Origin of the sequence: Streptomyces sp. SCUT-3, from assembly GCF_014083985.1 — a bacterium.
In the GTDB taxonomy this organism is placed as follows: domain Bacteria; phylum Actinomycetota; class Actinomycetes; order Streptomycetales; family Streptomycetaceae; genus Streptomyces_H; species Streptomyces_H thermolineatus.
In genome coordinates, this window is sequence record NZ_CP046907.1 from 3069067 (window position 1) to 3260000 (window position 190934).

The following is a 190934-nucleotide window of genomic DNA, read 5'->3' on the forward strand; positions in this document are numbered from 1 at the left end:
AGGGTCGTGGGGACTCCGGGCCACACCTCGGACTCGCTCTCCTTCCACCTGCCCGCCGACGGCGCGGTCCTGACCGGCGACACCGTCCTGGGCCGGGGCACCACGATGGTCGCCCACCCCGACGGGCGGCTGGGCGACTACCTGGACTCGCTGCGGCGCCTGCAGCGCCTGACCCGCGAGCGTGGGGTCGACACGGTGCTGCCCGGCCACGGGCCCGTCCTGCAGGACGCGCGGGGTGCCGTGGAGTACTACCTGGCGCACCGTGCGAGCCGGCTCGCGCAGGTGGAGACGGCGGTCGAGCTGGGGCACCGGACCCCGGCCGAGGTCGTGTCCCACGTCTACGCGGACGTGGACCGCGCGCTGTGGCCGCGGCGGAGCTGTCCGTCCGCGCGCAGCAGCTGGAGTACCTCACGGAGCACGGCCTCATCTGACCCGGGCGCGCAGCCCGGGGGGCCCGCCGTCCGGGGACCGGCTGCCAGGGGTGCGCCTTCCCTCGCGGGCGGCGGGCCGGGGAAGAGCCGGAGGGACCCGCCGTCGGCGGGGCCCTCCAGGGGGTCTGCTGCGGGTCTGCGGGGCGCCCGGGTTCGCGGGGCGCCCGGCGGGTCAGCGGGAACGCTTGGCCAGGCGCTCCACGTCCAGCAGGATCACCGCGCGGGCCTCCAGGCGAGCCAGCCGCGGCCGGCGAAGTCGGCCAGGGCCTTGTTCACGGTCTCGCGGGAGGCGCCGACCAGCTGGGCGAGCTCCTCTGGGTGAGGTCGTGGACGACGTGGATGCCCTCCTCGGACTGCACGCCGAAGCGGCGGGAGAGGTCCAGCAGGGCCTTGGCGACCCGGCGGGCACGTCGGAGAAGACCAGGTCCGACATGACGTCGTTGGTCCGGCGCAGGCGGCGGGCGACCGCGCGCAGCAGGGCGGAGGCGACCCGGGGCGGGCGTTCAGCCAGGGCTGCAGGTCGCCGTGGCCCAGGCCGAGGAGCTTGGACTCGGTCAGCGCGGTGGCGGTGGCGGTGCGCGGGCCCGGGTCGAACAGGCCAGCTCGCCGATCATCTCGCCGGGCCCAGGACGGCGAGCATGTTCTCCCGGCCGTCGGGCGAGGTCCGGTGCAGTTTCACCTTTCCCTCGGTGACGACGTACAGCCGGTCACCGGGTCCCCCTCGTGGAACAGCGATCGCCACGCGCGAGCGTGACCTCCGTCATGGAGGCGCGCAGTTCAGCGGCCTGCTCGTCGTCGAGCGCCGCGAAGAGCGGTGCGCGCCGCAGAACGTCGTCCACGAGGTCTCTCCTTGTCGACATCACTGCACTGCTCGGCGGACAGACCGAACCGGAGCGCTACTGGCGGTTCGCGCCCGCAGTGCAGAACCTGACAGCGGCGGACGCCGAGGCACTGGTCGACCGGGTGGCCTCCCTGGAGGACGGACCGGGACTGGTACACCTGCGGGAGGCCGCCGGCCCGACGGCCCAGCTGCTCACCGGCCTGGAAGAGGTCGTCGGCGAGTACGCGCGGACCCGGGACGCGATCACACCCGTGGTCGCCGTCGGGGCCGTCGGGATCGCCGCGGTCGCCGCGATCGTCCTGATGATGAGCGGCGGCCTGGCCGCCGCCCGCCGGGACACCGAACTGGCCCTGCTACGGGCCCGGGGCGGCTCCCTGACCGGGATCGGCGGCCGGCTGCTGGCCGAGAGCGCGCTACCGGCACTCCCGGCCGCCGCCTGCGGCTGCTGGCGGTACTCGCCGTGGACGAGGCCCGGCTGCTGCCCTCCGCGCTCACCACGAGCGCCGTGGCCCTGCTCGCCTGCGCCGCCCTGCCGGTGCGCGCGATGGTGGCACACCGCAGACCACGCACGAACCCGGAGCGCGGCGACCTCACACACACCAGGCCCGGCGCACGCCGGACGGTCGTCGAACTGACCCTGCTCGCGCTGGCCGCGGGCTCGGTGGCGGCTCTGCGCCGCCGGGGCACCGAAGGCACCGCCGACCTGCTGGTCAGCGCCGCCCCGGTACTCATCGCACTGGTCGCCGCGCTGGTCCTCGTCCGGCTGTACCCGCTGCCCCTGCGCCGGGCCGCCGGCCCGGCCGGACGGCTGCGCGGAGCGGTGGGATTCCTGGCCCTGGCCCGGGCGGGCCGCTCACCGGCGGCCGCCACCACGCTGCCGCTGCTCGCCCTGCTGACGGCCCTGACCACGGCCGCGTTCGGCGGATCGGTGCTGAACGCAGTGGCCGACACCCGGGACCGGGCCGCGCTGCTGCACACCGGCGCGGACGCACGGGTGGACACCCCCGACGGCGCGGCGCTCCCGGCGGGACTGGAACGAGCAGTGCGGGACGTGCCTGGCGCACAGGACGTGGCAACCGTGGGCATCTCGCACGCCTCGGAACACGTGTCGCAGGACAAACAGTCGCTGGCCGTGGTCGCCGTCGAACCGGACGCCTACGCGGCACTGGCCCGCCGCACCGGCCTCGGGGGCTTCACCGCCGACCGGCTGGCGACCGGGGACGGAGTGCTCGGCGCCGTCGCCTCCCCCGAGGTCGCCGAGCGCCTCGGGCACGCACCGCACCGGATCGACACGAACGGCGGACCCGTCACCGTGCGGATCACCGCCGTGCGACCGCACACACCGGCGGTCCCGGAGGGGGACTTCCTGCTGGTCGACGCGGCCGGCCTGCCCCGCCCCGGCAGTGCCACGTCCCTGCTGGCAGCCGGCCCGGACCTCGACGGGGCCGCACTGCGAACGGCGGTGCGCGACACGGGAACCCGACTGTCGGTCACCCTGCGCAGCGAGGAACGCGCGGCGCTGTCCGACTCGCCGCTGCAGTCCGGCGCCGAACGGATCTACCTGTGGGCCGTCGCCGCGAGCACCGGCTACGCCCTGCTGTCCCTGGTGCTCGGCATGGCGCTGACCGCACCGGAACGCGCGGCCCTGCTCGCCCGCCTGCGCACCCTGGGCATGACGAACCGCCAGGGGCGGCAGCTGCTGGCCCTGGAAACGCTGCCCCTGGCGCTGCTCGCGGCCGGCGGGGGCATGGCCGTGGGCTGGGCGGCGGTCCGGCTGCTCGCCCCCGGCATCGACCTGGACCGCCTCGCCCTTGCCGACACGTACGGGGCCACGGTGCCGGCCGGTGCCGTGCTGCGGGCCGACGTGTGGTCGCTGGCCCTGCCCGCGGCGGCCACGCTGCTACTGGCGGGATCGGTGGCCGTAGCACAGGCCTGGTGGGCAGGGCGCCGCACACCGACCACCCACCTCAGAGCAGGAGACTTGCGATGAGCGCTACGACACGGTCGCTCGCGGAGCTGGAGCAGCGGGCGGCACACCACCGCGACCGGCCCGCCTACGGGCACGACGCCTGATCGCCTGCGACCGGCTGGTACGGATCTTCAGCCAGCGCGGCGGGGGACGCCGTGGAGGTACAGGCCCTGCAGGGACTCGACCTGCTGGTGCGCCAGGGCGAGCTGATGGCCCTGGTCGGGGCCCGGCAGCGGCAAGTCGACCCTGATGAACATCCTGGCCGGCCTGGACGTGCCGACCGCCGGAACCGCGCGGATCGCCGGCCGCGACCTGCTGGCGATGGACGCGAAGGCACGCCTGCGCTACCGCCGCGAAGTGGTCGGTTTCGTGTGGCAGCAGACGGCCCGCAACCTGCTGCCGTACATGACGGCGGCGCAGAACGTCGTCCTGCCGATGCAGCTGGCCGGGGTCCGCGCCGGCAACGGGCGGGACGCGCACAGGAGTTGCTGTCGCTGCTCGGGGTCGCCGACTGCCGGGACCGGCGACCGCAGCAGATGTCGGGCGGCCAGCAGCAGCGGGTGGCGATCGCCGTCGCCCTGGCCAACGACCCGGCCGTCCTGCTCGCCGACGAGCCGACGGGCGAACTGGACTCGGCGACCGGACAGCAGGTCTTCGCGGCGTTCCGCCGGGCCAACGAGGAACTGGGCACGACGATCGTGGTCGTCACGCACGACCAGGCCGTCGCCGACGAGGTCCGCCGCACAGTGGCGATCCGCGACGGCCGCACGGCCACGGAGGTGCTGCGCCGCACCGAGGTCGACGCGACGGGTCAGGAGTCCCTGGTGGCCGCGAGTACGCGATGCTCGACCGGGCCGGCCGGCTGCAGCTGCCGTCCGACTACACGACGGCCCTGGACATGCGGGACCGGGTACTGCTGGAACTGGAGGAGGACCACATCCAGGTCCGGCCGGACGACAACCGGAGCCAGAACGGCTGAAACCCGGGACGAAAGCGGCCGCAAAGGCGCGGCGGCACCCGCCCGGCCGCCCGGCCGGGAACAGCCCTACCACCACCGCCGGACCACCCGTGCCGCGCCGCTCGCAGAACCCGCCACCGCCCCCGGCACCGACATCCGTCAGACGGCGTTCACGGCGCGACCCGCCACCACTGAGCCCGAAGCCCACGAGCCCGCTCTGCACGTCCGTTCCGCCGGGGATCCGGGCGCGGGCGGCGCCACCGGCGAAGGCGAGCACGGTCAGCAGGAACGTCCGGGCGCGCTCGGCCGGACCTTCCCGCAGCAGGCGGTTGGCGGCGGCCGCGGCCTGCAGTTCCACCGCCGGGACCCGACTGGAGGCCTGGGCCGAACGCCTGGACCACCGCCAGCGCCACGGCGACACCCCCGGCGTGCCCCGGCCCTCGCCCACGGAACCGCCCTGCACAGCGGTGAGGAACCGCCCGGCAGAACGCAGCAGCCGGAGCAGGAGACGAACGCGACTGCGGCGCGAAGCGCTGGACGGCCGCCGTGCCGAAGGGCTGTGCCGGGCAAGGTGGCCGCTGCGTCGAAGCAGGTCCTCGCCATGCTGGCCTGCGGCACCGAGGCCAAGCTCGCCGCATTCGATCCGACCGACGGCAGGGCCCGCTGGACCGTGCCCCTCGACGCCCGGCGGGGTGTCGACGCGCGCGGGAACGTGGCCTTCACCTCCACCGAGCCGATCGTGCTGCGCGTCGACGAGGTGAGTGCCTTCCTCGCCTTCGGCCCCGACGGCCGCCCCCGGGGACGGATCGAGTCCACCGGCGCCCACGGCTCGATCGGCGGGAACGTGGCCGTCTCCGACGGCGGCTGTTCGCCCTCACCGACGGCGGCAGCTGGGGGCTGCTCGTCGCCTTCGACCCGGCGACCGGCGGCGAGCCGTGGCGCACCGACCTCGGCGGCGCCCGCTTCAACGCCGGCGGACTGCACGCGGAGGGCGGCCGGGTCATGGCCGTGCTCACCTCCGACAAGTACGGCGACAACCTGTACGTGTACGACGCCGTCACGGGTGATGAGGAGGAGGACCGCGCCTTCCGCGAGCGCATCGGAGGTGCCTGGGACCTGTTCCCGTACAAGGACTTCGTCATCGGCGTCCGTACCGGTGGGAGCGTGCGGCCCTTCTCCGCGTACAAGCGCTGGTGACGGCCGCCATCCACTCACATGTCGCCAACGGCATCAAACAGCCACCGGCCAGCGCGCCTCCCGAAGTCGTGAACATTCGCTGTCCGTTCTCGTGAACAAAGCCGCTGTGCGCGGTTCACGGGGTCGGGCCGAAGACCGTCGACCACCTCGCCCCTGGCCGGCCGGTCCGGCGTCGCGGTGGGGTGCACGGGCGGGTGTTCGCCCGCGGGGCCGGCGTCGAGGTGACGGGCTACGCGCAGCCGCGCAAGGTGCACGGGCAGGCCGCGGACCACCTCGGGCACGACCGGGGCGGACTGGAGCACGCGGTGTGGCGTCACATGTCGGGACGGCGCCGGGGAAGCCCCGGGCTTCCTCGGCACAGGCGCTGGGGTTTCCGCGGAACGCTCGACGAGGGAACCGTCCGCCGCCGTGTCCTTGTCATCGCCCGGGGCCAGCAGGTCCCGAAGACGGCCCTGCGACCTCGTCCTGTGGGCCACCGCCACCGCCCTCTACTTCCTCCTGCGCACCGCAGCCGCTACCTGCGCCGCACATGGCCCGGAAGCCGGCGACCGGCCCGCCGCGGTCGACCGCGGCGGGCCGGTCGCCGGCTTCCGGGCAAGGCCCCGCGGGTCACGGCCGGCGCCGGTGGCCGCGGCGGCGTCCCTACCGGGGGATCGGCGCGTACCGGTCCACCAAGGCACACAGCTCGTCGACGCGTCGGTCCGCGGGTTCGGCCGGCCAGGGCTGGGCGTCGGCCCACTGCTGCCACAGCCCGCCGGGGGAGAGGAAACCGGCCGCATGGCCGGTGCCCGAGCGGTTGTCGATGTGCGCCGGCGCTGCGCGACAGCGCACGACGCGAACACGAGGCCACCACCGACACATGCATCGGCGAAATCGCCCACGACCTCTCTTGGCCGGCCGCCCGAGACTTCCCGGACGGCCGACCCGGCAGAGCGGCACGTTCCACAACACGGCCCAGACCACCAGGAGGCAGCCGGGCGCACCATGACAGGGTCACCGGCGATATTTCACGCGACCCGCGCGCAGCCCGCGCCCTACGATCCCCGGTACGGCCGGAGGAGCGGGGGCGGGGATGCGTGAGGACCGCAGGGGCGGGACAGCGGCGGCGGCGCGCCTGGCGGAAGGTGCGCCGCTGCGGGACGCGCTGGTCGTCGCCGACCCCGGTGACTGGCTTGCGCTGGACGCGGGAGCGCGGGAAGTGGCCTGGTACCGGGTGCAACCTGCCGGAGTGGGAACACACCGCCCGCTGCCCGCCGACCTGACACAACTGGGCGAGTCCCGGCTCGCCCTCGCCTGTGCCACCGGGGACGGGCGGATCCGCGAGGAAGCGGTGCGCAGGGCGGCGCAGCACCCCGCCCTGCTGCCGCTGATCGTGATCCGCTGCGCCGACTGGGCCGAACCCGTGCGCGAGCACGCCCAAAAGCTGCTGCGCCAGGTCCTGGACGCGCACACCGCCGTCGATCTCGCGCCGCTGATCCTGCGCGTCGGCCGCCGCGACCGGGGCACCTTCGGTGTCGAGCTGCTCGGAAAGGTCCTGAGCCGGGCACCTCACGGGGGGCTCACCGCTCTCTTCGCCCACCCCGACCGCCTCGTGAGGCGGTTCGGATACCGGCTGGCCCGTCGAGCACCAGCTCCTCCGCCCGCCGAGCTGGCCCGTGCGGCCGCCCGGGACGAGGACGGTGGTCCAGGACCTGTGCGCCACCGCGGCCTCACATCCCTGCAGGACGAGGACAGCACCTACGACGAAGTGCTACGCCCCTGCTGACCGCACGCAGCCCGCGCACGCGTTCGGCCGGCGTCACCGCGCTGCGGCGGGCGGGACGACCGAAGCAGGCGGAGCCGTTCCTCGCCGACCGCTCCGCACTGGTACGCGCCTGCGCCCGCTACGTGGTACGACAACACGGAGACGACCCGGCGCCCTGGTACTGGCAGCGGTGCGCGACACCCGATGACCCCGGGCTGCCGCCGGTACGGTCATCGGGCTGGCCGAGTGCGGAAACCGCGCGGACGCCGGTCTGCTGCGGCCGCTGCTCGCACACCCGGCAGCCGGAGTGCGAGCGCAGGCGGTGGCCGGGCTGCGAGCACTGGACCTCGCAGACGCAGAACGGCTGTGGCCGCTGCTCGACGACCCGACCACGGTCGTCCGCGAGACAACCGTCGCCCTGCTGCCGTCGACGAAACAACTGCCCATCGGCCGGCTGCTGGAGCGCACCGGGGCCGAGTACCCGCGGCATGTCCGGGTTGCCGCGTTCCGGCTCCTCGACGCACACGGCGGGGTCGTGGCGCTGCGAGCGGCGGTCGGGCTGCTGGAGGACTCGGACGTGAAGCTGCGCACCTGGGCCAGGCAGTCCGTGCAGCGCTGGCATCCGTCGGCGCAGGTGCGGTGCGGGGACGCGGAGGTGGGCGAGCTGCTCGACCGCGGCCGGCACCTGTTCAGCGATCACGCGCTGCGGCGACGCAAACGGGAAGCCGGGCTGGACGGCTGACCCACCCGGAAATTCCCCACCACCGGAACCACCGTGCCGTGGACGTCTCCAGGGCGCGCACGGCCGCATCGACGACCTCGACCTGATGCAGGCGAGGAGAGGAAGGCGCAATCACGGCCGCTCAGTCTCCCACCGGCCACCACACAACCACGGCCGTCACCCCCACTATCCCGCCCCCGATCAAGACCGCACGGAGGACACGACCGTGAAAGAGCTCCTCGCCGACCTCCTGGAGCACCTCCTGCAGGGACTCCTCGGAATCCTGCTGATCACATGGTGGCTGGGCGGCCCCGCCGTCACCGCCATCGTCTGGGACCAGCAAGACCCGAAGGCGGCCTGGCAGTTCCTCGCCCTGTGGGCCACCGCCACCGCCCTCTACTTCCTCCTGCGCGCCGCAATCCGCCGCCTGCGCCGCTCCTAGCCCCACCCGTAACCAGCCGCGCACCCGGCCGCGCCGGACGATCGCCGCCCTGCTCGCCGGCGACATCGCTACGGGTGGCCCGGTCCCTTCCCAGGACAGCCGTGAGGGAGACTGTCGCCCCGCACGCCGTACAACCAGCCCGAGGAAGGAAGTACCCTTGCCCGTGGGCATCGTCGACGGCTGCCTCACCATTGCCGGGATGATCGTGGATGCTGCTTCGCCCGCCCCACGAAGGGACGGGGCTCCGGAGGGGCCACCTTCCGGAAGGGGCGCGCTGCAGGAAGAAATTGGAGGCAGGTCGTGGATTGGTCGGACGAGGAGTACTGCCTGTACGTCAACGCCAGTGAGGCGTCGTCGCTGTGGATGATCCTGGCGGACTACACCCGCAGCGAGGACGAGAAGGAGTGGACCGAGCACATCCCGGTCTTCCGCAGGCTGATCTCCCAGTGGTCCTCCCGGGGGTCCTCAAGCTCTTCCAAGGAGAGGAGTGGCCCGCCGACCTGAAGGGCCGGGAGATTCCACCGCCCGAGGTCGATTCCGTCCTGTCGGACCCGGACAACTGGCGTTACGAGGAAGCGCCGTCCCGGCTCACCTGCATCACGGTCGGGGACCGTGAGATAACCGAACTGCGAGAACCCGACGCATGAGCCGATGCCGACGCGACCATACGTGCGGAACCGAAACCGGTGCCGCAGAACCCGAACCTGCCGTAGAGGGGAAGCGGCCGGAGGGCCGGTGACACGGGAAAGACCGAAGCTCCCGGAGCGCCGGCTTCTACCGCCCGGCGCACGCCACGATCTACGACGCCATCACCGGTTTGGACGGCCGGGACGAGCCGGCCGACCCGATCACCGTGGCCGCCGAACTGGGCGCCGCGGCGACCTGGCCCGCCTCGACTGCCCCGCCTACCTCCACCAACTGATCGAGGCACCCCCCACCGCGGCCAACGCCGGCTACTACGGCCATCGTCGCCGACCGCGCGAAGCTGCGCTGCGCGTCGTGCTCGCGCGCCTGCGGGCCGAACGCGGTGGACCTTCGACGAACTCGCCGACCGCAGCGGGCTTGCCCGGCGCACTCTCATCGACCTCGAACACGGCCGCACCACGGCAGTGTCACCACCTGGCACACCCTCGCCCGCACCTTCGACGTGCCCATCGAGCGCTTCCTGGGGCCCTGTGTGACGACCACACCCCGCCCGGCACGGCCACTTCCTGAACTCTCGCTCCGTCCCGGTGCGCACCACGCCGTGAATCACCCGATCGGGCAATCAGGTATGGAACAGTCATCCGCGTCTCCGCCGGCTGATCAACCCCGGTCTCACCCACACCAACAACGCCTGGCACCTCGGCACGACCACGGATGACCGGAGTGGCTGCCCGGCTTCCGGCCGGACAGCCATCACCAAGATTTTCATGAGTCTTCTAGCCCGTCCGGGTGGCGGCGAGGTGGGCATCCACGGCGACGACACCGTCGACGCCCTGGCAGAGGCCCACGACGACCGGGACGAGACGCGGTTCCGGGACGTGACCGCGCAGGGCGACGACCCCGTCCGGACATCGACTGCGACGGTGCCCTCGTCCAGGCCGAGGATGCGCCCCAGGACGTCCTGCTCGACCTCGTTGCGGATCTCGACGTCGGGGCGGACGAAGGCGTCGAGCAGGTCGCTGCGGCTGACGATGCCGGTGAGGAGCCCGTCGTCGCCGACCACCGGCAGCTGCTTGACGTGCCGCTTGCGGAGTTCCCGCGCGGCCCGGGGGATCGTCCAGTCGGCGGGCGGTGAAGACGGGGCTGCTCAGCGCGCCCGCAGTCCGGGCCCGGGCCTTGCCCCAGGCGCGCTCGTCGCTCCCGTCCTGCCCCTGCGGATCGGGCATGCCGGTCTCGTGCCGCAGCACGTCGGACGCGGACACCGACGCCGACGGGGGCGCCGTCGTCGTCGACGACCGGAGCCGCGACGATGTCGTTCGCGTCCAGCAACGCGGCGACCTCCTGGAACGGTGTGTCGGGGCGGAGGGTGACGACCTCCTCGGTCATCACGTCACCGACCGTGCGACGGTGCAGCATGGCATCGGCCTCTTCCGCTTTGCGACGGGGCGGCCGCAGCCGGACCGCCCGGGCGGACAACGTGCGGCACGCCGGCCTCCGCGGCCTGCCCTGCTCGTCCACGCCGTCGCCCTACCCATGACAGCACCGCGCCGCTCCGGCGACCAGTAATGTTCGGCCTGGCGGAGGGTCGGCCGTCCCACGGCCAGGAGCACGGCCGAGCGCACGGCAGGTCCTGGCGACGCCGGGCGCTCGGCCCCTGCGCTTGTCGACGGGGATGATCAGGTCACCCCTGACCACTCACTCAGCATCGTTGACGCTGCTGGCTTCGGCCGCGAATACGCGACACCTCAAATACGACCTCACCAGCCCCGAGGCCGGGCTCGGCCCCAGTGCGTTGACGCACGACGCAGAGGACGGCACCTCAACGCCGCGTCCTCCCACGGTCCGGTCGAGGGCGAGCGGTGCCTGTACCACCGGCCGGCCCGTCGATGACTGTCCGCCGTGCCGTTCCGGCCGGCCCGCCCCCGTCCCTGCTGCGGAGCGGACGGCGGATCCGGCGGCCGAGGCCGCAGCCCGGGTGGCCCAGGAGCAGATCAAAGCCGCGCTACGCGGCAAGGCCCTGGACCGCCGCCGCGGCCCTGCGCCGTGCACCGCGCGAGCGGGCCGCCGCGAGAGGCCGACGAGCGGTCGTTCCCATGAGTACGACTGCCGACCCGCTCGCCGCGCTGGGCTCCCTCCCCGGCGTCGCCGAGTCCGTGGAGACCGTGCGCCAAGCCGTGGACCGGTCTACGGGCACCGCGTGATGCGCCGCCGCAGCAACGAGATCACCGCCGAGGCGGCACTGCGCGGAGCGCGCGCGTCGGCAGCCCTGCAGGGGCCGACTGGGCCCTGGAGGAGGTGCGCCGGCGCACCGACTTCAGCGGCGACCCCGAGGCCGGCGTCGTCGGAGCCGCGCTGCGGCTGTCCGCCGAGGCCGGCCAGCTCCTGGGCACCTGGCGGCAGTCCCCGCTGCAGGTCCTGGCCCGGCTGCACCTGGTCGCCGCCGGCGGATCCGCCCCCGACGACACCGTCGGCCGCCCGCGCCGCGCCGGCGAGCCGGTGGACGAACCGGCCGTCGCACTGCCCCTGCCCGCGGCCGACGAGATGTCCGCCCGCCTCGACGGCCTCGCCCGGCTGCTCCTGGCCGGCACCTCCGCCCCCGCCCTGGTCACCGCCGCCGTGGTCCACGGCGAACTCCTCGCACTGCGCCCCTTCGGCTCGTGCAACGGACTGGTCGCCCGGGCCGCCCAGCGGATCGTCCTCGTCGGCAGCGGCCTGGACCCCAAGTCGATCTGCCCCGCCGAGGTCGGCCACGCCGAACTCGGCGCCGACTCCTACCTGCGGGCACTGCAGGGGTACGCCACCGGGACGCCCGACGGGGTGGCGGCGTGGATCGCGCACTGCGCGGAGGCGGTCAAGCTGGGCGTGCGCGAGAGCACGGCGGTGTGCGAGGCGCTCCAGCGCGGCGCGCCTGACCGGCCTGCCGGGGCCGGCGGGCCGGGGCGTCCCGGCGCCGGGCCCGTGCGGCCGACCCGGACGGCCCCCCGGACCGGGGGAAGGATGCGGCGGCACCGCGGGCGGTGCCGCCGCCGGCACGTCCGCCGGGCTACCAGGCGTGCGCGGTCGTCACCCATCAGGTCGGGATCTGCTGCCCGTCCCCTGGTGCGGCTGGCCCTGTGGAGGGTCGGCTTCGCGTGGTACCCGGCTTCGGTGCTCGGTCCGAGGGGCCGTCCTGACGGGGGATCCTCCCGGATCGCCCTGGTCTCGCGGGCCGTTGAGTCCTTTCTACTCCCGGGCGCAGTGAAGCGGAACCCCCTGCCGCACTTCTTTGCCCGATCCGGGCGGATCAGGACGCAACGGACGGACGGCGGCGCCGCGAGGAGTACCAGACCAGGCCCGCGCCCAGCGCCGCCGCCCCCAGCGCCGCGGCCGCCAGCACCGGAGCCGACGGGACGGACAGCGACGGCATGCGCCGGTGCAGCCGCACCGGCCGGTTGAACGACAGCACCGGCCACCCGCGCTCCGCGGCCTCCCGGCGCAGCGCCCGGTCGGATGACCGCGCAGGGGTGACCGACCGCCTCCAGCATCGGCACGTCCGTGATCGAGTCGCTGTAGGCGTAGCTGCGCGCCAGGTCGTACCCTCCGACGCGGCCAGCTCGCGCACGGCCTCCGCCTTCGTCGGCCCGTACACGTAGTACTCCACCTCGCCGGTGTAGCAGCCCTCCTCGGCGACCATCCGGGTCGCCACCACGTGGTCGGCGCCCAGCATCCGGCCGATCGGCTCCACCACCTCGGCGCCCGAGGCGCTCACGATCACCACGTCCCGGCCGGCCGCGTGGTGCTCCTCGATCAGCGAGGCGGCCTCGTCGTAGATGATCGGGTCGATCAGGGCGTGCAGGGCCTCGGCGACGATCTCGCGGACCTGCTGCACGTTCCAGCCGCGGCACAGCTCGGACAGGTACTTTGCGCATCCCCTCCATCTGGTCGTGGTCGGCGCCGCCGAGCATGAACGAACTGCACGTAGGCGGTGCGCAGCACGGCCCGGCGGTTGATCAGGCCGCCCCGGTAGAAGGAGCGCCCGAAGGCCAGTGCTCGACTTCGCGATGACGGTCTTGTCCAGGTCGAAGAAGGCCGCCGTACGCGGCGAGGGGAGGTTCTCCACGGGCTAGAGCATAGGCACCCACCGATCGGCGTAAGGTGAGGCGTGTGGGTTTGCCTGAGAAGGCTCTCGGGTACACCATGGAAGTCACGGATCGTTCGCGACCGTGCTAACCCGGCCCGACTCCTCCCCCCCCGAGTCGGCCGTGGATGACGACCCCCGCTCTCCCCCCCGGCGGGGGTCGTCGCATGTCCGGACCCGGATTCCGTCGACGCAGCCCTTCTCCCGCCCGGTGCTCACCTTCCCGGGTGGCGGAGTTGTCCACAACCCCGCCGTCGTCCACCGAAAACACCGCTCTCCCCGCACCCCGCCCTGCCCGGTCCACCGTGGGACCTGCGCCCGCAACCCGACGGAGCGCAGCACGAGGACCCGAGGAGGGCCCGTGACAGACCCCACCGCACCCCGGCAGCACGGACCGGACGAGCCGGCCGGAACCACGGCGGCACGCCCGCTCATTCTCACCGAGGACGAGGAACTCCTCGACGACCTGCTCCGGCTGTGCGCGGCGGCCGGAACCGAACCCGAGGTCGCCCACGGCGCACCCGGACCGCGGAAGCTGGGAGACGGCGCCCCTGGTGCTCGTCGGCGACGACTGCGCACCGCACATCGGCGCACCCGCCCGCCGCGAGGGCGTCCTGCTGATCGGCCGCGACCTCGACGACGCCGGGGTCTGGCAGCGCGCCGTCGCCCTCGGCGCGGACCACGTGATCTTCCTGCCCGACGCCGAACCGTGGCTCGTGGACCGGATCGCCGACGCGGTCGAAGGAGCCGGGGAACAGGCCCTCACCGTCGGCGTCGTCGGGGGCTGCGGCGGCGCGGGAGCCTCCACCCTGGCCTGCGCCCTCGCCCTGACCGCCGCACGGCAGGGACGGCGGACCGTCCTGGTGGACGCCGACCCCCTCGGCGGCGGGCTCGACGTACTCCTCGGCGGCGAACGCACCGCCGGCCTGCGCTGGCCCGACCTGGCCTCCTCCCGGGGCCGCGTCGGCAGCGGGGCACTGGAGGAGTCGCTGCCCCGGCTGCACGACCTGAGCCTCCTCAGCTGGGACCGCGGCGACACCGTCCCCGTCGCGCCGGAGGCCATGCGCTCCGTCCTGGGCGCGGCCCGCCGCGCGGGAGGAGTGGTCGTCGTCGACCTGCCGCGCAGGCTCGACGACAGCACCGCCGAAGCCCTGGCCCACCTCGACGTGGCCCTCCTGGTGCTGCCCGCCCGCCTGCGGTCCTGCGCCGCGGCCGCACGGGTCGCCGCCGGCCTGCGCACGGCGGTGCGGGACCTGCGGGTGGTGGTGCGCGGCCCCTCCCCGGACGGGCTGCGCGACGATGACGTCGCCCACATGCTCCGGCTCGCGCTCGCCGGCGCACTCCCCGGCGAGCCCGGCCTCACCGACGGCCGGGACCGCGGGGGACCGCCCGGCAGCGACCCGCGCGGCCCGCTCGCCCGGTTCTGCTCCGCCTTCCTCGCCCGGGCCCTCCCCGCCGGCACGGGCACCGCCGGCACGGGCACCGACGGCGGGAGCGCGGCGGCGTGAGAGCACCGGACACCCCTCCCGGCCTTTCCGGGCCCGCAGCCCCCTCCCGCCCCTTCCACGTGCCCGCCCCCTCCGCGTCCGCCTCCCCTCCGGACACCGAGGACCACACGGCCCTCGTCGACGCCGTGCGGCTGCGCCTCGCCGAGACCGGGGACGAGCCCACCCCCGCCAGGGTCGCGGCCGCCCTGCGCAGCCACGGCCGCCTCCTGGGCGACACCTCGGTGCTCGGCGTGGTGCGGGCCCTGCGCTCGGAGATGGTCGGCGCGGGCCCGCTGGAACCGCTGCTCGCCGAACCGGACGTCACCGACGTGCTGGTCAACGCCCCCGACCAGGTGTGGGTCGACCGCGGAGCCGGCCTCGAGGAGGCCCGCGTGCGCTTCCCCGACACCGCCGCCGTGCGCCGCCTGGCACAGCGGCTCGCCTCGGCGGCCGGCCGGCGGCTCGACGACGCCCGGCCCTGGGTCGACGCGCGCCTGCCCGACGGCACCCGGCTGCACGCCGTCCTGCCGCCGGTCGTGGTCGGGTCCCCCTGCATCTCGCTGCGCGTGGTCCGCTCGCGCGCCTTCACCCTCCCGGAACTCGTCAGGGCCCGGGCCCTGGGCCCCGAGGGCGCCCGGCTGCTGGAGGACATGGTCGAAGCCCGGCTGTCGTTCCTGGTCTCCGGGGGGACGGGCACGGGGAAGACCACCCTGCTGAGCACCCTCCTGGGCCTCGTGCCGGCCGGGGAGCGGATCGTCCTGGCCGAGGACTCCGCCGAGCTGCGGCCCGCCCACCCCCACGTGGTGCGGCTGGAGACCCGCCCGGCCAACCAGGAGGGCGCCGGACGGGTCGACCTGCGCGACCTGGTGCGCCAGGCACTGCGGATGCGGCCCGACAGGCTGGTCGTCGGCGAGGTCCGCGGCGCGGAGGTGCTCGACCTGCTGTCCGCCCTCAACACGGGCCACGAGGGCGGCTGCGGCACGGTCCACGCCAACGCGGCCGCCGACGTGCCCGCCCGGCTGGAGGCGCTCGGCTCGACGGCCGGCCTGGACCGGGCCGCACTCCACAGCCAGCTCGCCGCCGCCCTGGCCGCCGTGGTCCACCTGGTCCGGGACCGGGACGGCAGACGCCGGGTGGCCGAGGTGCACGTCCTGGAACGCCAGGCGTCCGGCCTGGTCACCACACTCCCCGCGGCCGTGTTCCGGCCCGACGGCGCGCTCGGGTCCGGCCCGGGCTGGACCCGCCTGCGGCAACTGTGCAACACACCCGGGAACGGCAGGGGAGCGAGGTGCGGGCACGGATGAGCGGGACGATCACCGCGGCCGCGGCGGCCTGCGCCGCAGGGGCGGCCTGGCTGTGGTGCGGACGGGACACGCCGCCGCACCGGACCCGCCCGCCGGCCGTGCTGCGCACCCCGCACCCGGAACGCCGCCGCCTCCGCGCGGCGCGCCGGGCACGGGCCGCGCTCACCCCGGAGGTGGCGTGCGCGGCGGCGGGACTCGCTGCGGGCCTGCTGACGCACTCGCCACTGCCGGCCCTGGCGGGAGCGGCCGGGGTCCCACTCGTCCGCCGACGGGGACGGCGCTCGGCGGAACGGCGGGCGGCCCGGGCCCGGCGCACCGCGGTGGTGGACCTGTGCACCGCCCTCGCCGGGGAACTGCGGGCCGGACGTCCGCCGCACGCCGCCCTGGCCGGAGCGCTGGCGCGCGGCGGAGGGATTCCGCAGTCCGGGGCGGAGACGCAGCCGATGACGGCGGTCCTGGCCGCGGCGAGGTTCGGGTCCGACGTGCCGGCGGCCCTGCGTCGTGCCGGCCGGCTCCCGGGGGCCGAGGGGCTCGCGGGGGTGGCCGCCTGCTGGGAAGTGGCGGTCGACGGGGGCGGCGGGCTCGCCGAGGGACTGGAACGGGTGGCTGCGGCGCTGCGCCGCGAGCAGGACCAGCGGGAGGAACTCGCGGCCCAGCTCGCGGGCCCCCGGTCGACGGCCGTCCTGCTGGCCGTGCTGCCCGTGTTCGGCCTCGTGCTGGGCGCCGCCCTGGGCGCCCGGCCGCTGCGGATCCTGCTGCACACCCCCGCGGGCCTGGCCTGTCTGGCGGCGGGCACGGCACTCGAGTGCGCCGGGATCGCCTGGACCGCGCGGATCGTGCGCACCGCCGCGGGAGAGGCCGGCCCGCTGTGACCGCCGCAGCGGCGGTCACGACGGTGGCGGCGGCTTCGGCGGCGGTGCTGGCGGCGGTCTCGGTGGCCGCCGTGTCACCGGTGGCCCGGCGCCGCAGGCGCCTCGCCCTCCGGCGTTCGCGGGAACTGCTCGGAACGCCCGTCGCGCGGCGTCGCCGGCCCGCGGTCCGCCGCCCCGCCCGGAGCGGCCCCCGCCCCGCCCGGAGCGGTACGGCGGAGGGCCGGCTGCTGGTGCCGGTGGCGGCGGCCGTCACCGCGGTCGCGGTCGGAGGACCGCCCGGAGCGTTGGCCGGCTTCGGCATCGCGGTGCTGGCCCACCGCCTGCAACGGCAGAGGGGGCCCGCCGGGGAGCGCGCGGCACGTGCCCGGCACACGGAACAGGTCGTGAGGCAGTTGCCGCAGGCCGCGGACCTGCTCGCGGCCTGCCTCGCGGCCGGAGCGGGCCCGCAGGAGGCCGCCGGGGCGGTGGGCCGCTCGGTCCGAGGGCCGCTGGGCGCACTGCTGCTCCGGGCCGCCGCGGAGCTGCGGCTGGGAGCCGATCCCGCGCAGTGCTGGGAGCGGTTCGCGGCCGAGCCCGGAGCGACCGAGCTGGGCCGCTGTCTGGAACACGCCTGCACGACGGGGGTGCCGCCTGCCGCCGCCGTCACCCGCCTGGCGGAGCAGGGCCGGCTCCGGCACGCCCGGTCGGCCCAGGCCCGGGCCAGACGGGCGGGCGTACTGGCCACGGCCCCGCTGGGCCTGTGCTTCCTGCCCGCCTTCCTGCTGGTGGGCGTGGCACCCGTGGTCATGGGCCTGGCCGGGGCGCTCCTGGCCCCGGCCTGACCGGGGCCGCGGCCCACCGACCGAACGTCGACAGAGAAGGGTTGGGAACGTATGAGGACAACGACCGTACGGTGCGCGCGAGGGGTACGACGGCGGGCGGCACGGGTGCGCGGGCGGTGGCGTTCCGCCGCCGACTCGGGCATGACCACCGCCGAGTACGCGGTCGGCACGGTCGCCGCCTGCGGATTCGGAGCCGTCCTGTACAAGGTGGTCACCTCCGACGCGGTGGCCTCCGCGCTCCAGCGCATGGTGGAGAAGGCGCTCGATGCGGGATTCTGAGCGGCCCCGGCCCGCGTGGCGGGGCGACGCGGGCCAGGCCACGGCGGAGACGGCTGTGGTGCTCCCGGTACTGGCCCTGGCCCTGGTGGCGATGCTGTGGGGCGTGACGGCCGCGGTGGCGCAGATCCGTTGCGTGGACGCGGCCCGGGCGGGAGCCAGGGCCGCGGCCCGCGACGAGCCCGAGAGCACCGCGGTCGCCGCGGCGCGGTCCGCCGCGCCCCCGGGCGCGCAGGTGTCCGTGGGCCGCGGCGGGGACGAGGTGCGGGTGGAGGTGTCGGCCCGGTCCCTGGGGCCGGGGCGGCTGGCAGGCCTGCTGTCGGTGACCGTGCGGGCCGAGGCCGTGGCCCTGGCCGAGGACTCGGTCGGCGGGGATCCGCCGCCCCCCGCGGCAGGGGTCCCCGCGGACGCCCCGGCCGGCACCCGGCCGCAGGGCGCGGCGGGGGGAGGAGCGGTGAGGGGCGGTGGCGACCGCGGTTCGGCGACGGTGTGGGCGACGGGAGCGGCGGCTGCCGTCTGCGTGCTCCTGGCCGGAGTGCTGGCCCTCGGCCATGCGGTCGGCGTCCGGCACCGGGCGGGCGGCGCGGCCGACCTGGCGGCCCTGGCCGCGGCGGACAGCGCCCTGGAGGGGGAGCGCGAGGCCTGCGGCCGGGCTCTGAGGGCGGCCGCGGCCAACGGCGCACGGCTGGCCCGCTGCACGGTGCACGGTGAGGTCTCCGACGTGACGGTGCACGTACGGGCTGCAGGGCTGCTGGGCGTGCTCCCGCCCGCCGAGGTCCGCTCCCGCGCGGGCCCTGCGGACGTCGCAGGCCTCACAAGTCCCGCAGGCCCTGCGGCTCCCGCAGGACCGCCGTGACCGGTCCCGGCCCGGTGGCCTTGCCACCTCGTCCCCGGACTCCCCGCGGCCGGGGACGGCGGCAGGCCAGAGGGGAAGACGGGCCCCTTATCCGTCGGCCTCCCCGGCGCCGGCGCCGGCGCCGGCGCCGGCGCCGGCGCCGGGGCCGGGGGCGGGGGTGGGGGCGCCTGACAGGAGGACGTCCAGGAGCCGGACGGCGGCCGCCTTGTCCAGGGGCTCGTTGCCGTTGCCGCACTTGGGCGACTGGATGCACGAGGGGCAGCCGGACTCGCACTCGCAGGAGGAGATCGCCTCGCGCGTCGCCCGCAGCCATGCTCCGGCCGTGCGGAAGGCACGCTCGGCGAACCCCGCACCGCCCGGGTGGCCGTCGTGGACGAAGACCGTCGGGCGGCCGGTGTCCGGGTGCAGCGGTACGGAGACGCCGCCGATGTCCCACCGGTCGCAGGTGGCGAAGAGCGGCAGCATCCCGATCGAGGCGTGCTCGGCCGCGTGCGCGGCGCCGGGCAGCTCCTCGGGGCGGACCCGGGCCTCTTCCAGCTGCCCGTCGGTGACCGTCCACCACACGGCCCTGGTGCGCAGGGTGCGCGGGGGCATGTCGAGGGGCGTCTCGCCGAGGACCTCGCCGGTGATCGGCCTGCGGCGCAGGTAGGAGACGACGCGGTTGGTGACCTCGACCGACCCGAAGCACAGCCGGGCCTCGCCCCAGGGCACCTCCTCGGTGGTCTCCAGGACCGAGATCGCGGTGGTGTCCCTGGCAGTGGTCGTGTACGGCGGGTCGGCCTGCTCGACCAGGGCGACCGAGTCCTCCAGGTCCAGGTGGCGCACCAGGTAGGTCTGCCCCTGGTGGAGGTGGACGGCGCCGTCGTGGACGGTGGTGTGCGCCGCCGCCTCCTCCACCGTTCCGAGGAGCCGCCCGGTACCGGCCTCCACGACCTGCACGGGCCTGCCTCCCCCGCCGCGGATGTCGATGCGGTCGACGGCGCGTTCCCGGCGGGTCCAGAACCAGCCGGACGCGCGCCGCCGCAGCAGCCCGCGGCGCTCCAGCTGCCCGACCAGGCCGGCCGCGGACGGCCCGAACAGTTCCAGGTCGGCCTCCGTCAGCGGCAGCTCCGCCGCGGCCGCGCACAGGTGGGGGGCGAGGACGTGGGGGTTGTCGGGGTCCATCACCGTGCTCTCCACGGGTTGCCGGAACAGCGCCTCGGGGTGGTGGACCAGGTAGGTGTCCAGCGGGTCGTCGCGGCCGATCAGCACGGCCAGGGCCTCCTGCCCCGACCGCCCGGCGCGTCCGGCCTGCTGCCACAGGGACGCCCGGGTGCCGGGGTAGCCGGCGATGAGGACGGCGTCCAGGCCGGACACGTCCACCCCCAGTTCCAGCGCGGTGGTGGACGCCAGCCCCAGCAGCTCCCCGCTGTGCAGCGCCCGCTCCAGGGCCCGCCGCTCCTCCGGCAGGTAGCCGCCGCGGTACGCGGCCACCCGCGGGGGCAGCGCCGGGTCCACGGCGGCCAGGCGTTCCTGGGCCAGCAGGGCGACCAGTTCCGCGCCGCGCCGGGACCTGACGAAGGCGACGGTGCGCACCCCGCCCGCCACGAGGTCCGCGAGCAGGTCGGCGCACTCGGCGACGGCGGTGCGCCGTACCGGTGCGCCGTGCTCGCCGCCGGCGTCGGTCAGCGGCGGTTCCCACAGGGCGAAGGCGAGTCCGCCGCGGGGCGAGGCGTCCTCGGTGACCTCGCGCACCGGGACGCCGGTGAGGCGTTCCGCCGCCTCGCCCGGCTGCGCGGCGGTGGCCGAGGCGAGGAGGAAGACCGGTTCCGCCCCGTAGCGGGCGCAGACCCGGCGCAGCCGCCGCAGCACCTGGGCGACGTGGGACCCGAACACCCCGCGGTAGGTGTGGCACTCGTCGACGATCACGTAGCGCAGGTGCCGCAGGAACGAGGACCAGCGCGCGTGGGCCGGGAGGATGCCGCGGTGCAGCATGTCCGGATTGGTGAGCACGTGGTTGGCGAAGAGGCGCACCCACTCGCGTTCCTCGACCGGGGTGTCGCCGTCGTACACGGCGGGGCGCACGGCGGTGCCCAGCGGTTCGGCCAGACGGGTGACGACCCGGCGCTGGTCGGCGGCGAGGGCCTTGGTCGGGGCGAGGTAGAGCGAGGTGCTTCCCCGCCCGTTCGGGGCCTCCGAGCCCTCCAGCAGGGAACTGAGCACCGGGGCGAGGTAGGCCAGCGACTTGCCGGAGGCGGTCCCGGTCGACACGACGACGGACTGTCCGCCCAGAGCGAACGCCGCGACCTGTGCCTGGTGTGTCCAGGGGCGCCCTGTGCCCGCTTCGTGCAGTGCGTCCACCACTTCCGGCCGAATACCCTCCGGCCAGTGGGAATGGCTTCCCGCTCTCGGGGGCAAGTGCTCCGTATGAGTGATGCGTGCGGCTCGGCCTGCCCTCGCGGCGAGCCGGGCCAGGGCCGGGGGCGACGAGGCGGGATCATGGGCCGTCTGCGGGTGAGGATCCTGAGCCATCGACACTCAGTGTGTCACTGGCGTGACGGACAATCGCCGCAAGGCGTCGTGCTCGCCTGCTGGTAAGTGATTGAATGCCATCGCGGCTGCCGATCCATGGGGGGCGACCGCTCGATGCAAGGTGCTGGAGGATCCGTGGACCTGTCCCTGTCGACCCGAACCGTCGACAACCGTACGGTTGTTGAGGTCGGTGGCGAGATTGATGTGTATACCGCGCCCAAGCTGCGCGAGCAGTTGGTCGAACTCGTCAACGACGGCAGCTACCACCTGGTCGTGGACATGGAGGGAGTCGACTTCCTCGACTCCACCGGCCTGGGTGTGCTCGTCGGCGGCCTGAAGCGCGTGCGCGCACACGAGGGCTCCCTGCGCCTCGTGTGCAACCAGGAGCGCATCCTGAAGATTTTCCGTATCACCGGTCTGACCAAGGTGTTCCCGATCCACACCTCGGTCGAGGAGGCTGTCGCGGCGACCGACTGACCGTCGCATCGCTGACGGACTGTCGGTCGAGCGGGGGCACCGGGTCGCGATCCCGTGCCCGGGCCCCTGTTTCTGCACGCCCGAGGACCGAGGGGGAACTGACCTGTGGCCACTGTCGAACTGCGTTTCACCGCCCTGCCCGAGCACGTGCGCACCGCGCGGCTCGTGGCGGCCGCGGTGGCCCGTCGGGCCGGGGTCGACGAGTCCGTACTCGACGAGGTGCGTCTCGCCGTCGGCGAGGCGTGTTCCCGGGCGGTCGGCCTGCACCGGCTCCACGGCTTGGAGAGCCCGGTCCGGGTGAGCCTGACGGAGGACGAGAAGAAGTTCTCCATCGAGGTCGCCGACGAGGTTCCCGAAACCGGGAGCCCCTCCGCCCCCGGGCGGCACGGCGAGGCCGCCGGGCACCCCGCCCCCGTGTCCGACGAGGCCGGTGAGGGGGACATGGGCCTTGCCGTGATCAGCGGGCTCGTGGACGACTTCGAGGTGACCGCGGGCGGGACCGGCGGAACCATCCGCATGAGCTGGCCCACCGTCCCGCCGCCCCTCGCCACCTGACCCCGCCCGGCAACCGCCGGCCGCCGGCCCCCGTGCCGCCGGCCGGCGGTGTGCTGCCGCCCCGGCCACCGTGAGGCGCCCCGCCCCTGCGCCGGCCCGCTCACCAGCCGGCCCACCGGCTGCCGCCCGGCCTGCCTGTTCGCCTGCCGCCCCGCCCTCCTGCCGTCTGTCGGCCTGCCGCTTTGCCGTCTGCCGCCCCGTCGGCCCGTCGGCCCGTCGGCCCGTCGGCGCTGCCTGCCCGGCGCCGGCGCCCCGCCCACTCACCCGTCCCTCCTTGAGATGCGGCACCGGGCCCCTTCGGTGATCCTTGGGACGGACGCGTCCCGCCCTGCTTCGGCCGGGCTCTCCGCAATCCGCCCCATGCTCGCTCGGGAAGCCTGAGCGCCGCGGGTCACCCCGCCCCTCCTCGCGGACCTCCCGCTGCGCCGTGTGCCAAACGTCAAGGAGGACGAATGGCAGGGCCACTCACCGTTCTCGCCAACGGTCTCGCCGCACCGACCGCCGCCGGAACCGCCGGAGAGGCGGCCGTGCTCACCGGGGGGAACCGCACACTGCTGCTGGTGATCGCCGGTGTGGCCGTGGCCGCACTGGTCGTCGCGGCCGTCCTGACCCGCCAGGTGCTCATGGCGGACGAGGGGACCGACCGTATGAAACGCATCGCGGCCGCCGTCCAGGAGGGGGCGAACGCCTACCTGGCGCGGCAGCTGCGCACGCTGTCGGTGTTCGCGGCGGCGGTGTTCTTCCTGCTGATGCTGCTGCCCGCCGACACCTGGGGGCAGAGACTGGGCCGCTCGGTGTTCTTCCTGGTCGGTGCCGTCTTCTCGGCGGCCACCGGCTGGCTGGGGATGTGGCTGGCGGTCCGCAGCAACGTGCGGGTCGCCGCGGCCGCCCGTACCGCGGACCTGACCGCCGCCGGTTCCGCACTTCCCGCCGGGCCGGGCCTGACCGAGGCCGGCCCGGCCGGGGGCGGGCGCGGCCCGGCGGACCGCGCCGCGGTCTCGCACCGCGCCATGCGGATCGCGTTCCGCACCGGCGGCGTGGTCGGCATGTGCACCGTCGGCCTCGGACTGCTGGGGGCCTGCACGGTGGTGCTGGTCTACGCGGCCGACGCGCCCAAGGTGCTGGAGGGGTTCGGGTTCGGCGCGGCCCTGCTGGCGATGTTCATGCGGGTCGGCGGCGGCATCTTCACCAAGGCCGCCGACGTGGGCGCGGACCTGGTGGGCAAGGTCGAGAAGGGCATCCCCGAGGACGACCCGCGCAACGCGGCGACCATCGCGGACAACGTCGGCGACAACGTGGGCGACTGCGCCGGCATGGCCGCCGACCTGTTCGAGTCCTACGCGGTCACCCTGGTGGCCGCGCTGATCCTGGGCACGGTCGCCTTCGGCGACGCCGGGCTCGCGTTCCCGCTGCTGGTGCCGGCGATCGGCGTGCTGACCGCCATGGCCGGCATCCTCCTCGTCGCCCCCCGGGCCCGCGACCGCAGCGGCATGACCGCGATCAACCGCGGTTTCTTCGTCTCCGCGGCGATCTCCCTGGCGCTGGTGGCCGCGGCGGCCTTCGCCTACCTGCCCGCGCGCTTCTCCGACCTGGACAACGTGCCCGCCGCGATCGCCTCCCACGACGGCGACCCGCGCCTGTTCGCCCTGGCGGCGGTGGCCATCGGCATCGTGCTCGCCGCGCTCGTCCAGCAGCTCACCGGGTACTTCACCGAGACCGGACGGCGCCCGGTGAGGGACATCGCCAGGACCTCCCTGACCGGGCCGGCGACCGTGGTGCTCTCCGGCGTCTCGGTCGGACTGGAGTCCGCGGTGTACTCGGCGGTCCTCATCGGGCTCGGCGTCTACGGGGCGTTCCTGCTGGGCGGCGGTTCGCTGGTGCTGGCCCTGTTCGCGGTGGCGCTGGCGGGCACCGGCCTGCTGACCACGGTCGGCGTGATCGTCGCCATGGACACCTTCGGGCCGGTCTCGGACAACGCGCAGGGGATCGCCGAGATGTCCGGCGACGTGCACGGCGACGGCGCGCGGGTCCTCACCGACCTGGACGCGGTCGGCAACACCACCAAGGCGATCACCAAGGGCATCGCCATCACCACGGCCGTCCTGGCCGCGACGGCCCTGTTCGGCTCGTTCACCGAGACCGTGGGCACGGCCCGGGCGGAGGCGGGCAACCCCTCCGGCCCGGGGCTGAGCCTGGACATCTCCCAGCCGAACAACCTGGTCGGGCTGCTGCTGGGCGCGGCGGTCGTCTTCCTCTTCTCCGGGCTGGCGATCAACGCGGTCTCCCGGTCGGCGGGCTCGGTGGTCTTCGAGGTGCGCCGCCAGTTCAGGGAGAAGCCCGGGATCATGGACGGTTCGCAGACCCCCGAGTACGGGCGGGTGGTGGACATCTGCACCAAGGACGCGCTGCGCGAGCTGGCCACCCCCGGGCTGCTCGCCGTGCTCGCCCCGGTGGCGGTGGGCTTCTCGCTCGGCATCGGGCCCCTGGGCTCCTTCCTGGCCGGGGCCATCGGCACCGGGCTGCTGATGGCGGTCTTCCTGGCCAACTCCGGAGGGGCCTGGGACAACGCCAAGAAGCTGGTCGAGGACGGCCTGTACGGGGGCAAGGGCAGCGAGGCCCACGCCGCCACCGTCATCGGCGACACGGTCGGGGACCCCTTCAAGGACACCGCGGGGCCGGCGATCAACCCCCTGCTGAAGGTGATGAACCTGGTCGCCCTGCTGATCGCCGCCGCCGTGGTCAGGTACGGCTACGGCGACGAGGCCAGCCTGCCGGTGCGGATCACGGTCGCCGCGGTGGCCGTCGTGGTGATCGTGGCCGCGGTCTACGCCTCCAAGAGGCGGGGAATCGCCGTGGGTGACGAAGACAACTCGGACACGGGCGAACGCAGGGCCGACCCGGAGCCCGTCCGCTGAGCCCCGACCGGCCTGTGCCTGGCCAGGAGGCGGTCGTACCGGTTCGCGCACCCGGTGCGGCCGCCTTCCGGATCGACGGCAGCCGATGTGAACAAAAGACGCTTACCGGACTTCGTGGTCCGCCCGCCCGGCCGGTGCGCCGCCCGCGCCGTGTAAGTTCCGGGGCCGTAGGGCCACGAAAGGACGACTCCGGTGAACAACAAGCTCGCGGCCGCCCTGACCGGCGCGGCTCTGGTGGCGGCCCTGACCGGCTGCGGCGCCTCCCACGAGGAGGCCCTCAACGCCTGGGCGAAGCAGGTCTGCGACAAGGTGCCGCCCCAGGAGAAGAAGATCCAGGAGGCGGACAAGCTCTTCTCGGAGACGACCCCCGACGACTCCCCGGAGAAGGTCAAGGAGGTCGACTCCAAGGTGTTCGGCCAGAAGGCCGAGGCGTACCGGGCGATCGCCGTTGCGTTGGACAAGGCCGGGAAGCCGCCGGCGGAGGATGCCGAGAAGGCCGGGAAGCTGTACGCCGAATCGGTGAAGGGGATGAAGGCCACCGCCGCGGCCTACCGCGACCTCAAGGCGCAGGTGGACAAGCTCGACACCAAGGACCAGCGGAAGTTCGCCGACGGCCTGCAGGAGCTGGCCGCCGAACCGAACAGGGCGAGCAAGGCCGGCCACGACGCCTTCCTCCAGCTGCAGTCCGGCGAGATCGGGACGGCCATGGCGGAACAGCCCGGCTGCAAGAAGACGTCCCCCGCGGCCGGCTCCTGACAGGCCCCGGCTCCTGACAGGCCCCGGCTCCTGACAGGCCCCGGCTCCTGACAGGCCCCGGTCCCGGCGGGCCCCGGCGGACGGCAGGGGCGACGCCCCGCCCGCCGGGGCGGGGGACAATGACCGCGTGAGCACGCACCCGCCCTCCCTGCCCGACCCCGCCCGCGCCGACCGGCTGCGCGACGCGCTCAAGCGCGCCGCGTACACCGCCGACGGCCTCCTCGACCTGCTCGGCTCCCCGGCGTACGCGGCGCTGTCGCGCAACGAGACCGTGCCCGCGCTGCGCGCTGCCCGGGGCACGGACCCGCTGTCCGTCCTGGTGCGCCTCTTCCTGCTGCAGCAGCCCGTGCCGTACGCGCTGGCGGCGGCTGCGCTGGACGTGCGGGACTGCCTCGACGGGGGCTGGCTGACCCGGGCCGACGGCGCCCAGGACGGCCCCGGCGACGGCCTCGGCGACGGCGGCCCGGTGCGCGCCACCGTCGACATCCGGCCGTACGGCGGCGGGGAGGACGACGACTGGTGGATCGTCTCCGACCTCGGCTGCGCGGTGGGCGGCGCCTCGGGCATCGGCCGGGCCCCGGGAGTCCCGGCGTCCGACCTGGTGCTGGGGGTCGGCGGCGCCTCGACCACGCTGGCGAACATCACGGTCCGCCGGCCTGTCCGCCGGGCCCTGGACCTGGGCACCGGATCCGGTGTCCAGGCGCTCCACGCGGCCCGGCACGCCGGCCACGTCACCGCCACCGACCTCAATCCGAGGGCGGTGCACTTCGCGCGCCTCACGCTCGCCCTGTCCGGGGTGCGCGGCGCCGACGTCCTCGGGGGCAGCCTCTTCGAGCCGGTCGGCGACCGGCGCTTCGACCTGATCGTCTCCAACCCGCCGTTCGTCATCTCGCCCGGCGCCCGGCTGACCTACCGCGACGGCGGCATGGCCGGCGACGACCTGTGCCGCACCCTCGTGGCCGGGGCGGCCGACCACCTGGAGGAGGGCGGTTACTGCCAGCTGCTCGCCAACTGGCTGCACGTCGAGGGCGAGGACTGGAAGGACCGGATCGCCGGCTGGATCGCCCCGACCGGCTGCGACGCCTGGGTCGTCCAGCGGGAGGTGCAGGACGTCACGCAGTACGCGGAGCTGTGGCTGCGCGACGGCGGCGACCACCGGGGCGGCCCGGCCGAGTACGCGGCGCGCTACGAGGCGTGGCTGGACGAGTTCGAACGGCAGGGCGCCCGGGCCGTCGGCTTCGGCTGGATCACTCTGCGCAGGTCCGGGTCGGACCGGCCGGTCGTCCGGGTGGAGGAGTGGCCGCACCCGGTCGAGCAGCCCCTCGGGCCGGTGATCGAGCAGTGGTTCGCCCGCCAGGACTTCCTGCGCGACCACGACGACGCCGCACTGCTGGCCTCCCGCTTCCGGCTGGCCGACTCGGTCGTGCAGGAGCAGGTCGGGGTCCCCGGTGCGGAGGACCCCGAGCACGTGGTGCTGCGGCAGAACCGCGGCATGCGGCGGGCGACCGAGGTGGACACCGTGGTCGCGGGCTTCGCGGGGGTGTGCGACGGCACGCTCGCCGCGGGGCAGATCCTGGACGCGATCGCCCAACTGCTGGACGAGGACCCGGTGGTGCTGCGCGACCGCACGCCGGCGTCGATCCGGCTGCTGGTGGAGCAGGGCTTCCTGATCCCGGTCGACTGACCCGCCCGGACCCGCCCGGACCCGCCCGGACCCGCCCGGACCCGCCCGGACCCGCCCGGACCAGCCCGGACCAGCCCCGGACCAGCCCTGGACCAGCCCCGGACCCCGGCCTCGACCCGTCTCCGGCCTGCCCTGCCCCGCCCCCGGACCCGCTCCGGGCCGGGCCACGCCGCGCCCGCTGCGGCCGGCGGGTGGATTTCACCCGTGGTTCGTTTGTTCGATGCGTACGCGTGGCACCCTCCGGTCACCTGGGAGGTGGTCGGAGGATGGAAAGCGGACCGGCGGCATTCGCCGGAGTGGTCCTCGTGGTGTTCGGCACGGTCCTGTTGGGCTGGAGCGGTGTCCGGGCAGGTCTGGGCGCACCGGTCGTCCAGGGCGCCGGGCCGGCCGCGGCGGCGGGATACGCCCTGGTGGGAGCCGTCGCGGCGGCGGCGGGCGTGTGGTGCCTGCTCCACGTCTGAGCGGGCCGGCACCACGGGTGTGCGGGCCCCGCGCCGGGGCGCGTACGGTGATCAACGCGACATGAGTCCGTATCCGGGCGGCAGGAAGCACGCTTGTCGGGTTACCGTTCGAGTGGCGTTGCGGGCTTTTCCCGTTTGACACGGGACACCGATGTACGGTCACACTCCGCAGCGTCACCCTTTCGACCCGGAGAGAAGAGCGAAGTTGTCCCCGACCCGCGAGACCGCACGGAGCGGTCGTCGACTCGTCATCGTCGAGTCGCCTGCCAAGGCGAAGACGATCAAGGGCTACCTGGGCCCCGGCTACGTGGTCGAGGCCAGCGTCGGGCACATCCGTGACCTGCCCAACGGAGCGGCCGAGGTCCCCGCCAAGTACAAGGGCGAGCCCTGGGCCCGCCTCGGCGTGAACGTGGACCACGACTTCGAGCCCGTCTACGTCGTCAACGCGGACAAGCGGTCGCAGGTGAGCAAGCTCAAGGAGCTGCTCGCCGAGTCCGACGAGCTCTTCCTCGCCACCGATGAGGACCGCGAGGGCGAGGCGATCGCCTGGCACCTCCAGCAGGTGCTCAAGCCCAAGGTGCCGGTGCGCCGGATGGTCTTCCACGAGATCACCAAGGACGCCATCCAGCAGGCCGTCAGCAACCCGCGCGAACTCAACCAGCGCCTCGTCGACGCCCAGGAGACCCGCCGCATCCTCGACCGCCTCTACGGCTACGAGGTCTCCCCGGTGCTGTGGAAGAAGGTCATGCCGCGCCTGTCGGCGGGCCGCGTGCAGTCGGTGGCCACCCGCCTCGTCGTCGAGCGCGAACGCGAGCGCATCGCCTTCCGCTCCGCCGGGTACTGGGACCTGACCGGCACCTTCTCCACGGGCCGCGCCGGCGACGCCGCCGACCCGGCCGCCTTCGGCGCCCGCCTGACCGCCGTCGACGGCCGCCGCGTCGCCACCGGCCGCGACTTCGGCCCCGACGGGGCGCTCAAGTCCGGCGCCTCGGTGCTGCACCTCGACGAGCAGGCCGCGCGCTCCCTGGCCGCCGGACTGGCCGGCGTGCCGTTCGCCGTCCGCAGCGTCGAGTCCAAGCCGTACCGGCGCTCCCCGTACGCGCCGTTCCGCACCACGACCCTGCAGCAGGAGGCCTCGCGCAAGCTGGGCTTCGGCGCCAAGCGCACCATGCAGGTCGCGCAGAAGCTGTACGAGAACGGCTTCATCACCTACATGCGCACCGACTCCACCACCCTGTCCGAGACGGCGGTGGCGGCGGCCCGCGCCCAGGTGCGGGAGCTGTACGGGGCCGACTACCTCCCCGACGCGCCGCGCTCCTACGCCAGCAAGGTCAAGAACGCGCAGGAGGCGCACGAGGCGATCCGCCCCTCCGGCGACCGCTTCCGCACCCCGGCCGAGACCGGCCTGCGCGGCGACGAGTTCCGCCTCTACGAGCTGATCTGGATGCGCACCGTCGCCTCCCAGATGAAGGACGCCGTCGGGCAGTCGGTGACCGTCAAGGTCGCGGGCACCTCCGCCGACGGCCGGGACGCCGAGTTCTCCGCCAGCGGCAAGATCATCACCTTCCACGGCTTCCTCAAGGCCTACGTGGAGGGGCGCGACGACCCCGACGCCGAGCTGGACGACCGCGAGCGCCGGCTGCCGCAGGTCGCCGAGGGCGACGCGCTCACCGCCCGGGACATCACCGCCGACGGCCACGCCACCAAGCCCCCGGCCCGCTACACCGAGGCGTCCCTGGTCAAGGAGCTGGAGGAGCGGGAGATCGGCCGGCCCTCCACCTACGCGTCGATCATCGGCACCATCCTCGACCGCGGCTACGTCTTCAAGAAGGGCACCGCGCTCGTCCCCTCCTTCCTTTCCTTCGCGGTCGTCGGCCTGCTGGAGAAGCACTTCGGCCGGCTCGTCGACTACGACTTCACCGCGCGCATGGAGGACGACCTCGACCGCATCGCCCGCGGCGAGGCCCAGTCCGTGCCGTGGCTGCGCCGCTTCTACTTCGGCGAGCAGCACGAGGGCACCGGCGGCGCGGGCGCGGCCGACGCGGGCAACGGCGACGGCGACCACCTCGGCGGCCTCAAGGAACTCGTCACCGACCTGGGCGCCATCGACGCCCGCGAGGTCTCCTCGTTCCCGGTCGGCGACGACATCGTGCTGCGCGTCGGCCGCTACGGCCCGTACGTGGAGAAGGGCGGCAAGGAGGGGCAGCGCGCCGACGTCCCCGACGACCTGCCGCCGGACGAGCTGACCGTCGAGCTCGCCGAGGAACTGCTGGCCAGGCCCAGCGGCGACTTCGAGCTGGGCACGGACCCGGCCACCGGACGCCCGATCGTCGCCCGGGACGGCCGCTACGGCCCCTACGTCACCGAGGTCCTGCCCGAGGGCACCCCGAAGACGGGCAAGAACGCGGTCAAACCGCGCACCGCCTCCCTGCTGAAGTCCATGTCGCTGGAGACGGTGACCCTGGACGACGCGCTCAGGCTCCTCTCCCTCCCCCGGGTGGTCGGCACCGACCCGGGGACGGGCGAGGAGATCACCGCGCAGAACGGCCGCTTCGGCCCCTACCTGAAGAAGGGGACGGACTCGCGCTCGCTGGAGAGCGAGGAGCAGATGTTCACCGTCACCCTCGAGCAGGCCCTCGCCCTGTACGCGCAGCCCAAGCAGCGCGGACGCGGGACGGCGAAGCCGCCGCTGAAGGAACTGGGCACCGACCCGGTCAGCGAGCGCCCGGTCGTGGTCAAGGACGGCCGCTTCGGCCCGTACGTCACCGACGGCGAGACCAACGCGACCCTGCGCCGGGACGACGACGTCGAGACGATCACCCCCGAGCGCGGCTACGAGCTCCTCGCGGAGAAGCGGGCCAAGGGACCGGCGAAGAAGACCGCCAAGAAGGCGGCGGCCAAGAAGACCACCACCACCGCCAAGAAGGCGCCGACGAAGAAGGCGGCGGCGAAGAAGACCGCCGCCAAGAAGACCACCGCCACTGCCACCGCCAAGAAGGCACCGGCCAAGAAGACCGCGGCGAAGAAGACCGCCGCGGGGAGGGAGACGGCCGACGGCAACGCGTCGGCCTGACCCCGACCGCGGGCCCTGACCGCGGGGCCCGCGCCGCGGGCACCGGCCCGGCCCGGGGCGCGGCCCGGCGCGGAACGGCCCCGGCCGGGGCTCCCCAGGCCGGGTGGGGAAGGCGCGGAGAGGCCCGCGCCGGGCGCCTCGGTGCCCGCCCGCCCGGGGTTCGGGCGGGTGTTCGGGTGGGCGGACATGGATCTTCGGGCGCCGGATAGGCTTGCAGGATGACACGCGCCGAGCAGCCTACGGACGTGACCGACACCCACAACAGCGCACTCGTGGCGGACTCCCGCGAGCGTGCCGTGCGTTCACTCCTCCGCATCCCCCGCCTGCACAGACTGTGGACGGCCCAGTTCGCGGGAGCCGTCGCCGACCGGCTCGCCCTGCTGGTCCTGATGGTGCTGGCCTTTCAGGCGGCGGCGTTCCAGGGGACGTTCGGCGAGGGCTACCGGGGAACGGCCCTGGCCGTCGCCGCGGTCGTCGCGGCACGCCTGGTCTCCACCACCGTCTTCGGCGCCGTACTGCTGGGCCCGCTGGCCCACCTCACCTCGTCCTCCGGCGCCCTCGACCGGCGCTGGACGATGATCGGCGCGGACCTCTTCCGGCTCGCGCTGCTCGTCGTCGCCCCGCTGTGGATCGTCTGGCTGCCCTCCACCGCGGTCGTCTGGCTGCTCGTCACGGTGTTCCTGCTCGGCGCCGCCGAACGGGTCTGGACCATCGCCAGGGACGGCGCGGCACCGGCGCTGCTGCCCGTCGCCGAGCCGTTCCCCGCCGCCCGGACCTCCACCGGGATCCTCCTCCCGGAACTCCCGCGCCCGGGGGCCGCCCCGGCCGTCAACCTCGTCAAGGGCGGGCCCGCCCCGGCGACGGGTGACCTCGCCGCACCGGGCGGCCCCGCCGCGCCGGGAGGCGACACCGTGCCCGGGGGTGCCTCGGCCACCCCGTCGGCCGAGCCGGCCGTCGAGCCCGCCCGCCCGGCTCCCGCGCACCTCGAGGCCCTGCACCGGCTCGACCTGCGCACCGCTTTCCTCAGCGTGCCCGCCGCCGCCGCGCTGCTGGTCGCCGTCACGCTGGTCGGTAACCTGGTCGCCGTCGGGGTCGGCTGGTTCCACGTGCACCAGGTGGCGCTGGCGAGCTACCTCGCGGCGGGCCTCTTCGCGGCCTCGGTGACCGTCCTGTACTTCCTGGAGCTGCCCGGGGCCGCCGTCACGAGCCCGCGCTCCCCGCTCCAGGGGCTCCTCCGGCCCAAGGCCCGCGCGGGCGAGGCCGCCGGCGCGGCCAAGGGGCGCACCGGATCCCTGCCGCTGCTCGTCGCCGCCACCGCCTGCACCGCCGGGGCCGTCGCCGCGGCCACCGCGCTCGCCCTGCCGCACGCCGTCGACCTCGGCGGCGGCCCGGTCGGCTTCGGCCTGCTCGCCCTGATGCTCACCGGCGGCCCGGCCCTGGGCATCCGGCTCGCCCCCCGGCTGCTCCCCGGCCTCTCCCGGCGCCGCCTGCTGGCCCTGGCCGTCGCCGCCACCGGCCTCGCCCTGCTGCTCACCGGCATCGTGCCCGACCCGGCCACCGTCCTGCTGCTCGCCCTCCTCGCGGGCGTCGCGGCCGGAGTCGCCGCCAACACCGGGCACACCCTCGTCGACCAGGAGGTCGAGGAGGCCCGCCGGGCCCGCACCACCGACCACCTGCACGCCGTCGTCCGCGTCCTCGTCGGCGCCTCGGCCGTCGCCGCGCCGGTGCTCGCCGCCCTCATCGGGCCCCACCGGGTCGAGGAGGGCGCCTTCACCTTCGAGCACGGCGGCGCCGCCTTCACCCTGATGCTCGTCGGAGCCCTCCTGCTGCCGGTGGCGGCCCTCGTCCTCGGCCGCGCCGACGACCGCCAGGGCGTCCCCCTGCGCCGCGACCTGCGCGAGGCGCTGCGCGGCGGCGAACCCGAGGACGCGCCCGCCCCGACCGGCTACTTCATCGCCCTCGAGGGCGGCGACGGCGCCGGCAAGTCCACCCAGGTCGAGGCGCTCGCCACCTGGATACGGGCCAAGGGCCACGAGGTCGTCGTCACCCGCGAGCCCGGTGCGACCGCCCTCGGCAAGCGCCTCCGCTCGATCCTCCTGGACGTCTCCGAGACCGGGATCTCGCACCGCGCGGAGGCCCTGCTGTACGCGGCCGACCGGGCCGAGCACGTCGAATCCGTCCTGCGCCCCGCCCTGGAGCGCGGCGCCGTCGTCATCTCCGACCGCTACATCGACTCGTCCGTCGCCTACCAGGGCGCCGGGCGGGACCTGTCGCCCACCGAGATCGCACGCATCTCCCGCTGGGCCACCGGCGGCCTCGTGCCGCACCTGACGGTGCTGCTGGACGTCTCCCCGGAAACCGCCCGCGAGCGGTTCACCGAGGCCCCGGACCGGCTGGAGTCCGAGCCCGCCGAGTTCCACCGGCGGGTGCGCTCCGGCTTCCTCACCCTCGCCGCGGCCGACCCCTCCCGGTACCTCGTCGTCGACGCCGGCCGGGAACCGGAAGCGGTGACCACCGTCATCCGGCACCGCCTCGACCGCGAGCTCCCGCTGTCCGAGCAGGAGGTGGCGGCCCGCGAGGAGGCCCGCCGCCGGGCGGAGGAGGAGCGCAAGCGCCGCGAGGAGGAGGAGCGCCGCCGCCGCGAGGAGGAGGAGCGGGCCGAACGCGAACGCCAGGAACAGCTCGCCCGCCTGCGCGCCGAGGAGGCCGAGCGGAAGAAGCAGGAGGAGGAGCGCAAGCGCCGCGAGGAGGAGGAGCGGCAGGCCGCCGAGGCCCGCCGCCGCGCCGAGGAGGCCCGCCGCCAGGCGGAGGAGGAGCGCCGCCGCCGCGAGGCCGAGGAGGCCGAACGCCGCGCCGAGCAGGAGCGCCTGCGCCGCCAGAAGGAGGAGCAGGACCGGCTGCGCGCCGAGGCCGAGGCCAGGCGGCTCGAGAAGCAGCGCAAGGCCGAGGAGGCGCTGCGGCAGGCCGAGGAGGCCCGCCGCCGCGCGGAGGAGGCCCGCCGCGCCGAGCGCGAGCGGATCGAGCAGGCCGAGCGCGAGCGCGCCGAACGCGAGCGCGCCGAGCAGGCCGAGCGCGCCGAGCGTGAGCGGGCCGAGCGGGCGGCCGCCGAGGCGGCTGCCGCCACCGCGGCCCAGGCCCCGCCGACCGGGCAGCCCTCCGACTCCGAGACCACGGTGCCCACCCCCGTCGTCCGCCTCCCCGAGCGGGACGGCGACGCGCGGACGGTGGAGTCCCCGGCCGTGCCGGAAAGCCCCGCCGAGGAGACGGCCGTCCTGCCCCGCGCCGTCGACCCCGCCGAGGAGACCGCGGTCCTCCCCAGGGTCAACCTGAGGAAGGACCCGGCAGCCGTCGACCTCGCCGAGGAGACGGCCGTCCTTCCGCAGGTCGACCTGCGGAAGGCGCCGGCTCCCGGCCCCGCCGCCCCCGACGCCGAGGAGACCCGCCCGCTCCCGCAGGCCGGGCACCCGGACGGGGACGGCGGCGGGCACCCGCGCCCCGAGGACCCGGTGGACCGCGTGCCGCAGTGGATGTGGCGCAAGGACGGAGACGAGGGCCGCGGCCGGGACGAGACGGAGGTCGAGCGCACCCGCGAACTCCCCCAGGTCGACCCCGCGCTCGCCGAACGGCGCGGGAACCGGCCCCGCCCCGAGTGGGCGGAGGAGACCCCGCTCGACGACCTGCCCTCGCTCGCCGACGAACTGCTCGGCCCGCGCGGGTACGACGAGGACGGCGGGGACGACACCCCGTCGGGCCGCGGCGGACGCGGCCGGCGCGGCCGCCGCTAGGCCCGCCGGTTCGGACGGGACCGGTCCGGGCCGGTCCGGACTCCTGTGCGCCGGGGACATCGACGATGTCCCCGGCGCACACGTCTTTCCCCACCCGGAACGAGTACCGTCCGCCGATGCCGTCCGCCCGTCGGCGCTGCCCGCCCGTCGGCACTGCCCGGTCCGGGGCCCGGCCTCCCGGCACGCGCCCCGGCGCCGCCCCGGCACTCGCCCCGGCACGGGATGTCCGCGGGGTGGACGACAATGGGTGCGGACAGGAGCGCCGAGACGGGACGGAGGGGGCAGCCATGGCGGTGTGGGACGACCTGGTGGGGCAGGACCGCGTGGTCGAGCAGCTGACCGCGGCCGCCCGCGACGCCGACGCCCTGGTCGCGGCGGGTTCCGGCGCACCGCCCGACCCCGGCTCCTCGATGACCCACGCCTGGCTGTTCACCGGGCCTCCCGGCTCGGGCCTGGTGACCGCCGCCCGCGCCTTCGGGGCGGCCCTGCAGTGCACCAGCCCGGACCGCGCCCTCGGGGCCGCGCCGGGATGCGGGTTCTGCGAGGGCTGCCACACCGCGCTCATCGGCACCCACGCCGACATCGAGGTCGTCCGTCCCGAAGGGCTCTCCCTCGGTGTCAAGGACACCCGTGACCTGGTGCGCCGATCCTCCATGTCCCCGGCCGGCGGCCGCTGGCAGGTCATCGTGATCGAGGACGCCGACCGGCTCACCGAGGGCGCGGGCAACGTCCTGCTCAAAGCCGTCGAGGAGCCCGCGCCGCGCACCGTGTGGCTGCTGTGCGCCCCCTCGGTGGTGGACGTGCTGCCCACCATCCGCTCCCGCTGCCGCCTCCTCGTGCTGCGCACCCCGTCGGTCGAGGCGGTCGCCGACGTGCTCGTCCGCCGGGACGGCGTCGATCCGGAGCGGGCCGCCGCCGCCGCGCAGGCCACCCAGGGCCACATCGAACGGGCCCGCCGCCTGGCCACCGACGAGCAGGCCCGCGCCCGGCGCAGCGCCGTGCTCCGGATCCCCCTCCAGGTGGGCGACGTCGGCGGCTGCCTGAAGGCCGCCCAGCAGCTGGTCGACTCCGCGACCGACGACGCCAAACAGGTCGCCGAGGAGGTGGACTCCAAGGAGACCGAGGAGCTGCGGGCAGCTCTCGGCGCCTCCGGGGGGCCGGGCAGCCGCCTGCCGCGCGGCACCGCCGGCATCATGAAGGACCTGGAGACCCGTCAGAAGAAGCGCTCCACCCGCACCCAGCGCGACACCCTCGACCTGGCGCTGCTGGACCTGCTGAGCTTCTACCGCGACGTGCTCACCGTGCAGATGGGGGCGTCCGCCCGCTCCGCCAACACCGAGGTGCGGGACTCCGTCGAGCGGATCGCCTCGTCGTCCGCACCCGAGAACACGTTGCGCCGCATGGAGGCGGTCCTGGAGTGCCGCCGGGCACTGGACCGCAACGTCGCCCCGCTCCTCGCCGTCGAGGCCATGACCCTGGCCCTGCGGGCAGGCTGACGCCCCGTCCGAACCTCGGACCGTTCGTCCACCTGCCCGCGCGCACGTCACCCGGCCCGGTCCCGTTCACCCCGGACATTGGTGCCATCGGGTGATCCTCGTGCCACTCGCGATTGGCACCACGGCGCAACCGGGCAGAGGATGCACGGCTGCCCGCGGCAGCGCACGGACCTGAGCAGCCGGGCGTCGTCGCGGGGCAGCCGCCATCGCGGCGCCCCGCACTCCCTGCGGGGCGCGCGGCGTTCCGGAGGTGATGCGTCCCATGGCCCGCGTCTTCTGGTCCGTGGCCCTGCTCCTGGTGTGCGCCGCGGCGGCCACGGTGGCCTGGGCGCTGCTGCGCTCGGCGTACCGGCACTGGACCCTGGAACGCGGGGGAGCGGTGTACGAGCTGCCCGTCGGCTACCGGGACGTCGTCCTGAGGCTGGCCGGGGCGGGCGCCGCCGGCGTACTGGCCGCGAGCAGCCTGTGGGTCTCCCAGTCCGTCCGGGAGGACCGGGCGGGGACGACGGTGCAGGCCGCGGCCGCCCCGTCCCGACCCACCCCCCTCACCGGCTCCGCCGCCGGTGGAGCCGGTGACGCGGACGGCGGGAACGGGGCGGACACGAAGGCCCACCGGGGCCCGGGGGCGAAACCCGGGGCGGACCGCACGGAGAAGACCGGCAAGAAGAAGGCCGACGAGAAGAAGGCCGACAAGAAGAAAGCAGCCGGCGCGAAGGCCGCTGCCGCCCCCGCCGCGAAGCGCGAGGTGGATCTCGGAGGCAGGCCGCGGACCGTCGGACGGCCCTCGAACGGCAGGCTCCAGGAGTTCCCGGACGGCACCCGGGTGTGGCTGCCACGCCAGTACGACTATCCCTCGGCGAAGCGGCGCGCCTTCCCCGTGGTCGTGACCCGCACCGCCGAGCGGGACCAGCAGGACGTGTTCCGCGCCTTCGCCGCGCACACCGAACGCGAACTGGCCGACCCGTTCGTGCTGGTGCTGCCCGCTCCTGCGGCGGACTGCGCGGCGGACCCGGCCCCCCTGCTGGAGGCGGTCGCCCGCCACTACCGCCTCGTGGGCGGGGCGAAGGCCCGCGGCGTGCTCGGCACGGGCGTCCATGCGGCCTGCGCGGTCCGGCAGGAACTGGAGCACCCGGACAGGTACGCCGCGGCGGCCGGGCTCTGGGGCGACTACGCCGATGTCGGGGCCCCTCCGGGCGCCGCGGGCACGCCCGCCGCCTCCGGGAAACCGGACGAGGCGGGCAAGCCCGGCACCGTCGCGAAGGGGGACGGCCGACCGCAGGTGCTGCTCGGCGCGGTCGCCGGTGACGGGCGGACCCGGACGTCCGCCCTGCGCCTGCGCGGGCTGGTGCGCCCGGGCGCCGAGGCGCGCGTCCTGGACACCCCGGTCGGGCGGCACCGGCTGCTCGCCGCGACGGCGGGCTACTTCACCGAGAAGCTCACCGGCCCGCAGCCCTCCTGACCGCCCCGGCCCGCCCGGCGGTCCCGTCCCTCCCACCGGCGGATCCCTCACGTCGGGAGGTCCCACTCGTCGGCAGACCCCACCCCCAGGCACAGTTCACCCGCACGGGGCAACGGATCGAAGGCGTGAGGGCAGGGCCCCTGGATAGGGTTTCGAGGGATCCCAGCAGAAGGGCCGTCCCCATGCAGTTCCCGCGACCGTTCCGCGCCACCGGCACCGCCCTGGCGCTCGCCGGACTCCTGCTGGCCGGCTGCTCCTCCTCCCAGGGGCCGTCCGGAGCCGACACGGAGGCGTTCGACGCCCCGCACCGCGCCACCGCCGCGGTGAACAGGGTGCTCGAGCCGCTCCCGTCCGCCGTCCCCGGGAAGCTGCGGCCCTACTACGAGCAGAAGCTCGTCTGGAAGAGCTGCGACACCCCGGAGTTCCAGTGCGCCACCATGAAGGCGCCGCTGGACTACGACGCCCCCGGCTCCGGCAAGGACGTCACCCTGGAGGTCTCCCGCAAGCGGGCCACCGGCCCGGGGAAGCGGCTCGGGGCGCTGCTGGTCAACCCCGGCGGCCCGGGCAGCTCGGCCATCGAGTACATGCGGTACGCGGCGGTCACCTTCCCCGCGCCGGTGCGCGCCCGGTACGACATCGCCGCCGTGGACCCGCGGGGCGTGGGGCGCAGCGAGCCCGTCCGCTGCCTGACCGGCCGAGAGATGGACGCCTTCACCGCCGCCGACACCACCCCCGACGACCGCGGCGAGAAGACCGCCCTGGTCCGGGCGTACAAGGAGTTCGCGCAGGGCTGCGAGGAGAAGTCGTCGCGGCTGCTGCCGCACGTCGGCACGGTCGAGTCGGCCCGCGACATGGACATCCTCCGCGCCCTCCTCGGCGACGGGAAGCTGACCTACGTCGGCAAGTCGTACGGGACGTTCCTCGGCGCCACCTACGCCGGCCTCTTCCCCGGGCGGGTGGGCCGCCTGGTGCTGGACGGCGCGATGGACCCGACCCTGTCCGCCCGCGAGATCTCGCGCACCCAGGGCGGCGGCTTCGAGGAGGCGTTCACCGCCTTCGCCGAGGACTGCACCGCCCGCGAGGACTGCCCGCTGGGCGACAGCGTCGAGGAGGCCGGCAAGCAGCTCGACGACCTCCTGCGCGGCCTCGACGCCGAACCGCTGCCCGCCGGCGGGGGCCGCAGGCTCGGCGAGGCCCTGGGAACCACCGGAGTGCTGTCGGCGATGTACGCCGAGAGCTGGTGGGGGCAGCTGCGCGCGGCCCTGAAGCAGGCGGACGCCGGCAACGGATCCGGCCTGCTCGCCCTCTCCGACGCCTACTACGACCGCGCCCCGGACGGCGAGTACGGCAACCTGATGTACGCCAACGCCGCCGTGAACTGCCTGGACCTGCCACCGGCCGCGCAGGGACCGAAGGAGGTCGAGACGGCGGTGGGCCCGTTCGAGAAGACGTCCCCGCGCTTCGGCCGCTACTTCGCCTGGGCCAGCCTGATGTGCGCCTACTGGCCGGTCGAACCGACCGGCGAGCCGCGGCGCATCGAGGCGAAGGGCGCCGCCCCGATCGTCGTCGTCGGCACCACCCGCGACCCGGCCACGCCGTACCGGTGGGCGGTCTCCCTCGCCGACCAGCTCGACTCCGGCCGCCTCCTCACCTACGACGGCGACGGCCACACCGCCTACGCCCAGGGCGACGACTGCGTGGACACCGCCGTCAACCGGTACCTGCTGGAGGGCGACGTCTGGGACGGCGAGCACACCTGCGACTGACCACCGGCCCGGTCCGGCCGTGTGCGGAGTGCCTCGGGAAACTGTGTAGACTTGGCGCCGCTGCCGATGCCACTGTGTGGACCGGTCCAGCACGCCGCCTTAGCTCAGTTGGCCAGAGCAACGCACTCGTAATGCGTAGGTCGCGGGTTCGAATCCCGCAGGCGGCTCAGCGAAACCCCAGGTCATACAACCCGTGACCTGGGGTTTTCTGTTGCCCGGGGCATGAAGTGCCACATGGCTGGGGTACCGCGACTTTGCTTGCGTGAGCGATGCGTGAGCGGAGCGGCCCAGTGCTCTACTGCTTGAGTTTCTTCCGCACGCCCTTCTTCTTGGCCGTGGCCTGGGCTTTCACCTTGTCCCTCGTCTTCTTGGCAGCTTTGAGGGCCTTCTCTAACCTCGGCCTTGCGCTGGAGGGGAACCAGCTTGGCGGTGGCCTCGACGGCGCTCTTGCCCACCTGGGGCAGGACGCTCTGGTAGATGTCCCGTGTGGTCCGAGTGTCACTGAACTTCTTCAGCGGTGTCGCTCCAGGGTGAGGACGGCTTTGGCGATTGACGTCATGCGGTTCGGACTGCAGCGGGCTCTGCGGAAGATCCGCCAGGACTTCAGTCGGGCGACGCCTCGTTCGACCGGTGCCCGTGCCGCGGCCAGGGCCTGGTTGACGGTCTTCTCGGTGGGGGTGAGGTCCTGCAGGGGCCTGCGTTTGATGCCCGTGGTCAGCCACGGGCCACCACCCTGGTGGGCAAGGTCCGCCAGGATGGGGACGCCCTGGCGCTCGCAGATCCGGATGATCCGGTGGGTGCGGGCGGCGGTCAGGTCATGGGTGCGGTCCGGCAGGGCAGGCGAGAGCCACAGCAGCCGGCCGCCGGGGTCGGTGACCACCTGCGTGTTCACACTGTGGCGCCGGTGCTTGTGGGAGTAGTCGGCGCGTGAGTCGCCGACCCGGTAGCGCTCGGCGAGGGTGTCGTCGAGCAGGACGATGTCGGGTTCGTGTTCGCGCAGCGTTTTCAGCAGGCCCGGTGCCCGTTCGGCGAGCAGGTCGACGACCGCGCCGGTGCAGGCGTGGGCGGTGGACTCGCTGATCCTGAATCCGGCGGCGATCTTCGCGAGAGTGGTGTGTTCGCGCAGGTACACCAGTGCCGCCATCGCGCGCTGGGACGGGCGGAGCTTGCAGCGCCGGTCGTCCTCACGGGTGACGATGAGCATGGTGACCCACTCCACGAGTGCATGCGGCAGGTCGAGTGAGGCAGGATGGATGACCAACGAGGCCCCTGAGCAGCGTGATTGAGGCGTCAGACATCTCGATCAACAGCCCGGGGGCCTCGCTCGTTGCGCTTCACGGCCCATCACCCGATCGGTGGCCAACTCGAAGAAGCTCCTTACCTTCTTGGCGGGCCGGTTCCGCTCATTCGTACGATCGGGAGGCCCAGGGGTGCCGGGTGTGGCTCAAAAAGCTCATGCCGATCGTGTGGCTTTCAGTGATTGGCCGCCCGGCGCCCCGCGACGACACGGCCACTCATTGGGATGCGCGAACCTCATCGCTTCGTAAGGACACGTCGGCGTGGTCGTCTGCCGGGACCAGGAACACGGATCCTCGAGGAGGCACGAGTGCCGCAACTGTGGGCAGGAACGGACGCGGGCAAGAGCGAGCATCACTGCACGGTGATCGACGCCGAGGGCGAGCGAAGGCTGTCGCGACGGGTGGCCAACGACGAGACGACTCTGCTCGAGCTGATCGGTGAGGTCCTCGGGTTGAGCGAGGGCGAGCCGGTGACCTGGGCCATCGATCTGAACGCAGGCGGTGCCGCACTGCTGATCGCCCTGCTGGCCGCCCACGGGCAGAAAGTCCTCTACATCCCGGGCCGGACCGTCCACCACGCCTCCGGCTCCTACCGGGGCGACGGCAAGACCGACGCCAAGGACGCCTACGTCATCGCCGACCAGGCCCGCATGCGCCGTGACCTGCACCCTCTGCAGGAACAGGACGAGATCGCCGTCGACCTGCGGATCCTCACCGCCCGCCGCTACGACCTGGCCGCCGACCGCACCCGCGCGATCAACCGGCTGCGCGCCCAGCTCCTGGAGTACTTCCCCGCCCTGGAACGCGCATTCAACTACAGCACCTCCAAGGCCGCGCTCGTCCTGCTCACCGGCTACCAGACGCCGACCGCCCTGCGCCGGACCGGCCAGTCCCGCCTGACCGGCTGGCTGGCGAACCGCAAGGTGCGCAACGCCCAGGCGGTGGCGGTCACCGCGCTGGAGGCGGCGCGGGCCCAGCACACGGTGATTCCCGGCGAGAGGACCGCGGCGGCCATGGTCCGCACCCTGGCCGCCGCGGTGATGGCCCTGGACAAGGAGATCGCCCGCACCGACGCGCTGATCGAGGAGCGGTTCCGCGAGCACGCGCACGCTGCGGCGATCACCAGCATGCCGGGCATGGGCAGCCTCCTCGGTGCCGAGTTCATCGCCTGCACCGGCGGGAACCTGGACGCCATCGGCAGCTCCGGCCGCCTGGCCGGCATCGCCGGCCTGGCCCCGGTGCCCAAGGACTCCGGCCGCATCAGCGGCAACATGCGCCGGCCCCGCCGCTACCACCGCCGTCTTCTGCGCGTCTTCTACCTGTCGGCCCAGGTCGCCGCCCGGTGCTGTCCGGCCTCCAGGGCCTTCTACGAACGCAAGAGGAACGAGGGCAAGTCGCACAAGCAGGCCGTCCTCGCCCTCGCCCGGCGCCGCCTCGACGTCCTGTGGGCCCTCATCCGCGACCAGCGGACCTTCACCGCCGAGCCGCCTCGACGCGGCCTTGCCGCGGCATAAAACGGTCACCGTCCGCTACCGCAGCCCTTGACAAACCTGATTGGGAATCACTGACGGCAAGACCGACCAGGAAGACATCACCTACGACCGGACCGACTTCCGGGCGACGACGACCAACAAGCAGCTGAACTTCCTGCAGCACATCATGTCGCTGTTGGAGATGGATGGACGTGCGGCAGCCGTCCTGCCTGACAACGTCCTGTTCGATGGGGGAGCCGGCGAGAAGATCCGGTGGCATCTCCTTCAGGAGTTCAGCCTTCACACGATCCTGCGCCTGCCGACGGGCATCTTCTACGCAGATGGTGTCAAGGCGAATTTCCTGTTCTTCGAGAAGAAGCCCCCGCGGACCGACGACGTCCCCAACACCTTCGAGGTCTGGGTGTACGACTTCCGGACCGGGATGCACTTCACGCTCAAGCAGCGTCCCCTCCGCCTGGCCGCCCTGGCCGACTTCATCGAGGCGTACAAGGCGGACGACCGCTCGGCGCGTAAGGAGACCGAGGACGGCCGATTCAAACGGTTCACGTACGAGGAACTCATTGCCCGTGACAAAGTCAACCTCGAAATCACCTGGCCGAAGGACCCCGTGCTCGGCGACGCCGACAGCCTGCTTCCTCCCGAAGTCATTGCCCAGGCGATCGTGGAGGACCTCCAGGCCGCCCTCGCCGAGTTCGAGGCGATTGCCGAGGCACTGGGCGGTGAGGTCAAGCCGGACGTTGCAGCTGAGGAGGTCATTGCCGAGGCGTGACGCCTTTCTTGCGTGAACCGGACGTTCCATCCGGCACGAAAACCTCAACGGATTTGTTGCATGCCGGGTAGGACAGCGCCAGAAGTATTTCGCCACCATGGCGTTACCGAGCTCCAGTGGGCCGTGGGCCAAGCGCGTCAGTCCGGTAGATGGCGTCCCACATGCCCGATGACGATCACCTTGTCGCTCTCGTCGAGGTACCAATAGATGCGAAGGCATTGATCAGGGCCGGTGGACTCGTCGACCTTGAGGTGCGGTTCCATGACAACCGGATTGTCCTTGTACTTCACCTCGTAGTGACGCTTGTGTCGACGATCACGTGCTGCTGGATTCTTTGCAGAATATCCGTAGCCGAGATCTGCGAAGAACTCGCCGAAAGGCTTCCCGAGAGTTCCATCACTCCACTTACGGCCGGCGTCTGCAACGTCCAAGAGGGCCTTGTGTAGCTTCTCCGGATCCTTGTATTCGGAGAATTTCTTGATGCTGGCATCGGCGCTTGGAAGGAACACGAGATCGTCGCCGATTTCCGCCTTGGCGCGGCCATAAGCTTCGGATACCGTCGTGATCGATGCATCTGCATCGCTCGGTGCGGCTGATTGGCCACCCTCGGCAGCGTGCTTAGCGGAGTAATGGCTTACCAACGCGTACTGCTCGCGCATTGCAGCCACATCTGTCAGGGCTGCGGCTAGGTCTTTCTTGAGGTCGTCACGTTCCTCCCGGAGCCCGCGCAGCTCAGCATCGGTGGTTTCGATATACTCCTGAACCCAATCTGGGATGTCCCCACTTTCGGCAAGCGCCTTTCGACGTACTGCTCGCATCCAGCCAAGGGCAGGATTTTCGGGAACCGATGCGGCGCTTACCGAACCCAGCCATCGCCTCAGTTCATCGATTAGTGCCTCATCATCCTCAAGGAGGCGGATAGGTGTCCAATATTTGTGTTCGTATGGTTTTGCGTCTGCCTTGAATTTCGGCCAATAGAGGCGCACTGTCCCCTGCCATGCGGAGCGCTCTGCTCCTACTCTGTCGGTCAATGCGCGTGCAGCAAGGTGAGTTGAGAGATGCACGACATGGGCGAGCCCAGATAGTTCCCGGGACAACTTCCTCAAGTCGACCAGCGGCTGCCCGGTCGAAGGGTAGTTTGTGGCAACGACAACTGGAAGCGCGCGTCGATCATCCGTCAGCCATTTGACGAAATCAGGAATATCGCCCGCGCGAAGAGTCGAGTGCGTCGGCTTTATGGGCCGGCCTGCATCGGATGCCTCGAATTCTCGCAGTAGAGTACGAACGATTGCTGGCGCAGAGAATTGATAGTTGGGCCTTCGGAGCTGGAAGCTATGGCTTCGCTGTTGGAGGCCGATCCGTACGGTCGCGCAGGTGCCTTCCTCTTGGGATGCGAGAGCCAGGCTCAAGGTCCATCGCACTGAAGGGTCATCTGTGCCTGGAAAGTGCCACAAGCAGCTCCAGCCCGACGAGCCACCCTCGGCGGGCGCGTAGCGACTAACGGTCACTGTGTGTCCGCCACTCGCCTCGTGCTGCCCTTCGCTAAGAGCTCGTAACACGATCATGAGTTGGCCTTCTTGAGGCGTCTCCAGCAGATGAGGCTGCAGGCGAGGGAGACGAAGGCGTCGTGGAGCTCGGTGCGGCGTTCCCAGCGGACGGCGAGGCGCTTGAACTGGTGGAGGAGGGCGAAGGTCTGCTCGACGACGTAGCGGAGCTTGCCCAGGCCCTTGATGTTAGGCCTGCCCTTGCGGGAGATGACCGGCAGGATCCGGCGTTTGCGCAGTTCGCGGCGGTTGGGGTTGGAGTCGTAGCCCTTGTCTCCGAGGAGGGCCTCGGGGCGCCGGCGGGGTCGGCCCGGGCGGCCGGCGACGGGTGGGACTCCGTCGACCAGGGCGAGGGTCTGGGTGACGTCGTTGACGTTGGCCGCGGTGGTGATGACCTTGAGCGGGGTGCCGCGTCCGTCGCAGATCAGGTGGTGTTTGCTGCCCGTCTTCCGCCGGTCGACCGGCGACGGACCGGTGTCGGCTCCCCCTTTTTGGCGCGGACGTGGGAACCGTCGACGCATGCTCTGGACCAGTCCAGCTCGCCGGCCGCGTGCAGCCTGGCGAGCAGGACGCGGTGCAGTTGGTCGAAGACTCCGGCCTGTTGCCAGCGCTCGAGGCGCCGCCAGCAGGTCTGACCAGAGCCGAACCCCAGCTCAAGGGGGAGCAGTTGCCAGGCGATGTCGTTGTACAGGACGTAGAGGATGCCCTGCAGGCACAGCCGGTCCGGCACGGGCCGTGGACCGGGAGCCTTCTCGGGCCAGGGTGGCAGGAGCGGCTCGATCAGCGCCCACAGGTCATCGTCCACGATCCACGGCCGGGTAGTCACACCCTCTCGAACGGCCGAATCGTCACACCGGGCACGGCCTACCAGGGCAGTTCAACAAGATCGTGTTACGAGCTCTAAGGAGCTCGGGGGCGAGGTGAGTCGGTCGGCTGACCCATTCGCGGATCAGTCTCTCTGCTCGGTTAAGAGTGTCCCCTGGAGACCTCTCATGACCGGTTAGTAGGAGCTGACACGCATACAGCTCGCGCATTTTGCCTCTTTTGGGTAAATTCAAGCGAATCCGACATTTGTGTGTGGCGAGTTCCTGGCTCGCTCTCCCATATCAAGTACCAAGGGTGGAGGGGCCCGCAAGTCCCACTCGCGTCCTGGAGAGGCTCTTCTTGAACTGTCTCCGTCTGCCCAGTCGGTGTCGGCTGAGAAAAGTGCTGCCAGAGGCCGAGAAACGGCCGCCGTTGCGTGAGTGCTGCGTGAGCGGACTGAGTGACCCTAGGGTGGACTCGGCGTCATAACGATCAAGGTCGAGCGTCTCTGACTTGGGAAAACGGGCTTCTGTGCCACCGTCCGGCACCAGGCGAGAGGATCTTGCAGGCCCTCGTGATGCGTAGGCCGCGGGTTCGAATCCCGCAGGCGGCTCTGGCAAAGACCAGGTCACATAGTCCGTGACCTGGTCTTTTTGTTGCTCGGGGCATGGCGCGGCACACGGCCTAGGTGTCGACCCGGTTCACCGTCGATCCGCGGGGACGTGGTCGCCGAGTGGCCGTCGCCCGCGGGAGCGGGGCCCGGTCGTGCCGCGGGAGGGCCGACGCATGCCGGTGATCCTTTGGCGTGGCACCGTGTCGCCCTCACCGGGGCGGGAGCCGTGCCTCCAGAATCGCCGGAGGTTTCCGTGTTCTCGGCGAAGGGACGGACGGTGCGGGACGGCGAGGTGCGGACGGGCTGCTGCGGCCCGTCCCGACAGGATCCGGCGGTGGGGGCGGCCGGGGCACCCGCCGGTGACGTGCGCGTGCCCGGCGCGGGGAGCGGCCGGGACTGGGACCAGGGCCGGGACCGGGGGGGCATGGTGCGGCTGGACGCCGCCGTGTTCCTGATGGGCTCCGAGGACGGGTGGGCGGTGCCGGGAGACGGGGAGGGCCCGGTGCACGAAGTGGCGCTCGCGCCGTACTGGATCGACCGCTGCGCCGTCTCCAACGCCGACTTCGGCGGCTTCACCGCCGCGACCGGGTACGTGACGGAGGCCGAGCGGTACGGCTGGTCGTTCGTCTTCGCGGGACTGCTGCCGCCCGGCTTCCCCGACACCCGGGCCGTCGCGGCGGCCCCTTGGTGGCGGCAGGTGCACGGGGCCTGCTGGCGGCACCCCGAAGGCCCCGGCAGCGACCTCACCGACCGCGCCGACCACCCGGTGGTGCACGTCTCCTGGAACGACGCCCGTGCGTACGCGCGGTGGGCGGGCAAGCGGCTGCCGACCGAGGCGGAGTGGGAGTACGCCGCCCGCGGCGGCCTGGAACAGGCCGCCTTCCCCTGGGGCGACGAGTCGGAGCCGGGCGGCGAGCGCCGGATGAACGTCTGGCAGGGCCGCTTCCCCAACCGCCACACCCGCCCTGACGGCTGGTACGGAACCGCGCCGGTCACCGCCTACCCCGCCAACGGCCACGGTCTGCACAACGTGTGCGGCAACGTCTGGGAGTGGTGCGCCGACCGGTACGCACCGGACTACTACGGGCGGAGTCCCCGCGACAATCCCCCGGGCCCGCCACTCGGTGCCGCCCGGGTCCTCCGCGGCGGCTCCTACCTGTGCCACGCCTCCTACTGCCGCCGCTACCGCGTGGCGGCCCGCAGCTCCAGCACCCCCGACAGCAGCACCGGCCATCAGGGCTTTCGCTGCGCGGCGGACGCCGGGCCCGTCGGACCTGCGTGACGGGCCCGGCGTGACGGGCCCGGTGCGTATGGGGCCGGTGCGTACGGGACCTGTGCGGGCGGGGGCCGCTCGGCCCGTGTCAGTCGCGGTGGAACACGGCGACGAGTTCCTTCTCCAGGTCCACGAAGGGCTCTCCGCTGACATCCACCACGACCTCGCGGATCGTGCCGCCGAGGAACTCGAAGGGGGAGTCGTAGTCGCTGGAGACCGGCTGACCGCTGTCGCGGCCGACCGCGAACCCCTCGCCGACCAGGGAGAACAGCCCGGGCTGGGTCTTGATGTCCGCCTCGGCGACCTGCCGGCCACCGACGTGGAGGGCGAGTGTTCCGTGGGTGCTGCCCTGCTCGTCGCGTTCGCCGGCCCGGAAGGCGGCGGAGAGGGTGAGATCGCCGGTGCCGACCGGCTCCGGCGAGCTGATCCTCTGCTCCACGCGCCCCAGCCAGTTGTAGACGTAGTGCAGGCACCCGTCCTTGAGGTACAGGCTGTGGCCGCCGAACCGGCCTCCGTGGGCGAAGAGGACGCCGTGCGCCTCGGGCGTGTCCAGGCGCGTGTCGGCGACGACGGTGTAGGACCGTCCGCGGATGTTGACCGCCACCGCCTCGGGCACGTCGGCGCAGCCGGGGTAGTAGACGTACCGGTTGCGGGGCTCGGCGACCTGCGGCCTGGGGGTCGCGAGGATCTCGAGGGGGCCGCGGTCGTCCAGCGGCAGGCCGTGGTACTTCTCGGCCTCCCGCGACCACAGGCGCTTGAGCTCCTCGAGCTTCTCGGGGTGCTCGCCCGCCAGGTCGCGGTTCCCGGAGCGGTCCTCGCGCAGGTTGTAGAGCTCCCAGGTGTCCTGGTCGAAGCGGCTCCAGCCGGAGGGGGCCGGCGGGTGCACGGTGGCGGCGTGCCAGCCGTCGTGCCAGATTCCGCGGGTACCGAGCATCGTGTAGAACTGCGTCTGCTTCGGATCGGGTGCCTGCGGGTCCTCCAGGACCCTGCGGAAGCTGACGCCCTCCAGGGGGCTCTGGGCGACGCCCTTCACCAGGGCGGGGGGCTGGATGCCCAGCAGGTCGTAGAGGGTGGGCACGACGTCGACGGCGTGCAGGTACTGGTGCCGCACCTCGCCGCGTGCCGAGATGCCCCTCGGCCAGGCGATGATCATCGGGTCGGCGATGCCGCCCTCGTAGGAGACCCAGCGCTTCCAGTACTTGAAGGGCGTGTTGAACGCCCACGCCCATCCGGTGGGGTAGTGGTTGTAGGTGGTGGGGCTGCCCAGCTCGTCGAGGCGGCGCAGGTTCTCGGCGAGGTCGTCGGGCACTCCGTTGAAGAAGTTCATCTCGTTGACCGAGCCGTTCGGGCCGCCCTCGGCGCTGGCGCCGTTGTCCGAGACCGCGACGATGAGGGTGTTCTCCAGTTGCCCGGACTCCTCCAGGTAGTCCAGCAGCCGCCCGATCTGGGCGTCGGTGTAGGAGACGAATCCGGCGAAGACCTCGGCCATCCGGGTGAACAGCCGCTTTTCGTCGCTGCTCAGCGACTCCCACGGGCGGACGGACTCCCCGGCCGGCCAGGGCTGCCCCGAGGGTCCTGCGGCGTCCGGTTCGCCGTGCGGATTGATCGGGGTGAGTTCGGTGCCCTCGGGCATGACGCCCAGCTCGATCTGCCGCCGGAGCGTCATGCGCCGGTAGACCTCGTAGCCGTCGTCGAACGTGCCCGCGTACCGGTCCGCCCACTCCTTGAAGACGTGGTGGGGCGCGTGGCCGGCGCTGGGGCAGAAGTAGGTGAACCAGGGCTTCTCCGGGGCGATGACCTTGGCGTCCCGGATGAACTGGACGGCCCGGTCCGTCAGGTCCTCGGACAGGTGGTAGCCCTGCTCCGGGCCGTAGGGCGGTTCGACCGGGTGGTTGTCGTGGACCAGGTTGGGGTAGTACTGGTCGGCCTCGCCGCCTAGGAACCCGTAGAACCGCTCGAAGCCCCGGCCCAGCGGCCAGTGCCGCTTCGAGGACGCCAGGTTGGCCTCCTCGGCCGGGCACAGGTGCCACTTGCCCACGGCGTAGGTGTTCCAGCCCCGCTCCACCAGCACCTCCGCCAGGTTTCCGTTCTCGAACGGGATCCGTCCGCTGGACCCCGGGAAACCGCTGGTCGCCTCCGCGATGCAGGCCATCCCGTTGCTGGTCGCGTTCCGCCCGGTCAGCAGGGACGCCCGGGTCGGGGAGCACAGGGCCGTGGTGTGGAAGTTCGTGAACCGCACGCCCATGTCGGCGATCCGGCGCATCGCCGGGGCCTCCACCAGCCCGCCGAAGACGTCGAACGTTCCGAAGCCGATGTCGTCCCACACCAGGTACAGCACGTTGGGGGCGCCCTCGGGGGCCTGCGGCTGCCGGTACGGTTCCCAGTCCGGCACCGAGTCCCGGATGTCCTGCTGGATCACACCCCGGAACGGAACGGCCATCTTCGTCTCCTCGGACTTCACGGCGGACATCCCCCGCTGTGGAGAAACGTAGGCAGCAGGCGCGGTCACCTGCCTCCGCTGCGGCCGACGACTGGGCCGGAAGGGGCACCGGGCATTCCCTCCGCCGTACCGGTGTCGCGCCGCGTCAGACCTTGAAGACGCGGACGCCGGGGCCGCACAGCATGCGGAGGTCCTCGGGGTCCGACGTGAGGACGGTCACGGGGGAGGGCGAGGCCAGCGCGGTGGCGGCCACGAGGGCGTCGAGGGCGTACTTGTGGCCGTGCAGACCGGCTGCGGCGAGCAGCTTGCTCGCGTGGCGGGCGATCGCCTCGGTGGGCGGGACGATGTTGACGCGCGAGACGGCGTAGTCGAAGCGGGCCTGGTCGGTCCTGGGGTCGCGGGCTTCGACGAGGGTGACCGAGCTGGTGATGACGCGGACGTCCTCCGCCTCGGCGGCGGCCAGCCACTCGGTGAACTCGGGCGTGCGGCGGACGAGCTTGGACAGGCCTTCGCAGTCCAGGACGAGGGTGCCGCTCATGCAGCGTCTGCGGAGTCGGCCGCGTCGCCGCGCAGGAGCGCCCGCTTGGCCTCGACCGCCGTCCGGTCCACCGGCCCGTGCTCGGACTCGGCGTCCTCGACGAGTTCGCGCAGCCGCTCCCGTTCGAGCTGGCGCTGGATGAGGGCTTCGACGTAGGCGGACATGCCGCGCTTCCCGGTGCGTGCCTTGAGAGCGGCGATGGTGCCTTCGTGAAGGGAGACGGAGACGGGGCGGACGGGGCCTTCGCCGGGAGCGGGGTCGGGGATGGTGGCCATGGAGTCACATTAACAAAACTCTTGTTAATCAACGGGGTGATTCTGCGGTGCTGTGGCTCGTACGGAGGCGGGTGGTGGATCGCCTCGCGGGGCTGCGGACCCTCTTGACGGGCCGGTCTGCCGCTCTGCCGAGGGGTGTGGGGAATGCCGGGGGAGCGTGGACGTCTGTGGACGGTGCGCCACGGCATGGGAGCAGCAGGACCGCGACCGGCGCTCCGGCTTGCAGCAGCAGGATGGATCTGACGCGCTCACCGCCGGCTGCGTCGTGCGTCGTGCGTCGGCGGTAGCGTGGCACGGCAAGGAACGCTGGTCGACTGTTGAGAGGTTGGGGCGAGTCGATGCGAATGCGGTTCGACGCTGGGGCCGAGGAGGAGTTCGAGGCCGCGTGCGAGCTGCTGGTCGCCCGCCTGGCCCGCTGGGCCGACGAGCGGGGGATGCCGGTGGACGGGCTCATGGCCGAGGAGGCGCTGGACTACCGGCACCGGGCGACTGCCGACGGCCGGCTGGGGCTGTGGGAGCCACAGCACGTGGAGGAGCTGCTGCTGTCCTGGCTGCCGGAGCAGGTCACAGAACTCCCCGGGGAGGAGCACGCCGACGCCCCGGGCACGCTGCGTGCGTTGTTGCGCTATCTGCACGCCGCGCAGTTGGCGGACCCGCGGGGCCCGGCGCTTCAGGACTCCCTCGCGGCGGTCGACGCGGCGGCGGAGCGGTATCCGGCGGCGATGGCGGACCGCACCCGCTGGGGCTTGGCGAAGTTCTGGGTGATGACTGCTGCCGGGCAGGGTGTGGACGTTCTGGACGATGCCGCCTTGCAGCTGTTCACGGAGCGTGCCCGGGACGGGGAGGTCGCCTACGACGAGCGGGCCCTCGACGAGATCCTGGGACGGCGGCTGACCGGCCGGGCGCTGTCCGGTGCGGCGCGGGCCGAGCCGCAACTGCCTGTGGTGCTGCCGCAGGACGACGAGCTGCGTCGGCGGGCCGAGGCGTCGGCCGTCGTGGCGCAGTTGCGCGGACTCGCCGAGTGGGCGGGGCGCGACGGTCGCGTGGTGACGGCGGCGGGGCGGCTGCGGATGGCCGATGCCCGCGAGCTGGTGGACACGTTGCGCACCGGTGACGAGGTCGAGGGGGTGCGTTCCTCGGCCGACCTGCCGCGGCTGGGCCTGCTGGTGGAGTGGGCGAAGAAGGCGCGGCTCGTCCGGGTGGCCAAGGGGCGGATGTACGCGGTGGCCAAGGCCCGGCCGGTGCTGGCCGATCCGCTGCAGCTGTGGCTGCGCGCTTTCGAGGCGTGTTTCGAGCTGCGGCAGGCGCTGATCGGGACGCGCAGCGACTGGCATGTGGAGTCGATGCTCTTCGACGTGTACGAGGACGTGCTGGAGGACGTGCTGAACACGCTCTACAGCCTGCCGTACCCGATGCCCTGGCCGCAGCTGCGTGACTCCGTGCACTTGGTGTACCGGGCCGGCTTCCGGATGGACGGCGGTTCGGAGGCCCGGCAGCGGATGTGGTTCGAGCACGCGGACCGGGACCTGCGTACGGTGCTCGACGTGCTGGCGGACCTGGGCGCGATCGAGCGTGATCGAGGGATGGCCGATCCGGTGTTCCTCACTGTCGACCCCCTGGCCGTGGACGCGGATACGGACGCGGACGCAACGGCGATCGCCGGAGGTGAACTGCGCGCGGGCGTACCGTCGGAGCTTGCCGAACTGCTGGGCATCGCGGATGCGGTCGCGGAGCCGGCGGCGCGGAAGCGTGCCCGTGCCCGGCGCGAGGAGCTGACCGCCGGGCCGGTCGAGCTCGTCCGTCTCACCGAGCTGGGCACCCGGGCCGTACGGCAGCGGTTGCTGGCGGCCGGCCGCGACGCACCGCTGGTCGGTGAACTGGTCCATGCGCCGGCAGCTGGCCTGCTGGGCGTACTGGCCGAGGATTATCCCCCGGACGCCACCCGCGTGGAGCTGGACGGCTGGCTCTCGGCCCGAGGCGAGCGGGATGCCGCGCTGCGGCAACTCACTGAAGCCGTACGGTCCATGTCCTTCCGTACGCGTGCGCAGGCGATGCTCGAAGTGTTGCTGACGGCGTTGCCGGACGGCGAGGGCGAGCGGTTGCTGCGCGGGCTTCGCGGTGACGCCTGGCTGGCGCCGCTCGCGTTGAGCACGCTGGCACACCATGAGCTGCTGTCTCCCGAGGACATGACTGATGCCGAGCATCTGATGGTGCTCGCCGAGGGCCTGCTGCAACTGGTGGAGCTGGCAGGCGGCGGGGAGGGCGCCGAGGAGATGCTGCGGGCCCAGGGCCCGGAGGCCAGGGACGCGGTTGCCGTCGTGCTGGAGTCCGCGCACCCGGACCGGTCCGGGCTCGAAGAACTCGGGCGGTTGGCAGCCAGGGCGCTGTGAGTTCCCGCTGCGCGCCTCGGTCGTGCCCGGAAACGTTGCTACGGCGCCGGCAGGACCGGTAAGAGCGGCAAGACTGGTAGGAGTGGCAAGGCCGGTAAGAGTGGCCGCAGGCGGCAACACTGACGGCCTGGGCTCTTGCATTCCGCCCCGGGCCTTGTGCCGAACGGTCAGGCTTTGACGATCTCGATGGTCGGTCCGCAGAGCAGGCCGATGTCCTCGGGGTCGGAGGTGAGGACGGTGACCGGTCCCGGCGCGGAGCGGGCAACGGCGGCGAGGACGGCGTCGATGGCGTACTTGTGGCCGCTGAGACGGTGATTACGCAGCAGCACCGCGGCTCGGTCGGTGACTTCCTTGGTGACGTCATGAACGTCGACCCGGGAGAGCACCCACCGGATGCGGGCGGGGTGGATGCGTTCGTAGTCCGCCTCGAGTGTGGTCATAGCGGTCGTGGTCACCCGGACGCCTTCTTCCGCGGCGGCTTGGACGAGGGCCAGGACTGCACGGTCCTTGAGGTAGAGCTTGGACAGGCCCTCACTGTCGAGGAGGAGCGTGCCGGGCATCAGGCCGCAGCACCGCCCGAGTGGCGCTGATCGTGGCGCAGTACGGCACGGGCTGCCTCGATCTCCTCCCGGGACAACGGCTCGTTGTCGGTCTCGAAGTCGGAGACGATCTCCCGAAGCTTGTCCATGGCCACACGCTGCTCAAGCGCCTCGGCCACGTAGGAGGAGAAGCTGCCGGGGCCTACGTGGGCGCGTACGGCCTCGGCGAGGTCCTCGGGAAGACTGATCGAGTACTTCTTGCTACCACTCATGGTTCTAATGATACCAGTGGTAGGAAGATCTTTGTTGTGTTGTTCCAGCGCCGGGGCGGGCCTACCGCCGGGCCTGGACGAGGGCGTGGGTGCCGCTGGTGCGCCATGCCTCACCCGATCGTTCGAGGGCGTTCAGGGTTTGTTCCTCCAACCCGACGACGACGTCCGACTTCAGGGTGCGCAGTGCCGCGACAGGCCCGGGGAAGTACGCGGTGAGGTCGGCGAACGGCGTCGTCGCCTCCCACAGCCGGTCGCCCACGAGACGGCGGTAGTTGAGGTCGCCCTTGAGGACGGTCACCGCAGCGGACGCGAACTCCTCCCGCAGGTCCTCGGGCATCTCCTCGTACGGCAACGGAGCGCAGAAGAACGGGTGGGTGCGCACTTCCAGCCGGCCGGTTGCCATGGCGTCCCAGAGGCGTTCGCCGATCGCGCCTGCTTCGCCGGACGCCCGGGTGAGGCGGCGCAGGCAGTCGACGACGTCCGCCGTCGTCGCGTCGGAGACGTAGTACGGGTGGGGCTTGACGTGCAGGACGACCCGTTCGGCGTGGCGCCGTTCGAGGAAGTGGTCGACGAGGACCAGGTCGGGGACCAGCTCCCGTCCGGCGTTGTCCGCGACCACGGCGACGGTGGCCCGTGCGCCTGCGGGCAGGAGGTGCCACAGCAGGGCGCTGTCGTCGGCGACCAGGCCGCTGCCGGTGCTGGTTCCGGTTCCGGTTCCGGTTCCGGTGCTGTCGGGTGTTGGCTTCCCCGCCGAGACGAGGAAGCCGAGGTCGGCGCGGTTGCCCCAGAGCGAGGCGTGCAGCAGGGCCGTGGCCCGGTCTCCGGCGGGCATGTCGGCGAGCGTGTCCAGAGCCCGGAGTTCCTCGTCCACAGTCTCGCTGCGCAGTTCGGCCTCTTTGAAGGGGGCGAACGGGTCGATTCCCTGCCACGGTCCCGCGCCGAAGTACTCGGTGGCCGCGAGGAGTCTGCGGTAGAAGTAGCTCTCGGCCCACAGGAACGGGACGTCGAACCACGATCGTCCGAAGTGCTCACGTCCCCAGGCCGACCAGAGCTCGTGGTCGGAGGCGTGCCCGGAGGCGTCGAGTGGTTCGACGACACCGTCTGTGATCTCGTCCAGCAGTGCGTCGAGGGCCCGGCGCGGCCGGGGACCGTACGGGAAGGCGCTGCGCACCTGCCGGATCAGCGCCGGATGCCGTTCGGTCAGGACACCCCGGGCGAACGAGCCGGGCCTGTCGCCCCGGATCACCGGAGCACCGGGATCGGGAATCCGGCCGGAGCCACGGCCGGTCCGACCGTCCGGGGCGGGGAAGGCGTTCGCTGCCACGGTGTCTGAACCCCTCGCGTCGTCGCTCGTGTGGTTCCGGTACTGGGAGCCCACCCGCAGAAGGCGGGGCGGGTGGCGGCTCGGGGCTCAGGTTGGGAAGTCTCCGCGTTTGACGGCGGTGACGAAGGTGGACCAGCTGTCGGTGGGGAAGACGAGGGCGGGGCCGTGGGGGTCCTTGGAGTCGCGGACGGGGACGCCGGACGGGTGGCCGTCCATGACCTCGACGCAACTGCCGCCGTCGTTGTTGCTGTGCGACGACTTGCGCCAGCCGCTCAGCACGGACGCGTCCCGGATGATGCGCTCAGTCATGGTGTCCGTGCTCCTCCGCCGCCGCCCTCATGAGGGCAAGAGAGTCCTTCAGTGGCAGTGCGTCGCCCAGGGCCAGATCGTATGCGCCGCGAAGTCGCTCGACCAGGGTGGGGGAATCGTGGACCTTGCCCATCAGGGCGGCTTCACTGTATGCGGCCGGGGGTTGGTCCTCGAACCACATCAGCGTCACCATGCCGTTGAGAAGAGGGTGTGCGCCCAGCCCGAACGGCAGGACGTGGATGCGCACGCGTTCGCTCTCCGCCAGGCGGACCATGTGCATGATCTGTTCCGCCATGATCTCCGGCCCGCCGATCGGGCGGCGCAGCACCGCCTCGTCCAGCAGCGCCCACACTACGGGCGTCACCGGGTTGTTGAGGATCTTCGCGCGCTCGAGCCGTGTGACGACAAGTCTGTCGCACTCGTCGTCACTCCTGGGCGGGAAACCGGAGCGCATGACCGTACGTGCGTACCTTTCCGTCTGCATGATCCCCGGGACGAACGAGTACGCGAACTCTCGGATCATCGTGGCTTGTAGTTCGAGCTGGCGTGCTGCTTCGAAGTAGTCGGAAACCGCCGCGTCCTCCTGCGGGAGGAAGCTGCTCAGGACGTCTCCGGTGTTCAGGGCCGTGTCCAGGCGGCGGGCGTCCTCGCGGGAGGGGATGCGGCGGCCCGCTTCGATGTGCGAGATGTGCGAGCGGGTCATGAACGCCGCGTCGGCCAGTTCCTGCTGTGTCAGGCCGGCGGCCTCGCGCCGTGCCTTCAGCCAGTCCCCGTAGGTGTTGCTCATCGCCAACTCCGATGTGACAGGGGGGTTGTAGCCCGTCACCCCCTGGCGAGCCTAGCCCGGGTCGTCTCACTGTGTGAGTGGATCACTACACAGAGGTCGCGCCGGTGGGCGTCTGCTCGTCGTTGTCGGCGGGGCGGGCGGACGCCGGTGGGCAACACGACGGAGTTACGGGAGTCGAGGACGTGCTGTACTGCAACACCCCTGGTGGACCGGCGGGCAGGGGGCGGCTGCTTCCGTGGTCCACCCCGGAGGGAAACCCCTGCTACGTGCTCGGTGACGGGAGTGGGTACGTCTCCCGGGTGGCGGACGAGGTCGAGCGGGCGCAGTTGGAGGAGGCGGCCGAGCTGCTCGACCGTGCGGCAGGGCTGTTCGACGGCCGGCGGATCGCCCCCGTGCGGCTCCGCCTCCTCGCCGTCCGCATGGCCGAGGCGCTGCGTGACGTGCACCGGATCGCGGTGAGCCGGGGCGCCCGCCTTCCTCCGCCGGCCTACGAGGCCGACGGGGAGGTCGACGGGGAGGTCGACGGAGAGGGCGACAGGGAGGGCGACAGGGAGGGCGGTGGGGGCGTTGCGCCCGTGGCGGGGGCCTGAACGGGCCGGGCCGGCCGGGACGAGGGGGTCTCGTCCCGGCCGGCCCGGTCGGGGGTTGGGTGTCCGGCTGTCAGTAGAGGCCCTTGTAGCCGCCCCAGCCGGTGGCGATCTTGGTGCGGGAGCCGAAGGAGCCCTTGCCGTTGCCGTTGTTGCGGTAGAGGTTTCCGGAGGTGTCGCGGGCGACGATGTCGGACTTGCCGTCGCCGGTGATGTCGCCGACGCCGACGATGACGTTGTAGGTGGAGCCCCAGTCGTTGAAGACCTTCACGCGGGAGGCGAACTGGCCGGTGGCGGTGCCGTCGTAGCGCCACAGTTCGTTGGACTTGTCCTGGGCGATCAGGTCGCCGTGGCCGTCGCCGTTGAGGTCGCCGACGCCGACGATCTTCTTGTAGCCGGTCCAGGCGGAGCGGATCTTCGTGCGGGAGGACAGCTTGCCGGTGCTGGTGGCCTTGTACAGGTAGATGTCGCCGGTGGATGCCTGGCGGGCGATCAGGTCGGCGCGGCCGTCGCCGCTGATGTCGCCGGGGGAGGTGAGCACGTTGTACTGGCCCCAGCCGGTGCCCAGCGAGGTGTAGGCGGTGGAGGTGGTCACGGCCTTGCCGCAGGCGGGCTTGTAGGCGCGCAGTTCGCCGCTGCCCGTGCGTACCAGCACGTCGTTGCACCGGTCGCCGTTGAGGTCGCCGAAGGGCACGGCGGCGGTGGCGGTGGACCAGCCGGAGGCGGAGACCTTGCCGGAGAAGGTGCCCGTCCCGGTGCTCTGCTGGAAGGTCAGGTAGCCGGAGGTGCTGTGGGTGAGCAGGTCGCCGAAGCCGTCCGACCCGGCGTGGTCGCGCCGCACCGCGGCGGCGCCGGTGACCTTCACCGTCCCGGTCTTCGTCAGGGCTGCGCCCTGCCCGTCGGCCGGGGTGGCGGTCAGCGTCCAGGTGTAGGTGCCGTTGGGGGCGAGCTTGCCGGAGGCGTCCTTGCCGTCCCAGGAGGGTGCGACCGCGCCGCGCACCTGGCCGCCGGTCAGGGTGCGCACCGTCGAGCCGGTCGGCTTGTGCTTGATCGCGAGCTTCCAGGAGGCGGCGGGCCTGGACAGCCACCACTTCGGCTTCCACGGCGCCGCGCCGCCCTTGACGTTCGCCGACGCGGCGACGACGGCGTCCGTCTGCGCGAGCGGCGAGGCGGGGACACCGCTGGGCACGAGGTGGATGTCGTTCTTGCCGTCGGTGTGGGCGATCAGGCCGGTGTACGGGTCGACGGTCCACGGGTTCGAGGCCGAGGACCCTTCCAGGATGCGCGACACGGCCGTTTCGCCGCGCACGTCGTTCACCCGGAGCTTTCCGTCGTCGGTGGTCACGACGAAGCCGTCGCCGAGCTTCGCGGGACTGTAGGTGCCGGTCCCGCTCTTCAGGGTGAGCTTCGTCCTCGTGGTGGTGTTGTAGACGCCCTGGCTGTCAGTGGAGCCCACGCAGGACCACAGCAGCCACTCCTGGACGGCCTGGAAGTCCTCCAGGAGGCAGCCGCGGCCGAACCACACGCCCTCGCCGCGCTCACCGGTGCGCAGGTCGATCGGGACGACGCCGTTGTTGCCGTCCCCGACCCACAGGGTGGTGCCCCACAGGGCCGCGGCACCCTCCGGCACCGTCAGCACGGTCTTGCCGCTGTCGAGGTCGACGACCGCGGTCTCCCCGCCCGAGGTGCCGTCCCAGTGGGTGGTCATGGCGACGAAGCGGCCCGCGGCGTCCCGCACCAGGTCGTACTTCCGCGACGCGTCGACCGGCGTGCCGGGCAGGGAACCGCCCGGTGCGACGACCTGGGGCTGGGGGTACGCGCCCTCGTCCCGCTGCCGGCCCCAGAAGACCGTCCGGCCGTCCCCGGTGTCCGTCATCCACAGACAGTTCTGCCAGCTGCATCCCTCGTAGTCGGCGGGGACGGGGCCGCGGTCGGTGCGCGACCCGAAGGAGAGGGCGCCGGTGACGTCGACCGTCCGGCTGTACAGGCCCGTCTGCTTGCGCGACTGGTCGGTCTCCATCGTGGTCAGCCGGCCCTGCGTCAGGCTCAGGGCCTTCAGTGTGTTGGGCAGGACGACGGCCTCGGACTCGGCGACCCGCCGACCGGTGACGGTGCCGTCCGGGCCGGCCTCCAGCAGGTTCACCCCCCAGTCGGAGGGGTCGGGGCCGCCGGCCACCAGGAGTCCGCCGTCGGCCGTGGGGATGGCGCGGCTGTTCAGCGCCCTGGCCACGAGGGTGCCCCGCGCCGAGCCGTCGAGGCCGATGCCCTCGACGCGCCAGACGGGGAGGAAACCGTCCATGGGGCCCAGCGACGGGTCGTGGCGGGTCGCGATCACGGTGTCGCCGACCATGCCCATGAGCCGCCCGTTGCTGTTCGGCAGCGGCACGGTGCGGGGAGCGGCGGTCAGGTCCTGCCGGGAGTACACGAAGACCGTGGAGTCCTCCCACGACAGCAGGTGCGTGGAGGTGAGGACCACGCGCGAGTCGCCGTAGGCCGTGTTGCGGGGGAGGGGGACCAGCCGGCTCTCGTCGGTGTCGAGCCAGCCGGTCTTCACCTGGCCGTCGACCCGGTACTGCACCAGCATGCCGTGGGCGTCGCCCACGGGGGCGGTGGCCGGGAAGATCGCGGTGATGCCGGCGGGGACGTCGGCCACGGTGCGACGCTGCACCGTGCCGTCCCGGAGGTCGGACAGGTGCCACGTCGCGCCCCCCGTCGGGGTGCCGTCCGACGACGTGGTCGTCACGACGGTGCTGCCGAGCGTGGCCAGGTAGGAGTGGCCGCCGGGGACCGGGACGGTGCCGGTCTCCCCGGTCGCCATGTTCCGCAGCGTCACCGTGCCGGCAGAGAAGTTGTGCTGGGCTACGACGTCCGAGTCGGCACCGTAGGCCAGCTCGCCCTGCGATCCGGAGGGGGAGGCGTTGACCACCGTGTCCTGGCCCGTGTAGGAGGTCCACACCTCGCCGCGGTCCGGCTCGTGGCGCAGGAACCCCGAGGAGCCCGACTTCAGGACGTGCGTCCTGGGCACCAGGGACGTGGCACCCGGGACGACGGCCTCCGCGGCCGTCTCGCCGTGGGCGAGGGGCGACAGCGGGCCGAGGCCCAGTGCCAGCGCGAAAGATGCGGCGGCGGCGATGCCACCGCGTACGAGCGCGCGTTTGGTCACGCGGATCCTCCCCGGAAGACAAAAAGAAGCACGGAGAGGGAGTACGACGCACCAAGTGCTGTACAGGTGGCGGCAGTCCGCCGCAAGAGGCCCCCCGGCCCTCCTCCCCCGCGCGAGTGGCCGGATCCTAGCACTCGTCCGCTGCCCGGAAGACTGCCCGGGCGGCGGTCCGGCGGATGGGCCGGGCGGCTGCCGGGCGGCGGCGCCCGCCGCCGTCCCGCGCGGGGCCCTCACGGTCGCGGACCGGGCCGGCGGGCCGCCTCAGACCGGGAACGCCAGCTGTCCCGCGCCCTGCTTCTCGAAGTCCAGCAGGCGCTGCTTGCGGTCCAGGCCGCCGCCGTAGCCGGTGAGGGCGCCGGTGGAGCCCACGACGCGGTGGCAGGGGATGACGATGCCGATCGGGTTCCGGCCGTTGGCCAGGCCCACGGCGCGCGCGGCGCCGGGCCGGCCGAGGCGGGCGGCGAGCTCCCCGTAGGAGAGGGTCTGCCCGTACGGGATCTCCAGCAGGGCGTCCCACACCGTGCGCTGGAAGGGGGTGCCCGCCGGGTCCAGCGGGAGGTCGAACGCGGTGCGCCGGCCGTCGAAGTACTCGCGCAGCTGCCGCACCGTCTCGCCGAACGGCTGCTCGTCGCCGTCACCGCGCTCGCCGAGGAGCTCCTGCGGCGGGCGGTGCCGCTGCTGCTCCATGTAGAGGCCGACGAGCCGGCCGCCGGCGGCCACGAGCGTCAGCGGGCCGTACGGACTGTCCACAACGGTGTGGACGTGCTGCTGCGCCGGATCGCGGGTGATCATGGGTTTTTCCTTTCGCGCCGGGCGGGGAACGCTCGGTCAGCGGCCGGCGGTCGGACCGGGCCGGTGCGTGGGCACCGGCGCCGGTTCCACCGGACACAGTGCCAGTATCGGTGCAGACCGGCCCCGGGACCGGCGGGAATCGGACATCCATGCAGATGGCGCCGGTGGTGCCGGTAGCGCTGGTGGTGCAGGTTGCCGGGAAGGGCGCCGGGCGTCGGCGGCCGGGAAGGGCGACGGGCGGCCGGGGTTCCCGAAGAGGGTTGACCTCGACTTTGGTCGAGGTTGAAGCATGGCGTGCATGACCAGCGACCGGAATCTCCTGCCGTCCCCCTTGCCCGACATCACCCGACCCGACGCCGGCCACGTCCTGATCAGCCACTGGGACACGGCCGGCCCCGAGCAGCAGCGGGCCCTGATGGACGCCGTCATGGACGCCTGGGAGGAGCACCCGCTGCCCGGGGACTTCCTCTCCCGCAGCTGCTTCGCCGGCACCGACGGCCGCGGCGTCCTCAATTACGCCCAGTGGACGAGCGCCGAGGCGCACCGGGAGTTCGCCGCGGACCCGGCCAACGTCAGCTCCCTGGGCCGCCGCATCGGCGCGGCCAGGGACACCCTGGTCGAGAACTCCGCCGAGCCGGACGCCTACCGGCTGTACCGGAGCATGCTCCTCCCGGCGGACGGGCCCGGCGGGGCCGGCGGGGTGGACGTGGCCGACGGGGTCCGCGGGGCCGGCGGCGGGCGCCCCGTGCCGGGCTGCATCGTCGTGGTCGCCTTCGACACCGACGGCCACGACTCGGCCCGCAGGTTCGTCGACACCCTGGTCGACCGCTTCTCCGGGGTCCAGCCGGAGGACGGGGGCATCTCATCCAACTTCCACATCCGTACGGACGGGGGCCGTGTCCTCAACTACAGCGAGTGGACGGAGGAGAAGGCGCACCAGCAGGTCGTCGAGAGCCGGCTCCAGGAGGACGGGGAGGTGCTCCGGCTGATCCGGGCGGTTCCCGGGGTGCGGCCCCTCGGCTTCCGGCGCTACCTGCCCCACCGGGGCCTCGGCCGCCGGACCGCGGGGCGCCCGCCGTCGGGTGCGGGCGTCGGCTGACGCCGCGTCGGCCGCGCGGTGCTGATGCACCGTCCGTCCCCGTAGCATGCGGTGTCCGGGAAAGGATCACCGGACGCGCAAGCGCGTTGATGCAGGGGGACGGAGAGTGCCGCACGCACAGCTGGTCGACCGGGGCGAGATCGCCCGTCACCTGCGGGACCTGGCCGATCATCCCCTGCTGGCCGTCCGCCGCGACGAACTGCTCTCCCTGGCCGGGGACCTGGAGAACGGCACCGGCCTCGAGCAGTGGGCCGGACTGGACCTGCCGGCCGTCCTCGCGCGCCCGGAGAGCCTGACGGCCGCGCCCGGCGGTGAGGGGCGGGGCGGTACCGGCCCCGCGGGCGCGGAACGCCCCGGGGCCGGCGGGAGCGTCGGGAGCGAGGGGGACAGCGGGGACGGCCGCGGCGACGGAGGAGCGAGGGGCGACGGGGAGTCCCCCGACCCCGCCCCCGTTCCTGCCCCTGCCCCCGTCCCTGCCTCCGTCCCTGCCCCCGTCCCTGCCTCCGTCCCTGCCTCCGGTGCCGGAGCGGCGCCGGGGGTCCGCGGGAGGCTGTCCGGCCTCCTGCGGAGGCGTTCCGGCACGGGGGACGTGCTGGAGACCGTCCTGGGCGGCCTGGTGTTCGTCCCGCTGCTGGTCACCTGGTACGGGCTGTGGGACGCGGCCCGGGCGTACGGGGAACTGAGCGCGCAGGACCCGGAGCAGGCGGCGTCCCGTCCCTTCCTGCAGTTGTGGCAGTCCGGGTTCGACGGCCGGCTCTCCGCGGCGGGCCGCTTCGAGAACGTGGCGCTGACGGTGGTCGTGCTGGTCTCCCTCCTGCTGCTGATCGCCGGGTGGCACGCGCGGGTGCGGGTGCGCGAGGAGAGGGCCAGGGCCGCGCGGTACGCCGCGGACTGCGCCGAGCGCGAGCAGCTGCTCGGCCGGCTGGCGTCCGTGCTCACCCGGGCCCAGTTGGCCCTCGTCGAGCACCGGGGCGACGGGACGGGACGGTTCGTGCGCGAGCTGGAGCAGGCGGCGGGGCGGCTGGAGGAACTGGTCGACAGGGCGCTGCAGGGCACCGGCGAACTGGTCCGGGCCGCCGGTGCCGTCGGGCGGGCGACGGCGGCCGTGGACGGGGCGGCCCGTCGGCTGGAGGCCGGGGTCCCCCTGCTGGGGGAGGCCCTTGGCCGCATCGAGGAGACCGTGCGCGCGGGGCAGGAGCAGACCGTCCGCGTCGGCGCCGAGCACGCCGCGTCGGCGCGCGAGGTCGGGGACCGGATCGGGCGGGCGGCCGGCCTGGTCGAGGCCGCCGTCAGGGACCTGGCGGGCGTCCAGAAGGACGCGCTGGCCGCTTCCGGGGCGGCCGCCGACGCCGCGGACCGGGCCTCCCGGGCGCTGGTGGACAGCACCGCGCGCACCGGGCAGGCGGTGGACGGCATGCGGGAGGCCACCGAGCGGTGGGACGCGGCGGCCGCCCACTGGCAGGACGCCGCCGCCCGGCTCGACGCGGGCGTCCACGCCCTGGTGGGCGTCCTCCCCGCACCGCCCGCCGGGCGGCAGGAGGAAGAGGGGAAACCTGAGCCGGAGCCTGGGCCGGAACCGGTCCCGGGGCCGAACCCAAAGCCGGACCCGGGGTCGAGCCCGGAGCCGAGCCCGGGGCCCGGACAGGAACACGGACAGGAGGCGGGGCGGGAACGGGAGGACTCCGGCGGCGCACCTCGGCCCCGGGCTCCCCGTCCCCGCGCGCCGCAGGACACGGCCCCGGCGGCCGGCCCGCAGGCCGGGGGCGGGCGGTGAACCGCCGCCCGCAGCCCCCTCCGCCGTACCGGGAGGCGGGCCGCGCCCGCCGGACCGCCCCCGCCGCCATGGCCGGCTGGCTCTTCGCGGACCTGATGCTCGTGCTGGCCCTGGTCTTCCTGGGGGACAGTCCGGCCCCGGCGACGGCGCAGCGGCAGCCGGCCGTCCCGTCCCCCTCGGCGGGGGAGCCGGGCGCAGGCCCCGGGGAGTCGCCGTCACCGGCGCCGCCGTCCTCGTCGTCCTCGGCGCCTTCGTCCTCGCCGTCGCCGGGTGACCACCGGTCGGTGGAGAATGCGCCCGTGAAGTTCCGCGTACGCGGTGACGACCGGGACAAGCTGACCGCGCAGTTGGAGAAGGCCACCGGCGACTGGGCCGGGCGCCGGGCCGCTCTGGTGCTCACCTTCGGCGGCGGCCCCGGCGGAACGGAGTACGCGAGGCGGGTCAACTCCCTGCTGCCCCGCGCACGCCCGGAGATGTTCACCCGGAACACCACGGCGGAGGACTTCCACGACCTGGGCGAGCCGACGTCCACCGCCGAACTGTGGCTGTACTTCTACACCTCGCCGCGCTGACCGGGGTCCGGCGGACGGACCGCCGGGCGGGGCGCGGCCCGCGGACCTGCCCGCGGCACACGGCACGGCATCGCGCACGGCACCCACGGCATCGCACGGCACGGCACGGGAAGGGCACAGGGCTTTGAGGGAGAGCGTCCGGCAGGTCCGGGAAGAACCCGCGGAACCGGGGAGACCCGGGAAGCCGGCGGGACCGGAGGCGCCGGGCCGTCGGCTGCCGCAACAGGAGGCGGCCGGGGCGGCAACGGCGGCCGGTCCCGGGAGCGAAGCCGGTCCCGGGACCGGGGCGGGGGCCGGGGCGGAGGCGGAGGCGGAGGGCCGGGACCGCCGCCTCGTACTGCCCGCCTTTCCCGGCACGGCCGGCTACGGCGCCCTGCGCCGGGCGCTGACGAAGCTCGGCCTGCGGCACGCCGCCGACGTCCTGCGCCCGCCGCGCTCGGCGCCCCACCGCGGGTTCCACGTGGTGGGCGGCCTGTGGTTCCCCGGCAGGGGCCGGACGCCCGGCTGGCCGTCGACCCCGGTTTCCTGGAGGAGTCCCGCAACCGCTGGCAGGCGTCCGGGGACTCCCGGGCCCCCGAGGCGGTGGCCGTGCTGCGCACCCTCGCGGCGGCGGTCGACCGCGACCCCGCCGCGCTGCACCGCATCGTCCTGTACCAGCTCTCGTGCCTGCTCGTGGACGGAGAAGGCGGCCCCACCGCCGGGGCCGCCCGGGCGCTGGGCGTCCACCCGGACGACGCCGGGCTCCTCGCGGACGCCGTCGCCGCGGGCTTCCCCCCGTCCGGCCGGGTCCGCCGGGCCGCGGAGGAGATCGCCGACGCCTGGCAGGAGTCCCGGCTGGTCCGCGCCGGACAACTCGCGGCCGCCCTCCCCGCGGCCCCCGCCGACCCCGTCCTGTCGGCCCTGCTGGCCGAGGTGCGCCGCGCCACGGATTCCGTGGAGCGCCTGATGGCCGACGCCCGGGCACTCGTGCGCCGCGGCCGCCCCCACGAGGCGGCCGCGGCGTGGCTGGCCGCAGCGCAGAAGGCCGTGGACGACCCCCGGGCCCGCACCGGCCTCCTCGGCGCCGCCGTCCTCGCCGCGGACGCGGACGCGGACGCGGAGAGGGAGGGGACGGAGGGCGGGGCGCCGGGCGGGGACCCGGGCACCGGTGCCCGTGACGGGGTCCGCGCCGCGGTGTCGGCGGGAGGGGTCAGGGTGACCTGGTCGCCCGCCCCGCACGGGGCGGTTCCGTACGGCGGCCCCGCGCCGTGGTACCGGACGGTCCGCTTTCCCGAGGGCGCCCCCCACAAGGCCGTCGAGGTGGGGGAGCCGGGCCCCGGCGGCGCGGTGTCCGACCCCGATCCGCCGACCGGGCGGAAACTGCGCTACGCGGTGATCCCGCTGCGCGGCGACGGCGTCGCGGGAGTGCCCCGGGTGACGCCCCCCGTCCTCGTGCGCCCGGAGGTGACGCGGCCGAAGGCCGTCCCGGTGCCCGGCGGGATACGCCTGGACTGGGAGGTGCACCCGGAGGCCGTCGAGGTCGCGGCGGTGCGCCGGCCCGCCGCCGGGAGGGGGACGACGGCGGCGTCCGGAGCGGCGTCCGGGCCGACGCCGGTGCCGTGCGGACTCCACGGCCTCGTCGACCGCCCGCTGCCGCCCGGCCGGTACCACTACCTGGTCTCCTGCGCCTACGTGCGGGGGGAGAGCAGGGAAGTGGTGTGGTCGCCGGGGAGGGAGGTGACCGCCCGGGCCGTCGAGTGGCCCTCCCCCGTGGAGCGGCTGCTCGTGGACGGCCCGGACACCTCGGACGCTCCGGACGGCCCGGGCGGCCCGGACTCCCCGGGTTTCCCGGGCTTCCCGGGCTTCCCGGGTGGTGCGGCGGACGTGGTCGGTGCGCCCCGGCTCCGGCTCTCCTGGCCCGAGCCCGAACGGGGACAGGTCCGCCTGGTGCACTGGCACGGGCGCCCCGCCGAGCCCGGGGAGGACGTCTCGGAACTGCTGCCCGAGCTGCCCCCGGTGCGGGTTCCGTCCCCGGACGCGACGGCAGGCGGGGACGGGAACGGGGACGGGGACCGGGACCGGGACGGGGAGGCGCCGGCGGTCCCGGGCGACGGAAGGCCGTGGTCGGGCACGGAGTTCGTGCCGAGGCCCGGGGCCAGGAACCGCATCACCGCGGTGAGCGTGCTGGGCGGCCGGGCCGTGGCCGGCGCGAGCGTGCTGGTCGAGACCCCGGGAGCGGTCGGGGACCTGATGGCCCGGCGGCTGGACGGGGACCGGATCGAGGTGTGGTTCACCTGGCCGGAGCCGGCCGTGCTGGTGCTGCTCCGCTGGGAGCAGGACGGCGGCCGCCGGGAACGCCGAATACCGCGCAGCCTCTGCCTGGGCACGGGCGTGGTCCTTCCGGCGGGCACCGGGGAGTGCCGGATCACGGTGGTCCCGCTGCCTCGTCCCGACGCCGACTTCGCGGCGAGCGGTCCGGCCGTCACCGTTCTGCCCGCAGTGCCCGCGCATGCTGCCGTACCCGCCACGGCGGGAACCGCCGTGGCCGTGCCGTCCGTGGCGCCCGCCGTGGCTGTGGCCGTGCCGCCCGCAGCGCCCGCAGTGCCTGCGGAAGCGGTCACGGACACGGACACGCCGGAGGGCGGTTCCCCGGAGGGCGGTGCGCCGGAGGGCGGTTCGCCGGGTGCGGGGAGTGGTTCCCGGGACGCCGCCGGGGCCTCCGTTCCCGACGGTTCCTCCGCGGTCGAGCCGTCCGGGGAGGAGCCGTCCGGGGAGGAGCCGTCCGGGGAGGAGCCGTCCGGGTCCTCCCCGGGCCGCAGGGGCTGGTGGCGCAGGTCGGTGCGGTGACGGCGCGGTGACCTCCCGGTGACGGTGCGGGGCGGGTCGGTGGCGGCGCCGGGGAGTTGTCCACAGGCTGGGGACGGTGTGTCCGCGGATCGCCGTAGACTGCCCGGATGACTGCCCTCGACGACAGCACCGGAACGGGCACGGGTCCCGCGGAGAGCACCGGCCCCGGCGGGAGCGCGGCTCCCGCGGAGGACTCCGCCCCCCGGGAGAGCGGTGCCGGCGCCTGGCCCGAGGAGGCCGGGCCCTGGGCGGGGGAGCCCGACCCGTGGTCGGAGGAGCCCGACCCGTGGGAGGGCGAGGCGGACCCCTGGGCGGACGGCGGCACCGGCGTGCGAGGGGGCGCCGGGGAGGGCGGCCGTGCGCCGCGCGCCCCCCGGGCGGAGAACGCGCTGGAGGCGCTGCAGCGCGTCTTCGGGTACGACGCGTTCCGCGGGGAGCAGCAGGAGATCGTCGAGCACGTGATCGCCGGCGGCGACGCGCTCGTGCTGATGCCGACCGGCGGCGGCAAGTCGCTGTGCTACCAGATCCCCGCGCTCGTGCGGGAGGGCGTCGGGGTCGTCGTCTCGCCGCTCATCGCGCTGATGCAGGACCAGGTGGACGCCCTGCGGGCGGCCGGCGTGCGCGCCGGCTTCCTCAACTCCACGCAGGACCTCGACGAGCGGCGCCTGGTCGAGGCCGAGTTCCTCGCCGGGGAGCTGGACCTGCTCTACCTGGCGCCCGAGCGGCTGCGCAGCGAGGCGACGCTCGACCTGCTCGGCCGCGGCACCGTCTCGCTGTTCGCCATCGACGAGGCGCACTGCGTGGCCCAGTGGGGGCACGACTTCCGGCCCGACTACCTGCAGCTGTCCGCCCTGCACGAGCGCTGGCCCGGCGTGCCGCGCATCGCGCTGACCGCGACCGCGACCGCCGCCGTCCGCGACGAGATCGCCGTCCGGCTCGACCTGAAGGATGCCCGCCACTTCGTGGCGAGCTTCGACCGCCCGAACATCCAGTACCGGATCGTCCCGAAGAACGACCCGCGCAAGCAGCTGCTGGAGCTGCTGCGCACCGAGCATGCCGGGGACGCCGGGATCGTCTACTGCCTGTCGCGGGCCTCCGTCGAGAAGACCGCGGAGTTCCTGGTCAAGCAGGGGATCGACGCGGTGCCCTACCACGCGGGGCTGGACGCGGGCACCAGGGCCGCGAACCAGGCGCGCTTCCTGCGGGAGGACGGCCTGGTCGTCGTGGCCACCATCGCGTTCGGCATGGGCATCGACAAGCCCGACGTGCGGTTCGTCGCCCACCTCGACCTGCCCAAGTCGATCGAGGGCTACTACCAGGAGACCGGCCGCGCCGGGCGCGACGGGCTGCCCTCCACCGCCTGGCTGGCCTACGGGCTCCAGGACGTGGTGCAGCAGCGGAAGATGATCGACACCTCCGAGGGCGACGACACCCACCGCCGCCGCCTGGCCGCCCACCTCGACGCGATGCTGTCGCTGTGCGAGACGGTCGAGTGCCGGCGGGTGCGGCTGCTCGCCCACTTCGGGCAGGAGAGCACTCCCTGCGGCAACTGCGACACCTGCCTGACGCCGCCGGAGTCCTGGGACGGCACGGTCGCCGCCCAGAAGCTGCTGTCGGCCGTGGTGCGGCTCAAGCGCGAACGCGGCCAGAAGTTCGGGGCCGGGCAGATCGTCGACATCCTCCTGGGGAGGAAGACCGCCAAGGTCATCCAGTTCGACCACGACGCGCTGAGCGTCTTCGGCATCGGCACGGAGCTGAACGAGGCGCAGTGGCGGGGCGTGGTGCGCCAGCTGCTCGCCCAGGGCCTGCTGGCCGTCGAGGGCGACTACGGCACGCTGGTGCTCACCGACGCGAGCGCGCAGGTGCTCGGCGGGCACCGGAAGGTGCCGATGCGGCGGGAGCCCGAGCGGCCCGCGCGTGCGGCGCGGTCGGCGAAGCCCGCGGGCAGGGCGCGCGGCGGCGCCCCCGTCGACCTGCCGGAGGAGGCCGTGCCGGTGTTCGAGCGGCTGCGCGCCTGGCGGGCGGCGACCGCCAAGGAGCAGGGCGTGCCGGCGTACGTGGTCTTCCACGACGCGACGCTGCGGGAGATCGCGGCCGCGCCGCCGTCGACCCTGGAGGAACTCGGGAGGGTCAGCGGTGTGGGCGAGGGCAAGCTGGCCAGGTACGGGCAGCAGGTCCTGGACACCCTCGCCCCCTGACGTGGGCCGACACCTATCATGACGACCATTCAGGAGGGTCTTACTGCTTAGGAGTTGGCCGTGAGCGGTTTCGCAGTTCCCGACGTCGATCCCAAGGTGCCCAGCATCGCCCGGACCTACGACTACATGATCGGCGGCAAGGACAACTACGAGTCCGACCGCGCGGTCGGCGACCACATCAAGCAGAACATGCCGGGTGCGCAGGCCATCGCGGTCGAGAACCGCAAGGTGCTCGTGCGGGCCGTCCGGCACATCGCCGAGACCACCGGCATACGCCAGTTCCTCGACATGGGAAGCGGCCTGCCGACCGCCGACAACGTCCACCAGGTCGCGCAGCGCCACGCGCCCGACACCCGGGTCGTCTACGTCGACAACGACCCCGCAGTCCTCGCCCACGGCCGGGCGCTGCTGGGCACGAACGACCGCACCGCGGTCATCCAGGCCGACGCCCGGGAGCCGCAGGCGATCCTCGACCATCCCGACACCCGCAGGCTGATCGACTTCGACCAGCCCGTCGCCGTGATCATGTGCGCCATCCTGCACCACCTCAACGACGACGAGGACCCGGCCGGCATCGTCCGGTTCTGGCGGGACCGGGTGCCCTCCGGCAGCCACTTCTTCATCACCCACTTCCGCACCGAGCACAACCCGGAGACCGCGGAGATCGAGGCGGTCCTCCAGCAGTCCTTCGGCCGGGGCCGCTGGCGCGACGACGCCGAGATCGCCGCCTTCTTCGACGGGCTGGAGATCCTCGAGCCGGGTGTCGTCCCGACGGCGCTGTGGCGCCCGGACGTCGAGACGGGCCGGGAGCTCACCACCTGGGAGCGGCTGATCGTGGGCGGTGTCGCCCGCAAGCCCTGAGAGCCCTGAGAGGCCTGCAAGCCCTGAGAGGCCTGCAAGCCCCGCATGCCCCGAACCGTCGGCGGGCGCCGCGCCCGGGCGTGACCCCGCCCGGGCGGGCGCCGCGCCCGGGTCGGCCCCTGCGCGGGCGGGCGCCAAGCCGCCCCCGATTCACTCGCATGGAGTAACGGGGTTGCGGCCGGCGGCGCCGCGCCGGAGCGTGGGAAGCAGGTACCGCCGTCGGGGCGCGTCGTGTCGTCAGGATCCAGGACGGTCCGGCGGGCGGCACCCGGCAGCAGCGAGCCCGACGTCCGTTCCGAGGCCGCCATGTACTTCATCGACCGCTCCGACGCGGGGCGCAAGCTCGCCGAACGGCTCACCCGCCTCGGCACCGAGGCCCCCGTGGTCCTCGGCCTGCCGCGCGGCGGCCTTCCCGTCGCGGTCGAGGTCGCCACGCGCCTGCACGCGCCGCTCGACGTCATCGTCGTCCGCAAGCTCGGCGTGCCGTTCCAGCCGGAGCTGGGCATGGGCGCGATCGGCGAGGAGGGCGTGCGCGTCGTCAACGACGAGGTGGTGCGTGCGGCGGGCGTCACCCCGCGGGAGATGGAGACCGTCGAGCGGCGCGAGCGCGCCGAACTGGATCGGCGGGCCCACCGGTACCGGGGCGGGCGTCCGCCCGTGCGGCTCGCCGGACGCACCGTGATCGTGGTCGACGACGGCATCGCCACCGGGTCGACCGCGCAGGCGGCGTGCCGGATCGCCCGGGAGCGCGGGGCCGCGCGGGTGGTGCTCGCGGTGCCCGTGGCGCCGCCGGACTGGACCGTGCGGCTGGGCCCGTACGCGGACGACCTGGTGGCACTGGACACCCCGGCGAACTTCTTCGCGGTCGGCCAGGCCTACGCCGACTTCGAGCAGACCACCGACGAGGAGGTCGTCGACTGCCTCCGCCGCGCGGCGGAGGCCCGGGCCGGCAGGGCGGACGGGGACGGGCCGCCCCCGGCACCCGCGGAGCGGGAGGTCCGGATCCCGTCCGGGGGCGCCGTACTCGTCGGAGACCTGGCCGTCCCCGCCGGGGCCACGGGGACCGTGGTCTTCGCGCACGGCAGCGGCAGCAGCCGCCGCAGCCCCCGCAACCGATGGGTGGCGGCCGAGCTCAACCGGGCCGGGCTGGCCACCCTGCTGTTCGACCTGCTCACCGAGGACGAGGCGCTGGAGCGCACCAACGTCTTCGACACCGCCCTTCTGGCCGGCCGGCTGGCCGACGCCGTCCGCCGGCTCGCGGACGAGCCGGACGTGGGCGGCCTGCCCGTGGGCTGCTTCGGCGCCAGCACCGGGGCGGCCGCGGCGCTGTGGGCCGCGGCGGAGCCCGGCACGCGGATCGCCGCCGTGGTCTCCCGCGGCGGGCGGCCCGACCTGGCGGGAGCGCGGCTGAGCGAGGTCACCGCCCCCACTCTGCTCGTCGTCGGCGGCTGGGACGAGCTGGTCCTCGAGCTCAACCGCCGGGCGCAGGCGCAGCTGGTCTCCTGCGAGAACCGGCTCGAGGTCGTCCCCGGGGCCACGCACCTCTTCGAGGAGCCGGGCACCCTGGAGGCGGTGGCACGCCTGGCCCGCCAGTGGTTCACCGACCACCTCGCGCCCGGCACGCCGCCCGGGTAGACCCCGGACCCGCCCCCGCCCCGGTACGCCGCCCGGGCAGGGCCGTCACTCTCCCGTTCGAGCGGCTGGAGCGTACGGACCGTCCCGGGGCGGGGGCGGCAGCAGGCCGGGCGTCTGCGGGTGCCGCAGGTGCTGCCGCCGTCGTACGCGTGCGGCACGAATGTCTCCGGACCCGGTGTCCCGGTCGCGTCGTACGCGTCCGGGGCGCATTCCGGGAACAGGCCCCGACGGTTTCCCGCCGCCCCACAATCCTCAGTAACCTCCTTCTGCGCATGGGGGCTTGGGCCGCCATGGGCTTGGGTCACCATCCAGTCGGGGGGTACGTGTGTCGAGCCTTTCAAGCAGCGACGGCGGAAGTGCGGACGGAAGCCCCGCAAACCACGGAGCAGGCGCCCAGCCACCTGCTCCGTCCGTGCCGAGCGGTCAAGGCACACCCGCGTCGGCTCCGGTACCTTCAGCGACTTCCCCGAGCACGCCCGCGCCGGGAACCGCACCGACACCGACCGGGTCGTCGGCCCACCCGCCGACACCGACAGGGGGGACGACCGCCCCACCGGCGACCGGGACACCGGCGGCACCCGACAGCGACCCGGGTTCGCGCTGGCGACACAAGCCCAACCTCATCGCTCTTCTGAGCGCCGCCGCCGCTGTCGCGGCCGTTGGCCTCTCCGTCCATTACGGCAACGACTCCTCCGAATCCGGGCGCTCGCAGGCAGAGAGCGGGGAGGTGCAGGCAAGCACGGGAGTGTCGGAGGCGGCACGTCGGCCGAACCTCGAAGTCGAGCGTGTCGCCGCCTACATCGAAGGAGGGATCGAGGGGGAGCTCGTCGACACGGTTGACGGGACAGTGCTGGAGGAAGGGAAATTCGACGGCCCTCATATCGACGTCACCTTCGGTAACAGAGCCCCCGGTCCCTCTCTCGTCACCGAGGCGACGCTGCACGTGCGCGAGTCCGGTTTCCTGCCCGCATGTCACCAGATCGGCGGAAACCTGGTCGTGTCCATAAACTATGACTTCCCGGTTCCCGCCAAACCCCTGAAGAATTACGAGAAGTCGAAAGAGGTCAGTTTCACGGTCAAGGACAATGACCTCGATCGCCTGACTGTGACCGTTGGGCCGGACGGGGATTTGATCACGCCCTGGTACGGCCTGGTGGATGTTTCTTTTCAGCACGACGGCAAGAGGACAACGGTCGGTCCTGTTGCCGTCGTCGACACCGGCACCGATCCAAAGTTTCGCCCGGACGGTGATGGCTGGATCATCGAGAACGTGGACGGCCCGGACTGCTTGGACGAGACGTCCTCGCTGGTGGACCGCCTCATGGGTACCCCTGACGTCATCGTCTCGAAGGAGTTGAAGTCGCTGCGGGACAAGCTGACCTCCATGGGGCACTGAGCCCCCGCGCCAGGACGCGGACGGTGTCCCACCGGGTTGAAACGGGGGAGGAGGGCCGAGTGGCTTCGGGGGGACCGGAGGTTCCTTCCGGGTGCGCTCGCGGCTCGGCGAGTTGCTTTTCCCGGCCCGTGCCACTGCCGGCCGGTTCACCGTTCGTTGGCGGCGCCCCTACTTCCGGGCCGCCCGGTCGTCGCCGCCGCGGTCGGCGGAGGACATCAGCCACGCCACGGTCCGGCTGACGTCGGAGGCGGAGAGGATTCCGACCAGCCGTCCGGCGTCCAGCACCAGCACCCGGTTGTCGGCGCCGGACCGGACGTCGGGCAGCAGGTCCGCCAGCGGGGTCCCCGGTGTACTGACGGTTGCCTCCGGCAGCGGCAGCATGACCTCGCCCACGGTCCGCACCTCCCGCAGTTCCTCCGGGACGTCCCTGACCCGTTCCAGGGTCACCAGCCCTGCCGGGGCGCCGTCCTCCGCCGTGACGGGGAACGCCGAGTGCCGGTACCGGTAGAGCGGGTCGCCCAGGAACTCCGCCACCGTCAGCGCGGCGGGCACCGTGACCGGGTCCGGCGTCATCGCGTGCCGCACGGCGACGCCGGCCAGCGCGGCGCGCAGCTGGGACTGCTGCCCCTCGACCGTGGCGGCGGCGACGAGGAACCAGCCGATCAGCGCCATCCACACCCCGCCGACGGCGTCGCCCATCACGAACAGCCACAGGCCGAGGATCACCAGCAACCAGCCGAACGCCCGGCCCGCGGCGGTCGCCCCGGCGGTCGCCCGCAGCCGGTCGCCGGTGCGCCACCACAGGAAGGCGCGCAGCAGCCGGCCCCCGTCCAGCGGCGCGGCCGGGACCGAGTTGAACAGGGCCAGCAGGATGTTGATGCCGGCCAGCCAGACCACCGCCTCGACCGCCGGCCCGGTCACGGACAGCAGGCCCAGGATCCACGCGGCCAGGCCGAAGAGGGCGCCCAGGACCAGGCTGACCAGCGGTCCCACCCCTGCGATCCGCAGTTCCGCGCCCGGGCTCGGGGCCTCGCTCCTGATCCGGGAGGCCCCGCCGAGCAGCCACAGGACGATGTCCTCCACCTCCACCCCGTTGCGCCGGGCCACGACGGAGTGGGCCATCTCGTGCGCGAGGAGCGAGGCGAGGAAGACCAGGGACGTGGCGACGGCCAGCCCCCAGTACACCAGCGGGGAACTGCCGGGGTGGGCCTCGGGCAGGCGGCCCTCGGCGAGGCCGAGGGCGAGCAGGAGGAGGATGACCACGACGCTCCAGTGGACCCCGACCTTGATCCCGGCGATCCGCCCCAGTGTGAAGGTTGCCTTCACCGTGTTCCTCCTCGTGTCCGTGCCGTCCCGAAGGCCGTCCCGAAGGCCGTCCCGAAGGCCGTCCCGAAGGGCGCCCGTGCCGCGCCGTGCCCGGGCCGCCGGGCCGCCGGGCCGCCGTCCGCCCCCGCCTCTCCCGGCCCGCAGCGGGGGCGGGCGTGAGGCGGGGGCGGACGGGGACGGGCCGCGGCGTCCGCCGGCGGTGCCTACCAGCGCAGCAGGGCGGCCACGCCGTCCGTCCCGGCGAGCCGGGGGGCCGATTCCGGCGCGAGGACGGTGACCTCGGCCCCCTCCAGCAGCGCGCGTTCGATCATCCGCTCGCCGAGTTCCGGCTCCGGATCGGTCTCGGGCCCGTCGGGTGCGCGCTCGCCCTCGGGGAACAGGCGCCCGTCACGGGCACGGCTGCCCGGCCACTCCTTCTCCCCGTCGATGAGCAGGTGCGCGATCCTGCCCTCGTTGAGGGAGCCCAGGGTGTCGCTGAGGCCGCAGGTGCCCGTGCCCCCGGACAGTGCGGCGTCCATGACCTTCTCGACGAGCCGCTGCTCCCGGCGCTGCCGGGCCTCGGCCAGCGCGGGGCCGACGGCCTCGGCGACCTTGGCCGGGGACAGCGGGTGGAGCACCTGGGAGAGGCGGACGACGTCCGTGCCGTGCATCTCCGGCAGCCGGTCCGCGAGCATCTCCACCAGCCGCCGCTCGCCGGAGACGACGAGGTACTGCCAGCCCTGCTCGGTCGTGTGCCGGACCACGTCGGAGGTGGCGGCGCTCAGGAGCCGGCCGAGCCGGTCCTCCATCCTGTTGTGGAACCGGTCGACCTGGGAGACGTTCTGCTGGCCCGACGACGGGTTGCCGCTCGCCGGGCCGCCGCTGCGGCGCCAGTCCTCGAACTCGATGGTGAAGTCCGTCGCCCGGATCTCCCTGGCGCGGCCGAACCGGAGGTCGAGCAGGCGCAGGCCCTCGCGGCCGACGGCCGCCACCCCGGCGGGTGCGCCGGCGCTCGCGGCGGCGGCCAGCGGCCGGATGTGGGCCGAGGGTTCCAGGGTCACCACGTCGGGGAGCGGCATCTGGATCTCCACGGTCCGCACCTCGCCGTCGCTGACCGGAGCGAACAGCGCCCTGCCCAGGCCCGGGCGGGACGCCTGGACCAGGGAGTGCAGCGAGGGCCCCAGCTGCTGCAGGCGCTTCTCCAGTACGGTCCGCCGCTCCCTGGGCAGCTCGGTCCGGGCCCGCTCCCGCAGGGCCGCCAGCCCGTTCTCGACCCGCACCTGCCAGGCCGGCCTGGTCGTGGACTCCTGCCTGGGATCGGCGGTCACGTACACGGAGAGGACACCGGTCTCGTCGGTCATGCCGGCAAGGAGACGAAGATCCTCCTGGACGAATTCCATCGCCTGCTCCTTCCTGCTCGGGGTCCTCCCCTCCAGCATGTGCCGGGCGGCGGGTTTCCGCAGGGGACCGGACGGGCCGGGCGGCGGCCGAAGGTCCCGGCGGGGCGGGCTCCGGCACGGCAGGGGAGCAGACGGGACGACGACCGGCAGGGCCGGCGTCCCCGGTGCTGCCGGGAGGCGCCGGCCCTGCCGGGAGGCGTGGTCGGGGGTCGGGAGGCGTGGTCGGGGGGGCGGACGGTCGGGCGGGGGTCAGGCCGCGGCGGGCACGGTCAGGCGGCCGTCGCGGACCTCGACGACCCGGTCGGCCGCGCCGAGGTGGGCGTGGTCGTGGGTGACCAGGACGGTGGCGGTGCCCCGCAGGCGGGTCAGTTCGGTGACCAGTCCGACGACCGCGGCGCCGCGCTCGTGGTCCAGGGCGCTGGTGGGTTCGTCGACCAGCAGCACCCGCGGCTCGTTCATCAGCGCGCGGGCGATGTTGACCCGCTGGCGCTGGCCCCCGGAGAGCTGGTGGGGGCGCCGGTCGGCCTGCCCGGCCAGTCCGACCGCCTCGAGCAGCTCCAGCGCCCGGGGCCGCGCCGCGCGGGGGGAGCGGCCGGCGAGGTGCGCCATGACCTGCAGCTGCTCGGCCGCGGTCAGCGACGGCAGCAGGTTGGGCTGCTGGAAGACCATGCCGATCGTGGTGCGGCGCAGGGCCGCCAGTTCGCGCCGCGACAGCCCGGTGGTGTCGGTGCCGTCGACGACGACCCGCCCGCTGTCCGGGGTGATCAGCGTGGCGGCCACGGCCAGGAGGCTGGACTTGCCGGAGCCCGAGGGGCCGACCACGGCCGTCACGCTGCCGGGGGGCACCTGAAGGTCGACCCGGTCCAGGGCGGTCAGGCGGCCGTCTCCGTCGGGGTAGGTCAGGGTGACGTCGGTCAGGTTCAGGCTCATCGGGCGCTCCCCAGGGCGGTCAGCGGGTCGACGGAGGTGATGCGGCGGACGGACAGGGCGGCGCCCGCGGTGCCGAGGGCGGTCATGACCAGGGCCGGGACGGCGACGGTCTCCGCGTCCAGGACGAAGGGCACGCTGCCGCCGACCGCGGCGCCGAGGGCGGCCGCGATCGCGGTGCCGGCCGCGGTGCCGGCCGCGAGCAGGACGAGGGCCTGGCCGAGGGCGTCGCGCAGCAGGTGGCCGGTGGAGGCGCCGAGCGCCTTCAGCACGGCGACGTCGCCGCTGCGCTGGATGGTCCAGACGGTGAAGAAGGCGCCCACGACCAGGGCGGAGATGACGAACAGGAAGCCGCGCATCAGCTGCAGGGAGCCGTTCTCGGCGGCGAAGGAGCCGATGGCCTGCAGGGCGTCGTCACGGGTGGCGGTCTCGGTGCCGGCGGCCTCGTCGGCGGCGGCCCGGTCGGTGTCGTCGAAGCCGTCGGCCGTGGTCAGGGCGATCACGGTGGCCCGCGGGCCGTCCGCGTCCCCGCCGGCGGCCGGCCGGGCCAGGTGCTGCCAGTCGTCCAGGGACGTCCACACCACGGGGGTGTGGCTGTAGGAGGCGTCGCCGGAGACGGCGGCCACCTTCAGCTCCCGGCCGCCGGACAGGACGAGGTCCTCGCCGGGGGCGAGGCCCAGTTCCTCGGCGGCGCCCTCGGACAGGACCGCGCGCCCGTCCCGGAGCGCGTCCTCCTGCGGGGCGAGGCCGGAGCCGGGCCGCACGCCGAAGGCGGACACCGACGCGGTGCGCCCGTCCGCCTCCGCCCGGACGGTGGTCACGCCCAGCGGCTCGGCGCTCTCCACGCCCGGGGCCGCGGCCCACCGGCGCCACTGCTCCTCGGTCACCGAGGAGTCGGTGAAGGACAGCTCCTGCCCGTCGGCCGGGGCGGAGAAGGCCAGGCGGTCGGCCGGCAGGCCGGTGACGGCGGAGACGTTCTCCCGGCCCAGCCCGGCGGTCAGCCCGGACAGCATCCCGACCAGTGCGGTGATCAGCACGACGACGGTTCCCATCAGGGCGAACCGCCCTTTGGCGAACCGCAGGTCTCTCCAGGCGACGAACATGACGGGCGCGGTCCTTCCGGTGGGGGGTGGTCTGTGCACCCCCCACCCTCCGTCCCGGGGCCCCGCCGGGGCATCGCGCCGCGGACCGGTCCTCCGGCATCGAAGGGTGCAGGCAGCGGTCAACCTTTTGATCGATGGCCGCCCCTCGGGGTCTGCTTACAGTGGAAGGGCTGTGAACCTTCCTCCCCTCACCCCCGTCCTCCGCCTCATGAGCCGGCTGCTGCACCTGCTCGTCGCGGGGCTGCTGGCGCTCGCGGCGGGCCGGGCCCTGGTCGCCGGCGGGCCGGACGGCGCCGCGGTGACCGCGGCGGCGGTACTGACCGGCGCCGTCTACGCGGCCGGCCCCCTGCTGCCGGTCACCCGGTGGGGGCGGGGCCCCGCCGTGTGGCTCCTCGTCCTCGGCGGGGCGTGGCTGGTGCTGCTGTGGCTGGCCCCCGACGGGATCTGGCTGGCCTTCCCGCTCTTCTTCGTGCAGTTGCAGCTGCTGCCCGTGCGCTGGGGCACGGCCGCGGTCGCGGCCACCACGGTCGCGGCGGTCGCCGGCTTCGCCTGGCACCGGGGCGGGCCGAGCGTGGGCACGGTCGTCGGGCCGGTCCTGGGGGCGGCGGTCGCGGTCGCCACCGTCCTCGGCTACCAGGCGCTGTACCGGGAGAGCGAGGAGCGCCGGCGGGTCGTCGAGGAGCTCACCGAGGCCCGGGAGGGCCTGGCCGCCGCCGACCACGCCGCCGGCGTCATGGCCGAGCGGGAGAGGCTGGCCCGCGAGATCCACGACACCCTCGCCCAGGGGCTGTCCAGCATCCAGCTGCTGCTGCGGGCCGCCGAGCGGGCGCTGCCCGACGGGGCCGGGGACGCGCAGGAGTACGTCCGCCAGGCCCGGCAGGCGGCCCAGGACAACCTCGCCGAGGCGCGCCGGTTCGTCCGCGCCCTGACCCCGCCCGGCCTGGAGGGCTCCTCCCTGTCCGCCGCCCTGGAGCGGCTGTGCGCCACCACCGCCGCCCAGCACGGGCTGCCGGTGCACTTCCACGTCTCCGGCCACCCCTGCGCCCTGCCCACCACGCACGAGGTGGCCCTGCTGCGCATCGCCCAGTCGGCCCTGTCCAACACGGTCCGGCACGCCCGCGCGACGCAGGCGGAGGTGACCTTGAGCTACATGGACACCCAGGTCGCGCTGGACGTGGTGGACGACGGGACGGGCTTCGACCCCGCAGCGGTGCCACCGCCGGGCGGGGGCTCCGACCGCGGCGGCTTCGGACTGGCCGCGATGCGCGCCCGGACCCGGGCGCTGGGCGGCGTGCTGACCGTGGAGTCCGCGCCCGGCCAGGGGACCGCCCTGGCCGCCATGCTGCCCCGCGCCGCCCAGGAGCCCGGGGCCCAGGAGTCCGGGGCCGAGGAGTCCGGGGCCCAGGAGTCCGGGGCCGAGGAGTCCGGGGCCGAGGAGCCCGCCGTCCGGAAACCCGCTGCCGCCCAGGAGCCCGGGGCCGGGCGCGCCGGGGGCGTCCGCGGATCCGGCCCGGCCGCCGACCCCTTCGTGAGGACCGCCGATGAGTGAACCGATCCGCCTGCTGATCGCCGACGACCACCCGGTGGTCCGCGCGGGCCTGCGCGCCGTCCTGGCCACCGAGCCCGGCCTGGAGGTCGTCGCCGAGGCGCCGACGGCCGAGGAGGCCGTCGCCCTGGCGGCCGAGCACCGGGTCGACGTGGTCCTGATGGACCTCCAGTTCGGCGGCGGGATGAGCGGCTCCGAGGCCACGGCAGCGATCACCTCGCGCCCCGGCGCACCCCGGGTGCTGGTGGTCACCACCTACGACACCGACGCCGACACCCTCGCCGCCGTGGAGGCCGGGGCCACCGGCTACCTCCTCAAGGACGCGCCGCCCGAGGAGCTCGCCGCGGCGGTGCGCGCGGCGGCGGAGGGCCGGACCACCCTCGCGCCCGCGGTCGCCAACCGCCTCATGGACCGGGTCCGCACCCCGGCGGCCGCCCTCAGCCGCCGGGAGACCGAGGTCCTGGAACTGGTGGCGGAAGGGCTGTCCAACCTGCAGATCAGCAGGCGGCTCCACCTGAGCCAGGCCACCGTCAAGTCCCACCTGGTGCACGTCTACACCAAGCTCGGGGTCGACTCCCGGACCGCCGCGGTGGCGGCCGCCACCGCCCGCGGCATCCTGCGCCGCCGGTGACGACCGCCCTCCGCGGCCGGGGAGGGATCAGGGGGCGCGGTAGGACTGCAGGTGCGCGAAGACCACGACGTTGGCCGTGTAGTCCTTGGCCTTCTTGTCGTAGTTGCCGCCGCAGGTGATCAGGCGCAGCTGGGCGTCGTCGGTGTGCCCGTAGACCCGCTCGTCGGGGAAGTCGTCCTTGGCGAAGGTCTCCACCGCGTCGACGGTGAACACGGCGGTGCTGCCGTCCTCGCGGGTGATGTTCACGGTGGTTCCGGGAGTGACCGTGCCGAGCCGCCAGAAGACGGCCGGGCCCGTCTTGGTGTCCACGTGGCCGGCCACGATCGCGTTGCCGCGCTCACCGGGCGTGACGCCGTCCGCGTACCAGCCGACCAGGTTGTTGTCGTCGGGCGACGGCGCTTCCAGCGTGCCGTTCTCGTCCAGGCCCAGTTCGCTGAACGGGGCGTTCACCCCGATCCGGGGGATGGTGAGGCGCTTCGGGGCGGAGGACGGCATGGCGGGCCCGCCCGGCCCCTGGGCGTCGGCGGACGGCCCGGCCGGATCGTTCGCGGGGGAGCCGGGCGGGGTGCCGGGCGGGGCGCCGGCGGCGACGGTGGGGGCGCCCGCGGCGGCCGGCTCGGACGGCGAGGACGACGAGGCGTCCACGGAGTTGTAGATCAGCAGGAGCCCGATGAGCGCCGATCCGGCGGCCCAGCGCAGGAGACGGCTGCCGTTCTCGGGTGCCTTCGGTTCCTTCGTCGCGGGAGTCTTCTCGGTCGGGGCCTGCGTGTCCTTCACGGCGGTGCCTTTCTTCGGGGACGGTGCGGTCTGCGTCCGGCGCCGGCGTGGCCACCGCCGCGGTGCGGACGGTGGCCACGCCGAGAGGCATACGGCAGCGGGCGGGTTCAGACCGCGGTGCCGGCAGGGGTGCGGCGGCGCAGGGCGTAGGCGCCGGCGCCGAGACCGCCGAGGAGCAGGATCGCGCCGGAGGCCATGCCGCTCCCGGAGAGGGCCATGCCGCCGCCGCCGGTGTGCACGCCGCCGCGGGGCTTGTCGTAGTCGTTCCCCTTGCCCCCGCCGTACTCCTTGTGCTCGTCCTTCCTGGAGTCCTCGTACTTGCCGTAGTCGTCCTTCTTGGAGTCCTCGTACTTGCCGTAGTCGTCCTTCTTGGAGTCCTCGTACTTACCGGACTCCTCGTACTTGCCGCCCTCGTCCTTCTTGCCGTAGTCGTCCTCGTGCTTCCAGTCCTTCTCCTGCTTCCAGTCCTTGTCGTAGCCGCCTTCGTGCTTCCAGTCCTTGTCGTGCTTCCAGTCCTTGTCGTGGTCGCCTTCGTGCTTCCAGTCCTTCTCCTGCTTCCAGTCCTTGCCGTGGTCGTCCTCGTGCTTCCAGTCCTTGCCGTGGTCGCCACCGGAGGAGTTGGAGTAGCCGTGGTCGTCGGGGGACTGGTCGGCATGGGCGACACCGCCACCCATGGTCAGCGCTGCGGCGACCGCGGTCGCGGCGAGAAGCGTGCGAGCAGAACGCATGGGGAGTGATCCTTCCGGCGCTGCCTGCGACGGCTGACGGTTCGTCAGCTCGGGAATCACAGTGACGCCTACCTCACCGTCAGTCACCCGGGCCCGGTCTGCCACCGGAAAACGCCGTACCGGGGCCCGTATGTGGGCCCTTCAGGTGGCGGGAGCGGCCGTTTTCACTCGTTGGGCCCACCACTGCGGGAGCAACGCGGCTCCCGGCGCGTCGAGCGCCGGGAGCCGCGTTGCCCGGGGGCGGTGCCGCAGGGGCGACGGTCCGTCAGGAGACTCCGGCGGGTGCCTCCTCGGCCCGCCCGGACGCACCCTCGGGGGCCGGGGCGGGGGCCGGTTCCGGGGCGGGGGCCGGTTCCGCGGTCATCGTGTCGACCAGCCCGGTGGTGTGCGTGGCCGAGCGGAACTCCGGGCGTGCCAGGGTGCGGCGCAGGAAGTCGATGGTCGTGCGCACCCCCCGGCCGTCGATCCGGAACTCGCTCAGCGCGCGGTCCATGCGGGCGACGGCCTGGGCCCGGTCGGGGGCCCACACCACGGCCTTCGCCAGCAGCGAGTCGTAGTCGGGGCCGATCGTCCAGCCCGGGTGGGCGTGGGTGTCGACCCGCACGAACGGCCCGCCCGGCGTCACGAACTCGGTCAGCGGGCCGGGGGTCGGGACGAACCCCCGGGCGGGGTTCTCGGCGTTGATCCGGCACTCCACGGACGATCCGCGCACCACCACGTCGGACTGACGGATGCTCAGCGGGAGCCCGGCGGCGACGAGGATCTGCTCGCGGACGATGTCGATCCCGGTGACCATCTCGGTGACCGGGTGCTCCACCTGGAGCCGGCAGTTGATCTCCATCAGGTAGAACTCGCCGGACGGGGCCAGGACGAACTCGAACGTCCCCGCCCCGGCGTACCCGACGGCCTTCGCGCCGCGCACCGCCGCCTCGCACATCTCCGTGCGCAGGGAATCGGGAAGGTTCGGGGCGGGGGACTCCTCGATCAGCTTCTGGTGGCGCCGCTGCACCGAGCAGTCCCGCTCGCCCAGGTGCACCGCCGCGCCGTGCCGGTCGCAGATCACCTGCACCTCGATGTGCCGGGCGTCCTCGACGTACCGCTCCAGGTAGAGGCGGTCGTCGCCGAAGACGGCCCGGGCGTGGGCCCGCGTCTCGTTGTAGGCGCGCACCAGGCCGTCGGCGCTGCGGACCACGGCCATCCCGCGTCCGCCGCCGCCGGCCACGGCCTTGAGGATCACCGGGTAGCCGACCTGCTGGGCGGTCTCCTTGGCCTCCGCGGAGGAGGCCAGGGCGCCGGTGCTGCCCGGCAGCACGGGCAGCCCGGCCTGCGCCATCAGCGTGCGGGCCGCGGCCTTGTCGCCGAGCTGCTGCATCACCTCCGGGGACGGCCCGATGAAGGTGATCCCGTTCTCCTCGCAGATCTCCGCGAAGTCGGGGTCCTCGGAGAGGAACCCGTAACCCGGGTGGACGGCCTGCGCGCCGGTGCGCTGGGCCGCCTCGACGATCGCGGGGATGTTGAGGTAGCTGCCCCTGGCCGCGGGGGGCCCGATCTGGACTGCTTCGTCCGCGAAGCGGACGACCGCGGAGTCACGGTCCGCGGTGGAGTGGACCGCCACCGTCCGGAGGCCGAGTTCGCGGCAGGTGCGGGCCACCCGCAGCGCGATCTCCCCCCGGTTGGCGACGAGGACGGTAGAGAACATGCGGTCACCTCTCTGCGGTGTCGGAACGCCCGCCGGACCCCCGGCGGAGTGCGCGGGGGGCGGCGGCGTTCTCGGGGCGGAGCCCGCCTAGCGGCGGTCGTCCGCCTCGTCGTCGGAAAGCGGCTCCACGGCCAGGAGGCGCTGCTGGAACTCCACGGGCTGCCCGTTGGGCGCGACGACCTCGACGACCCGTCCGGCCACGTCGGCCTCGACGGTGCTCATCATCTTCATGACCTCGAGGATCCCGACGGGCTGGCCGGGCCGGACCAGGTCGCCGACCGAGACGAACGGCGGCGCCTCCGGCTCGCGGGCGTGGTAGAAGGTGCCGACCATCGGGGCGCACACGTACCGCAGCCGGTCCTGGGCGGCGGGGGCCGCCTCCGGGGCCGGGCCGGCGGCGACGGCGGCCGCGGCGGGTGCGGCGGCCGCGGCCACGGCGGCCGCGGCGGGGGCGGGCACGGGCGCCGGGCCCGGCCACTCCATCTCGACCGTCGTCTGCCCGTGCTGCAGCCTGATCCGGCTCGGGGGCTCGGGCGCGGTCCTGGCCAGTTCCGTCACGCTGCGGCACACCGAGTCCAGGGCGGCCTGCGACGGCGGCGCCTGCCCGTTGGCCTGCTGCTGCCCGCTCGCGTGCTGCACGTTGGCGTGCTGCACGGGGTCGGCGGCGACGATCTCGCCCATCACGCCGACCGGCCGGTGGCCGTTCTCGCGGTGTTCCCGCGTATCACTGTTGATCATCAACGATGCACCTCTTCAGGGGTTTCTTCCGGCAGGTCGGGCGTCTCGACGCCGAAGCGGTGGAACCGCTCCCTGCGCTCGCGGAGCAGCCGGCCGGGCTCCCACGGCACCAGTTCGTCGAGGGCCTCGGACAGGGCGTCGCCGAGGAGCAGGGCCGCCTCGGCGTGGTCGCTGTGGGCGCCGCCCGGCGGTTCGGGGACGACCCCGTCGACGATGCCGAGGCGCAGCAGCTCCCCGGCGTGCATGCGCAGTGCGGACGCCGCGGCGGGCACGGCCTTGGGGTCCTTCCACAGGATGGCCGCGCAGCCCTCGGGGCTGATCACCGAGTAGACGCCGTTGGCGCTGACGAGCACCCGGTCCGCGACGGCCAGGGCCAGCGCGCCCCCGCTGCCGCCCTCGCCCACGACGACGGTGACGATCGGCACCGGCAGCTGCGACATCAGCCGCAGGTTCTCGGCGATGGCGAGCGCCTGGCCGCCCCGCTCCGCGTCCGGCCCGGGGTTGGCGCCGGGGGTGTCGACCAGGGTGACCACCGGCATGCCCAGCTTGGCGGCCAGCCGCATGAGCCGGGCCGCCTTGCGGTAGCCGCCGGGGGTCGGCATGCCGAACAGGCGGCGGCGGCGCTCGGACAGGTCGGCACCGCCCTTGTGGTGGCCGATCAGCATCACCGGCCGGCCGCCCAGGCGCCCCGGTCCGCCCACGACGGCGGGGCAGTCCTCGTGGAGCCGGTCGCCGTGCAGCTCGTGGAAGTCGTCCACCAGGTGCCCGATGTAGTCGAGGGAGGTGGGGCGGTCGGCGTGCCGGGCCAGGCGCACCGCCTCCCAGGAGTCCCGGTCGGGGAGGTCCTCGGCCCGCCGCAGCAGGCTCCCGGGACGGGGCCCCGCCGGGGCCCGCCCGTCCGCGGCGGCCTGCGCGTCCGCGGCGGCCTGCGCGTCCGCGGCGGCCTGCGCGTCCGCGGCGGCCTGCGCGTCCGCGGCGGCCCGCCCGTCCGCGTCCGGGCCGGGGGCGGGCCGGAGGGAGAGCAGCCGCGCCAGGACGCCCCGCAGGGCGGGCCGCGCCACGACGTCGTCCACCATGCCGTGCGCGAGCAGGAACTCCGCGGTCTGGAAGCCCTCCGGCAGCTTCTCGCCGATGGTCTGCTCGATCACCCGCGGCCCGGCGAAGCCGAGCCTGGCCCCCGGCTCGGCGAGGATCACGTCCGTGAGGGTGGCGAAGGACGCCGCCACGCCCCCGTAGGTGGGGTCGGTGATCAGGGAGACCGTCAGGATCCCCGCCTCGTCGAGCTCGGCGAGCGCCTGCGCGGTCTTGGCCATCTGCATCAGGGACAGCACGCCCTCCTGCATCCGTGCGCCGCCGGAGGCGGTGACGATCAGCAGCGGGACGCGCTCGCGCAGACTGGTGCGGGCGGCCCCGGCGATCAGCGCGCCGACCCCACAGCCCAGGCTGCCGCCGAGGAACCGGAAGTCCATGGCGGCCACGACCAGGGGCTTTCCCTCGATGCTGCCCCGCACGCACACCACCGCCTCCCGCAGGCCGGTGGCCGCACGGGCCTGTTCCAGCCGTTCGGGGTAGGGCCGGGTGTCGGTGAAGGCCAGGGGGTCGTCGAGGGGCTCCACCTCCTCCAGGGGCACGGCCGAGCCGGGGTCGAGCAGGTGTTCCAGCCGCTGGTGCGCCGTCAGGCGGTCGTGACGGCCGCAGTCCGGGCACACCCGCAGCAGGCGGGTGAAGCGCTTGCCGTAGACCAGCGCGGCGCAGCCCTCGCACCGGACCCAGTCGGGCGTGCCGGGCGTGTCGGGTGCGCGGGTGGTCGGCCGGTCGTCGATCTCGACCATGGGTGGGTTCCTCCGGTGTCCGTCGGCCGTCAGGGGTGGTTCACAGGGAGATGGAGGTGCTTCCCTCGCGCTCCCAGCGGTAGAACTCGTTGGCCATGGCGTCCTTCGGGACCCGCCAGGTCTCCGGGTCGTAGGCCTCGATGTAGGGCCGGAGCTTCCGGCTGATGTCCTGGAACTCCGGGTGCTTGGTGTAGCGGGCGACCTGGGGGCCGGGCGGGGTCTCGGACTCGACCAGGTGCATGTACAGCTCGCCGAACTGGAACAGGCTGCGGCCGGTGACTCCGATCAGGTGCGGCAGTTCGCCGCGGTCGGACTCGGCGAAGACGTCGGCGACGTCGGGGGCGGACTCGGGCTTCATACGGGCGACGATCAGGACGCGGTGCATGCGTCGGGTTCCTTCCTGGGACGGGCTTCTCGGTGCCCGGGGTGGGTGGTGAGGCCCGTCTGGGGGCCGGGGGAGCGGGGAGGGAGGGGGAGAAGGGGGAGGGGGAGAAGGGGGAGGGAGGGCGCCGGGCCCGCCGGGCCGCCGGGGTGGCGGCCCGGCCGGTGGCGGGGCGCCGGCCGGGAGTACCGCGCCGGCCGGCCGGGGCGTGTCAGCCGGTGACGGCCGGCTCCGCCGCGGTGCCGCGCTCGCGGGCGCGCTGCTCGACCTTGTCCCGGATGAGTTCCATCTGGACCACCGAGTTGCGGTTGATGCGCTCGGTCATCCCGGGGGTGTCCACGGGCGCGTCGGGGCGCATCGCGAAGTCCTGGATCCAGCGCATCAGCGTGCCGCCGGGGATCTCCTTGTACTCCCAGTGGATGTCCATGTGCTCGAACGGGCCGGGCTCGACGCGGCGGGCCCGCACGGTCAGGCTCCGCCGGTCGGGCTCGCGCTCGGAGACCCAGCTCCAGACCTTGCCGTTCTCGTCGGGGTGCATGGTGAGGCGGAAGACGGTCCTGGCGCCCTCCCGCTCCAGCACCTCGACCGAGGCGTACTCGCTGAACAGCTGCGGCCAGTTCTCGAGGTCGTTGGTCATGTCCCAGACCAGGTCCAGGGGGGCCGCGATCACGATCTCGTTCTCGGTGTGGCCGGGGGTGCCGGTGGTGTGCTGGTTCATGTCAGGCTCCTGCGGGCATCGACTGGTTGACGAGCTCGACGAACTCGCGGGGGGTCCTGCACATCTCGGCTCCCGAGGGGACCGAGCCGTGGCGGTTCTCCAGCTCGCCCACGATGCCCAGCAGGCCCAGGGAGTCCAGGCCGAGCTCGGTGAAGGCGGAGTCCGACCGGCGCTCCAGCTCGGCCGCGTCGATCGCCACGCCGGCGCGGCTGCTCATCAACGAGGCCAGTTCGGCGAAGGTGAGCAGAGGTTCCATCAGGGGTTTCTCCTTGTCGGTAGGGCCGCCCCGGGCGCCCCGGCGGGGCGCGGGGAAGGGCGGCGGGTCAGGTCGGTGCGTCGCCCCGGCGCAGCACCAGGGCCGAGTTGGAGCCCATGAGCCCCCGGGAGAGCACCAGTGCGGTGCGCAGCTCGGCGGTCCGGGCCAGGCCGGTCACCAGGGCGATGTCGTGGCAGACGTCGGTGACGCCCGGGGTGGGCGGCACGACGCCGTGCTCCATGGCGAGCACCGCGGCGGCGGTGTCCAGCAGGGCGGTGCCGCAGTAGGCCCGTCCGGTGCCGGCCTTGGGCGCGGTCACCGGGACCCGCGAGCCGTGCGGCCCCAGGGCGTCGGTGATCGCCAGCGCCTCGGCGCGGTCGGCCTCGGGCACGCCGAGGGCGTCGGCGAAGACCACGTCGACCTCCTCCGGCGCGCACGCCGCGTCCTCCAGTGCCGTCCGGACGGCACGGGCCAGGCCCTCCCGGGACCGCTCCCACCCGGCGGTACCGGTGAAGGTGGCCCCGTGCCCGGCGACGACCGCCCGGACCGGTGCGCCGCGGCGGCGGGCCGCCGACTCCTCCTCCGCCACGAACATCGCGCCGCCCTCGGCGGGCACGAACCCGCAGGCGTCCGCGCTGAAGGGGAGGTAGGCCCGCGCGGGGTCCGCCGACCGGCTGAGCTCGTCGTAGCCGAGCTGGCAGACGATCGAGTACGGGGCCAGGGGGGCTTCGGCGGCCCCGACGACCATCGCGTCCGTGCCGCGCCGGATGCCGCGGCGGGCGTGCGCGAGGGCGTCCAGTCCGCCCGCCTCGTCACTGGCCACCACCCCGCAGGGGCCCTTGAAGCCCCCGCGGATGGAGATCTGGCCGGTGCTGGCCGCGTAGAACCAGGCGATGGACTGGTAGGGGCCGACGAAGCGGGGTCCCTGCCCCCACAGCCGCTGCAGCTCGTGCTGGCCGAACTCCCCGCCGCCGGAACCGGTGGCGGTCACCACGCCCACCGCGAACGGCGAGCCGTCGGCGGTGTCGAGCCGGGCGTCCTCCAGGGCGAGGTCGGCCGCCGCCATCGCGAGGTGCGTGAACCGGTCGGTCTGGACCAGGTACCGGCCCTCGATCACCGATGCCGGGTCGAAGGACCGGATCTCGCCGGCGACCTTCAGCGGGAGGTGCTCGCACCCCTCCCGGGAGATCGGGTCGAGGACGCTCACCCCTTCCTTGGTCGCCTTCCAGAAGGCGTCGGCGCCCACGCCGTTGGGGGCGACCACGCCCATGCCCGTGAGGGCCGTGCGCCGTTTCGTCGGTGAATCCATCGTTACCTCGCTCCCGTGCGGCGGAGGACCACCGCGGACTGGAAGCCGCCGAACCCGCTGCCGACGGACAGCACTGTCCGCAGCGGCATCTCGCGCGCCGTCCTGGGCACGTAGTCCAGGTCGCACTCGGGGTCGGGGACCTCGTAGTTCGCGGTCGGGGGGACGACACCGCGGGCCAGGGCCAGGGTGCAGGCCACGACCTCTATCGCTCCGATGGCCCCCAGCGAGTGCCCGACCATGGACTTGATCGAGCTCATCGGGGTCTCGTAGGCGTGCTCGCCCAGCGACCTCTTGACCGCCGCGGTCTCGTGCCGGTCGTTCTGCTTGGTGCCCGAGCCGTGGGCGTTGACGTAGTCGACCTCGGTCCTGTCGGCCCGGGCGTGCGCCAGTGCCTCGTCGATGGCCCGGGACATCTCCAGGCCCTCGGTGGTCAGCCCGGTCATGTGGTAGGCGTTGCCGAAGGTGGCGAAGCCGCCGACCTCGCACAGCACCTCGGCGCCGCGGCGCCGGGCGTGCTCCAGCTCCTCCAGGACGAGGACGGCGCCGCCCTCGCCCAGGACGAAGCCGTCCCGGCGGGCGTCGAAGGGGCGGGAGGCGCCGGCCGGGTCGTCGTTGTTCGCCGTGGTCGCCTTGATGGCGTCGAAGCAGGCCACGGTGATCGGGGAGATCGGCGAGTCCGCGGCGCCGGCCAGGACGATGTCCGCCCGTCCCTCCTCGATGCTGTGGAAGGCGTAGCCGATGGCGTCCAGGCCGGAGGTGCAGCCCGTCGAGACGGTCTGCACCGGGCCGTGGGCGCCGTGCGCCTCCGCCACGTGCGAGGCCAGGGTGCTGGGTGCGAACACCCGCTCCAGGTGCGGCCCGACCCGGCGGTGGTCCACGTCCCAGCGGCTCCCGGAGGCGCTGGCCAGGACGTAGTCGTGCTCCAGGCGGGTGGTGCCGCCGACCGCGGAGCCCAGCGACACCCCCACCCGCCAGGGGTCCTCGGCGGCCAGGTCGAGACCGGAGGCGCGCACCGCCTCGGCCGCGGCGGCCAGGGCGAACTGCACGTACCGGTCGGCGGTCGCGATCTGCTCGTCGTCCAGGCCGCAGGCCGCCGGGTCGAAGTCGCACTCGGCGGCGACCCGGGAGCGGTACCCGGACGCGTCGAAGAGGGTGATGCCGCGGGTGGCGGTGCGGCCCGCGGTCAGCAGGTCCCAGAACGCCGGGACGCCCACCCCTCCGGGAGCGACGATGCCGATTCCGGTGACCGCCACGCGCCGGGTCACGTGGCCGCCCCGGCGGGCTCGGGCGGCACCGCCCCGCCGCCGACCATGCCCTCGTCGGAACCCTCGGTGACCTCGGTGTCCACGTGGCCGAGTTCGGGGCGCGGGGCGAGCGGGCCCAGGTGGAAGACCACGCGGGCCTCCACGTTGCCCACGTTGCGGAAGCGGTGCCGCATGTCGATCGGGATCATCAGGCCCTGCTCGGGGCGCAGCGGCACGGTGGTGCCGTTCAGGTCCACCTCGAGGTCGCCGCAGACGACGTACACGAACTCCTCGGAGTACGGGTGGTAGTGCTCGCCGATCCGCTCGCCCGGCTTCATGATGGCCACGCCCATGAACCCGCTGGTGGAGCCCACCGTCTTGGGGGTGAGCATGGCGCGCAGGTCGCCGCCGCGGCGGCGGTTGGGCGGGGCCTCGTCGAGGTTGACGATGCGTGGGAGCTGCGTGGTCATGGTGTTCTCCTCGGGAGATGAGGGCGGTACTGCCGCGTCCGGCGCGGGCGCGGTGTCATCGGTCCTGGGCCAGTCGGTCGGTGACCAGGGCCATGTCGCAGTCGGCGAGGAGGCTCCGCAGCCCCTCTTCGCCGGCCGTGTCGGTTTCCGCTCCGGCCTCCAGCAGCCGGAGGGCGGCGGCGGCCTGGCGGGGGGTGCCGAGTCCGAGCACCGCGGCGGGCCCGTCCTCCGGTGCGGTGCGCGTGTCGACGACCCGCACGACGGTGTCGTCGCGCCGCAGGACGGTGCTGCGCACCACGGGGTGGGCCGGGTCGGCCACCGCCTCGTCGTCCCGGCGCGCCAGCAGCCGGGCCAGCTCCCCGCCGCACCCGGGCCGCACGGGGTACAGGAAGGCGCGGCGCCGCGCGTCGCCGGGCACGGGCCCGTCGGCGGCCGCGTGGTGGAACAGCGGCAGGGCCGCGCGGGCGTAGAACTCCCGGGCGGCCTCCGGGCTGCCCAGGTCGCGGTTCTCCTCCAGGTGGGGGCGCACCGCGTCCTCGACGGCCTGCACCTCGGGCTGGGCCGCCACGTGCCGCAGTGCGGCGGCCAGGTCGCCCCCGACCTCGATCACCCGCACCACCCGGTTGCGGTGCATGAACAGCGAGGTGCGCAGCAGCCGGGTCTCGTCGTCGACCCGCGTCTCCGGGACGGCGTAGCCGGACATGATCTCGGCCACCGCCTGCTCGCTGCCGGGACGCACGGTGAAGGTGAGGCCGTGCCGGACGACGCCGTCGGCGCACGGCCGCGAGGCGGGGCCGTGCGCACCGTTCGCCTTTGTGCCGTTCGCCTGTGCGCCGTTCGCCTGTGTGCCGTGCGCCTGTGTGCGCGGGGTGCCGTCGGGGGCGGGGGCGCCGGTGTCGGCGGGGCCCGACGTCTCCCGGACGACCTCGAAGCGCAGCGAGCGCATCTCGCGGATGCACACGCGCATCGGCTTGACCATGTCCCGGTGCTCCTGGCTGTCCACCCACTCCAGGAAGGGACGGGCGTCCTCCCACTCGCTGGTGATCAGCCACTGCGAGGGGTCGTCGATCGACTGGCACAGCTGGTCCTTGATGTGCCCGGGGGTGGCGGCGACCAGGTGCCGCAGGTCCTCGTAGGCGTCCAGGAACCGGTCGCCCGCGCCCTCGTGGAGGTCGAGCATCAGCAGCACGCGCAGCCGTGAGCCCTTCGGCCCGCCCGGGCCGTCCGGCACGTCCGGGCGGACGGGGGCGGCATGGGGCCTCTCGGACAGTGTCGTCATGTTCTCGTTTCTCCTTACGCGAGGGAGCGGCCCGGCGGTGCGGGCGGTGGCGGTCACCGCCCGGCGGTGCCAGGTCGGAGACGGTGCAGGAGGGTCGACGGTCCTGCGCGTCGCCGGTGCGGCGGCGGGGCGTTCCCTCCCCCGAGACGTTCCGGGTCCGGGCCGTTGCCGGCCGGCCCCCGGTTCCCCGTTGGCGGTTCCCCGTCCGGTCCGCCGGCCGCCGGTGGGCGGCAGGCGTTCCGTGACGGGTGCACAGAAGTGATCGTGGTGCGAAGTCAAGGGAGGCGCGATTTTGACAGGCCATCCGGGCGAACAGGGGCAAACCGACCCTCCCGGGCGGGGAGAGAACCACCCCGGGCACCGCCGGAGGCGGCGGCCGGACGGCCGGGCCCTATCCCATCCACAGGCTGGAGCAAGCGATGACCCCGAAGACCGACGACCGGGTGCCGGTCCTCGTCGTGGGCGGTTCCCTGGTGGGACTGTCCACGTCCCTCTTCCTGGGCCGACTGGGCATCAGGAACCTGCTGGTCGAGAAGCACGCGACCACCTCGCACCACCCCCGCGGACGGGGCAACAACGTCCGCACCATGGAGCTGTTCCGCACCGCCGGGGTGGAGGGCGACATCCGCGAGGCCGCGTCCGTCCTGGCCGGCAACCACGGCATCCTGCAGGCGCACTCCCTCACCGGGACGGACGCCGAATGGCTGTTCAAGGAGATGGACCCCGACGGCAGGCTCGCCCTCATCAGCCCCAGCGGCTGGTGCCTGGGCAGCCAGAACGACCTGGAGCCCGTCCTGCTGCGGCACGCCGCCGACCTCGGCGCCGACATCAGGTTCGGCACCGAGATGGTCTCCTTCGAACAGGACGCCGACGGCGTCACCGCCGAACTGCTCGACCGCGCGAGCGGCGGGCGGCGCACCGTGCGCGCCGACTACCTGGTCGCCGCGGACGGCCCCCGCAGCCCCGTGCGGAAGCGGCTGGGCATCGGGCAGACCGGGCCCGGCGCGCTGTTCCACAACGTCAGCGTCACCTTCCGGGCCAAGGGACTGGCCGACGTGGTGGGCGACCGCCGCTTCATCGCCTGCTACATCACCAACCCCGAGGCCGAGGGCGCCCTGCTGCCGGTGGACAACGCGGAGAACTGGGTCTTCCACGCCCCCTGGCACCCCGAGGACGGCGAGGACCTGGAGGAGTTCACCGACGAGCGGTGCGCGCAGCACATCCGCACCGCCACAGGAGTGCCCGACCTCGAGGTCGAGATCACCGGAAAGGCCCCCTGGCACGCCGCCGAACGGGTGGCCGACCGCTACGGCAGCGGCCGCGTCTTCCTCGCCGGCGACTCCGCCCACGAGATGTCCCCCACCGGGGCCTTCGGCGCCAACACCGGCATCCAGGACGCGCACAACCTCGCCTGGAAGCTCGCCGCCGTCATCGACGGCTGGGCCGGCCCCGGCCTGCTGGACACCTACGAGGCCGAGCGGCGCCCGGTGGCGAGGGCGACGGCCGAGCGGGCCTCCGGCCGCTCCGCCGAGCACAGCCACCCCGGCTACGAGGCCGTGCCCGGCGTCGGACGCCAGGGCAACGTGATGGCGGTGGTCCTGGGCTACCGCTACACCTCCGGCGCCGTCGTCGGCGTCGACCCCTCCCTGCCGGCCGTGCCCGAGCAGTTCCGCCCCGCGGCGGAGCCGGGCTGCCGGGCCCCGCACATGTGGCTGCGCCGCGGCGGCGAGCGGCTGTCCACGCTGGACCTGTACGAGCGGGTGCCGGTCCTGCTCACCGGGGCGGGCGGCGCGGCCTGGCAGGAGGCGGCCCAGCGGGTCGCCGGACGGCTCGGCGTCCCCCTGGAGGTCCACCGGGTCGGCGAGGGGCCGGGGTGCGACCTGGCGCCCGAGGACGGCGCCGACTGGGCGAAGGTCCACCGTGCGGCGGACGACGGCGCGGTCCTGGTGCGCCCGGACGGATTCATGGCCTGGCGCTCGGAGAGCGCCGCGGAGGACCCGGAGCGGATCCTCACCGAAGTCCTCAGGTCCCTGCTGAACCGGGCCTGACGACCCGCGCGGGCGGGGCCGCGGCCGCAGGAGGCGGCCGCGGCCCCGCCCGCGCCGTGCCGCCCCCGGGCCCGGCCCGGTTTGCCCCCGAGTGGTCGGGAAGGATCGGAAGAGGGACGATCACGGCGGGCGGCGCTGCGCAGCGGGCCCGGAGGAGGCCGGGAGCGGCCGTGCGAGGAAGGCGGGAGGCACGCCGATGGACGAGGACGCCGCCGGCCGTCCGGTGGCCGCCGCCTCACTGGACGACCAGGGACTGGTGCTGGCCTGGAGCGAGGGCGCGCGCCTGATGCTGGGCCACTCCCGGGAGGAGACCGTGGGGCGCCCCGGGGCCGCCCTCCTGGCCAGGCCCCTGCCGGAAGTGGCGCAGCGCAGCATGGACCTGGGCCGGGAGTGGCACGGGGAGATCCTCCTGCGGCACCGCAGCGGCCGCCCGGTGCCCGTCCGCCTCCGGGCGCACCCGCTGCAGGGCGCCGACGGCACCCGCCACTGGTTCGTCACCGCGGACGAACCCGCCCCCCGCGGCCCGTCCGCCCGCCCCGCCCCGTCCACCGCCGCCGCCGCGAACCCGTCCGCGGCCCCCGGCCCGGCGGCCGCGGCCGCGGCCGCCGGGCTGCTCGGGCCGCTCGGGGCGCGGGCCCTGGAGCAGCTGCCCTTCCCGGTGGCCGTCTACGACGGCCGGGCGCGCCTGACCGGGGCGAACGAGCAGATGGTGCACCTGACTGGCATGCCGGAGGAGGCCATGCTGGGGCTGCGCCTGAGCGAGATCGAGTCCCGGTCGGGCGTCGTCGAGCTGGAACGGCTCCAGGAGCAGGTGCTCCGCACCGGGCGGACCCTCCACCACCGCATCTACGACCGGAGCCCCGGCGAGACCCGGGACCACGCCTGGTCGGTGTTCGTCTTCCCCGTCAAGGACCCGGACGGGCGGGTGCAGGGCGGCGGGGTCCTGGCCTTCGACGACACCGAGCAGCATTGGGCCCGCCGCCGGCTGGCGGTGCTCTCCGAGGCCGGCACCCGCATCGGCACCACCCTCGACGTCACCCGCACCGCGCAGGAACTGGCGGACGTGGCCGTCGGCATGTTCGCCGACTTCGTCGGCGTCGACCTGCTGGAGGACGTCTGCCGGGGCGAGGAGCCGCAGGAGCCGCAGCCCGGCGGGCAGGCCCGCTTCCGGCGGGTCGCCCAGCAGTCCGTCCTGCCCGGCTGCCCCGAGGCCGGGGTCCCGATCGGGGACTTTGACTCCTGCCCCCCGGACTCCCCGCCGGCCCGGGCCCTGGCCACCGGCCGGGCCGCCCGCTACTACGCCGACGACCCCCTCATCCTCCGGTGGGCCCTCGCGCGGGCGGAGAGGGAGAGGAGCATCGTCGAGTACGGGGTCCACTCGGGAATGGTGGTGCCCCTGCAGGCGCGCGGCGCCAACCTCGGCTTCGCCGTGTTCCTGCGCCACCGCACCCAGGAACCCTTCGACGACGACGACCTGCTCCTCGCCGAGGAGATCGCGGCCAGGGCGGCGGTGGCCGTCGACAACGCCCGCCGCTACACCCGCGAGCGCGCCACCGCCATCACCCTCCAGCGCAGCATGCTCCCGCACGGGGTGCCCCGGCAGTCGGCGGTGCAGGTGGCCTCCCGCTACCTGCCGGCCGGCCCCAGGGCCGGGGTGGGCGGCGACTGGTTCGACGTGATCCCGCTGTCCGGCGCCCGGGTCGCCCTGGTCGTCGGCGACGTCGTCGGCCACGGCCTGCACGCCTCGGCCACCATGGGCCGGCTGCGCACCGCGGTGCGCACCCTCGCGGACGTGGACCTGCCCCCCGACGAGCTCCTCACCCACCTGGACGACCTCGTGGTGCGCCTCGACACCGAGGAGGGCCCGGAGGGCCGCGGCGAGATCGAGCACCCCGTGGGCGAGACCGGCGCGACGTGCCTGTACGCGGTCTACGACCCGGTCTCGCGGATCTGCTCCCTGGCCCGCGCCGGCCACCCCCTGCCCGCCCTCGTCACCCCCGACGGGCGGTTCGAGTACCTCGACCTGCCCGCGGGCCCCCCGCTGGGCGTCGGCGGCCTGCCCTTCGAGGCGGTCGAGGTCGAACTGCCCGAGGGCACCCTCCTCGCCCTCTACACCGACGGGCTGGTCGAGAACGCCGAGCACGACACGGAACAGGGCATGCAGCGGCTGCGCGAGGTCCTCTCCGGGCCGCACCGGCCCCTGGAGCAGACCTGCGACACCGTCCTGAAGGCCCTGCGGCCCCAGCGTCCCACCGACGACATCGCCCTGCTGCTCGCCCGCACCCGCGCCCTGGACTCCGAGCACGTCGCCACCTGGGACCTGCCCGCCGACCCCGCCGTCGTCGCGGACGCCCGCAGGCTGGTCTCCCGGCGGCTGGCCGCTTGGGAACTGGAGGAGGCCGCCTTCACCACCGAACTGGTCGTCAGCGAACTGGTCACCAACGCCATCCGCCACGCCTCGCCCCCCATCCAGCTGCGGCTGATCAAGGACACCACCTTGATCTGCGAGGTCTCCGACGCCAGCAGCACCGCCCCCCACCTGCGCCGCGCCCGCACCTTCGACGAGGGCGGCCGCGGCCTCCTCCTGGTCGCCCAGCTCACCCAGCGCTGGGGCACCCGCCAGACCCCCACCGGCAAGACCATCTGGGCCGAGCAGCCCCTGCCGGGGACGTGACCGCCCGGCGCCCGGGACCCGCCGCCCCGCAGCGGCGCGGACCCGCGCGGGGCCCGGCGGCACGGGGCCCGGCGGCACGGGGGCGGCGGGGGTCCGCCCGCAGCCCGGCGGCGCGGGGCCGGGGACGCCCGGCCCGGCCGGGGTCAGCGGTACAGGTCCGGCGGCGCTTCCGTCTCCACGGCCACCCGTGCGCCCGTCTCCCGGGCGCGCACGCCCGCCTCGCAGACCGCGGCCGCCGCGTAGCCGTCCCAGCAGTCCGGCCCCTCCACCGTGCCGCGGCGGGCGGCGTCGACCCAGCGCTGCACCTGGAGGTCGTAGGCGTCGGCGAAGCGGACGAGGTAGTCCGGCGGGATCTCGCGGCACCGGGCGCCGGGGCCCTCGACTACCGGCCCGGTCTCGTCGCCGGTGCGCGCGGTGCCCCGCTCGGAGACGACCTCGCAGGCCACCTGGTAGCCGAACCCGCAGTTCAGGAAGAGCTCGACGTCGGCGACGGCCCCCCGGGACGTCTCCAGCAGCAGCAGTTGCGGATCGCCCAGGCCCTCGGGGGCGCCGGAGGAGGCGGCGGGCCGCACCACGGTCACCGCAGTGATCTCCTGGCCCAGCAGCCAGCGCACGGTGTCGAACTCGTGCACCGCCGAGTCCCGGATCGTCATCGGGCCGGTGAAACCGGGCGGGGACGAGACGTTGCGGTGCCGGAAGTGCAGCATCAGCGGACGCCCCTGGACCCCGCTGTCCACCAGCGACTTCAGCTTCCGGAAACCCGCGTCGTAGCGGCGCATGAAACCGACCTGCACCAGCCGCCGGCCCAGGGCGGCCTCCGCCCGCACCACGCGCAGCGCGGACTCCGGGTCGGGGGTCAGCGGCTTCTCGCACAGCACGGGCAGCCCGCGCTCCAGGGCGGCCGTCAGCACCTCCTCGTGGGCCGGCCCGGGGGAGGCCACCAGGACCGCGCCGACGGCCGGGTCGTCGAGGACGGCGAGCGGCTCGGAGTGAACGGCGCAGTCCTCGACGCCGTCCGCGGCCCGCTCGGCGCGCTCCCGGTCGACGTCGGCGACGGCGGCGACCCGCGCGCCGCTGGTCGCCCGGTCCAGACGGCGCACGTGGTCGGCGCCCATGCGGCCCGCACCGACGACGGCGACACCGAGGATTCCCCGGAGGGTCATCACGAACTCCTTGGACGGGTGGCCCGGCTCCGGCCGGGGAAGGGTCTGTTCCGATGAGCGAAGTGTTCGACGTGGTCACCATGGGGCGCGTCGGAGTGGACATCTACCCACTCCGCACCGGCGTCCCCCTTCCGGAGGTGGAGACCTTCGGCCGGTTCCTGGGCGGCTCGCCCGCCAACGTCGCGGTGGCGGCCGCCCGGCTGGGCCGCGCCTGCGCCCTGGTCAGCCGCACCGGTGACGACCCGTTCGGCGAGTACGTCCACCGGGCGCTGCGGGAGTTCGGCGTCGACGACCGCTGGGTGTCCCCGGCGGGCCCGTACCCGACCCCCGTCACCTTCTGCGAGATCTTCCCGCCCGACAGCTTCCCCCTGTACTTCTACCGCGAACCCAAGGCCCCCGACCTGTGGATCGAGGCCGCCGAACTCGACCTGGACGCACTCCGCGCCGCCCGCGTCCTGTGGACCACCGGCACCGGCCTGTCGCAGGAACCCAGCCGCTCCGCCACCCTCACCGCCCTCCGCGCCCGCGGACGCAGCCCCCTCACCGTCCTCGACCTGGACTGGCGGCCGACGCTCTGGCCCGGCCCCGGGGACGGGGGCGGTGTCGGGGGCGGGGGCGGTGTCGGTGCCGGAGGCGGTGTCGGGGACGGGCCGGGCGCCGGGGGAGAGGCCGGCCTGCGCGAACTCGCCCGCTCCTTCTACGAGGAGGCGCTCGCCCACGCCACCGTCGCCGTCGGCAACCTCGACGAGTGCGAGGTCGCCACCGGGGTGCGCGAACCGCACGCCGCGGCACTCGCCCTGCTGGACGCCGGGCCCGAACTCGCCGTGGTCAAGCAGGGCCCGCGCGGCGTCCTGGCCGCGCACCGCGACGGCACCGCCGTCGAGGTCCCGCCGTGCCCGGTCGAGGTGGTCAACGGGCTCGGCGCCGGCGACGCCTTCGGCGGGGCGCTCTGCCACGGCCTGCTGGCCGGCTGGGACCTGGAGCGCACCGTGCGCTTCGCCAACGCGGCGGGCGCGATCGTCGCCTCACGCCTGTCCTGCTCCTCGGCGATGCCGACCGAGACCGAGGTGGAGGAGCTGCTGGCCCGCAACTGACCCCGCAAGCAAGCCCGTCCGTCCCGCCCTGCTCCGCCCGCCCCGTCCGTCCGTCCCGAGCGAAAGCGAGCCACCGCGTGCCCCCCACGAACACCAGCGGCCTGCACCTGCCGGCCGGCAGCACGGGCCACGGCCACCACACCGTCGACGTCGGCCCCGAACAGGCCGGTTGGGACTACTGCAGTCTGCGCGTCCTCGACCTGCCCGCCGGGGCGGCCCACTCCCTGCACACCGGGGACAGCGAGTGGATCGTGCTGCCGCTGTCCGGGTCCTGCACGGTCACCGTCGACGGGAACACCTTCGAACTGGCCGGACGGAGAAGCGTGTTCGAGGGCGTCACCGACTTCGCCTACCTCCCCCGCCGCGCCGCGGCGACCGTCACCGGCACGGCCGGCGGACGGTTCGCCCTCGCCGGGGCCCGCTGCACCCGGAGCCTGCCGGCCCGTCACGTCCCCGCCTCCGCAGTGCCGGTGGAGCTGCGGGGCGCCGGCAGTTGCAGCCGCCAGGTCAACAACTTCGGCGCGGCCGGTGTCTTCGAGGCCGACCGGCTGATGGCGGTCGAGGTCCTCACCCCCGGCGGCAACTGGTCCTCCCACCCGCCCCACAAGCACGACGAGGAGAACCCCGGCGCCGAGTCCCAACTGGAGGAGATCTACTACTTCGAGATCGCCGGCCCGGGCGGCGGTACCGGCCCGGGCGGCGGTACCGGCCCGGACGGCGGGGCCGGGTCGGGCGGCTTCGGCTACCAGCGGGTCTCCCCCTCGGGCCGCGGCCGGAACAGCGACCTGCTCGCCGAGGTGCGCGGCGGCGACGTCGTCCTGGTCCCCGACGGCTGGCACGGGCCGTCGATCGCCGCGCCCGGCCACGACATGTACTACCTCAACGTCATGGCGGGCCCGGGCCCCGACCGCGCCTGGCTGATCCGCGACCACCCCGACCACGCCTGGATCCGCGGCACCTGGGACGGGCAGCCCGTCGACCCCCGCCTGCCGCTGTACACCGCCCCGGCCCCGACCGGGGACCGGACCGCCGAGGAGCGACCCGCATGAACGACCGCCCCTCCACCCCGCAGCCGCAGCCGCGGCCGCCGTCCCGGGAACCGGCGGCCCGGCCCGGGACCGTGCGGCTGACCGTCGCCCAGGCCCTCGTGCGCTTCCTGTCCCGCCAGTACACCGAGCGCGACGGCGTCCGGCACCGCCTGGTCTCGGCCTGCTGGGGCATCTTCGGCCACGGCAACGTCGCCGGGATCGGGCAGGCGCTGCTGGAGACCGACTCCATGCCCTTCGTGCAGGGCCGCAACGAGCAGGCGATGGTGCACGCCGCGGTCGCCCACGCCCGGCACCGCAACCGCCTGTCCGCGCAGGCCGTCACCACCTCCGTCGGCCCCGGCGCCACCAACCTGGTCACCGGCGCCGCGCTGGCCACGATCAACCGCATCCCGGTCCTGCTGCTGCCCGGCGACACCTTCGCCGGCCGCCCCGCCGACCCGGTCCTGCAGCAGCTGGAGGTCCCCTGGGCGGGCGACGTCTCCGTCAACGACGCCCTGCGCCCGGTCTCCCGGTACTTCGACCGAGTCACGCGCCCCGAGGCGCTCGTCCCGGCCGCGCTCGCCGCCGCCCGGGTGCTGTCGGACCCGGCCGCCACCGGCGCCGTCACCCTCGCCCTGCCCCAGGACGTGCAGACCGAGGCGCACGACTGGCCCGAGGAGTTCTTCCGTGAGCGGACCTGGCACGTGCGCCGCCCCGCCCCCGACCCGGAGGAGCTGGACGGGGCGGTCCGCGCGGTCCGTGCCGCGCGCCGCCCGCTGCTGGTGGCCGGGGGCGGCATCCACCACAGCGAGGCCGAGGGGGCGTTGAAGGCCCTCGCCGACGCGACCGGCATCCCCGTCGCCTCCACCCAGGCCGGCAAGGGCTCGCTGCGCCACGACCACCCGGCCGACCTGGGCGGCATCGGCCACACCGGCACGGCGGCCGCCGACGACATCGCCCGCACCGCCGACCTGGTGATCGGCGTCGGCACCCGCTGGACCGACTTCACCACCGCGTCCGGCACCCTGTTCGCCCGCCCCGGCGTGCGGTTCCTCAACATCGGCCTCGAGGCCGCCGACGTCCACAAGCTCGGCGCCGCCACCGTCCTGGCCGACGCCCGCGCCGGCCTGGAGGCGCTCACCGCCGCACTCACCGGCGGCGGAGACGGCGGCGGAGACGGCGGCGGAGACGGTGACGGTGACGGCGGCGGGGCCTCCGGCTACCGCGTCGACGACGCCTACGTCGCCGAGTACACGGCCGGGAAGAGGGCGTGGGAGGCCGTCGTCGACGCGGCGTACGCGGCCGCCGACGAGGACGCCCGCCCCACGCAGGCCCAGGTGGTCGGCGCGCTGCAGTCCGTCGTCGGCGACGAGGACGTGGTGGTCAACGCCGCCGGGTCGCTCCCCGGCGACCTGCACCGGCTGTGGCGGGCCCGCTCCCCGCGCCAGTACCACGTGGAGTACGGCTACTCCTGCATGGGCTACGAGATCCCGGCCGGCATCGGCGTGGGCCTGGCCGCCCCGGGCACCCCGGTGTGGTGCCTGGTCGGCGACGGCACCTACCTGATGATGCCGACCGAGATCGTCACCGCCGTGCAGGAAGGCGTCGGCATCAACCTGGTGCTGGTGCAGAACCACGGCTACGCCTCCATCGGCGGCCTGTCCGAGGCCGTCGGCGCCGAACGCTTCGGCACCGCCTACCGCCACCGCGCCGCCGACGGCACCTACACCGGCGCCCCGCTCCCCGTCGACCTCGGCGCCAACGCCGCCAGTCTCGGCATGGACCTGATCCGCGCCGGAACCGTCCGCGAACTGCGCGAGGCGCTGGCCGCGGCCCGCGCCTCCACCCGCCCCACCTGCGTGTACGTCGAGACCGACCCGGCGCAGTCCGGTCCCGGCGCCCAGGCGTGGTGGGACGTGCCGGTCGCCGAGACCGCCACGCGGCGCGCGGCGGCCGACGCCCGCCGCGCCTACGAACGGCACCGCCCCGCCCGCCGGCCCCACCTGTGACCCGAGCCGCCGTCCGCTCCCTGCCGAGGGGTTCCGCGGAGGAACCGGGCCTCGCGCCCTTCCCGGACCGCCGTCACGCCTGCTCCCGGGCGGCCGTCACGCCTGCTCCCGGGCGGCGACGGCCCGGTCCAGTTCGGCGCGGTCCCGGGCGGCCCGCCGGCGGTCGGCGGCGGAGGCGCGGGTGATGTCCAGGAAGACCTGGTCGAACTCCGGGCACGCCTCGGAGATCTGCCGCTTCACCCGGTCCGACGCCTCCTCGACATCCTCCCCGGCCACGCCCTCCACCAGGTCCACCCGGGCGGCCAGCAGCGTGGAGTCCGTGCCCAGGCGCATGGTGAGCAGGTGGGTCACCGTGTCGACCTCGGGCTGCTCCTCCAGCAGGTCGCGTGCCTGCTGCTGGAGCTCCGGCGAGGTCGCCGTGCCGACCAGCACGTCCCGGGTCTCCCGGCCCAGCCGGTAGGCGACGTACATCAGCAGCAGCGCGATGCCGATCGACGCCGCGGCCTCCCAGTACAGCTCGCCGGTCGCCAGGTGCAGGCCGATGCCTGTCAGGGCCAGCAGCACGCCGAGCACCGCCGTGCCGTCCTCGGCGACCACGGTCCGCAGGGCGGGGTCGTCCCCCGCGCGCAGTTCGGCGCGGAAGCCGCGGCCCGCCCGCCGGGCGTCGCCGCGTACCTGCACCAGCGCCTTGGCCAGCGACGTGCCCTCCGCCAGCAGCGCCACCACCAGCACGGCCACCGCCACCGCGTACCCGCCGGTGCCGCCGCTCTCCGACTCGCCGGAGGTCAGCGCGTGCAGGCCCTGGTAGAAGGAGAAGCAGCCGCCCATGACGAAGATGCCGACGGCCGCCAGCAGCGACCAGAAGAAACGCTCCTTGCCGTAGCCGAACGGGTGCTTGGCGTCCGGCCTGCGGCGGCTGCGCCGCAGCGCGGCGAGGAGGAAGACCTCGTTGAGGCTGTCCGCCACCGAGTGGGCGCTCTCCGACAGCAGGGCGGGCGAGCCGGTCACCAGCCCGCCCACGGCCTTGGCCGCCGCGATCACCAGGTTCGCCCCCAGCGCGACGAACACCGTCCCCTTGGTCTCTCCGTCCTTCGTGCTCATGCCACTTGCCCTACCCGCACTTCCCGGGGCGAGTCGGACAAGATCTGAGGGCGGGCGGATCCGGACAGCGATGACCGTTGTACGGCCGGTCCCGGAGCCCGCAGCCGGTCGGCGTGGCGCCCCGGGAGGCCGTCATCCACCTGCCCTGCGAGCCGGGCGAACCGGGGCGGCAAACCGCAAAGGAAAACGGACAAAACGCTCGGGTTTTCTACGCTTTGCCGCCACGACTGTCTCTGTCGTGCGGTGCCCTGTGCTCCCTCAGCTGATCGAGGTGAGGCAGAGGACGAACTTCTCCCGGTCCCACTGCTGGGCCAGGGCCGTGTCGGAGACGTTGGCGCAGGCGTTCAGGTCGAAGGTGTCGTCGACGACCTTGACCACCTTGTAGTTGGCGTCCTTGTCGCCGCACTCCTTGGTCTCGACGTCGGGGCTGTTCTCGCTCCCGGTCACCCGCACGCAGTCCCCGGCCTCGGCGTGCACGGGAGCGTTGAAGAAGTAGGAGATGCCGAACTTCACCGCGGTCGCCACGACGATCAGGACCACGAAGCTGAGGATCTTCCTGCCGATCCCCTTCTTCTTCGGCTGCTCCGGGGCCGGGGGCGGCACCGGGGGCCCGAAGGCACCGGCGAGCGGGGGGACCTGCTGGCCGTCGGGGGCCGGGCCGGTGGCGGGAGGGGGAACGGTCATGGTGCTTCCTCGAAGATCACAGTGATTCGAACGGATGCACGCTACTGGGCTTTCTCGGGCCCACCCGAAATCCATAGCAAAACAAGGACATTCGGTAGCCAAGTCGTGATCTGACGGCGCGTCCGCGCAATGGATCCGCAGGCGTGTGGAAGTCAGCCGGACTCAAGGTCCGCCAGAGCCTCGGCGGTCCGGAATACCCGTACCGCATGGTCGAGCATCTCCTGGGGGATTGGGCCCGCCTGTGCCTCGTGCTCCTGGAGCAACTCCTCGATTAATTCGCGACTCCGGCGGTCAGCTCCTGCTGAATCCCGGGAGGGGTCGGGCCGCACGCAACTGTGTGCGGCCCGTCCCCGTCTCTGGCTCCGTACCGTCGTCCGCCGCTCACCGTCGTCGAGGTATCCGTGATCCGCGCCATCGTCCAATCCCATCCCTGGCTCCTCCCCGTCTTCTTCCTGCTGGGCCTGGCCCTGGCCGCCGGCATGTTCTTCCTGGCGCGGCGCCTGGTCCTGCCCCGGGGCCCCGCGGTGCTGCTCGGCCTGGCTCTGGCCGCGGAGCTCACCGCCACCTTCTATCCCATGCACCCCGGCGCCGGAGCCCCGGGCGTGTGCACCCTCAATCGCGATCTGCTCACTCCGCTGACCGGCCAACAGGGATGGATGAACATCATCATGTTCATCCCCGTGGCCTTCTTCGCCGCCACCACCTTCCGCCGCCACGCCCTCCCCCTGGCCGGCAGCATCCTGCTCTCCGGCACCACCGAACTCCTCCAGGCGCTCACCCCCCACACCGGCCGCGCCTGCACATCCGAGGACGTGGTCGCCAACACCCTCGGCGCCGCCATCGGCGTCGGCCTGGCCGCCACGCTGCACCGGCTCCACAGCCGCCGCGCGCCGAAGACGACCGAGCCCACCCCGGTGTTCAGCCGGACCGACCTGGCCCGCAGCGGCACCGTGCTCGCCATCGGCGGCGCAGTGCTGACCCTGGCCGCCGTGGCCACCGTCACCCCGGTCTTTGCCGAGGTGGGCGAACTCACCCGCCCCAGCAGCGCCCAGCAGCAGGTCGCCGAGAAGACGGTCCGCACCTTTCTGGGCGAGGACGCGGCCATCACCGCCGTCCAGTACACCGAGGGCCCCCAGCCGGGCTCAGGTGATCTGATGATCACCCTCAAGAACAGTTTCCTGCAGCTCTCCTGGCCCGACCAGGAACGGATCAGCTGGTGGGCCAGCACCCCCGCCGCGCTCCCTGGAGTCCCGGAGCGGAAGGTCACCACCGATCAGGACGCCGTGCGCCAAGCCACCGCCTTCGTCCGCACCCACTTCCCCCGGATCCTGAAAGACGGCAGAACGACCGTCCACCCGACCGCCGATGATGCTCGGAGCCGCACCGTCGCCTGGCGCCAGCGCATCGACGGTGTCTTGATGCCACTGCGCATGGACGTCATCGTCGAGCCCGACGGCAAGATCTCCACGTTCCTGGTCCGGGACCAGAAGCCCCCGGCCGGGATCCCCGCGGTGAAGCTCGACAAGGAAGAAGCAGTTCAGGTTGCCGAAGAGCACACCCGGGGCCAGAAAATCACCGGGACGGAGCTGCTCGTCGAGAAGAACCGGCAGGGGAAGTGGGAAACGCGCTGGGCAGTCGACTACGCGGTCCCCGCGCCTCCCGAGAATGAATCCCCGAGCGAGACCGTCACCATCACCGTCCTTATCAACGCCACTACAGGGAAATACGTAGAAACCTCCCATGGGTGACGGCCCCGTTCCCGGGTGCAGTCACCGTCCTGCCGTGGTGCAGCCCGCAATGCGGCACGCAGGGCGGATTATCCTATTGGCGGGCAAACGGTAGGGAAGCGAGTGGTGCCGGCCCTCAACGGCTTGTGCGTGAAAGGTCCGCGCGGGAGTCGATCGGAGTCCAGTCGAACGGGCGGACAGGCAGCAGTGGGCGCGCGGACAGGGTGTAGAGCACGTCGTCGTCCGGCACCGGGAGGAGGTAGAGCCCTCCGGCGGACACCTCGTCCAGGGCCCTGGCCTGCTCGTCCCCGTCCTCCTGCCAGGTGCGCAGCACCGACGCCGGGTCGGGGGACGGCGAGGAACCCGGCCCGGCGGCCGGCGCCGCGTGCAGCGGCGCGCCGCGCAGCCACGGGGCGCCCGGCTCCGGGGTGAGCCGGGCGGCCAGCCGCCGCGCCTGGATGCGCATCCACCGCAGCGCCAGCTGGGGCGACCGCGCCCGGTACCCGGCCAGCAGCACCGCCCGGCACGGGCCCAGCGGGACGGCCGCGCACTCGCACCAGTAGCCGTCCCGCCCGAGTACGGCGGCGCGCCGGGCCGCGACGGGAACGCGCTCCCCTCCTCCCCTCACCGACGGCCCTCCGGACTGTGCAGCGCCTCGCACAGCACGGTGTGCAGCAGTGCCGGGTCGACGAAGGGCGCGCGCGGCGTTGGTGCGGAACGCCACGACAGCGGCCACGTCCGGCCGTCGAGGGCCGGCACGCCGACGTAGCCGACCCCCGTCCTGCCGCCGAGCCGCACCGCCCCCGGCGGCCAGCGGCGGGCGCAGGTCGTGCCGGGCGGCAGGAGGAAGTACAGCCGCCCGGCCTCCCGGGTCTCCCGCACGACGGGCCCCGGCTCGCCGCCGGACATCCCGGCCAGCGCGTCCGCGGCCTCCTCGGCCACCGGGCCCGACACGCACACGGCGTCGAAGTGCACCCCGGTACGACGCAGACAGTGCCCCTTCTCCGGCACCCACTCAGGACGGGAGAAAAGCTGTCGGGTCATCACATCGGGTCGTGTTTCACGATTCACGCTTCTTACCATTCCCCGCCGGACCTAGCCTGACCAGCGCACAAGGAGGTACGGGACGGGCGTGCGGTGGCGCGTCACCCGTGTGCGGCCCGTGCGGTCGGCGCCGTCCGTGCGGCCGACGCGACGGGAACGCCCGGCGAAGGGGGAGACGGAAGAAATGCGGGATCACGACGGCAGGTCGGTCGGCCTGGCCATCTTCGGAATGCAGTCGCGCGCACTGCGCGAGCGGCTGGGCATGACCCAGGCCGAACTGGCCGGGCACATCGGCTACTCGGAGTCCCTGGTCCGCATGGTCGAGCGCGGCGAACGCAAGCCGAGACCCGACTACGTCGAGAGGGTCGACAAGGCCCTCCGGGCCCAGGGCGTCCTCATCGCCGCAACCCCGTTCCTGCGCCAGGACCGGTACCCGCCGTGGTTCATCGAGTACGTGGAGACGGAGGCAAACGCCGTCAGCCTGTACAAGTACGACACCCATGTGGTGCCAGGGCTTCTCCAGACGGAGGAATACGCACGAGCCGTCTTCTCCGCTCATTGCCCTGCCCTGGACGACGAAGAGGTTGAAAGCAGCGTCCTGGCTCGCCTTGAGCGGCAGGTACTGCTGACTCGCAAACCCGCACCCACCGTGGGGTTCGTTGTCGAGGAATGGGTGCTCCGCCGTCCCATCGGCGGAAAAGGGGTCCTGAAGTCACAACTGCATCGGTTGCTGAAGTGCATGGCGATGCGGAACGTAACAATTCAGGTCATGCCGATGGGGTGTGAGGCACACGCAGGGTTCGACGGTCCGATGACCTTGTTGGAGACGCCCGAGGCGCGCAGGCTGGGATATGTGGAAGGGCAGGGCGTAAGCACCTTCGTCACCAAGGAGACGGAAGTCAGCGTTCTTGAGCGGCGGTATGGAATCATCCGCACGCAAGCCCTCACGACAGAGGACTCCGCACGTCTCATCGAGTGTCTGGCAGGGGAGCTATGAGCACCGAGCAGATCGAACGCGGTACCGCTGATCTTGCGTGGTTCAAGAGCAGCTACAGCGGTAGCCAGGGCGGTGATTGCGTCGAGGTCGCGGTCGAGTGGCGCAAGAGCAGCCACAGCGGCAGCGAAGGCGGCGAATGCGTCGAGGTCGCTGCGTGTCCGGGGACGGTGCACGTACGGGACTCGAAGGACCGGGGCGGTCCGGTGCTGTCGTTCTCGCCCGAGGAGTGGGCGGCGTTCGTCGGTTTCACGCGGGAGCAGCAGGCAGGGGCCGGCGGCGCCTGAGGCCGCACGGCACGGCACAGCGCCGCACGATACGGCCCGACGCGGCACGGCGGGGGCGGGACACCGGATGCACCGGTGTCCCGCCCCCGCCGTCGTTCAGCCGGCCGAGGCGACGGACAGCTTGGCGGCGAAGCCGAGGAAGAGGGCGCCCGCGCCGGAGGTGAGGCCGGCCGACAGGCGGCGTCGGCGGCGGAACTGGGCGGCCAGGTAGGTGCCGGCCAGGATCAGCGTGCTCAGGTAGCAGAAGCTGAAGAACTGCAGGATGCCGCCGAGCAGCAGGAACGACAGTGCCTGGTGCGGGTAGGCCGGGTCCACGAACTGCACGAAGAAGGAGATGACGAACAGGATCGCCTTCGGGTTGAGCAGGCTGATGGTCAGCGCCTTGCGGAACGGCCGCTCGCCCGGGACGGCGGCCCCCGGCCCGGTGGCGGCCGCCGTGCCCGAGGCGTCCGCGGCCGCGTCGGCCGCCGCCTCCGCGACGGCCCCGGCCGGTTCGTGGCGGGCGCGCCACATGGTGGCGGCGGAGCGCAGCATGCCGATCGCGATCCACGCCAGGTAGGCCGCGCCCGCGTACTTGACCACGGCGAACAGCATCGCGTTGGTCTGGAGCAGCGAGGCGGCCCCGGCCGCGGCCAGGGTCATCAGCACGGTGTCGCCGCACAGCACGCCGAACGCCGCCCGGTAGCCGGCGCGGACGCCGCCGCGGGCCGCCACGGACAGGGCGTACAGCGAGTTGGGGCCCGGTAGCAGGACGATCAGCACGGTGCCGATCACATACGTCGAAAGGTCGTTCACTCCCAGCACGCGCACAGTGTCGCACCGGGCTTGCACCTGCCGTCGCGTGAGGTCGCACAGTGGACTGCGCAAGCGCCCGGAGCGGCGCCCGGGGGCCGCCCTTGCGGGCCCCGGGGCCCGCCGCCGCGGGCGGTGTCCGAGCAGGGAGGAGGGGAGCCGTGGGCTACTCGGTGGGACAGGTCGCGGAGTTCGCCGGGGTGACCGTGCGGGCGCTGCACCACTACGACGCGATCGGTCTGCTGTCGCCCGGCGGCCGCAGCGCGGCCGGGCACCGGCGGTACGACGACGCCGACCTCGACCGGCTGCAGCAGATCCTGTTCTACCGGGAGCTCGGCTTCCCCCTCGACGAGGTCGCGGCGATCCTCGACGACCCGGACGCGGACCCGGTGGCGCACCTGCGCCGGCAGCACGAGCTGCTCACCGGCCGCATAGCCCGGCTCACGGAGATGGCCGAGGCCGTCGAACACGCCATGGAGGCGAGACGCATGGGAATCAACCTCACGCCCGAGGAGAAGTTCGAGGTCTTCGGGGACTTCGACCCCGAGGAGCACGCCGGGGAGGCGGAGCGGCGCTGGGGCGGCACCGACGCCTGGAGGCAGTCGCAGGCCCGCGCCGCCCGCCGCACCAAGGAGGACTGGCTGCGGATCAAGGAGGAGTCCGAGGACTGGAACCGCAGGTACGCGGAGCTGATGGATGCGGGGGAGTCGGCCGACGGCGAGCGGGCCGCGGCCCTGGCCGAGGAGCACCGCCTGCACATCTGCGGCTGGTTCTACGACTGCCCGTACGAGATGCACGTCGCCCTGGGCGACATGTACGTCGCCGACCCGCGGTTCACCGCCACCTACGAGGCGGTCCGTCCCGGTATGGCGGCCCACCTGAGGGACGCGATCACGGCGAACGCGCTGCGCCGCCTGTAGCGGTTCCCGCCCGCCCGTTCGCGGTTCCGTGATAGGGGGAACGGAGGCCCGCCCGGGGACGTTGGTAGGTTGTTCTCTCCTGCGAACACCCTTACCACCGTGACCATCCCGCCGGCGGGCCCTGCGCTGCCCGGCACCGCGCACTAGGAGTCCAGGACCCGTGACCACCCTTGCACTGGGCCCGAGCTGGCTCGATCCCGACTACCTGATCCAGACGTTCGGGATGATCGGCATCCTGACGATCGTCTTCGCCGAGTCGGGCCTGCTGATCGGCTTCTTCCTGCCCGGTGACTCGCTGCTGTTCACCACCGGCCTCCTGGTGGCCGGCCAGGAGTACATCACCATGCCGCTGTGGCTGGTGTGCACCCTGATCGTCATCGCGGCGATCCTGGGCGACCAGGTCGGCTACCTCTTCGGCCGCAAGGTGGGCCCGGCGCTGTTCAGGCGCCCGGACTCCAAGTTCTTCAAGCAGGAGAACGTCGAGAAGGCGCACGAGTTCTTCGAGCGGCACGGCGCCAAGTCGATCGTGCTGGCCCGCTTCGTGCCGATCGTGCGCACCTTCACCCCGATCATCGCCGGGGTGAGCAGGATGAACTACCGCACGTTCATCACCTACAACCTCGTCGGCGGCGTCCTGTGGGGCGCGGGCGTCACGGTGCTGGGCTACTTCCTCGGGCAGATCGCCTTCGTGCGCGAGCACATCGAGGCGATCCTGATCGGCATCATCTTCGTCTCCGTCCTCCCGGTGGTCTTCGAGCTCCTGCGGGCCCGCAAGGGCAGCAAGGGCAACAAGGCCGCGCCGGGCGGCACGCCGGGCGGACAGGGCGGGCCGGGCGACCGGCCCGGCGGCACCGAGCGCGGGCGCCACGCCAGGCGCTGAACGCTTCCCGGGCCCGCGGGGGCCCGGAAACCCCGCGAACGGGGAACGAGCACACCGCGGCCGGTGCGGCCGCCGCCACGGGCGGCGGACCGCACCGGCCGTTCCCCGTTCAGGGCATGTCCTCCCGAGGTCGGGGCACACGACGGGTCGGTCGTGCATCGTTGGGGGAAGGACGACCCGTCCGTGTCCCCGCCCGGCCGGCGGCACGGCGGGGGCAGGCTTTCAGGAACCCAGGGAGAACGAAGAAGTGGCGGATCCCGGACGGAGCGCCGAGCGGCCCGGCAGGGCCCTTGAGGACAGCACCCCCGAGGAGGGGAAGCCGCTGTCCGACGAGGCGCACTCCGCGTTCACCCCGCCGTTGGGCGTCCCGCTCCCGCCGCCCCCCGAACCGGCGGCGCCGGCCTCGGAGTTCACCCCGCCCGCGGGCGTCCCCGCGCCGTCGCAGGCCCCGGAGGAGCCCGAGGGGTCGGCCTTCGCCCCGCCGGGCGGCAGGGCGCCGGCCGCGGACCACGGCTTCGCCGCGGGCTTCACCCCGCCCACCGGCATCCCCCTGGTCCGGTTCGACAAGGAGTCGCCCTGGCCGGACCGGATGCGGGCGCTGGTGCGCATGCCGGTGGCCGAGCGGCCGGTCCCGGAGCGGGCCGAGAAGCCGGAGGACGGCGCCGGTCCGTCCGTGCCGCGCGTGCTGGACCTGACCCTGCGCATCGGGGAGCTGCTGCTGGCCGGCGGCGAGGGCGCCGAGGACGTCGAGGCGGCGATGTTCGGCATCGCCCACGCCTACGGGCTGGCCCGCTGCGAGCCCAACGTCACCTTCACCCTGCTGTCGATGTCCTACCAGCCCTCCCTGGTGGACGACCCGGTGACCGCGAGCCGCACCGTGCGGCGGCGCGGCACCGACTACACGCGCCTGGCGGCCGTGTACCGGCTGATCGACGACATCACCAGCGGCGACGACCTCTCCCTGGAGGAGGCGTACGGCCGCCTCGCCGAGATCCGCCGCAACCGCCACCCCTACCCGGGCTGGGTGCTGACCGCCGCGGGCGGCCTGCTCGCCGGCGCGGCCAGTGTGCTGGTCCTGGGCGCCCGGCCCACGATCGCGGTCGTCTTCCTGGCCGCCGCCGTGGGCGCGATGCTCGGCGACCGGCTGGCCTGGCTGTTCGCCGGGCGCGGGCTGCCGGAGTTCTACCAGTTCGTGGCCGCCGCGATGCCGGCCGCCGCGATGGGCGTGGCGCTGACCCTCGCGCACGTCGGGGTGCCGGGGTCCGCGGTGATCACCGGCGGCCTGTACGCCCTGGTCCCGGGGCGGGCGCTGGTGGCGGCGGTGCAGGACGGCCTGACCGGTTTCTACATCACGGCCTCCGCGCGCCTGCTGGAGGTCGGCTACCTGGTCGTCGGCATCGTGTGCGGGGTGCTGCTGGTCCTCTACGGCGGGGTGCAGCTGGGCGCGCCCCTCAAACCGGAGCAGGCGGTGACGGGGGCGGAGTCCCCGCTGGTGAAGCTGCTGGCCGCGATGACACTGTCCCTGGCCTTCGGGGTGATGCTCCAGCAGGAGCGCCGCACGCTGCTCGCCGCCACGCTCAACGGCGGCGTCGCCTGGGCGGTCTTCGGCGCCATGCACCTGCAGGGCGGCATCTCCCCGGTGATCAGCACCACCGCGGCGGCCGGCCTGGTCGGCCTCTTCGGACAGCTGCTGTCGCGGTACCGCTTCTCGTCCGCGCTGCCGTACCTGACGGCGGCCATCGGCCCGCTGCTGCCCGGTAGCGCGATCTACTACGGGCTGCTCGGCTTCGCCCAGGGCGACACCGACGCCGCGTTCGGCTCGCTGACCAAGGCCGCGGCCCTGGCCCTGGCCATCGCCATCGGGGTGAACCTCGGCGGCGAGATCGCCCGGCTGTTCATGCGGGTGCCCGGTGCCGGGGACCCGGCCCAGCGGCGCGCCGCCAAGCGCACCCGCGGCTTCTGACCCGCGGCGCCCGACACCCGACACACGGCGCCCGACACACGGCGCACGGCGCCCCGCACACGGCGGCGCCCCGTCCGGACCCCGGGGCCCGGACGGGGCGCCGCCGTACGTCGTGCGCGGGCCCCGTCGGCCGCCGGCGTCCGCGCCGGTGACCGACGGGGCCCGCGGGCACCCGTCCGGCTCAGTGGCCGCCGGCGTCCTTGAAGCGCTTGTAGGACGCCTCGATCTCGGCCTCGGCCTCGGCGCGGCCGACCCAGTCGGCGCCCTCGACGGACTTGCCGGGCTCCAGGTCCTTGTAGACCTCGAAGAAGTGCTGGATCTCCAGTCGGTCGAACTCCGACACGTGGTGGATGTCGCGCAGGTGCTCCACCCGCGGGTCGGACGCCGGGACGCACAGCAGCTTGTCGTCGCCGCCGGCCTCGTCGGTCATCCGGAACATGCCGATGGCGCGGCAGGTGATGAGGCAGCCGGGGAAGGTCGGCTCGTCGAGGATGACCAGGGCGTCCAGCGGGTCGCCGTCCTCGCCCAGGGTGTCCTCGACGAAGCCGTAGTCGGCGGGGTAGCTGGTCGAGGTGAAGAGCCTGCGGTCCAGACGGATGCGACCGGTCTTGTGGTCGACCTCGTACTTGTTCCGCGAACCCTTCGGGATCTCGATGGTGACGTCGAACTCCAAGGCTCCTCCAAGATCAACACAGGCGTGTGGTGATTAAGTGTCTCCCACGCAAGGATGTGCTGGCGAAAGGGGCTGGTCCGCGGTGAACGGAGCGATGTGGTTCCGCCGGGCGTCCACGGGGCGGCTGGCAGCGGTGTCCGCCGCGACCGGCCTGGTCCTGGCGCTCACGGCGGTGGCCGCGGCCGGGCCGTGGGAGTCGGGCCGGCGCACGGCGGAGCGGGCCCGCGCCGAGGCCCTGGACCGCGACCCGGGACGGGCCCCCGACGCCGCCCACCGGCTCGCCCCCTACGTGCTGGAGCCCCTGGGCGCCCCCGCGGAGGAAGACCAGGAGGCCGCGGGCAGGAGCGGCGGGCGGCGGGGCGCCGCCACGATCCCGGTGCCCACCCGGCAGGGCCTCACCGACGCGCTCGGCCCCCTGCTGGAGGACCCCGACCTCGGCCCGGACAGCAGCGCCGCAGTGATCGACGCCACTACCGGCGAACTCCTCTACGGCGCCCGCGAGAGCGTGCGGACCACCCCCGCCTCCACGGTCAAGATCGCCACGGCCGCGGCCGTGCTGGAGGTCCTGGGCCCCCAGTACCGCATCCCCACCACCGTCGTGGCCGGCGCGAAGCCCGGGCGGATCGTCCTGGTCGGGGGCGGGGACCCGACCCTGACCGCCCGCGGCAGGGGGAACGGGGACGACGAGTCGGCCCCCGCCTCGCTGCGCACCCTCGCCCGGAACACCGCCCGGGCCCTGAAGGGCGCGGGCGCCGCGGGCACCGGCGGGAACGGCGGGCCCGGCGGCGCTCCGAAGGTCACTCTGGCCTACGACACCTCCCGTTTCACCGGGCCCTCCCTGCACCCCATCGGGGTCAACGACAACATCGCCCGGGTCACCGCCCTCATGGCCGACCAGGGCCGGGTCGACCCGGAGACCACCGGCCACGCGCCCCGCGTCGCCGACCCCGCCGCCTCCGCCGCCCGGACCTTCGCCGACCTGCTCCGCGAGGAGGGCGTCGAGGTCGACGGCGAGCCGAGGCCCGGACGGGCCCCGGTGGGCGGCGAGGGCCGCCTCGCCGAGGTCCGCTCCCAGCCGCTGTCCACGCTGGTCGAGCACATGCTCCTGCACAGCGACAACGACGTCGCCGAGGCCCTGGCCCGCCACACCGCCCTGGCCTCCGGCCGCCCGGGGAGCTTCGAGGGCGCGGGCGACGCCGTCGAGGCCGCCCTGCGCGGGGCCGGCGTCGACCTCGACGGCGCGGTGATCGCCGACGGCAGCGGACTGGACCGCGCCGACGACGTCTCCGCGGGCTTCCTCGCGTCCGTGCTCGCCCTCGCCGCGGACCCCGGCCGCCCCGGGCTGCGCCCGGTCCTGACCGGCCTGCCGGTCGCCGGGTTCTCCGGCACCCTGAGGAACCGCTTCGGGGACGACGAGGAGAAGGCCGCGGGCCGCGCCTCGCAGGCCGCCGGGCTGGTCCGGGCCAAGACCGGCACGCTCACCGGCGTCAACACCCTCGCCGGGACCGTCGTGGACGCCGACGGGCGGCTGCTGGCCTTCGCGTTCATGACCCGCGGCACCACGGACCCGGTCGGCGCGCAGGCCGCCCTCGACCGCCTCGCCTCGGCCCTGGCCAACTGCGGCTGCCGCCTGGCCGCCTGACCCCCGCCGCCCGATCCCGCCGCAGGCCACGCCGCGGGCCACGCCGCCGGGCCCCGCGGGACGCGCGCCGGGCCCGGCCGGCGGGCCGCCGCGGGGCCCGGCGGGCCGGTACCGCCTCCCGGAAGGCCCGCGGGGCACGTACGGTGAAGCCATGACGAGCTTCGGTGGAGCCCAGACGGTCGACTGGAACCTCGCGGCGTCGACCGCGGTCAGACTGGTCCGGCCCGGGCCGGAGGTCAGCCGCGACGAGGCCCGGGCCGTCGTCGCCGAGCTGCGGCGGCACGCGACGGCCTCCGAGCGCCACGTGCGGGAGTACACGGCCATGGGCTCCCCGGACGGCGACGGGGGCGGCACCCCGGTCCTCGTCGTCGACCGGCCGGGCTGGATCAGGGCCAACGTCGCGGGGTTCCGCACCCTCCTGACGCCGCTGACCGACAAGCTGCAGCAGCGCCGTGCGGACATGCCCGGCAGCTCCGTCCTGGGACCGGTCAGCGGCAAGGTCGCCGGCGCCGAGGTCGGCGTGCTCCTGTCCTTCCTGTCCTCCAAGGTCCTGGGCCAGTACGAGACCTTCGCCCCGGCCGCCCGGGACCTGCCGGCGGGGCCGGCCGAACCCGGCCCCGGGGGCCCCGGGACCGGCCGGCTGCTGCTGGTCGCCCCCAACATCGTCCACGTCGAGCGCGAACTGGACGTGGACCCGCACGACTTCCGCCTGTGGGTCTGCCTCCACGAGGAGACCCACCGCACCCAGTTCACCGCCGTGCCCTGGCTGCGCGACCACCTGGAGAGCGAGATCCAGGGGTTCCTCGCCGAGACCGACGTCGACCCCGGCACGCTCTTCGAGCGGTTCCGCGAGGCCGCCCAGACCTTCGTCGGCGCGGGCCGCGACCGGGAGGCGGGCGGCGCCGAGCCGGCCCGCAGCCTCGTCGAGATCGTCCAGAGCCCCGCGCAGCGCGAGATCCTGGCCCGCGTCACCGCCGTGATGTCCCTGCTGGAGGGCCACGCCGACTACGTCATGGACGGGGTCGGCCCCTCGGTGGTGCCCTCGGTCGCCGAGATCCGGGAGAAGTTCGCCAAGCGCCGCGAGGCCGGGGCCGGGCGGCTGGACGCCGTGCTGCGCAGGCTCCTCGGGCTCGACGCCAAGCTGCGCCAGTACCGCGACGGCGAGCGGTTCGTGAGGGCCGTGGTGGAACAGGTCGGCATGGAGGGCTTCAACCGGGTGTGGACCTCTCCGAACACCCTCCCGACCAAGGCGGAGATCGCCGCGCCCGCCGACTGGATCGCACGCGTGCACGGCTAGTCGCACGAACGGGCGTAACGGTGCGCGGAAGGGGGCTTCGGCCACACGGGCGAGGGCCGTACGGACCCATACATCACCCTTCCGAGGGACCGTGCGGGAAGGGTGGGCGTGCGATGCTCGGGTACTCCCCGAATTCTGTCACGATCTAACTACCCTCCGTGCGCACCGGCTCCTGAAGGAGTGATCGAAACATGGGTCCCCATCCCGCGGTCGCGGCGATACGCCTGGCCGTCCGCCGCGCCCTCGCCGACGTCCTGGACTCCCTGCCCCCGCGCAGCAGCGCCGAGCCCCCGCCCCTGGTCCTGGCCGCAGTCAGCGGCGGAGCCGACTCCATGGCGCTCGCCAGCGCCCTCGCCTTCGAGGCGCCCAAGCTCGGGATCCGCGCCGGCGCCGTCACCGTCGACCACGGCCTGCAGGACGGCTCCGCCGACCGCGCGGAGGGCGTCGCCGCCCGCCTGCGCACCCTCGGCCTCGACCCGGTCGACGTGGCCGGCGTCACCGTCGGCCGCCGCGGCGGCCCCGAGGCCGCCGCCCGCGACGCCCGCTACGAGGCCCTCTCGGCCTCCGCCCGCAGCCACGGCGCCTGCAGCGTCCTCCTCGGCCACACCCGCGACGACCAGGCGGAGACCGTCCTGCTGGGCCTGGCCCGCGGCTCCGGCACCCGCTCGCTCTCCGGAATGCCCGCGGTCAACGGCCTGTACCGCCGCCCGTTCCTCCTCCTGGACCGCGACAGCACCCGCAAGGCCTGCCACGTCCAAGGCCTCGACGTGTGGGAGGACCCGCACAACCGCGACCCCGCCTACACCCGGGCCCGGGTGCGGCACGAGGCCCTGCCGGTCCTGGAGAAGTCCCTCGGCAAGGGCGTCGTGGAGGCCCTCGCCCGCACCGCGCAGCTGTTCCGGGACGACGCCGACGCCCTCGACACCTGGGCGGCCAGCGCCGAGCAGGACGTCAGGGACGCGGACGGCGCCCTGGACACCCGCCGGCTGGACAGCCTGCCCAGCGCGGTCCGCCGCCGCGTCCTGCGCCGGGCCGCCATAGCGGCGGGCAGCCCGGCCGGCTCGCTCTTCGCCCGCCACGTCGAGGAGGTCGACCGGCTGGTCACCGGCTGGCGCGGCCAGGGGCCGCTCAACCTGCCGGGCGGCGTGGAGGCCCGCCGCACGTGTGGGAGGCTGTTGTTCAGGCGCGCCGGCGGCGAAGGATGAACCGCGGGCGCCGCCGGGAGCCGGATCCGACCTGGTAGGAAGTAGCGCGGTGGACGAGAAGGACATGGGTACCGACCTCGAGAAGGTGCTCATCACCAAGGAAGAGATCGACGCCAAACTGGCCGAGCTGGCGGCGCGGATCGACCGGGACTACGCGGGCAAGGACCTGCTGATCGTCGGCGTCCTCAAGGGCGCCGTGATGGTCATGGCCGACCTGGCCCGGGCCCTCGGCTCGCACGTGACCATGGACTGGATGGCGGTCTCCTCCTACGGCGCGGGCACCAAGTCCTCCGGCGTGGTCCGCATCCTCAAGGACCTGGACACCGACATCGCCGGCCGCGACGTCCTCATCGTCGAGGACATCATCGACTCCGGCCTGACCCTGTCCTGGCTGCTGAGCAACCTGCGCTCGCGCCGCCCCGCCTCGCTGAACGTGTGCACGCTGCTGCGCAAGCCGGAGGCGGCCAAGGTCGACATCGACGTCGCCTACGTCGGCTTCGACATCCCCAACGAGTTCGTCGTCGGCTACGGGCTGGACTTCGCCGAGAAGTACCGCAACCTGCCCTTCGTCGGCACCCTCGCGCCGCACGTCTACGGGGGCTGACCCCCCTCCGCGCCCCCTTCGCCGCCCTCCCGCGCCCCGACGGGGGAAATCGGGGACGAATCGGGTGGCGGATCGGGGAACGACCGGAGCCCGTGCGGCGTTGCAGGGTGGTAACCGAGTTTGTTAACGGTCCTCCACGCCTGCGGGCGACAATGCTGGGGTACCGTCCGAAGGTCGGGTCATACCAACAGGACGCACAGGCGGCACCCCGCCGCCGGTGCTCTCAATCTGGCAGGAGGGACGGGGCGCCGTGCGCCCCGCATGGATGGACGTCAAGCGCTACTTCCGTGGGCCGGTCATGTGGATCGTGCTGGCCGTCCTCGCCGTGGTCGTGTTGATGCAGGTCGTCGGCTCCTCGGGCGGCTACAAGACCGTCGACACCGGTGAGGTCGTCCAGGCGATCAACAACAACCAGGTCCAGTCCGCCCAGCTGACGACCGGCGAGGAACAGACCGTCAAGGTCCAGCTGAAGGACGGCGTCAAGGTCGACGGAGCCACCAAGATCCAGGCTTCGTACATCGGCGACCAGGGCGTCGAGATCGCCAAGAACCTGCAGGCCAAGTACGAGGGGAAGGACATCCCCGACTCGTACACGGTCTCGCCGACCCAGCAGAACGCCTTCGTCAGCATCCTGCTGTCGCTGCTGCCCTTCGTCCTGATCGTCGTCGTCTTCCTGTTCCTGATGAACCAGATGCAGGGCGGCGGCTCCCGGGTCATGAACTTCGGGAAGTCCAAGGCGAAGCTGCTCACCAAGGACACCCCGAAGACGACCTTCGCCGACGTGGCGGGGGCCGACGAGGCCGTCGAGGAGCTCCACGAGATCAAGGAGTTCCTCCAGGAGCCGGCCAAGTTCCAGGCCGTCGGCGCCAAGATCCCCAAGGGCGTGCTGCTGTACGGCCCGCCCGGAACCGGCAAGACCCTGCTCGCCCGCGCCGTCGCCGGCGAGGCCGGGGTGCCGTTCTACTCGATCTCCGGCTCCGACTTCGTCGAGATGTTCGTCGGTGTCGGCGCCTCCCGCGTCCGCGACCTGTTCGAGCAGGCCAAGGCCAACGCCCCGGCGATCGTCTTCGTCGACGAGATCGACGCCGTCGGCCGGCACCGCGGCGCGGGCCTCGGCGGCGGCCACGACGAGCGCGAGCAGACCCTGAACCAGCTGCTCGTCGAGATGGACGGCTTCGACGTCAAGGGCGGCGTGATCCTCATCGCGGCCACCAACCGGCCCGACATCCTCGACCCGGCGCTGCTGCGCCCGGGCCGCTTCGACCGGCAGATCGCCGTCGAGCGCCCGGACATGCAGGGCCGCCTGGAGATCCTCAAGGTCCACCAGAAGGGCAAGCCGATCGCCCCGGACGTGGACCTGGCCGCGGTCGCCCGCCGCACCCCCGGCTTCACCGGCGCGGACCTGAACAACGTGCTGAACGAGGCGGCCCTGCTGACCGCCCGCTCGGACAAGAAGCTCATCGACAACCAGGTGCTGGACGAGGCGATCGACCGCGTCGTGGCCGGTCCGCAGAAGCGCACCCGGATCATGAGCGACAAGGAGAAGAAGATCACCGCGTACCACGAGGGCGGACACGCCCTGGTCGCGGCGGCCTCCCCCAACAGCGACCCGGTGCACAAGATCACCATCCTGTCCCGCGGCCGCGCCCTCGGCTACACCATGGTCCTGCCGGACGAGGACAAGTACTCGACCACCCGCAACGAGATGCTCGACCAGCTCGCCTACATGCTGGGCGGGCGCGCGGCGGAGGAACTGGTCTTCCACGACCCGACCACCGGCGCGGCCAACGACATCGAGAAGGCGACCGCCACCGCGCGGGCCATGGTCACCCAGTACGGCATGACCGAGCGCCTGGGCGCGATCAAGTTCGGCTCCGACAACTCCGAGCCCTTCCTGGGACGCGAGATGTCCCACCAGAGGGACTACTCGGAGGAGGTCGCCGGCCTGGTCGACGAAGAGGTCAAGAAGCTCATCGAGAACGCGCACAACGAGGCCTGGGAGATCCTGGTCGAGAACCGCGACGTGCTCGACAACCTCGTCCTGGCGCTCCTGGAGAAGGAGACGCTCAACAAGGAGGAGGTCGCCGAGATCTTCAAGTCGATCGTCAAGCGCCCGCCGCGCCCGGCGTGGACCGGCTCCTCCCGGCGCACCCCCTCCACCCGGCCCCCGGTGCTCTCCCCCAAGGAGCTGGCCCTGGCCAACGGCCAGAGCCTCCCCGGGCCCACGGTGACCACCACGCTCGGCAAGGCCGACTCCGCGGCCGACCCGGTCGAGGAGCCCCGCGAGCCCCGCACCGACGAGAACTGACAGCACCTGGCAGTACCTGGCAGCACCTGGCAGTACGTCCGGGCCCGACCCGGAATGGATGCCGCATTCCCCGCGCTCTAGCCTGTGGGAATGCGGCATCCGGCGTGTCCGGGCCGGAACGGCTCCGCCCGGGACCGTCCGGAACCGGCTCCGCCCGGAACCGGGCGCCCGCAACGTCCCACCGGGTCCCGGGAGGCCGCCGCACCCGACGGCCGACGGCCCGTCCACCCGCACGAGCATCCATCGCCACTGAAACGAGCAGCACATGATCGATCCGGTGAGTCTGGACGGCCCCGCGGCCGTCGGCGAGTTCGACGAGAAGCGGGCGGAGAACGCCGTCCGGGAACTGCTGATCGCGGTCGGCGAGGACCCCGACCGCGAGGGGCTGCGGGAGACCCCGGCCCGCGTGGCCCGCGCCTACCGGGAGATATTCGCCGGCATGTGGCAGCAGCCGGAGGACGTGCTGACCACGACCTTCGACCTCGGCCACGACGAGATGGTGCTGGTCAAGGACATCGAGCTGGTCAGCCAGTGCGAGCACCACCTGGTGCCCTTCACCGGCGTCGCCCACGTCGGCTACATCCCCTCCGCCGACGGCAAGATCACCGGCCTGTCCAAGCTGGCCCGGCTGGTCGACGTCTTCGCCCGCCGCCCCCAGGTGCAGGAGCGCCTCACCACGCAGGTCGCCGACTCGCTGATGCGGATCCTGGAGCCGCGCGGCGTGATCGTGGTCGTCGAGTGCGAGCACATGTGCATGTCGATGCGCGGCATCCGCAAGCCCGGCGCGAAGACCACCACCTCCGCCGTCCGGGGCCAGCTGCGGGACCCGGCCACCCGCTCGGAGGCCATGAGCCTGATTCTCGCCCGCTGACCCGCGCGTCCTACCCTGTCCGCATGAGGTCAGTTCGCGGCCGGGTGGCCGGTCTTCCCGACATCGACCGGTGTGCGGTCATGGGTGTCGTCAACGTCACTCCCGACTCGTTCTCCGACGGCGGCCGCTGGTTCGACACCTCGGCCGCAATCAAGCGCGGCCTGGACCTGGCCGCCGCCGGCGCGGACTTCGTGGACGTCGGCGGCGAGTCCACCCGGCCCGGCGCGGCCCGGGTGGACGAGGCGGAGGAGCTGCGGCGGGTCGTCCCCGTGGTCCGCGAACTGGCCGCGGCCGGGATCCCGGTCAGCGTCGACACCATGCGGGCCTCGGTCGCCGAGCGGGCCGTCGAGGCCGGCGCGGCGATCCTCAACGACGTCAGCGGGGGACTGGCGGACCCGGCGATGGTGCCGGTGGCCGCCGCCGCCCGGGTGCCCTTCGTGGTGATGCACTGGCGCGGCTTCAGCGAGGACATGAACAGCCGCGCCGTCTACCGCGACACGGTCGGCGAGGTCGTGGCGGAGCTGCGGCAGCGGATGGACGCCGTCGTCGACGGCGGCGTCGACCCCGAGCGGATCATCGTCGACCCGGGCCTGGGCTTCGCCAAGGAGGCCGAGCACGACCTCGCGCTCCTGGCCCACCTGGCCGAGCTGCGCGCGCTGGGCCGGCCCGTGCTGGTGGCCGCCTCCCGGAAGCGGTTCCTCGGCAGGGTCCTGGCCGGCCCCGGCCAGGCCCCGCCGCCCGCCCTGGAGAGGGACGCGGCCACCGCCGCGGTCTCCGCCATCGCCGCCCGCGAGGGCGCCTGGGCGGTGCGCGTGCACGACGTGCGGCCCACCGCGGACGCCGTGCGGGTGGCCCGGGCGGTCGAGGGAGCGACGTGAACAGGCCGGCGCGCACCGCCGAGGCGGAGGCGGAAGCGGTCCTGAAGGCCAACCAGGCCTTCTACGACGCGATGGAGACCGGCGACCTCGCCGCGCTGGAGGCGCTGTGGCTGAGCGGCCCGCAGGCCGCCTCGGTCACCACCGTCCACCCGGGCTGGCCGGTGCTGCGCGGACGCGACGAGGTGCTGCGCTCCTACGCCCTGATCATGGCGAACACCGAGTACATCCAGTTCTTCCTCACCGACGTCGAGGTCGGCGTCGCCGGCGACACCGCCCTGCTGTCCTGCACCGAGAACATCCTCAGCAGCAACCCCGGCGAGGAGGACGGCACCGTCGGCAACCTGATCGGCGGGCTGGTCGTGGCGACCAACGTCTTCCGCCGCACCCCGGCCGGCTGGCGGCTGTGGTCGCACCACGGCTCCCCGGTCATGGCCGGGGAGGACGACGAGGACGACGAGGACGACGAGTAGGGGCGGCGGGCCGGGCAGGCGGGCGGGGCGGCAGGCGGGGCGGCAGGGCCGGCGGGCCCGTCGTTCGCCGTTCGCCGTCCGTACCGCAGGCGGTCCGCCGTGCGTCGTCGGCCGTCCGTACCGTCCGATCGGGCCACGGAGCCCGCCTCCATGCGTGGACCCTCCGCCGCTCGGGTATGCGGGGCGGGCGGACACCCGCCGGAAGGGGCTGCGGGGGCCCGCAGGTACATTCGAGACAGCCGGCCCCCCGGCAGGCCGGGGCACCCGGCCGTCCCGCAACCGGACGAGAGGAACAGCGTGGACCGTGTCGCGCTGCGCGGCCTGCGGGCCCGCGGTCACCACGGAGTCTTCGACCACGAGCGCGCCGAGGGGCAGACGTTCGTGGTGGACCTGGTGCTCGGCCTGGACACCCGGCCCGCCGCGGCCGCCGACGACCTGACCCTGACCGTTCACTACGGGATCGTCGCGGAGGAGGTCGTCGCCGTGGTCTCGGGGGAACCGGTCGACCTGATCGAGACCCTCGCCCAGCGCATCGCCGACCGGTGCCTGGCGCACGAGGCGGTGCAGGAGGTCGAGGTGACCGTCCACAAGCCGAACGCCCCGATCACCGTCCCCTTCGACGACGTGACCGTCACCATCACCAGGAGGCGCACATGACGAGCGACCCGACCGTGCAGCCCGTCCCCGCCTCGGTCGAGCACCAGGTGGACGCTGCCGACACCACCCTGCACAACCCCCAGTGGGCCGTGCTCTCCCTCGGCAGCAACCTGGGCAACCGCCTGGAGACCCTCCAGGGCGCGGTCGACGCGCTCGAGGACACCCCCGGTGTCCGGATCAAGGCCGTCTCCCCGGTCTACGAGACCGAGCCGTGGGGCGTCGAGCCCGGCTCGCAGCCCAACTACTACAACGCCGTGGTGCTGCTGAGGACCACCCTGCCGCCGTCCTCGCTGCTCGAGCGGGCCAACGCGGTCGAGGAGGCGTTCTCGCGCACCCGCACCGAGCACTGGGCGGCCCGCACCCTGGACGTCGACATCGTCTCCTACCAGGACGTGGTCTCCGACGACCCGGTGCTGACCCTGCCGCACCCCAGGGCCCACGAGCGGGCCTTCGTCCTGGTCCCGTGGCACGACGTCGACCCCGGCGCCGAACTGCCCGGCCGGGGCCCGGTCGCCGACCTGATCGGCGCCGTCGGCGGGACCGGGGTCGAGCGCTGCGAGGGCGTGGAGCTCCACCTGCCCGAATAGCCCCCGCCCACCCTGTAGCGTGGGGCCCGCGGGCCCGGACCGAGCGACGCCAAGGAGCATGAACCCGGTGAAACAGCTGCGGATCGGAGTGCTGTTCGGCCTCTTCGCGGCGGCCGGGGTGCTCGCCTGGGGCACGGCCCGGATGTGGAGCTCCTTCGGGACGCTGCCGAGCGTCCCGGTCGCAGCCCCCGTCGTGCTCGCGGTCATCGCGGTGGTGCTGGCCGCCACCGCCCTGTCGCTGCGGTCGAGGCTGCGGGAGCAGCGCGAGCGGGAGCCGGACGCCAAGGGCGTCGACCCGCTGGTGGCCGCCCGCGCCGTGGTGTTCGGGCAGGCCAGCGCCCTGGTCGCCTCCGTGGTGTCCGGCCTCTACGGCGGTCTCGCCGTCCACCTGCTGTCGACCCTGGCCCACATGCCCGCCCGGCGCGACCAGGCCCTGTACGCGGGGCTGGCCGCGCTCGCCGGCGCGGGCGTCGTGGCCGCCGCGCTCTTCCTGGAGCGGGTGTGCCGGCTCCCCGACGAGCCGGACGACCCCGGCGCCGCCTCCGGCCCCGGCGGCAACACCGTCGCCCCCTGACCCCTGACCGTCCCGCCGGGGCGGACGGACGGGCGGGCGGGACGGGAGGCGCTCCGGCTGCCCCGGCCGCTCACCCGCCCACCCGCTCACCCCCGGCCGTCGGACGGCGCAGCGCCCCGTGCAGCCGTTCCGGGGTCAGCACGCCGAGGAAGCGCTTCCCGTCGAGCACCGCGACCCAGCCCTCGTCGTGCCGGATCATGGTGCCGAACGCCTCCTCCAGAGTGGCGGAGGCCGGGACCGCGGCCTTCACGGGGCGGAGGCGGTCCCGCACACTTCCCCCGGCGCCGTCCCCGGACCCGTTCCCGTCGCCCGAGAGCGCCGCGGCGGGGACCCAGCCCTCCAGCGTGTCGCCCGGGCCCAGCACGACGGCCCGGCGGGCGCCCTCGACGGCCAGCCGGACCGCGGCCCGCGCCGCGTCCTCCTCCGGCCGCAGCACGGGAGGGCGCTCCAGGTCCTCGGGCGCGATCCCGGTCACCGACAGCCGCCCGAGCGTGCGCCCGGCGCCGACGAAGTCCGCGACGTACGGCGACGCGGGCGCGCCCAGGACCTCCGCGGGGGTGCCGAGCTGCTCGATGCGGCCCCGCCCGTAGACCGCGATGCGGTCGCCCAGCCGCACCGCCTCCCCGACGTCGTGGGTGACGAACAGCACGGTCCGGCGCATCCGCCGCTGCAGCTCCAGGAACTCCTTCTGCAGCCGCTCGCGGACCACCGGGTCCACGGCCCCGAAGGGCTCGTCCATCAGCAGCACGGGCGGGTCGGCGGCGAGGGCGCGGGCGACCCCGACCCGCTGCCGCTGCCCGCCGGACAGCTGGTGCGGCCATCGGTGGCCGTACACCGCCGGGTCGAGGCCGACCAGGTCCAGCAGCTCCGCCGCGCGCTCGCGGCTCTCCCGCTTCGACCGGCCGAGCAGCCGGGGCACGGTCGCGGCGTTGTCCAGCACCGTGCGGTGAGGGAGGAGGCCCACCTGCTGGATGACGTAGCCGATGCGGCGGCGCAGCAGCACCGGGTCCTGCCCGGCGACGTCCCGCCCGTCGAGCAGGACCCGGCCGGAGGTGGGCTCCGTCAGCCGGTTGACCATCGTCATCGTGGTCGTCTTGCCGCACCCGGAGGGGCCCACGAGGGCGACCACCTCCCCCTCGCCGACCTCGAACGACAAGTCCTCCACGGCGGTGGTGCCGTCCGGGTGGCGCTTGGTGGCGTGCTCGAACCGGATCATTGCTCCCCATCGGCGGCATGGCGCCGTCGTCGTCGGCGCGGCGTCGCAGGCCGGGCGTCGCCGGCCTGCCCCTGCGGCCCCCCGCCCCTCGCGGGGGCCGGGGGCCATCCGGACCTGTACCCCCGTGCCGGGCGCGGAAGCCCGCGGGGACGCGGGCGGGCCGCACGGGCGCCGCGAGGACGGGGAATCCGGGCGGCGTACACGGCGGCGGAGGCGGGTAGGTGGCGGTGGTGACTGCGACGACCGCGGGGCGGGAGGCCGCCGCGCCGCCGGGGGACTGCCTCGCGGCCAACGAGTGGATCTGCGGCGAGTACCTGCGTACCCGCAGTCAGGAACTGGTGGACGCCACGCTCCAGCACGTCGGCATCACCGCCGCGTCCGTCCTCCTGGGGCTGGTGCTGGCAGTGCCCCTGGCCCTGCTGGCGCGGCGCGGCCGCCGCGCGGCCGGCACGGTCCTGGGGCTGACCACCGCCCTGTACACGGTCCCCTCGCTGGCGATGTTCTCGCTGCTGCTCCCGCTGTTCGGCCTCTCGGCGGCCGTCGTGGTCGCCGGCCTGACGCTGTACTCGCTGACCGTGCTGGTGCGAAACGTGCTGGCCGGCCTGGAGGCCGTCCCCGAGGAGGTTCGGGAGGCGGCCCGCGGCATGGGGTACGGGCCCGCCGGGATGCTGCTGAAGGTCGAACTGCCCCTGGCCCTGCCGGCGGTGACGGCGGGTCTGCGGATCACCGCGGTCTCCGCGGTCTCGCTCACCACGGTCGGCGCGATCGTCGGCCACGGCGGGCTCGGCAACCTGATCTACTCGGGCATGAAGAGCGTGTTCAGGGCGGAGGTGCTCACCGCCTCGGTGATCTGCGTGCTGCTCGCAGTCCTCGCCGACCTGGCGCTGCTGGGCCTGCAGCGGCTGCTGACCCCGTGGACGCGCCCGGCGCGCCCGCCCCGCGCCCGGCGGGTGCCCCGGCGGGACGCGGCCGCCCCGCCCGCGAAGGAGGCGGTGTGAGGTGGGCGTCCTCGCGGACACGTGGGCCTGGCTGGCAACCGCCTCCCACTGGACAGGCCCGGACGGGGTGTGGACCCGGCTCGGCGAGCACCTGTACCTGACCGCGGTGTGCCTGGTGATCTCCTGCGCGCTCGCCCTTCCCGCGGGGATCGTCCTGGGCCACCTGGGCCGGGGCGGGGCGCTGGCGGTGAACATCTCCAACGCGGGCCGCGCCGTGCCCACGTTCGCCGTGCTCGTCCTGCTGCTGATGAGCCCGCTGGGCACCCACGGGCAGTGGCCGACGGTCGTCGCCCTCGTGCTCTTCGCGGTCCCCCCGCTGCTGACCAACGCCTGGACGGGGATGCGCGAGGTGGACCGGGACGCCGTCCTGGCCGCCCGGGGCGCCGGGATGTCCGGCGGCCAACTGCTGCGGCAGGTCGAACTCCCCCTGGCCGCCCCGATGGTGATGACCGGCGTGCGCTCGGCCGCGGTGCAGGTCGTGGCCACCGCGACCCTGGCCGCGCTGCCGGGCGGCGGCGGCCTGGGCCGCATCATCACCGCGGGCTTCGCCCGCTACGACACCCCGCAGGTGGTGGCCGGGGCGGTCCTGGTGGCCGCCCTGGCGCTGCTGGTGGAGGGCGTGCTCGCCCTCGCCCAGCGGTCGGCCGACCCCCTGCGGCGCACCCGCCCGACCCCTGTCCCCTCCCTGCCCGACAACCAGACCGGACGGTGACCCGCCGATGCCCCTCCATTCCCCGACCCTCTCTCCCGCCTCTCCCGCCTCCCCCGCGAGCCGCACCCGCGCCCGCACCCGCCGCCGCGCCCGCGGCACGGCGGTGGTGGCGGCCGCACTGGCCGTCCTGCTGACCGGCTGCGGCGGCAGCAGCCTGGAGAGCGAGGGCGGCGGAGAGGGCGGCGGCGCGGGCGGCGGCACGGCGGAGCCGCTGGTGGTCGGCTCCGCCGGCTTCACCGAGAGCGTCGTGATGGCGCACCTGTACGCGCAGCTGCTCGAGGACGCCGGCCGTCCCACCGAGGTGAAGACCGTCGAGAACCGCGAGCTGTACGAACCCGCCCTGGAGAAGGGGGAGATCGACGTCGTCCCCGAGTACGCGGCGACGCTCGCCGAGTTCCTCAACGCCAAGGAGAACGGCGCCGACGCGCCCCCGGTCGCCTCCCCCGACGTGGACGACACCGTCGAGGCGCTGCGCGGACTCGCCGGGCCCCGGGGCCTGAAGGTGCTGGACCCGGGCGCGGCGGTGGACCAGAACGCCTTCGCGGTCACCGAGGGGTTCGCGAAGAAGCACGGGCTGAAGACCCTGTCCGACGTGGGGGAGAAGAAGCTGAGGATCAGGCTGGCCGCCGGCGACGAGTGCCCGGACCGGCCGTTCTGCGAGCCCGGGCTGGAGAAGACCTACGGGATCGACGTCGTCGCGGTCGACCCCAAGGGGGTGGGCACCCCGCAGGCCAAGCAGGCGGTGAAGGACGGCACCGACCAGATGGTGCTCACCACGACCACCGACGCCACGCTGGAGCAGTTCGGCCTGGTGCTGCTCGAGGACGACCGGAACCTGCAGAACGCCGACAACGTGCTGCCGGTCGTCAACGCCGACAGCGCCGGGTCGGAGGAGGTCGCGAAGGCCCTGGGCCGGCTCACCGAGGTGCTCACCACCGAGGACCTGACAGGGCTCAACCGGCAGGTCGACGCGGAGCGCAGGAAGCCCGCCGACGTCGCCGCCTCCTACCTCGAATCCAAGGGCCTGCTCAAGGGCTGAACGCCCGAAACAAGATCCTTTGGAATGTGAGGAGCGACACCCGGGGCGACACGCCGTGCCCCGGTCGGCGCGCAGGGTGATTGTTCGCACGGTCATCAGGACAAAACGGACCGCGAGTACCCATGGGTACGCCGCGCACGCTAAGTTCGGGCCATGCCACGTGGACGCCATCGCCAATCCTCATCTCTGCGCCGGCTCCTTCCCTCTTCGACGGTCTTCGGCGTGACACTCGCCTGCGCCGTCGCCGCCTGGCTGGTCGAGGATCCCGCCGGCCTCCGTGTGCTCGTCGCGGTCGGTCTGGCCACCGCCGTGGCCTGCGTCCTCTGGGCGACCCGGACCGCCCGCGAGGCCGAGCGGAAGATCCACCGCATCACCGTCGCCCGCACCCGCGACGAGTGGCGCACCGAGGAGCGGATCGCCGAGCTGGAGATCGACCTGGAGGAGGCCCGCGAGATCCGCGCCGGCCTCGAGCGCCGCCTCCGGGCGAAGCGGTCCGAACTGGCCAGGCTGCGCGGCGACCATGCCGCGCTGCTGCGCCGCTACGCCACCGCCGAGAGCGAGCGGGCCCGCGCCCTGGAGAGCAGCCGCACCAGCGCGACGGGCCCCGTGGCGGGCCTCGTGCAGAGTGTCGCGGCCGGCCCCGTTCCGCAGGCGCCCGCCGGCGTGCACGTGCCCTCCACGGCCCTCGTTCTGCGGTCGGGCCCCGCGACCGCCGCGCCGGCCGCGACCGCCGCGACCGCCGCGCCCCTGGACCCGGCGGCCTTCCGCCGGGCGGCCGACGCGCTGCGGCACATGGCCCGCAACGCCGCCCGCCAGCAGGCGCTGCGCACGGTGGAGGAGGCCCGCCGCCGCGACGCCGAGGAGCAGCGCCACGGGGACGAGCCCCGGGGCCGGCACGCCCAGGGCAGCCGGCCCCCCGCCGCGGACCGCCCCGCGCTGCCCGTGCGCACGCAGCGCACCGGCCCGGCCGTCGCGATCGTCCCGGCCGGTCACCGCGCGGACCGCGAACGCCGCCCCACCCCGGGCGGGTTCGACTTCTTCGGCCTGAACAAGCAGGCCGCCGGTGTCGGCCGCGACCTGGCCGACGTGGTCGGCGACGAGGCGTACGCCGAGCACGAGCGCTCCCTCGGCGACGGGGGGCGCGACCGCGCCCACGGCGCGGACCCCGAGGTCATCGACCTGACCGCGCACGACGAGACCGAGCAGATCGACGTCCGTCCGCTGCGCGCCCTCTCCTGACCGGGCCTTCCCGCCGGGTCCTTCGACCCGGTACCGGCGCGAACGCCGCGGGCCCCGCCGACCGGCGGGGCCCGCGGCGTTCCGCGTGCCGGGGAGCGTCCGTGCCGGGGAGCGTCCGGGCCGGGCCGGGCCGTGCGCCGGGCCGGGGCCGCCACCGATGCGCGCCGTTCGGCGGGCGGTGGTCACCGGATCGGGTGCCGCGCCTGCGGCTCGGTGTGCCCTCGGAAGGCTTCGATCCCAAGCTGGAGGAGCCGCGAGACAAGATCACGAGAGGACTTGGCCCATGACCACGACGGTGCAGGACATCATCACCATCAAGCTCGAGCGTGAATTCGAAGCCATGGACGCCAACCACGACGGCTACCTGGACCGGACGGACTACCAGAAGCTCGCCGACCGCTACATCCAGGCCTACCGGATCGACAAGGACGACCGCCGGGCCAGGGCACTCCAGACCTTCTGCCAGATCTACTGGCTGGAGCTGCTGCGCCACGCGGGCGTGGACGGCGACCGGCTCACGAAGGACCAGTTCGTCATGGCCAACCGCCTCGCGGTCATCGACACCAGCCGGCTCAACGTGACCGAGGGCGGCGGCCACGCGATCTTCGACGTCATCGACGTCGACGGCGACAACGAGATCAGCAGGGCCGAGTTCGAACGCTTCCTGAGGGACGTGCGGAGGAGCGAGGCACCCGACGCGATGGACTCGTTCGCCAGGCTGGACACCGACGGGGACGGCACGATCTCGCGCTACGAGTTCATCCGCGCGATCCGTGAGCACTTCTTCTCGCACGACCCGGACGCCCCGGGCAGCCTGTTCTTCGGGCGCGTCTGACCCGCCCGCCGCCGGGCTCCCGCCGGTTCCGGCAGGGAGCCCCCGCGGCCGTCCCGGGAGTCCGCTCCCGGGGCGGCCGTCGCCGGTCGTCCGGCCGGTCGTCCGGCCCGTGCGTCCCGCAGCGTGGCCGGGCACCGCCGCCCGGCCGTCACCGCTGCCCGGTGCGCGTCACTTGTCGATGTCGCCGACCACGAAGAACATCGACCCCAGGATCGACACCATGTCCGCGACCAGGGTGCCGGGCAGCAGCTCGGCCAGCGCCTGGATGTTGTTGAAGGACGCCGAGCGCAGCTTCAGCCGCCACGGCGTCTTGTCGCCCTTGGAGACCAGGTAGTAGCCGTTGAGCCCCAGCGGGTTCTCGGTCCACGCGTAGGTGTGGCCCTCGGGGGCCTTGAGGACCTTCGGCAGCCGCTGGTTGACCGGCCCCGGGGGCAGCTCCTCCAGCCGGTCCAGGCAGGCGTCCGCCAGGTCGAGGGCGTTGTGGGTCTGCTCCAGCAGGCACTCGAACCGGGCCAGGCAGTCGCCCTCGGAACGGGTCACCACGCGCAGGGTGCCGGCCAGCTCCCCGTAGGCCAGGTACGGCTCGTCGCGGCGCAGGTCGAAGTCGACGCCCGAGGCGCGGGCGATCGGACCGCTGATCCCGTAGGCGTGCACCGCCTCCCGGGACAGCACCCCGACGCCGCGGGTGCGGCCGCGGAAGATCTCGTTGCCCATGATCAGGTCGTCGAAGACGGCGATGCGCGCGCGGACGGCCGACACGGCCTGCCGGACCCGGCCGAGCCAGCCGTTGGGCAGGTCCTCCTTGAGGCCGCCCACCCGGTTGAACATGTAGTGGATGCGGCCGCCGGACGCCTCCTCCATCACGTGCTGCAGCGTCTCGCGCTCGGTGAAGGCGTGGAACATCGGCGTGATCGCGCCCAGCTCCAGCGGGTAGGAGCCCAGGAACATCAGGTGGTTGAGCACCCGGTTCAGCTCCGCCAGCAGGGTGCGGGTCCACACGGCGCGCTCGGGCACCTCCATGCCGAGCATCCGCTCGACCGCCAGGACGACCCCCAGCTCGTTGGAGAACGCCGACAGCCAGTCGTGACGGTTGGCCAGCATGATGATCTGGCGGTAGTCCCGGGCCTCGAACAGCTTCTCCGCGCCGCGGTGCATGTAGCCGACCACCGGTTCGGCCGAGGTGATCCGCTCGCCGTCCAGCAGCAGCCGCAGCCGCAGCACACCGTGCGTGGACGGGTGCTGCGGGCCGATGTTCAGCACCATGTCGGTGCTGTCGATGTCCGCCGACCCCGCACCGATGCCGACTGTCGTCTCCGTCATGGCCCCGAGTCTGCCACTGCCCCGGCACCCGGCGGACGGTGCCCGGCGGACGGCGGCAGCACCCGGTCCACCGGCACCCCCACCCCGTGCACCAGCCAGTCGAAGTCCCCCAGCCCCCCGGCCGCCGTCAGCTCCGCCGCCTCCCCGGCGCCCGCCAGCGCCCGCACGTACGCCGCGGGGTCGCTCGAGGCCAGGGACAGCGGCGGCCGGGCGCCCGAGACCCCCAGGGCCCGCAGCGCCTCGCGCTGCGTGGTCAGCAGCGTCCCCGCCCCGGAGGCCGCCCGGCCGTCCGCCCCGCCGTCCGCCGCGCCCGCGGCCGCCTCCGCGGCGGCGGCGCAGGCGTCCAGCGCCACGTGCGCGGTGACGTCGCACGACCCGTCGGGCACCGGCGGCACCTGCCGGCCCCCGCGGAAGCCGGCCAGCGTGCCGAACGGCGGGCGGGCGTCGCGCCCGTGGGCGTAGTCCACCGCGACCGCCGCGCCCCGCCGCACGCGGGCCACCGCCCGCGCCCACGCCTCGTCCCGCGGGAGTCCGATCTCCGCGCGCAGCCCCGGGCGCCCGGCGATCGGCCACCACCGCTCCAGCCACGCCGCGTCCGCCCCCGCCACCGGCCCGCCGGGCAGCTCCGCGCCGTCCTCCGGCCGCACCAGCACGTACCGGGGCACGCCGTCCTCCCCGGTGGCGGCGACGTCCACCGGCACGTTGTCCAGCCACTCGTTGGCGAAGAGGACCCCGGTGACGCCCTCGGGCACCGCGTCGGTCCAGGCGATCCGCGGGTCCAGCCCGTCCGGCCGGGCGGCCCGCTCCACGGCGGTCGCCCGCAGCCGCCGCGCGGTGCCGGACGGCAGGGCGGCGGCCACCGCGGCGGTCAGCTCGCCCCGCCCGGCGCCGACGTCCACGAAGTCCAGCACCGGGGGCCGGCCCAGGGCCTCGTCGACCGACTCCACCAGCCGCGCCACGGCGCCCGCGAACAGCGGCGAGGCGTGCACGGAGGTGCGGAAGTGCCCGGCCGGCCCCTCGGGGCGCAGGTAGAAGCCCGCCCGGTCCCCGGGCCCGCCGCCGTACAGGGCCTGCTCGGTCGCGTCCCGCCAACCCGTCCATCCGCCGCTCACAAGGGCGACAGGCTACAGCTCACTCCCGGGGAGTAGACGGGATCGCCCTGCCGGTTGATCCGGCGGCGCCGCGCCGGTGCATACGCTGGGCGGCGTGCAGCGCCTCTACGCCTTCATCCGCAGACACCCGACGTGGGTCGACACGTTCTGGGCGGTCTGCCTCCTCGGCCTGTCGCTGCTCGGCCTCGTCAGCGGGGCCCACCCCGCCCGGTACTGGGCCGCCGTGCCCGTCGTCGTCGCCCAGTCGGTGACGGTGGCCCTGCGCCGCCGCGCGCCGGAGCGGATGCTGCTGCTCACCTTCGGCTACGGGATCGCGCAGCTGGCCCTCGACGTGAGCAGCAACCCGGGCGACATCGCGATGCCGGTCGTCGTCTACACCGTCGCCTCCTGCGGTGCGGCGTGGGCCTCCCGCCTGGCGCTCCTCGGCGCGCTCACCGCCCCCGCCCTGTCCGTGCTGCGCTGGCCGAGCGACTACGGCGGGGCGTGGGACAACCTCCTGGGGGCCTTCTTCCTCACCGTGCCGTTCGTCCTGGCCTGGGTGCTCGGCGACTCGGTGCGCACCCGCCGCGCCTACTACGCGCAGCTGGAGGAGCGGGCCGCCCGCCTGGAGCGGGAGCGCGAGGCGCAGTCCAAGGTCGCCGTCGCCGCCGAACGGGCCCGCATCGCCCGCGAGCTGCACGACGTCGTCGCGCACAACGTGTCGGTGATGGTCGTCCAGGCCGACGGCGCCGCCTACGTCCTCGACAGCTCCCCGGAGCAGGCCCGGGAGGCACTGGGGACCATCTCCTCCACCGGCCGCCAGGCGCTCGCCGAGATGCGCCGGCTGCTGGGCGTGCTGCGCTCTCCCGAGCAGCCGGAGGGCGGGGAGTACGTGCCCCAGCCCGGCGTGGACCAGCTGGACGACCTCGTCGAGCAGGTCCGCGGCGCCGGGCTGCCGGTCGACTTCCGGGTGCAGGGCACGCCCGTGCCGCTGCCGCGCGCCGTGGAGCTGACCGCCTACCGGATCGTGCAGGAGGCGCTGACCAACGTGCGCAAGCACGGCGGCGCCGGCGCGGAGGCGGTCGTCCGGATCGCCCACGGCGAGGACGAGCTGGACGTCCTCGTCGAGGACGACGGGCACGGCGCCGACCGCGGAATGTACCTGGAGGGCGGCGCGGACGGGCTCGGCCACGGCCTGATCGGCATGCGCGAACGCGTGCGCCTGGTCGGCGGGACGCTGGAGGCCGGACCCGCCGCGGGCGGCGGTTTCCGGGTGAGCGCGCGCCTGCCGCTGGGCGGTGAACGGTGAGGCCGGCGAGGCCCCGCCCGGCCCGGCTCCAGTTCCCCCGCCCGGCCCGGCTCCAGTTCCCCCGCCCGGCCTCCCCGGGGGCCGGCCGCACACCCGCACGGCCGCGCACCCGCACGGCCGCCCCGCCGCTCCGCACACGGCCGCCCGCGCGCGCAGACCGCGCACCGGGCACGGCAGAAGGGACCTCCCGCCCATGACGATCCGCGTGATGCTCGTCGACGACCAGGCGCTGCTCCGCGCCGGCTTCCGGATGGTGCTCCAGGCACAGGACGACATGGAGGTCGTCGCGGAGGCCGGCGACGGCCTCGAGGCCCTGGAAGTGCTGCGCTCCACCCGGGCGGACGTGGTCCTGATGGACGTGCGGATGCCCCGCATGGACGGCGTCGAGGCCACCGCCGAGATCTGCCGAGGGGCCTCCGGCGACGGCCCGGGCGCGCCGAAGGTCCTCATCCTGACCACCTTCGACCTCGACGAGTACGCGTTCTCCGCCCTGAAGGCGGGCGCCTGCGGCTTCATGCTCAAGGACGTGCCGCCGGCCGAGCTGCTGTCCGCGATCCGGACCGTGCACAGCGGCGACGCGGTCGTCGCGCCGAGCACCACCCGGCGGCTGCTGGACCGCTTCGCCCCGCTGCTGCCCAGCACCGCCGAGCCGGCCGCCGAGGAGCTGGGGCGGCTCACCGAGCGCGAGCGCGAGGTGCTGCTGCAGGTCGCCCAGGGGCTGTCCAACGGGGAGATAGCCGCGCGCCTGTTCGTCTCCGAGGCGACCGTCAAGACCCACGTCGGCCGCATCCTCGCCAAGCTGCACCTGCGCGACCGGGTGCAGGCCGTCGTCCTCGCCTACGAGACCGGCCTCGTCCGGGCCGGCGGCCCCCGCCCCTGACCGGCGGCCCCCGCCCCTGACCGGGGACGCCCGTCCCGATCCCGCCCCACGCCGCCCGCGCCGCCCCTCCCGCCGTCCCTCCCGGCCCCTCCACCGAGGGCGCCGGGACGTGTCGGGCGCTGGCGTAGCATGGCCGGGAACGTCCGGTACCCGCCGCGGACTGGAACGGAAGAGGGCAGGGACCATGACCCGTACCGACGGCACCGAGGACGCCGCGAGCCGCCCCGCACGGCTCGCCGTGGGCGTCGTCGGCGCGGGCCGCGTCGGCACCGCGCTCGCCGCATGCCTGCGGCTGGCGGGCCACCGCCCCGTCGCCGCCTCCGGCGTCTCCGACGCCTCCCGCCGCCGCGCCGAGGCGCTGCTGCCCGGCGTGCCCCTGGTCGAGCCCGCCGAGGTGCTCGCCCGCGCCGACCTCGTCCTGCTGACCGTGCCCGACGACGCCCTGCCGGGCCTGGTCGAGGGGCTGGCGGCGACCGGCGCGGTCCGACCCGGCCAGCTGGTCGTCCACACCTCCGGCCGGTACGGCACGGACGTGCTGGAGCCGGTGGTGCGCGCCGGCGGCCTGCCGCTGGCCCTGCACCCGGTGATGACCTTCACGGGCAGCCCGGTGGACGTGGAGCGCCTGGCCGGCTGCTCGTTCGGCGTGACCGCCCCGGAGGAGCTGCGGCTGGCCGGCGAGGCCCTGGTGGTGGAGATGGGCGGCGAGCCCGAGTGGATCTCCGAGGCCGACCGGCCGCTGTACCACGCGGCCCTGGCGCACGGCGCCAACCACCTGGTCACCCTGGTCGCCCAGTCCCTGGAGATGCTGCGCGGCGCCGGGGTGGGGGCCCCGGACCGGATGCTCGGCCCGCTGCTCGGCGCCGCCCTGGACAACGCGCTGCGCTCCGGCGACGCGGCCCTGACCGGCCCGGTCGCCCGCGGCGACGCCGGCACCGTGCGCACCCACGTCGAGCAGCTGCGCCGCCACGCGCCGCAGACCCTGGCGTCCTACCTCGCCATGGCCCGCACCACCGCCGACCGCGCCCTGGCCGGCGGCACCCTGAAAGCCGAGTCCGCCGAGGCGCTCCTGGACGTCCTCGCAGACGGGAGCCCCCGATGAGCACGCCCGGCGTCGACCTGCTGTACACCGCCGCCGAGCTGCGGTCCCGGCCGCGCCCGCCGGCCGGCCGTGCCGTGGTGATGACCATGGGCGCCCTGCACGCCGGGCACGCCGCGCTGGTCCGGGCGGCCCGCGAGCACGTCGGGGCGGCCGGGCAGGTCGTCGTCACCGTCTTCGTCAACCCGCTGCAGTTCGGCGAGGGCGAGGACCTGGACCGCTACCCGCGCACCCTCGGCGCCGACCTGGAGGTCTGCGCGGACGCCGGCGCGGACGCCGTCTTCGCCCCCTCCGTCGCCGAGGTCTACCCCGGCGGCGACCCGCAGGTGCGGATCACGGCCGGCCCGATGGGGGAGCGGCTGGAGGGCGCCAGCCGGCCCGGCCACTTCGACGGGATGCTCACCGTCGTCGCCAAGCTGCTGCACCTGACCGCGCCGGACACCGCGTTCTTCGGGGAGAAGGACGCCCAGCAGCTGGCCCTGATCCGGCGGATGGCCGCCGATCTGAACTTCCCCGTGGAGGTCGTCGGCGTGCCGACGGTCCGCGAGGCCGACGGGCTCGCCCTGTCCAGCCGCAACGCCTACCTGTCCGAGGCCGGGCGCGCCTCCGCCCTCGCCCTCTCCCGGGCCCTGTTCGCCGGACGCGACGCCCGCGCGGGCGGCCCCAAGGAGATCAGGGCCGCCGCCCGCGCCGTCCTGGACGACGCCGCCCGCCTGGACCCGCCGGTGATGCTGGACTACCTGGCGCTGGTCGACCCGGCCGACTTCACCGACGCCGCCGAGGACCACACCGGCCCGGCCGTCCTGGCCGTCGCCGCCCGGGTCGGCACCACCCGCCTGATCGACAACGTCCCCCTCGACCTGGGAGCCCCCCGATGACCGGCATACGCCTGACCGCGCCCGACCCCGGGTGGGCGATCGACGCCGACGTGGTCGTCGTCGGTTCCGGCGTCGCCGGGCTGACCGCCGCCCTGCGCTGCTCCGCGGCCGGCGCCCGCACCGTGGTCGTCACCAAGGCCCGCCTCGACGACGGCTCCACCCGCTGGGCCCAGGGCGGCATCGCCGCCGCCCTCGGCGAGGGCGACACCCCCGAGCAACACCTGGACGACACCCTGGTCGCCGGCGCCGGACTGTGCGACGAGGACGCGGTGCGGCTGCTGGTCACCGAGGGCCCGGCCGCCGTGCGGCGGCTCATCGCCACCGGCGCGGCCTTCGACACCGGCGCCGACGGCGAGATCCTGCTGACCCGCGAGGGCGGCCACCACCGCCGCCGCATCGCGCACGCCGGCGGCGACGCCACCGGCGCCGAGATCTCCCGCGCCCTGGTCAAGGCCGTCCACGAAACGGGCATCGAGACGATCGAGGACGCCCTCGTCCTGGACCTGCTCACCGACGACGCCGGCCGCGCGGCCGGCGTCACCCTGCACGTCATGGGCCAGGGTCAGCGCGACGGCGTCGGCGCCGTCCACGCCCGCGCCGTGGTGCTGGCCACCGGCGGCATGGGCCAGGTGTTCTCCTCCACCACCAACCCGGCCGTCTCCACCGGCGACGGCGTGGCGCTGGCGCTGCGCGCCGGGGCCGAGGTCTCCGACCTGGAGTTCGTGCAGTTCCACCCCACCGTGCTGTGGCTGGGCCCGGACGCCGAGGGCCAGCAGCCGCTGGTCTCGGAGGCGGTGCGCGGCGAGGGCGCCCACCTGGTCGACGCCGACGGGGTGCGCTTCATGGCCGGGCAGCACGAGATGGCCGAACTGGCCCCGCGCGACATCGTCGCCAAGGGCATCATGCGCCGCATGCGCGAGACCGGCGCCGAGCACATGTACCTCGACGCCCGGCACTTCGGGCGGCGGATGTGGGAGGAGCGCTTCCCCACCATCCTGGCCGCCTGCCGCGCCCACGGCATCGACCCGGTGACCGAGCCGGTCCCGGTCGCCCCCGCCGCGCACTACGCCAGCGGCGGCGTCCGCACCGACCTGCACGGCCGCACCACCGTCGAGGGCCTGTACGCCTGCGGCGAGGTGGCCTGTACCGGCGTGCACGGCGCGAACCGCCTGGCCTCCAACTCCCTGCTGGAGGGCCTGGTCTTCGCCGAGCGGATCGCCGACGACGTCACCGCCCGCCTCGCCGGCGGTGGCCTCCCCGCCCGCCCCGCCACCGGACCGGACGGCCCCGCCCGCCCCGCCACCGGGCCCGCCCCGCGCACCTGCCCGCTGCCCGCCCCGGACACCCGCCACGAGATCCAGCGGACCATGACCGCCGGCGCCGGGGTGCTGCGCAGCGCCCGGAGCCTGGAGCGGGCCGCCGCCGGCCTGGACGCACTGCACGAACGGGCCGCCCGGGAGCCGGAGGGCGGCGCCCGCGCCGCCGAGCCGTGCGTGGAGACCTGGGAGGCGGCCAACCTGCTCCTGGTCGCCCGGGCGCTGGTCGCCGCCGCCCGCCGCCGGGAGGAGACCCGCGGCTGCCACTGGCGCGAGGACCGCCCCGACCGCGACGACGCCGCCTGGCGCCGGCACCTCCTCCTGCGCCTGGACGGGGACGGCACCTTGGTCGTCGGCTCCACCGGCACCCACGCACTTCCCCCCGCAACGCACCGAACGACCCCCGGCAGCGCCGGCACGCCCCAGTAGCGCCGACACACCCCAGTAGGGAGCCCCACCCGTGACCACCTCCGACCGCCCACAGTCCCCGGACCTCCCCCTGCTGCCGCCCGACGGCGGGGGCTGCGGCGACGGCTGCGGCTGCGCCGCGGGAGACGGGCAGGACCAGGACCTGCCGGAGTGCGGGCTCGACCCCGACCTGGCGGCCCTGCTCGCCCAGGCCGGGCTGGACCCCCTCCTGGTCGAGGACATCGCCCACATGGCCGTCGAGGAGGACCTCGACGGCGGCGTCGACGTCACCACCGTGGCCACCATCCCCGCCGACGCGGTCTCCACCGCCGACTTCACCGCCCGCGAGGCCGGCACCGTGGCCGGGCTGCGGGTCGCCGAGGCCGTGCTGTCGGTGGTGTGCACCGACGAGTTCGAGGTCGAGCGGCACGTCGAGGACGGCGACCGGGTCGAGGCCGGGCAGAAGCTGCTGTCGGTCACCGCCCGCACCCGCGACCTGCTCACCGGCGAGCGCAGCGCCCTGAACATCCTGTGCCGGCTCTCCGGGGTGGCCACCGCCGCCCGCGCCTGGGCCGACGTCCTGGAGGGCACGGGCGCCAAGGTCCGCGACACCCGCAAGACCACTCCCGGGCTGCGGGCCCTGGAGAAGTACGCGGTGCGCTGCGGCGGCGGCGTCAACCACCGCATGTCGCTGTCGGACGCCGCGCTGGTCAAGGACAACCACGTGATCGCGGCCGGCGGCGTCGCCGAGGCGTTCAAGGCGGTGCGCGCCACCTTCCCCGACCTGCAGATCGAGGTCGAGGTGGACACCCTCGAGCAGATCCCCCCGGTGCTGGACGCGGGCGCCGACCTGATCCTGCTGGACAACTTCACCCCCGAGCAGACCGCCGAGGCCGTCGCCCTGGTGGCAGGCCGGGCCGCCCTGGAGTCCTCCGGCCGCCTGACCCTGGACAACGCCCGCGCCTACGCGGCCACCGGCGTCGACTACCTCGCGGTGGGGGCCCTCACCCACTCCTCCCCGATCCTCGACATCGGCCTGGACCTGCGGGCGGAGCGGGACTGATGCTGCTCACCATCGACGTCGGCAACACCCACACCGTCCTCGGCCTGTTCGACGGCGACGAGATCGTCGAGCACTGGCGGATCTCCACCGACCCCCGCCGCACCGCCGACGAACTCGCCGTCCTCATGCAGGGCCTGATGGGCATGCACCCGCTGCTCGGCGAGGAGCTGGGCGACGGCATCGACGGCATCTCCATCTGCTCCACCGTGCCGTCGGTGCTGCACGAGCTGCGCGAGGTCACCCGCCGCTACTACGGCGACGTGCCCTCGGTCCTGGTCGAGCCCGGCATCAAGACCGGCGTGCCGATCCTGATGGACAACCCCAAGGAGGTGGGGGCCGACCGCATCATCAACGCGCTGGCCGGCATCCACCTCTACGGCGGCCCGTGCATCGTCGTCGACTTCGGCACCGCCACCACCTTCGACGCCGTCTCCGCCCGCGGCGAGTACGCGGGCGGCGCCATCGCGCCGGGCATCGAGATCTCGGTGGACGCACTGGGCGCGCGCGGCGCCCAGCTGCGCAAGATCGAGCTGGCCCGGCCGCGCAGCGTCATCGGGAAGAACACCGTCGAGGCCATGCAGTCCGGCATCCTGTACGGCTTCGCCGGGCAGGTCGACGGCCTGGCCACCCGGATGGCGGCCGAACTGGCCGACGACCCCGAGGACGTGACGGTGATCGCCACCGGCGGGCTGGCCCCGCTGGTGCTGCGCGAGTCCACGGTGATCGACGTGCACGAGCCGTGGCTGACCCTGGTCGGCCTGCGCCTGGTGTACGAGCGCAACATCTCCACCACCTGAGGTCCGCCGCAGCGCAACCTCCCGGCCGCTTCGCGAGTCACACCGGTGCACGGTCGTGACGGTGGAGGGTGGTTCGTGGTGCACGGTTTCAGGAGAGCGGCCGCGGGAGCGGCGGTCGGGGCGGTCGCGGCGGCCGCGGTGCTGGCCGGCCCGCCCGGCGCGGCGGCCGAGGCGCAGCCGGGGGGCGGTGAGCTGACGCTCACCGCCTCGGGCAAGGTCTACGTCCCGGCGGACGCGCCGAGGGCCGAGCGGTACGAGGTCGAGCTCAACCTCACCCGCGTCCCCGACGGCGCCGAGGACCCCCTGGCGAAGGACGTCGAGCTGACGATCGACGTCTCCGAACTCGCCGGTACCGTCGAGATCGGCGACGTCGGCGGCGGCTGCGCCAGGAGCGGCACGGAGAAGGTGGTCTGCTCCTTCTCCTCGATCGACGGGCTGACCACGGTGCACCCGTTCCAGGTGTCCGCGGCGAAGGGCGCCCGGGCGGGCAGCAGCGCCGCGGTCGGGCTCACCGCCACCTCCTCGAACTCCCCGACGGTCGAAGCCTCCACGACCTTCGTCGTCGGCGCCCCGGCGCTCGAGACGGCCGAGGCGACCCGCGTGGACGGCGTGCGGCCGGGCTCGGTCCTGAAGGTCCCCGTCGCACTGCGCAACAGCGGCAACCTGCCCACCGGGGGAGGCGTGGGCCTGCTGCTGTACGGCACCGAGGGCCTGAACATCGCCCGCTCCCACTCCAACTGCCGCTACCAGCCGCGCGAGGACCTCTCCGCCGCCTGGTGCTCCTTCGACACCGACATCGCCCCCGGCGCCGCGTACGAGACCGCCGCCCCGCTGGAGTTCGCCACCGCCGGGTCCCTGATGTACGGCTCGGTGAACTACCAGGTCTGGTCCCTGGACGGCCCGGCGCCCTACGGCTTCCGGGAGGCGGACTACACCGAGGCCGGCAAGGGCGCGGAACTCGCCCTGGAGCCCGCCTCCGGAGGCTCGTACGACCGCTTCGGCGGGTACGTCGACGTCCGCGCCGACAACCGCGCCGACTACGCGGCGGTCGGCGCGGACGCGCGGGGCAGGGTCGGGGAGGAGGTCACCGTCGAGGTCTCGGCGAAGAACCTCGGCCCCGGGACGATGCTGCTCGGCGGCCGCGAGGTCCACGACTCCGGGACCCTGGTGTTCACCCCGCCGCCGGGCACCACCGTCGTGAGCAACCCCTTCCCCGGCGAGGACGACCCCTGGACCTGCGCGCCGGGGAAGCCCGGCGCGGCCTCGTACACCTGCGCCCTGGACCCGGACCTGTCGGTCGGGGAGAGCCACCCCTTCACCTTCGTCCTGCGTCTTGACGAGAAGGCGAAGGACGCCGAGGGCACCGTCGAGGTGCGGCCGAACGCCAAGTACCCGACGCACGACGACGAGCGGTCCAACGACACCGCGAAGGTGACCGTCTCCACCACCGGCTCCGGCGGCCCCGGCTCCTCCGGCGGGAACGGGTCGACGGGCGGCGCCACCGGCGGCTCCACCGGCGGGGACGGCTCCTCCGGCACCTCCTCCGGCACCTCCGGCACGGGCGGGACCACCGGGACCACCGGGACCACCGGGACCACCGGCGGTGGCCTGGCTGCCACCGGCGCGGGCGGCGCGCCGCTGTACGCCGCGGCGGCCGTCGCGGCCCTCGGGCTGGGCGGCGCCGCGGTGTTCGCCGTCCGCCGCCGCAGGGCCTCCTGAACCCCGCCCCGTCCGGCCCCCGCGCCACCCGGTCCGTCCGGGCGGCGCAGGGGCCGGACGCACATCGACTACGGACTATCAGGAAATAACGGACACGCCGTAACCAACGTCACGTTCCGGTGTAATTGCTGACGTAGATTCGGGCCATGCCCACGCCACACGGGTCGCGAGGCGGCATGGCCTTCAGCGCGGATGAGCTGCGCGTGCTCAGGCGGGCCCTCGCGAATGCCCTGCACATCACCCAGGTCCCCCAGCAGCTCCCGGTGCCGGTGCCCCTGCGCTCCGCCCCCTCCCGGGGGGCCGGCCCGGTCCCGCACCCCTCCGGCCGCGACGAGCTCCAGGAGTACCTGAGGCTCGCCGAGGCGGTGGACGAGGCGGTCCACGAGAGCAAGAGGATGCGCGGCTTCCTCCTCGACGACCTGGCCCGCTACCGCGACGCCCTGCCCGGAGCCGCCGCCGGCTACCTGCAGCGCCTGCGGGACGCCATCGCCGGCGGGTACGTCCCCGCCCCCGACGACCTGGCCGCGCTGCGCGTCCTGCGCGCCCTGCCGTGCAGCCCCGCGGAGCACGCCCGCCGCGGCGGGCTGCTGCGCAGGGCGTACGCCCTGGCCGAGAACGACGTGCGGACGCGGCTGGCCGGCGACCGCCCGCGGCAGCACGCGCCGGTCCGGCCCCGCACTCCCGCCCTCTCCGAGCTCTCCGGGGCCGTCCCGGCCGGCGCGGGGCGGCGCAGGTCCAAGGCGTTCGACCTGCTGGTGCCGGTCGCGGCCGACCGGGAGCCGCCGCACGGCCCCGAGGCCCCCGACGGGCCCGGCCCCGCCCCCTCGCCCGGCCCCGGCGGGCCCTCCCGGCGCACCCCCACCCCGGCCGAGATCTGGCCGCCGCGCCGCGGCCCCCGCCCGTCCCGGCCCGAGGTGCCCGTGCCGCCGGAGGAGCGGGCCACCGGCTGAACGGCGGAGCGGACCCGCCGCGGACCCGCCGCGGACGGAACCGAAACGAGGGCCCGCCGGGGTGCGCGCACCGGACACCCGGTGCGGGCACCCCGGCGGGCCCGTCCGCGTGTGCTCCGCCACACCCCGGCCTCCTCCGGGGCGCCCGGGGGCATGTCCGTCGGTGAGCATCCCCGGGCTCTCGATACCCTTGGAGCCGTGACAGACCAGAGTGCCTCCGCCGCCGCCCAGGACGATCACCTCCCCGAGCAGATGCGGGTCCGGCGCGAGAAGCTGGACCGGCTGCGCGCAGCCGGCGTCGACCCCTACCCGGTCGCCTTCCCGCGCACGACCACCATCGCCGACCTGCGGGCCGCGCACCCCGACCTCGCCCCCGACACCGCCACCGGCGTGCGGGTGGGCGTCACCGGCCGGGTCGTGCTGAGCCGCACCGGCGGCAAACTCTGCTTCGCCACCCTCCGGGACGGCTCCGGCGACATCCAGGTCATGATCGCCCTGGACAGGGTCGGCGCGGAGCGCCTGGCCGACTGGAAGTCCGACATCGACCTCGGCGACCACGTCGGCATCGAGGGCGAGGTCGTCACCTCCCGGCGAGGCGAGCTGTCCGTCATGGCCGACAGCTGGACGCTGACCTCCAAGTGCCTGCGGCCCCTGCCGGAGAAGCACAAGGGCCTGACCGACCCCGAGGCCCGGGTCCGCCAGCGCTACGTGGACCTGATCGTCAACCCCGAGGCGCGGGAGATGCTGTACCTGCGCAGCAGGGTCGTCCGCTCGATCCGCCGCACCTACGAGGAGCGCGGCTACACCGAGGTCGAGACGCCGATGCTGCAGCCGGTGCACGGCGGCGCCAACGCCCGCCCGTTCGTCACGCACATCAACGCGTACGACATGGACCTGTACCTGCGCATCGCCACCGAGCTGTACCTGAAGCGGCTGGTGGTCGGCGGCGCCGAGAAGGTCTTCGAGATCAACCGCAACTTCCGCAACGAGGGCGCCGACGCGACCCACAACCCCGAGTTCACCGCCCTGGAGTCCTACGAGGCCTACGGCGACTACAACACCCAGGCCGAGCTGATCCGCGACATCATCGTCAACGCGGCCCGCGACGCCCTGGGCACCACGGTCGTCCGCGGCAAGGACCCGCACGGGGTCGAGCACGAGTTCGACCTGGCCGAGCCGTGGTCGGAGATCACCGTCTACGGCGGGATCTCCGAGCGCCTGGGCGAGGAGGTCACCCCCGAGACCTCCGTCGAGAAGCTGCGCAAGCTCGCCGACGCCGCGGGCGTGCCCTACGAGACCCAGTGGGGCCACGGCCAGATCGTCCTGGAGATGATCGAGCGGCTCCTCGAGGAGAACACGGTCACGCCGACCTTCATCAAGGACTACCCGACCGAGGTCTCCCCGCTGACCCGGCAGCACCGCTCGGTGCCCGGCGTGGCCGAGAAGTGGGACCTGGTGATCCTCGGCACCGAGCTGGGCACCGCCTACTCGGAGCTGATCGACCCGGTCGAGCAGCGGGCCAGGCTGACCGCCCAGTCGCTGCTGGCGGCCGGCGGCGACCCGGAGGCCATGCAGCTCGACGAGGACTTCCTGAGGTCCCTGGAGTACGCGATGCCCCCGACCGGTGGCCTCGGACTGGGCGTGGACCGCCTGGTGATGCTGCTGACCGGAAAGAACATCAGGGAGACGGTCCTGTTCCCCCTGGTGAAGCCCGAAGGAGCGTAAGAGCCATGGAGTACGTGTCCGCGTTGCTGCCCTCCGCCGTGATGGCGGTCGCCTTCGTCGCGCTGATCGTGACGATCGTCAAGAACCAGGGCGGTGCCAACAAGGCCAAGGAGGACGCGGCGGTCGACGCCGCCTTCGCCGAGGCCGAGGCGACCCGTGCGGCGCGCGACACGGGGGGCGGATCCTCCGCCTGACCGCCGCCGTCCCCGTCCCCGTCCCCGTCCCCGAAGAGCCCCGGCCCCGGCCGGGGCTCTTCGGCGTTCGCCCCCTCCGGACAGGAGAAAGCACCATTCTGGACATTTACCTTCTAGTATTTTCTTTGTGACGCGGCGACTCGGTGAACTGGAAGACGCGGTGATGACGCGGGTGTGGGAGTGGAACCGCCCGGTCACCGTCCGGGAAGTCCTCGAAGGACTCGGCCCGGAACGCCCCCTCGCCTACACGACCGTGATGACGGTAATGGACAACCTCCACCGCAAGGGATGGCTGCGCAGGGAACGCATTGGGCGCGCCTATCGCTATGAGGCGGTTTCCACGCGCGCCGCCTACTCGGCGGCCCTGATGAACGAGGCGTGGTCGACGAGCGACAACCCGGCCGCCGCGCTCGTCCACTTCTTCGGCATGATGTCGCCGGAACAGCTCGGGGCCCTGCGGGACGCATTGCGCGTCGTGCAGCCGGAAGCACCCGCCGAGCATCCCGGCGGCGGCGGGCGATAGCGTCGGGTCATGGAAATCACCGTCCGGCGTGCCCGAACCAGCGACGTTCCGGCGGTCCGTCGCCTCCTCGACGACTATGTGCGCAACCGTATCCTGCTCGACAAGGCGACAGTGACGCTTTACGAGGACATCCAGGAGTTCTGGGTCGCCGAACGGGACGACGACGCCGAGGTCGTCGGCTGCGGGGCCCTGCACGTGATGTGGGAGGACCTGGCCGAGGTCCGCACGCTGGCCGTCGATCCCGCGCTGCACGGCCACGGTATCGGCCACCTGTTGCTCAACAAGCTTCTGCAGACCGCCCGCTGGCTGGGTGTGCGACGCATTTTCTGCCTCACCTTCGAAGTCGAGTTCTTCTCCGGGCACGGCTTCGTCGAGATCGGCGAGACCCCGGTCGGCCACGATGTCTACTCCGAGCTCCTGCGTTCCTATGACGAGGGCGTCGCGGAGTTCCTCGGTCTCGAACGGGTGAAGCCGAACACCCTGGGCAACACCCGCATGCTCCTGCATCTGTGATCCCTATGTCCGAATGGCGCCCTACGGCCCCGCGCGCGGCGGGCCGATCCGTGCAGGGGGTTTGAATTTTCGCGCCAAAAGCGGTTTCCTTTTACCGGTAATCCGTTTTCGAAGAAAGGCAAGCCGGTGGCACAGAAGGTCCAGGTCCTTCTTGTTGACGACCTCGACGGCGTCGAGGCCGACGAGACCGTGACGTTCGCTCTCGACGGTGTCACCTACGAGATCGACCTCACCACGGCCAACGCGGACAAGCTGCGCGGCCTCCTCAACCCCTACGTGGAGAAGGGCCGCAAGACCGGCGGGCGCACCGCCCGCGGCCGCGGCCGCGGCGCCGCACGCGGAGCCGGCTCCGGTTCCGCGCAGGACACCGCGAAGATCCGCGCCTGGGCGAAGGAGAACGACCTCGAGGTCAACGACCGCGGGCGCGTCCCGGCCAAGGTCCGCGAGGCCTACGAGAAGGCCCACGCCTGACGGTTCCGGGCGGTCCGCCGCCCGGGCGGCGGGAAGAGCCGCACACGGTGGCAGGCGGTCGCCAGCGCGGCCACCAGCCGTACGAGGTCGGGGGCCCCGCCCCCCGTCCCCCACGCCCGGGCCGGCCCCGGGTGCCCCGGGCACCCCGGGGGCCCGGCGAGGGCGGGCAGCGGAACGGGCCGATCCCCGTCCCCCTCCCCGCCGCGCCGGGCGAGGGGAGGCCTGACCCAGAACGGCTCCCCGGGGCCGCGGGCGGCGCCGGGCAGGGCCGGGGCGGGCATCGACCCGCCGCGCCCCAGGGCCACCAGGTCCAGGGAGACCCCGCCCCACTCCAGCCAGTCGAGCAGCCCGGGCAGCTCCTCCGCGCCGCCGGGGGCGACCAGCAGCCGCATCCTGGCCCCGTGCCGCACCACCGGCCCGGCCGCCGGGCCGGGCAGCCGGCCGAGCACCTCGTCCCCGGCCGCGGCGGGCACCTCCAGCACGTCGAAGCGCACGCCGGTCGCCAGGTGCGGACGCCCCGGACCCGAACCCGGACCCGAACCCGGACCACCCGGACCCGGGGTCGCGGGCCAGCCCAGGCGCGCCCCGTACCAGGCCGCCGCGTCCGCCGCATCCTGCTCGGTCGCCGACACACCCTGAGCAACTGCCGACTTGCGCCCCGGTTACGCTTGGTGCCGGAGGGGATACCGCCGGTACCGGCCCGCATGGACCTGCGGTGGGCGGGGGTAGGACTCCGAACACACGGAAAACACGGGGCGGACGACCGGCGTTCGCCACGGGCGTACTGAATGACAGTGCATCCGGTTGGCCTGCGGGAACATCAACCCGCACCATCGGGTTGGAGCTGTTGTCGGCTGTTCGGGGGATGAGACCGCGGACGGGTGTCGACGGTTGAAGTGAGCTGTCCCTTCCCCGGGACTAGCATGCGGAAGGACAGGGAGGGGACCGTCCCCGATCTGCCTGACCGCTCTGAGGAGCGATTAACGATGTTCGAGAGGTTCACCGACCGTGCGCGGCGGGTTGTCGTCCTGGCTCAGGAAGAAGCCCGGATGCTCAACCACAACTACATCGGGACCGAGCACATCCTCCTGGGCCTGATCCACGAGGGTGAGGGTGTCGCTGCGAAGGCACTGGAGAGCCTCGGGATCTCGCTCGAGGCGGTCCGCCAGCAGGTGGAGGAGATCATCGGCCAGGGCCAGCAGGCCCCGTCCGGTCACATCCCCTTCACTCCCCGCGCCAAGAAGGTGCTGGAGCTCTCGCTGCGCGAGGCCCTCCAGCTCGGCCACAACTACATCGGGACCGAGCACATCCTGCTCGGCCTCATCCGCGAGGGCGAGGGCGTCGCCGCCCAGGTCCTCGTGAAGCTGGGCGCCGACCTGAACCGGGTGCGGCAGCAGGTCATCCAGCTGCTCTCCGGCTACCAGGGCAAGGAGGCCGCCACTTCCGGCGGGCCGGCCGAGGGCACCCCCTCGACCTCCCTGGTCCTGGACCAGTTCGGCCGCAACCTGACGCAGGCCGCCCGCGAGTCCAAGCTCGACCCGGTCATCGGGCGCGAGAAGGAGATCGAGCGGGTCATGCAGGTGCTGTCCCGCCGCACCAAGAACAACCCCGTCCTCATCGGCGAGCCCGGCGTCGGCAAGACCGCCGTCGTGGAGGGCCTGGCCCAGGCCATCGTCAAGGGCGAGGTCCCCGAGACCCTGAAGGACAAGCAGCTCTACACCCTCGACCTCGGCGCCCTGGTCGCCGGCTCCCGCTACCGCGGTGACTTCGAGGAGCGGCTGAAGAAGGTCCTGAAGGAGATCCGCACCCGCGGCGACATCATCCTGTTCATCGACGAGCTCCACACCCTGGTGGGTGCGGGCGCCGCCGAGGGCGCGATCGACGCCGCCAGCATCCTCAAGCCGATGCTGGCCCGCGGCGAGCTGCAGACCATCGGCGCCACCACGCTCGACGAGTACCGCAAGCACCTGGAGAAGGACGCCGCCCTCGAGCGCCGCTTCCAGCCCATCCAGGTCGCCGAGCCGTCGCTGCAGCACACCATCGAGATCCTCAAGGGCCTGCGCGACCGGTACGAGGCGCACCACCGCGTCTCCATCACCGACGCCGCGCTGGTCTCGGCCGCCACCCTGGCCGACCGCTACATCTCCGACCGCTTCCTCCCGGACAAGGCGATCGACCTGATCGACGAGGCCGGCTCCCGGATGCGCATCCGCCGCATGACCGCGCCGCCGGACCTGCGCGAGTTCGACGAGAAGATCGCCGACGTGCGCCGGGACAAGGAGTCCGCGATCGACTCGCAGGACTTCGAGAAGGCCGCCTCCCTGCGCGACAAGGAGAAGCAGCTCCTCGCGCAGAAGGCGAAGCGGGAGAAGGAGTGGAAGGCCGGCGACATGGACGTCGTCGCCGAGGTGGACGAGGAGCTGATCGCCGAGGTCCTGGCCACGGCCACCGGCATCCCGGTCTTCAAGCTCACCGAGGAGGAGTCCTCGCGCCTGCTGCGCATGGAGGACGAGCTCCACCGCCGCGTCATCGGCCAGGAGGACGCCATCAAGGCGCTCTCCCAGGCGATCCGCCGCACCCGCGCCGGCCTGAAGGACCCCAAGCGTCCCGGCGGCTCGTTCATCTTCGCCGGCCCCTCCGGCGTCGGTAAGACCGAGCTGTCCAAGACGCTGGCGGAGTTCCTCTTCGGTGACGAGGACGCGCTCATCCAGCTCGACATGTCGGAGTTCGGCGAGAAGCACACCGTCTCGCGGCTCTTCGGCTCGCCCCCCGGCTACGTCGGCTACGAGGAGGGCGGCCAGCTCACCGAGAAGGTGCGCCGCAAGCCGTTCTCCGTCGTCCTCTTCGACGAGGTCGAGAAGGCCCACCCGGACATCTTCAACTCGCTGCTGCAGATCCTGGAGGACGGTCGCCTGACCGACTCCCAGGGCCGGGTCGTGGACTTCAAGAACACGGTCATCATCATGACCACCAACCTCGGCACCCGGGACATCTCCAAGGGCTTCAACCTCGGCTTCGCGGCCGCGGGCGACGTCAAGACCGGGTACGAGCGGATGAAGGCCAAGGTCGGCGAGGAGCTCAAGCAGCACTTCCGCCCCGAGTTCCTCAACCGCGTCGACGACATCGTGGTGTTCCACCAGCTGTCCGAGGAAGACATCATCAAGATCGTCGACCTCATGGCCGCCAAGGTGGACGAGCGCCTCAAGGACCGCGACATGGGCCTGGAGCTGCGCCCGGAGGCCAAGAAGCTGCTCGCCAAGAAGGGCTACGACCCGATCCTGGGCGCCCGGCCGCTGCGCCGGACGATCCAGCGGGAGATCGAGGACAGCCTGTCCGAGAAGATCCTCTTCGGCGAGCTGCGCCCCGGCCACATCGTCGTCGTGGACGTCGAGGGCGAGGGCGAGGACAAGAAGTTCACCTTCACCGGCGAGGAGAAGGCGACCCTGCCCGACACCGCGGCCGTCGCGGGCGCCGGCGGCCCGGACCTCACCAAGGGCTGACGGCCCCGGCGCCACCCGCCCCGCGGGAGGCGCCACAGCGAACGGGGGCGGCCCCGGACCTCCGGAAGAGGTCCGGGGCCGCCCCCGTTTCCCGCGTTCCCCGTCCGGGCCCCCGCCGACGGCACGTGTTCAGCAGGCATTCGGTGCCCCTGCCGCAGCCCGGACTCCGGCCGACCGCCGGGCGTCGAGTGCGGCTTCGGGCGACGGGTCGGGTACGAGGACGCCCATCAGGCGGCACCAGGCCCTGGTACGCCCGCTTCCGATGTCCAGGGACCAGGCGGAGGCCAGCTCCTGGACGATCCCGAGGCCGCGGCCGTCCTCCGCCACGGCCGGGGGCAGGTCCGTGCGGGTCCGCAGCTCGGGCCGTGACCGGCAGCCGCCGTCGACAACCGTGATCTCCACCTCCGCACACCCCGTCGGGCCGGTCTCCCAGCCCATGGCCAGTACCAGAGGAGGACTCCCGTGCCGGAAGGCATTGGTGGCCAACTCGGAGCAGACCAGTCCGACGTGCTCCGGCAACTCATCACCCCGCAGATCGGACACCGCGACGGTCGCCGCCTCCCGGGCAGCCCGGGCGGCCCGGGGGCTGAAAGGCAGGGACATGATCAGGTGGCCCCGAGGTTGGACGGCGGAGCAGTGATCCACGCTCTCGACTCCTTTCGCACTGAGCCCGTGGCCTCCGAGGCTCGGGCGGATTGGGCCCAGTGAACTGCCCATGGGGCCGCGCAGGGGACTCCGTGAGGTGACTCCATGTTGGAGTCGCGTTGCGGAGAGTGTCTCTAGGATGGAGGGCCGCTGCCTCGGGGGCTTTGATGGAAAACCACTCGCAGGATCCGCATGACGTCGTAGCCGGGCTTCTCGACGATCAACGGTTGCTCGCCGCCTGCGCGGAGCGGGACATGGGTGCCCTCTTCCGCATGCTCAACCACAGAGGTGTCAGCACACGCCGGATCGCTGCCGCCGTGGACCTCTCACAGGGACGGCTCTACGACTACATGAACGGTCGTACCCGTGTGGAGAAGCTTGCTCTGTTCGAGAAGATCGCGGATGCCTTCCATATCCCCGGCCACCTGCTCGGCCTCGCCCGTCGCCCCTGGGAACCGCAGGCTGTAGAGCCGCAGCACCAGGAAACCGGCTCGGTTCCGGCCGGTGAAGGCCTGGTAGCCGTGGAAGCCTTCCGGAACGCGGACCGCCGGGCAGGAGGAGGTCGGCTGTACACGGCGGTGACACAACACCTCGGCAGTCATGTGGCTCCACGGCTGGTCAGCGCTTCCGGCGGACCGCACGTCTTCGCGGAAGCGGCTGCCCTCACGGAGATGGCGGGCTGGATGGCCCACGACTCCGGAAACGACGACCTCGCGGGCCGGCGCTTCGCCCGTGCGCTTCCCCTTGCCCGTGCATCCGGTGACCTGCCGCTGGCCGCGAACATCACTGCGAGCAGCAGCCACCTCGCGCTCCAGGGCGGGGATCCGGCCGTCGCCGTGCACTGGGCCCGGACCGGCCTGGACATCGTCGGCCGAACTCCACGGCCCGCCTCACTCATGGCCCGCCTGCACGCCATGCTGGCACGTGCGCTGGCGGCGGCAGGCCAGCACGAACCGGCGGTCCGCGAACTCGGAAAAGCCCACGACGACATCGAGGCGCCGACGAGCCCCCATGACCCGTGGCTCAGCCCCTTCGACGCGGCCGCACTGGCAGGGGAGGCCGCAATGGTCCTGCGGGACCTCGGACAGTACGACGCCGCACTGCGCCACGCGGAACGCGCGGTCGTGCTGCGCGAGGAGGGGCGGGTGCGTTCCCTCGCGCTCTGCCGGATCACGCTTGTCGACATCCACGTTCACCGGAACGATCTCGACGCGGCTCTCCACGCCGGCCGTCACCTGCTGACCACCGACCCTGCTCTCGCCTCGGTGCGCGTTGTCCACCAACTGCACGAACTGCGAAGGCTGCTGGAAACGAGGCGCGCATACCGGCCTGTCCGGAAATACCTCGAACACTTCGACGAGGCAAGGCGGACAAGAATGCTGCTGCTGGCCGACATCATCACGCCGTCCCGGGGAGGCACCCCTTGACGAGGCCCACACCCGCTGACCCCGAGGCCTGGAACGCCTACCTCGCAGAGGGCAATGCCACTCAACCGCGCAAGCGAGTCGCCGCCGATGTCCTGCTGCGCGATCCCGCCGGACGGGTCCTCCTGGTCAAGCCGACCTACAAGCCCGGCTGGGACCTGCCCGGAGGCATGGCCGAGGCCAATGAGCCACCGCACGAGGCAGCAGTACGGGAGCTCCGCGAAGAACTGGGGTTGACGATCACCCTGCACGCCCTGCTCGTCGTGGACTGGGTACCCCCGCACGGTCCGTGGGACGACCAGGTCTCCTTCGTCTTCGACGCGGGGACCGTCGGCCACGCCCGGGCCTCCGGGCTGAAGCCCCAGGACGGGGAACTCTCCGAGGTGGCATTCGTGCTGCCCGAGCAGGCCGCCGGACTGCTCCCATCCCGGCTGCGCCGCCGCTTTGAGACGGCGGTACGAGCACTCACCACCGGCCGCCCCACCTACCTGCACGACACACAACCGGTCTGGCCGGCGGAACCCGCCCGTCGGGAACCTTTGGAGCAGCCGTGAATTCCGCACGCCGCCGGCAGGACGTGAAGGCGGAAGCCCACCGGTTCAATCCGGCCCTGGCGGATCTGCAGAAACAGGCCGAGGCTCGTGCCGAGCTGGACGCCTGCATCGCCGATCACCTGGCGCGCACCGATTCCGGCGTCAGTCCTGAAGAGCGGTGACCTCCGTTCCGGGAAGATCCTCCCGGGCCCGGCTCACGGATTCCGGAGGAACCTCCAGGCGGCTCAGAGCGGGGAACAGGCGGGGAAGCAGAGGAAGGTCCCCGTCCTCGTCCACGTCGTGCAGGAAGAGCGTTCGTACTGTCGGCAGGGGCGGGAGGGATGTTTCGCCCCTGGGCAGTTGTATCCGGAGGGAAAGGAACGACAGGAGCGGAAGCCGCGCGAGCCCCTGCCAGTCGGATGCGGCGAGTTGCTCGCCGCCGGAGCCCAGGCTGAGCCCTTCCAGGGAGCTGAATGCGCCGATACCGGCCAGTTCCCCACCGGACACACGGCGCAGAACGAGTGTTGTCAGCGGGGCGTTCCGGGGAAGCGCGTCCAGGCCTTTCGGGGGAAGTGGCTGGGCGATGACCAGGTTCGTCAGCGAGTTCAGCGAGTCCAGCCCGGTGAGATCTCCTCCGGCTTCCAGGAGTTCGAGGGATTCCGGACCAAGTGGCCCGAGGGGAGTCAGGTCCTCGACCCCGGGACAGAAATAGAGACCGAGCATCCTCAGGCGCGGCAGGCCCACCAGGAATCCGAGATCCTTCAGGGCGGGGTTGTTGTGCAGAACCAGCTGCTCCACGAGGCCGGGGTCGAGGTACCGCTTCAGGACGCCGGGCGGGAGCGGGCCGCCCACCTGCATCCAGGCCCGTCCGCCCATCCCGGCGAGCAGCCGCAGCTCCTCCTCCGACTCGGCAGTGAAGTACAGGCCGTCCTGGCGCAGCCTGGAGATGACCTCCTGGGCGTACAGGCCGGTCTCGTAGCGGCTCCATGCGTGCGTGAGTTGGGCGCGGACCCGCACGTGGGGATGGTCGGTGTAGCGGGCCAGGAGGGGGATCGCGGCCTCGGAGGGGATCAGGGAGGCAGCGACGACCACCGCGTGGGCCTCGTCGTCGGTCAGGCCCTCCGGGCCGGGGAGGAGGCCGAGGACGACGGGGCCGAGGGATGCGAGCGCACGGGCCTCCTCGACGCTGCGCGGGGGTATGAGGGCGGAGGCGCGGTCCTCGACGAGGGTGCGGACGGCCGGGTCGAGTTCGGTGGCGTGCTCCAGGCAGGCCATGGCCAGCAGGTGCAGGCGGGTCCGGTGGGTCTTGACCTTGTCCCCGCGGGCGACGAGCTTCTTCAGCAGGCGGGCGCGTTCGGCGGGGCGGGCGTGGCCGACGGCCATGCGCAGCACGTCCTCCCACTGGTCGTGGTGGGCGTTGCGGACCATGAGGTCGAAGTCGCGCTCCTCCACGGCGGCCTTGGCGCCCAGGTAGTCCTGGAAGGTGCGGTGGACGAAGTCGACGGCGCCCTCGACCGGCTCGCGCAGCAGCCCGCTGCGCACCAGCAGGTGGCGCAGTACCTGTTCCGCGTCGCCCTGCGCGGCGACGTGCGGCATGGCGGGCAGGGCGGCCCCGACCAGGTCGAGGGCGTCCTCGCGGTCCATCTCGGCGCGGCCGTTGCGGATCAGCCAGTAGGCGAGCTTCTGCAGCAGCTGGACCTGCGGTTCCTCGGACAGCTGGATGCCGTCGGGGGAGCCGATGTCCCGCTCGCGGTCGCGCCGGGACAGCAGCATCGACAGCGCCGCGTCGTACAGCTCCTTGCGGCCGTGGGGCAGGTAGCCGCGGCGGTCGCGGTGCAGGGCGCAGACCAGCCCGCACATCAGCGGGTTGGTGGCCAGCCGCCCCAGGTCGGGCTGGGTGCGCACGGCCTCGGTGAGGGAGCGACGGTAGCCGTCGAGGCGCTCCAGTTCCTCCGGGTCGTCGCAGCCGGCGCGGGCCGCGTCGTGCCAGCGCCCGACGAAGGAGACCACGTCGGCGCGGCCCATGGGGGACAGGGTCAGGTCGGTGAAGCCCTCGCCGGCCAGCCAGGAGCCGGTGACGGCCGAGGGGCGGGAGGTGACCAGCCAGCGGTTGCCGGGGCAGGCGATGAGCAGGTCGCGCAGCCACTCGCGGGCCTGCCCGCGCTCCCGCTCCCCGATCTCGTCCAGGCCGTCGACGAGCAGCAGTCCGCGCCCGGCGGACAGCACCCGGTCCGCCCAGCCGGGCGGCTGGGCGGCGGCGAACGGGGTGCGGACGGCGGCGAGGAAGCCGTCGGGGGAGGGCAGCGGCGCGCCGCCGCGGCACAGGGTGCGCAGCGGCAGGACGAACGGCACCCGCCCGCCGCCCCGGGCCCGCCCCTCCCTGGCGGCGGTGACGGCCAGCCACTGCACCAGGGTGGTCTTGCCGGATCCTGCGGCGCCGCGCAGCAGCACCCGGTCGTGGTGCTCCAGCACCTGGTCGGCGGGGCGTGGCGCGCCGGGGCCCGAGGAACCGGCGGCGGGGGCGCCGCCACTGTCGGGGAAGGACCCGGAGGGGACCGGGGAGTGCTCGGGCGCGGTGGCCTCCAGGCTCAGGTAGGCGGTGTCCAGGGGCCAGGCGGCCCGGGAGGGGCCGTGCAGGTCGATGCCGTAGATGGTGAGCGTGGAGTGCTTGGCGGCCACGTACTCGCGGTAGCGGGCCTCGAAGGCCGCGTCGGGGTCGGCGGGGGCCGTGGACAGCTCGTGGACGCTGCCCACGGCCCGGTGCTCCCGCAACGCGTCCCGGAAGCCGTCGGAGTTCAGGAGGGCCCCGACGGGCACGGCCTCGACCCGTGAGTGCTGCCAGTGGTGCGGGTCGGTGCTGACGACCCCGACGAGCGCGTCCCCCGAGAACACGGCCGCGCCGGACATGCCCGCCCAGGGCGATCCGCCGCCGCCCACGACGGGCGCGCCGTGGGCGCTGTCCAGGACGTACCGGCCGCGGATCATGCCGGAGCCGGGCTTGAGCGTGCCGATCAGCTGCTCGCTCTCCAGCCGTCCGTCCGCGTCGCGCTGGGCCCGGGGGAACCCGACGGCCTGACAGTCCGGAAGGGGGTCGAGCGAGGAGGTCACCCCCCAGCGCAGGGGCGCGAAGCGGGCGGAGTCGCCGGGCCGGACGAGGTCGCCGCAGGCGAGGAGGAGCGCCACGTCGTGGGCGGACCAGACGATGTCGCAGGGGGTCTCCCCGCGGCCCCCGGGGACCACGGCGCGCGTCGCCCCGGCGGCCCGGGCCCGGTCGTGGTCGACCACGTGCGCGGCGGTCAGGACCAGGCGGGGGGTGAGGAGGTAGCCGCTGCCCTGCCTGCCACCGGCGAGGACGGCGGCCGTGCGTTCCCTCACCGGGCCCACGTGTGGCCCTCGTCGTCGTGGGCGATCTCCCAGCCCCCTCCGGTGCGCCGGTCCCTGGGCCTGAGGGTGACGGTGACCCGGTGGGTGCGGGTGCGGCCGGCGCCCGCCTCGGCCTCGCCGGAGACCACCCAGGCCTTGACGCCGGTGCGCGCCCTGGCGTCCCGGCGCATCTCGACGGAGAGCTCCAGCTCGATGTCGCCGACCTCGAAACGCAGGTCCTCGCCCGCGCCCAGCTCGGCCGCGGCCATCAGGTCGTCGCGGATGGAGACCACCGCGTCGACGAGTTCGAATCCGTTGCCGGGGCCGTTGCCCGGAGTTTCCTGTGCCATCGCATTCCCCGTGGTCGCCCGCGCGTGTCCTGTTTCACTTTTCCCGCCGGGCCGCCGGTGAGGTCGGCCACAGGGGGCTGAACGTCTACTACCGACTTTAGTGGCGGCCCTCCGGGCGGAGGTGGGATCCGGTCCTTCGCCCGGAGGGCCGCCCCCGTCCTCTGCGGCCCTTGAAGCGGGAGATCGGGGTGTTTCTTCCCGTTTTCGCTGTGTGTATGACTTCTTTTTGTCTTTGTGGATCTATCTGATGATACGAGGAGACTTAGTATTTACGTGATTGATTATTGCTGGTTGCACCGCTTACAACGGTTTCGTCCGTTTGGTTCGACCAGCTCTAGGTGGATTGCCTGTGATCACCCGTTCCGTCCTCCGAAACGCCCGCGTCCAGGCTGCCGTCGCGGCCACCCGCACCGCCGTCCGCAGCACCCGCGTCCAGGCCGGCGCCCTTGCGGCCTGCACCGTGCTCGGCGCCGTCGGCACCAGCGGAGTGGCCCACGCGAGCGGGGCGCAGAGCGTCCTGGGTGTCGGCCCCTCCGCGTCGGTCCTGGCCCGCACGGTCTCCGCCCCGGCGGCCGGGCAGCAGGACACGGTCCCGGGCAAGGAGACGGAGCAGCAGCGCGAGGTCGAGGCCCGCACCGACATCGGCGACGGCTCGCGCGCGTCGCGCGACTCCGGCCGGGCCGCCCTCGGGGCCGGACCGGAGAAGCCCGGGAAGCCCGAGCCGAAGAAGGCCGAGCCGAAGAAGGCGGAGCCGAAGAAGGTCGCACCGAAGAAGGCCGCGCCGAAGCCGGTGAAGCGGACGGGGCCGTCGCCGCAGGGCTGGACCTCGCCCGTCCAGGGCGCGTACCAGCTGTCCGCGAGCTACGCGCAGTCCGGCGGCCGCTGGGCCTCCAAGCACAGCGGCCAGGACTACGCGGTGCCGACCGGCACGGGCATCAACTCCGTCGCGGCCGGCACGGTCGTCACGGCAGGCTGGGGCGGCGCCTACGGCAACAACATCGTCGTGCGCCACAGCGACGGCCACTACAGCCAGTACGCCCACCTGTCGTCGATAGGCGTCAACGTCGGCGAGCGCGTCGGGGCGGGGGAGAGGCTCGGCCTGTCCGGCTCGACCGGCAACTCCACCGGTCCGCACCTGCACTTCGAGATCCGGACCACCCCGTACTACGGCTCCTCGATCGAGCCGATGTCCTTCCTGCGCAGCCGCGGCGTCACGGGCTGACGCCGGGCGCGGCGGTCGGCCGCGAAGCGTCCCCGGGTCCGCGGACCCGGGGACGCTTCGCATGTGGTGCGGCCGGTGCGCCCGGTGCGGCCGGCGTGGTCAGCGTGGTGCGGCCGGGGCCAGGGGGAGCCGGTACACGCCGTCGGCGACCGGTTCCACCAGGCCGTCGGCGACCAGGCCGTCCAGGGCGCGCGCCCGCTGCACCGGCTCGTCCCACACCGCGTCCAGGGCGGCCTGCGGCACCGGGCCGGTCGCCTCCCGCAGCACCGCCAGCAGCTTGCCGCGCACCTGGCGATCGGTGCCCGCGTAGGTCTGGCCGCGGCGCGGCGGGCCGTCGTGGGGCGGGCTGCCGGCGAGCCGCCAGGAGCAGTGGGCGAGGACGGGACAGCGCGCGCACTGCGGGCTGCGGGCGGTGCACACCAGTGCGCCCAGCTCCATGGTCGCGGCCGCCCAGCGGGCCGCCGTCGCCTCGTCGTCCGGCAGCAGCGCGTGGGCCGTGCGCCGCTCGGCCGCGGTCGTGGCGTTCGCCGGGTACTCGACGCCGGTGACGGCGCGGGCGAACACGCGGCGGACGTTGGTGTCCATGACCGCGTGCCGCTGCCCGAACGCGAAGGACGCGACGGCCGCGGCGGTGTACTCGCCGACCCCGGGCAGGGCGAGCAGGGCCGCGTGGTCCTCGGGGACCTCGCCGCCGTGCGTCTCGGTGATCGCGGTCGCGGCGGCGTGCAGCCGCAGCGCCCGGCGCGGGTAGCCCAGGCGCCCCCAGGCCCGCACGGCCTCGCCCGGGGGGTCGGCGGCGAGCGCGGCGGGGGTGGGCCAGCGGGCCGTCCACTGCTCGTAGACCGGCAGCACACGGCTCACCGGGGTCTGCTGGAGCATGAACTCGCTGACCATCACGCCCCAGGGCCCGGCCTCCGGACGGCGCCACGGCAGGTCGCGGGCGTTCTCCTCGAACCAGTCGAGGATCGGTTCGTGCAGCAGGCCCGCGGCGCGGGCGGCGTCCGCGGCGTTCGGTCCGCCCGTGGACCGCGCGGCGTCAGTGGTTTCCGGTATGCGTGGCATGGCGCGTCCGATCCTCCCACGAGGCACCGGCAGGACCGGAATCCGATCATCGCCCGGGCGGTAAAGGTGATGATCCGGAAAGAGTGCGCGTGGTACGGCGGGTGCTGCACGGCAACACGGTTGATCTCCCCTAGAGTTCGGGTGTGGGTTCCCTGCGGCAACCGGTCGGTCCTCTGCCCTCGTCGATCTACTGGCGACGAAGGGCAGTTGTGGCCTGCCTGCTCGCCCTCGTCATAGCGCTGGCGGTGTGGGCCGTCATGGCCGGCGGGGGAGGCGACAACACCAACGCGGGCGGCACGGACCGCCCGAAACCCGCCCCCTCCATCACCCCCGGCCCCGGCTCCAGCAGCCCCGCGGTCACCGAGCGACCCGGCGGCGGCCTGCCCGGCGGGGGCGGCGACGGCGGCTCCGACGGCTCCGGCGGCGACGCGGAGGGCTCCGGCGGCACCGGCGGCTCCGGCGGCGGGGACGGGGAGGACGGCGAGAACGCCGACGGCGCCCCCGGAAGCGGCAGCGGCAGCGGCGGCGGCACAGGCTCCGGCGGGAAGGGCGCGGGGAGCGGTTCCGGCGGCGGCTCGCAGGCCGCGGCCTCCCTGCCCGGCTGCGACGCGGACGACGTCCGGCTCAGGCTGCGCAGCGTCAAGAACTCCTACGAGCCGGGCGAGAAGCCCGAGTTCGAACTCACCGCCACCAACTCCGGCCGCGACTGCAGGATCGACGTCGGGCCGACGGCCGCGGTCGTCACCATCACGGACGTCGACGACGACCGGGTGTGGTCCTCCAAGGACTGCCCGAAGAGCCGGGCCGCCGTCCTGCTGCGGGTGCCCGCGGACGGCAGCACGGTGCACACCTTCGAGTGGGACCGCCGCGGCAGCAGCCCGAAGTGCGCCACGCCCTCCGGGGCCAAGGCGGCGCCGGGCACCTACCTGGTCAAGGTCGACGTCCCCGGCCTCGGCACCAAGCGGGTCTCGTTCGTGCTGGCCGCCAGCTGACGGCACTGCCGACTGGCGGCACCGCTACCGGGCCGGAAACACCACGGGCCGGCGTCCGCGGGAGCCCCGCGGACGCCGGCCCGGAACGTTTCCGGCCCGCCGGTCGGACGGTCAGACGTAGCGTTCGAGGATCGAGGACTCGGCGAGCCGGGACAGCCCCTCGCGCACGGTGCGGGCGCGGGCCTCGCCGACCCCCTCGACGGTCTGCAGGTCGTCGACGCTGGCGGCCAGCAGCTTCTGCAGCCCGCCGAAGTGCTCCACCAGCCGCTCGATGACGGTGTTGGGCAGCCGCGGGACCTTCGCCAGCAGCCGGTAGCCGCGCGGGCTGACCGCCGAGTCCAGTGCCTCCGGCGACCCGGTGTAGCCCAGCGCCCTGGCGACCGCGGGCAGCTCCAGCAGCTCGGTCTGGGGCAGCGCGTCGAGGTCGGCCAGCACCTCGGAGACGGTGCGGCCGCGACGGCCGCCCTTCTCCGGCACGTAGTCCCGCGCCACCAGCTCGCGCTCCGGCTCCACGCCCGCGATCAACTCGTCGAGCTGGAGGGAGAGGAGACGGCCGTCGGTGCCCAGCTCCACCACGTACTCGGCGATCTCGGCGGCGATCCGGCGCACCATCTCCAGCCGCTGCGCCACCGCCGTGACGTCCCGGACCGTCACCAGGTCCTCGATCTCCAGGGCGGAGAGCGTGCCCGCGACCTCGTCCAGGCGCAGTTTGTACCGCTCCAGGGTCGCCAGCGCCTGGTTGGCGCGGGAAAGGATCGCGGCGGAGTCCTCCAGGACCCGCCGCTGGCCGCCGACGTACAGGGCGATCAGCCGCATGGACTGGCTGACCGAGACGACGGGGAAGTTGGTCTGGCGGCTGACCCGCTCCGCCGTGCGGTGGCGGGTGCCCGTCTCGGTGGTGGGGATGGACGGGTCGGGGACCAGCTGGACGCCGCAGCGCACGATCTTGGTGATGTCCTTGTCCAGGATCACCGCTCCGTCGAGCTTGCACAGCTCCCGGAGCCTGGTCGCGGCGAACTCCACGTCCAGCACGAAGCCGCCCGTGCACAGGGACTCCACGGTCTTGTCCATGCCGAGGACGATCAGACCGCCGGTGTTGCCGCGCAGGACGCGCTCGAGGCCGTCACGCAGTGCCGTGCCCGGTGCGACGGCGCTCAGCGAGGCCCGCATCAGGCTGTCGGCGCCGGAGCCCCCTACGTTCTTCTGGGGGGCGGATGCCCGGTCGATGGGTGGCACTGCTTTCCTCCGGTCGCAGGTCCTTCCACGGCAAGGCGGTCCCGGTGGACGAGACCTGGGCAAAGTTTACCGTTGCGAACCGCCGGAACGCGGGGCCCTCTGCCGCAGTACCCGCAGTGCGTCCCCTATGTCCGCCACCTCCGTGACCTTCATGCCCTGCGGTACTTTGCCCGGATCCGGCGGCACCAGGGCCTGGGTGAACCCGAGCCGGGCGGCCTCGCTGAGCCGGCGCTGCACGCCGGTGACCCGCCGCACCTCCCCGGCGAGTCCCACCTCGCCGATCGCCACCAGGTTCTGCGGCAGCGGCCTGTTGCCGGCCGCGCTGGCCAGGGCCAGGGCGATCGCCAGGTCGGCGGCGGGCTCGCCGAGCCGCACGCCGCCCACGGTGGCGGTGTAGATGTCCTGCTTGCCGATGCGGTTGATCCCGCCGCGCTCCTCCAGGACCGCCAGGATCATCGACACGCGGGAGGTCTCCAGGCCGGAGGTGGTGCGGCGCGGCGTGGGGATCTCCGACCCCACGGTGAGCGCCTGCACCTCGGCCACCAGCGGCCGGCGGCCCTCCAGGGTGACCGTCAGGCAGGTGCCGGGGACCGGCTCGTCGCGCCGGGTCAGGAACAGCCCGCTGGGGTCGGCGAGCCCGGTGATGCCCTCGTCGTGCAGTTCGAAGCAGCCGACCTCGTCGGTCGCCCCGTAGCGGTTCTTCACCCCGCGGACCAGGCGCAGCCGGGCGTGCCGGTCGCCCTCGAACTGCAGCACCACGTCGACCAGGTGCTCCAGCAGCCGGGGGCCGGCGATCGCGCCGTCCTTGGTGACGTGGCCCACCAGCAGCGTGGACATGCCCCGCTCCTTGGAGGCGCGGATCAGCGCGCCGGCGACCTCGCGGACCTGGGCCATGCCGCCGGGCGCGCCGTCGATCTCCGGGGAGGCGACCGTCTGCACCGAGTCCAGGACCAGCAGGGCGGGCTTGACGTCGTCGATGTGGCCCAGCACGGCCGACAGGTCGGTCTCGGCCGCCAGGTAGAGGTGGTCGCTGAGCGCGCCGATGCGGTCCGCGCGCAGCCGCACCTGGCCGGCCGACTCCTCGCCGGTGACGTAGAGGGTGGGGAGCTCCTCGGAGGCGGCCTTGGCGGCGACGTCGAGCAGCAGCGTGGACTTGCCGACGCCGGGCTCGCCCGCCATCAGCACCACCGCCCCCGGCACCAGCCCGCCGCCGAGCACCCGGTCCAGCTCGTCCACGCCGGTGGGGCGGGCGGTGGCCACCTTGCCGTCCACCTGCCGGATCGGACGGGCGGGAGCGGTCACCCGCCCCGCCGCGGTGGTCCGCACGGCGGGGGCGCCGAACTCCTCCACCGTCCCCCACGCCTGGCACTCCGGGCAGCGGCCCTGCCACTTCGCGGTGGTCCAGCCGCACTCGGTGCAGCGGTAGGACGGGCGGTCCTTGGCGGACGGGCGGGAGGTACGGGCAGCCATGCCGTTCACCGTAGCGCCCGGGTCGGACAGTCCCCCTGCCGTCGGCTCCTCCTCCGGGACGCACCGCCGCGCCTGCCGTCCCCGCCGCGGAGCCCGCGGGGGACCGCCGGAAACCCGCGAGGGCACGGAGAACCGCCACTATTCACCCGTAGGGCCGGTGTCGATGTTCTCTTTCGGCGGGAAGTCACACTCGAAAGGGTTAATGACGGCCGTGCGGGCCGTTCCCGGCTGCGCGTCGCCCTACCGTCGGCGAGTGATGAGCAGGCCCGAGTCACAGACGAACTCCACCGGTACCCGCCGGGCCGAGGCCCGCCGGCACCGCATGCCGCCGGGCGGGCGGCCGTGCCCCCCGCCCCCGCCCACTCACGGGCAGGAAGGGCAGGAGGGGACCGCCCTCCCGCCCGCGCACGGGCAGGAGGGGACCGCCCTCCCGCCCGTCCGCGGGCGGGCGGGGACCAGCGTGCGCAGACGCGCACCGGGCGGCCCCACCCTGCCCCAGCAGCCCCCCGCCCACTACGACCGCTACCTCGACGGCCTGTTCACCTACTGCCTCTCCGTCCTGTGCGACCACGACGCCGCCACCGCCGCCCTCGGCGACGCCCTGGCCCTGGCCGAGCGCCACCAGGCCCGGCTGCGCAACCTCGAACTGCGCCGCCCCTGGCTGTACGCCCTCGCCCGCTACGCCTGCCTCGGCCGCCTCTCCGGAGCGGCCGAGGCAGGCGGACGCGTGCTCCCCGGGAGCCGGACGGAGGACGGGCGCGACGCCCACGGGGCCGCCCGGGACGCGGCCGACGCCGCGGCCGCCCGCAGCATCGCCCGCATCGAGGCCCAGCGCCGCACCGAACTGGCCTCCCTCGCCTGGCCGGAGGCCGCGGGCACCGTTCCCGAGCAGCGCGAGGCGCTCGAACTCGCGGTCCGCCACCAGCTCCCGGTCCACGAGATCGCGGCCGTCCTCGGCATCGAGACCGACGCGGCGGGCGTCCTGCTCTCCCGGGCGGCCTGCGAGGTGGAGCGCACCAGGACGGCCCTGGCCGTGGTCGGGATCGGCCGCTGCCCCGCCGTGGCGGACCTGGCCGGGGACCGCCGGCTGCTGCTGGGCACCGCGCTGCGCCGGGAACTGGTCCGGCACGTCGACGAGTGCGCGGACTGCCGCCTCACCGCGGAGCACGCCGTGGCGGCCGGGCCGTGGCCCGGCACCGTCACCCCCGCCGTCCTGGGCCTCGTCCGGGCCCCGCGGGCGGAGACGCACGTCGCCATGGTGCGGGCCGCGCGGGCCTGGCGGGACAACCGCTCCTTCCCCGCGTCGCCCGCCCCGCGCTTCGACCGGCGCGGGTTCCCCCTGGAGTTCAAGGACCGAGCGGCCCGCCGGGCCGCGCTGCGCAGCCGCGCCGTCACCACGACCGTGGTGGCCGCCGTCGTCGCGGCACCGGTGCTCGCCCTGTGGGCCGCCTACCGCAGCGGCGGCCACGAGATCGAACGGCAGAACACCACCCCGGTCTCCGCGACCGAGCGGGACACCACCGGCGGCGACGGGCCCGGGGGCCCCGGCGGCCCGCCCGCCGGCCCCGGCGGCTTCCTCCGGGCCCCTGGCGCCCCGGGAACCGCCGACGGGAGGAGGCCCTCGGGGGACCGCGTGCACGGCGGTGCCACCGCCACCGCGTCGCCCTCCGCCCCGCCGTCGGACGGGCCCGGGGACACCCGGGCCCGCGAGACCCCGGCCGCGGGCCGGCTCGACGTGACGGCGGGGACCGACGGCACCTCCACCGTGATCACGCTCACCGCCTCCGGCACGGCACCGGTCCACTGGACCGCCGACGCGGCGGACGCCTGGATCCGGCTCAGCAGCAGGTCCGGCGTGCTGCGGCCCGGGGAGTCCGCGGAGATCACCGTGACCGTCGACCGCGACCGGGAGCCGGCCGGCGAGTGGAGCTCCCGGGTGCTGATCGGCCCCTCGGGGACCGCGGTCACCGTCGTGGGCCGCGGGGCCGACCCGCAGCCCGCCCCCGAACCGGAACCGGACCCCGAGCCGGAGCCGACCGGGTCGCAGCCCGCCCCCGGGGCCTCGGAGCCCGCCTCGGCCCCCCGGGAGGCCTCCTCCCCGTCGGCCTCGCCGGACCAGTCGGCCTCGTCGGACCCGCCGGGCCCTTCCGCACCGTGATCCGCACCGCGGGCCGGCCCGGCCGCGGAGTCGGCCCGGCCGCGGGGCCGGGTCCGCCGGCCGAGGGGCCGGGCCGGGTCCGCCGACCGCGGGGTCAGGCCGGGTCGGCCGGGTGCGGGGCCATCGGCAGGAGCGAGGCGAGCCGCTCCTCGCACAGCTCCACCAGCCTCGCGTACCCGGCCCCGCCCATCAGCTCGGTCAGCTCCGGCCGGTACGACACGTACACCGGCTCCCCGGCGCCGTGCGCCGACACCGCACCGGTGCACCACCAGTGCAGGTCGTGCCCGCCGGGGCCCCAGCCGCGCCGGTCGTACTCGCCGATCGAGACCACCAGCACCTGCGTGTCGTCGGGCCGGTCCACCCACTCGTAGGTGCGCCGGACCGGCAGCTGCCAGCACACGTCCGGCTTCAGCTCCAGCGGCTCGCGGCCCTCCCGCAGCGCCGTCGAGTGCAGCGCGCAGCCCGTGCCGCCGGGGAAGCCGGGGCGGTTGTGGAAGATGCACGCGCCGTCGACGACGCGGGTCTGCCGCTCGCCGTCCTCGTTTACCTCGACGATCCCGTCCCGCACGCCGACGTCGTGCAGCTGCCAGGTCTGCGGGGTGAGGCGGGCGGCGTGCCCCAGCACCCGCGCCTCGTCCTCCTCGTCGGAGAAGTGCGCGCCCAGCGAGCAGCAGCCGTCGCTCGCCCGGCCCTCCACGATGCCCTGGCAGCCCTTCCCGAAGATGCAGTTCCAGCGGGAGGTCAGCCAGGTCAGGTCGCAGCGGAAGAGCTGCTCCTCGTCCGCCGGGTCGGGGAACTCGACCCAGGCGCGGGCGAAGTCCAGCCCCGCCTCGTCCGTCCGCGCCGCCTGCGCGGACACCGGGCCGCCGTGCTGCTTCTCGGAGCCGTCCGCCCCGCTCACCTTCGCCACGAATCCAGGTTAAGCGCTCGAACGTCACGGACCGGGCACTGCCGCCGTCCGCCCCCGCACGGGACCGCGCGCCCACGCGGCGGGCACGCCGCAGTAGGTTGACCTGCCATGAGACTCGGTGTCCTGGACGTGGGATCGAACACGGTCCACCTGCTGGTCGTGGACGCGCACCCCGGTGCGCGGCCGCTGCCCGCCTATTCGCACAAGGCCGAACTGAGGCTGGCCGAACTCCTCGACGCCGACGGGGCGATCGGACCGGCCGGGGTCGACCGGCTGACCTCCCAGGTCGCCGAGGCCATGACGGTGGCCGAGGACAAGGGCGTCGAGGACGTCCTGCCGTTCGCCACCTCCGCGGTGCGCGAGGCCACCAACGGCGAGGAGGTGCTCGACCGCGTCGAGGCCGCGACCGGGGTGCGCCTGCGGGTCCTCTCCGGCGAGGACGAGGCGCGGCTGACGTTCCTGGCCGCCCGGCGCTGGTACGGCTGGTCGGCCGGCCGGCTGCTGGTGCTCGACATCGGCGGCGGCTCGCTCGAGGTCGCCCTCGGCATCGACGAGGACCCCGACCGCGCGGTGTCCCTGCCGCTGGGCGCCGGCCGGCTGGCCCAGAAGTGGCTGCCCTCCGAGCTGCCGTCGCCCGAGGAGGTGCGGGCCCTGCGCCGGCACGTCCGCGCCGAGATAGCGCGGGTGGTCGCCGAGTTCAGCCGCCTGGGCAGCCCCGACCACGTCGTCGCCACCTCCAAGACCTTCAAGCTGCTGGCGCGCATCGCGGGCACGCCGACGGCGCGGCCGGTGCCCGACGGGGCCTGCGTCCAGCGGATGCTCGGCCGCACGGCGCTGGAGGAGTGGGTGCCCAGGCTCGCCGCCATGAGCGACGAGGAGCGGGCCGCGCTGCCCGGGGTCTCCGCCGGCCGCGCCCGCCAGCTGCTCGCCGGAGCCCTGGTGGCGGAGGCGTCCATGGACCTCCTCGGCGTCGACGGCCTGGAGATCTGCCCCTGGGCGCTGCGCGAGGGCGTCATCCTGCGCGAGATCGACCTCATGCGCAGCGGGGCGCGATGACGCGCGCCCGGCCCCGCCCGGCGGCGGGCGCACACGGGGACGGCCCGGAGAAGTAACCCCGCCTCCCGGTGTGAAGTTCACCGCTGTACGAGCGCGGAACCACTCCCTCATAGGGTTGTGTCGCTACTCGTATCAGGTGTCGGCGGCGACGAAGGACAGCGCATCCATGACCGGTTACGCACCCCACCCCCACGTCGGAGGGCGCGGCGCGGTACTGCAGCTGCTGGCGGCCTGGCGGATGGCGTGGCCCGGGACGCCCCGGGTGATCGTGATCACCGGGGCGCCGGGCAGCGGACGCTCCCGGCTGGTGGCCGGGTTCCTGATGCTGTGCGACCCGCGGGCCCGCGCCCGGCTGCCCCTGGGCGACATGGACCCCTCCGCGGTCCCGCCCGAGGGCCCCGCCCCCCTCGTGGCCGACCCCCGGGGACGCACAGCCGGCGCCGTAATGCGCCTGATCGCCGAAGCCCTGGAGCCCGGGACGCCGGCCGGCCCCGACGGCGCCCCGGCAGGGGAGGCCGGGACGGAGGACCTCCTGGCCGCGGTCGCCCGCACCGGCGAACCGGTGAGCGTCGTCGTCCCCGACGTGGACCTCGCGGGCCCGCTGCGCACCGTCGACGGACCGGCCCGCCTGGTGCGCGAGGTCCTCGGCCCCCTGGCCCGCACCGGTACCGTGCAGCTGCTGGCCGACGTGCCCCGCCCCCTGGTCGGCGCGCTCACCGACGGCCTGCCCGTCGGGTCCTTCCTGGTCGTCGACCTCGACGACCCGCAGTGGGCCGACCCCGAGGGCCTCGTCCGCCAGGCCGAACACGCCCTCGACCCGGACACGGGCGCGCCGCCGCTGCCGTTCACCACCGACCCGCATGCCCGCCGCGAACTCGCCCGCGCGGTCGCCGACCGGGCGGCCGGCAACCGGCTCACCGCGCACCTGGCCGTCCACAGCATCCTGATGTGCCCCGAGGGCTTCGACCCCGCCGACCCCGGACAGCTCCCGCGCGACGTCGCGGAAGCCGTCGACCTGCACGCCCGCCGTCTCGGCGCCGACCCGGCCCTCCTGCGGCAGGCCCTCACCCCGCTGGCCTTCGCCGAGGGCGACGGCCTGCCCTTCAAGCTGTGGGGGAGGCTGGCGAGCGCCGCCGCCGGACGGGACCTGCGCCCGACCGTCACCGGGGCCCCGGAGCTGACCGGCCCGTTCATCGACTCGGCGGAGGACGAGGACGGCCGCACCCTGCTGCGGCTGCTCCACCCCGCCATCGGCGACGCGGTCCGCGCGGCCGCGGGCGACCCCGCCCCCGTGCAGCGGGCGATCACCGAGGCCCTGCTGGACACCGTCCCCGCGCGGTCCTCCGGCACCGGCCGGGACTGGACGGGCGCCACCGCCTACGCCCGGGACCTGATCGCCGGCCACGCCCTGCAGGCCGGACTGCTGCCCCGGCTCCTGGACGACCCCGGCCTGGTCGTCGCCGCCGACCCCGTCGCCCTGCACGCCGCGGCCGAGGCCGCCGCCGGGGCCGCGGCCGGACACACCGCCGGGCACACCGTCGGATCCGGGGCGCAGGGCACGGAGCCGGGAAGCGGGCTCACCCCCGCCGGCCGCACCTACCTGCGCACGGCCCCGCTGCTCGTCCGCCTCCGGGCCGCACCGCGCGAACGCGCCGCCCTGCTGGAGTCGGCCTACACCGAGGACACCCTCACCGAGCACGCCACGGCCATGCACCACCTCGGCTTCGACCTGCCGTGGCGCACCGCCTGGAGCCTGGACTTCCCCGGCATCGGCGCCGCCGCCGTCGGCACGCTCCCGGCAGGGGCCGGCGGCCCGCAGCCGGTCGCCGTCCTCACCGTGCCCGCGGGCACCCCGGGGGCCCGTCCCCTGGGCGGGGAGGCGGCCCTGGTCTACGGCCTCCACTCGCCGACCTGGTACGACGTGGACCCCGCGGCGGTCGAGCGGCCCACCGAGGAGGCGCGGGCCGCCGCGCCCTGCGTGCTCGAACGGGACGCCGACCGGCTCCGGGTGCGGGAGCGCGCCACCGGAAGGGTGGCCGCCGTACTCGTCCCGGACTCCCCGCTCACCGGCGCCGACCTGGCGGCCGACGGGACCCTGCTGGTCGCCACCGCCCGCGGCGCGAAGGTCCTGCAGATCCGCCCGCCCGCCCCGCCCCTGCCGCACCAGGCCGGCCACCCGGCCGACGACCGGGCCGACGACCGGGACGACCGGCCGGCTGGCCGTTCCGTTCCGCACTGACCCCGGCGGCGCCGTGCCCCGCCCCGCCGCCGCGGCCCCATTGCGGCGGTCCCGTCGCGGCGGCTTCGGTACGGCGCCGGCGCGGGCGGGGTGCGGGACGGACGGGACGAAGTGGCGGCACGCACACCGGCATCAGTGCCGTCGCCGCCGCCCGCCGCCGTACTCTGTTCGTCGTGGCTGAACCAGTGGACCCCCAGGAGTTCGACGGTGCTGCACGCTGGAGCGCGGTGCGCCCGCCCGGAGCGAAGGTCGCCCTGTCCACCGCCTCCGTGTACCCCGAGTCGACCGCGACGGCCTTCGAGATCGCGGCCCGGCTCGGCTACGACGGCGTCGAGGTGATGGTGTGGACGGACCCCGTCAGCCAGGACGTCGAGGCGCTCAGGCGTCTCTCCGACTACCACGGCATCCCGATCCTGGCCGTCCACGCCCCCTGCCTGCTGATCACCCAGCGGGTGTGGTCCACCGACCCGTGGACCAAGCTCCAGCGGGCCCGCACGGCGGCCGAGGCGCTGGGCGCCTCCACCGTCGTCGTCCACCCGCCGTTCCGCTGGCAGCGCCAGTACGCCCGGGACTTCGTGCGCGGCGTGTGGCGGATGGCGGACGAGACCGACGTGCGCTTCGCGGTGGAGAACATGTACCCCTGGCGCTACCGCGACCGGGAGATGCTGGCCTACGCCCCCGACTGGGACCCCACCAAGGAGGACTACCGGCACTTCACGGTGGACCTGTCGCACACAGCGACGGCCCGCAACGCCGCGCTGGAGATGGTCGACCGGATGGGCGACCGGCTGGCCCACGTGCACCTGGCCGACGGCACGGACTCGGCCAAGGACGAGCACATGGTGCCGGGCCGCGGCAACCAGCCGTGCGCCGAGCTGCTGCAGGGGCTCGCCGCCCGCGGTTTCGACGGCCACGTCGTCTGCGAGATCAACACCCGCCGTGCGATCTCGGCCGCCGAGCGGGAGGCGGACCTCGCCGAGGCCCTGGCCTTCACCCGGAAGCACCTGGCCCAGGCCGCCCCCCTGCCCCGCCGGTAGGAACCCGCCGCACGCCGGCACCCCCGGCCCCACACCGGCACCCCCGGCCTCGCGACGGCCGTCGTCCGGCCGGGGAGGACCACGGAGCGGCCGGTTCCGTCCGCAGTGCGGACAGGTCGTCCCACCTGTCGGCCGCGAGGCGTACCCTCGAAGGACCGGCAAGGAACGCGAACGAGACGAGTGGAGCTACCGTGCCCGAGCTGAGGTCACGTACGGTCACCCACGGCCGCAACATGGCGGGCGCCCGCGCGCTCATGCGGGCATCCGGCGTGGCGGGCGAGGACATCGGCAAGCCGATCGTCGCGGTGGCGAACTCCTTCACCGAGTTCGTGCCCGGCCACACGCACCTCCAGCCGGTCGGCCGGATCGTGAGCGAGGCGATCAAGGCCGCCGGCGCCGTGCCCCGCGAGTTCAACACCATCGCGGTCGACGACGGCATCGCCATGGGCCACGGCGGCATGCTCTACTCCCTGCCCTCCCGGGACCTGATCGCCGACTCCGTGGAGTACATGGTGGAGGCGCACTGCGCCGACGCCCTGATCTGCATCTCCAACTGCGACAAGATCACCCCGGGCATGCTGATGGCCGCCCTGCGCCTCAACATCCCCACCGTCTTCGTCTCCGGCGGCCCGATGGAGTCCGGCCGGGCGACGCTGGTCGACGGCACCGTCCGCACGCTCGACCTGGTCGACGCGATCTCCGACGCCGTCAACGACAAGATCTCGGACGAGGACATCCTCCGCATCGAGGAGAACGCCTGCCCGACCTGCGGCTCCTGCTCCGGCATGTTCACCGCCAACTCGATGAACTGCCTGACCGAGGCCATCGGCCTCTCCCTGCCCGGCAACGGCTCCGTCCTCGCCACCCACACCGCCCGCAGGGCGCTGTACGAGGACGCCGCGCGCACGGTCGTCGACATCACCAGGCGCTACTACGAGCAGGACGACGAGACGGTCCTGCCCCGCTCGATCGCCACCTTCGCGGCCTTCGAGAACGCCATGGCCCTCGACATCGCCATGGGCGGCTCGACCAACACGATCCTGCACCTGCTGGCGGCCGCCCAGGAGGCGGGCGTCGAGTTCGGCCTCGACGAGATCGACGCGGTCTCGCGCCGCGTGCCCTGCCTGGCGAAGGTCGCCCCCAACGTCGCGAAGAACCGCACGTACTACATGGAGGACGTGCACCGCGCCGGCGGCATCCCCGCCCTCCTGGGCGAGCTGCACCGCGCCGGGCTGCTCAACGAGGACGTGCACTCCGTGCACAGCCCCTCCCTCGCCGACTGGCTCAAGACCTGGGACGTGCGCGGCGGTTCGCCGTCGCCCGAGGCCGTCGAGCTGTGGCACGCCGCACCCGGCTGCGTCCGCTCCGCCACCGCCTTCTCGCAGTCCGAGCGCTGGGAGGCGCTGGACGAGGACGCCGAGAACGGCTGCATCCGCTCCGCCGAGCACGCCTACTCCAAGGACGGCGGCCTCGCGGTGCTGCGCGGCAACCTCGCCGCCGACGGCTGCGTCGTGAAGACGGCCGGCGTCGACGAGTCCATCTGGACCTTCGAGGGCCCGGCCGTGGTCTGCGAGTCGCAGGAGGAGGCCGTCGACAAGATCCTCCGCAAGGAGATCACGCACGGCGACGTGGTCGTCATCCGCTACGAGGGCCCCAAGGGCGGCCCCGGCATGCAGGAGATGCTCTACCCCACCTCCTTCCTCAAGGGCCGCGGCCTCGGCAAGACCTGCGCCCTGATCACCGACGGCCGCTTCTCCGGCGGGACCTCCGGCCTGTCCATCGGCCACGCCTCCCCCGAGGCGGCCTCCGGCGGCACGATCGCCCTCGTCGAGGACGGCGACCGCATCCGCATCGACATCCCCCGCCGGACCATCGAACTGCTGGTCGCCGACGAGGAACTCGCCGCCCGCCGCACCGCCCTGCTGGAGCGCCAGGGCGGCTACCGCCCGGCCGCCCGCGAGCGCAAGGTCTCCGCCGCGCTCAGGGCGTACGCGGCCATGGCCACCAGCGCCGACAAGGGCGCCGTCCGCGACGTCACCGCGCTCGGCTGACCCGCCCGGCCCCTGCCCGGCCGACCCGGCCCCGCCGTAAGCGCCCGCCCCCGCACGGGGGGCGGGCGCTTACGCCACCCGCCCCGCCGCCCGCGGCTCACTCCGCGAGCGTGCCGGCCTCCACGGAGAACACGCTCGGACGCAGCGTCAGGCCGTACACCCTGCCCTCCAGGAGCACCGGCTGCCCCGGCTCCTCCAGCCCGTTCTGCACGGTCTCGCTCAGCCGGGCCTCCGTCTGGGCGACGACGAGCCCCCGCCCGGTGTCGACGGCCAGCAGCCTGCCGTCCGACGAGGACAGGTAGAGCCTGTCGCCCGCGGCCACGAGCGAGGACGCCGTGGACACCCCGGTGTTCACGGTCCACACCTCGGCCCTGCCCCGCAGGCTGTCCACCGCGCGGACCAGGCCGTTCCGGTACTGCAGGTAGACGGTGTCGCCGTCGGCCACCGCCAGGGCCGGCTCCTCGTAGGGCAGCAGGGTGCGGGTGGTGGAGCCGGTCCCCAGGTCGTACCGCAGCACCGCCGCCGCGCCCAGCCCCGACTCCTCCTCCTGCACGAGGTGGAGCGCCTCCTCGGTGCCCCCGGCCGCGGTCAGCAGGCCGTCGAACTCCAGCGGTTCGCCGACGTCGCCGCTCCGCGCGTCCAGGGGGACGACGACGGTGGTGCCCGCATGCCCGGGCGGCTCGTACTGCAGGAGGTACGTGCGGCCCGCGAAGGTCCGCACGACCGGTGCCGGGACGGCCGCGACGGCGTGCCGCCAGCGCTGCCTGCCGGTGGCGGGGTCCAGCGCCGTCATGGAATGCCCGTCCTGCAGGAGCAGCACCGTGTCACCGGTGATCTCGTGGTTGTCGTAGGCGGAGAGGTCGCGGAACCACCGCTCCGAACCGTCGGCGGGGTCGAGGGCGAGGAGGCCCTTCTCCCCGAGGACCAGCAGACTCCCCCCGGAGAGGTGCAGGGAACCGTCGTACGCGGAGGTCACCGAGGGGTCCTCGCGCACCCAGACCTTCTTCCCGGTCGCCGTGTCGACGCGCATCGCCGACGCCCCGGGCGCGGCACAGTACAGCGAGCCCCGTGCGCCGACGCACACCGGGCGTCCCGGCTCCGGCCCCAGGCGGGTCTCCCACGCGGCCGTCCGCTCCCTCCCCGTCGCCGTCGGCGCGGTACGGCCGTCCGGCCGCAGCGCACCGAGGCCCCCTGCCGCGAGCACCGCCGCCGCAGTCGCGAGCACCGCCGCCGCGGCCGTGACGACCAGGCGCCGCCGCACCCCGCGGCCGCCCTTCCCCGGGCCCGCCCCGCCGCCGACGCCGGCGGCAGGCCCGCCGCCCGCCCGGACGGCTCCCCGCCCGCCCCCGGAACATCCGCCTCTGTGCCCTGCGCCTCCGGGCCCTGCCGGGCGGCACCGGACGGCCCGTCCCCGGACGGCCCGTCCCCGGACTCCGACGGCCAGGCGCGCAGCCGCGCCAGCAGGTCGTCCGGGGACGGGCGCTCCTCCGGCCGCTTGGCCAGGCAGGGGCGCACCAGCGACAGCAGCGGTTCCGGAACCGCTGCCAGGTCCGGTTCCTCGTGCACCACCCGGTACACCGCCATGTGCGGGCTCTCGGCCTCGAACGGCGTCCTGCCCGTGCACGCCTGGACCAGCGTCACCGCCAGCGCGAACACGTCCGCCGCGGGCCCCGCCTCCCGGGGGGACCGCAGCTGCTCCGGCGACAGGTAGGGCGGGGTGCCGACGATCCGCCCGGTCCCGGTCAGCTCGGAGACCTCCTCCGCCGCCCGCGCGATCCCGAAGTCGATGACTCTGGGGCCGTCCTCGGCCATCAGCACGTTGCCCGGCTTGAGGTCCCGGTGGACCAGCCCCGCCCGGTGGATGTCCCGCAGCGCCTCGGCCAGCCCGGTCGCGAGCAGCCGCAGTTCGGGCACCGGCAGCGGGCCGTCCTGCCGGATCCGCTCGGAGAGCGTCCGGCCGGGCACGTAGAGGGTGGCCATCCACGGCCGGGCGGCCTCGGGGTCGGCGTCCAGCACCGGAGCGGTCCAGGCGCCGCTCACCCGTCGCGCCGCGTCGATCTCCTTGCGGAACCGCGCCCGGAACTCGGGGTCCTCGGCCAGTTGCCCCCGCACGACCTTGACCGCCATCCGCCGGCCCGAGTCGGTGCGGGCCAGATAGACCACACCCATTCCCCCGGAACCCAGCCGGGACTCCAGCCGGTAGCCCCCGACGGAATCGGGGTCCCCCTCCAGAAGCGGCACGCCCCACCTCCCGGCCCTGCGCCCGACACCGCCTGGAAAGCCTACGGGTTCCCGGCCGGTGTCCCGCCGTCCAGGTGGTCCGCGGGGGAGAGCGGGGTGGGGGAGAGGGCGGTGTCGTCCTCGCCGGGCTCCAGCAGGGTGTCCGCGGCGCCGACGATCATCGGGTCGGGCGTCCCGACAACCTCGTCGTCCTTGTCGTCGTAGGGGAAGCGCGCCAGCACCGCGCGCATCGCCTCTATCCGGCCCCGCCGCTTGTCGTTGCTCTTGACCACCGTCCACGGCGCGCACCCGGTGTCGGTGGCCCGGAACATGGCCACCTTCGCCGCGGTGTAGTCGTCCCACTTGTCCAGGGAGGCCAGGTCGGTGGGGCTGAGCTTCCACTGCCGCACCGGGTCGACCTGCCGCATGGCGAAGCGGGTGCGCTGCTCCCCGCGGGAGACCGAGAACCAGAACTTCACCAGGTGGATGCCGTCGCCCACGAGCATCCGCTCGAACGCCGGGGCCTGCCGCATGAAGCGCTCGTACTCCTCGTCGGTGCAGAAGCCCATCACCCGCTCCACCCCGGCCCGGTTGTACCAGGAGCGGTCGAACATCACGATCTCGCCGGCGGCCGGCAGGTGGGCGACGTAGCGCTGGAAGTACCACTGCGTCCGCTCGCGCTCGGTCGGCTTCTCCAAGGCCACCACGCGCGCGCCGCGCGGGTTGAGGTGCTCGGTGAACCGCTTGATGGTGCCGCCCTTGCCGGCCGCGTCGCGCCCCTCGAAGAGGATCACCACGCGCTCCCCGCGCTCCTTCACCCACCGCTGGAGCTTCAGCAGTTCGATCTGCAGCAGCCGCTTGGTCCGCTCGTACTCGCGGCGGGGCATCCGCCGGTCGTACGGGTAGTTCTCCCGCCAGGTGCTGACCGACGCGCCGTCGGCACGGCGGAGCACCGGGGAATCGTCCTCCCCGCTGCGCACGAGGATGCCCCGCAGCAGCTCCTCCTCGGGGCTGTCGCCCCCGAACCTTTCGGACTCCCCGGACTCCCTGGACTCTCCGGACCCGTCCGGGGACCCCGCCCGCCCGGCGGGCTCCACCGGCTCCACCGGCTCCACCGGCTTCGCCGTCTCCGTCGGTCCGGCCGTCGGTTCACTGCTCATGGATCGTCTCCGGGGTGTGGTGCGGCACGTGCGTCAGAACGGCATCCTCCCCCGGGCCCGCCGGCCGGCCGAACCGCTCCTGCCCACCGCGCGCGAACCGCTGTGGAACGGCTTGGCCAGCCACCTGCCCAGCGGGCCCGGCGCCTTTCCCGCGGCCCGCGACCCGGCTCCCAGGGAACGCTGCGCACCGCGCTCGGGGTGCCGGGACAGCCGCGGCACGAGGAAGGCCAGTACCAGCAGCACCGCGCAGACGGCCACAATTCCCACAGCGAGCATGGAGACTCCTTCGGTCGGACGTGTCAGCCACACACCTGCCCGGCCGATCACCTTCCACGCCGACCCGGCAGCGGGGCCGGACCGCGCCGTCCGCCCCCGCCCCCGCGCCGCCCCCGCGCCCGGGGCCCGGCCGGTCCCGACCCGCAGCCGGGCTACACCGCGACCCTCACCGGGTCGACCCCGTCCTCGTTGTGCCGGTCGGCCCACGCGCCCAGCGCCGTGCCGCACGCGTGGTCCAGATGCCGCAGGCCGGTCAGGTCCAGCTCGATCGGCCGGTCGGCGGGGAGCCTCTCCAGCGTGTCCAGCATCTTCGGCAGCCGCAGGAAGGTGGCGTTGCCCACCAGCCGCACGACGATCGGGCCGGTACCGGTGTCGACGACGTCCACGTGCACGTGGGACATGTCCCAGGCGGTCTTGGCCACCGCCAGCAGCAGCCCCACCAGCACGCCCTCGAACAGGTTGGTGGCCACGATCGCCACCGCCGTGGCGGCGAGTACCACCGCCTCGCCCCGGTGCTCGCGCCACAGCGGGACCATCGCCCGCACCGGCACCAGCTTCCAGCCCGCGTGCACCAGCACACCGGCGAGCGCAGCCAGCGGGATCACCCCGAGCGCGGCCGGGACCAGGGCGGCGAACAGCAGCAGCCACACCCCGTGCAGCACCCGGGAGGCCTTGGTCCGCGCCCCGGCCCGGACGTTGGCCGAACTGCGCACGATCACCGCGGTCATGGGCAGCGCGCCGAGCACGCCGCACACCGCGTTGCCCGTGCCCTGCGCCACCAGCTCCTTGTCGTAGTCGGTGCGCGGCCCGTCGTGCATCCGGTCCACGGCGGCGGCGCTGAACAGGCTCTCGGCGGAGGCGATCAGGGCGAAGGCCACGACCGTGCCGAGCACGCCGAACTCGGCCAGCCGGGCGAAGTCCGAGCCCGACGGGGGCTGGACCGAGGCGACCAGGCCCTGCACGTCCACCCGCGCCACCGGCGGGTCGAACACCACCACGACCGCGGTGGCCAGTGCCACCGCGACGAGGGGCGCGGGCAGCAGCCGGGCGGCGCCGGGCAGCCGCGGCCACAGCACCAGGACGGCGATCGTGCCGACGCCCAGCGCGGCGGCGGTGAGCGCGGCGGGCGAGCCGGCGGTCTCCACGACCAGCGCGGGCAGGCCGGCGAACTTGGCCGGTCCCCCCGCCGGTGCTCCGATGTCCGCCATCGCGTACAGCTGCCCGGCGATCAGCACCAGGCCGATCCCGGCGAGCATGCCCTGCACCACGGCGACCGAGATGGCCCGGAACCAGCGCCCCAGCCGCAGCAGGCCCATGACGATCTGCAGCACGCCGGCCGCGAGCACGAGGACGCCGAGCGTGCCGATGCCGTGCTCCTGGACGGCCTCGTACACCAGGACGGTCAGGCCGGCGGCCGGCCCGGACACCTGGAGGCTGCTGCCCGGCATCAGGCCGACGACCAGCCCGCCGACGATGCCGGTGACCAGCCCCAGCTCCGCCGGGACACCGGACGCGACGGCCACGCCCACGCACAGCGGCACGGCGACGAGGAAGACGACGAGGGAGGCGGCGAAGTCCTGCCGCCAGGCACGCAGGACGCGCGGGCCACGAGGGCTTGCCGAAGAGCGGCGGGCGGACGCGGAGGGCGGCGGGGAGTGCGAGGGAGCGGTCATGACGAGGTCCTCTCGGCAGGGCGCCGCGCACACGGCGGCACGGCGCCTCTCGGGCAGGGGGAATCACAGGACGTGGCGGCGGCCGGGGCACGGGGCCCGCGGGCACGCGCGGCCGGCCGGACGCCCGGCCGCACCGGGACGCGACCGGGGACTCCTCGGTCCTCACGGTGGTGCGGGACGGGCGCTGAGGCCCGGGCGCCCCGGGACGGGCCGACCTGGGCGGCGCCCGTTCGCGCCGCCCGGTCCGCCCGCCCCTCAGCGGGGCGTCACGGGGGTGTCACAGGGGGCGGAAACGGTCCTCGTCCGCGTCGTGGACGAGGACTCCGCCGGTGTGGATCTCGTAGAACCAGCCGTGCAGCCGGAGGGACCCGGCACCGAGCCCCTCCCGGACGCAGGGGTAGGCGCGCAGCCGGTCCAGCTGAGCCAGCACGTGGCTCTGCACGGCGGCGGCGACCAGCGGGTCGTCCCCGGCGGGCAGCCCGTCGGCGAACGAGGCGCGCAGCCAGTTCCGCACGGCGGGAAGGGCGTCGAGGTCCTCCCCCCGGACCCGCGCCCCGACCGCACCGCAGTGCGAGTGGCCGCACACCACGATGTCCGAGACCCCGAGGGCGACGACGGCGTACTCGATCGTGGCGGCCTCCCCGCTGGGATGCTCCGGCCGGTACGGGGGGACGGCGTTCCCCGCCGTGCGCAGCTCGAACAGCTCCCCGGGACGGGCACCGGTGATCAGGGACGGAACCACTCGTGAGTCCGAGCAGGTGATGAACAGGGCCTCGGGGGACTGGCCGTCGGCAAGAGCGGCGAGGGACAGGTCTCCGCGGCCGGCCCCGGCCCGGTCGCGGAAGGAGCGGGCGTGGTCGATGAGTGTCTGCATGGGGTGTGCCTCCGACGCACCCCGGCGGGCGTCCGGGCGTCGTCGCCCGCGGCCCTGCGCACGGGGTGCCGAGAGTCGCTGGGAACAGTTCCTACGGGTCGGTGCGAACGCACTGCGTCCCTGCGCTCAGCAGCGGAACACCTGGAGCGACGCCTGGAGGGACCCTGCCCCGGAACGCCTGCCGGCGCGCTCGCGCGGCGCGGCGTCGGAGCGCCCGGCCAGCATGAGGCGGGCGAGGACGGAGTCGGCCGCGGACCGCTCCGTCAGGTGGTCCGGGGCCGCGGTCGACAGGCGCGGACGGCACACCCGCCGGGCCTGGTACTGCTCCTCCACCTCCGAGCGGTCGGCGGAGCCGCCGGGGCAGGCCGGAGCCTGGGAGACGGGCGCGGCCGCCGGCCTCGGCGCCGCCTCGGCGCCGGGACCGTCGATGACCAGGACGGCCGCGACCAGCGAGGCCAGCACGAGGAGGAACGCCCGGGCCGCGGCTCTGACCTGCGTCATACCGTCACCCCTTCGCCGTTCGCCTCACGCTGGGTGGACACCTGACTCCATTGTGTCCATGCAGCGGCGAACGCGCGCAAGTCGGAAAGTAGCCAGTGTGTCGACATTCCGTCACCAAAAAGGAGGGCATTCCTCCGGAACGGGCTCCGATCTTTCTCCGCGGGGCCGGAACCGCCGCACGAACTGCGGGCCCGGAGGAGGGATGACGGAAAGAAGGAGGGAAGGAGAAGGAACGGGCCGGAAGAAAGGGGACGAGCATGCTCCGGCGGACACTGATGGCCGCTTCCCGCAGCACCGGAGTCCGGAAGGCCGTCGAGACCGTCCCCGCCTCCCGGCGCGTCGTGGCCCGCTTCATCGCCGGGACCCGCACCGAGGACGCCCTCCACGCCGCCCGGCACCTGATGGCCGAGGGCTTCGCCGTCTCCCTCGACCGCCTCGGCGAGAACACCCGGGACCGGGCGGGGGCCGAAGCGGCCCGCACCGCCTGCACCGACCTCCTCCGGGCCCTCGCCCGCACCGGCCTCGCCGCCCGCACCGAGATCTCCGTCAAGCTCTCCGCCCTCGGACAGCTCCTCCCCCGGGACGGGCAGCGGACCGCCCTCGACAACGCCCGCGCCGTCTGCGAAGCCGCCCGGGCCGCCGGCACCACCGTCACCCTCGACATGGAGGACCACACCACCACCGACTCCACCCTGGCCGTCGCCCGCGCACTCCGCGAGGACTTCCCCGACCTGGGCGTCGTCCTCCAGTCGGCCCTGCTCCGCACCGAGGGCGACTGCCGCGACCTCGCAGGCCCCGGCTCCCGCGTCCGGCTGTGCAAGGGCGCCTACGACGAGCCCGCCTCCGTGGCCCACCGCACCCGCCGCGAGATTGACCTCGCCTACGTCCGCTGCCTCGGGATCCTCATGGCGGGCCGCGGCTACCCCATGGTCGCCACGCACGACCCCCGCCTCATCCGCATCACCAAGGCCCTGGCCCGCGGGCACGGCCGCGCCCCCGGCACCTACGAGCACCAGATGCTCTACGGCATCCGCCCCGAGGAGCAGCTCCGCCTGGCGGCAGCGGGCGAGACGGTCCGGATCTACTTGCCCTACGGGGACGACTGGTACGGCTACTTCATGCGCCGGCTCGCCGAACGCCCGGCCAACCTCGTCTTCTTCCTCCGGGCCCTCGCCACCCGCGGCTGACCCCGGCAACCCCGCCCGGAGGGCCGGCAACCCCGCCCGGCGGACCCGGCAGGAAGGCGCAGCCCCGCCCCCGGGGCGGGGGCGTACCACGACCCGGACGGTCGCCCCCGGGCCGACGCCCCGGTGCGAGGATGGCCGCAGAACAGTCCGCGACAGATGAGGTGAACCGCCCCATGACCGCACGAGTCGCCGTCCTCGGCACCGGAAAGATCGGCGAGGCACTGGTCTCCGGGATGCTGCGCGCAGGGAAGGCACCTTCCGACATCCTCGTCACCGCCCGCCGCCCCGAGCGGGCGGAGGAACTGCGGGTCCGCCACGGTGTCGAAGCGGTCACCAACGCCGAGGCCGCCAAGGCCGCCGACACCCTCATCCTCACCCCCAAGCCCCAGGACATGGGGGCGCTCCTCGAGGAACTCGCCCCCCACGTCCCCGCGGACCGCCTGGTCGTCTCCGGCGCGGCCGGCATCCCCACCGCCTACATCGAGGACCGCCTGCACGAGGGCATCGCCGTCGTCCGCGTCATGGCCAACACCCCGGTCCTGGTCGACGAGGGTATGAGCGTCATCTCCGCGGGCCGGCACGCCACCGAGGCGCACCTGCTGCGCACCGAGGAGATCTTCAAGCCGGTCGGCAAGACCCTGCGGGTCCCCGAGTCCCAGCAGGACGCGGCCACGGCCCTCTCCGGCTCGGGTCCGGCCTACTTCTACTACCTCGTCGAGGCGATGACCGATGCCGGGATCCTCCTCGGCCTGCCCCGGTCCCAGGCCCACGACCTGATCGTCCAGGCCGCGGTCGGTGCCGCGGTCATGCTCCGCGACTCCGACCAGCACCCGGTCAAGCTCCGGGAGGCCGTCACCTCCCCGGCCGGCACCACCATCAGCGCCATCCGCGAGCTGGAGAACCACGGCGTCCGCGCCGCGCTGATCGCGGCCATCGAGGCCGCCCGGGACCGCAGCCGGGAGCTCGCGTCCGGCAACTGACACCCCCTCCCCGCCAAGCCGCCCTCCCGCCCCACCAGGGGGACGGCGGCCCGGCCGGGAGGAGGCAGCCGGCTCCGGCCCCGCCGCTGACTGCGGGGAAGGAGCGGCACACCCACCGTGACGAAAAATTTGCTGGCGCCGAGGTTTGAAACCTGCGCAGGGCCGGGTGTAGAGTTGAACAGTTCCTGGGGGCCTCAGGGTCCCCGGTGACGGACAAGCCGATCTCTCGGCAACCAACACGAGCGAAGAGCCTCGCGGCTTTCAGCGTGTCGGTTATCCGAAAAGAGAGGCACTCCGAATCGGTGATAGAGTTTCGGAGTCGTCGGAACGGCCGGAAAGGGCCGGGCCGGCAAACCCTCCCAGCGGGGGCCGGAAACGCGAAAGCGGGTCTGGTAGGCTGGGAAACACGAAGGGAAAGCCCGGAGGAACCGGTGAGACGGTTTCGAAGGAAGCTTCCGTTCCTTGAGAACTCAACAGCGTGCCAAAAGTCAACGCCAGACTATAAAACACCCCGGGCAGTCGCCGGAATTCTTCTTCCGGGTGCTGCTTGAGGTTCCTTTGAAAAAGTCCTTCCGCGGGCAGTGCCGGCGGGAGGCGACACACAGCGAGGACGCTGTGCGCGGGCCGGATCATTCCTTCGGCCTGCGCCGCTCTGCCGCGATGTTTCATACATTCACGGAGAGTTTGATCCTGGCTCAGGACGAACGCTGGCGGCGTGCTTAACACATGCAAGTCGAACGGTGAAGCCCTTCGGGGTGGATCAGTGGCGAACGGGTGAGTAACACGTGGGCAATCTGCCCTGCACTCTGGGACAACCCGGGGAAACCCGGGCTAATACCGGATACGACCCTCCAGGGCATCTTGGGGGGTGGAAAGCTCCGGCGGTGCAGGATGAGCCCGCGGCCTATCAGCTTGTTGGTGGGGTGATGGCCCACCAAGGCGACGACGGGTAGCCGGCCTGAGAGGGCGACCGGCCACACTGGGACTGAGACACGGCCCAGACTCCTACGGGAGGCAGCAGTGGGGAATATTGCACAATGGGCGCAAGCCTGATGCAGCGACGCCGCGTGAGGGATGACGGCCTTCGGGTTGTAAACCTCTTTCAGCAGGGAAGAAGCGCAAGTGACGGTACCTGCAGAAGAAGCACCGGCTAACTACGTGCCAGCAGCCGCGGTAATACGTAGGGTGCGAGCGTTGTCCGGAATTATTGGGCGTAAAGAGCTCGTAGGCGGCTTGTCGCGTCGGTCGTGAAAGCCCGGGGCTTAACCCCGGGTCTGCGGTCGATACGGGCAGGCTAGAGTTCGGTAGGGGAGATCGGAATTCCTGGTGTAGCGGTGAAATGCGCAGATATCAGGAGGAACACCGGTGGCGAAGGCGGATCTCTGGGCCGATACTGACGCTGAGGAGCGAAAGCGTGGGGAGCGAACAGGATTAGATACCCTGGTAGTCCACGCCGTAAACGTTGGGAACTAGGTGTGGGCGACATTCCACGTCGTCCGTGCCGCAGCTAACGCATTAAGTTCCCCGCCTGGGGAGTACGGCCGCAAGGCTAAAACTCAAAGGAATTGACGGGGGCCCGCACAAGAGGCGGAGCATGTGGCTTAATTCGACGCAACGCGAAGAACCTTACCAAGGCTTGACATACACCGGAAACTGGCAGAGATGTCAGCCCCCTTGTGGTCGGTGTACAGGTGGTGCATGGCTGTCGTCAGCTCGTGTCGTGAGATGTTGGGTTAAGTCCCGCAACGAGCGCAACCCTTGTTCTGTGTTGCCAGCATGCCCTTCGGGGTGATGGGGACTCACAGGAGACTGCCGGGGTCAACTCGGAGGAAGGTGGGGACGACGTCAAGTCATCATGCCCCTTATGTCTTGGGCTGCACACGTGCTACAATGGCCGGTACAATGAGCTGCGATACCGCGAGGTGGAGCGAATCTCAAAAAGCCGGTCTCAGTTCGGATTGGGGTCTGCAACTCGACCCCATGAAGTCGGAGTCTCTAGTAATCGCAGATCAGCATTGCTGCGGTGAATACGTTCCCGGGCCTTGTACACACCGCCCGTCACGTCACGAAAGTCGGTAACACCCGAAGCCGGTGGCCCAACCCCTTGTGGGAGGGAGTCGTCGAAGGTGGGACTGGCGATTGGGACGAAGTCGTAACAAGGTAGCCGTACCGGAAGGTGCGGCTGGATCACCTCCTTTCTAAGGAGCACACGCCAGTCACGGGCGAACGCCCCGTGATGGTCGCTCATGGGTGGAACGTTGACTATTCGGCACAGTTGGTTTTGGTGGGTCTGCTAGTACTGCTTCGGCGTGGAACGCAGGGGTCACCGATCGGCTGGGCCGGGCGCGCTGTTGGGTCCTGAGGGAACGTGAGTTTTCTCAGTGCCGGTCCCGGACTGGTGCCAAACCGCCCTGTGAGGGGCAGGTGGCCCGTGCATGGTTCGGGTGTCTGGTCGTTGCTTGAGAACTACATAGTGAACGCGAGCATCTGTGGCCAAGTTTTTAAGGGCGCACGGTGGATGCCTTGGCACCAGGAACCGATGAAGGACGTGGGAGGCCGCGATAGGCCCCGGGGAGCTGTCAACCGAGCTGTGATCCGGGGGTGTCCGAATGGGGAAACCCGGCAGTCGTCATGGGCTGTCACCCGCTGCTGAACACATAGGCAGTGTGGAGGGAACGCGGGGAAGTGAAACATCTCAGTACCCGCAGGAAGAGAAAACAACCGTGATTCCGGGAGTAGTGGCGAGCGAAACCGGATGAGGCCAAACCCGTTACGTGTGATACCCGGCAGGGGTTGCGTGGCGGGGGTTGTGGGAGTGTTCTTCAGTCGTCTGCCGGCGGCTGGGAGAGTCAGAAACCGTTGGTGTAGTCGAAGGGCATGCGAAAGGCCCGGCGTAGAGGGTAAGACCCCCGTAGACGAAACATCAGCGGCTCTCTTGAACGCCACCCAAGTAGCACGGGGCCCGAGAAATCCCGTGTGAATCTGGCGGGACCACCCGCTAAGCCTAAATATTCCCTGGTGACCGATAGCGGATAGTACCGTGAGGGAATGGTGAAAAGTACCGCGGGAGCGGAGTGAAATAGTACCTGAAACCGTGTGCCTACAAGCCGTGGGAGCGTCGGGACGAGCTTGCTCGTCCTCGTGACTGCGTGCCTTTTGAAGAATGAGCCTGCGAGTTTGCGGTGTGTTGCGAGGTTAACCCGTGTGGGGAAGCCGTAGCGAAAGCGAGTCCGAACAGGGCGATTGAGTAGCGCGCCCAAGACCCGAAGCGGAGTGATCTAGCCATGGGCAGGTTGAAGCGCGGGTAAGACCGTGTGGAGGACCGAACCCACCAGGGTTGAAAACCTGGGGATGACCTGTGGTTAGGGGTGAAAGGCCAATCAAACTCCGTGATAGCTGGTTCTCCCCGAAATGCATTTAGGTGCAGCGTCGTGTGTTTCTTGCCGGAGGTAGAGCACTGGATAGGCGATGGGCCCTACCGGGTTACTGACCTTAGCCAAACTCCGAATGCCGGTAAGTGAGAGCGCGGCAGTGAGACTGTGGGGGATAAGCTCCATGGTCGAGAGGGAAACAGCCCAGAGCATCGACTAAGGCCCCTAAGCGTACGCTAAGTGGGAAAGGATGTGGAGTCGCAGAGACAACCAGGAGGTTGGCTTAGAAGCAGCCACCCTTGAAAGAGTGCGTAATAGCTCACTGGTCAAGTGATTCCGCGCCGACAATGTAGCGGGGCTCAAGCGTACCGCCGAAGTCGTGTCATTGCAGTACGTACCCCCAACGGGGACTGTGATGGGTAGGGGAGCGTCGTGTGCCGGGTGAAGCAGCGCCGGAAGGCAGTTGTGGACGGTTCACGAGTGAGAATGCAGGCATGAGTAGCGATACAAGAGTGGGAAACTCTTGCGCCGATTGACTAAGGGTTCCTGGGTCAAGTTGATCTGCCCAGGGTAAGTCGGGACCTAAGGCGAGGCCGACAGGCGTAGTCGATGGACAACGGGTTGATATTCCCGTACCCGCTTCGAAGCGCCCACGCTGAACCCTCTGATGCTAAGGCCGTGAAGCCGCCGGTGGTCTTCGGACCGCTGGTTGGTGGAGCCGCCGGCCCGAGGGGGTAGTAGGTGAGCGATGGGGTGACGCAGGAAGGTAGTCCAGCCCGGGCGGTGGTTGTCCCGGGGTAAGGGTGTAGCCCGGAGGATAGGCAAATCCGTCCTCCATGCAGGGTGAGACCTGATGCCGAGCCGATTGTGGTGAAGTGGATGATCCTATGCTGTCGAGAAAAGCCTCTAGCGAGCAGCGAAGCGGCCCGTACCCTAAACCGACTCAGGTGGTCAGGTAGAGAATACCGAGGCGTTCGGGTGAACCGTGGTTAAGGAACTCGGCAAAATGCCCCCGTAACTTCGGGAGAAGGGGGGCCACGGCCGGTGACGGGCTTTGCGCCCTGAGCTGGTGGTGGCCGCAGAGACCAGCGAGAAGCGACTGTTTACTAAAAACACAGGTCCGTGCGAAGCCGTAAGGCGATGTATACGGACTGACGCCTGCCCGGTGCTGGAACGTTAAGGGGACCGGTTAGCTCGTCTTCGGACGGGCGAAGCTGAGAACTTAAGCGCCAGTAAACGGCGGTGGTAACTATAACCATCCTAAGGTAGCGAAATTCCTTGTCGGGTAAGTTCCGACCTGCACGAATGGCGTAACGACTTCTCGACTGTCTCAACCACGGGCCCGGTGAAATTGCACTACGAGTAAAGATGCTCGTTTCGCGCAGCAGGACGGAAAGACCCCGGGACCTTCACTACAGCTTGATATTGGTGTTCGGTTCGGCTTGTGTAGGATAGGTGGGAGCCGGTGAAGCATGCACGCCAGTGCGTGTGGAGGCGTCGTTGAAATACCACTCTGGTCGTGCTGGATGTCTAACCTGGGTCCGTGATCCGGATCAGGGACAGTGTCTGGTGGGTAGTTTAACTGGGGCGGTTGCCTCCTAAAGGGTAACGGAGGCGCCCAAAGGTTCCCTCAGCCTGGTTGGCAATCAGGTGTTGAGTGTAAGTGCACAAGGGAGCTTGACTGTGAGACCGACGGGTCGAGCAGGTACGAAAGTAGGGACTAGTGATCCGGCGGTGGCTTGTGGAAGCGCCGTCGCTCAACGGATAAAAGGTACCCCGGGGATAACAGGCTGATCTTCCCCAAGAGTCCATATCGACGGGATGGTTTGGCACCTCGATGTCGGCTCGTCGCATCCTGGGGCTGGAGTCGGTCCCAAGGGTTGGGCTGTTCGCCCATTAAAGCGGTACGCGAGCTGGGTTTAGAACGTCGTGAGACAGTTCGGTCCCTATCCGCTGTGCGCGTAGGAGTCTTGAGAAGGGCTGTCCCTAGTACGAGAGGACCGGGACGGACGAACCTCTGGTGTGCCAGTTGTCCTGCCAAGGGCATGGCTGGTTGGCTACGTTCGGGAGGGATAACCGCTGAAAGCATCTAAGCGGGAAGCCTGCTTCGAGATGAGGGCTCCCACCCCGTGAGGGGGTAAGGCTCCCAGTAGACGACTGGGTTGATAGGCCAGATGTGGAAGCCGGGCAACCGGTGGAGCTGACTGGTACTAATAGGCCGAGGACTTGTCCATAGCTGCTCGCGTTCACTGTGTGGTTCTGAAGTAACGGCCGCCGAGCCCACCCCCGTGCGGGGTTGGTGTTCCGGCCGGCAGCTTCACAGCGTTTCGGTGGTTATAGCGTTAGGGAAACGCCCGGTCACATTCCGAACCCGGAAGCTAAGCCTTTCAGCGCCGATGGTACTGCAGGGGGGACCCTGTGGGAGAGTAGGACACCGCCGAACAAATTTTACGGGCCCGGTCCCGGGAGTCGAGGAATCGACTTCCGGGACCGGGCCCTTTTCTGCGTTCCGCGCGATTCCCGCGGCGCTTCCGCGGGGGCCGCGGGCAGCGGAACGGTCCGAGGACCGCCGTTGGGCGCCGGGCCTCGACCGGCGAATACGGGCACCGAGCGTGTGCCCCTGCCGCGTCTTTCAGAGGAAAGCGTGCCTCGTGCGGTGATGGCCGGGCGCCACTCGAGGAGCCGGGGGGCTCTTCGCATCCTCCTTCCCGCCCCGAAACAGCCTCCCCGCCCCGAAACAGCTGGGGCAGCCACCTGGCGGCCGTGATGGTCGTCCGCAGCGGACGGCCGCAGCGGCGTCGGGCGCCAGAAGCCAGCTCTCAGAACGCCGACAGTGGAAGCCGGACCGAAGCTTTGCTGGGAGAGGGCAACCAGAGAGGCATCCCGGTTGTCCGACTGGGCACAGAGCAGGCAAGAGGATCGATTCGCCATGGAGAGGTGGAAAAGGCGTATGCGTACCCAAGGACTTCTGGCCGCCGGTGCTGTCGTCGCGGCGCTCGGCACAACCCTCGGTGCCGCCCCTGCCGCTGCTGCACAGGACACTGGGCAGCGGGCTTCAGCCGTGCGCCCCGCGGAGCGGGCCGTCAGGCCGTGCACGGAGCGCGAGGTGAGGGTGCAGGCCAGTCCCTCCGGCGAACACGCCAACGTCATCGAGATGTCGGTGACCAACACAGCCCGGAAGGCGTGCACGGTCACCGGGCCGAGCATCACCTTCGAGGGCCTCGACGGAGCCGCGATGCACGTGCCGGAGGGCCAGGAGACGACCCACACCCTTCACCCGCAGGACACCGCCTATGCGGCGATGCAGACCATCGCCGAACGCGACATGGACCAGGCACGTGTTGTCGGGGCCATCTCCGTGGCCACCTCGCCGGCCTACTACGGAACGCGGTTCGAGGGCACAGTCCTCGTCTACGACCCTCTGACGACCCGGTGGCTCTCCTCGTCGGCGGAGGCGGAGAGCACTCTGCTCATGTACGCCCCTTGACCGGAGCAGCCTGATCCGGAAGCCCGGGGCAGGCAGTCCGAATCCCGGAGAAGTGGGCCGGCGCACGACAGGATGTCCTGCCGTGCGCCGGCCCTTCCTCCGGAGTCGCCGTCCGCAGTCCGCTCGAAGGAGGTCACGTGCTCTCCGGGGACCGCGCACCGGACTGTGTGACCGGCGGTGATCGGTGAAGATCCGCCGAGGTGCCGGCGGGAGGCGGAGAACCCGACCGCGGACGCAGTGGAGTCGGCGATCCGTGAACTGCGGGCCGGGATCACCGCGGCGCCGACGACGACGTTCATCGAGCGGATCAGCTGCGACCTGGCCGAGGGGCACTGTCCGGTGGGCGAGGACGCTGCGGGGGGCGGCGGAGGGCGAAGAGCACGCGTTGGGCTCCCGCGGCCGGAAAGAATCAACCCGTGGCGCGGGGAACGGAGTTGCCGTTACGGATCGCTCGACGAGGCGGTCGGCAGGACCATGCAGAGCCGAGACGCCGTATCCGTCGCCGAAGCATGCGTCCGGCTCTGCTCCGGGACGGCGTGAAGCACGTACTCAGGGCTCGGCGCGAGCCGTTCGCATTTCCCGCAGGACTGCTGCGCTCCGCCGGCACCAGTCCCGGTTGCCCTGTTCGAAGGCGAGGCCGCGCAGGCAGGTCAAGTAAGGGCCGATCCGCTCGCCGTGGCGCAGGAACTCCTCCTCGCTCCTGCCTCCCCGCATCCGCCGCAGGAGCCCGTCGAAGAGCTCGATCTTGGCTTCGGCGAAGACGGCTCGCTCGGTGAGCTGTGCGATCACCTCGTCGGCGTCGACGTGGTCGACGGCCTGGACCTTGACGAGCAGGTCGTCACGTATGAACGAGGGTTTGGTGGCGGTTGCCGTGAACTGCTGCAGTTCGTCGTGACCGGCCTCGGTGACTTTGAAGAGGCGCTTGTTGGGCCGGGTGTCCTGGACCACCTCCCGGCCTGCGACCAGACCTTCTTTCTCCAGCTTGGCCAGTTCGGCGTACAGCTGCTGGGGCAGGGCGTGCCAGAAGTTCGCCACACCCGCGTCGAACGACTTGGCCAGCTGGTACCCGCTGAGCTCCTCGTCCAGCAGCGCCGCGAGGACGGCATGACGCAATGCCACGGGGACGACTCCTCCCTCTTCCGTCGGGCTCCTCGCCATGATAGTCAATAAAATGACTAATCAATTTCCTGACTATGAAGGAGCAGCCGTGACGACCGCAGACCGCTTTCGTGCCGCCGTCGAGGAGCGCGACCTCACCGCGCTGGACGAACTGTTCACCGAGGACATCCGCTTCTACAGCCCGGTGAAGTTCACGCCTTTCGAGGGCAGGCCCATGGTGCTGGGTCTTTTCGGCGTCCTGCTGCGCACCTTCGAGGACTTCCGTTACGTCGGGGACTTCGAGGGGACGGCCGAGACCAGCGCCGACGGCGCCGAAGCCCCCTCGGCCGTGCTCCTCTTTCGGGCGACCGTGGGCGGCAAGCAGATCCACGGCATCGACCTGCTGCAGTTCGACGAAGCAGGAAGGATCAAGGAGTTCACGGTGATGGTCCGGCCGCTGTCCGCGGTACAGGCCCTGAGCGATGCGGTGCTCGCGGGCCTCGTCGCAGACGGCATTGTTCCGACTCCGACCAACGGCTAGCACCGCATCGGGCAACGTTCGCCCTGCCGGACAGGTTGAGCAGGCCGGACAGGGCGAGCACGCTGTGTTCTCGGTGTCGTCGTTGTGTGTGGGGCGGATCGACGCATGGCTGGCGGCACATGCACCGGCGACGTTGGCGCTGCTCCGCCCTCCTGGCACGCCGGGCGAGCTGGAGTCGGTTCAACGGGTGCTCGGCGTGCAGTTCCCCGTCGAGCTGCGTGAATAGCTGAGCTGCCACAACGGCGCGAGTGAGTGGACGAGTCTGCTTCCCGAGCAGTCGCCACTGGGTGCGGCCCGCATTGCTGAGCACGGGCGGCTGGGACGGGCAGGTCATTCCGCTGCCCTGCTCTTTGTGGCCGGCGTGGTCGGCACCGGCGACGGCGAAGTAACGCAGTGCGGTGAACCGGGCTTCGATCCTGCTGATTCAGGAGGAGTTGGTCGGGGTGTGGGCGATCTCGACGTTGCTGGTCCCGGCCCGGTCCGCGACCCGGCGGCAGCACTTGGTGGTCAGGTGCGGGGAGTGGTTGCCGCAGACGATCGCGATGCGGACCTCCGGTGGGTAGAGGCTGCGCAGGGAGCGGCTGGAGGTCGTGCGAGCCGAACTCGTCCAGGCAGAGCATCGCCTCCGGTCCTCACGGCTCGGGTATGACGTCGCCGTCGCCGTTGAAGTTGTGGAGCACGTCCCTCGCCCGGTCCGCGCTGGTGAAGCTCACCTTGGCGATCTCCGCCACCGGCATGCCCTGCGCGGACAGCAGCACCATCTGCGCGCGCCGCCAGGTCACCACCGACCCGCTGCCGCGGCAGATGGATCCGCAGCCGCCGCCGGCCCTCATCGTCATCGATCTCACCGACCCGCACCCGCTCAGCCGGCCGGTCGTTCCGACCGTGCCGTGCCGGCCCGATGCGGTTGCGGGTCGGCACGTTGCTTGCAGTGCTGAGAGGCAGCGAGGTCGACACAGGCCCTTTGAGCGTCCTACGGACGTGCTGCACGAAGGTGGAGGGTGGGTAGCGGGTGCCCCAGCTGTTGTCCTCCGGTACGGCGTCGCCCGGGGCGCGTCCTTCGGGGAATGCAGGAAGTTCAGGGCCGGCAGGTCCCGGTGCGGTTCGGAGCCGGCGCGGGACCGATGGCTTCGGTCGTCCTGGATCGGTCTGCTCGAGCAAGGACAGCCGGGCATCGCCCCCTGCAAGAGCCGTGCACGTCACTGCCTGCCCAGGAGGGGCCGCGCACCTGGTCGTTGGTTTCGCCCGGCCGTTTGCTCCCAGGGGAAGGCCGTGCCTCCCCGACACGGCAGCAGTACGGCGAGGACCTGGCGGCGGTGCGCGTTCCAACGCGACGGACCGCGGCTCGTCCACGGAGCTCGGCGAGGCTCAGCCCTGAGCAGCACGGTCAGTACCGCGATCGAGGCCCCGAGCGGCTCTGCGTTCGAACCACGCCGGACCGGACAGCCCGTGGCACCGGCAAGGAAGACCTCTTGAGCCCCGTACCCGGTGCCTTGTCACCATGGCTGAACAGCAACGTGCTGCCGCTCGCCCGCACTTCGCCCTCGCCCGCATGGTCGCCCGAGAGGTCTCGGCGGTTCAGCACGGACCCTGCCGCTCCCTGTGACGCCGAGGAAACGGCGCCTGTGAGGCGAACCCCGGGATCTTCCCGAAGCGGGCAGGAGACGCGGGCCCTGCATTCGGGAATCCAGTCCTGTCCGACCACCGCGGCGCCTCTTTCCTGCCGGACTCCTGCCGAGTACCCTGGGCCGACACCCGACGCCGGATTCTGCCCGCCCCCTCGAGCCTGAACGCAAGGACCTTCGACCCCAGGAGGTCCACAGAGGGTGAGCCCGTCCTGGTGTCCTCGTGAACGATCCCGGCATGCGCGCGCCGTTCTTCCCGGGCCGGCCGGTCCCCGGCCGACGGCGACCAGGAGGAGCCCGCGCCTTGACGGTGCACTTGTACGCACGGGCAGCTGCTGACCTTCCCGGCGGGAGCGGGCGGCACGTCGACAGAACTCCATGGCTGCCTTCGAGCATCGTGAGGCCGTTGGACGGACTGCCCCGACCGGATCGATGGTGCTCTCCACGGTCGGCCGGCCGGCGGACGGGCTGGACTGCCGAGTGCGGCTTCGGGAGCATCGACAGGTCAGGCACACAGGTGATCGCCCGACGCTGGGGACGTCTCGTGCGTGGTTCCCGAGCGCATTTTTCCCTCCGGCACCGGTGCTGGGCAGGCGGCAACCACGGGGTTTGACGCGGGGGCGCCCGATGCGTAATGTTCTCCGGGTTGCCCCGTGTGAGAGCCGACTCCGGTCGGTCCCCGGGCAGCCAATC

Annotated in this window: 153 protein-coding genes, 1 tRNA gene, 3 rRNA genes and 9 pseudogenes (1 of these 166 running past the window's edge); 104 read left to right on the forward strand and 62 right to left on the reverse strand. The window is 73.5% G+C overall.

Annotated features, from left to right (window positions below):
* Window positions 1-431: pseudogene (locus GQS52_RS13530) on the forward strand (MBL fold metallo-hydrolase); it begins 393 nt to the left of the window's first position.
* Between the two features lie 172 nt (window positions 432-603).
* Here GQS52_RS13530 and GQS52_RS13535 read toward each other — a convergent pair.
* Window positions 604-1270: pseudogene (locus GQS52_RS13535) on the reverse strand (Crp/Fnr family transcriptional regulator).
* Window positions 1271-1732: 462 nt separating this feature from the next.
* Here GQS52_RS13535 and GQS52_RS13540 point away from each other — a divergent pair.
* The 3 genes and pseudogenes from GQS52_RS13540 to GQS52_RS13550 all read left to right on the forward strand — a co-directional run bounded on the left by GQS52_RS13540 (window position 1733) and on the right by GQS52_RS13550 (window position 5396).
* The gene (locus GQS52_RS13540; RefSeq protein ID WP_182313697.1) at window positions 1733-3262 is read left to right on the forward strand and encodes an FtsX-like permease family protein; all 1530 of its coding nucleotides are present in this window, start codon (window positions 1733-1735) and stop codon (window positions 3260-3262) included.
* Window positions 3259-4220 (forward strand): annotated as a pseudogene (locus GQS52_RS13545) (ABC transporter ATP-binding protein). The gene GQS52_RS13540 and the pseudogene GQS52_RS13545 overlap by 4 nt, the downstream one beginning before the upstream one ends.
* Before the next feature lie 981 nt (window positions 4221-5201).
* Window positions 5202-5396, forward strand: a complete 195-nt coding sequence (locus GQS52_RS13550) for a hypothetical protein (protein ID WP_182313698.1) — start codon at window positions 5202-5204, stop codon at window positions 5394-5396.
* 642 nt (window positions 5397-6038) lie between these two features.
* Here the strand turns inward: GQS52_RS13550 and GQS52_RS13555 are convergent.
* Window positions 6039-6227: a DUF6000 family protein gene (locus tag GQS52_RS13555; RefSeq protein WP_182313699.1), complete on the reverse strand. Its 189-nt coding sequence runs from the start codon at window positions 6225-6227 to the stop codon at window positions 6039-6041.
* Window positions 6228-6468: 241 nt separating this feature from the next.
* Here GQS52_RS13555 and GQS52_RS27790 point away from each other — a divergent pair, with 241 nt between their 5' ends.
* The 6 genes and pseudogenes from GQS52_RS27790 to GQS52_RS27805 all read left to right on the forward strand — a co-directional run bounded on the left by GQS52_RS27790 (window position 6469) and on the right by GQS52_RS27805 (window position 9518).
* Window positions 6469-7161 (forward strand): hypothetical protein, encoded by a 693-nt coding sequence (locus GQS52_RS27790; RefSeq protein ID WP_259370760.1) that lies wholly within the window; start codon window positions 6469-6471, stop codon window positions 7159-7161.
* Between the two features lie 286 nt (window positions 7162-7447).
* Window positions 7448-7882, forward strand: coding sequence for a hypothetical protein (locus tag GQS52_RS27795; protein ID WP_259370761.1), 435 nt, complete (start codon window positions 7448-7450; stop codon window positions 7880-7882).
* A 205-nt stretch (window positions 7883-8087) separates the two neighbouring features.
* Window positions 8088-8303, forward strand: a complete 216-nt coding sequence (locus GQS52_RS13565) for a hypothetical protein (protein ID WP_182311069.1) — start codon at window positions 8088-8090, stop codon at window positions 8301-8303.
* Window positions 8304-8603: 300 nt separating this feature from the next.
* Window positions 8604-8807, forward strand: coding sequence for a hypothetical protein (locus GQS52_RS13570; RefSeq protein WP_182313700.1), 204 nt, complete (start codon window positions 8604-8606; stop codon window positions 8805-8807).
* A gap of 304 nt (window positions 8808-9111) precedes the next feature.
* Entirely contained in the window at window positions 9112-9225 is a 114-nt protein-coding gene (locus GQS52_RS28400; protein ID WP_346268274.1) for a hypothetical protein, read from the forward strand.
* A gap of 68 nt (window positions 9226-9293) precedes the next feature.
* A pseudogene (locus GQS52_RS27805) lies at window positions 9294-9518 on the forward strand (helix-turn-helix transcriptional regulator).
* A 67-nt stretch (window positions 9519-9585) separates the two neighbouring features.
* Here GQS52_RS27805 and GQS52_RS27810 read toward each other — a convergent pair.
* Together GQS52_RS27810 and GQS52_RS27815 are read right to left on the reverse strand one after the other, a co-directional pair.
* Window positions 9586-10062, reverse strand: coding sequence for a CBS domain-containing protein (locus GQS52_RS27810; RefSeq protein WP_346268275.1), 477 nt, complete (start codon window positions 10060-10062; stop codon window positions 9586-9588).
* Between the two features lie 209 nt (window positions 10063-10271).
* Window positions 10272-10364, reverse strand: a pseudogene (locus tag GQS52_RS27815) (CBS domain-containing protein); the annotation flags it as partial.
* Window positions 10365-11041: 677 nt separating this feature from the next.
* On the opposite strand from GQS52_RS27815, the pseudogene GQS52_RS13585 reads away from it, so the two are divergent.
* Window positions 11042-11855: pseudogene (locus GQS52_RS13585) on the forward strand (oxidoreductase); the annotation flags it as partial.
* 376 nt (window positions 11856-12231) lie between these two features.
* Here the strand turns inward: GQS52_RS13585 and GQS52_RS13590 are convergent.
* Entirely contained in the window at window positions 12232-13047 is an 816-nt protein-coding gene (locus GQS52_RS13590) for an HAD-IB family hydrolase (protein ID WP_182313701.1), read from the reverse strand.
* A 451-nt stretch (window positions 13048-13498) separates the two neighbouring features.
* On the opposite strand from GQS52_RS13590, the pseudogene ssd reads away from it, so the two are divergent.
* From ssd to GQS52_RS13625, 7 genes and pseudogenes are all read left to right on the forward strand, one after another.
* Window positions 13499-14573: pseudogene (ssd, locus tag GQS52_RS13595) on the forward strand (septum site-determining protein Ssd).
* A 59-nt stretch (window positions 14574-14632) separates the two neighbouring features.
* A complete protein-coding gene (locus tag GQS52_RS13600; RefSeq protein WP_182316427.1) occupies window positions 14633-15856 on the forward strand; it encodes a TadA family conjugal transfer-associated ATPase in 1224 nt (407 codons plus the stop codon).
* Window positions 15853-16728: a type II secretion system F family protein gene (locus GQS52_RS13605; protein ID WP_182313702.1), complete on the forward strand. Its 876-nt coding sequence runs from the start codon at window positions 15853-15855 to the stop codon at window positions 16726-16728. The genes GQS52_RS13600 and GQS52_RS13605 overlap by 4 nt, the downstream gene beginning before the upstream one ends.
* Window positions 16725-17549: a type II secretion system F family protein gene (locus GQS52_RS13610; protein WP_259370762.1), complete on the forward strand. Its 825-nt coding sequence runs from the start codon at window positions 16725-16727 to the stop codon at window positions 17547-17549. Before GQS52_RS13605 ends, GQS52_RS13610 begins: the two co-directional genes overlap by 4 nt.
* Before the next feature lie 105 nt (window positions 17550-17654).
* Complete coding sequence (locus GQS52_RS13615; RefSeq protein WP_259370763.1) at window positions 17655-17828, forward strand: DUF4244 domain-containing protein; 174 nt, start codon at window positions 17655-17657, stop codon at window positions 17826-17828.
* Window positions 17815-18174 (forward strand): annotated as a pseudogene (locus GQS52_RS13620) (TadE family type IV pilus minor pilin); the annotation flags it as partial. The gene GQS52_RS13615 and the pseudogene GQS52_RS13620, both read left to right, overlap by 14 nt.
* A gap of 105 nt (window positions 18175-18279) precedes the next feature.
* On the forward strand, window positions 18280-18681 hold the full coding sequence (locus tag GQS52_RS13625; protein WP_182316429.1) for an Rv3654c family TadE-like protein: 402 nt from the start codon (window positions 18280-18282) through the stop codon (window positions 18679-18681).
* An 87-nt stretch (window positions 18682-18768) separates the two neighbouring features.
* On the opposite strand, the gene GQS52_RS13630 is transcribed toward GQS52_RS13625, so the two are convergent.
* On the reverse strand, window positions 18769-21192 hold the full coding sequence (locus tag GQS52_RS13630) for a DEAD/DEAH box helicase (RefSeq protein WP_182313704.1): 2424 nt from the start codon (window positions 21190-21192) through the stop codon (window positions 18769-18771).
* A gap of 135 nt (window positions 21193-21327) precedes the next feature.
* Here GQS52_RS13630 and bldG point away from each other — a divergent pair, with 135 nt between their 5' ends.
* From bldG to GQS52_RS13690, 12 genes are all read left to right on the forward strand, one after another.
* The gene (gene bldG / locus GQS52_RS13635) at window positions 21328-21669 is read left to right on the forward strand and encodes an anti-sigma factor antagonist BldG (RefSeq protein ID WP_182313705.1); all 342 of its coding nucleotides are present in this window, start codon (window positions 21328-21330) and stop codon (window positions 21667-21669) included.
* Window positions 21670-21774: 105 nt separating this feature from the next.
* Window positions 21775-22224 (forward strand): ATP-binding protein, encoded by a 450-nt coding sequence (locus tag GQS52_RS13640; RefSeq protein WP_182313706.1) that lies wholly within the window; start codon window positions 21775-21777, stop codon window positions 22222-22224.
* Between the two features lie 452 nt (window positions 22225-22676).
* On the forward strand, window positions 22677-25139 hold the full coding sequence (locus GQS52_RS13645; RefSeq protein ID WP_182313707.1) for a sodium-translocating pyrophosphatase: 2463 nt from the start codon (window positions 22677-22679) through the stop codon (window positions 25137-25139).
* Between the two features lie 192 nt (window positions 25140-25331).
* Window positions 25332-25895: a small secreted protein gene (locus tag GQS52_RS13650; RefSeq protein WP_182313708.1), complete on the forward strand. Its 564-nt coding sequence runs from the start codon at window positions 25332-25334 to the stop codon at window positions 25893-25895.
* A 127-nt stretch (window positions 25896-26022) separates the two neighbouring features.
* Complete coding sequence (locus GQS52_RS13655) at window positions 26023-27579, forward strand: methyltransferase (protein WP_182313709.1); 1557 nt, start codon at window positions 26023-26025, stop codon at window positions 27577-27579.
* Window positions 27580-27845: 266 nt separating this feature from the next.
* The gene (locus tag GQS52_RS13660) at window positions 27846-28040 is read left to right on the forward strand and encodes a hypothetical protein (protein WP_182313710.1); all 195 of its coding nucleotides are present in this window, start codon (window positions 27846-27848) and stop codon (window positions 28038-28040) included.
* 205 nt (window positions 28041-28245) lie between these two features.
* Window positions 28246-31113, forward strand: a complete 2868-nt coding sequence (gene topA, locus GQS52_RS13665; RefSeq protein ID WP_182313711.1) for a type I DNA topoisomerase — start codon at window positions 28246-28248, stop codon at window positions 31111-31113.
* Between the two features lie 218 nt (window positions 31114-31331).
* A complete protein-coding gene (gene tmk, locus GQS52_RS13670; protein ID WP_182313712.1) occupies window positions 31332-34898 on the forward strand; it encodes a dTMP kinase in 3567 nt (1188 codons plus the stop codon).
* 287 nt (window positions 34899-35185) lie between these two features.
* Window positions 35186-36394 carry a DNA polymerase III subunit delta' gene (locus tag GQS52_RS13675; protein WP_182313713.1) on the forward strand — a complete coding sequence of 403 codons (1209 nt, stop codon included), beginning with the start codon at window positions 35186-35188 and terminating at the stop codon, window positions 36392-36394.
* 262 nt (window positions 36395-36656) lie between these two features.
* On the forward strand, window positions 36657-37853 hold the full coding sequence (locus GQS52_RS13680; RefSeq protein WP_182313714.1) for a hypothetical protein: 1197 nt from the start codon (window positions 36657-36659) through the stop codon (window positions 37851-37853).
* Window positions 37854-38035: 182 nt separating this feature from the next.
* A complete protein-coding gene (locus GQS52_RS13685) occupies window positions 38036-39619 on the forward strand; it encodes an alpha/beta hydrolase (protein ID WP_182313715.1) in 1584 nt (527 codons plus the stop codon).
* A 93-nt stretch (window positions 39620-39712) separates the two neighbouring features.
* Window positions 39713-39786: transfer RNA gene (locus GQS52_RS13690), tRNA-Thr, on the forward strand.
* A gap of 344 nt (window positions 39787-40130) precedes the next feature.
* Here the strand turns inward: GQS52_RS13690 and GQS52_RS13695 are convergent.
* Window positions 40131-40880, reverse strand: coding sequence for a transposase family protein (locus GQS52_RS13695; RefSeq protein ID WP_182313716.1), 750 nt, complete (start codon window positions 40878-40880; stop codon window positions 40131-40133).
* A 345-nt stretch (window positions 40881-41225) separates the two neighbouring features.
* Here GQS52_RS13695 and GQS52_RS13700 point away from each other — a divergent pair, with 345 nt between their 5' ends.
* Together GQS52_RS13700 and GQS52_RS13705 are read left to right on the forward strand one after the other, a co-directional pair.
* Complete coding sequence (locus tag GQS52_RS13700; RefSeq protein WP_182311602.1) at window positions 41226-42431, forward strand: IS110 family transposase; 1206 nt, start codon at window positions 41226-41228, stop codon at window positions 42429-42431.
* A gap of 40 nt (window positions 42432-42471) precedes the next feature.
* Window positions 42472-43179 carry an SAM-dependent methyltransferase gene (locus GQS52_RS13705; protein ID WP_259370764.1) on the forward strand — a complete coding sequence of 236 codons (708 nt, stop codon included), beginning with the start codon at window positions 42472-42474 and terminating at the stop codon, window positions 43177-43179.
* A 137-nt stretch (window positions 43180-43316) separates the two neighbouring features.
* Here the strand turns inward: GQS52_RS13705 and GQS52_RS13710 are convergent, their stop codons facing one another.
* Window positions 43317-44588 carry a hypothetical protein gene (locus tag GQS52_RS13710; RefSeq protein ID WP_182313717.1) on the reverse strand — a complete coding sequence of 424 codons (1272 nt, stop codon included), beginning with the start codon at window positions 44586-44588 and terminating at the stop codon, window positions 43317-43319.
* 152 nt (window positions 44589-44740) lie between these two features.
* Window positions 44741-45549, reverse strand: a protein-coding gene (locus GQS52_RS13715; protein ID WP_182311743.1) for an IS5 family transposase whose coding sequence is annotated in 2 segments (ribosomal slippage) — window positions 44741-45201 and window positions 45201-45549 — 810 coding nt in all. Because the reading frame shifts where the segments join, the coding sequence is not laid out codon by codon here.
* A gap of 1015 nt (window positions 45550-46564) precedes the next feature.
* Between GQS52_RS13715 and GQS52_RS13720 the strand changes: the two genes are divergently transcribed.
* On the forward strand, window positions 46565-47422 hold the full coding sequence (locus GQS52_RS13720) for a formylglycine-generating enzyme family protein (RefSeq protein WP_182316430.1): 858 nt from the start codon (window positions 46565-46567) through the stop codon (window positions 47420-47422).
* A gap of 79 nt (window positions 47423-47501) precedes the next feature.
* Here GQS52_RS13720 and GQS52_RS13725 read toward each other — a convergent pair whose 3' ends face one another.
* From GQS52_RS13725 to GQS52_RS13735, 3 genes are all read right to left on the reverse strand, one after another.
* The gene (locus GQS52_RS13725) at window positions 47502-49853 is read right to left on the reverse strand and encodes an arylsulfatase (protein ID WP_182313718.1); all 2352 of its coding nucleotides are present in this window, start codon (window positions 49851-49853) and stop codon (window positions 47502-47504) included.
* Window positions 49854-49998: 145 nt separating this feature from the next.
* Window positions 49999-50391: a PIN domain-containing protein gene (locus tag GQS52_RS13730; protein ID WP_182313719.1), complete on the reverse strand. Its 393-nt coding sequence runs from the start codon at window positions 50389-50391 to the stop codon at window positions 49999-50001.
* The gene (locus tag GQS52_RS13735; RefSeq protein WP_182313720.1) at window positions 50388-50666 is read right to left on the reverse strand and encodes a hypothetical protein; all 279 of its coding nucleotides are present in this window, start codon (window positions 50664-50666) and stop codon (window positions 50388-50390) included. The genes GQS52_RS13730 and GQS52_RS13735 overlap by 4 nt, the downstream gene beginning before the upstream one ends.
* Before the next feature lie 344 nt (window positions 50667-51010).
* On the opposite strand from GQS52_RS13735, the gene GQS52_RS13740 reads away from it, so the two are divergent.
* On the forward strand, window positions 51011-53056 hold the full coding sequence (locus GQS52_RS13740) for a hypothetical protein (RefSeq protein WP_259370765.1): 2046 nt from the start codon (window positions 51011-51013) through the stop codon (window positions 53054-53056).
* 167 nt (window positions 53057-53223) lie between these two features.
* Here GQS52_RS13740 and GQS52_RS13745 read toward each other — a convergent pair whose 3' ends face one another.
* The 5 genes from GQS52_RS13745 to GQS52_RS13765 all read right to left on the reverse strand — a co-directional run bounded on the left by GQS52_RS13745 (window position 53224) and on the right by GQS52_RS13765 (window position 56287).
* Window positions 53224-53616, reverse strand: a complete 393-nt coding sequence (locus GQS52_RS13745; protein ID WP_182313721.1) for a DNA-binding protein — start codon at window positions 53614-53616, stop codon at window positions 53224-53226.
* Window positions 53616-53867: a hypothetical protein gene (locus GQS52_RS13750; RefSeq protein WP_182313722.1), complete on the reverse strand. Its 252-nt coding sequence runs from the start codon at window positions 53865-53867 to the stop codon at window positions 53616-53618. The genes GQS52_RS13745 and GQS52_RS13750 overlap by 1 nt, the downstream gene beginning before the upstream one ends.
* Before the next feature lie 61 nt (window positions 53868-53928).
* Window positions 53929-55134, reverse strand: coding sequence for a damage-control phosphatase ARMT1 family protein (locus GQS52_RS13755; RefSeq protein WP_182316431.1), 1206 nt, complete (start codon window positions 55132-55134; stop codon window positions 53929-53931).
* A gap of 144 nt (window positions 55135-55278) precedes the next feature.
* On the reverse strand, window positions 55279-55500 hold the full coding sequence (locus GQS52_RS13760; RefSeq protein ID WP_182313723.1) for a DUF397 domain-containing protein: 222 nt from the start codon (window positions 55498-55500) through the stop codon (window positions 55279-55281).
* Window positions 55493-56287: a helix-turn-helix transcriptional regulator gene (locus GQS52_RS13765; protein ID WP_182313724.1), complete on the reverse strand. Its 795-nt coding sequence runs from the start codon at window positions 56285-56287 to the stop codon at window positions 55493-55495. The genes GQS52_RS13760 and GQS52_RS13765 overlap by 8 nt, the downstream gene beginning before the upstream one ends.
* A 77-nt stretch (window positions 56288-56364) precedes the next feature.
* On the opposite strand from GQS52_RS13765, the gene GQS52_RS13770 reads away from it, so the two are divergent.
* Complete coding sequence (locus tag GQS52_RS13770; RefSeq protein WP_346268240.1) at window positions 56365-56877, forward strand: hypothetical protein; 513 nt, start codon at window positions 56365-56367, stop codon at window positions 56875-56877.
* 70 nt (window positions 56878-56947) lie between these two features.
* Here GQS52_RS13770 and GQS52_RS13775 read toward each other — a convergent pair whose 3' ends face one another.
* Both GQS52_RS13775 and GQS52_RS13780 read right to left on the reverse strand, forming a co-directional pair.
* Window positions 56948-60037 (reverse strand): FG-GAP-like repeat-containing protein, encoded by a 3090-nt coding sequence (locus tag GQS52_RS13775; protein WP_182313725.1) that lies wholly within the window; start codon window positions 60035-60037, stop codon window positions 56948-56950.
* A 261-nt stretch (window positions 60038-60298) separates the two neighbouring features.
* Complete coding sequence (locus GQS52_RS13780; protein ID WP_182313726.1) at window positions 60299-60829, reverse strand: methylated-DNA--[protein]-cysteine S-methyltransferase; 531 nt, start codon at window positions 60827-60829, stop codon at window positions 60299-60301.
* 298 nt (window positions 60830-61127) lie between these two features.
* Here GQS52_RS13780 and GQS52_RS13785 point away from each other — a divergent pair, with 298 nt between their 5' ends.
* From GQS52_RS13785 to GQS52_RS13820, 8 genes are all read left to right on the forward strand, one after another.
* Window positions 61128-61928, forward strand: a complete 801-nt coding sequence (locus GQS52_RS13785; protein WP_182313727.1) for an antibiotic biosynthesis monooxygenase — start codon at window positions 61128-61130, stop codon at window positions 61926-61928.
* Window positions 61929-62034: 106 nt separating this feature from the next.
* Window positions 62035-63702, forward strand: a complete 1668-nt coding sequence (locus GQS52_RS13790) for a hypothetical protein (protein ID WP_182313728.1) — start codon at window positions 62035-62037, stop codon at window positions 63700-63702.
* A complete protein-coding gene (locus tag GQS52_RS13795) occupies window positions 63699-64274 on the forward strand; it encodes a hypothetical protein (RefSeq protein ID WP_259371118.1) in 576 nt (191 codons plus the stop codon). The genes GQS52_RS13790 and GQS52_RS13795 overlap by 4 nt, the downstream gene beginning before the upstream one ends.
* A 474-nt stretch (window positions 64275-64748) precedes the next feature.
* Window positions 64749-67100, forward strand: a complete 2352-nt coding sequence (locus GQS52_RS13800; RefSeq protein WP_182313729.1) for a hypothetical protein — start codon at window positions 64749-64751, stop codon at window positions 67098-67100.
* A gap of 107 nt (window positions 67101-67207) precedes the next feature.
* Window positions 67208-69298, forward strand: coding sequence for a DNA helicase RecQ (gene recQ, locus GQS52_RS13805; RefSeq protein WP_259370766.1), 2091 nt, complete (start codon window positions 67208-67210; stop codon window positions 69296-69298).
* Window positions 69299-69358: 60 nt separating this feature from the next.
* Complete coding sequence (locus GQS52_RS13810; RefSeq protein ID WP_259370767.1) at window positions 69359-70159, forward strand: SAM-dependent methyltransferase; 801 nt, start codon at window positions 69359-69361, stop codon at window positions 70157-70159.
* Window positions 70160-70465: 306 nt separating this feature from the next.
* The gene (locus GQS52_RS13815) at window positions 70466-71794 is read left to right on the forward strand and encodes a phosphoribosyltransferase family protein (protein WP_182316435.1); all 1329 of its coding nucleotides are present in this window, start codon (window positions 70466-70468) and stop codon (window positions 71792-71794) included.
* 727 nt (window positions 71795-72521) lie between these two features.
* Window positions 72522-73190: a hypothetical protein gene (locus GQS52_RS13820; RefSeq protein WP_182313730.1), complete on the forward strand. Its 669-nt coding sequence runs from the start codon at window positions 72522-72524 to the stop codon at window positions 73188-73190.
* A gap of 168 nt (window positions 73191-73358) precedes the next feature.
* Here GQS52_RS13820 and GQS52_RS13825 read toward each other — a convergent pair whose 3' ends face one another.
* The 4 genes from GQS52_RS13825 to GQS52_RS13840 form a co-directional block, all read right to left on the reverse strand.
* Entirely contained in the window at window positions 73359-74516 is a 1158-nt protein-coding gene (locus GQS52_RS13825; protein WP_182313731.1) for a site-2 protease family protein, read from the reverse strand.
* A 203-nt stretch (window positions 74517-74719) separates the two neighbouring features.
* Window positions 74720-75895, reverse strand: a complete 1176-nt coding sequence (locus GQS52_RS13830; protein WP_182313732.1) for a VLRF1 family aeRF1-type release factor — start codon at window positions 75893-75895, stop codon at window positions 74720-74722.
* Window positions 75896-76144: 249 nt separating this feature from the next.
* A complete protein-coding gene (locus GQS52_RS13835) occupies window positions 76145-76825 on the reverse strand; it encodes an ABC transporter ATP-binding protein (protein ID WP_182313733.1) in 681 nt (226 codons plus the stop codon).
* Window positions 76822-77925, reverse strand: coding sequence for an FtsX-like permease family protein (locus tag GQS52_RS13840; protein ID WP_182313734.1), 1104 nt, complete (start codon window positions 77923-77925; stop codon window positions 76822-76824). Before GQS52_RS13840 ends, GQS52_RS13835 begins: the two co-directional genes overlap by 4 nt.
* Before the next feature lie 208 nt (window positions 77926-78133).
* Here GQS52_RS13840 and GQS52_RS13845 point away from each other — a divergent pair, with 208 nt between their 5' ends.
* Window positions 78134-79474 (forward strand): sensor histidine kinase, encoded by a 1341-nt coding sequence (locus GQS52_RS13845; protein WP_182316436.1) that lies wholly within the window; start codon window positions 78134-78136, stop codon window positions 79472-79474.
* A complete protein-coding gene (locus GQS52_RS13850) occupies window positions 79467-80102 on the forward strand; it encodes a response regulator transcription factor (RefSeq protein WP_182313735.1) in 636 nt (211 codons plus the stop codon). Before GQS52_RS13845 ends, GQS52_RS13850 begins: the two co-directional genes overlap by 8 nt.
* Window positions 80103-80129: 27 nt before the next feature.
* On the opposite strand, the gene GQS52_RS27820 is transcribed toward GQS52_RS13850, so the two are convergent.
* From GQS52_RS27820 to GQS52_RS13910, 12 genes are all read right to left on the reverse strand, one after another.
* On the reverse strand, window positions 80130-80879 hold the full coding sequence (locus tag GQS52_RS27820) for a class F sortase (protein WP_259370768.1): 750 nt from the start codon (window positions 80877-80879) through the stop codon (window positions 80130-80132).
* A 107-nt stretch (window positions 80880-80986) separates the two neighbouring features.
* The gene (locus tag GQS52_RS13860; RefSeq protein WP_182313736.1) at window positions 80987-81607 is read right to left on the reverse strand and encodes a hypothetical protein; all 621 of its coding nucleotides are present in this window, start codon (window positions 81605-81607) and stop codon (window positions 80987-80989) included.
* A 265-nt stretch (window positions 81608-81872) separates the two neighbouring features.
* Window positions 81873-83306, reverse strand: a complete 1434-nt coding sequence (gene accC, locus GQS52_RS13865) for an acetyl-CoA carboxylase biotin carboxylase subunit (RefSeq protein ID WP_182313737.1) — start codon at window positions 83304-83306, stop codon at window positions 81873-81875.
* An 87-nt stretch (window positions 83307-83393) separates the two neighbouring features.
* Window positions 83394-84044, reverse strand: a complete 651-nt coding sequence (gene accB, locus GQS52_RS13870; RefSeq protein WP_259370769.1) for an acetyl-CoA carboxylase biotin carboxyl carrier protein — start codon at window positions 84042-84044, stop codon at window positions 83394-83396.
* The gene (gene accD, locus GQS52_RS13875; RefSeq protein WP_182313738.1) at window positions 84044-85876 is read right to left on the reverse strand and encodes an acetyl-CoA carboxylase, carboxyltransferase subunit beta; all 1833 of its coding nucleotides are present in this window, start codon (window positions 85874-85876) and stop codon (window positions 84044-84046) included. The genes accB and accD overlap by 1 nt, the downstream gene beginning before the upstream one ends.
* A 40-nt stretch (window positions 85877-85916) precedes the next feature.
* Window positions 85917-86261: a TcmI family type II polyketide cyclase gene (locus GQS52_RS13880; protein ID WP_182313739.1), complete on the reverse strand. Its 345-nt coding sequence runs from the start codon at window positions 86259-86261 to the stop codon at window positions 85917-85919.
* Window positions 86262-86469: 208 nt separating this feature from the next.
* Window positions 86470-86976: an SRPBCC family protein gene (locus tag GQS52_RS13885; RefSeq protein WP_182313740.1), complete on the reverse strand. Its 507-nt coding sequence runs from the start codon at window positions 86974-86976 to the stop codon at window positions 86470-86472.
* A 1-nt stretch (window position 86977) separates the two neighbouring features.
* Window positions 86978-87232, reverse strand: coding sequence for a phosphopantetheine-binding protein (locus tag GQS52_RS13890; RefSeq protein ID WP_182313741.1), 255 nt, complete (start codon window positions 87230-87232; stop codon window positions 86978-86980).
* Between the two features lie 67 nt (window positions 87233-87299).
* Window positions 87300-88541 carry a ketosynthase chain-length factor gene (locus GQS52_RS13895; protein ID WP_182313742.1) on the reverse strand — a complete coding sequence of 414 codons (1242 nt, stop codon included), beginning with the start codon at window positions 88539-88541 and terminating at the stop codon, window positions 87300-87302.
* Between the two features lie 2 nt (window positions 88542-88543).
* Window positions 88544-89806, reverse strand: a complete 1263-nt coding sequence (locus GQS52_RS13900; RefSeq protein ID WP_182313743.1) for a beta-ketoacyl-[acyl-carrier-protein] synthase family protein — start codon at window positions 89804-89806, stop codon at window positions 88544-88546.
* Window positions 89803-90255: a cupin domain-containing protein gene (locus tag GQS52_RS13905; RefSeq protein ID WP_182313744.1), complete on the reverse strand. Its 453-nt coding sequence runs from the start codon at window positions 90253-90255 to the stop codon at window positions 89803-89805. The genes GQS52_RS13900 and GQS52_RS13905 overlap by 4 nt, the downstream gene beginning before the upstream one ends.
* Window positions 90256-90310: 55 nt before the next feature.
* Window positions 90311-91534 carry a SchA/CurD-like domain-containing protein gene (locus tag GQS52_RS13910; RefSeq protein ID WP_182313745.1) on the reverse strand — a complete coding sequence of 408 codons (1224 nt, stop codon included), beginning with the start codon at window positions 91532-91534 and terminating at the stop codon, window positions 90311-90313.
* 419 nt (window positions 91535-91953) lie between these two features.
* Between GQS52_RS13910 and GQS52_RS13915 the strand changes: the two genes are divergently transcribed.
* Both GQS52_RS13915 and GQS52_RS13920 read left to right on the forward strand, forming a co-directional pair.
* Window positions 91954-93582 carry an FAD-dependent monooxygenase gene (locus tag GQS52_RS13915; RefSeq protein WP_182313746.1) on the forward strand — a complete coding sequence of 543 codons (1629 nt, stop codon included), beginning with the start codon at window positions 91954-91956 and terminating at the stop codon, window positions 93580-93582.
* A 196-nt stretch (window positions 93583-93778) separates the two neighbouring features.
* Window positions 93779-96256, forward strand: a complete 2478-nt coding sequence (locus tag GQS52_RS13920) for a SpoIIE family protein phosphatase (protein WP_182313747.1) — start codon at window positions 93779-93781, stop codon at window positions 96254-96256.
* 143 nt (window positions 96257-96399) lie between these two features.
* On the opposite strand, the gene GQS52_RS13925 is transcribed toward GQS52_RS13920, so the two are convergent.
* Window positions 96400-97419, reverse strand: a complete 1020-nt coding sequence (locus GQS52_RS13925; RefSeq protein WP_182313748.1) for a Gfo/Idh/MocA family oxidoreductase — start codon at window positions 97417-97419, stop codon at window positions 96400-96402.
* Window positions 97420-97472: 53 nt separating this feature from the next.
* On the opposite strand from GQS52_RS13925, the gene iolC reads away from it, so the two are divergent.
* From iolC to iolD, 3 genes are all read left to right on the forward strand, one after another.
* A complete protein-coding gene (iolC, locus tag GQS52_RS13930; protein WP_182313749.1) occupies window positions 97473-98513 on the forward strand; it encodes a 5-dehydro-2-deoxygluconokinase in 1041 nt (346 codons plus the stop codon).
* 77 nt (window positions 98514-98590) lie between these two features.
* Window positions 98591-99562, forward strand: coding sequence for a 5-deoxy-glucuronate isomerase (gene iolB, locus GQS52_RS13935; RefSeq protein ID WP_182313750.1), 972 nt, complete (start codon window positions 98591-98593; stop codon window positions 99560-99562).
* The gene (iolD, locus tag GQS52_RS13940) at window positions 99559-101550 is read left to right on the forward strand and encodes a 3D-(3,5/4)-trihydroxycyclohexane-1,2-dione acylhydrolase (decyclizing) (protein ID WP_182313751.1); all 1992 of its coding nucleotides are present in this window, start codon (window positions 99559-99561) and stop codon (window positions 101548-101550) included. The genes iolB and iolD overlap by 4 nt, the downstream gene beginning before the upstream one ends.
* Window positions 101551-101646: 96 nt before the next feature.
* Here iolD and GQS52_RS13945 read toward each other — a convergent pair whose 3' ends face one another.
* Together GQS52_RS13945 and GQS52_RS13950 are read right to left on the reverse strand one after the other, a co-directional pair.
* Window positions 101647-102651 carry a cation diffusion facilitator family transporter gene (locus GQS52_RS13945; RefSeq protein ID WP_182313752.1) on the reverse strand — a complete coding sequence of 335 codons (1005 nt, stop codon included), beginning with the start codon at window positions 102649-102651 and terminating at the stop codon, window positions 101647-101649.
* A gap of 258 nt (window positions 102652-102909) precedes the next feature.
* On the reverse strand, window positions 102910-103335 hold the full coding sequence (locus GQS52_RS13950) for a hypothetical protein (RefSeq protein ID WP_182313753.1): 426 nt from the start codon (window positions 103333-103335) through the stop codon (window positions 102910-102912).
* 401 nt (window positions 103336-103736) lie between these two features.
* Between GQS52_RS13950 and GQS52_RS13955 the strand changes: the two genes are divergently transcribed.
* Window positions 103737-105083, forward strand: a complete 1347-nt coding sequence (locus GQS52_RS13955; protein ID WP_182313754.1) for a VanZ family protein — start codon at window positions 103737-103739, stop codon at window positions 105081-105083.
* A gap of 115 nt (window positions 105084-105198) precedes the next feature.
* On the opposite strand, the gene GQS52_RS13960 is transcribed toward GQS52_RS13955, so the two are convergent.
* Both GQS52_RS13960 and GQS52_RS13965 read right to left on the reverse strand, forming a co-directional pair.
* Complete coding sequence (locus tag GQS52_RS13960) at window positions 105199-105690, reverse strand: hypothetical protein (RefSeq protein ID WP_182313755.1); 492 nt, start codon at window positions 105688-105690, stop codon at window positions 105199-105201.
* Window positions 105687-106106, reverse strand: coding sequence for a hypothetical protein (locus GQS52_RS13965; RefSeq protein WP_182313756.1), 420 nt, complete (start codon window positions 106104-106106; stop codon window positions 105687-105689). Before GQS52_RS13965 ends, GQS52_RS13960 begins: the two co-directional genes overlap by 4 nt.
* A gap of 184 nt (window positions 106107-106290) precedes the next feature.
* Here GQS52_RS13965 and GQS52_RS13970 point away from each other — a divergent pair, with 184 nt between their 5' ends.
* The gene (locus GQS52_RS13970; RefSeq protein ID WP_259370770.1) at window positions 106291-107103 is read left to right on the forward strand and encodes a helix-turn-helix transcriptional regulator; all 813 of its coding nucleotides are present in this window, start codon (window positions 106291-106293) and stop codon (window positions 107101-107103) included.
* A complete protein-coding gene (locus GQS52_RS13975) occupies window positions 107100-107387 on the forward strand; it encodes a DUF397 domain-containing protein (protein WP_182313757.1) in 288 nt (95 codons plus the stop codon). Before GQS52_RS13970 ends, GQS52_RS13975 begins: the two co-directional genes overlap by 4 nt.
* A gap of 96 nt (window positions 107388-107483) precedes the next feature.
* Here GQS52_RS13975 and leuE read toward each other — a convergent pair whose 3' ends face one another.
* Window positions 107484-108191 carry a leucine efflux protein LeuE gene (gene leuE / locus GQS52_RS13980; RefSeq protein WP_182313758.1) on the reverse strand — a complete coding sequence of 236 codons (708 nt, stop codon included), beginning with the start codon at window positions 108189-108191 and terminating at the stop codon, window positions 107484-107486.
* A 149-nt stretch (window positions 108192-108340) separates the two neighbouring features.
* On the opposite strand from leuE, the gene GQS52_RS13985 reads away from it, so the two are divergent.
* The 3 genes from GQS52_RS13985 to GQS52_RS13995 all read left to right on the forward strand — a co-directional run bounded on the left by GQS52_RS13985 (window position 108341) and on the right by GQS52_RS13995 (window position 111942).
* Window positions 108341-109099: a MerR family transcriptional regulator gene (locus GQS52_RS13985; protein WP_182313759.1), complete on the forward strand. Its 759-nt coding sequence runs from the start codon at window positions 108341-108343 to the stop codon at window positions 109097-109099.
* A gap of 160 nt (window positions 109100-109259) precedes the next feature.
* A complete protein-coding gene (locus GQS52_RS13990; protein ID WP_182313760.1) occupies window positions 109260-109979 on the forward strand; it encodes a VTT domain-containing protein in 720 nt (239 codons plus the stop codon).
* 322 nt (window positions 109980-110301) lie between these two features.
* Window positions 110302-111942 (forward strand): threonine/serine exporter family protein, encoded by a 1641-nt coding sequence (locus GQS52_RS13995; RefSeq protein ID WP_259371119.1) that lies wholly within the window; start codon window positions 110302-110304, stop codon window positions 111940-111942.
* 181 nt (window positions 111943-112123) lie between these two features.
* Here GQS52_RS13995 and GQS52_RS14000 read toward each other — a convergent pair whose 3' ends face one another.
* Window positions 112124-112615 carry an inorganic diphosphatase gene (locus GQS52_RS14000; RefSeq protein WP_182313762.1) on the reverse strand — a complete coding sequence of 164 codons (492 nt, stop codon included), beginning with the start codon at window positions 112613-112615 and terminating at the stop codon, window positions 112124-112126.
* A gap of 94 nt (window positions 112616-112709) precedes the next feature.
* Between GQS52_RS14000 and dacB the strand changes: the two genes are divergently transcribed.
* The 11 genes from dacB (at window position 112710) to GQS52_RS14055 (ending at window position 123708) form a co-directional block, all read left to right on the forward strand.
* Window positions 112710-114257, forward strand: coding sequence for a D-alanyl-D-alanine carboxypeptidase/D-alanyl-D-alanine-endopeptidase (gene dacB, locus GQS52_RS14005; protein ID WP_182316440.1), 1548 nt, complete (start codon window positions 112710-112712; stop codon window positions 114255-114257).
* A gap of 151 nt (window positions 114258-114408) precedes the next feature.
* A complete protein-coding gene (locus GQS52_RS14010; RefSeq protein ID WP_182313763.1) occupies window positions 114409-115554 on the forward strand; it encodes a zinc-dependent metalloprotease in 1146 nt (381 codons plus the stop codon).
* Window positions 115555-115745: 191 nt separating this feature from the next.
* Window positions 115746-116759 (forward strand): tRNA lysidine(34) synthetase TilS, encoded by a 1014-nt coding sequence (tilS, locus tag GQS52_RS14015; RefSeq protein ID WP_182313764.1) that lies wholly within the window; start codon window positions 115746-115748, stop codon window positions 116757-116759.
* Between the two features lie 49 nt (window positions 116760-116808).
* Window positions 116809-117363, forward strand: coding sequence for a hypoxanthine phosphoribosyltransferase (gene hpt, locus GQS52_RS14020; RefSeq protein WP_182313765.1), 555 nt, complete (start codon window positions 116809-116811; stop codon window positions 117361-117363).
* Window positions 117364-117628: 265 nt separating this feature from the next.
* Window positions 117629-119671, forward strand: coding sequence for an ATP-dependent zinc metalloprotease FtsH (ftsH, locus tag GQS52_RS14025; protein ID WP_259371120.1), 2043 nt, complete (start codon window positions 117629-117631; stop codon window positions 119669-119671).
* Window positions 119672-119936: 265 nt separating this feature from the next.
* Complete coding sequence (gene folE, locus GQS52_RS14030; protein ID WP_182313766.1) at window positions 119937-120542, forward strand: GTP cyclohydrolase I FolE; 606 nt, start codon at window positions 119937-119939, stop codon at window positions 120540-120542.
* A gap of 23 nt (window positions 120543-120565) precedes the next feature.
* Complete coding sequence (gene folP, locus GQS52_RS14035; protein WP_182313767.1) at window positions 120566-121420, forward strand: dihydropteroate synthase; 855 nt, start codon at window positions 120566-120568, stop codon at window positions 121418-121420.
* Window positions 121417-121890 (forward strand): nuclear transport factor 2 family protein, encoded by a 474-nt coding sequence (locus GQS52_RS14040; RefSeq protein ID WP_269118798.1) that lies wholly within the window; start codon window positions 121417-121419, stop codon window positions 121888-121890. The genes folP and GQS52_RS14040 overlap by 4 nt, the downstream gene beginning before the upstream one ends.
* Window positions 121891-122187: 297 nt before the next feature.
* Entirely contained in the window at window positions 122188-122547 is a 360-nt protein-coding gene (gene folB / locus GQS52_RS14045) for a dihydroneopterin aldolase (RefSeq protein WP_182313768.1), read from the forward strand.
* Window positions 122544-123134 carry a 2-amino-4-hydroxy-6-hydroxymethyldihydropteridine diphosphokinase gene (gene folK / locus GQS52_RS14050; RefSeq protein WP_182313769.1) on the forward strand — a complete coding sequence of 197 codons (591 nt, stop codon included), beginning with the start codon at window positions 122544-122546 and terminating at the stop codon, window positions 123132-123134. Before folB ends, folK begins: the two co-directional genes overlap by 4 nt.
* A gap of 67 nt (window positions 123135-123201) precedes the next feature.
* On the forward strand, window positions 123202-123708 hold the full coding sequence (locus GQS52_RS14055) for a DUF3180 domain-containing protein (RefSeq protein ID WP_182316442.1): 507 nt from the start codon (window positions 123202-123204) through the stop codon (window positions 123706-123708).
* A gap of 70 nt (window positions 123709-123778) precedes the next feature.
* Here the strand turns inward: GQS52_RS14055 and GQS52_RS14060 are convergent, their stop codons facing one another.
* Entirely contained in the window at window positions 123779-124924 is a 1146-nt protein-coding gene (locus GQS52_RS14060) for an ATP-binding cassette domain-containing protein (RefSeq protein WP_182313770.1), read from the reverse strand.
* A 230-nt stretch (window positions 124925-125154) separates the two neighbouring features.
* On the opposite strand from GQS52_RS14060, the gene GQS52_RS14065 reads away from it, so the two are divergent.
* From GQS52_RS14065 to GQS52_RS14085, 5 genes are all read left to right on the forward strand, one after another.
* Complete coding sequence (locus GQS52_RS14065) at window positions 125155-125922, forward strand: ABC transporter permease (protein ID WP_182313771.1); 768 nt, start codon at window positions 125155-125157, stop codon at window positions 125920-125922.
* Between the two features lies 1 nt (window position 125923).
* On the forward strand, window positions 125924-126634 hold the full coding sequence (locus GQS52_RS14070) for an ABC transporter permease (RefSeq protein WP_182313772.1): 711 nt from the start codon (window positions 125924-125926) through the stop codon (window positions 126632-126634).
* Window positions 126635-126641: 7 nt separating this feature from the next.
* Entirely contained in the window at window positions 126642-127673 is a 1032-nt protein-coding gene (locus tag GQS52_RS14075; protein WP_182313773.1) for an ABC transporter substrate-binding protein, read from the forward strand.
* Window positions 127674-127895: 222 nt separating this feature from the next.
* A complete protein-coding gene (locus GQS52_RS14080) occupies window positions 127896-128912 on the forward strand; it encodes a hypothetical protein (RefSeq protein ID WP_346268241.1) in 1017 nt (338 codons plus the stop codon).
* Between the two features lie 283 nt (window positions 128913-129195).
* A complete protein-coding gene (locus GQS52_RS14085) occupies window positions 129196-129747 on the forward strand; it encodes an EF-hand domain-containing protein (protein WP_182313775.1) in 552 nt (183 codons plus the stop codon).
* 168 nt (window positions 129748-129915) lie between these two features.
* On the opposite strand, the gene GQS52_RS14090 is transcribed toward GQS52_RS14085, so the two are convergent.
* A complete protein-coding gene (locus tag GQS52_RS14090; protein WP_182313776.1) occupies window positions 129916-131067 on the reverse strand; it encodes an NADH-quinone oxidoreductase subunit D in 1152 nt (383 codons plus the stop codon).
* Window positions 131064-132179, reverse strand: coding sequence for an SAM-dependent methyltransferase (locus GQS52_RS14095; protein WP_182313777.1), 1116 nt, complete (start codon window positions 132177-132179; stop codon window positions 131064-131066). Before GQS52_RS14095 ends, GQS52_RS14090 begins: the two co-directional genes overlap by 4 nt.
* Window positions 132180-132273: 94 nt before the next feature.
* Here GQS52_RS14095 and GQS52_RS14100 point away from each other — a divergent pair, with 94 nt between their 5' ends.
* The 14 genes from GQS52_RS14100 to GQS52_RS14165 all read left to right on the forward strand — a co-directional run bounded on the left by GQS52_RS14100 (window position 132274) and on the right by GQS52_RS14165 (window position 146000).
* Complete coding sequence (locus tag GQS52_RS14100; RefSeq protein ID WP_182313778.1) at window positions 132274-133467, forward strand: sensor histidine kinase; 1194 nt, start codon at window positions 132274-132276, stop codon at window positions 133465-133467.
* Between the two features lie 193 nt (window positions 133468-133660).
* Window positions 133661-134347 carry a response regulator transcription factor gene (locus GQS52_RS14105; RefSeq protein ID WP_182313779.1) on the forward strand — a complete coding sequence of 229 codons (687 nt, stop codon included), beginning with the start codon at window positions 133661-133663 and terminating at the stop codon, window positions 134345-134347.
* 184 nt (window positions 134348-134531) lie between these two features.
* A complete protein-coding gene (locus tag GQS52_RS14110) occupies window positions 134532-135446 on the forward strand; it encodes a DUF2520 domain-containing protein (protein ID WP_182313780.1) in 915 nt (304 codons plus the stop codon).
* Complete coding sequence (panC, locus tag GQS52_RS14115) at window positions 135443-136321, forward strand: pantoate--beta-alanine ligase (RefSeq protein WP_182313781.1); 879 nt, start codon at window positions 135443-135445, stop codon at window positions 136319-136321. The genes GQS52_RS14110 and panC overlap by 4 nt, the downstream gene beginning before the upstream one ends.
* On the forward strand, window positions 136318-138066 hold the full coding sequence (locus tag GQS52_RS14120; protein WP_182313782.1) for an L-aspartate oxidase: 1749 nt from the start codon (window positions 136318-136320) through the stop codon (window positions 138064-138066). Before panC ends, GQS52_RS14120 begins: the two co-directional genes overlap by 4 nt.
* 31 nt (window positions 138067-138097) lie before the next feature.
* A complete protein-coding gene (gene nadC, locus GQS52_RS14125; protein ID WP_182313783.1) occupies window positions 138098-139108 on the forward strand; it encodes a carboxylating nicotinate-nucleotide diphosphorylase in 1011 nt (336 codons plus the stop codon).
* Window positions 139108-139905: a type III pantothenate kinase gene (locus tag GQS52_RS14130; protein ID WP_182313784.1), complete on the forward strand. Its 798-nt coding sequence runs from the start codon at window positions 139108-139110 to the stop codon at window positions 139903-139905. The genes nadC and GQS52_RS14130 overlap by 1 nt, the downstream gene beginning before the upstream one ends.
* A 75-nt stretch (window positions 139906-139980) precedes the next feature.
* Window positions 139981-141624 carry a hypothetical protein gene (locus tag GQS52_RS14135; protein ID WP_182313785.1) on the forward strand — a complete coding sequence of 548 codons (1644 nt, stop codon included), beginning with the start codon at window positions 139981-139983 and terminating at the stop codon, window positions 141622-141624.
* Window positions 141625-141770: 146 nt separating this feature from the next.
* Window positions 141771-142574 carry a hypothetical protein gene (locus tag GQS52_RS14140; RefSeq protein WP_259370771.1) on the forward strand — a complete coding sequence of 268 codons (804 nt, stop codon included), beginning with the start codon at window positions 141771-141773 and terminating at the stop codon, window positions 142572-142574.
* 198 nt (window positions 142575-142772) lie between these two features.
* Window positions 142773-144299: a bifunctional lysylphosphatidylglycerol synthetase/lysine--tRNA ligase LysX gene (gene lysX / locus GQS52_RS14145; protein WP_220472766.1), complete on the forward strand. Its 1527-nt coding sequence runs from the start codon at window positions 142773-142775 to the stop codon at window positions 144297-144299.
* A gap of 5 nt (window positions 144300-144304) precedes the next feature.
* Window positions 144305-144493 carry a hypothetical protein gene (locus GQS52_RS14150; protein WP_182313787.1) on the forward strand — a complete coding sequence of 63 codons (189 nt, stop codon included), beginning with the start codon at window positions 144305-144307 and terminating at the stop codon, window positions 144491-144493.
* Between the two features lie 127 nt (window positions 144494-144620).
* Window positions 144621-145016: a BlaI/MecI/CopY family transcriptional regulator gene (locus GQS52_RS14155; RefSeq protein ID WP_182313788.1), complete on the forward strand. Its 396-nt coding sequence runs from the start codon at window positions 144621-144623 to the stop codon at window positions 145014-145016.
* Between the two features lie 9 nt (window positions 145017-145025).
* A complete protein-coding gene (locus GQS52_RS14160; protein WP_182313789.1) occupies window positions 145026-145529 on the forward strand; it encodes an amino-acid N-acetyltransferase in 504 nt (167 codons plus the stop codon).
* Between the two features lie 126 nt (window positions 145530-145655).
* Window positions 145656-146000, forward strand: coding sequence for an Lsr2 family protein (locus tag GQS52_RS14165; protein ID WP_182313790.1), 345 nt, complete (start codon window positions 145656-145658; stop codon window positions 145998-146000).
* On the opposite strand, the gene GQS52_RS14170 is transcribed toward GQS52_RS14165, so the two are convergent.
* On the reverse strand, window positions 145979-146632 hold the full coding sequence (locus tag GQS52_RS14170; protein ID WP_182313791.1) for an SCO3374 family protein: 654 nt from the start codon (window positions 146630-146632) through the stop codon (window positions 145979-145981). The two genes, GQS52_RS14165 and GQS52_RS14170, sit on opposite strands and share 22 nt — an antisense overlap.
* A 354-nt stretch (window positions 146633-146986) precedes the next feature.
* On the opposite strand from GQS52_RS14170, the gene GQS52_RS14175 reads away from it, so the two are divergent.
* Complete coding sequence (locus GQS52_RS14175) at window positions 146987-149500, forward strand: ATP-dependent Clp protease ATP-binding subunit (protein ID WP_182313792.1); 2514 nt, start codon at window positions 146987-146989, stop codon at window positions 149498-149500.
* Between the two features lie 129 nt (window positions 149501-149629).
* Here GQS52_RS14175 and GQS52_RS14180 read toward each other — a convergent pair whose 3' ends face one another.
* The gene (locus GQS52_RS14180; RefSeq protein WP_182313793.1) at window positions 149630-150145 is read right to left on the reverse strand and encodes an ATP-binding protein; all 516 of its coding nucleotides are present in this window, start codon (window positions 150143-150145) and stop codon (window positions 149630-149632) included.
* 167 nt (window positions 150146-150312) lie between these two features.
* Between GQS52_RS14180 and GQS52_RS14185 the strand changes: the two genes are divergently transcribed.
* Genes GQS52_RS14185 through GQS52_RS14195 form a run of 3 tightly spaced genes read left to right on the forward strand, consistent with a single transcriptional unit; the run spans window position 150313 to window position 152284 of the window.
* Entirely contained in the window at window positions 150313-151572 is a 1260-nt protein-coding gene (locus GQS52_RS14185; RefSeq protein ID WP_182313794.1) for a helix-turn-helix transcriptional regulator, read from the forward strand.
* Entirely contained in the window at window positions 151569-152123 is a 555-nt protein-coding gene (locus GQS52_RS14190) for an NUDIX hydrolase (protein WP_182313795.1), read from the forward strand. The genes GQS52_RS14185 and GQS52_RS14190 overlap by 4 nt, the downstream gene beginning before the upstream one ends.
* Window positions 152120-152284: a hypothetical protein gene (locus tag GQS52_RS14195; RefSeq protein ID WP_182313796.1), complete on the forward strand. Its 165-nt coding sequence runs from the start codon at window positions 152120-152122 to the stop codon at window positions 152282-152284. Before GQS52_RS14190 ends, GQS52_RS14195 begins: the two co-directional genes overlap by 4 nt.
* Here the strand turns inward: GQS52_RS14195 and GQS52_RS14200 are convergent.
* Window positions 152265-155477: an NACHT domain-containing protein gene (locus GQS52_RS14200; protein ID WP_259370772.1), complete on the reverse strand. Its 3213-nt coding sequence runs from the start codon at window positions 155475-155477 to the stop codon at window positions 152265-152267. The genes GQS52_RS14195 and GQS52_RS14200 overlap by 20 nt on opposite strands.
* Entirely contained in the window at window positions 155474-155815 is a 342-nt protein-coding gene (locus GQS52_RS14205) for a trypco2 family protein (RefSeq protein ID WP_182313797.1), read from the reverse strand. The genes GQS52_RS14200 and GQS52_RS14205 overlap by 4 nt, the downstream gene beginning before the upstream one ends.
* A 349-nt stretch (window positions 155816-156164) precedes the next feature.
* On the opposite strand from GQS52_RS14205, the gene GQS52_RS14210 reads away from it, so the two are divergent.
* A complete protein-coding gene (locus GQS52_RS14210; RefSeq protein WP_259370773.1) occupies window positions 156165-157037 on the forward strand; it encodes a peptidoglycan DD-metalloendopeptidase family protein in 873 nt (290 codons plus the stop codon).
* 99 nt (window positions 157038-157136) lie between these two features.
* Here the strand turns inward: GQS52_RS14210 and GQS52_RS14215 are convergent, their stop codons facing one another.
* Window positions 157137-158099 carry an A/G-specific adenine glycosylase gene (locus GQS52_RS14215; protein ID WP_182313798.1) on the reverse strand — a complete coding sequence of 321 codons (963 nt, stop codon included), beginning with the start codon at window positions 158097-158099 and terminating at the stop codon, window positions 157137-157139.
* 143 nt (window positions 158100-158242) lie between these two features.
* On the opposite strand from GQS52_RS14215, the gene GQS52_RS14220 reads away from it, so the two are divergent.
* A complete protein-coding gene (locus GQS52_RS14220) occupies window positions 158243-159091 on the forward strand; it encodes a hypothetical protein (protein ID WP_182313799.1) in 849 nt (282 codons plus the stop codon).
* Between the two features lie 111 nt (window positions 159092-159202).
* Here the strand turns inward: GQS52_RS14220 and disA are convergent, their stop codons facing one another.
* Both disA and radA read right to left on the reverse strand, forming a co-directional pair.
* Window positions 159203-160327: a DNA integrity scanning diadenylate cyclase DisA gene (gene disA / locus GQS52_RS14225; protein WP_182313800.1), complete on the reverse strand. Its 1125-nt coding sequence runs from the start codon at window positions 160325-160327 to the stop codon at window positions 159203-159205.
* A gap of 66 nt (window positions 160328-160393) precedes the next feature.
* Complete coding sequence (gene radA, locus GQS52_RS14230) at window positions 160394-161797, reverse strand: DNA repair protein RadA (RefSeq protein WP_182313801.1); 1404 nt, start codon at window positions 161795-161797, stop codon at window positions 160394-160396.
* A gap of 460 nt (window positions 161798-162257) precedes the next feature.
* Between radA and GQS52_RS14235 the strand changes: the two genes are divergently transcribed.
* A complete protein-coding gene (locus GQS52_RS14235; RefSeq protein ID WP_182313802.1) occupies window positions 162258-163955 on the forward strand; it encodes a sigma-70 family RNA polymerase sigma factor in 1698 nt (565 codons plus the stop codon).
* A 94-nt stretch (window positions 163956-164049) separates the two neighbouring features.
* On the opposite strand, the gene GQS52_RS14240 is transcribed toward GQS52_RS14235, so the two are convergent.
* Complete coding sequence (locus tag GQS52_RS14240) at window positions 164050-164814, reverse strand: hypothetical protein (RefSeq protein ID WP_182316446.1); 765 nt, start codon at window positions 164812-164814, stop codon at window positions 164050-164052.
* A gap of 159 nt (window positions 164815-164973) precedes the next feature.
* Here GQS52_RS14240 and GQS52_RS14245 point away from each other — a divergent pair, with 159 nt between their 5' ends.
* From GQS52_RS14245 to ilvD, 4 genes are all read left to right on the forward strand, one after another.
* Window positions 164974-165921: a Ppx/GppA phosphatase family protein gene (locus GQS52_RS14245; RefSeq protein WP_182313803.1), complete on the forward strand. Its 948-nt coding sequence runs from the start codon at window positions 164974-164976 to the stop codon at window positions 165919-165921.
* A gap of 166 nt (window positions 165922-166087) precedes the next feature.
* The gene (locus GQS52_RS14250; protein ID WP_182313804.1) at window positions 166088-168160 is read left to right on the forward strand and encodes an ATP-binding protein; all 2073 of its coding nucleotides are present in this window, start codon (window positions 166088-166090) and stop codon (window positions 168158-168160) included.
* Between the two features lie 227 nt (window positions 168161-168387).
* On the forward strand, window positions 168388-169197 hold the full coding sequence (locus tag GQS52_RS14255) for a sugar phosphate isomerase/epimerase (protein ID WP_182316447.1): 810 nt from the start codon (window positions 168388-168390) through the stop codon (window positions 169195-169197).
* Between the two features lie 191 nt (window positions 169198-169388).
* Window positions 169389-171248 carry a dihydroxy-acid dehydratase gene (gene ilvD, locus GQS52_RS14260; RefSeq protein ID WP_182313805.1) on the forward strand — a complete coding sequence of 620 codons (1860 nt, stop codon included), beginning with the start codon at window positions 169389-169391 and terminating at the stop codon, window positions 171246-171248.
* 97 nt (window positions 171249-171345) lie between these two features.
* On the opposite strand, the gene GQS52_RS14265 is transcribed toward ilvD, so the two are convergent.
* The 7 genes from GQS52_RS14265 to GQS52_RS14295 form a co-directional block, all read right to left on the reverse strand.
* A complete protein-coding gene (locus tag GQS52_RS14265; RefSeq protein ID WP_182313806.1) occupies window positions 171346-172278 on the reverse strand; it encodes a PQQ-binding-like beta-propeller repeat protein in 933 nt (310 codons plus the stop codon).
* On the reverse strand, window positions 172221-173489 hold the full coding sequence (locus GQS52_RS27825; RefSeq protein WP_259370774.1) for a serine/threonine-protein kinase: 1269 nt from the start codon (window positions 173487-173489) through the stop codon (window positions 172221-172223). Before GQS52_RS27825 ends, GQS52_RS14265 begins: the two co-directional genes overlap by 58 nt.
* Window positions 173490-173530: 41 nt before the next feature.
* Window positions 173531-174628: a polyphosphate kinase 2 gene (gene ppk2, locus GQS52_RS14275; RefSeq protein WP_182313807.1), complete on the reverse strand. Its 1098-nt coding sequence runs from the start codon at window positions 174626-174628 to the stop codon at window positions 173531-173533.
* A gap of 33 nt (window positions 174629-174661) precedes the next feature.
* On the reverse strand, window positions 174662-174904 hold the full coding sequence (locus GQS52_RS14280) for a DUF6411 family protein (RefSeq protein WP_182313808.1): 243 nt from the start codon (window positions 174902-174904) through the stop codon (window positions 174662-174664).
* Window positions 174905-175056: 152 nt separating this feature from the next.
* On the reverse strand, window positions 175057-176577 hold the full coding sequence (locus GQS52_RS14285) for a SulP family inorganic anion transporter (protein WP_182313809.1): 1521 nt from the start codon (window positions 176575-176577) through the stop codon (window positions 175057-175059).
* 277 nt (window positions 176578-176854) lie between these two features.
* Entirely contained in the window at window positions 176855-177451 is a 597-nt protein-coding gene (locus GQS52_RS14290) for a carbonic anhydrase (RefSeq protein WP_182313810.1), read from the reverse strand.
* 126 nt (window positions 177452-177577) lie between these two features.
* Complete coding sequence (locus tag GQS52_RS14295; protein ID WP_182313811.1) at window positions 177578-177952, reverse strand: hypothetical protein; 375 nt, start codon at window positions 177950-177952, stop codon at window positions 177578-177580.
* 257 nt (window positions 177953-178209) lie between these two features.
* Here GQS52_RS14295 and GQS52_RS14300 point away from each other — a divergent pair, with 257 nt between their 5' ends.
* The 6 genes from GQS52_RS14300 to GQS52_RS14325 all read left to right on the forward strand — a co-directional run bounded on the left by GQS52_RS14300 (window position 178210) and on the right by GQS52_RS14325 (window position 186977).
* Complete coding sequence (locus tag GQS52_RS14300; protein WP_182313812.1) at window positions 178210-179139, forward strand: proline dehydrogenase family protein; 930 nt, start codon at window positions 178210-178212, stop codon at window positions 179137-179139.
* Between the two features lie 173 nt (window positions 179140-179312).
* Window positions 179313-180119, forward strand: coding sequence for a pyrroline-5-carboxylate reductase (gene proC, locus GQS52_RS14305; protein ID WP_182313813.1), 807 nt, complete (start codon window positions 179313-179315; stop codon window positions 180117-180119).
* 672 nt (window positions 180120-180791) lie between these two features.
* Window positions 180792-182317, forward strand: a 16S ribosomal RNA gene (locus GQS52_RS14310).
* A 293-nt stretch (window positions 182318-182610) separates the two neighbouring features.
* Window positions 182611-185724 (forward strand): 23S ribosomal RNA (locus tag GQS52_RS14315).
* A 92-nt stretch (window positions 185725-185816) separates the two neighbouring features.
* Window positions 185817-185933 (forward strand): 5S ribosomal RNA (rrf, locus tag GQS52_RS14320).
* Together the 16S, 23S and 5S rRNA genes form the textbook arrangement of a ribosomal RNA operon.
* Before the next feature lie 507 nt (window positions 185934-186440).
* A complete protein-coding gene (locus GQS52_RS14325; protein ID WP_259370775.1) occupies window positions 186441-186977 on the forward strand; it encodes a DUF4232 domain-containing protein in 537 nt (178 codons plus the stop codon).
* A gap of 549 nt (window positions 186978-187526) precedes the next feature.
* On the opposite strand, the gene GQS52_RS14330 is transcribed toward GQS52_RS14325, so the two are convergent.
* Complete coding sequence (locus GQS52_RS14330; protein WP_182313815.1) at window positions 187527-188096, reverse strand: PadR family transcriptional regulator; 570 nt, start codon at window positions 188094-188096, stop codon at window positions 187527-187529.
* A gap of 88 nt (window positions 188097-188184) precedes the next feature.
* On the opposite strand from GQS52_RS14330, the gene GQS52_RS14335 reads away from it, so the two are divergent.
* A complete protein-coding gene (locus GQS52_RS14335) occupies window positions 188185-188616 on the forward strand; it encodes a nuclear transport factor 2 family protein (protein ID WP_259370776.1) in 432 nt (143 codons plus the stop codon).
* A 337-nt stretch (window positions 188617-188953) separates the two neighbouring features.
* On the opposite strand, the pseudogene GQS52_RS28405 reads toward GQS52_RS14335, so the two are convergent.
* A pseudogene (locus tag GQS52_RS28405) lies at window positions 188954-189519 on the reverse strand (helix-turn-helix domain-containing protein); the annotation flags it as partial.
* Between the last annotated feature and the right edge of the window lie 1415 nt (window positions 189520-190934).

What these genes read in the sequence shown, in the direction of transcription:
- GQS52_RS13550 (WP_182313698.1), top strand. Translation starts at nt 5,202, where the DNA reads ATGGCCGTGCTCACCTCCGACAAGTACGGCGACAACCTGTACGTGTAC.
- GQS52_RS27790 (WP_259370760.1), top strand. Translation starts at nt 6,469, where the DNA reads ATGCGTGAGGACCGCAGGGGCGGGACAGCGGCGGCGGCGCGCCTGGCG.
- GQS52_RS13605 (WP_182313702.1), top strand. Translation starts at nt 15,853, where the DNA reads ATGAGCGGGACGATCACCGCGGCCGCGGCGGCCTGCGCCGCAGGGGCG.
- GQS52_RS13630 (WP_182313704.1), bottom strand. Translation starts at nt 21,192, where the DNA reads ATGGCTCAGGATCCTCACCCGCAGACGGCCCATGATCCCGCCTCGTCG.
- GQS52_RS13645 (WP_182313707.1), top strand. Translation starts at nt 22,677, where the DNA reads ATGGCAGGGCCACTCACCGTTCTCGCCAACGGTCTCGCCGCACCGACC.
- GQS52_RS13660 (WP_182313710.1), top strand. Translation starts at nt 27,846, where the DNA reads ATGGAAAGCGGACCGGCGGCATTCGCCGGAGTGGTCCTCGTGGTGTTC.
- tmk (WP_182313712.1), top strand. Translation starts at nt 31,332, where the DNA reads ATGACACGCGCCGAGCAGCCTACGGACGTGACCGACACCCACAACAGC.
- GQS52_RS13675 (WP_182313713.1), top strand. Translation starts at nt 35,186, where the DNA reads ATGGCGGTGTGGGACGACCTGGTGGGGCAGGACCGCGTGGTCGAGCAG.
- GQS52_RS13680 (WP_182313714.1), top strand. Translation starts at nt 36,657, where the DNA reads ATGGCCCGCGTCTTCTGGTCCGTGGCCCTGCTCCTGGTGTGCGCCGCG.
- GQS52_RS13685 (WP_182313715.1), top strand. Translation starts at nt 38,036, where the DNA reads ATGCAGTTCCCGCGACCGTTCCGCGCCACCGGCACCGCCCTGGCGCTC.
- GQS52_RS13720 (WP_182316430.1), top strand. Translation starts at nt 46,565, where the DNA reads ATGGTGCGGCTGGACGCCGCCGTGTTCCTGATGGGCTCCGAGGACGGG.
- GQS52_RS13725 (WP_182313718.1), bottom strand. Translation starts at nt 49,853, where the DNA reads ATGGCCGTTCCGTTCCGGGGTGTGATCCAGCAGGACATCCGGGACTCG.
- GQS52_RS13730 (WP_182313719.1), bottom strand. Translation starts at nt 50,391, where the DNA reads ATGAGCGGCACCCTCGTCCTGGACTGCGAAGGCCTGTCCAAGCTCGTC.
- GQS52_RS13735 (WP_182313720.1), bottom strand. Translation starts at nt 50,666, where the DNA reads ATGGCCACCATCCCCGACCCCGCTCCCGGCGAAGGCCCCGTCCGCCCC.
- GQS52_RS13740 (WP_259370765.1), top strand. Translation starts at nt 51,011, where the DNA reads ATGCGGTTCGACGCTGGGGCCGAGGAGGAGTTCGAGGCCGCGTGCGAG.
- GQS52_RS13745 (WP_182313721.1), bottom strand. Translation starts at nt 53,616, where the DNA reads ATGCCCGGCACGCTCCTCCTCGACAGTGAGGGCCTGTCCAAGCTCTAC.
- GQS52_RS13750 (WP_182313722.1), bottom strand. Translation starts at nt 53,867, where the DNA reads ATGAGTGGTAGCAAGAAGTACTCGATCAGTCTTCCCGAGGACCTCGCC.
- GQS52_RS13760 (WP_182313723.1), bottom strand. Translation starts at nt 55,500, where the DNA reads ATGACTGAGCGCATCATCCGGGACGCGTCCGTGCTGAGCGGCTGGCGC.
- GQS52_RS13765 (WP_182313724.1), bottom strand. Translation starts at nt 56,287, where the DNA reads ATGAGCAACACCTACGGGGACTGGCTGAAGGCACGGCGCGAGGCCGCC.
- GQS52_RS13780 (WP_182313726.1), bottom strand. Translation starts at nt 60,829, where the DNA reads ATGATCACCCGCGATCCGGCGCAGCAGCACGTCCACACCGTTGTGGAC.
- GQS52_RS13785 (WP_182313727.1), top strand. Translation starts at nt 61,128, where the DNA reads ATGACCAGCGACCGGAATCTCCTGCCGTCCCCCTTGCCCGACATCACC.
- recQ (WP_259370766.1), top strand. Translation starts at nt 67,208, where the DNA reads ATGACTGCCCTCGACGACAGCACCGGAACGGGCACGGGTCCCGCGGAG.
- GQS52_RS13815 (WP_182316435.1), top strand. Translation starts at nt 70,466, where the DNA reads ATGTACTTCATCGACCGCTCCGACGCGGGGCGCAAGCTCGCCGAACGG.
- GQS52_RS13830 (WP_182313732.1), bottom strand. Translation starts at nt 75,895, where the DNA reads ATGGAATTCGTCCAGGAGGATCTTCGTCTCCTTGCCGGCATGACCGAC.
- GQS52_RS13835 (WP_182313733.1), bottom strand. Translation starts at nt 76,825, where the DNA reads ATGAGCCTGAACCTGACCGACGTCACCCTGACCTACCCCGACGGAGAC.
- GQS52_RS13840 (WP_182313734.1), bottom strand. Translation starts at nt 77,925, where the DNA reads ATGTTCGTCGCCTGGAGAGACCTGCGGTTCGCCAAAGGGCGGTTCGCC.
- GQS52_RS13845 (WP_182316436.1), top strand. Translation starts at nt 78,134, where the DNA reads ATGAGCCGGCTGCTGCACCTGCTCGTCGCGGGGCTGCTGGCGCTCGCG.
- GQS52_RS13850 (WP_182313735.1), top strand. Translation starts at nt 79,467, where the DNA reads ATGAGTGAACCGATCCGCCTGCTGATCGCCGACGACCACCCGGTGGTC.
- GQS52_RS13860 (WP_182313736.1), bottom strand. Translation starts at nt 81,607, where the DNA reads ATGCGTTCTGCTCGCACGCTTCTCGCCGCGACCGCGGTCGCCGCAGCG.
- accC (WP_182313737.1), bottom strand. Translation starts at nt 83,306, where the DNA reads ATGTTCTCTACCGTCCTCGTCGCCAACCGGGGGGAGATCGCGCTGCGG.
- accB (WP_259370769.1), bottom strand. Translation starts at nt 84,044, where the DNA reads ATGATCAACAGTGATACGCGGGAACACCGCGAGAACGGCCACCGGCCG.
- accD (WP_182313738.1), bottom strand. Translation starts at nt 85,876, where the DNA reads ATGGTCGAGATCGACGACCGGCCGACCACCCGCGCACCCGACACGCCC.
- GQS52_RS13880 (WP_182313739.1), bottom strand. Translation starts at nt 86,261, where the DNA reads ATGCACCGCGTCCTGATCGTCGCCCGTATGAAGCCCGAGTCCGCCCCC.
- GQS52_RS13885 (WP_182313740.1), bottom strand. Translation starts at nt 86,976, where the DNA reads ATGAACCAGCACACCACCGGCACCCCCGGCCACACCGAGAACGAGATC.
- GQS52_RS13890 (WP_182313741.1), bottom strand. Translation starts at nt 87,232, where the DNA reads ATGGAACCTCTGCTCACCTTCGCCGAACTGGCCTCGTTGATGAGCAGC.
- GQS52_RS13895 (WP_182313742.1), bottom strand. Translation starts at nt 88,541, where the DNA reads ATGGATTCACCGACGAAACGGCGCACGGCCCTCACGGGCATGGGCGTG.
- GQS52_RS13905 (WP_182313744.1), bottom strand. Translation starts at nt 90,255, where the DNA reads ATGACCACGCAGCTCCCACGCATCGTCAACCTCGACGAGGCCCCGCCC.
- GQS52_RS13910 (WP_182313745.1), bottom strand. Translation starts at nt 91,534, where the DNA reads ATGACGACACTGTCCGAGAGGCCCCATGCCGCCCCCGTCCGCCCGGAC.
- GQS52_RS13915 (WP_182313746.1), top strand. Translation starts at nt 91,954, where the DNA reads ATGACCCCGAAGACCGACGACCGGGTGCCGGTCCTCGTCGTGGGCGGT.
- GQS52_RS13920 (WP_182313747.1), top strand. Translation starts at nt 93,779, where the DNA reads ATGGACGAGGACGCCGCCGGCCGTCCGGTGGCCGCCGCCTCACTGGAC.
- GQS52_RS13925 (WP_182313748.1), bottom strand. Translation starts at nt 97,419, where the DNA reads ATGACCCTCCGGGGAATCCTCGGTGTCGCCGTCGTCGGTGCGGGCCGC.
- iolC (WP_182313749.1), top strand. Translation starts at nt 97,473, where the DNA reads ATGAGCGAAGTGTTCGACGTGGTCACCATGGGGCGCGTCGGAGTGGAC.
- iolD (WP_182313751.1), top strand. Translation starts at nt 99,559, where the DNA reads ATGAACGACCGCCCCTCCACCCCGCAGCCGCAGCCGCGGCCGCCGTCC.
- GQS52_RS13945 (WP_182313752.1), bottom strand. Translation starts at nt 102,651, where the DNA reads ATGAGCACGAAGGACGGAGAGACCAAGGGGACGGTGTTCGTCGCGCTG.
- GQS52_RS13950 (WP_182313753.1), bottom strand. Translation starts at nt 103,335, where the DNA reads ATGACCGTTCCCCCTCCCGCCACCGGCCCGGCCCCCGACGGCCAGCAG.
- GQS52_RS13965 (WP_182313756.1), bottom strand. Translation starts at nt 106,106, where the DNA reads ATGACCCGACAGCTTTTCTCCCGTCCTGAGTGGGTGCCGGAGAAGGGG.
- GQS52_RS13970 (WP_259370770.1), top strand. Translation starts at nt 106,291, where the DNA reads ATGCGGGATCACGACGGCAGGTCGGTCGGCCTGGCCATCTTCGGAATG.
- GQS52_RS13975 (WP_182313757.1), top strand. Translation starts at nt 107,100, where the DNA reads ATGAGCACCGAGCAGATCGAACGCGGTACCGCTGATCTTGCGTGGTTC.
- dacB (WP_182316440.1), top strand. Translation starts at nt 112,710, where the DNA reads ATGTGGTTCCGCCGGGCGTCCACGGGGCGGCTGGCAGCGGTGTCCGCC.
- GQS52_RS14010 (WP_182313763.1), top strand. Translation starts at nt 114,409, where the DNA reads ATGACGAGCTTCGGTGGAGCCCAGACGGTCGACTGGAACCTCGCGGCG.
- tilS (WP_182313764.1), top strand. Translation starts at nt 115,746, where the DNA reads ATGGGTCCCCATCCCGCGGTCGCGGCGATACGCCTGGCCGTCCGCCGC.
- ftsH (WP_259371120.1), top strand. Translation starts at nt 117,629, where the DNA reads ATGGACGTCAAGCGCTACTTCCGTGGGCCGGTCATGTGGATCGTGCTG.
- folE (WP_182313766.1), top strand. Translation starts at nt 119,937, where the DNA reads ATGATCGATCCGGTGAGTCTGGACGGCCCCGCGGCCGTCGGCGAGTTC.
- folP (WP_182313767.1), top strand. Translation starts at nt 120,566, where the DNA reads ATGAGGTCAGTTCGCGGCCGGGTGGCCGGTCTTCCCGACATCGACCGG.
- folK (WP_182313769.1), top strand. Translation starts at nt 122,544, where the DNA reads ATGACGAGCGACCCGACCGTGCAGCCCGTCCCCGCCTCGGTCGAGCAC.
- GQS52_RS14060 (WP_182313770.1), bottom strand. Translation starts at nt 124,924, where the DNA reads ATGATCCGGTTCGAGCACGCCACCAAGCGCCACCCGGACGGCACCACC.
- GQS52_RS14075 (WP_182313773.1), top strand. Translation starts at nt 126,642, where the DNA reads ATGCCCCTCCATTCCCCGACCCTCTCTCCCGCCTCTCCCGCCTCCCCC.
- GQS52_RS14085 (WP_182313775.1), top strand. Translation starts at nt 129,196, where the DNA reads ATGACCACGACGGTGCAGGACATCATCACCATCAAGCTCGAGCGTGAA.
- GQS52_RS14090 (WP_182313776.1), bottom strand. Translation starts at nt 131,067, where the DNA reads ATGACGGAGACGACAGTCGGCATCGGTGCGGGGTCGGCGGACATCGAC.
- GQS52_RS14105 (WP_182313779.1), top strand. Translation starts at nt 133,661, where the DNA reads ATGACGATCCGCGTGATGCTCGTCGACGACCAGGCGCTGCTCCGCGCC.
- GQS52_RS14110 (WP_182313780.1), top strand. Translation starts at nt 134,532, where the DNA reads ATGACCCGTACCGACGGCACCGAGGACGCCGCGAGCCGCCCCGCACGG.
- panC (WP_182313781.1), top strand. Translation starts at nt 135,443, where the DNA reads ATGAGCACGCCCGGCGTCGACCTGCTGTACACCGCCGCCGAGCTGCGG.
- GQS52_RS14120 (WP_182313782.1), top strand. Translation starts at nt 136,318, where the DNA reads ATGACCGGCATACGCCTGACCGCGCCCGACCCCGGGTGGGCGATCGAC.
- GQS52_RS14130 (WP_182313784.1), top strand. Translation starts at nt 139,108, where the DNA reads ATGCTGCTCACCATCGACGTCGGCAACACCCACACCGTCCTCGGCCTG.
- GQS52_RS14140 (WP_259370771.1), top strand. Translation starts at nt 141,771, where the DNA reads ATGCCCACGCCACACGGGTCGCGAGGCGGCATGGCCTTCAGCGCGGAT.
- GQS52_RS14150 (WP_182313787.1), top strand. Translation starts at nt 144,305, where the DNA reads ATGGAGTACGTGTCCGCGTTGCTGCCCTCCGCCGTGATGGCGGTCGCC.
- GQS52_RS14160 (WP_182313789.1), top strand. Translation starts at nt 145,026, where the DNA reads ATGGAAATCACCGTCCGGCGTGCCCGAACCAGCGACGTTCCGGCGGTC.
- GQS52_RS14175 (WP_182313792.1), top strand. Translation starts at nt 146,987, where the DNA reads ATGTTCGAGAGGTTCACCGACCGTGCGCGGCGGGTTGTCGTCCTGGCT.
- GQS52_RS14185 (WP_182313794.1), top strand. Translation starts at nt 150,313, where the DNA reads ATGGAAAACCACTCGCAGGATCCGCATGACGTCGTAGCCGGGCTTCTC.
- GQS52_RS14205 (WP_182313797.1), bottom strand. Translation starts at nt 155,815, where the DNA reads ATGGCACAGGAAACTCCGGGCAACGGCCCCGGCAACGGATTCGAACTC.
- GQS52_RS14215 (WP_182313798.1), bottom strand. Translation starts at nt 158,099, where the DNA reads ATGCCACGCATACCGGAAACCACTGACGCCGCGCGGTCCACGGGCGGA.
- radA (WP_182313801.1), bottom strand. Translation starts at nt 161,797, where the DNA reads ATGGCTGCCCGTACCTCCCGCCCGTCCGCCAAGGACCGCCCGTCCTAC.
- GQS52_RS14245 (WP_182313803.1), top strand. Translation starts at nt 164,974, where the DNA reads ATGAGACTCGGTGTCCTGGACGTGGGATCGAACACGGTCCACCTGCTG.
- GQS52_RS14250 (WP_182313804.1), top strand. Translation starts at nt 166,088, where the DNA reads ATGACCGGTTACGCACCCCACCCCCACGTCGGAGGGCGCGGCGCGGTA.
- GQS52_RS14265 (WP_182313806.1), bottom strand. Translation starts at nt 172,278, where the DNA reads ATGCGCGTCGACACGGCGACCGGGAAGAAGGTCTGGGTGCGCGAGGAC.
- ppk2 (WP_182313807.1), bottom strand. Translation starts at nt 174,628, where the DNA reads ATGAGCAGTGAACCGACGGCCGGACCGACGGAGACGGCGAAGCCGGTG.
- GQS52_RS14280 (WP_182313808.1), bottom strand. Translation starts at nt 174,904, where the DNA reads ATGCTCGCTGTGGGAATTGTGGCCGTCTGCGCGGTGCTGCTGGTACTG.
- GQS52_RS14285 (WP_182313809.1), bottom strand. Translation starts at nt 176,577, where the DNA reads ATGACCGCTCCCTCGCACTCCCCGCCGCCCTCCGCGTCCGCCCGCCGC.
- GQS52_RS14290 (WP_182313810.1), bottom strand. Translation starts at nt 177,451, where the DNA reads ATGCAGACACTCATCGACCACGCCCGCTCCTTCCGCGACCGGGCCGGG.
- GQS52_RS14295 (WP_182313811.1), bottom strand. Translation starts at nt 177,952, where the DNA reads ATGACGCAGGTCAGAGCCGCGGCCCGGGCGTTCCTCCTCGTGCTGGCC.
- GQS52_RS14300 (WP_182313812.1), top strand. Translation starts at nt 178,210, where the DNA reads ATGCTCCGGCGGACACTGATGGCCGCTTCCCGCAGCACCGGAGTCCGG.
- proC (WP_182313813.1), top strand. Translation starts at nt 179,313, where the DNA reads ATGACCGCACGAGTCGCCGTCCTCGGCACCGGAAAGATCGGCGAGGCA.
- GQS52_RS14325 (WP_259370775.1), top strand. Translation starts at nt 186,441, where the DNA reads ATGCGTACCCAAGGACTTCTGGCCGCCGGTGCTGTCGTCGCGGCGCTC.